Source organism: Echinicola shivajiensis, assembly GCF_018642165.1.
GTDB classification, from domain to species: Bacteria; Bacteroidota; Bacteroidia; order Cytophagales; family Cyclobacteriaceae; genus Echinicola; species Echinicola shivajiensis.
Map to the genome: position 1 here is coordinate 1 of NZ_JAHHZM010000009.1, position 230,686 is coordinate 230,686.

Here is a 230,686-nt window from a genome sequence, read left to right on the forward strand (position 1 = left end):
TTAAACTTGATCTTTCAAAAGTGGCACAGTTCGAACCGAAATCCCAACTGGAAATGGCACGGTTTAAACCGAAAGGCCTGGCACAGTTTGACCGAAAAGGGTGGCACAATTCAAACCGTTATATCCACTTATAAAACTATATTCTGTTTCTAAGAATAAGAACATTCTGGAATTGGCAACCAGTGATATTTTTATGAATAATGACCTACTGAATGATCCTTTTGCTGAAACTATAATTGGGTTTTATATATTAAACGGTGTTCTTAAAGGAGAAAAAAGTAATTCACGAAGTTCAGTATTTTTCGATTATAAAAAGGCTTATGACATAATCGCCTCACCTGAAAGTATTGACCTAAATGACCAATTGATTAAATATATTAAGTTCTTATGCCTCGAAAAGATGATCAAACAAGGTGAGAGCTTCGAAAGTACAAATAAACGCTATTTAGATTTTAAGAATACATATCAAGACAGCTCGTTCAATAATTATCTTGAAGAAAGGTATCTTATAAACTTCGAAAATCTCAAAAAAATAGAAGATGATATATCATTAATTGGTTTAGATCGAAAGATAAAATATTTTGATGCTCTCAAAGATCAACTAAAAGGAAAAATAATTTTTATAGACTTTTGGGCAAGTTGGTGCGGACCATGTAGAAATGTAATGCCAGATTCAAAAAAACTTATTTCCTTCTTTAAAGAAGAAAAAAATATTGTATTTATCTACTTATCAATAGACAAAGATTATGAAAAGTGGAAGAGTGCTTCTTACAGTGAAGAGTTAGAATTATATGAACACAATTACTTAATAGTTAACTTGGATAAGTCTAGTTTTCTAAAAGAAATAGGACTTAAGGAAATCCCAAGATATATTTTGTTTAACAAAGAAGGAAATTTAAGTCATATCAATGCGCCTGGGCCGAAAGGGGAGGAGCTAAAATCTGTATTACTCAAAGAACTGAAACAGCAAAGCTCCAACTGAGTGTATCATATTCATCATCATAGTGTAAAAATAATTTTTTTATATTGTTTCAATATTTTATAAAAGCAATCAATTTTAGTACACTAAACAAGTTAAAATACTCAATTTGTCAGTCTGAGCGAACCTAAGCCAAAAAAATGCCCTTCCAATCCGCTCAGGATAGCTTCATCTAAACATTTCCTTCTGACATTGTAAAGGATATTTTTTTGGAAAGACGCTTATAAGAACTGTTTAATTGATATTTTTTCCAAACTTAAAGCCCAAATAGGCTCCACCAATTACCATGACCAGTGTTATCCCTATGAGGAGTAAAAGAACTCCTAAAGGCATTTCCCAATCCTCCGAGCCAATTCTAAATTTGATATTCTTCTTGAAATCGATCATAGTCCTAAAGAAAAATGACGTCTGAATAAAGATGTTTCCTTTTTCCCGACGCCATTATATTTTCATAAGAAAATTAACACTTAGTCATCCAAAGTGTCTTTCCAGCCCTTAAGTTCAACCTCTCGGGCAGTTTCTTCTACCTTTTCTTTTAATTCTTTCTTATAGCTGTCTAAAGCTTCTGCTACCTTGGCGTCATAAGCACCTACCATTGAGGCTGCAAGAATTCCTGCATTTTTAGCTCCATTCAAGGCTACAGTAGCTACTGGAATTCCTCCAGGCATCTGCAAAATAGAAAGGATACTGTCCCAGCCATCAATGCTGTTAGAAGACTTGATCGGCACACCTACTACAGGAAGTGAAGTCATAGAAGCGACCATACCTGGCAAATGGGCTGCTCCACCCGCACCGGCAATGATTACTTTGATTCCTCGTTGACGGGCACTTTCTGCATAGTCGATCATTCTATGTGGTGTCCTGTGGGCCGATACAATGGTCATTTCATATCCTACTCCCAACTCTTCCAATGCCTTGGCTGCTTCTGACATAATGGGAAGATCTGATTTGCTTCCCATAATGATTCCTACCTGTTTGCTCATGATTTATGCTTTTATCTTAATGATATCCTTTACTTTCAAGGCTTTGGTCTTCAAAGCCGCTACATTTTCCTCCAAAATAGTCACATGTCCCATTTTTCGGAAAGGTTTGGTGATTTTCTTACCATATAAGTGAATATACACCCCCTTCTCTTTCATGGCTTCGTCCATTCCCTCAACCAGGGCATCACCTGTAAATCCATCCTCTCCCAATAAGTTCACCATGGCAGCAGGCATTCTCAATTCTGAATTGCCCAAGGGCATGCCCATCACCGAACGCAAATGCTGCTCAAACTGAGATGTAAAGTTGGCTTCTATGGTATGGTGTCCTGAATTATGTGGTCTAGGAGCCACTTCATTGACTAGTATTTTCCCATCCTTGGTCACAAACATCTCCACGGCCAAAATACCGATCATATCCAGTTTGGTGATGACATCCTTGGCTACCTTGATAGCTTCCTCGCCAATCTTCTCAGATATCTGCGCCGGAGCAAAAAGAAACTCTACCAAGTTGGCAGTAGGATGGAAAGCACATTCCACCGGAGGAAAAGCATCCAACTCACCATGTTCATTTCTAGAAACGATCACTGCGATTTCTTTTTCAAAATCCACCAACTTCTCCATTAAGCTAGGTGCTTCAAAAGCCTTGTCCAAATCAGCTTCAGACTTCAACACTTGCACACCACGACCATCATATCCTTCCTTGCCCAATTTATTGACTGCAGGAAGAAAACCTGCATTTGCCAAAACAGCCTCCTTATTATCTGTCAGGATAAAATCAGCTGTTGGAATATCTTTCTCCTTGTAAAACTGCTTCTGCTGTCTTTTGTCTTGGATAAGCTTGATAATATGTGGCTGTGGAAAAACTTTCTTGCCTTCTTTCGCCAATTGCTCTAAAGCATCTGTATTCACATTTTCAATTTCAATGGTCAGAATATCACATTTCTGACCAAAGTGATATACAGTATCATAATCCGTCAGCTTTCCCTGCGTAAAGTCATGACAAATATCCTTGCAAGGCGCATTGGCATCCGGATCTAAAATATGAATATCTATATTATAGTTGATGGCGGATTGAATCACCATTCGGCCCAATTGACCTCCACCTAATATTCCCAGTGTTTTCTGCTGATAATTATCTTGCACTTTTTCTTTGGTTTTATACAATGATCGGACAAAATTAAAACAAAAAAACGCTATCCTTAGTGAAGAATAGCGTTTTTTTCATTTATGTCCTTTATATCAGACCGCTCGACCTCCAATTAGTCTAAATAAGACAGCAATAACTGCCAAAACCAATAATATATGTATTAATCCTCCGACACTATATACGAAGGCGCCAAATATCCAACCAATGACTAATATGATCGCAATTAAATATAATAGAGAACTCATAACTATGGTATTTAGTGAAACAATTGATTTATAACTAATTACAACCAATCTTAATGCCACAATTACATTTTCCAACTTTTTTAATCAAATCTGATTCCCATTAATTCCATTAATTTATGGGCATTAAAACTTGGACAAGGCCCTTTTTTGATTTTATAATCAAATAAAATTTCATTGTCTTTTATATCACTTTGGAAACTATAATTGACCAAAGACTCATAGCTCTCCTCCAATTTACTTAATTCTATATCGTGAGTAGAAATGATCCCCTTACTCTTACTGCCCATAAGTTGCTTGATCAAAGCCTCGCTTCCCATTACCCTGTCTGTGGTATTGGTACCTTTTAATATTTCGTCCAAAAGGAAAAATACTGGCTTACCCTCTTCTGCCTGTTCCAATAAGCCCTTAATTCTAGCTAGCTCAGCATAAAAGGAACTTACGCTTTCTCCTAAGCTATCTGTATTTCTCATACTTGTAAAAAGCTGAAAAGGTCCAGAAAAGTAATAACTGGCAAATGGACTCAAGCCCAGATTGACCAATACCATATTGATACCTAAGGTTCTCATAAATGTGGTCTTTCCAGACATATTAGAACCTGTCAGGAGTACTGTCTTTTGTTGCTCCTGCATTTCAAAATCATTTGAGATGCAGACATCTTGTGGCAATAGCGGATGCCCTAAAGATTTAACTCCTATCTCCATTTTCTCTGTCCATTCAACTTCACAGCTAATGTTCTCCTCATTGGTAAATGCAGCCAAAGAAACCAATACCTGCCATTCTTCAAAAACCTCTTCCCATTCCTGCATATGCCCAGCATATTTTTTCTTCCAGCGTTCCAACCTCCAGAGTACCCAGAAATCTGCCCAGAAAAATAAATTAAAGATCAAATAGACCAAATTGGTCCGGTTCTGCACCGCAAAGCTTTGTTGTTCTAGGGACTTTAAGGCTTCAGATGCGCGGTATTTTTCGTCCAGAACAGGCGCTTGAAGCTGCTTTAGATAGACATCATTAAACTCCAAATGCTCCAGTTCACCAGACCATGCCCTTAAGGTTTTCAAATCTCCTTCATCTGGCATAATCTTATAAGCTTCCATTAAGGGCCTGAAGATCATGGCCAAAAATCCCAAGCCAATCAGTATCCATGCACTGAAATAAGCAGGAGACCAATTCATGAGCAACCATCCAAACAATAGCATTAAGCCCACCAAGGGACCTGTAATTAAAGGGAGCCAATAAAAGCTTTTCCAAGTTATTGGGCTTTTCAACCATTTATAAAATGGTTTCTTGTTTTTTTCCTCTTTGACAAAGGCCTTGCCGATGGCTTCAAAGTTCCTCACAAAATTTTGATGGCCACTTAGCTCCTTAATGGCGCTAAACCTTTTTTTAGCTTTTTGAGGATCTACCCCTGCCTTTAACCATTTTGCCAACAATGTTTTTCCACCATCGGCCACTGTGTGATTTAATAACTGGAATAGCGAATGTTCCCCAAAAAGATCGAGATCATTACAAAAAGCATGGTTCTTATCTCTAAACTGCTCTCCTTTATCAAAAGATGACAATTCCCTCTTCTTCCTTAGTAATTGATTACTTCTCATCTTCAAAACAGCCTTCAAGAAGTTTTGACGGTCCTTTTGATCATTAAATAGTTTGATCAAATAAATAAAAAGTGCAGCCAAGGGGAAAAATGCTAGTAGCATAAGGCGGACTTCACTCAATCCAATGATCAGGACCGCGCCTATGCTGAAAAACAATACCAACCTTCCCAGAGCCAAGCTTGCAATTGCTTTCTTACAAGCCCTAAGCTCAACCTGAGGGTTATCAGTTTGAAAATTCTTATTCATGCCCAAATATAGGAGAGAAATCTATACTTCAGGAAATAGAAAGTACAAGTTCCCCTCTCTCATCAATCTTTTATTTCAACACAAACAGTCAAAAAAACAGCAAGCCCTAAAACATCAAAAAATGCATTATAAATATATTTTACAAACATACACAATATTTAAAACGCATTTCATATAATATTTTAACTATAAAAGCTTATATTTATGGTACACCGACATCAACACTGACTAAGTATTTTGAAAAGTCTATTTTTACTCAAATTTCTGCAGGGCATATCTATTTCCAACCTGCTAATGACCTTTATCTTATTGTCCTTGGGTCTGACCAACACCTATGCGCGCGAAGAACAGCCCAATTCAGAATTAAGTTTTAGCAATGCCCCCAATTTGTTGGTATCACAAGAATCAGAAAGTACTGACTACTTACCCAATGCCTTTTATCCCAGCTTTGATTTTTCTTATTATCTAAATTCCTATACTGATACCTATCAGCTAATTCCCGATTTATCAATTAAACAGCCCTTTTTCAAAAATCCCTGGAGTAAAACAGTCTTGATTTTACTGTTAGCGGGTAGCCTAGCTTGGGGATTAGGAAAAACCCGTCAAACTCATTATGCAGGATTGCACCATTTAAGTGGTGACAAGCCCCAGGCATTATTAAGGATTAAAGAAAAACAAATCTTGGTCATAGGAACTGACCAAAAGCAATACATAAACTTAGTTGATAACGGCTTTTATGCTCGGTTTGCTTCAGACAACGATAATATCCCTGTTCTCTTTAAACAAAGTAGGCCCAAATTCATCTTATTGGACCTTAATATGAGCCCAGAAAAAAGCAAGCTGATACTTAGCACTATCAGATCCATGGATGTTCGTCACCAGATCAAAATAGTAGCATATGGCGGGGTCCCCAACTTTAGTCAAAAATTATGGGCACTGTTCCACGGAGCAGATGAATATATTTTTGGCCCTATCAGTCCACAGATTCTCGAAAACCATTTATTTACCAGTTGGCATCATTTAGGTTTTTTGGAAGATTCGCTACCCATTCAAAGAAACCCAATCCACAAAAAGAATAAGAATCTAGAACAATTACCCAGTTCTATGGAAGACTGTTTTATAGAAAAAGTCTTCCATGCCATATTGGAACACTATGAGGATGAAAACTTTAGCATAGATGAGTTGGCAGCCCTAGTGAATCAAAGCCGTTCCAATCTTTACAGAAAAGTCAAAGAACAAACAGGAAGGACCCCGAATAATCTTATTAGGCTTGCCCGAATCACCAAAAGCGCTCACCTGTTAGCATCTAAAGCCGGAACAATCAGTGAAATAGCTTATTCTTCGGGCTTTAGCAGCCTTTCTTATTTTTCTAAGGTCTTTACCGCCAGCTTTGGAATAAGCCCAAGTAGCTATATGGAAAGCCATTAATGGTAGTTTTGGGACTATTTTACAAGCTTTTGAGAGAAATTTACAAACATCAACTAACCCATATCAATTAATTTTAAATACTTAGCCAACGGCCCACAGCTTCAATAATCTTTTGTCATAAACCCAAACCAAAATGAAGCATTTTAGATATTTATTGGCCCTTACTATTTTTCTTTTATCAGCCTTGCTATCCAGCCACACCCAAGCAAGACAGCAAGAAAACATAGAGTTTATTCGTGTCGTCCTTGAATTCGATGTGAAGGAAGGACACGCTAAAAAGTTTGAGGATCACCTAATGGCATGGAAAGAATGTTATCTTTCCAATGGAGGGCAAACTGAATGGAGCGTCTTTTATCGCATGAATGGCGAAGGAGACAATTATGTATTTACCTATGTAAAACCAAACTGGGCTGCATTTGATGTAAAAGATGAAGCAGCTGGAGAATGTTTCAATTTGGCTGAACTGATGGTTTCTCCGGATATAAAGACATCCCGAACTCATATAACGAAGTTTATGCCTGATGTGAGCAAAGAGATTTCGACAGATGATATTTCAGTTATTTGGGTAACATTCTTTAAGGTAAAACCTTCTGGATATGCCCATTTCCTAGAAAACATCAACACAATATCAAACCAAATTGCTGAAGTTGAAGGCAATAAAAGAGGCTATTGGTATCGCTACCAAGGTGGTGCAGAAGGTTATCCACATTTTTTCGTGACTCAAGCCTTTGGTGATTTTGCCAGTTTAGATCAAATCAACGGTGTTTGGAAAAATCTGGAAGATGGACTAGGCAAAAAGAAAAAGGATGAACTTTATCAACAGTTCTTCGAGCCCGTCGCCAGTATATACAGTCATTTATACCGTAGAATGGACGAGCATAGTCATGAAAATGAATAATAACATTTCATACAGTTTATACTCTAAGCAGGTAGGGTTCCCTGGGTCCTACCTGCTTTCAAGATTCTTTATCAATTTAGAAAACATAGTGTGCTACCATCATTCCTATATTTTGGTTTAACGACGGAATGATTGTTGACAGATTTAAGCCTCAGCATTTAAGCTGGGGCTTATTTTTTATCTAAAACAGGACATTTTTTAGAAATTTACCATTTATTCTAGACCAATAGACTTGATCTTTCTGTATTTTTAAAATGATAATAAGTAATTAATCAAAGTAAGCGGAATCCCTATGTCACAATACCAAATCAACCAAACCGAAAAAACCCGTTGCCCATGGTGCTTAGGCTTTGAAGATTATATCAAATATCATGATGAAGAATGGGGAGTTCCAGTATGTAGTGACAAGGTTCACTTCGAATTTTTGGTGCTTGAAAGTGCCCAAGCTGGCTTGAGCTGGGCCACTATTTTAAAACGCAGGGATGGATATCGAAAAGCTTTTGCCGATTTCGACTACAAAAAGGTAGCAGATTTTCCAGAAAGTATGGTGCAAGAACTTCTTCAGGACAAAGGTATCATCAGGAATAAAATGAAAATTGAAGCGGCCATTAACAATGCCCGCCAATTCATGGAAATTCAGGCCAAAGTAGGCAGTTTTACCAATTATATTTGGGATTTTGTGGATGGCAGACCTATAGATGGCCTGCTAAAAAGCACTGGTGATGCCAAAGCCACTACAGCTGAATCTGATAAACTATCAAAAGATTTGAAAGCAAAGGGCTTCAAATTTCTGGGCAGTACCACCATCTATGCCCACATGCAAGCTACCGGATTAGTAAATGACCATTTGATGCAGTGTTTCAGGCATCAAGAAGTAAAAAGAATGATCAAGTGAACTCTGCGACTTCTTAATGAGCTTTGCGAGAACTGGTCTCACGCAAAGGGCGGCAAAGGTGGCACAAAGAGCGCTAAGATTCTTTATTATTTCCCTCAAAGCAACCAGTCTTTGCGAGCTCTGCGACTTCTTAGCGAACTTTGCGAGAACCAGTTCCACGCAAAGGGCGGCAAAGGTGGCGCGAAGAACGCTAAGGTTCTTTATTATTTCCCACGAAGCAACCAGTCTTTGTGAGCTCTGCGACTTCTTAGTGAACTTTGCGAGAACTGGTCTCACACAAAGGGCACAAAGGTGACGCAAAGAGCGCTAAGAATTTTTATTATGGCTTACTAAAATCCAACTTTGACGAACTCAGTGAAAAAAACCACACGATCAAAGATCATTAACTAAACGATGAATTCCTTCTTTTAAAATTTTCGTATTAAAGTTGATCAGGAGAGCTAATTTTTTGTTGGACAATTTCAAATATGTAAGTGTCTGATAAAAGTGAACAGGGGCAAGGTTTTCAACAGATTTTATCTCTATTATTACTTTATCCTCCACCACCAAATCTAATCGATACCCAACATTGTGCTTTACTTCCTTGTAGATTAGTGGCATTGCAACCTGATTCTTTACATTTAATCCAATTTCTTCCAAATCATACATTAAGGCATTTTCATAAGCCGATTCTAATAAACCTGGACCTAAAGCTTTGTGAAAGGCTATAGCACAACCAATAATTTTATAAGATATTTCATTCTCATCCATAACTAAAAAGTACTTTGAATTCCCTATTAAAAACTTAATCAATTAAAATATAACAAATTCTTGAATAGCATAAATTGCTTCACGAAAAGTAGATGAAAGTAAGTCAATGATTTCTATCTATTTATCCCCTAAAGTCTATTTATTTCTTAGCGATCTTGCAATAGCTAGCTTCGCGCAAAGAACAGCAAAGATGACGCGAAGAACGCTAAGACTTTGATTATATCTCACTGAAAAACAACCTGGCGAGCTCTGAGGATCCTTAGCAGACTTTGTGAGAAATAGTCCCACGCAATGGGCAAAAAAGAACACTAAGTCTTTTTTATGGCTCACTAAAAACCTGCCTTAGCGAACTCTGTGGATTCTTAGCGGGATTTGCGAGAAATAAAAAAATCCCAACCGGAAAGGCTGGGATTTAATTTAATTTTAAATTCCTTTGATTAAGAAAGTGCCTTCTCACAAAACTCCAAGCACCGCTGAACCTCCTTCACCGCATCAGATCCTTCAGGAATCTTATATTCCAATTCTATGGTCGCTGGGAATCTATATTTGTTTTCCTTCATCGTATTAAGCAATTCCGGAATTGGTGTATCTCCTTCGCCCCAAACCAAGTTATCTTGTCCATTTTCCTTTGTACGCCTGTCTTTGGTATGCATACTCATGATGCGTTTATGATGCTTCTCAATCAGTGGAAGTAAGTCGGTATTTCCTGCAGCAATATAATGGCCGGCATCTAGATTCAAGCCATTTCTTGGGCTTTGTGCAATTGCAGTATCCCAGAAATCAAAAGTTTCCTGAGTATGACCGTGATAGCCCACAGTCATCTTATACTTTTCTCCCAATTTCCCTAATCGCATGGTATGCGCATCATCAGATGGATGTTCCAAGGTCACATGACTTGCTCCCAAGGCTTTTGCGGCTTTCATCCCGTAAGCGATATCTGAATCTGTATTATTTTTACCAAATGAATTGGGCTTAAAGGCATATATGCTCACTCCAGCAGCCTTATACATCTTACGTAGATCTTCAAATTTTTTCATGTCTACATTGGCCCTCCAATCAGCTACCTCTTTACTATAAGCATCACTTTCAGCAAGCAGCTCTTCCAGTTCAGCCTTTTCTGATGCGCTAAGTTCTTCACCATTTCGCTTTTTTCCTCCCAATTGATACATCCTTCTTCTATCCAAATCCAACTGGGGCTTACCGGCAAAACTCTCTGCTGGATCTCCCATCAATTCAATAGCACTGATACCTGAATCGGTAACATATTTCAAGGTAGCTTCTGCACTTTGATCTGGCATGGACCGAAAAGAGTAAGTTATACAACCAATCTGTACGCCATTTATCAAGGAGTTAGGTTTATTATAGCTCTTGATGATGGAAGGCGCGCCTTGCAACCAGCTAGGTGCCGTAACCAAACCAGCTACGCCTAAAGCTGATTTCACAAGAAATTCTCTTCTGTTTTTCATACTTTTTTGAGGTTATTGAATAGGTTGATAATGTTAAAGAACAACAAATTAATAATTTTTCATTGAAATGGCCTTCCAAATCAATTGTTCCTTAATATGAAGGGATAATTGGTAAAAAATTTATTTAAAGATGGCTAAATCCCTTGGAAATTATTGTTAAGCCTTTGCTTCCTTTTTCATCACCCTTTTGCCTATCTTAAGTGCTATGTCTATAAAAATCAGTCAAAATAATTATTGTTTTATTCATTGATTAGTGAGAAATTATAAGCTAATATTTTATGGCCCAAAAAGTCTTTTACTATGAACAAATACGTCAAAATTGCTATTTTTTCACTTTTACTGATCATTACAGGAACCATTTATTGGAGGTATTTCTTTGTCTTTGCTGAAGGCGTAAAAGGCGGTACCCTTAATTATTACGAGAAAAAAGGCTTTGTATTCAAGACTTGGGAAGGCCGTTTAGTGCAGGAGGGTTTCCAAAGCCCTACAGCAGGTGCACTTCAAAGTAATGAGTTCAGATTTAGCGGACAAGGCACTGATGTCTCAGAAAAGTTGGAAAGAGCCAGCGGGAAATTTGTGGAATTACGCTATAAGGAATACTTGGGCAAACTTCCTTGGAGAGGAGCAAGTAGATTTGTGGTATACGAAGTCCTGGAAGTCGGAGGGGTAAAGGAAGGTGTGAATAGTGAAATTCCCGCGAATAAAGAATAAGTTCTTTAAATCCATTCTTTTATGGAAAAAGCAGTATAGATATAAAGGGGCAATTTTAAATTGCCCCTTTTATTTTACTTTTTGGTTGCTATAATGACCCCAGTAGACCAATTCATTTTGCAAATGGAAAGATCCTTTCTCTGCTCCAAATAGGCTACCAACTTATCCACATTATCTTGGTGACCTTCAGGCCAATTGGGCTGCGAATTCATATCATCAATGACATAGAAACCTCCTTTCTTTAGTAAAGACAGCGTTTCCTCCAACACATTGTACTTGCCCGGCCAAGCATCTGCAAAAATCAAATCAAAATGTTTACCCTCGTATTCTCGGATCCACTTGGATCCATCAGCACAAATAATATCCACACGTTTGTCCTTTCCAAAATAGCCCTGTGCAATTTCACTTAGGGAAAAATCATTATCCACAGTAATAAGACTGGAATCTTCATCCAAACCATCCACCATCCAGGCGAGAGAAAGACCTATCCCGGTACCCAGCTCTAAAAATTTACCACAGGGTTTAGAGGAAATAAGGGTCTTCAGTAAAGTGCCAATAAATTTATCAGAAGGCATGGAAAAACCAATTTCCGCACACTTAGCTTCAATTTGTGGATAAATTTTCGGCAGGTCTAAAATATTACTGTCTTTCATCATAAAGAACATTAGAGGGATTTAATAAAAATTTCAAACTGAATATACTTAATTCTTACTTATTTGGGCAATGGCATCTATTTAATAAGCACAGCTATATGCTTATCCACATTCATTGAAAAAAATCAAACTACAATTTTTTATCGAACCAAACCAATCATTAAGCCTACAGATAGTCCCAAAGTAGATTTTTTTGATGATAGCATACTGTTGACAGCCACGCTTGCTCCGACATATTTTGAAAAAGCAAATTCCACCTTTGGAAGCAATACCAAGCCAATGCTTGACTCATCCACGTTCTCATATAAATAATTGGCTCCATTTGTCCCCTCACCCAAGGGCACCGCAGACCAATTGGTAACTGTTCGATGATCATTATAGCTTAGGCCAGCTGATAAATTTGCCCGAATAGTTTTCGCATTATTGAAGCTAATGATTTTCCCAAGGGATACCCGGTAGCTTCTTATCCTGTCATGGGGCCTGAGCAGTCCAATACTAAGGATATCAATAATAGGATGAATCCGGAAATTATCTGGCTTATTGCTAGAAAGCATATAGGTAGTATACCCCAAGTCCAAGGTCAACTTAGAAGCCCCAACATGGTGAAGACCAATATCCAGCCCAATTCCAGACCCACAAGTATATCTTCAGAAAATTATAGTGCCTTTTTGAAGCCTCTTGGGCTATTGATTTCAGCGATGACATGGAACAAACAATTAGCATTAAAAAAAACCGTTTTGTCAAAACTAAAAATTCTGCTTTTCGCCAAAACGTAGTGAGCGTAAATTGTGCCCAATATAAAAAATAAAACTGTCCCATAAATTGATTTGTTAACCAGCCTGTTTATAATCAAGACATGAAATCAAAATATGGGACAGTCCCTTATAGTTTTTATGCTTTTGCTGTGGCCAAGCGCTTTTGTTGAAAGCGAAAGGACACCATCAAGATAGCTAAAAACACCAATGGCATTACTGTGGCAGAAACTGCATCTCCCAAAGCCAAATGTGTGATAAATGCAGATACAAATACAATCACAAACCCCACATAAGCACTGGTTTTGAATAATTGGGGGATACCTGGAATCAACAATACCAAAGCACCAATGATCTTGGCGGTTCCCAGCTCTATCCTAAAGAAATCAGGGAAGCCCATGGCCTCAAAACCTGCTTTCATATTGGGATCAGCGAAATAATTATAGGCGCTGAAAAGCATCATCAAAGCCACTATGGCTGTGGTTGCCCAATAGATAATATTATCTTTCTTCATCTCTTAAACGGTTTCAAGTAAAAACTCTTCCTTTGGAGTTCTCACCTTTTTCAAATTCACATTCCAATCTGCAGACTCATCTCTGTATCCAAGAGGTAAAATAACTGCACTTTTCAAACCATGTTCCTTCAAGCCTAGAAGTTCATCCATAGCTGCATTATCAAACCCCTCCATAGGAGTGGCATCCACCTTCTGTTCAGCAGCTGCAGCTATCGCCAATCCAAAAGCAATATAGGCCTGCTTTGCAGCATGGTTTGCATGCCATTCTTCGGGTAACTGATTATACATTCCCCAAAGACGCTCCTTATAGTCATCCATTCTATCCAATGGCAGCCCTCTTTCTTCTAAGGTCTTGTGGAAAACCTCTTGGATCTTTTCTTCAGTGTATTTGTCCCATGAAGCAAAAACCAAAATATGTGAGGAATCGGTAATTTGACTTTGGTCCCAGGCTATGGGCTTCATCTTTTCTTTCACCTCTGGATCAGTGATGACCAATATCCTATATGGTTGCAAACCAGAGGAGGAAGGTGCCAATCTCGCTGCTTCAAGTATATATTCTAATTTTTCCTGAGGAACTACTTTTCCATTCATCTTTTTGGTGGCATATCTCCACTCTAAATTTTCTATTAAGCTCATAATCTTAATGTTTCTTTTTTTGATATGGCAAAATTAGCTATATTTACTATACAAAAGTAAGTACTATACTTTTGTATACTGATATACTAAAGTATAGCTAACTCGTTTAAGATAATGGAAACAATCATAGAAAATCAAAAAGTTCACTTATGCTCCAGTGAATTTGTTTTAGCCGTTCGTGAGGCTATGAATGCCATTAGTGGCAAATGGAAATTGCCGATTATTGGATCTCTCTGCTATGGCACCAAGCGATTTAAAGAATTGGAAAGAGATATTCCCAAAATCACGCCAAGGATGCTTTCCAAGGAATTAAAGGAACTTGAACTGAATAGTATCATAAAAAGAACTGTCCATGACACTACTCCTGTGACAGTAGAATATGAGCTCACACCTTCAGGAAAAAAAATCAAAAATGTATTGGATGCAATGGTCAAATGGGGCTTGGAGCATCGGGAAAGTGTGATGGTATAATTTATATTTCCTTATTCCTGTGAATAATGATCCACCCATAGATACCAAAAAAAGGACAACCTATAATAGACTGTCCTTGATTTTAACTTTCACTATCTGATCTCAGTTACTTCAATGTTCCTAGCGCAGCCTTTATCAGATCCCCGCTGATTCGGGTATCATAATTGGGATTGATATATTCAAACTGAATATTTCCTTTTGTATCCAAAGCAAATACAGCTGGAACAGGAATAATTCCCGGATTTAACTGAGCAGAAGCTTTGAAAAGCATTTCCTTATACCTGCCAGGAGCTTGGAATGCCAAGCCAAAGGCCTTCGTCACTTTCAGGTCATTATCTGAATAAAGGCTGTATGTTAAGTCATTCTTATCCACAGTAGCTTTCAGCTGCTCAGGAGCATCTGGACTAATGGCCACAATCTGATAGCCCATATCCAAAATATCCTGCTCTATGCTTTGCAACTCTGCCAAATGCTTATTGCAGTAAGGACACCAACCTCCACGATAGAAAATCAACAACGTTGGTTTTTCAGCTACGATATCATTTAATGATTTTTCATTTCCTTCCGTATCTTTAACCTTACTTTCCGGTATTTGCTCACCAATCAAAAGGGGAGAAATATCAGTTGGATCAGCTGGCACATCCATTCCTGATTGTGCGAAAGCACTATTATATTGGAAAAGAGCAATAAGCAAAAAGGCCCAAAGGCTTTGAGAATAGTAATTTTTCATTTTTTCTAAATTCACATCAATAGTTCAGGTTTAGCAAACGTCATTTGACGAACAATAGTTGTCAGTAACAAAAACCAGTTTTTTAACCATCGGTTTTCATTGATAAACCCTGACCCAATCCACCTCCATATCCACTGGCAAATCATCTGGATTGGCTGTCCCAACCCAGTTTCCTTCTAGCTGCATGTCGATTAACAAGTAGAATGGTTGATCATAGGGCCACTGGGACTTATCCACATTTTCCACCCGTGGATAAGTAAAAGTAGGCTCCCCATTAAGTGTAAATACCAATTTATCTGGATACCATTCCAAACCAAAGGTATTGAAGGCATGCTTATCAAAATCTGCAGTTCCACCATGAGGCGGATTATCCGTTTGTTTTAGATTTAGCGTATAATGGGAGTGGGTAGTTTGATAAATACGGTCTTCAAAATTGATATGCTCCATAATATCAATCTCACCATTTTTTGGATAATTTCCGTATTTATTCTGTTCAGCAAGCATCCAAATTGCTGGCCAAGCCCCCTTGGCAGCACCTAACTTGGCTCGGATTTCGATTTTACCATATTGAAATGCAAATTTCCCCTTGGTATAAACCCCGCCAGTCAAATAAGGACGACCATCTTTTGATTGGTCTTCATTCTTGATGCCTTTAAGTATCAATTTGCCATCCTTAAAAGCATAACATTTTGGATCAGAAGTCATATAATTCCCCCAATCAGCACTATTCGGTGGAATCTTGGTCCATTTCTCTGAATCTATTTCCCCCTCCTCAAACTCATCATTCCAAACCAATTTCCATTCTTTGTCATATCGCTTACTCTTTTGAATATAACTGTGGCCTTCAGAAATCTTATAAGGCTTGGGATTACAAGATTGCATCATTATACCAACCCCCAGCAAAAAATGGGGCAGGATCTTTGAAATTTTCATGTTTTACTAAGTTTATGAATAGGAATTGCTAGGCTTGAAAGGGCTATCATCTATAAAGATGTAATAAAATCAAATATATTACATGAAATTAATTCACCAAAGGGAAACTAGATGCAAAAGTTGGAAACTCAGGAAATGTTGGTGCATAAGTGCATCCATTGAAATTCAAACTGTTCTTTTAATTATTAACTGTCACTATTAACTACTCAGGCTTATCCTTTTTAATATTGACATTAAAAGGCGGGGCCTGATAATCCTTTGGCAAATAATCCGATGGAATAGTAGTACTGTTTCCATCTCGCTGCGCCCTGTAATGTGGAGAAAGAATCTCTACGCCTTTCTCATTACAAACATCCTGAATATTTTGATGCAGATTGCTATAGATCAATGCTTGCTTACTAGCTTCTTTGGTGTAAGCATTCAGCTGATAAGCCACATAAAAATCATCCAAACTGGTTTGCAGTACAAAAGGCTTAGGGTCCTTCATAATCAAATCCGTCCTTAAGGCTGCTTCTATCAAAGCTTCATACATCAGCTGCCAAGGGACATCATAACCAATGGTCACAGAAGTGTGGATAATTAATCCTTCATTCTGCGAATAAGAAGTATAATTAATGGTATTTCCTGATAAAATTGCTGAATTGGGAATGGTTACTTCTTCATTTTTGATGGTTTTAATTCTGGTAACCAATAACGTTTTTTCTACTACATCGCCTGAGGTATCACCAATTTTGATCCTATCACCGATTTTGAACGGCCGCATATAGGTAATCACCAATCCAGCTATCATATTGGCAATGGCGGAGGAAGATCCCAAGGAAAAAAGAATACCTATAAATACAGAAACCCCTTTAAAGATATCTGAATCAGATCCAGGTAATAAAGGAAAAATCAGAACAAAAGTAAAGGCATACAAAAGAAATCGAACAATATTGAAGGTAGGTCTTGCCCAATCTGTATGAAAGCCGGTAATATTTAGTTTTTCATTTTCTATTTCACTAAAAATATACTTAACAAACCTGATCACATAGTTCATAACCAAAATGATAACCAAAATATTAAAAAGGGCCGGCAGGTAATTCCATATATCAAAAATGATAGATTTGAATGGAGACCATATCAAACCAAAAAGCTTAATTGAATAGCCACGCGTAAATGGAAATATGCTAAGCACTAAGGGCATGCCAATATATAAAACAAAGGCATAGATCACCCATTTCAAAAAACGACTGATAAAAATGATGAATTTGAATTCCTGATAGGCCGATAGGAAGGTATAATCTTTATATGATAAATCCTTCAGCCAATCATCCTTTCGGCCAGCAATAAACTTCAACAATCTGCGGTGCCCCTTTCCAACCAACCAAATCAAAAGCCATATTCCAAAAATAGATAGGACGACCAGTCCGATTCTAATCAGTATGGTAACAAAGCTATTATCCTTTCTTGCTTGTACTATTGATGCTTTGATCTCTAATGCATAGCTATCTGCTAGGCTTCGGATAGTAGTATCATTCCATAAGGCATCCATTTCTGAAACACTCATGATGATGGTTTCATCGTAGATAACATCTGCTAAATTATCTTCTGAAACCACATAGATGGAATCCACCACCAAAAAATCATCATCATATAATTCCTTAATCTTCTTGCTGATGTTCTCAGCCCTTTCCTCGGGCCTGGAAGCGCCTATTTTTGTGTAAATATGAAAAAGGGTGTCACCCATCACTCCCAAAACTGGATAACCTTTGGTATTTTTTCGAAGGGAATCTATCTGTGACATTTTTAGGGTCAACCTTTTGGATTCACGGCTGGCAATCTCATCCAACTGGGCCTTCAACTCTTCCTTCTTGAGATTATCGGTAGTTTTCAGGGAATTAAGCTGCTTCTCCAAGGCTGCCCGCATCAAGGAATCCTCCAAGCGCTGCTTTTCTATGGCAGCAATCTTGGACTCATATGCCTCTAGCATCACATTATCCATGGAATCCTGATTGATCAGGCTATCCCTTTGGGCATTGGCTGCTAATGTACCTAGCAGAAGCATTATCAAAAAAGAACCTAACAGCTTCTTCATCTACCAAAGATTATCATATTTACAAAAAACGTGGCCTCTTTTGCATATCAAAGGCATTATTTCTATTATTAAAAATAAAGCTATTATTTGAAAAACCCCTCATACAAATCGAATTAACGCAAAATGATGAATAGGATTTGCTATTTAGTTATAAGTATGCTATTGATTTTGGGTAAAGTCAATCTTACGCTTTATCCTTTCTTCCTTATTTCAAAAAACAATACTACACCAATAAGAAATCTTCGTACATAACCTTTAGAACTACTTTTATTGATAAAGCTATACCTTTCATATCAATATACCACTTTTTGGGTATAGGACGCATTAAATTAAATATCTAATTTACCGCTTTCAAAATACCATTTGATATCTATAATTTTACCAACTCCTTTTTTTAAATGAAAAACTTCTACGCAAAGTTATTTCCCATATTACTGATATTGGTTATGAACTCTTGTTCTAGTGAAGAAGAGTCTTCCCCAAATCCTAAAAAAGGCATGATAACATTAAGTGTTTCCGAAGCCCAACCCTTACAATTGGTAACAATAAACACAGAAAATTCAATTTCGGAAACGGCTATTTCTGGACTGTTGGGAAACTTTGCTATTAATCTTCAAAAAACGGGTGATAAGGAATTATTGTTCATGGTACCTGCAGAAGCCGCCACAGGAAAACAAAACATCTCTTTCTCTATTGGAGACAACATTTTTCAAACCAATATCAACATTATAAACGCCACAACCATCAATGATCCGGAATCTTTTGTGGACAACTACTTATCAAGTTATTTTGAGGATAATCCCCATTATAATGGAATGGATAAAAGCGAACTTGAACAAGCCAAAGCTGATTTTGATCAACTAAGTCTAGTTGAAAAGCAACAAGCAGCTGCATTTATAGAGGCTAATTCCAAGCAACTCATTCAGCTTCGAACAGAGTTGGAAATTTATGATGAGCTGGTGAATAATATTGATCCCAATAATAGGCTTTTGGGAGACTGCAATGCTGCTTGTAGGTTCACACAAATGAAAAAGGTTACCCTCTATACCATCGGAGCAATAGCAGTAGTACAAAGTTCTGTTGCAGCTGCGGTAGGTATTGGGATTGTTGGAGCTTTGGATATTGGACTTAGTCTTATCACAGGAGAAAAATCATTCCTTTTGGATAAAGTAAAATCAGCAGTTTCTCAATTACTAAATACAGCCTATTTTGCACAAACTGATTTGGGAGAAAGTACTTTTGAGTATGCTGATGGGGCCATTTCCAATTTTCGAATGATGACAGATCCTTTTTCATTCTCGAATAAAGAAAAAGTCGCTTTTAATATCAAGATCAATTATAGGACCTTAAATGATGAGGAAAAAAATATAGACATACCAGTGATAGCTGAGTTTATCGACCTTTATAAAAAACTAATAACTAATTACCCAAGTCTGGGATTACCTGATTTCAATGATAATACAGAGCAAAGATATGTGGATGATTTTGAAAACCTCTCTATTTCAATTTCCGGAAATAACAAGGTACAAGTAAGTGAATTGACAGGAGACACTGAAAAGTTCTATGCCACATTTAGTACAAGTGAAAAAAGTGATCAGTCTTTTGGCTTCACTTTGACCTATGAAGATGGATTTGGAAATCAAACTTCGAATAAATTTGACGCTAAGATCATTTACAACAATGCATCAGATATCCTAATTGACCAAAGTCCATGGGAATTGGACTGGGAAGCAGAACCTGGCTCCGGAGATACTTATTATGAAAAATTCACCTTTAAGTCCGATTCTACAGCTGTTAGGTATATAGAAGCTAATGGAAAAGGAAATTCAGCTCATTATTACTACTGGAACATTCAAAGCCAATGGGAAAACTCAACAGCACCAGCAGGTCAGTACTATTTAATTTTGGGCCAAAACAATCAACTTTTTGTATATGGTACAGTCACTTCCCTAAGCAAATCAAAAATGATCATTAATAAAACAGGAAAGGAATATACCTACTTGGGAAAAAACTAATTTCAAACACTTGGCTTGCATTTTGACATAATATGCAAGCCATTATTTTTTTCCATGATTAGAGAATTTACTGATCAAAATCCCCACAAGCACCACATTATAAAGCTGTCCCATTACACCAAAAAATGAAGTGACCATTTTGGTCGTATGGGATAGGGGAGTGATATCTCCAAAGCCTATACTTGTTTGTATAATAGAAGAATAGTACACCATATCTACAAAAGTATTAGGCACGCTGCTCATATCTATATTGTCAATTGATAAGGGATCATTATACACCAAAAACTGAAGCATAAATGCGCTGATCTCTATCAATAAAAAATATCCACAACCTGCCGCAATCAATAAATCCAAATTTATATACTTGGGCTTCAACAAAAACCTGATGATCTCACCAAAGATTATAATGAATAATCCCATATATACCAAGCTAGAGATTTGCAGGTAAATGGCCACATTCTGCTTTAGGAACTGAAAAATGGGGAGAAAAACCACTAATAAAAGGAGCATATTCTTAATTCTAATCAACCACTTTCCCTTACCCATAAAAACCCCAACGCTTGCCAAGCCCAAAAATATCATATTAAAAGGCCAGATAATATGCATATAAAAATCTAGATTCTTGAAAAATACGGAAATATAGAGATGTTGAATCAAGGCATATAGCAACAATTCATACTTCCAATTTTCTAAGATGGCTAACAGTTTTTTCATACACCATTGAAAAAAAAGAAACTAGACCAATAAATTAACTTCAGTTAATCTAACTAAAATAAAAAATTCAACTCCCTTTACCAACAAGGAGAGGAAATTGAAACAGGTCAAAAAGTAAATATTAGATAATTCCTTCCATCAAACACTTGGTCACCAATTTTCTCATGGAAGAATACTTGGTCTTTTTAAGCATATTTTTTCGATGCGTGCGTACCGTAAGTGCTGAAATATTTAGGTTGATCGCTATTTTATTGACCGAATAGCCTTTAGAAGATAATTGGATAATTTCAATTTCTCTTTTCGTCAACTGTTTACTTACCCCGTCATCAACATCTTCAGCATCTTCAAAGGCTGATTTATCCAAGTCAATTTCCACATCGTAAAATGACTTTCCCCCACCTAAATGAATGAAAGATACGGTTTCGGTCTTCTGAACACCCATAAAGGAAATATCGGTATGAACACTTAGTACATGTTCAATGGTACCTTTTTCAGAAACCGATAATACATTTACTTGAAGCAACATGGTCCTATATTTACCAAACCTATCTTTGATTCGATACATATACAGCATCTTATATGAGGGCAATTCCTCAGATGGAACCACATTTTCCATAAATTCCTTTAAGACCAATTCCTTGGCTTTAACAGACGCTACATCATCCGGATCAATGGAGGTAAGCAGATTCTCTATGGTAGCCTCATTAGGGTCGACATCAATAAATTGCTGCACACCTGGATGAACATATTCAACCTCCAGATTATGCATATTTAGTATAAAATAGAAAAATTCCCCAGGACAAAATAATGAGGCTATATGTTTTAGTTGCTCAATAGCCTGGTAGGGTTTATAATTTTCAATATGATTGGAATAGCCCTCCTTCCATAAATCAACCAAATGTGTAATTCCAGTACTCATATTCACTCTATAATACTTCTTGAGTTCTCTAAAAATTCAAAATTTTACTCAATTATACTAAAAATATAGGTTTATAAGAGACTTTCAACATGATTCGAAAGAATTTCTTTTAGGCTGTGTTTTACCATTTCTGCTAATCCCTTAGCAAACAACTGTCTATGTGGTCAAGGACAAATCCATTATAAAAATCACTGTTTTTAGCGTTATATAACCTGTTTATTGGAATTCAGACGCTTTACAGACAACTGAACCAGAGGTTAAGATATGGTTGATTTCAATTGTTTTATTGGCAAAAATCATACTTATAAACGTCCTCAACTAAAATGTTTTTTTAATTAAAATTAACATTTAGTCTTGATCCTAAATATCAACCCTTATATAGATTTAAAGAAAAAACTGAAAACATTACCCGAGTTATTCTAAAAAAGAACTATAATAACTTCCCTTCCTTATTATTTACAAATCATTCTTTTGTTATCATCCGAACTATTTCTTCTTCAAAATTCTCCCCACTCATCTTCTCAGCTATTTCTCTGGCTTTCTCTTTATAGGAAGGATTGTTCCATAAATCCAAAAGGCTATTTTCTAATTTCTTTAACTTGAAATCCCCTATATCCATGCCTTTAGGCCCTGCACCTAATTCACTTAGGACATCATTCCACATATATTGATCAATAATATGGGGAACAATCATTGCAGCACATCCATGCTTGAGCGATAGATGTGTTGTACCAGAACCTCCGTGATGAACCAGTGCATACATTTTTGGTAAAATCCAATCATAAGGAACGCTGGACACAAAGAAAACCAATTCCGAATCATAACTATCCGGAATAACCAAACCTCCAGCCGCAATGTTGATAACTGTTGGGATCTTATGTTTGTGGATAACTTCCATCAAAATCTTAGTTTTCTGCCCAGGAGCTGGATTAACCATACTTCCAAATGTTACAAAAAGCACCTTTTCCTGCTTCTCTATGAAGCGCTTTAAATCATTATCTACTTCCCAGTTGCTACTGCTTTTTCGTTCCTGATAGCCAAGCACCTTCACATTTTCAGGCCAATAATCAGGTCTATGAAAAATTTGGGGTGAAACGGTGTAAATGGTCTTGGCTCCCAAAATAGCAGCCTTTATTTCCATGGTCGAACATTTCCTATTTAACCAGCTTGCGCTCTTTTTTATGGTTTGTGTCAAACCTCCCATAGCTATCCAATAGGTTAACCGATTGAAAAGCAAGCCATAATCGCCGGAAAAGGCAATATGTGCCCGGTTTTTCACCAAATGAACTATATAGGGTATAGGACTGACCAGGATGGTTTTACCTGGATTATCCATGGACCAAAGTACCGGATAAACGGCCTTGGCATGTCTGATAATACGATCGGGGATTTCCTCACTTACTATCTCTGCTTGCCTGAAGATCAATTGCTTATTGATTCCTTTGTATTTAAAGGCCAAGTGTATATAAGCAGGTAGCTTAGTAAAAAAGGAACCACCTCCACCCAAGGCCCTTTTACCTGCATCAGTTTCCAGCATATCCAAAAATTCTGGGCCCAATGATCTAAACTCCAATCCGGCATCCCTTGCAAGCTCTCCAAACTGTTCGGGGAAAACGGCGATTACCTGATGCCCTTTTTGTTTTAGCAATTGACCAATTGCCAAAAAAGGCTCCATATCTCCACGAGTTCCAATGGAAACTATTAAAATTTTCATCTAAGATTGTTTAAGCCACATTATTTAAAGCAACAGGAGTTGCTCAACCAGCTGATGCAGCAGCATTGGTCGCCACGGTAGAAGCAACAATTGTAGTGATAATAGCAGCTTGAACCTGAGTAATGGTTGCATCAACATTAACGGAAATAGGACTTTCCTTAACCAATTGCTTTAAATCTTTTCTTAGGGTCCTCAATTGGGATTTTTCTTGACTTAAAACGTTGTGCATTTTACATGCCTCCACCAAACCCAGAACAGACATATTTTCGGGAACAATGTCTTTCTTTCTAAAAATCTCACTTTTCAACTCTTGAATCATCTTGTTTCTAAGCTGGCTATTGAGCAGATAGGTTTGGGTATAAGGAATGAATCCCAAAAACCTTTTCTTTTCAACCTTGATCAATCTTTCCTGTGCCATCTGATCATAATAAAAATACCTCCACCTCGAAGCCTTATGACCGATTTTATGCACCCAATATTTCATTTTCCTCGGCTTTCTAGATGATTGGATCAATTCTGCTACTTCCCTTAATTTGAGATCATGAAATTGCGCGCCCTTTTTGATATAAAGCAGCTCATCTTTAATCGTTAGTTTATCCTCCATGGACATTTGGAGCAGTAATGCCCCAGCCAGACCAAATTGAAGATGTATACCAGAAATCAACATCCTTCCTTTTTCAGGATGTTGGGCAAGCAATAAAAATCGCTTAGCAATGCTTAACTCCATAGCATTCATTTACTTTTTATTCTGAAATAATATTGATCACTCAAGTGAGCCAATGCTTTTTGATACTAAAATTGGACAGCCAAACAAGAAATATAGCAAACACAATCACCATTACAGGCACTACTGCTGCCCCAGGACCATAAACTTCCATAGCACCAGAAATGACTAAACTGTGAAACATCTGAATAATTATTCCTATCAATGAAATAATCAATACCATCTTTGCCCATTTCTTTTTAAGGAGCAAACCTATACAGCCCAAAGCCCCACCAAAAACAGCAACAGCATAAGCCACGGTGGTCCATAGCGGATATGATGAGTATAATTCCCTTTCTGCCTCAGGCATGGCAGCCATAGCTTCGTCTGACATTCCTACTTGAGAAAAAAAGGCGCCTACACCCAGTAAGTTCCAAAGTAGCATTATGACTGCGACTATCCAGTACCAAGCCGGAATTTTAATTGAATTTTCCATATCTAGTAAGTTTAGCACAACTAGTTAATTTACTAAATTCCCAGTATAAAACACCATTTATGATTTCAGTTTGACATTATTATTTCATGAAGTCAAGGCATTTTTCTCGTTTGTTCAACGAAAAATCAACCTGGTTTATCGAAATAATTTTAGGACTTTTTTCTGCTTTTATACCTTCAAAGCATCATTCATTTAAAATTCAATGCCCATGAAAACTTTAAGAAATATCAGTTTGCTCTTCCTGCTCATTGTCTCTTTGGTCAGCAGTTGTGTTTTACGCAGTTTACATCCTCTTTATACTGAAAACGAATTAATACTGGATGATCGCTTGATTGGCAACTATGTGGTAGACGGGACTGACGCATGGAATATATCTAGGGCCAATAATCAAAGTCAAAAAAATGGGGATAAACTTTATCGTTTGGAACATGTACAAAATAGGGATACGGTTATTTTTGATCTATTCTTGGTGAAGCTGGATAAGTATCTTTACTTGGATTTTTTTGTAGATGACTATAAATCAAAAAATTTAGAGAATGAATTTGCAGCATTCCATCTTTACCCTGTTCATAGTTTTGCAAAAGTTTCTTTTAAAGGGAACGAAATCATCATTAATCTATTTGACAGTGAATACCTTGGTAAATTGATAGAGCAAAATCGAATCAAAATATCGCATGAAGTGGCCGCTGAAGATATTTTATTAACTGCTTCCCCAGAGGAATTACAAAAGTTTGTAATAAAGTATTCGGACGATGAAAATATTTTTGATGATGAACCTTTAATTCTTAAACCTAAAGTCTGAGTGAAGCGACCTACAAATAATAGAATTTATCAAATCCTCCAAAACAGTATACTCAACCACTTACTGTTTTGGACTATAGCTTATTTCATACTGGTAAATATATTTTCGAATTCCAATAATATCCTCCCAGTAGACAGGATATATACTTTGATATTTATGGTGACACTGGCATTGCCCGTTTACCTCAACCTTCAGTATCTTATTCCAAGATTTCTAAGAACAGAAAAGTACTTTACTTTTCTACCGGGATTTTTTTTGGTTTTAAGTATTGGAGTAACTTTTAACTATTTCCTGTTTAGCCATCTTATTGATTATATATTATCTGGCTACTATTTCATTTCCTATTACACACTTTGGGACCTAGCCAAATTCTTTTTAGCCTTCCTTATTTCAAGCACCTTGCTGAAACTTTCAAAAGAATGGTTTCAGTTATTGAAGACACAAAAGGAGATCAGCGAATTGGAAAAAGAAAAAACAGCCATTGAACTTAAAGCCCTTCGATCTCAGGTAAACCCGCACTTTCTTTTTAATACTTTAAATGTACTTTATACCTTGGCATTGGAAAGGGCTCATGAAACTCCTGAAGTGATCATCAAACTATCCGACTTATTGCGCTATGTCATCTATGACTCCAATAAAGATAGCATTCCTTTATCTACAGAGCTGGAACAAATCAACAATTATATCAGTCTGCAAAACTATAGGACGGAAAATTCGGCCAAAGTGAGCCTTGACAAGCAAATAAAAGAAGATATCCACATTCCACCCATGTTACTGATCCCATTGGTAGAAAATAGTTATAAACATGGCATCAAGGGGGGCTTAGATAATACCTTTATAAATATCAAGGTCAGTGCAGACAAGCATCACTTGGGTTTTGAAATTGAGAACAATCTCCCTGAAACAAAGGAAAATCAAGATGGTGATCACGGAGTGGGCTTGGCCAACATCCAAAACAGATTATCGCTACTTTATCCTGATAAACATATTTTCCAAATATCACAAAATGAGCATACATTTAAAGTAAGCCTAAAACTAAGTCATGAAGATTAACTGCATCATTGTTGAGGACGAGCCCAAATCCAGGGAACTATTGGAAAAGTATATTGCCGAATGCCCCTCTCTTAATCTGGTAGCGAGCTGCAAGCATGCTTTGGAAGCCTTGGAAATTATCAACACAGAAAATATTCAATTGATATTCCTTGATATTAATATGCCCAAAATATCAGGTTTGGACTTTTATAAATCCCTGACCAAAGCTCCCTATGTTATATTTACTACCGCTTATCCACAATATGCCATCGAAGGATTTGAGTTGGACGCTGTGGATTACTTATTAAAGCCATTCCCCTTTGAACGTTTTCTTAAAGCAGTCCAAAAAGCACTCAATATGGTAAATATAGAACAGTCAGGACAAAGAAAGGAATCGGCTTTTATTGTTCTAAAAGCGGATAAAAAGCTTTACCGAATTGATATTGATGAAATTTATTATCTAGAAGCTTATGGTGATTATATCAAGGTAATTTGTGTGGATAAATCAATTCTGGTACATGAGACTTTCCAGGGTATTCTGGACAAATTACCCCCAAATAAGTTTATCAGGATACATAAATCCTTTGCACTTGCACTCAATAAATTGGATCATATTGAAGGCAATATGGCACATATTAAAAATACCACCATTCCAATAGGACAAACCTATAAGGCAGAATTTTTAAACATCATAAAAGCATAATGATTGAGAATTAATTATCGATCAAACAGCGGTGGCCTTTTTTCATCCCATTCGGTAGCTTCCTGATACATTCTTCCCAACATAATCAACTTTTCCTCATCAAATAAATTGGCAAGGAAAGTGATAGAACTTGGACTGCCAGCTTCATTAAAGCCATTGGGAAGGCACAAGGCAGGATGGCCACTTAGGTTAGTTATCAACAATTGGTTTCCTGCAAATGAAGGGCTAATGATTACATCATAATCTTTAAAAAGTGCATGGATTTCTTCTGTTAACAAGGCCCTCAGACGACTGGCCTGTATATATTCTACTGCCGGGATAAATCGTGAAGCCCGAAACAAGTTGGGCCAAGCATTTTTATTTTGGGATACCAATAAATCATCTTTTCCAGATCTGGTCATTTTATCAAAAGCAGCAGCCCCTTCCGACATTAACATAATGATCATGCTGCTCACTGGAATATCCGTCTTCAATTCCAAAGGAATAAGGTGGATACCCTTTTCTCTCATCAAATCCAATACTGCCATATCTCTTGCCTTTTCGGTATCAAATAAATCTTTGAAATAGGCAACCTTCAAATTTTTAATATCGTTTTCCACATCATAATTAAAGGCGGCAGGTATAGTACTTTTATCTTTGGTGTCCCCACCATTTAATACTGATAATACAATTCCATTATCCAAGGAAGACCTGGAAATAGGTCCGATTTTATCCATGGACCAACTCAGGGCCATCGCCCCATGTCGGCTGACCCTTCCATAAGTAGGTCTTAATCCAGTCACTCCATTTCTGGTGGAAGGAGAAACAATACTTCCATAGGTTTCGGTACCTAAAGCAAATGGTACAAGGCCTGCACTTACGGCAGAAGCAGATCCAGCAGAAGAACCGGAAGACCCTTGCTCCAAATTCCAAGGGTTCCTTGTTATCCCGCCATACCAGACATCCCCCATGGCCAATGCTCCCAAAGTAAACTTAGCTACCAAAACAGCCCCAACCTCATTCAACTTTTCCACAACGGTGGCCGTTTCATCAATTTCCTGGTCCTTATAGGGCATTGCTCCCCAAGTGGTCTTGGTGCCCCTAACTGCAAATAGATCCTTAATTCCATAAGGTATCCCATGAAGTGGTCCTCTATATTTCCCTAGCTTGATTTCTTCATCCATCAGTCTTGCCTTGGTCAGTGCCTCCTCTTCAAGCAAACTAATGAGGCATTCCAAAGTATCACTATGCGTCTTCAATCGCTCCAAATAGATTTTTGTCAACCTTTCTGAGGTGATTTTCTTATTCCTAATTAATGTGGATAAGTCGGCAACGGTCATAAAAGCGATATCCTTGTCCATGTCAGGCAATTCAGCATTATTGATGCCCCAATTAAATTCATATTGCTCTTGGTTGGGATAAAAGCCATGGGGAAGGGGATTAAAAATTATGGAGGGAGCAATCGAATTATCAAGATCTGTCTTCCGTATATTCTGGAAATCCTGAACTTGCTCTTGGATCAGCGAAACCATACTATCCCGCTCAGAAGGCAAAAACTCCAAATCAATAAGCTGCTCTGCCCATGAAATGGCCTCTGTAGAAATCTTTTGGCTGCGCTTCCCTATTACAAATCCAGTTATCAACAAAACCAGGCCTAAGAGGAATATTGGCCAAAATGCAGTGTTTTTATTTTCCATGAGTTAGTTTTGTAAGGTCTTAGGGAAAATCCCCTTAGGAAGTTAGAAAATTTTAATTATGGAAAAAAATCAGGAATTTCCTCGTTTTTCAATGCCTCTGAGAGGGCTATTATTACTAGCTGGAATGACCACAGTGGCTTGGGGAGCATTTTTCAAGTGGTTTGGCGGTCCTTTACTTTCTTGGCTTTCCATGCATCCGGAAATTCCAGTTAATGCCAGTTCCAATGTCTATGGAAGCTTTGGACTGATCATTGGTTTTTTAATTTTCTTAAGCGGCTTTTATCCCATTAGTTGGTTATACCTCATCATGGTCGGAATAGGAGGTAAGTTAATCTCCGCTATTTGGTTTGCAGTGTACTATTCTGATATTTTAGGTTGGAACAAACGAACCATTTTCCACTTGGGCTTCAATGAAGTATTATGGATAGCTATTTTATGTATTGTACTTTGGAAAGCGCTTCAGGTAAAGGCCTATCTACAAACTATTGAAGAATAAATACCTTTTAAAGTTTCCCCACATTTTGGTCGTTCATTGATGAAAAAGTGATATTCCTTATCTTTTTTTGACAATTCATTTTCTTAGTATATATTCACTGTCTAAATTTTATAGTTTATTTTAGGTCTACTTCATTTAAAAAAGACCTAAAACTGGCCATTTCGGATTTTCACAATTCTTTATTGAAAATTTTACCATAAATCTTTTATCAACTAATCTTTAAAAAATGGACGCTGCTAAAGTAGATCTTTTTATCATGACCAACAGCAAGTATTTTGAGGGTCATCAATTACCGCTTATCAGACAACGCTTACTTGATCTCGATGATTCCATGTGGAACATTGTACAAGTACTTCAATTCAAAGACCCAACTACCAGCTTGATCGTTTCTTTGCTTGGAGGAAGTTTAGGCATTGACCGTTTCATAATAGGAGACACTGGTAAGGGTGTTGGTAAACTCCTAACCTGTGGTGGTTTTGGAATATGGGCCATCATTGACTGGTTTATGATCCAAGGTGCTACAAGAGAAAAGAATCAATTAAGACTTCAAGAAGCCTTAGCAGTAAGCGCTTAATATGAATTCTGGCAGCAAAAAGCTCTATGCGCTTTTGATCACTGCCTTTGGGGCAGGGTATATTTGGGTGATATATCAACTGGGCTTTGTTTCTCATCAGCAGGAGGAAGGATTTACAGTTTGCTTGATCAAAAACACCACGAATATTCCCTGTCCTTCATGTGGAAGTACCAGATCTGTACTCTCGATTTTACATTTTGATTTCCCAATGGCCTTTTATTATAATCCCTTGGGATTTCTCATCGTTCCTGCAATGCTGATCCTGCCATTTTGGATACTCTTGGATATCATATTTCAAAAGGAAAGCTTTTGGAAAGTATATCAAAAACTAGAACAAAAGATAGTAAAACCGTCTCTGGCCATACCTCTCATCCTTTTGGTGCTGATCAATTGGGCCTGGAATATTTATAAAGGCATATGATCCAAATTCAAAAATTCGATTATCAACCTGGTGAACATGAAGCTGAAAAAGCTTCCAATAGCTACCTGATGTCATTGATTGCCTTGATGGCTGGACTTCCCTTGCCCATCATTAATTTAATGGCCACCTTGATTTTCTATCTTGGGAACAGAAAAGGCACCTACTTTGTCCGCTGGCATTGCACTCAGGCGCTGCTGTCCCAACTTTCCTTATTCTGCATTAATACAGTGGGATTTTGGTGGACCCTCTCCATTATTTTTGAAGATACCCCAATCAATGATATGTATATAGCTTATATCTTCACCTTGATTTTATTTAACCTATCCGAATTTATCGCCACCATCTACAGTGCCATTCAAGTCCGAAAAGGAATTCACTTCCAATGGTGGTTTTATGGTGGACTTACTCAATTAATCTGTAAAAAGGCCATATGAAAAAATTACTCTTTCAGGGTATTACTTTACTTTCCCTATTCTTTATATGCTGGTTTTCTCTGGCCCAAATCCAATGGACAAATATTTTTGAATTGGAAAAATCCGGTAAAGAGCTTGAAGAAAAACTTGGTGAGCAACTTTGGGAAATGTATTCTCAAGAGGGAAGAGAAGTGCTCAATGACACCATTGTCCAATCTTTGGATTCTATCATTCATACCATCTGCCAGGCCAACAAAATCGACGAAGAATCAATAAAGCTTCATGTTTTAGAAAAAGATGAAATCAATGCATACGCCCTGCCCAATGGACATTTAGTTATAAATACCGGATTGATCAAAGCCGTTGACAGGCAAGAAGAGCTGACAGGGGTAATAGGTCATGAAATCGCTCATATTGAGTTAAATCATGTGATGAAAAAACTGGCAAAGGAAGTAGGAATCTCTATGTTGATTTCTATAAGTACAGGAAATAATAACGGGCTATCGGAAGTAGCAAAGTCACTTTCCTCTTCAGCTTTTGACAGGAGTCAAGAACAAACAGCAGACATAAAAGCAGCAGAATACTTGAGCAAAGCCAATGTTAGTCCCGAGCACTTGGCTAATTTTCTATATAAAATGTCTTTGGATACCCCTGAATTTCTAACTTATTTCACTTGGATCAATACCCACCCTGACTCCCAAGAAAGAGCAGAAAAAATCTTAAATTTCCAAGAAAAAAACCTTGTGGTAAATAAGCCCATTCTAAGTAAAAAATCATGGGATGAAATTAAAAATCTAGTGCAATAAAAAAGGGGCTGATTTTATAAAATCAGCCCCTTTTTTATCTATCCCATATTGAGATCAGGTTACTAAAATCAAGATCAACAAAATAATAATAATGGCTCCAACAGATAAAAAGATTCCTCCACCCATGGTTTTGGCTTCTTTCTTCATGCTTCTTAACTCATCCCTTACTTCCTTTCTCTCCTCCTTGCTCATTTCACTAAAATCCATGGCCTTTATTTCATCGACCCTGGCTTTCATTTCTTCCAGTCTTGCTTCATCCTCTGGACTTAGTTCTGTTTCATCTTTGTCTTTCTTAATGGGCTCAGCCATTATACTTGGTGCAAATGCAGTGAAAGTAAACATCACTGCTAAAAAGAACGCTAATCTTTTCATATAATTTTCAAGTTTAGTGAAATAAAATAATTAACAATGTCTTATTAAGATACAAAAATCCCGATCATTTTAAAATCAAATATTAGGATCGACGATTTATCTTTATCAAATATTAATCCAAAGTCTCCAATTTATATTTATTATTCGTCCACAGTCATAAAATTATGGTGAATGATAAAATATAAAATGCTTATTAATTGATTAGAAGAAGAAAAAAATACCTGAGGATAAAAGTCTTTTGACTTGCCTTTTTTATGTACAAAGAAGATCGAAAAGCCTAACTGACCTTTGCATTATAATTTGTAATTTAGCCACACTCCCATACTGGGAAAATTGCCTTATGGGCTAATTCAAACATTTTAAGACAATTAGACCGATGTCCAGTTCAGACAAGAAAAAACTGTTTCTACTTGATGCCATGGCCCTGATCTATAGGGCACATTTTGCTTTCAGCAAAAATCCCAGAATTAATTCCAAAGGGCTTAATACCGGGATCATGTTGGGATTTACCAATACCCTGCTCGAAGTAATTGAAAAACAAAAGCCCAGCCATTTGGCAGTCGCTTTTGATACCTCGGCACCTACTTTTCGTCATGAACAGTTTGAAGCATATAAGGCCAACAGACAGGAAACTCCTGAAGATATCAGTGTGGGGATTCCTTGGGTAAAACAGATCGTTGAAGGATTTAATATCCCTATCCTTGAACTAGATGGCTATGAGGCTGATGATATTATAGGCACCATTGCAAAAAAAGCCGAATACAAGCACTTCGAAGTATTTATGATGACGCCTGATAAGGATTATGGGCAGTTAGTGGATGACCACATTTTCCTTTACAAACCTGCCTTTATGGGCAATGCAGTCGATATCATGGGGCCAAAGGAAGTTTGCGAAAAGTGGGAAATTGAAAGTCCAGATCAGGTAAGGGATATCCTAGGCTTAATGGGGGATGCGGTGGATAATATCCCTGGCATTCCGGGCATTGGTGAAAAAACCGCCAAAAAGCTGTTAAAAGCCTATGGTTCCATTGAAGGTTTATTGGAGCATACAGATGATCTAAAGGGCAAGCAAAAGGAAAATGTAGTCAATTTCGGCCAACAGGGCCTACTCTCAAAAGAACTAGCCACCATTATGCAGGATGTTCCTATTGAGTTTAATCCCAAAGACCTTACCTATGACGGCCCTAATGAGGAAAAACTGAAAGCCTTATTTGCGGAATTAGAATTCCGAACCTTGACCAAAAGGGTATTTGGAGAAAATATTAAAAAGCCCACTGTAAAAGTTAACGAACAATTGGGACTTTTCACTGGACCGCAGGATACTGTGGCTGAAGAAGAGGAGGATATTGAAGAAGCCAGCCCAATCCCGACGCCTACACAGATGGATACTGTTTTTTCAAAAGCCCATGATTACCATAAGGTAGATGGAGTGAAAGCTATCAAGGAACTGGTAGAATACTTGGAAATCCAGGATGAGCTTTGCTTTGACACGGAAACTACTGATGTAGATCCGAATAGAGCTGAGCTGGTAGGAATTTCCTTTGCCTATATTACCGGTGAAGCCTTCTACATTCCAATACCTTCAGATCATGAAGAAGCCCAAAAACTATTGGCTCCTTTGAAGCCAGTTTTTGAAAATGATAAAATCACCAAAATTGGCCAAAACATCAAATACGATGTCTTGGTGCTCAAAAATTATGGCATTGAGGTAAAAGGTACTTACTATGATACCATGTTGGCCCACTATCTCATAGAGCCAGAAGGGAAGCATGGTATGGACTGGTTAGCCGAACATTACCTCAACTATAAGCCTGTTTCCATAGAAAGCCTGATTGGTAAAAAGGGCAAAAACCAAGGCAATATGCGGGATGTGGATGTGGATAAAGTGGTAGAATACGCTTCTGAAGATGCTGACATCACCTTGCAATTGGCCCAAAAGCTAAATCCAGACCTTAAAGAAAGAGGTTTGGAGAAATTGTTCTACGAAGTAGAAACGCCTTTAATTCCAGTTTTGGCAGCCATGGAGTTTGAAGGAATCAGTTTGGACAAGGAAAGTCTGGCTGAATTATCTACAAGTTTGGAAAAGGACATTACAGAAATTGAGGCGAAGGTTTATGAGTTGGCTGGTGTGAAATTCAACCTAGCTTCACCAAAGCAGCTGGGAGAAGTACTTTTCGTCAAAATGGAATTGGATCCAAAGGCCAAGAAAACCAAAACAGGTCAGTATGCCACAGGAGAGGAAGTCCTTTCCAAATTGGCCCATAAGCATGAAATTGCACGAGCCATTCTTGATTTCAGGGAATTGGTTAAGCTCAAAAACACCTATGTGGATACTTTGCCTACCCTGATCAACCCTAAAACCGGTCGAATCCATACCACCTATAACCAAATAGTAGCAGCAACGGGAAGACTTTCTTCCGTCAATCCTAATTTGCAGAATATTCCGATCCGAACAGAAAGAGGCCGGGAAATCAGAAAAGCATTTGTGGCGAGGGACAAAGATCATGTAATCTTGGCTGCGGATTATAGCCAGATAGAGTTGCGTATCATGGCCGCCTTCTCCAAGGATAAATCCATGATAGAAGCATTCAAAGAAGGGAGGGATATCCACAGTACTACTGCTGCAAAAATTTTCCAGGTACCATTGGAAGAGGTTACCTCAGATATGCGTAGAAAGGCCAAAACAGCCAACTTTGGTATTATCTATGGCATTTCAGCATTCGGATTAAGCCAAAGACTGGATATTTCCCGTACCGAAGCAAAGGAAATTATTGATGCCTATTTCAAGGAATTTCCAGCAGTCAGTGAATACATGAATGATTGTATTGAGAAAGCCAGGAAAAACGAGTATGTAGAAACCATTTTAGGCAGACGTAGGTACCTAAGAGATATCAACAGCCGAAATGCCACCATGAGGGGATTCTCTGAAAGAAATGCCATCAATGCCCCTATCCAGGGCAGTGCCGCAGATATGATCAAAGTGGCCATGATCCAAGTGCACAAATGGATGCAGGAGAAACAACTGAAATCCAAGATGATCCTGCAAGTACATGATGAATTGGTATTTGATGCGCATAAGGATGAGGTGGATCTATTGAAAAAGGAAATTCCAAAATTGATGACAGAAGCCTTGCCGATTGAGGTACCTATGCAAGTAGAAGTAGGAGTAGGTAAGGACTGGCTGGAGGCCCATTAAGAAAAGGATTCGAAGTTATGCACAATAGCACTTGAAGAAGATTGTCGCCTCTTGACTCCGCTCGAGGTGACACTTTTTCTTTTCGCTGTTCGCCATTTGCAATGGCGAACTTTTAATTAAAGGGCTTTTGTAAAGCCGCTAACAAATATTTAAGCAAGGAATGTACTGATTAACAAAATGGATTATAAATCCAAGCTATTAAGTAGATCGGAATAGCACATTCAATATTTCCTGCAGACTTGGCCAGCTTTAAATAACCAATAACCGAAAAACTAACTCATGCCTAAAATAAAAACTGCTTTTTTCTGTCAACAATGCGGCGCCCAAAGCCCGAAATGGGTGGGCAAGTGTCCCGCATGTGGCGAATGGAATACTTATGTAGAGGAAGTTATCCACAAGGAAGAATCGGCCCGAGGAAGCTGGAAACAGGGTTCTGAAAATAGTAAGCGGCAAGGTTCGCCCAGAAAGTTACAGGAGATCAACTATGAAGAGCATCCAAGACTGATCACTCGAGACCCGGAATTGGACAGGGTTTTGGGAGGAGGAATTGTGCCGGGCTCATTGACCCTGATAGGTGGGGAACCTGGAATTGGTAAATCCACCTTGATGCTACAAATCGCCTTGATCCTTAATCAAACCAAGGTCCTTTATGTCTCTGGTGAGGAAAGTGAAAGCCAAATCAAAATGAGAGCTGACCGGATGCAGTTTAAGTCGGATAATTGCTTTGTGCTTTCTGAAACCAACACCCAAAATATATTTCAGCAGATCACTGCCCTTAAGCCAGAAGTGCTGGTTATCGATTCCATACAAACCTTACACAGTAAACATGTGGAATCTGCAGCAGGAAGTGTTTCCCAGGTCAGGGAATGTACTGCAGAACTGATGAAATTTGCGAAGGAAACTGCTACTCCTGTTTTTCTTATTGGCCATATAACCAAGGATGGCTCTATTGCAGGCCCAAAGATCTTGGAGCATATGGTCGATACGGTATTGCAATTTGAAGGAGACCGTCATTTATCTTACAGGATTCTGCGTACCTCCAAAAACAGATTTGGATCTACCAATGAATTGGGCATCTATGAAATGCGCGCTGATGGACTTCGGGGAGTTGCCAATCCTTCCGAAATCCTACTCAGCCAAAGGGAGGAAACCCTAAATGGGGTGGCCACTGGGGCCATGTTGGAAGGAAACAGGCCCTTATTAATTGAAATCCAATCCTTGATCAGTCCTGCCACCTATGGTACTCCCCAGCGAAGCAGCACGGGCCACGATGCCAAAAGGCTGAATATGCTCTTGGCAGTATTGGAAAAAAGAGGTGGAATGCGCTTAGGCAACCAGGATGTTTTCCTAAACGTCGCCGGCGGTATGCGTGTGGATGATCCAGGCTTGGACTTATCGGTATGTGCAGCTTTATTATCTTCTTATGAAGACACACCAATTTCAGCTGACCTTTGCTTTGCAGGTGAAGTGGGCCTAGGTGGTGAAATCAGGGCGGTCAACAGAATAGAAAACCGTATTGCAGAAGCGGATAAGTTAGGATTCAAAAAGATCATTGTTTCGAAATATGCCGTCAAGGGTGTGGACTTAAAAAGCTTCGGGATAGAGATCATCCCCATCACCAAGCTAGAAGAAATGTATCAGCAGCTGTTTAGTTAAATTTTTCACGCAAAGAGCGCAAAGGTGACGCGAAAGACGCAAAAGATGTTTTTTAATCTCTCTCCAAAAAATGTTTGCGAGCTTCGCGAATTCTTAGCGGACTCTGCGTGAAATAAAAAAGGTCCACACAAAGAACACTAAAGCTAATTTTTTAAGCTGTATTCTAAAAATTCTTTGTGTACTCTGCGATTTCTTAGAGAGCTTTGCGTGAAATAAAAGAGATTCACGCAAAAGGCGCAAAAGTGGCGCGAAGACTGCCAAGATTATTTTTAGGCACCTTCCTAAAATCTCACAGGACTCTGCGTGAAAAACTAAATAAATCTGTGTTTATCCTTCCCTTCTGTGGTTAAAATATTAGCGCTTATTACTTTTGTAATATGAAAATCTTTCAGAAACATATATCCCTAAAAGCTTATTCCAGGGGCTTCCATTTGATTACCGATGAAGTGGAAGATGCCATACCTGAAATCAGGGAAATAAAAATGGGCACACTGCAGGTTTTTATCAAGCATACCTCTGCAGGCCTCACCATCAATGAAAATGCCGACCCAACCGTACGCAAGGACTTCGAAACCTTTATTAATGACTTGGTTAGCGAAACTTATCCACGATTTATCCACACCTACGAAGGACCGGATGATATGCCCGCCCATATCAAAAGTAGCCTCTTTGGTTCCACGGTAAATATTCCCATTTCAAATGGAAAATTGGCCTTAGGAACCTGGCAGGGCATATATTTGGGGGAATTCAGGAATTATGGTGGGCCTAGAAAATTGGTGATCACCGCCATGGGGGCCTAAAAAATAAAGTGTGGAAAACCTGCTTTTATAGTTTTTCCACACTTTTTACTTCATTTATATCAAATTGTTTTATTTAAGCATTTCCAGAATACTTTGTACTGAAATTTCACTATAATCATTGATATAATACTGACAAGGAGGCAGCTCTTCTTTAGTGTGCGAAGTAAGGACTCCGACCACCTGCATACCGGCATTAATTCCTGCAGAAACACCGGAAAAAGAGTCTTCAAAAACAATACAGTTTTCAGGATGGGCCGAAAGGTTCTCTGCAGACTTCAAATATACCTCTGGCTCTGGCTTATGTGTCTTCACATCTTCACTGGCCATAAAAGATTCCATCAGCTGCCTGATCTCCAACGTATCAATAATCAAGTCCATATTGGCTCTTGGCGCGGAAGTACCTACGCCAGTTTTAAAGCCATTTTGCTTCAAACCATTCAGAAACTCCAGATAGCCCGGAACAGGCTCCACCACAGAAGCATAGATTTCACGGAAAAGTCCTTCTTTTTCATTTTCCAGCTCAATAAGTTCTTCTCCCTTAATTTCTCTTTGTAAAAAATGACTGAAGATATAGCTATTCGGTTTGCCATACATATGTTGGGCATATTCCTCCTGGCTAGGATTCATGCCACGTTTAGCAAAAAACTGTTCGAAAGCCTTAGAATGGTAGGGGTTGGTATGACAGATCACCCCATCCATATCAAATATCACTGCAAGATTTTTCATAGCGCAAAATTACGGCTTTTTATGGGATTGAAGAAAGGAAGTTAATTATTGCTATGTTAAAGAAGATTGGAGATATGTTGATTAAGAGGTTTACTGTTTAATTGTGGGTTGCTGTCGAACTGTTGGATTGAAAAATTGTAAAGTTGAAAATCAGTGGGACTTGAGGCAATTTGGTAATCTATGAAAAACAGCGTCAGAGACTCAACTTTAATCGTCCCGCAGCGCAGCTTACGGGACAACAGGAATATAAATTTAGGAGTTCATCATTTGAAAGTTTTAATTAATTACAATCTGACTAACTGAGACTTTACGCATTTCATTTAAGAAATGAAATATTCAACTGAATTCCATTAAATGGCCTTTGGAGGTTTCGGTTTTGAGTCAGTTGATGTGGGCGTTAAGAAAATGAGTTAGCTCGCGAAGTGGACGAGCGAGATCCACTCTTTTTTTGCCTACAGTGACTGGCACAAAATCAAATTGAGGCAAACACTTTTAATCGGTAACGAAATTCGCTCAATTTGAAGAAAGCTTCATGGCCTAGATTTTTGTTTCTTTTCATCAATGGAGAAGAAAGAATAAAAAGTTATCTCAGAATTGAGCTTAGAACACAATATTTTATAAACATTATTCATTCATTCCTATCTTAGAGCATAAAACCACTTTTCTATGTTAAAGGTAACCTGCGCCATAATTGTTCAGGATGGATTGGTGCTCGCTGTCCAAAGAAGTAAAAAGATGAAAATGCCCCTAAAATGGGAATTCCCCGGTGGCAAATTAGAAGAGGGGGAATCAGAGCAGGAATGCCTCATCAGGGAAATTAAAGAAGAGCTGCACTTGGAAATTCTGCTAGGAGAGAAGTTGCCCGAGGTCATCTATGAATATCCCGACTTCAAAATCTGTTTAATCCCTTTTATCGCCAGCATCCAATCCGGTGAATTGCACTTGGCAGAACACCAAGCCTATCAGTGGCTTCCAAAAAACAAATTATTAGACCTAGACTGGGCATTAGCTGACGTGCCAGTGGTGCGGGAATTTTTAAAAAGAACATAAAAACTAATTGTTATAAAATAACAACTCAAAATCACAAAACATCACTCTCAATTATTGACAAATCAAAGATTATTGATAATCTTTCTCACACATACCCCCAACTCCTTTTTTACTTCAAAATCCCAAAAGCGAAGTACTGTCCAACCTTTTTGTCGGTAGAAATAATTAATTTCCCTATCTCGTTGCATATTCCTTTCGATCTTGGGGATCCAAAATTTCCGGTTGGATTTAATAGCGTTTTCTCTTTCAGACCAGTTGTGGCCATGCCAGAAGGAGCCATCTATAAAAATGACCAGCTTGTATTTGATAAAAGTAATATCTGGCTTGCCCGGTAAATTCTGTTTGTTGGAACGGTGATGGAGACCGGTGTGCCAAAGGGCTTTTTTGAGGAGTTTCTCCGACTTGGTATTATTCCCTTTGATCCTGGACATTATAAAAGACCTTTGCTTCGTGGTATAGAAGCCGTTTTCCTCACAAAAGCGAGGAACCTTGATCTTTTGTTCTGAATAGGGCTTTTTCATTTCATTATGAAAACGCGATTCGAATAAAGAGGGTTTCTCAGGAGAATTTACAGAAGTCTTGATTAATCCCAAATGATTTCATTATTTGCAATTTTGAAGAATCAATATTGAGATATTATAATCATTTGTCATTATCAGCTTTCCGAAGAATCTCTTTACAGCATCGCAATACTGAAGAGATCCTTCCTTACGCCTGTCCGCCCAGGTGTATCAGGATGACAAAGTATTATAATATTTATAAAAATTCATTTCCGAAAACGAATACGCTGTCATTCTGAGCAAGGCGAAGAATCTATTTGTAGTATTGCAATACTGGAAGAGCTCCTTTCCCGATAGAATATCGGATAAGGAGCTCTAAAATCAGGATGACATAGATTAGGTATTTTGGTTAACATCCCCATTATATTTAACAAATGTTCGCCTCTTGAAATGATGGTTTTTAAAATTTGAAACAAAGGCCTTTCTTCAATTGCTCTTAGGGTTTTAAATTAAAATATATTGTCCAATATTTGAAGCGGGAAAAGTATATCGTTCAGATAAGGACAACAGTACCTCGCCCAGCATAACTTTCTTGAGAAAACTATGGATTTACGCACTGTAAATGTGACCAGATATATCCTTCCGCTAAGGGAGGGAGGCTCCTTGCCGGCCTTGACCGATGCCGATGATGGATTCAAATATGTTTTGAAATTCAAAGGTGCCGGGCAGCGTGAAAAGGCATTGATCGCTGAACTGCTTGGTGGGGAAATCGCGAGAGCTTTGGGATTTAAGGTTCCCGAACTGGTTTTTGCCTTTTTGGACCCAGCATTTGGCAGGTCAGAAGGTGATGAGGAAATCCAGGATCTACTCAAAAGTAGCCAAGGGCAAAACCTGGCCCTGCATTTTCTATCCGGTGCCATCAATTATGATGCTCTGGCCATGGAGGTGGACCCGTTACTAGCCTCCAAAATCGTATGGCTAGACATGCTCATTACCAATGTGGACCGCACTTTCCGTAATACCAATATGCTAATGTGGAACAGGGAGCTTTGGCTGATCGACCATGGTGCAGCCTTTCTTTTCCACCATGCCTGGAGCAATTGGGAGAAAAGTGCCACCAAAGCATTTCCTATCATCCAAAACCATGTTCTATTGCCACAGGCCAGCCAACTTGAAGAAGCTAACACCCTTTTGAAAGAAATGCTGAACCCTGAAAAACTGAAAGAAATCGTAGCCTTGATTCCTGAGGAATGGCTATTGGCAAGTGGGGATGGTGAGGATACCGAAGAATTAAGAAACATTTATCAACAATATTTAGCGCTGAGATTTTCTTATGCCGATCATTTTACCAAAGAAGCCCAAGATGCAAGAACAGCACTTATTTGATTATGCCATCATCCGGGTGGTACCACGCGTGGAAAGGGAGGAATTTATCAATGCCGGAGTGATCCTCTGTGCTTGGAAAAGCGGTTACCTTAAAGTAAAAACCTCACTTAACGAAGCAAAGCTCCTAGCACTAGATCCAGAAGCTGATATAGAAATGATCAAATTGAACTTGGCTTCCTTTGACAAAATCTGCTTTGGAAAGGACAATGGGGGAAGAATAGCCGAAATGGACCTAGCTTCCCGTTTCCGCTGGCTCACAGCTGTCAGAAGCTCCATCATCCAAACTTCCAGACCCCACAGCGGTTTCAGTAAGAACCTAGACCAAACTTTGGAAAAGCTTTTTAAGGAAAATGTGCTATAATAGTATCCTTGATAGCCTTTGAAAGTCAATCAAATACCTGAATAAAAGTACAAACAACTATTCAATAACCCCATCATGCCTACACTCGAAAATATAATTCAGGAATTCAAAAGCAGTCTAGAGGACCATGTGTTGTCCCGATCTGAAAAGAAAGCCATAAAATCCGATCTTTCCCACTTATCCACACATGAGAAGCAGTTACTTTTATCTGAAATTAGGCATTTGGCGCTAGAAAATACCCAAGATGTACAAGTTCAAAACTTGATCCAATGGTTTTATGAAGCGGTTAAGGTATTACAACAAAAAGAACAGGAAAATTCTACTACAGCTGCCTATTTCAGCCCTGGAAATGCTTGCAGGGATGCCATTAAGCAAGAAATAAGAAATGCTTCTTCACTTATCCACATATGCGTTTTCACCATTAGCGATGACCACATCACCGAAGAATTACTACATGCGCATCAAAGAAAGGTGCCCATAAAAATCATCACCGATGATGATAAGTCTTTTGATCTAGGGTCGGATATTGATCGAATGGAAAAAGCAGGCATTCTCATCCAAAAGGACAATAGTCCAGTCCATATGCATCACAAATTTGCCATTTTCGATCAGAAAAAAGTCCTTACAGGAAGCTATAATTGGACAAGGTCTGCAGCAGAATACAATTATGAAAATATTGTTCTGCTAGAGGATACCCACACAGTAAGGTCCTTTCAAAAGGAATTTGAGAAATTATGGCGACAATTTTAATCTCTGTCAAAAGCCCCTTCATCATTCAATTTTTATCAGGCAAATTAAAATAATCTGACTATCCGGTATTATGAACGCATTATTAAAGAAGTGAAATATTTAACAAAAACCCCAAGGAGGCCTTTGGAGCATTCGGTTTTGAGCCAGTTGATGGAGGCGTTAAGAAAATGAGCTAGCTCGTGTCGTGGAACAGCGAGATCCGCTCATTTTTAGCCTTTAGCAAATGGCACAAAATCAAATTGAGGCAAAAACATTAAAATAGGAAACGAAATTTACTCAATTTGAAGAATGCTCCATGGCCTAGATTTTTGGTTCTTTTCATCAATGGAAATGCGAAGCATTCATGAAGTCCAATGAACATCAAATACTTCTGAATAAAAGAACAGGAAACCTAATAGAACATACAATGGTTTGCTATATGCAAAATTGCGGACACATATAAAAAATAATTTCCATTAGCAGGATAAATTGATGCACCAATTCTTTATGCTTTAGTCAATGAATTACCTATTTTAAACTTATGAATCATGAAATCGGAAAATGGCTAATGGGTATTGGACTGGGAATCCTGGGGATAGGTCTGATAGTTTATATTTTTGGCAGCAAATTACATTGGCTAGGGAAATTGCCGGGTGATATTCGAATAGAGAAAGAAGATTTCAACCTATATATCCCCATCACCACAATGATCTTGCTCAGTATTATCTTCTCCCTTATCATCCGCTTGATCCAGTATTTTACTAAATGATATTAGGAGTATTTTAAAAAGGAGTTACATTAAATCAATTCCTAATACTCTCAGCAAAAAAATCCTTTTTCCACATTTCATTAGTAATGAAATTGACCGTGTCTAAAATCCCATAAACATTTTTAGGAACGAAAGGACTGATACGAATTTGATAATTTCCATGACGGTCTTTTTGGATGTCCATTTCATATTTATTTTTCAAATGGAGCAGGGCTCTTGGAAAAAATATCTGAACATGTGTGGAAGTCATCTCGGAATGGATGCCAAAACGCTTTTTCTTATGGTGATAATGCTGCAAAACTGCCTTATCTTGAAAAGTCTTTTCTTGAATTACCAGCGAGGATTCCAACCATAACTTGGGATTGAACTCATGTTTCACTAAAATATTACCCTTCTTAAAGGAATAGTGTACATGATTATCCAAATCCAGCTTAACTGGCATATTATTCTTAATCCCTAGAAATCTCCAGAGATTGTCAATCTTCTTAACATCCATACGGTTGTACTTTTGGGTTTATTCTATGAGCCTGAAATAATCCTCAGCAGTTACTGTAAAAGCATAACGCTCTTTTTCGGAATCTAGTATTGTTTGCCAATCACTATTAATTTTCACCTGAAACCTGGTACCATCTTCTATTAATGGTGCTAAACGGGCTACAAAATCAAAATGGGAATGCCTATCTCCAGGGATAAAACTTAAAGTTCCTGTATTACCATTCTCGAGATTTTCCCACCTGACCTGAATTTCTTTCTCATCATTTAGAAGTTCCGAGGGCTCCAAATAAATAAAGGCCTTATCTTTTATACGGCTTATTATTATAGAAAGATTGATAAATGGCCGATTTTCATCTTTTAGCCTTTTCCCATAGCGAAAGATATCCAGCTTGGCCTCATCCTTTTTTTCCACATCATAATAGTATTGGCGCATATTTTTGAAATACAGTCTACTCGCATCGGTAATATGGCTTTGGCCTGCCTCTCCAGTATTATCCGCGCGGTAATCATTAAAAAAAGAAAAGACAAAAACTATCCCAATGGACAGCAAACCAAAAATCTTGATGATCTTGATCAGTTCTGGTGTGAATATGGGTTGCTTGGCTGCCATCTTCGGTTTATATAGGATTCATCCAATGTCTACTTATACACAAAACTTAAATATGGGCTAACTGAGTTCCGCTAACTTTTCCATTAATAGTTCCCAAGCCATTTCAATTTCATTAACGGAAACATCCGTTTGACCGATTACCCACCTTATACAATACTTGCCATCCAACTTGGTATGTGTAAAGAAAACCTTTCCTGTAGCATTTACCGAATGCATCCATTGAGCATTAAGGCTGTTTAACTTTTCTTCGCTTAAGGACTTATCCACAAACCTAAAACAAATGGTATTCAATGGGATAGGAGCCAAGAGCTCCAAATTCTCATGGTTTTCGACCAAGTTTGCTACCTTTTTGCTAAGGGACAAATGCAATCTAAGCTTCTCCCGGATTCCCTCCAGACCGTAAGACCTGAGTACAAACCAAAGCTTCAGAGCACGGAATCTTCTGCCCAATTGAATTCCCCAATCCCGGTAATTATTCACATGCTCATCCTGTTTTGTTCTCAAATATTCCGGGGTCATGGAAAAAGTATTTACCAAATATTCAGCATCTTTAACATAAAGCACAGAACAATCAAAATTGGTAAACATCCATTTATGGGGATTGAAAACATAGCTATCTGCTTTGACCTTATTATCCAGCATCCAGCGGCACTCTGGAAGTAATAATGCCGTACCTGCATAAGCTGCATCTATATGATGCCACAGCTCATATTCCTCACAAATTTCTCCGATTTCCTTAACAGGATCAATGGCTGTGGAACTGGTCGTTCCTAAAGCTGAAACTACGCAAAGAGGGGTAAATCCAGCCATTAAATCTGCTGATATGGCCTCACTAAGGGAATTTAGATCCATCGCATGGGACTTATCCACAGCAACTTTTACAAGGTTTGCTTCTCCTAATCCGGCAATTCTCATGGCCTTATCCACTGAAGAATGCACATGAGAGGAACTGTATATCCTATATTTTTCTTGACCTGTAAATCCATCCTTATTGATGGAAAAATTGCTGGCCCTTTCTCTAGCTGAAAGTATGGCACAAAGGGTAGCAGTGGAAGCAGTATCCTGAATCACTCCTTGCCAAGATGAATTGAGTCCCTTCGCATCCCTTAACCATTCCAATACCTTTTCTTCCAATTCAGTAGCGGCAGGAGAGGTCAACCAAGACATACACTGCGCCCCCAAGGTAGACATCAGCATTTCCGCTAAAATTGATGGTTCAGAATTATTGGCTGGGAAGTATCCGAAAAAGGCAGGATGCTGCCAATGGGTCATGCCAGGCATAATGATTTGCTCAAAATCCTGGAAAATATAATCAAAGGACTCAGGTAGCTCAGGGGCTCCTTTTGGGATTTGTTGATAAATATCTCCTGGTTGTACATCTGGACTAACAGGATAGGAGCCCTTATTTTCCAGATAATCAGCCATCCAATCTACCAGTTTATGGGCATGCTTTCGAAAATCCTTATTATTCATGGTTTATTATAATAGTACAGAGTAGTGAGTTTTGGGTAAATACATCATCGCGAGAGGTCAACAGTTTCTCAAACATAAAAGAGTTGTATGACGTGAGCTTCAAATCAATGTCATGCTGACGATAGGAAGCATCTCTTCCAGTAACGACTAGGAAAAGAGATCCTTCCTTTGTCAGAATGACATTTTATTCACGTCATCGCGAGAGGTCAACATTTTCTCAAATATAAAGGAGCTGAATGACAGTTTATTGGCTAACTTCAGTGTATTTCTTATGCAGTATGGCCGCTTTCGGTATAGTGCATTTTGCCTGTCTGCGAGTATGGTTCCACAGGATATGGTAAAGGAGTTTGGAACGTCATCATTGATTGTCCGCATGGTAGCCTGTCCGTTTCCCTGTCCCTGTGGGCATAAGAGAATATTCATTAAGCTGTATATGCTATGGAAAAGATCCACAACAATGCTGCGGGCATAGACATAGGCTCCCGCAATATCTACATAGGCCTGGAAGGGGCCGAAGTAAAGGTTTTCGGAACCTACACTTCCGAATTCAGGAGTGCGCTGGCATACCTTCTGTCCAATGGCGTGAAGACCGTGGCGATGGAAGCGACCGGTTCTTACTGGATCATCCTGTACGACATGCTCGTGGAAGGAGGGCTGGACGTCTGGTTGGTGGACGGAAGGCAGACCCGCCAGGTACCGGGACGCAAGACCGATGTGAAGGACTGCCAATGGATACAACAGCTGCACAGTTACGGCCTGCTGAACCGCTGTTTTGTAGCCGAGGGGGAACTCAAGGAACTCCGGGGGTACCAACGCCTGCGTGAAGACCATATCCGTAGCGCGGCGATGCATATCAACCATATGCAAAAGGCCCTGATAGAAATGAACATCCGACTTCCTGAAGTGCTCAGCCAGATACAGGGAACAAGCGGAATGTCCATCATCCGTGCCATTCTGGGCGGTGAACGGGATGCTGAAGTCCTGCTTTCGCTGTGTCACAACAGCCTGGTCAAAAACAAATCCCAAGAAATCCTTTCGGCCCTGGAGGGTTTTTATACCGAACAGGGACTCTTCTCGCTGAAACAGGCACATGATGGTTACATGTTCTACCAAGGGCAAATAGCTGAATGCGATGCCGTCCTCAGAGAGGTTCTCTGTCGGATCAACAGGGACAAGACCTGCCATCAGACCGGAACCCGAAAGCCCATCCGCCACCATAAACCGGCTATTCCGGATCTGGGGAAGCACATGCTGGACCTGTTCGGAGGAAGGGATGCCACCGTCCTGCCAGGTTTTACCGACTACACCTGGTTTCAGGTATTCAGCGAAACGGGCACCGATCTGGAGCGTTGGCCCACTGAAAAACACTTTACCAGCTGGCTCGGCCTGTCGCCCGGACAGAACAACTCCGGTCAGCGAAAGAAACGGGCAAAAAAGAAAGGAAAGCCTACGGCGGGACAGATATTCCGCGGCATGGCCCAAAGCCTCCTGCAAAGCAAGAAAATAGCCTTTGGGGCTTTTGGAAGAAGGATCAGGGGGCGAAAAGGACCACAGGTAGCCATCAAGGCCGTTGCCCGAAAGCTGGCCGCGCAATACTGGAGGCTTATGGTAAAGGGAAAGGAATTCGTTGAAAAGGGAGTCGCCGATTATGAACAGATACTCAGGCTTCAAAAGGAGAAATACCTTAAGAAACTCGCCTTTGAACTCAATGTTGTTATCGATATATGAAAAACTATAAAACATATAATATCTATTTAACCGAATATTCTATCGACTGTCAATGGTAGGAGCTCTGCGACGTGGCGATCTGGTCTTAAAGTTTTAATCTAGCGTATCAAATCTAAAGCCTAAACTAATGCACATAAGATCCAGCATTGAAATCTATGGTACTTCCAGTGGCATGGTCTGCTAAGCCCGAGCACAGCAAACAAACCATTGGCGCTATATCTTCAGGCTCTGTCAATCGCTCCAAAGCAATATCCTCAATGGCAAAATCCTCCCCGTACTGATCAATAAAATCCTGGGCCATCTCGGTGCGAACGAAGCCCGGAGCAATAATAAATGCTCGGATGCCCTCTTTTCCATAATAACGCGCTATAGATCTTGTAAATCCCAGCAAAGCCGATTTGGATGCTGCATAGGCCAAATACTCTGGTGTATCACCTCTAAAAGCAGCCCTGGAGCTGATACTTATTAATCTTCCATTCTTATTCAATCGGGCATGGTTGATAAACTCCTTACTGATAATGGCCAGTGCATTTACATTAACGGTCATCGTTGCCAACCAAGTTGAAGCCCAATCATTTGTTCCAGCCTCATCAGAAATCGATTTGGCAATGCCTGCATTGTTAATCACCGCATCTATCTTTCCATATTTATCCACCAAATCAGGCAGCCAGCCCTTTACTTGCTTCAAATCAGCAAAGTCACATTGAACCAAATGGGATTTATTTTTCAGTTTTGATTGAAGCAGTTGAGCCTCTTCTAAATGTTTGGAATAGTGAATAAGCACCTCCGCTCCTGACGAGGACAACTGCTTGGCAATGGCTCTTCCAATGCCTCTGGAAGCTCCAGTGACTAAGATTCTTTGTTTTGAAAGGGAAATATTCATGAATAAATAATTGGCTTGTTCTAAAAATAATAAATGAGACTACAAGGACAAAAGGAAAAATATTATCGGGGATAAGTTAGTTACTATGGCCTCAAATTTTTCGCTAGGTCTGCTTTATTCCATCTTTGGTGGACAAATAGGCAAGTATTTCTGTTTCAGAAAGATTAAAAGTTTCCTTAATGCCGGCAATAATTGTCGACAAATAGGAGGGATGGGGCTGGACTTTAGGAAAAATGATCTTTTCATGAGTAAAGGTAAAAATAGGGGCTCCTCCATTTTCACCCAAATAACAAACGGTATTATACCACTTTGTATTCTTGATAATGGCATTTCCTTTCTTCTCGATGACATCAAAATCAATAGTAGGTCTTTTGTTAAGGGCATTTTCCTGCTTGACTACATCGATGAACTGATCTTTTGTGATCAAATACATCCTAGCATATGTCTTGGCTAAAACATCTTCCTCTTTGTGGATAAATGCAACCCCACCATTATGCCATACCCTTGCTTCCTTCGCAAAATATAGCTTATGCTTAATAATGAGGCCTTTTTTATCCCTTGGAAGTGATTTATCCACACATCCTTCATAAGTTCTATTCGCCCCCTTGGGTTGTCCGCCACAGATATAACATAGGAATCTTTCTTCCAATAAATTAGATCCATAACTGGCATACCAAACGAGGGCTTTTGAAACTGTATTATTGTCATTCTTATCCATAAATTTACCAAGGGAATCATCCTGGGATCAATTTAACAAAAGAAGGTGGTAGAAATGAACAGATTTTACAAGCCTTACTTAAGTTCATTTTTTGGCTATTGCCGCACTGGTAGGACCTGTAAGCCGCATCAATGAAACATCCCTAAATCCCGCTTCCTTCACCAACTCTTCAAAATCTCCGATACTAAAGTCGTAACCAGCCTCGGTCTCTATCAGCATATTCAAAGACATCAAAAGACCAAAAGTATTGTCTCTGCGTTCATTGTCGATGATATTTTCAATGATGACCAAGGCTCCTCCTTCAGGCAATGCCTCGTAGGCCTTGCTGATTAACATCTTCTTATCATCTTTTCCCCAATCATGCAGGATATTTCCCATGGTTATCACATCCACCTTTGGAAAACTGTCCTCAAAAAAGTCCCCTGTTTGCACTTTCACCCTTTCTTCGAGGCCCATAGAACGAATATTATCCAGTGCGATAGGCGAAACAGGTTCTAAATCAAAGGAAACACAGCTCATATGGGCATTGTTCAGAGCTACTTGTGCAGAAAGATATCCACCAGCACCACCTATATCACATAGGGTAAAATAAGAGGAAAAATCAAATTCATTGGCAAACATGATGAAGTTCCCCATTTGTATGCCGGCCATGGCATTCAAAAACTCCCTCAGTTTAAATTCATCCGCATAAACCTTTTCAAAAATAGAACCGTCACCTTCCTTGGCTTCGTTTTGAGGTTTTCCAGTTCTTAAACCTTCTTCCAGGTTGGCCCAAAAGGGATAAAGCCTATTATTGGCCATTTCCAATATCCCCCCTACATAACTTGGTTTGTTTCTATCCAAAAATTGGTCTGCCTCTGCTGAGTTTGAATAGTAGGCAGTTGATTTCAAACCTTCCCGCTCCAAAAATCCCAATGAAACCAGTGCATCCAGAAAATCATATAAGGACCTATCGTCCAAACCTAATTTTTCCTGGATGGCCTTGGATGATTGCTTTCCAAAAGATAAAAAGGTAAAGAGTCCCATTTTTACTGCAACTAACAGTACCTTACTGGCAAAAAAGCCCATTCCAATTTGTAGGATTTTTTCTGGAGTAACTTGATCTGAATTCATCTTGATTGGGTTTAATGTGGAAAATAACTAATACCTTTATCAAAGTACCTGAAAAAAGTATTTACATCCTGTGATAAGCTAATTTATCGGCCATTCAATAAAATAACCACAAAACCCAATAGCGAATTGATTAGTCCTAATCAGCTTGGTCTCAAATATGTTGATCTATCAACACAGGATTTCCGTCCGGATCAATAAGTACAACACTTCCAGGACCAGATCCTGATTCTTCCACTTCCTGCTCAGGTATGATTCCTGCGTTTTTCACATGTTCTTGAATCTTCCTTACGTCATCAAAATCCTTAAGGGTGTTGGCATTCTCATCCCAACCAGGGTTAAAGGTCAGGATATTCTTTTCAAACATGCCCTGGAACAAGCCGATCAAAGCATTGCCATTTTTCATGATCAGGTAGTTCTTTTCCATATCTCCAGCAAAAACTTCAAATCCCAATTTTTCATAAAAGTCTTTGGAAGCCTTAATATCCTTAACACTAAGACTGATGGAAAAAGCGCCTAATTTCATTTGCATCGAGGTTTTGGTGTCCTAATCAATTTAAGCATTTTTTGGAAGAAATTATTGGAATATAGCTGATTAAAGGTGCTTATATCTAAGTATTATATTTTTATAGAAAAAATAGGATGAATTATTACAGCCGATTAGAATTGATATTTGTGTGTAATATTAGATTCTAGTAAATCGCTCAATCAAAGCCTTATGCTGAGGAAACTCTCCTGATAATCTTTCCCGCTCGGCCAGTTCAAAATCCCTAAAGTCAAAACCTGGTGATACAGTGCACCCCACCAAGGTAAAACTGTTTTGCTCTATCAGCTCAGCGGCAAACCAATCTCCAGCAGGGACTACCAGTTGTGGTATTTGCCCATTTAGCAAATCCGAACCAATTAAAAATTCTTCATGAATTCCATCTGGTGACAAGCAATGAAGCCGAATGGGAGAACCCATATAAAAGTGCCATATTTCATCTTGCTTGATCCGGTGAAAGGCCGAAAAGGTATCAGAAGTCAACATAAAGTAAATACTGGTGGAATAATTTCTGTTACCAATGATCCCTTCGGGCAAGCTTCCCTGATGAACTTCTCCCTCACTTCTATAAACTTCTTTAAAATACCCACCCTCAGGGTGTGGTTCCAATCCCAATTTTTTAATTATCTGTTGAATTTCCATAGTTTGTGAATAATAAGACATCCCATGATCCGAACTTAGCTATGCTTAATGGATAATTCAAGCTAATTCGCATTGATTACAGCCTTTCTACTATTGGTAAATATTAAATCATATATATAGAGTCCTTTACAACCAAAGCCCAAGGAAATCAATATTTCATTTTGAGCATGGCCCAAAGATATCCTTAAAGCAAAAATTATTGGGAGGAGCAATATAAACCGCAGCATCAATCTTTCATTAAAAATTGCCGCAAAGCTTCATTTTCTTATTTCCCTGCAGCGATTACCGCAAGATCCACTTGTACAGCACCAGCCTCAATAAGTTTATTGGCACAAGCTGCTAAGGTTGCCCCCGTAGTCATCACATCATCCACTAACAGTAAACTTTTGCCCTTTATCTCTTCCCCAGATGATATGGAAAATACTCCTTCCACATTCTTAATCCTTTCCAATCGCGATTTTTTTGTTTGCGTTGAAGTAAAGTGTGGTCTTTTAAGACTTTGCACAACTTTGATATCCAAAACAGCTCCTAGTCCCATTGCAAACTGAAAACTTTGATTATAGCCTCGCCGTTTTTCTTTAAGAGGATGGAGAGGAACGGCCAGAATTCCATCCCAGTCTGCCTGGAAACCACTTTCCAATAACCTCTGCCCATAGAGCTTTCCCAAAACCTGACCTAATTCAGGCCTATTTCTGTATTTCAGTTGATGAAGTAGCTTTTGACTCATGCCTTTCTTAGTAAACCTAAGAAAAGACATCACATTACTTGCATGAGTAAGCCCATAAACCTTGATAGCCAAATCATTGTTCTGGGGGCGTAAATGATAAGTGGTCACAGGGAGCTTTGATTGACACAGCCTACACAATTGATTTTCAAAATCAAATAGGCTCCGTTTGCACAAGCAACAGCTTTGAGGAAACAATAATGCCAAAAAATCATTTAAAAAATTGAAACGCATTAGGAAAAAGACTTGTTAGTTCTAATTGACAGGAAAATACCTGTTATATTTGCTAATTAGATAAAAACTATCCTATAAGTTAATGAATTTAGTAGACGAATTCAACGAGTACCGCGCCAAGATGAACGAAAAGATACTTGGAGAAGACAATAAAGTGCTTAAGCGCATTTTTAATCTGGACACCAATGCCTTTTCCGAAGGAGCAGTAGATGTTAAATCAAAAGAAATGATTGGCTTAGCTTGCTCTATGGTTTTACGATGTGATGATTGCGTCCGTTATCACCTGGGTAAATGCCATGAAGTGGGTCTCAGCAAAGAACAAGTTTTTGAAGTGTTTTCTATTGCCAATCTTATTGGAGGAACCATAGTAATTCCACATCTACGCAAAGCAGTTGAATACTGGGAAGAGTTAGAACAACAAAAAGGATAATGTTAAAGAAAGATCTAGATCTTGAAAAAAGATGGGAAAAACTCCTGATCGGCCTGCACGATCTTATCGGCAAAAAACCGGCTGATTTAAATGGAGTGCTTTTCATTATAGGTGTTCAAGAACTTGGACAGGGTATCAAAAACTTCAGTAAGGAGCAAAAGCAGGATTTAATGCATATTGCCATCTGTAAGGTTTTGAGTCTTGCTGGATTTTATGAGCTTGATTTTATAGATCAAGATGGTTGGCCGCACTGGAAATTAGTGAAAGAACTGCCCCATTTTGACATCTTGGAACAGGAAAAACTACTCAAAATCCAAGTCTTGGAATATTTCGAAAAAGAATTTGAAATAGACATTAATTAGATAAAATACTTTAAATAAAAATACAAATTAGTCGTAAAGGATAATTATTAGACCGAAGACAGCTATAAAAAACCTATTACAATATGAATATAGTATCCTATAATGTCAATGGTATTAGAGCCGCTATGAGAAAAGGTTTTACCGAATGGCTGGCAGAATATTCACCAGACATCATCGGATTACAGGAAATTAAAGCCACAGAAGACCAAATAGAAGTTAATCTATTAGAAGATTTGGGATACCATTGTTATTGGTACCCAGCTGTAAAAAAAGGCTATAGCGGAGTTGCGATAATGAGTAAGGAAAAACCTAAACATATAGAATATGGTATGGGAGTACAATCATTCGATGATGAAGGTAGAATGATTAGAGCTGATTACGAGGATTTTTCTTTCATCAGCGCATATTTCCCCTCTGGAACAACAGGAGGTCCGAGGCAAGATTTCAAATATGACTTCCTGGATGATATTTACGGTTATTCTCAAGACTTAAAGCAAAAACTGCCGAATTTAATCCTCAGCGGGGATTATAATATATGCCATAAGGCCATTGATATTCATAATCCAATAAGCAACAAGAACACTTCAGGTTTCTTACCAGAAGAAAGGGCTTGGATGGATAAGTTTACAGCATCTGGTTTTGATGACAGTTTCAGGTTGATCAACCAAGATCCTCACCAATATTCTTGGTGGAGTTATAGAGCCAATGCTAGAAACAACAACAAAGGTTGGAGAATAGATTACCATATGACAAGTTCCCCTATGAAAAACAGAGTAAAGGGAGCGAGCATATTAGCAGATATAGTTCATTCAGATCATTGTCCAATTTCACTGGAAATTGAATAGGTATATATATTAGGAAGATAAACAATAATATAAGCTTAATGAAATCAATAAAAATTTCTATCCCTTCTCTAATTGAGAATATAAAGATCATAGAAAGCTTCATTGACAATGCGAAGGAGAAATTCCAGATCAATGACGACATCTATGGAAATATCATGATTTCAGTCACGGAATGTGTCAGCAATGCCATAATCCATGGAAATCGGGGAGACGCTCAAAAGACTGTAAAACTGGAACTCACTTTCCTCGAAGACCAATTGAAGTTTATTATTGAAGATGAAGGCAAAGGCTTTGATTTTGATAACTTACAAGACCCTACAGCACCAGAAAATATTGAAAAATCTGGAGGCAGGGGAGTATTCATCATGAAAAACCTTTGTGACGAAGTAAAATTTGAAGAAGAGGGCAAAAAAACAGTATTAACTTTCTACATGAATTAATATGGCCATTAATTTCTTCCAAGAAGACATCAAATACAATCTTCCTCAAAAAAATTTAAGCAAGAAATGGCTAAGGCAGATTGCCCAAAAAGAAGGCTACTCCATTTCTGACTTAAACTATATATTCTGTACAGACGAATACCTACATCAAATAAATGTAGAATATCTGAACCATGACACCTATACTGACATTATCACCTTTGATAATTCCGAAGAAGAAAATAAAATCGAAAGTGACATCTTCATCAGTATAGAAAGGGTCAAAGAAAATTCCAAAACAGAAGGACAAGAATTTCAAAAAGAAATACTTAGAGTATTAAGTCATGGAATCCTCCATCTCTGTGGATACAAAGACAAATCAAAAGAAGAAGCGCTACTAATGAGAAAAAAGGAAGACGAATCCATAGATTCCTTTTTTCAATTAACAGAACATAAATAACGTTCCACGTGGAACATCATCTTAAAAACAATATGATAACACATTAAGTTATCACATGTTCCACGTGAAACACTATATATAATTAAGAAAAATATTCAAGACTGTTTCACGTGAAACAGTAAAAATGAATAAATAAAAACCAAACATGTTCCACGTGGAACAGTAATAAAATTATTAAAATATGTTTCCAGAATACGACGTAATAGTAGTAGGGGCTGGTCATGCGGGTTGTGAAGCCGCACATGCAGCAGCAAAGATGGGGAGTTCAGTGCTTTTATGTACCATGAACATGAATACTATTGCCCAAATGTCATGCAATCCAGCTATGGGTGGCGTAGCAAAAGGGCAAATCGTTAGGGAAATTGACGCACTTGGTGGTCAATCTGGTATTATTTCCGATAAATCCATGATCCAATTCCGTATGCTGAACCGTTCTAAAGGTCCAGCTATGTGGTCTCCAAGATCACAGAATGATAGAATGCGCTTTGCGGAGGAATGGAGATTGGCATTAGAAAGAACACCAAATGTGGATTTTTGGCAAGAAATGATCACTGGTTTGATCGTAAAAGACAAACGTGTAATAGGAGTAAGGACTAGTATTGGTCTAGAAATAAAAGCAAAATCTGTTGTCCTAACAAACGGCACATTCTTGAATGGACTAATTCATATAGGTGAAAAGCAATTTGGTGGTGGTAGAACAGGTGAAGCAGCAGCTAGGGGAATCACTGAGCAATTGGTGGAATTAGGTTTCGAGGCAGGTAGAATGAAGACAGGAACTCCTCCAAGGGTAGATGGAAGGAGCTTGGATTACTCTAAAATGGAAGTTCAATATGGGGATGAAAAGCCTGAAAAGTTCTCCTTTTCTGATGAAACCACCCCATTAAAAGAGCAAAGAACCTGTTGGATAACCTATACAAATAAGGAAGTTCACGAAACACTGGAGACTGGTTTTGACAGATCTCCTATGTTTAATGGAAGAATTCAAGGTTTAGGGCCTCGATATTGTCCATCTATCGAAGATAAAATCAACAGGTTTGCAGAACGCGATAGGCATCAAATATTCGTTGAGCCTGAAGGTTGGGATACAGTAGAGATATACGTTAATGGATTTTCCACATCCTTGCCAGAAGATGTTCAATATAAAGCAATACGCAAAATACAAGGTTTTGAGAACTGCAAAATGTTCCGGCCAGGTTATGCCATTGAATACGATTTTTTTCCACCAACGCAATTGAAGCTAACCCTGGAAACCCAATTGGTAGAAAACCTATTTTTCGCAGGACAAATCAACGGTACCACAGGTTATGAGGAAGCCGCTTCACAAGGTTTAATAGCTGGGATGAATGCAGCACAAAAGGTCAAGGAAGAAGCGCCTTTTATCCTTAAAAGATCCGACGCTTATATTGGTGTATTGATTGATGATCTGATCAATAAAGGGACAGAAGAACCGTATAGAATGTTTACTTCTAGAGCCGAATTCCGTCTCTTATTAAGACAGGATAATGCTGATTTACGATTGACTCAACTAGGGCATAAAGTTGGCTTGGCGTCAGATGAGAGGCTTGACAAAATGATGGACAAAAAGAATGATACTGCCAAACTGATCAATGATCTCAAGCAGAAAAAGCTTAGTCCTGAAAGTATCAATACAGGTTTAGAAGATCTGCAAACAGCTTCAATTAAGGAAAAAATAACTGTAGAAAAACTATTAAAAAGACCTCAGCTAGGTTTACAAAGTATTAAGAATTTAGATAAGGAATTAAATAGCTATCTAAGTAAGTATCCAAAAGAAGTATTAGAACAGGCAGAAATCCAGGTCAAATACAATAGCTATATAGAGAAGGAACAGCAGATGGTAGAAAAGCTCAATAATATGGAGAATTTCAAAATACCTCTTGACTTTGACTATCTATCTGTACCCGCTCTATCCGCAGAGGGCAAACAAAAACTTAACAAAGTAAGACCAGAAACCCTAGGGCAAGCATCAAGAATCAGTGGCGTATCACCAGCTGATTTATCCATACTCACAGTATATTTAGGAAGATAACATGTACGATAGATTAACCAAATGTCCACTTTGCCAGAGTGGACTTTTTATTAATCATTTGGTGGTAAAGGATCATAGTGTTTCGCAAGAATCCTTTACCATTTGCAAATGTAATAACTGTAATTTTTTATTTACCAATCCAAGACCAGACCAAAAACATATTGGTGATTATTATAAATCAGAAGACTATATTTCACATACCGATAAATCCACCAATCTGGTCAACTTCATTTACAAGCAAGTAAGAAAATTTACATTAAAGCAAAAGGTAAACTGGATCAATAAATACAGTAACAAGAAGGGAAGGCTTTTGGATTTTGGATGTGGTACCGGACATTTTCTTAACCAGGCAAAAGAAGATGGATGGCAATGCATTGGACACGAACCTAGCGAAGATGCAGCAACTATTGCAAGCAATAATTTCAATCTCTGTATATATCATACCCCTCAGGAATTAACCAAGGAAAAGAAGTTTGATGCGATAACACTATTCCATGTATTAGAGCATGTCCATGATCTAAGAGGTACCATGGATCTACTATTAAACAGACTGAAGAAAAGAGGAACACTGTATCTGGCAGTCCCTAATTATGATTCATATGACTCTAAATTGTTCAAGGAGGATTGGGCATCCTTGGATGTACCAAGACATCTATACCATTTCACACAAGAAACCATGCAATTCTTGGCAGATGAATTCGATCTGAGAATAATAGCCAAAGAACCGATGCCTTTTGACAGTTACTATGTCTCAATTTTATCCAACAGTATAAAATATAAAAGGAAAAATCTAATTAATTCCTTTATAACTGGATATAAGTCTAACAAAAGTGCAAAAACAAATAATAATAACTATTCAAGCATATTGTTTATATTAAAGAAAAAATGAATAGCAGGTTATACCAAATATCATTAGCTTTTATAGCTATAGTTTTTTGCTATGCTTGTGCAAAGCAAAGTTCCCCTATGGGTGGACCCAAAGATGAAGATCCACCCCAATTACTTTCATCTAATCCGCCAGACCAATCACTAAACATCAAACCAGAAAACATTACTTTAGAGTTTGATGAATATATTAAAACTGACAATCCAACCAGGAATATCATTATTACTCCAAGTCTGGAAAAGGATAAAATGGAGATCTTGGCTGTAAAGAATACTTTGCGTATCAAAATCAACCAGGAAGTAGAGGACAGTACCACCTACGTTTTTAACTTCCAAAAAAGCATACAAGACATTTCTGAGAGTAATCCTGCAATGAACCTAAAGCTTGTTTTCTCAACAGGGAATATGATAGACAGTCTTAAATTTTCTGGTACGGTCGATTACGTCTTTCCTCAAAAAACAGCAGAAATAAAAGATGTCCTTGTTGGTCTTTACAGAATAGAAGATGATACAATGGATATTTTCACGGATCCTCCATATTATATCAGTCAAGCAGATTCAGCGGGTAGTTTTGAGATTACCAATATAAAAGCAGGAAAATACAGGGCATATGCTTTCCATGATGCCAATAATACTTCAAAAGCCGAATTCAAGAATGAAAGGTATGGATTCATAGCTGATTCCATCGATATAATGAAAGATGTTAATGGTGTACATTTTAAACTTTTCAGAGGGGATCTTTCAGACTTTAAAATCAATAGATCCTCAGCTCTTGGCAGCAATTTCGATATAGTATTAAGTAAATCACCTTCTAGCCTACACGTGGAACATCCTGATTTGGGCAATGAATTATTTTATAGATTAGAAGAAAAGCAAGTCCGCTTATATCATAAGAGTTTAAGAAATGACAGCACACAAATCAGATTAGTGTCAACTGATTCTGTTGGTTTCAAAATAGACACCACGCTATATGCTTCCTTTATGGAAAGTGAAAGAAAGGCCCAAAAACTGGAAGCTTCACTCGATAAAAACAAAGAATTCCTACAGTCGATCAAAACAAAGGTGACCTTTAATAAACCTATTTCAGAAATAAATTATGACTCACTATATGTTCAATATGATTCAGCATCATTTATTGAAATAAAACCTGAATTTTTAAGTTTTAGTGATAGTAGCAAGAGAACTGAATTATTGTTTAACATCCCCATCAACGATACACTGAGCAGTAATAGCTTTAATTTCCTTGCTGCTGATTCCAGCTTTATGGACATCGAAGAGCAGTACAATTCTTCTGCTCTTAAATCCTCTTTTAAACGCCTTCTTCAGGATGATTTGGCAGACGAAATAAGCGGAAAGGTATTGACCGAAGAACTTCCTATTATCATTCAATTAATCACGAAGGATGGTGATATCATACAAGAGCATTACCTAACAAATCAAAGCTCATATAGTTTTAAAAAAGTAAAAGCTGGAGAATACGAAATTAGGGCAATAATAGATCGCAATGGAAATAGAAAATGGGACCAAGGTAATTATTTCGAAAAACGACAACCTGAGCCTGTTTATTACTATTATGACGAGGAAAACAAAACCAGAAAGGTATTGTTGAGAGGAAGATGGACAAGACAGGATGTCAATATCAAAATCACACCAGAATCAGGTTTGAATGGACTCGAAGAGCCTATTACTGATAGTTTAAACAATAATAAACCAACTATTGAAACAATGTAGATAAGTATGGAATATAGTGTTAATAACTGTATAAAACTTATGGACAAAACTAGACTTATCCCGAAAGAGCATTCACTTTCGGGATATTTTTTTCCAGCCTGAGGATAACCACAATTTTGTAAACGTCTATCCACATTTATACACACACCAATTCATACACATTTGCAGAACACCAACTTTATACACAAAAAAAGATCATTTTTATGAAGTACTTAAATTATAACTACTTACAAGTTGATAAACTGTGGATAGACGGTGTATTAAGTATGGAAAAACTATGATAAAACTGTTGGTAAAATCACCTTATAAACTTACCCACAAATCCACAGCTTAATAACTGTAATAGTTTTTTATTTAAAAAAAGAATATATATAAATATATAGGATGTGGATGAATTAAGAATTGACAAAAAAAGGAAGCTCAATCGGTTCATCGAAATCAAACAATCAAGATTTGTTTAAAAATTTGAATTGATAAAAAAACTAAGCATTCTAAAGGTCTTTTAAGCTGTTTAAAAAAGTCAGATGAGTAACGGTGGCTTAAAACTGATTAAATCGAAACAGAGGGGCTTAAAATAACCTAAAAAGGCATAAGCCAAATTGAGCTGAACCAAATAAATAAGGGCAGTATAAGAAAAGTGTTAAAATGGACATAAAAAAAATTAACCTATTGGAATATATCTTATGGGCAGAATAAAAGATTTTTTATTGTTCCAGTGTATCAATTCAAATAAAAATCTGCCGAAAACAAATAAAAATGGATAAATTTAAAAAATAATGATCCCTCTGTCTTTATGGGATCATGGCCTGATTTTGGAGATTAAAAGGTTTCTAAAAGAACTTAATTATGATTAAACGATTTTTCATCTTGATGCTTTTTGCCTTGGCTTTTCAAACTAGCATTGTCACAGCACAGGATAAAATATATTTTACAGATTTTTATGTTTCTGCTGGATTTAGGAATCAAGCTTTCAAAGAGCTTAGTGATTATTTACAAAATTCCGGTTACCAAACTTTTGATCAACAAACAGCAACTTTAGGAGGAGGAGTCTCTTATGTAGCTATGTCAGGAATGGGTTTATACGTAGAAACAGAGTTTAACCTGAACAGAAAGCGTTACAGCAATGAATTTGTCAATTACCGGTATCTGCCCATTCATGTAACTGCTGGATTTCAGTATCATTGGATAAATACAACACTTCAAGATTGGAGATTTTATCCAAAAGTAGGTCTGTTTTATGGATCGACTTCATTGGATATGATAGCAAAGGATCTTAATACAGATTTCAATGAAAACCTGATGGGAGGAATGAATACAAGCTTTATGTATCAAAGAAATATAGGGCTTAATATCAGCCTCAATGCAGATAAAATCTTGGGGGCATTTTTAAAGCCCACCACCCAAATAGGTGTATATTCGAGAATGGGATTACAAGTTGGATATATGCTTAATCTTTTTTCCAGTGTTACCAAGCTAAGGAGAAATTTTAATCCCGCCTTGCGTAAAGATTTAATCATTTCCAATGCACCCAAATTCGACCCTAGTGCTTTTTACCTCAAACTTAATTTTGCCATCGGAAAGTTTGAAAAGAAGAGTGAATAGTTGAAAAATTGTTTAGTCAAAAGAGCCTTTTAATTGATGATAAATAGCTATTTACTGTGTTGATTTCCCAATGAATCTAGATTAGTTATACAAAATTTATTTGACAATTCCAGTCTCAACCTTTAATACCAAAAAAATAAAATGAAAAGAATATATCTACTGTTTACCATTTTTTTAGGAGTTCAAAATCTAAGCTTTTCCAAAACAGATACGATTAAATTTCATAGTAAAGCTATGGACAAAACAATTGCAAATTTGGTCATCACTCCGGAAAATTATAGTCAGTCAGAAAGCTATCCAACTGTTTATTTATTGCATGGTGCTGGAGGAGATTATACCTCTTGGTCAGGAATAACCAACCTGCAGTTATTTGCTGATCTTTATGATATGATCATTGTATGTCCTGATGGTGGAAAGACCAGTTGGTATTATGATAGTCCTGTAGATCCTCAAATGCAGTATGAATCTTATGTGACTTCTGAATTGGTCGATTGGGTAGATGATCATTATGCTACAAAGCAGCAAAGAGAATTTAGGGCCATTACTGGTTTGAGCATGGGAGGACATGGAGGACTGTACCTTGGATTTAGGCATCAGGATATTTTTGGAAATGCAGGAAGTACCAGTGGTGGTGTTGATATCAGACCATTTCCCCGAAATTGGGACATTTCCAAAAGATTAGGAACTTATGCAGAAAACCCTGATACCTGGGAAAAAAATACTGTTATTAATTTAGTCCACCTGCTGGATGGAAAAAGTTTGAATATAATCATTGACTGCGGTACTGCTGATTTTTTCTATGATGCCAACGTACGCTTGCATGAGAAGTTGGAAGAAAGAAATATTCCACATGATTTTACTAGTAGACCAGGCGCACACAATGGAGAATATTGGAAGAATTCAATTGCCTATCAACTGCTGTTTTTTAACAATAAGTTCAAGTCATTATAGTTAATTTTCTTCCTCAAAAGATGATCATACATGATAAGCTAATCGGAAACTAGGTAAAGTTTATTTTATTCAAAATGATGATTTATAAAATAGACACTTACTTGGTTTTTGATAGAAAAAAATACTGAATAACAGTGATTTTAAGCTTTTTTTAAATCTTTCGTTAAAAAATCAAATTGAGGGAATTAATATATTAATTGGTTGAAAATAAGGATCAATCAGCAATATTCTATATTAAAAAATTTAACCATTTAGAGATTTATTCATTAAGTCTAAAAAATTGAATTATCCGATTTTGATCAGGTTTAGCGAGATTATTCCATTGATTTTCAAATAGGTGTTGAACTTTTTTTGCTTCCTGAGATAAAAATCATGATTTAGATATGTAAAAAAAAATGGACTTAATATAACACAAAATGAAAAGCAATTTTGTGAAGCATGCTTAACCTCGAAACTTGCTTAAATTTCCTTTATAGTGAACTAGATTTCTTTTTTTATTTATGGTAGATGACCTTATCGAAAATGTCCTTTTCGAATATTCTTATGTCCAATTGTATGCCTTGTCCTTTGGGTATTTTATACTTCTGTACTTTGGCTTAGCCCCTCTTTTTTTATTGGTTTGTAAATATTTCGTTAGAAAAAATCTTCTTGATTTGATTGATAACCGGGAGCTTAGACCTGGGCAATTAGCCTTTGAAAAATGGCATTCACTTAAGTCAATTATTGTTTTTGGATTTTCGATTATCCCTGTCATTTATTTTATCCGAATGGGATGGATTGTCCTTTTGCCAAATACTTGGATAAACATTTTGATTGGATTAGTCGTACTAACTCTCTGGAATGAAATCCATTTTTTTGTGGTACATCGAATCATGCATCAGCGCTTTTTTATGAAGAATATCCATTTTGTTCACCATAAATCCATAACACCCACCGTTTATTCGGTTTATAGTTTTCATTGGTTTGAGGCGTTTTTGCTAAGCACTGTACCGATTACTATTGCGCCATTTTTACCTTTTTCTATCCTTGCGATTTTTATTTATCCCTTTGTCAGCATTCTATTGAATTATGCAGGGCATTGTAATTATCGATTTGGTTCAGGTAAGGGAGATAATTGGTGGCTCTTTGGAACACATCATAACAAGCACCATAGCAAAGGGAAGAAGAATTATGGCTTTGCATTGAATTTCTTGGATAAATTATTTTCCAAGCCTAATCATTAGATCATGAATGAAGTATATATAACGAGTGCCGGTATTTTTTTACCGAACAATGCCATTTCCAATGAGGAAATGGAAGATTATCTAGGCAGAATAAATGGAAATGACAGCCGTGCCAAAGAACGTATCCTAAAACAGAATGGAATTAAGCAGCGCTACTATGCGCTCAATAAAAATCAAGAAACCACCCATTTCAATAGCCAGCTGGCCATCAATGCAGTGGAAAGTGCCTTGGAAAAAAGTAACTTAAGAACAAAGGACATTGAACTGCTTTGCACCGGTACTACTCAGGGGGACTTACCTATTCCGGGCTTTGCCAGCATGGTGCATGCAGGCTTGGATTTCGAACGATGTGAAGTGGCCAGTTTCCAAAGTGTCTGTGCCAGTGGAATGATGGCGCTAAAAGATGCTTTTGCCCAAATAAAAAGTGATGAAAAGCAAAATGCAGTTTGTGTAGGTAGTGAGCTGTCCAGTAGATTGTTCAAGGCATCTCGCGTAGAAGCCCAGAATGTAAGTTCACTGCCTTTTGATGCAGAATTTTTACGTTGGATGCTTTCGGATGGGGCGGGTGCCTTTGTCCTCCAAAACAAAAAAAGTGATCAGGGCATTTCTTTGAAAATAGATTGGATAGATCTCAAATCCCATGCAAATGAATACCCGGTTTGTATGTTTACAGGTAAGACTGACAATCAAGATGAGCAGGAAAGAACCTGGTTGGACTATCCCAGTTATGAGGATGCATCCAGGGCAGGGGCCATTAACTTGAAGCAGGACACGCGATTACTGGATAAAGTGGTTAAAACTGGTGTAGCTCATTATTTTGATTTGATCGATCAGGGAAAAATCAGTAAGGATGAAGTGGACTGGCTTTGCTGTCATTATTCCTCGGAAGTTTTCAAGGCTCCGATTAAAGAACTCATGGAAAAGGGAGGTGGTGCTATTCCTGATGATAAATGGTTTACCAATCTTACCAAGAAGGGCAATACAGGAGCAGCATCCATTTTTATTATTTTGGAGGAACTGATGTATTCTGGAAAATTAAAGCATGGAGACAAAATTCTCTGCATGGTTCCAGAGAGTGGCAGGTTCATTACCTCCTTTATGCAATTGACGGTAGAGGGAGTCGATAAGAAAAACCACAAGGCTTATCCAGTTCGCGAGATTGAATCTCCGGAGTTGATTATTGATAAAAATGAAACTTCTGAATGGTTGATCCGACAGCTGGCCCAAATCTGGATTGATTTTGAAACGGCCTTGTTGAAAGTGCCCATTGTCTCGAGAATCCATAAGGGGCAGTTAAGTCTCGAGGATTATAAATTGCTGTTGATGGATCTTCGCCAGCAGGTGATTGATGGTTCGCAGTGGATTTCCCGCGCAGCATCCAATATTGATATTGACTTATTTGAGCTTCGGTCTGCTTTTATCAAACATACTGCTACAGAGCATAAGGATTATCAGATGTTAGAAAGAAATTTTGTCGCTTTAGGCGAGCCTCTATCTGCCATTCATTCAGGTGAGAAGAATATTGGGACAGTAGCTTTGACTTCTTTTATGTTTCAGCAAGCGAGTAAACCCAATCCAATTGATTTGCTGGGAGCCATGTTTATCATTGAGGGAATTGGAAAGCGATTGGCAGGTTATTGGGGAGAGATGATAAAAGATCAGCTGAATCTCAAAGATAGCCAAGTGTCCTTTTTTACTTATCATGGTGTGGCAGATGAAAATCATTTTCATAATTTGGAGGAAGCGCTGAATCATCCGAAGATGAATCTGGAAATAGCCAAAAGGATTGCTAAGACCGCAAAAACTACTGCCAAACTGTATACCATGCAGTTGGAAGAACTAGGAAATTATTAATATGAAAGAAAAAGAATTGGATATAAGCACCCATGATGAAAGAGATCCAGATCCTTGGTTGGCCTTGTATTTGGACGATAGTATTCCTATTAACAATAAAGCGAAACGGGCATTGATGAGGGACAATTCCTCCAAGTCTTCCCGCTATCTCTTGCCATTTATCCAGCTTTGGTCGAAACTAGCCATGTTTTTTATACATGCTTTCAAGTTTTTCTTTCCGAAAGCCTTTAACTCCTCTAAGGTATTACACCGCGTTTTGGCTTGGGGACTTAGGAATTTTGTCAGCCCAGATGCGAATTTACTTATATTTAGACATTTCCATGTTGGAACGGAGATTTTGCAGTTTATTGCTGGGAACATCCCTGAGGTGAGGATTGTTGGCAACCCTTTAAAACCAAGAGACTTTGAGGATATTAAGGATGATTTATTTTTGAAGCATGATTTGAATTTGTACAACTTTGTCATTCATCTCAACCATCAGCTTAAAGAGAAGGCTGTTTCGATAACAAAGCCAGAAAAGATCAATCTCGAAATGATCACCGAGGATCAGTTTGATCATATTGAATTCCCTAATAAATGGACGAATATTTTAGACTTGCGATCGGCCATTGAACTTTTTACACCATTTTATCAGCTGTTTTTGACTTCAAATGATTTTGTAAGAGCATCTAATTCCTTGCAGTTGGACGAAACCATCGCAATCTATACCTCACAAATACTAGGAACCCCAGGTCATTTGGGATTAGTGAATAATAAGCATCCGATGGTGCCTGTCAGCACTTTCAGCGCAGCATACCGATTGGTTTTGCATGGTTTGGCTGCAGAGACCTTGCATCAAATATTGGTAGGAATAAAGCTTAAAAAGAATGCTGATGGAGTGATGACACCAAATTTTAAATAAAATTCTTATGGACAACAGTATCAAAGCTTATCATGAAATTCAATCTGAAGATGATCGATTAATATGTGAGCAATTGTATCAGGAGATTGAAGAAAACTTACCGGATGCAGAGCGTAAGATTTGGCACCGACATCCCGTTTGGTTTCTGAAGGGCAATCCTATTGTTGGTTATAGTAAACTGAAAGGTTGTATCCGCTTATTGTTTTGGAGCGGGCAGTCTTTCGAAGAGGAAGGCCTAGCACCTGAAGGGAAATTCAAAGCAGCAGAAAAGCGGTATACCTCAGTGGAGCAGGTCAATAGTGTTGACCTCAAGCGCTGGATGGAAAAATCAAGAAAGATTCAATGGGACTATAAGAATATCGTCAAGCGTAAGGGAAAGCTGGAGCGGTTATTTTGAAATAGTATTCAGATTAGTTATTGAGAAGAAATCCCTATAACGTTTCGGTGCTTCGGCAGGATCAGCAGACTCAGCAATCGAATTCGTCTGGGTCATTGAGCCTGTCTGTCCGCTAGGTAGGTCTGTCGAAATTATCCTTATTTATCCGCTAAGACAGGCTTGTCGAAATGAGCTTTGATCAATCCTCCGATCAGAAAATTTTTTAACAGAAAATAGTATGCATGCATACAAAGTTTTTCTTATATTACGTTAGATCAATAACAGATTGACCAATACAATGAAACCCGAGGAAACCGTAGACTTTTATATCAAGACTGCTTGGCATGCCATCTCCCGGATGTATAATCAAAAGGGGGCAGAGGAAGGCTTGACGACCTCCATTGGTTTTGTGTTGATCAATATTAATTCGCATGACGGCACCCCTGCCACCAAAATTGCCCCTTTGATGGGCTTGGAATCAAGAAGCCTTACCAGAATGCTGAAAAGCATGGAAGAAAAAGGTTTGATTTGCAGAAAGCCAGATTCCACAGATAAGCGATCGGTCCGCATATTTTTAACAGCAAAAGGAAAGCGGAAAAAAGAAATATCTATTCAAACGATCAAAGAGTTCAATGAGGCCATTCAAGGGCAACTCAGTAAAAAGGAGCTTGATCATTTTTTTAAAGTATTTCATAAAATCAACCAAGTTATAGAACAACAACAATCAGAATTGATAAGCCCGAACGATGTTTAGGGCCAATTGCTAAAGACTATATTTATATGAAACGAACCATTCAAAAAGTAGCTATTTTAGGTTCCGGAGTAATGGGATCCAGGATTGCCTGTCACTTTGCTAATATTGGTGTTCAGGTATTATTGCTGGATATTTTGCCCAAAGAACCCAATGAGGCTGAAGTGAAAAAAGGGTTGACACTGGAAGATAAGGCAGTCAGAAACAGACTGGTCAATGAAGCTTTACAAAAAAGTCTGAAATCCAAGCCTTCTCCCATCTATGATCTATCCTTTGCCTCAAGGATTCAAACCGGAAACTTTGAAGATGATCTTCCAAAAATCAAGGATTGTGACTGGGTGATAGAAGTGGTTGTGGAGCGATTGGATATCAAACAATCACTCTATGAAAAAGTGGAGCTTCATCGTAAACCGGGAACATTGATCACTTCCAATACTTCGGGCATTCCCATGCAGATGCTTTGTAAGGGAAGAAGCGAGGATTTCCAAAGTAATTTTTGTGGAACCCATTTCTTTAACCCACCTAGGTATTTGCGTTTATTGGAAATCATTCCGGGACCCAATACCAATCCTGAAATCATTAATTTTCTGATGGGCTATGGGGACAGGTTTCTTGGCAAGGAAACGGTATTATGTAAAGACACTCCAGCATTTATAGCCAATAGAATTGGGGTATATGCGATCATGTCCAGTATGCATACCATTGAAAAAATGGGACTAGGTGTATCCGAGGTGGACAAGCTTACTGGGACTGTGATAGGCAGAGCTAAGTCGGCTACCTTCAGGACAATGGATGTGGTGGGCCTTGATACTATGGTGAATGTGGCGAACAATCTCCATATGGCTCTTCAACATGATGAATCCAAAGACCAGTTCAAGCTGCCCAAGGTGGTTCAGTTTTTATCAGAAAAAAAATGGTTGGGAGATAAAACCGGTCAAGGTTTCTTTCATATGATCCGGCATAAGGATGGACGGAAAGAATTAAAGGAATTGGATTTTGAGACCCTTGAATATAAACCCGTAGAAAAGCCCAAATTCAAAGCCTTCGAAGGATCCAAAGATATTCAGGATCTGAAAAAAAGAATCAAGTACCTGTTGAACTTTGATGATAAGGCAGGAGAATTTTACAGGGCTACTTTTTATGATCTGTTTAAGTATTGTTCCTTCAGGATCCCAGAGATTGCTGATGAACTTTACCGTATAGACCAAGCGGTCTGTGCAGGTTTTGGCTGGGAATATGGCCCATTCGAAAACTGGGATATTGTGGGCGTACAGGAGACGGTTAAGAAAATGGAAGCCGCTGATCAGCAACCAGCAGACTGGGTTTATGAGATGATCGACGCCGGCCATGATAGTTTCTACCGAGTGGAAAACGGTAAAAGACAGTACTATGATATTCCTTCTAAAACCTATAAAGAAATTCCAGGCCAGCAGGAATTTATCCTTTTGGACACTTTAAAGGCTGGGAACAAAAAAGTTTGGGGCAATGCAGGATCCACCATTTACGATATGGGCGATGGAGTGCTTGGTTTAGAGTTCCATACAAAAATGAACTCGCTTGGTGCTGAGGTAATCGAGGGAATCAATACAGCCATTTCGATGGCAGAAAAAGATTATAAAGGATTGGTCATCGGAAATGAAGGAGCCAATTTCTCAGCAGGAGCCAATCTGGCTATGATCTTTATGTATGCCGGAGATCAGGACTTTGACGAAATCAACCTGATGATTGCCCAGTTCCAAAAGACCATGATGCGGGTACGTTATAGTTCAATTCCCGTTATTGTTGCGCCACATAATATGGCTTTGGGTGGTGGCTGTGAAATGTCCCTTCATGCGGATGCAGTACAGGCACATGCCGAGCTATATATGGGCTTGGTGGAATTTGGAGTAGGTGTGATCCCGGGAGGTGGTGGCACCAAGGAGATGACCTTGCGATTCTCCAATAGCATCCATAATGGTGATGTAGAGCTGAACAGATTGCAGGAAGTCTTTATGAATATCGCGACAGCCAAAGTTTCCACCTCAGCAGAGGAAGCAAGAGGACTCGGTTATTTACAAGACAAAGATGGTATTACCCTTAATAGAAAAAGGCAATTGGCTGAAGCGAAAGCTAAAGTGATTGAGTTATACGATGAAGGATATACCCAACCCTTGCAACAAAGCAATATCAAGGTATTGGGCAAAACCTCCTTGGCCTATTTCGAAGCAGGAATTACTGGAATGTTATATGGTTCCTATATCTCCGACCATGATGCCAAGGTGGCTAGAAAATTAGCCTGGGTAATGAGTGGTGGTGACTTATCTCAGGAAACTGAAGTGAGCGAACAGTATTTGTTGGATTTGGAAAGGGAAGCCTTTCTCAGTTTGACTGGTGAGCAAAAGACTTTAGAACGAATCCACAGCATTCTGTTCAAGGGTAAACCACTTAGAAATTAGCTAGCAGTATCAAGTCGCTAGTATCAAGTAACTAGACAAAGTGAATTTAGATAAGATTTTTCAACTTAAATTATAATGTCATGCACAATTTTAAAGAACTGAGAGTTTGGCAAAAATCAGTTGATTTTGCGGTTAACGTTTATCAACTGACTCAAGAATTTCCAGATGATGAAAAGTATGGACTAACATCACAAATGCGAAGAGCTGGGGTTTCTATTCCCTCAAATATTGCTGAAGGTTGTGCAAAAACTTCAGAAAAATCTTTTTCAAATTCACTAGAAATTAGCTTGGGAGAAAGTTTTGAACTTGAAACGCAAATAGAAATAAGCAAGCGCATTGGACTGCTTTCCAAAAAAACAGTAGAGCAGATAGATTCGGATTTATCCGAAATACAAAGGATGATTATAGGATTAAAATCAACATTGAATAAGTAGCCAAGTCTTGATACTTGCTACTAAAATCTAAATACTACAAATGGAAGCTTACATAGTTAACGGATATAGAACAGCAGTGGGAAAGGCCAAGAAAGGTGGTTTCCGCTTTTATAGGCCGGATGATCTGGCCACGGATGTGATCAAACATTTATTGGCACAGACACCGGGACTGGAACCAAGTAGGGTAGATGACCTGATCGTGGGAAATGCAGTGCCAGAAGCTGAGCAAGGCATGCAGATGGGAAGGATGATTTCTCTCATGGCTTTGGGAAAGGTGGTTCCTGGATTTATCATCAACCGATATTGTGGATCTGGTTTGGAAGCGATTGCCTTGGCTACTGCAAAAATCAAGGCGGGTATGGCAGATTGTATCATTGCAGGTGGAACAGAGTCCATGTCTATGGTTCCCATGATGGGCTATAAAACATCCCTTAACTGGAAAATTGCCCAAGAACATCCTGATTATTATCTCAGCATGGGGTTGACAGCAGAGGAGCTGGCGAAAGACTATGATATCACTAGGGAAGATTCAGATCAATTTGCCGTTACTTCTCATGAAAGGGCGATCAGTGCGATCAAGGAAGGGCGATTCAAAGATGAAATTGTCCCTATACAAGTGGAAGAAACCTATGTGGATGAATCTGGCAAAAGGAAAAAAAGAACCTATACAGTAGATACTGATGAAGGACCAAGGCCTGGAACCAATATGGATGTATTGTCCAAGCTGAAACCTGCATTTAAACAGGGAGGACAAGTAACGGCCGGAAACTCTTCGCAGACTTCAGATGGGGCATCCTTTGCCTTGGTGATGTCTGAAAGAATGGTCAAGGAGCTTAATTTGGAACCAGTGGCAAGATTGGTGAGTTACTCCGTGGCTGGTGTAGATCCAAGGATCATGGGCATTGGACCGAAAGAGGCAGTACCAAAAGCACTTAAGCAGGCAGGACTTAGCTTGAATGATATCAATTTGGTAGAGTTGAACGAAGCCTTTGCCGCACAAGCCTTGGCAGTGATCCGCTCTCTGGATATGGACCCGGAGATAGTCAATGTGAATGGAGGAGCTGTAGCATTGGGACATCCACTAGGTTGCACAGGTGCTAAGTTGACTGTACAAATGATCAATGAACTTCGCAGAAGGAAACAGAAATATGGCATGGTTACCGCCTGTGTAGGAGGAGGCCAAGGAGTAGCAGGAGTGGTTGAATTGTTAAGATAGACACTAGACTTGAGACACTAGATTTGAGATTAAATTTTCATTCCTGATACATTATTTTTTAACAAAAACAATTGTGTTATGCATAACTATAAAGAGTTTAAAGTTTGGCAGAGGTCAATTAAATTGACTGTTGAGATTTACAGGATTTCAAGATTTTTTCCGCCGGAAGAAAAGTTTGGTTTGACATCTCAAATTAGAAGATGTGCTATTTCAGTCCCTTCCAATATATCAGAAGGAGCTGGTAGAAAAAGTGATAGGGAGTTTGCTCAATTTTTGGCTGTTTCTCACGGATCTATTTGTGAATTGGAAACTCAACTAATTGTAGCAAAAGAACTTAAATTTATTGAAAGTAATGATTTTGATATACTTTCAGAAGAAATCAATGAATTGCAAAAGATGCTTTATACACTGATTCTCAAATTTGAAGGCTAGTTTAAGTCTAGTGTCTAAAGTCTTATATCTAAAATCTAAAATAACATGGAAACAACAAAGAAAAATACCATCAACGGCGGGGAGTTTTTGATTCGGGAAACGGAAGCCAAGGACATATTTATTCCTGCGGAATTTTCTGAGGAGCAGCGCATGATGGCCCAGGCTTGTCAGGATTTTATTGATACGGAGATCTTAACAAAAGTAGAAGAGATCGACAGTATGAAGGATCCTGAATTGGTACCGGGTATTCTTAAAAAGGCCGGTGAACTGGGCTTGCTGGGCATTTCCGTTCCAGAAGCTTACCAAGGCTTGGGGATGAGTTTCAATACATCTATGTTGATAGCAGATATAATGGGTGCTGCAGGATCTTTTTCCACTACCTATGGGGCACATACGGGTATTGGTACTTTACCGATCCTATTTTATGGCACCGAGGAGCAAAAGGAAAAATACCTGCCCAAGTTGGCCACTGGAGAATGGGCGGCTTGCTATTGTTTGACAGAACCTGATGCTGGATCGGATGCCAATAGCGGAAAGACCAAAGCTACCCTCACCGAAGATGACAAGCATTATTTGCTCAATGGGCAAAAAATGTGGATTTCCAATGGGGGATTTGCAGACCTGTTTATAGTCTTTGCGAAAATAGAGGATGACAAGAATCTAACGGCCTTTATAGTGGAGAAGGATTTTGGTGGAATTACCATGAATGAGGAGGAGAAAAAGATGGGCATTAAAGGTTCTTCCACCCGTCAGGTATTCTTCAATGATTGCAAGGTGCCTGTTGAAAACATGCTTTCCGAACGACAAAATGGTTTTAAGATCGCCGTAAATATCCTGAATATAGGTAGGGTAAAATTGGGGGCAGGTGTTTTGGGTGGTTGTAGGTTGGTGCTAAAAAATGCTTTGACTTACTCTTCTGAGAGGAAACAGTTCGGGGTATCCATCAATACCTTTGGTGCTATAAAATCCAAATTGGCGGAAATGGCCACCAAGACCTATGTCAGCGAATCCCTTTCCTATCGATTGGGACAGGATATTGAAGATCGTATTGATGCCTTGATTGCTGAGGACATGGATGTTAATAAAGCCAAATTGAAAGGAGTGGAGCAGTTCGCCATGGAATGCGCCATTTCAAAAATCCATGGTTCAGAGGTTTTGGATTATGTGGTGGACCAAGGTGTACAGATTTATGGGGGTATGGGCTATTCGGCGGATGCACCCATGGAACGTGCATACAGGGATGCGAGGATATCCAGAATCTATGAAGGTACCAATGAAATCAACAGGATGTTGATGGTGGGCATGCTTTTGAAGCGAGCCATGAAAGGAGAAATCAATCTTTTTGACCCAGCAAAGGCTGTTTCTGAGGAATTGACCTCTGTACCATCCTTTGAAACTATTGATACTTCAGAGTTATTCGCTGCTGAGAAGGAAGTGTTGAAAAAATTGAAAAAGGTATTTTTGATGATAGGGGGCAAGGCAGCATTAAGTTTACAGGCAAAAATAGAAGAAGAGCAGGAGATTATGATGAACTTGGCTGATATCATGATTGAAATCTATGCTGTAGAATCTGCTTTGCTAAGAACTAAGAAGAGAGTTGGCTTGAAAGGGGAAGAGGCATGTAAGCAGCAAATAGCGATGGTGCAAGTTTACTTAACCGAGGCAGTCAATAAAATACAATCATCAGGCAAAGAAGCCATTGCGGCTTTCACTTCAGGAGATGAGCAAAAAGTAATGTTGATGGGCCTAAAACGCTTCACCAAAATGGACCCTTATAATACCAAGGAGCTAAGAAGACAAATAGCCGATGATATGATCGCCAAAGGGAAATATGCTTATTTTGAGTAAAATGAGTAAGGAGTAGAAAGTATTGAAATTTGAGTTTGGAAATATTGTCCCGCTGTCTTAGACACGGGACTTTTTTATAATTTGTGATTATACAAGGAGCATGTAATTCGAACTTATTAAGTTGGTTTAAGATTTGTGCATCTAGTTTCGATATTTCCGAACTAAACAGTTTAATGATTGTTTTAAATAGGCTACGAATTGAAGTTTAGAAATAGAAGATTATAATTAAAAATTGATAAGTGACTGATATGCAAAATTTTGAATTTAAGAATCCCACAAAAATTATTTTTGGAAAAGGGCAAATGCAAAAGCTTGCTGAGGAGATTCCTTCTGGGGCAAAGATCTTGATGACCTATGGAGGTGGTAGTATCAAGAAGAATGGAATTTACGAATCAGTAAAAGAAGCCTTAAAGGATTATGAGCTAATTGAGTTTGGTGGAATTCCAGCCAATCCCGAATATCATGGTTTATTGCCGGCTTTGGAGATAATTAAAAAAGAAAATATTACCTATATGTTGGCTGTAGGGGGTGGATCGGTAATTGATGCTACCAAATTCCTTTCTTCCGCTGCCCTTTTTGAAGGCGAGGAACCTTGGGATATATTGGCCAATAAAATCAGGACCGAAAAAGGTTTGCCTTTTGGAACGGTTTTAACCATTCCTGCAACTGGTTCTGAGTCCAATTCCGGTTCAGTAATATCCAATAAGTATACCAAAGAGAAATTAAGTATGGGCGGGCCTGGCCTGTTTCCACAATTTTCAATATTGGATCCTACAGTGGTTAAAAGTCTTCCCCAAAGACAAATAGCTAATGGCCTTGCTGATGCTTTTACTCATGTATTGGAACAATATATGACCTATCCCGCGGAAGCCTATTTACAGGACAGATTTGCAGAAAGTATACTACAAACCTTAATTGAAGTGGCACCAAGAGTAATGCAAGATCCAGGAGATTATAATGCGGCAGCAAATTTTATGTGGTCATGCACCATGGCCTTGAATGGTCTGATCCAAAAAGGAGTACCCACTGATTGGGCAATCCATGCCATGGGACATGAATTGACTGCCCTTTATGGTATTGATCATGCAAGGACTTTGGCCATCTTGACCACTAGCCACTACGAGTATAATTTTGATAATAAAAAGGCAAAACTCGCCCAATATACCGAGAGAGTTTGGGGAGTTGTCCAAGGATCTGAAGAGGAAAAGGCCAAAGCAGGGATTCAGAAAACAGATGAGTTTTTCCATTCATTAGGAATTGACACCAAGCTTTCTGCTTATGTAGATGATTATAGCAAAACTGCCCAAGAAATTGCAGCAAGATTTATCGATCGCGGTTGGTTGGGATTAGGAGAATATAAAAATCTCGGTCCTTTAGATGTACAGAAGATTGTTGAGCATGCCTATTAGTATCGGGCATGAGTGACGAAGATGGATTAATCAATTAAAATCAGGAACCATGAATATTCTATTTGTATTGACCTCTCATGAAGACCTCGGTGGAACAGGAGAAAAAACCGGATTTTGGATAGAGGAGTTTGCAAGTCCCTATTACTATCTTTCAGATAAAGGGGCAAAAATTACCTTGGCTTCACCTAAAGGAGGGCAGCCTCCAATTGATCCCAAAAGTGATTCCCCAGATTTCAGTACACCTGCCACAGAAAGATTCAAAAAAGACAGGGCATTGCAGGAGAAACTAAGTAAAACCTTAAGACTATCAGAGGTAAAAGAAGCTGATTATGACGCTGTATTTTTTCCGGGAGGCCATGGGCCATTATGGGATTTGGCAGTGGATAAAAATTCTATTAAGCTGATCGAAGATTTCTATAATGAAGGAAAACCTGTGGCTGCGGTTTGTCATGCGCCAATCGTATTTAAAGAAACAAAAGACCAAAATGGGGTTCCATTGGTTCAAGGAAAACAGGTGACAGGTTTTTCCAATTCTGAAGAAGCCGCTGTTCAACTTACGGATGTGGTGCCTTTTTTGGTTGAGGATATTTTGCAATCTAAAGGTGGACTTTACAACAAAGGGGATGATTGGTCAGCTTTTGCCTTGGAGGATGGCTTGATCATCACTGGTCAGAATCCAGCATCCTCTGAATTGGTTGCAGAAAAATTAGCCAATAAGCTTCAAGCAAGGACTTCAAAATAAAAGAAAACAAATCCTCTGAGAGAAATATATTTTCATTCAGGGGATTTTACTTTTTTGAATATCAATATTTTAAGGTGGTATTTGATGAAATTATTGGTTATAATTAATAGGTAATGCTTTTCACCCGTAATCTTAATTATAGCCATGTATATTAAAAGAAACTATGGTTTTTGGATGACTTTTGATTGGTCCAAGAAACCCTTTATTATCGGACTAATTTATTCGCTGGCGATCTTTCTACTTTTCAGTTTTTTACAAATAGATATATCCATTCCATGGCAGCCGATTAGTATCATCGGTATTGCTGTGGCGTTTTACCTTGGCTTTAAGAATAACAGTTCGTATGACAGAACTTGGGAGGCCCGTAAAATCTGGGGCGGGATAGTGAATAACAGCAGGAGCTTTGGTGCTGCAGCAGTGGCTTTTGTACAAGGAGAAGATCATCAGAAAATAAAAAAGGAATTAATCTACAGACATATAGCTTGGTTGGTAGCTCTTAGGTATCAGTTACGCTTAAGCAGGGAATGGGAGCATCAAAGGCATCGCCTAAATGATCGTTATTCACCAACTGTATGTGAAGATTATACTGATAAGCTGGAAAATGAATTAAAGCGATATCTATCAGGAGAAGATTTAGATAAGGTTTCCAAAAGTACCAATACAGCTACACAAATTATGAGGCTCCAATCTGAAAGACTCCAAGAATTAAGGGATAAGGAATATTTTGAAGATTTCAGACATATGGAATTTCATGCCTTGATCAGGAGTTTTTATGATGATCAGGGAAAATCAGAAAGGATTAAGAATTTTCCTTTTCCCAGACAATATGCCTCTACTGCAGTTTGGTTGACTTTTGTGTTCTGTGCTTTTGTACCACTTGGATTGTTGAATGTATTCAATGATACGCAGAATTGGGTTTATTGGGCCGGTCCAATAATTTCAGGTCTTCTGATCTGGGTATTTTTCTTAATGGAAAAGATTGGTGATTATTCTGAAAACCCTTTTGAAGGAACCTATAACGATGTACCCATAACATCTATTTCGAGAGGGATTGAAATAGATCTTAGGGAAATGATTAATGATACCAATATCCCAGGACCAATCAAGGATGAAAATGGTTTTTTGATGTAAGAACAAGAAGATTGTATTTTTTGCCTAAACAGGTAATCCAAAATTTATTAAGGTATAAAGAGCTAAAATCCCTATATTCAATAGTTGAAAATGGAGAAAGGAATCAATCCTTTTAGCTAACCCAAAATGCCTACTATCAAGTACTGTAAATAATATCACAGCTGGCATGAACAGAAAAGAATTTTTGATTAGATCAGGAATGTTAGGTTCCTCTCTGCTTTTATTTAGTGGATTTACTATTCTTAATAGGGAAGGAAGGCAAAGCTTAAAACCTTTGGATATTTCAGTACCCTTGGATGGTGAAGATCTTTTTAGCTACATCAACAGAAAATCAGGAAAGTATAATTTAGACCTTTACCGGCAATTGATTGGCGCTGCCAATGAGTTCAAAGAAGGAGACCAAACCTTGGGCATAGCTGCCAAGAATGAATCAGACCGAAATCATGCGCGTACACTTTTGGGAAATACACGATTGGGTGAGATCAATAAGCATGTAATTTATAAAGATGATCAGCTTGATTTGATCTTGGATACCACTGATTCTGTAAAGAGAATGAAGTTGGATAGCTGGACCATGACTGAGCTCAAGGATTTTTTGCTAAAGGAAGATGAAAGGGCCATAAAAGAAATCATGCCGGGTCTGAGCAGTGATGTGATTGGCTGTGTGGCAAAGCTCATGAGTAATGAAGATTTGATACAAGTAAGCCAAAAAGTTTTCAATCCATTGCCCAATAGTAAAATTGGCAGTAAAGGATATATGAGTGCAAGGGTCCAGCCCAATTCACCCACGGATAATCCAGAAGATATTATCTGGCAGGTATTTGATGCCTGGTCCTATGGAGTGGGCGATTTGGTTTTGGGTACCAATCCCGTTTCTTCTGAGGTAGCTTCAGTAGCCAAAATTGAGGCAGCGCTTTTTGATATTTTGACCACCTTTGGCTTGGAAAGTACCATGCCCAATTGCGTTCTCTCGCATATAGATGTGCAGGCTGCTGTAGAAGAGAAACAGCCTGGAACTACTGGAATCTGGTTCCAGAGTTTGGCAGGAACCGTGAATGCCAATAAGACCTTCGATGTCAGCATAGATAAAATGATGGACCATCTGGCCAAGAGAGACGGGCAGTATGGGCTTTATGCTGAGACTGGTCAAGGGGCAGATTTTACCAATGGACATGGTGAGGGGTTCGATATGGTCTTGCATGAATCCAGGAAGTATGGATTTATTCGTGCCCTCAAAGCAAAAATGGAGGAAGGAAAGACAGAAGATCAAATTCCTTGGGTACATGTAAATGATGTAGCAGGCTTTATTGGCCCTGAAGTTTTTAAAACCAAGGAACAGCTGGTCAGATGCTGTTTGGAGGATACTTTCATGGGCAAATTGCACGGCTTGTGCATTGGACTGGATGTATGTTCAACGCTGCATATGGATGTGAACCTTAATGATTTGGATTGGTGCATAGAGCAGATCATGCCTGCGAATCCAGCTTATTTGATGGCATTACCCACCAAAAATGATCCTATGCTTAGCTATTTAACTACCGGCTTTAATAATCATGTCAAAGTCCGCGAGCAGTTTGGCTACAAAGTCAATGATGCTATGTGGGATTTCTTTAAAAGAATAGGGGTGATTGGGAGTGACAATAAGCCCACTGTTCATTTTGGTGACCCTACTTGGGTATATTATCAATATTGTTTGGCAAAAGGAGATCTAAGAAGTCGAGAAGAAATCTTTGCGGATGGCAAGCGCAAAATTGTGGCTATTAGAGAAAGGGGAGTTCCTATAGCCGAAGGTTATGGAGAAAATATTTGGGACCTTGAGCCTCAGCTTGCCAAGCAGGTAGATGAACTGTATGAGGATGCAAAGGTAAGTTTATGGACAGAGATGCCAGAGATTTTCGTCAAGGGAATTCCATCTGCAGTGCCTATCCTTACCCAATCTTTAGATAGAAAGGACTATGTCTATCATCCCGAATCAGGTGAGCAGCTAAGCAAGGAGGCAATAAAAAGTCTGAGAAAAATAAAGTCTAATTGGAAGGGAAAGGCCCCTAATGTTCAACTGGTGATTTCGGATGGTCTCAATGCAAGAGCTTTAATGGACGAAGGACATTTAGAGGCATTTTTGGGAATGCTAAAAAGTACCTTGGAGAATGAGGGATATACGATTTCAGATGAAAATATAGTGATACGACATGGGCGTGTTCGTGCTGGTTATGCTTGTGGTGAATTATTGTTTGGAAATGATAATGAGCCAAATTCCTGTAAAAGCATATTGCATATTATAGGTGAAAGGCCAGGATCCGGGCACCACAATTTTTCAGTTTACCTGACAGCTGCCCCATCCAGCACTTGGGCGAAGAAAGGTGAGGTGGACCATAATATTTCGCGGGTAGTATCCGGGATATCAGATAGCTCACTGGTACCGGAAAGGGCCGCTAAAGAAACAGTAAATATTCTTGGACAAATGATCGCTAAGTGGGCTTGATCTCTTGTGGGCTTTTAATTTTATTGGGAAACAGTTAAATTTATGTAATATACTGTTTATCAATGAAATATAAAATATTCATCATATGGGCCTTTATTATTAGCTTACCGCTAATGGGCTTTGGTCAGTCGGAAGATCTGGACGGAGAGGACATGAGCCTTCCTGATTTTTCATTGGTGGATTTGGAAGGTAATACTTTTACGGATGAAGATTTCAGAGGGAGTTATTTGGTGCTACATATAGCGACTACTTGGTGCCCATTTTGCAATGCCGAAGCACCTTATTTACAAGAGTTGGCAGAGGATTATCAGGATAAGAATGTAAAGGTCCTGATCATTGATGTGAAAGAACCGGCAGAATTGGTGAGGGAGAAACTGCAGGATAAATTTAATTTTACCTTTCCTGTTTTACTGGATGAGGATGGAGAGGTGGCAGCCAGTTTTGCTCCTCAAGATGTATTGCCTGATTTAGCTAGGGATGAGGTAATGTTAGCCTCCAATATGTTGATCGATAAAGAGGGAAATATCAGGTTCATGTCCCTTTTGGATTCCAAAAATTTTGATGCTAAGCTGGTGGCTTTAAAGGCTAAATTGGATGAGATTTTGGAAGAAAATTAGTTTGGGCTGCCTTGCTTTGTTATTGTTGTCTTCCAATACAGTTCAAGAAAAACATTGGCTGACATTTTTTTCCAAGGAAATAAATTTAAATGTCAATTCAGAATTTATTGAACTTGTTTTCCATATTGATCCTGAGATGCATATTCAGGCCAACAGGGTGAAAGACCCTAATTTGATTCCTACTAAAATATCCATTGATTGGCCAGCCAAATTAGAAGTAAGCCCACCTCAATATCCTAATTATAAAATCCTAAGGCTAAAGGGAAGCGAAGAAGGTTTACAGGTTTATACTGGAAAATTATTAGTTAAATATCCATTGGGCAAGCCCACGGCGGGTGTTTATAGAATAGAGGGAGATATTCTTTATCAAGCTTGTAATGAATACAAATGTTTTTTTCCACGAACACTAAATTTTAGTTTCTTACTAAATATTGAATAGAGGCAATTCGGGTTTGCAGTTGATTTTTACAATTTTGACATGAAGAAATATTTGAAATTATTAGTGTAAAGAGGTAATAAAAAAGCACTGCAATTATGATAATATTGCAGTGCTTTTTTATGCTTAGAGGGAATTTATTTTCCCAATATATCCATGCTTGCTATATAGAAATTGCGGTCTACTTTTAGACTAGCTTGCTTGGATGCAAGTTGTATGGAGTTCCATTCGGTCGTCGGTTTTAACCATTTTTCCTTACCATCAATCCAGATTTTAACAGGCATATTAAAACCATCCACTGTATTTTCCCATCGGTAGGCCAAAGTACCATCTTTAACTGTATAGCTGAATACAGGGATTTTTGTATCTCTCAAGTATTGGTCAAAAACGTTACTTAGGTCGATGCCAGCATTTTCGCTAATATAGTTCTCAACCTCCCTGCTTGTAACAGTTTTATGGTAAAATTCTTTATTTAGGCTTCTGAGGATATTACGCCATTTTTCATCATCATTAATGATTTGTCTAATGGTATGTAGCATATTGGCCCCTTTATAGTACATATCTCCTGATCCTTCATAGTTGACCCCATATTTTCCGATGATAGGTCGATCATTATTGATGGCCATGCGTGTTCCTAAAACATAATCACTGGCAGCTTCTGTGCCATAGAAGTAATCCAAAAACAGACTTTCGGAGTAAGCGGTGAAGCCTTCATGCACCCACATATCAGCCACATCCTTATTGGTGATATTATTGGCAAACCATTCATGTCCTGATTCATGAATAATAATAAAGTCAAATTTTAAGCCCCAGCCTGTACTGCTAAGGTCACGACCTAAATAGCCATTGCCATAGCGGTTTCCATATGTAACTGAGCTTTGGTGCTCCATTCCCAGGTAAGGAACTTCGACCAATTTATAGCCATCTTCATAAAATGGGTAAGGACCAAACCAATGCTCAAAGGCTTCCATCATCCTGGTAGCATCCTTAAATTGTTTTTTGGCCTTGTCTAGATTTTCACGCAAGACATAATAGTCCATATCCAATTCACCTTTTTCTCCTTGGTACTTTTCTGAGAAATGAACATAGTCACCAATATTGATATTGATGCCGTAATTATTGATCGGATTTTTTACTTCCCAAGTGTAGGTTTTTGTTTTGGCTTTTCTGTTTCTTTCAGTTTTGATGAGTCTTCCATTGGAGACATCCATTAAGTTTTCGGGAACTTCTACTTTTATAATCGCCCCATTGTCTGGTTCATCTGAAGGATGGTCTTTATTGGGCCACCAAATACTGGAGCCTATTCCTTGGTTGGCATTGGCGATAAACGGCAAGCCATTGCTGTCTTTGTTCCAAGTAAGTCCTCCATCCCAAGGAGGTCTAATAGCAACAATTGGTTTTCCAGAAAAGTAGAAGGTGATGTCATAAATATGACCTATAGTTTGATCTTCTTTTAGGCTAATAAAATGCGCATTTCCATCATGTTCTATTTCTAGTTCTTCACCATTTTGAACTGCTTTACTTAGTTGCATGGGAGGCTGAAGGTCAATTTGAAGTTTCTTTTTTTCAGACTTGACCTTATAAGTCATGGTATTGGTTCCGGAAATAAATTGCTTGTCTGGTTCTACTTTGATATCCAGTGAATAATGCTGCAAGTCCCACCAAGCCCTTTCTTGCGTTATGGAACCTCTTAAGGTATCTTGTCTGGTAAACTCCCCATCATGCGGGAAAAGCTGTGCATTTGCAGATAAGCTGCAAAGCAGTAAGGTTGCCATAAACAATGGTCTTATCAATTTCATATCCATTAAAATTGGGTTTCTATTCTAGATTTGATATACTAAGGTACTTTTTATTGATTTAATAAGTGAACGTAAATTTTGGAAAAGTAATAATTGATTGTATAAATATTAAGCTCCACCATAAACCTTGTTAACTAATAATTTATCCTAAAATACTGATTTCAAGTAGCTTATTTTTTTATATTAGGAATACCTATGCCAGTATGAACCTAAATGCTTTTCTATTATGAAAAAATCAGTTTTTGCCCTATTACTATTAATAGGCTGTATGGGAACCACATTAGCCCAAACCTTTAAATCCCAAGACATCAATATTGAGTATGAACGGTATGTTTTACCTAATGGTCTGCGACTTTTGGTACACGAAGATCACAAAGCACCTATTGTGGCGGTGAATGTTTGGTACCATGTTGGTTCTAAAAATGAAAAACCTGGAAAGAGTGGTTTTGCCCACTTATTTGAGCACCTGATGTTCAATGGCTCTGAAAATTTTGACGATGATTATTTTCAGGCCATAGAAAGGATAGGTGGGACCGATGTAAATGGAACAACCAATACTGATCGAACCAATTATTTCCAGAATGTTCCTGTAGCGGCTTTGGATCAAGTCTTATTTCTTGAATCTGACCGAATGGGTCACCTGCTTGGGGTCATTGATCAGGAGGTGTTGGATGAGCAGCGTGGTGTGGTGCAGAATGAAAAGAGGCAAGGCGAAAATCAACCTTACGGAATGCAGTGGGATTATCTTACCAAGGCCATGTATCCTAAAGGGCATCCATATTCTTGGACAGTCATAGGGGAAATGGAAGATTTGGATGCGGCCACGGTAGATGATGTGCATGAATGGTTCAAATCCTATTATGGTGCGGCCAATGCGGTAATAGCTATCGCAGGAGATATAGAACCAGATGATGTTTACCAAAGGGTCTTGAAATATTTTGGTGATATCCCAGCCGGTCAAACGGTAGAGCGGCAAGAGGTTAATATTCCCGTACATGCCAGGGATTCTTACCAGGTTTATGAAGACCGAGTACCGGAAAGTAGGATACTCTTTGCCTGGAATACTCCACAGTTTGGAGATCGAGAGGATATTCATTTTGATTTGATTTCGGCTTTATTAAGTAGTGGTAAGAGCAGTAGATTGTACAAAAGATTGGTTTATGAAGATCAATTGGCCAGCCAGGTGCAAGCATTTCAGGCTTCTTCAGAAATCGCCAGCCGATTTATAACCTATGCCAATGTCAGGCCTGGTGAGGATGTGCAAGAGGTTAGAAGGATTATGCTGGAGGAAATAGAACGATTGGTAAATGAAGGCCCAACAGAAGCGGAACTCAAACGCGTGAAGGCAGCGTATTTTGCCAATTTTATTAAAGGAATGGAGAGAATTGGTGGATTTGGAGGGGTTTCGGATATTTTAGCTTCTAATGAAACTTATTTTGGAGATGCTTCTTACTATAAGACTGTTTTGAAATATGTGGAAGAGGCTACCGTAGCCGATGTTCAGGCGACGGCAAAAGAGTGGTTGAATCAGGGCAAGCATGTATTGGTATGTAATCCTTTCCCTGATTATACGGTCAGTGAGGGTACGGTTGATCGTTCATCCTTGCCTCCGTTGGGGGAGCCTAAAAGTTCTAAGTTTCCTGATTTGCAAAAAGCAGAACTATCGAATGGGATGAAAATAATTTTGGCCCAGCGAAAAGGTGTTCCTACGGTAGCCATGAATTTAATGTTTGATGCTGGATATAAGTCGGATTACCTTTCCAAGGCGGGGACTGCTTCCTTAGCCATGAACTTGATGGATGAAGGGACCAAGAATATGAGTACTTTGGAAATCAGTGAAAAATTGCAAATGCTTGGTGCCAGTCTAAATACAGGATCTGATACAGATATTTCTTCTGTCAGCATGACTACCTTAAAACCCACCTTGGATGAAAGTTTGGATTTATTTTCTGATGTGGTGCTCAATCCTGCTTTTGCAGAGAATGAATTTGAGCGTTTAAAACAAGAACAGCTGAACAATATCAAGCGTGAAAAATCCCAACCTGTGCCTATGGCCTTGAGGGTAATGAATAAATTCCTTTATGGGGAAAACCACCCATATAGCAGTCCATATACCGGTACAGGTTATGAAAATACTGTGACTGAATTGAGCCGGGAGGATATGGTGGACTTTTATCAAACTTGGATAAAGCCGAATAATGCCACTTTGGTAATTACCGGGGATGTGGAAATGGCTGAACTGAAATCTAAGTTGGAAGCAGCGTTCAAAAACTGGAAAAAAGGTGATGTGCCTAGTATCAAATTCACCAAGCCTGAAACAGGCACCAAAAATACCTTGTATTTGATGGACAGGCCTGAATCCCAACAATCTGTAATCATTGCAGGTAACTTAATTGATAAATATGGCGATATTTCTGAGATCGCCCGTGAGCAGATGATCAATATTTTGGGAGGTGAATTTACTTCTCGCATCAATATGAATTTGAGAGAGGATAAGCACTGGGCCTATGGAGCCTTTGGTTTGGTCTTGAATGCAGAACATGAGCGTCCATTCTTGGTTTATGCACCGGTGCAAACTGATAAATCAGCCGAATCCATCCAAGAATTGAAGAAGGAATTGACACAATTTATTGGCGATAAACCCGCTACTGAAGAAGAATTGGAAAAAGTCAAAAACAATCAGGTTATGGCTTTGCCAGGGCAGTGGGAGACCAATTCAGCCGTTAATGGTTCATTGTATAATATGGTGAAATACAATCTTCCAGAAGATTATTATCAGAAATACGATGCGAATGTAAGAAATCTGAACCTCTCTGATGTGAAGAAAGTAAGTGAGCAGGTAGTCCAACCAGAAAATGTCAATTGGTTTGTTGTTGGAGACAAGTCAAAAATTATAGATAAGTTAGAATCCTTGGGTTTTGATCAGATTGTAGAGATTGATACCGATGGGAATCCAGTTAAGAAGGAAATGCCCAAAATCCCTCAGGAGGGGGACAAATAATAAAGTGGTTTGATTAAGTCATCAAGTGCCTGGTTCTTATTTGGATCGGGCACTTTTTTTATTCCTCACAAAGCATGTGAAGACTTTTATTGGATTCCTAAAGTTCTTTTTGCGCCCTTAGCGGGACCTTTGTGTCCTTTGCGTGGAATTGTTTGTTATTCTCGCAGAGTACGCTAAGATTGCGCAAAGCACTCCAATACATTTATTGTATCTCTACGGTTCTTTTTGCGTTCTTGGCGCCAACTTTGCGTCTTTTGCGTGGAGTTATTAATTATTCTCGCAGAGCGCGCTAAGATTGCTCAAAGCACGTGATGACCTTTATTATACCCTTTATTCCTTTGTACTCTTAGTGGCATCTTTGAGGCCTTTGCGAGGAACACTTAAAACCTTTTCATTAGGATTTTTTATCTAAATAAACTCCCCCAAAAGCCAAATTTGTCTAAAACCGGGAATAAAATATAATTTTGGAAAGCTTTTTGGCATTACGCAGTTTAACATTTTTATCAGCCCAAGAATACTTTGAACCTACAGTTGATTTATTCTTAAAATTGTACAAAAAAGAAGGTTGTATTATATTGTTTATATGTTTTGTTTAATAATATATATGAAAATTAATAAATATTTCATTTGATATTTTTATGATTTTGAATTATATAAAGTATTGCGTTTTTAAATTTTGTCAGTATAAAAATATAATTTATTATTTTATATAGTTGTAATATATTGTTTGATATACAGGTGAGATGGAGTGTTGCCTTCCTGTTAATATGAAAAATGTTATATTTGCATTTATGGATAGAGAAGAAATTAATTCCGAAATTCACAAAATCATCGATAAGCTACCTGACGAGATGTTTGAAGATTTAGATGTAGCAACAGATAATCAGGAAAAACACAAGACCAAACTCCTTCGCTTTTCTCACAGTCTAAACAAGATTTTAAGAGAGGATAAAAAAGTTTTTAAAAAGCTTATCAAGTAATTTCTATATCGAAACTGCCGTTTTAGTTGGTCTGAAAATCAGTATTCGGCCTTTCAATTATTTCAATCAGCTTTTGGCTCAGTGGACAATTTTTCCTATTGCTCAATAGGTGATGGGATAGTACGTCCTAATAAAACCAAATTACCAATAACTTGTACATAATTAACAAGTACTTTTCCGGAAGAATTATATCCTAGATTCTTCAGTATTATTTGACTATTTTTATTATTGGCCTGTTTTGCCTTTTTAACCAATACCGAATAAACTGATGAAAAAGAGATTATTGATCATGGCTTGGCTAATAGCTACACTGCCCATATTTACCATTGCGCAAGATGCTAAGCTGACTTTAGACCGAATTTATTCAGGAGAATTCTCGCAAAAGGGACTTCCTGCCTTGCAGTGGGTAGATGGAGGTGAGGCTTACGCAGTAGTGGAGAGAAATGAATCCGGTCAACCAGAGATTGCAAAGTATGCTGCTCAAAGTGGAGAAAGAAGCCTTTTGGTGGAGGCTGTAGATTTAATTCCCGGGGGATCAGAAGGATCGATTGGCATTGAAAGCTTCAATTTCAGTCCAGATAAATCCAAACTTTTGATTTTTACCAATTCCTCAAGGGTGTGGCGTGCCAATACCAAAGGGGATTATTGGGTGTTGGATTTGGAGACAAAAGAACTGGATCAATTGGGTAAGGACTTTCCAGCCTCTTCACTGATGTTTGCCAAATTTTCTGATGATCAATCCAAGGCTGCTTATGTACATGCTTTTAACCTTTATGTGGAGGATCTTGAAACAGGTAGGGTTACTCAGCTGACCAATACAGGTGGAAAGGACATTATCAATGGCACATTTGATTGGGCCTATGAAGAGGAATTTGGTGCCCGAGATGGGTTTAGATGGAGTCCATCTGGAGAGCAGCTGGCCTTTTGGAACTTTGATATTTCCAAGGTGGGGACTTTTTATATGATCAATAATACCGATTCTGTTTATTCCAAGCCTATTCCCTTACAGTATCCTAAGGTAGGACAAGACCCTTCCTCAGTGAAAATAGGTGTTGCGGACTTAGGCACAGATGAGGTTTACTGGGTTCCGGTTCCTGGATCGTCAGTGCAAAACTATATACCCGGAATGCAATGGGTAGATGAGCAAACTCTGATGATCCAACAATTGAACAGGCACCAGAACAAGTTAACCGTATGGACTTATGATGTAAAAACTGAGGAGCTCAAAGAAATTTACACTGAGAGAGAGAATACCTGGGTGGACATTTATTATCCTGACGTTTCTGCAGGTGGCTGGGAAGAAAATGACCTGAAATTAGTGGATGACAATTCTGCCTTTTTGCGCATGACAGAGAATGATGGCTGGAGACATATTTATAAAGTGGATATTGCCAGTGGAAAAAAGATTTTGCTTACTCCTACTGAGTATGATGTCGCTAGCATAGCAGGAGTGACAGATAAGGAAATCTATTTTCATGCTTCTCCCGAAAACACGACTCAGCGTTATTTGTACAAAACTGATTTAAAGGGCAAAGGAAAAAGCAGTAGGGTTACTCCTGAAGCGTTCACTGGTATCAATATTTATAATTGCTCTCCGAATGGTGAATATGCGATTTTAAGTCATAGTGAGGCAATGTCCCCAAGTACTTACCATTTAATTGCTCTGAAGAAGCATGAAGAGATCAGGACTATGGAGGCCAATTTGGAATATAAAGAGCAACTTGGGAATTTGGATTTGCCAGAGGTGGAATTTTTCCAAGTGGACATTGATGGTGGAGTACAGATAGATGGCCGAATGATCAAGCCGGTGGATTTCGATCCAAATAAGCAGTATCCAGTGTTATTCCATGTTTATGGAGAGCCATGGGGAGCTGTGGCTACGGATAATTTTGTTGGTCTTTGGAATATCATGTTGGCGCAGGAAGGCTATGTAATTATTGATATGGACAATAGAGGTACGCCATGTTTAAAAGGCAGCGAATGGAGAAAGAGTATTTATAGGAAAGTGGGAGTGATCAATGCCGATGATCAGGCTAAGGCTGCCAAAGAAGTTTTTAATACTTTTGACTTTATCGACCCTGAAAGGGTGGCAGTATGGGGTTGGAGCGGAGGAGGTTCCATGACCCAGAATTTGCTCTTCAAATACCCTGAAATATACCAAACGGGCTTGGCGGTTGCAGGTGTTTCCTTCCAGTTGATTTATGATAATATTTACCAAGAGCGTTATATGGGATTGCCTCAGGAAAATCCAGAAGATTTCTTCAATGGTTCACCTGTTACTTATGCCAAGGGACTACAGGGGAATTTATTATTAGTTCATGGTACCAATGATGATAATGTGCATTATCAAAGTCAGGAAATTTTGGTCAATGAGTTGATCCGTCAAAATAAGCAATTTGATATGATGGCCTATCCTAACCGTTCTCATGGAATCTATGAAGGTGTGAACACAAGAAGACATTTGTATACGCTTTTGACCAATTATTTGATGAAACATACTCCAGTCAATGAGTAATTAATATCTATATAACTTAAAAGTATTATTTGGGCCTGGACTCTGATAGGACTGACAAAAAGAAGTCTAACTATTTGGAGTCGAAGCCTAATTTTTAATACCCAATATAAATTCCCACAATTACCGCCAGTGCCCCTAAAGCCAGCATTATCAAGGTGAGTCTTAAGGCAAAGCCCAACCATTTATTGAAGGAAATGCCTGCTACACTAATAATGGCCATTAATGCACCATTGGTAGGAATAATCATATCCATCATGATAGCACCGTATTGGTAGGCCAGTACACATGCCTGTCTAGAGATACCGATAAGATCCGATAGAGGTGCCAAAATCGGCATGGTCATAATGGCTTGTGCGGAATAACTGGGTACCGGAAAATGTAATAGAGCTTGTGCTCCCATCATGGAAATGGCAGCTACACTTTTCGGTAAATACTGTAATGGAGTAAATAGTGAATAAATAATAGTGTCGATGATTAGGCCTTGCTTGAGTATTAGGGTGATGCTATTGGCCAAGCCCATTATGATCGCGGCAAAAGTCATTTCCTTAAAACCTTCAATATAGGCTTCTGCTGTTCCATTGAAGCCCAATCGGCCCACAAGCCCAGCAATAATTCCCAAAGCAAAAAACTCCGCTGACATTTCATTAAATCCCCATTCCAGAATTACAAGCCCATAAATAACTATAATAAAAGCCATGGCTGTAAAAAGAAGAATTATAATATTCCTGCCTTCCATTTTATGTGGTTGGATGGATGACTTTTTGGGCTTTTCAGTCTTATTATTATTTGCATATCGAATAATTAGCATGGTCCAAAGTAAATAGGCTAGTATTAAAACTGCTATCCTGTATACACTTCCTGAAAATAAGGGAAGCTCTGCTGTCTTTTGGGCCATCCCAACCCCAAAGGGATTCATGGGGCTAAAGGAGGAACCAACTACAGCAGATCCATAACTTATTCCAACAGCCACAAGGGTATTGTATCCCAGGCGATGGGCAAAAAACAATAAAACAGGTATCATGGCTATTATTTCCTCTTGAAGCCCATTAAGAGCACCTCCAGTGGTGAACAACAATGAAATTACGGCGAGCGCCCACGATTCTTTTCCCGAAAGTTTTTCGGTCATATAATGTATGCCATCTCTAAATGCCCCAGTTTTATCAACCACGTAAAAGGCACCGCCCATTAGAAAAATCAATGCAATCAATTCAGCCCTCCCAATAATACCTTCTGGAATGGATAATAGGATTTGCCCTATCTTTAAAGGTTCAGCATCTATTTCTCTATAAGAATCAGGAACTACCGTGACATAACTGAGATCAGGGTTTTTAATTCGTTGGTATTCACCTTTGGGCAGCAGGAAGCTTAGTAGGCTTACAAAAAGAATAAAGCCCAGCATAATGACGAGGGCATTAGGGAATTTTCTCATATTCAGGCGGGTTGGATATTATAAATTAATAAATAATCCATAATATAAGCAGGGGCATCGCTTTTAAACCATCAAAAAAGTGATGCCAGCCTGATCTGACCTGATTGTTAGTGGGGTTCACTCTGTCTGAAACCTTAATTATTCAATTTGAATAATATCATTGGTTTAATACGATTTCCAAGAACATATAGGGCGTTTCTTACCTTGAATTTAAATATTGAGATCAGATTAAAATAAACCAAAGATCTGCTTTTACGAAGTTTTTGATTGATGGTGAAGAATTAATTCACAGAATTCTATAAGTTCGGGATTGATTATTCCAGTATTAATTTTTGAACGAAATATGAACCCTATTATTCCCAAACTTGGCTTTGGATTGAGTTTACTGTCTATTCTTATGGCTTGTAAACCACAAAAATCAGAATTTTCCCTTGAGGATGGTGTTTCCCAAAACCTCGCTGAGACCAGAAAAGAGCTAATCAGTGATGTAGTGTATACCATGGATTTTGATATTCCTTCAGAATTAAAAAAGCCTATTCCTGCCATTTTGGATTTGAGCTTTGGGCTGGGAAATAAGGAGGATGTTTATCTTGATTTCAGTGCTGCCTCTGAGAACCTCAAAAGCATAGAAGTGAATGGTGATAGTGTGGGAATAATCCATCAAATGGAACATATTCAAATTCCAGCTGAAAACCTGAATAAGGGAGCCAATGAAGTCCATATAGAATTTATAGCTGGGGAAAATTCACTCAACAGAAATGAGGAATATCTCTACACGCTATTGGTTCCTGATAGGGCAAGATCCCTTTTCCCCTGTTTTGACCAGCCAAATATTAAGGCCAGCTATCAGCTGAACATTACCGCACCTAAGGACTGGGAAGTCATGTGCGGTGCTCCAGAGCTCAGCCAATCTGCGAAGGGCGAAAGTATCCAACACCGGTTTGGGGAAACGGATAAAATGAGCACCTACCTATTTTCCTTTGTGGCAGGAAAATTCAATACTGCAAAAGAAAATCCTGGCAGCTTTGAAATGGAATTGTTTTACAGGGAGACTGATCCTGAAAAAGTGGAGGGCTCTGTTCCTCAGATTTTTGAGCTGCATCAAAAGTCAATAAGCTTTTTGGAGGATTATACGGCCTTTCCCTTTCCATTCCAGAAGATGGATTTTGCAGCTATTCCGATATTCCAATATGGTGGAATGGAACATGTGGGGGCCATCCAATACAAGGAGCCAAGTTTATTTTTGGATGAAACTGCCACTGACAGTGAACTTCTGGGCAGGGCCAAACTAATTTCCCATGAAGTTGCCCATATGTGGTTTGGTGACTTGGTGACCATGGACTGGTTTGAAGATGTTTGGCTGAAGGAGGTCTTTGCCAATTTTATGGCTGATAAGATCGTCAACCCTTCTTTTCCAGAAATCAATCACGATCTATTGTTTTTGGTGAGTCATTATCCTGCAGCTTATGCTGAGGATCGCACCCAAGGAACTAATCCCATAAAGCAGCCTTTGGAGAATTTGAAATACTCCGGAACCCTTTATGGGAATATTATATATCACAAGGCTCCCATTATGATGCGGCAGCTGGAAGCCCTTATGGGAGCGCAAGATTTTCAGCTTGGTATTCAAGAGTATATGGAGACCTTCCAATACAATAATGCCACTTGGGCCGATTTGGTGGAGATTTTGGATAAGAGAACTGAGGTAAACCTTGCTCAATGGAGTGAGGTTTGGGTAAACCAAAGTGGAAGGCCAATTTTCAAGGACAATATCAAGTATGATGAGAAAGGATTGATTTCTGATTTTGAGATTTGCCAATATGCTGAGGATGGCAGCGAGCATTTTTGGCCACAGGTATTTAATATAGGTCTTGTTTACGATGTGGGAACTAAGGAAATAGCTGTGGACATGAAGGAGGCTAAGATTATTTTAGATGAGGCAAGGGGGCTTTCCAAACCAAAAGCAATTATTTATAATTCCGATGGATTTGGCTATGGTGTTTTTCCGGTTAGTGAAGGGGAACTTGAATTCATTCCACAATTAAAGGATGATGTTAGTAGGGCGCAGGCTTATATCAATAGCTATGAAAACACTCTTTCAGGAAATATAAACTCTATTGTAGCTATGAGCTTGCGACTAGAAGGATTAAAGCAGGAGGAAAATGAATTGTTGATCAGAAATATCAGTGGACAGTGCAGCAATCTATTTTGGAATTATCTTTCCCAGGAGGAGAGGAATTCCGTCCAGCAGGAGTTGATAGAGGTGCTTTATGATAGGCTGAATGGTGAATCGCCTGCTAATGTCAAAAAGACCCTATTTGGTCTTTTCTCCTCAATAGCTTATAGTGAAAAAGCCAGGGAACAATTGTATAAGATTTGGAGCAAAGAAACCGTAATTCCCAATTTGAATCTCAATGAGGATGATTATACAGAATTGGCCACGAAGCTGTTACTTTTTGAACATCCCAGGACCGAAGAAATCATCAAAATTACTAAAGATGCTATCACCAACCCTGATAAGCTGGAGAGGTTTGAATTCCTTTTGCCTGCTTTATCATCAAATGAAAATCAAAGAGATGCAAAAGCGGAAGGATTTTCCCAAGCTGTCAATAGGGAAAAGGAAGCTTGGGTAAGTTCAGCATTGTCATATATCCACCATCCTTTGAGGCAGAAAAGCGGAATCAAGCACCTTCGTGCGAGTTTGGATTTGCTGGATGAAGTGCAAAAGACTGGGGATATTTTCTTTCCAAAGGCATGGTTGGGTAGTACGATAGGGAGGTATAGTTCTCCAGCTGCCTATGATATCCTAAATGACTATTTGGCTGAAAATCCCAATTTGAACCCAGTCTTATGGAAAAAACTGATGCAGGCATCTGATGATTTGATTAGGATAAACAGTCAGTGAACCAATGATGGATAGGGAAAGAATGGTTAATCTTTATTCATAAAGCTGATTTCCAATCAAAAACCATTTTACCTTTGAATAATATCAAGCCTATATTAGTGCAAAAGTAAAAACGGCTTTTATGAAACAATCCCATTTTTATATTGACAGGAGGAAGTTTTTGAAACTTTCGGGAGCCTTTACAGGCAGCCTATTATTGTCTTCTTTTAATCTTTCAGCAAATGGAAAGACCATTAGGATAGGCCTGGTGACGGATACCCATTATGCTGATGCTGATGCTAGGGGAACACGATATTATAGGGAATCGCTGGATAAGATGAGAGAGTTCGTTGGAGTGATGAATGATGAAAAGGTGGATTTTGTCATGCATCTGGGAGACTTTAAAGATCAGGATGATCAACAGCTTGAAGAAGATACGCTAAAATATTTGAGGGATATTGAATCTGTCTATGCCCGGTTTAAAGGGCCTCGATACCATTGCCTGGGCAATCATGATGTGGATAGTATTCGCAAAGAGCAGTTTCTGTCCAATATAGAAAACACAGGGATTACCAAGGATAGGAGTTATTATTCTTTTGATCAGAAAGGGATGCATTTTATCGTTTTGGATGCCAATTACCATGAGGATGGGAGGAATCATTTTTATAAGGAAGGGGCAGATTGGACAAATACCAATATCCCAGAATTTGAGCTAGAATGGTTGAAAGCAGACCTTGAAAGGAATTCCAAACCAACCATTGTATTTTGCCATCATCCACTTTTTGAATATTTCCATGGTCAGAGCCAGATGCATGTCAATAATTATAAGCAGGTCAAAGCTATTTTGGAGGATTCAGGAAAAGTAATGGCTGTTTTTCAGGGGCATGTACATGAGGAACGTTTTGATCATCAGGGAGGAATTCATTTTGCGACCCAAATGGCTATGGTGGATGGAAGTGGAGCAGAAAACAGCAGTTTTTCCATCTTGGAAATTGACAGAAAGGGTATTCAATTATTAGGCTATAAAAGGGCTAGCGACCATAAAATGAAAAAGTGACTGCCATAAATAATAAATAGGCTTTAGCATAAACCAAAATTTTCCAAAATGGGTTATAGAACGAGAATAATAAAATCGATCAGAAAATGGAAATGAGAAATTGGAATAAGCCGCAAGTGTTTTTTGCTATCCTATTTTTAGTCTGTGGGATATTATCATTTGTTCCGAGTTTTGAGCAAAAACAATTGAGCATTTTAATTGATCACACGAATTATCTGATCAGCTATAATGTGTTGTTTTATGCTCTAAGTTTTTTGTTCGGGGCTTTGGTCTTTTTGATTTGGATGATTTCTATTCTTAAAAACAAAGATGCCAACCGCTTATAAGTTTATCGTACTGCTTTAATTGATTTTCTCTAAATTGGTTTTTGAACTTAAACTTGACCAAAATAACCTTATGAGAAATTCATTTAGCCAATTGCTCTTTGGTATAGTACTTTTATTATCTCCCTTTCGACTTTTTTCACAGACGCCTGAAAAACCTAATGTCATATTGATCATAACAGATGATCAGGGATATGGCGACCTTGGCGCTACAGGAAACCCATATGTGAAGACTCCCAATATTGACCAGCTGGCGCGGGAAAGTATCCGATTTAATCAGTTTTATGTTTCCCCGGTTTGTGCTCCTACAAGGTCCAGTTTGATGACTGGAAGATATTCTTTGAGAACAGGAATACGGGATACCTATAATGGAGGAGCCATTATGGCAGCAGGAGAGATCACCATAGCTGAAATGCTAAAAGATGCCGGCTACCAAACCGGTGCTTTTGGTAAATGGCATTTGGGAGATAATCATCCCTCTAGACCAAATGATCAGGGCTTTGATGAATCTTTGATCCACTTGTCCGGTGGAATGGGCCAAGTAGGTGATTTCACTACTTATTTTAGGGGAGATAGCAGTTATTTTGATCCAGTGCTTTGGCATAATGGACAGCAGGAATCATATGAGGGCTACTGTTCCGATATTTTTGCAGGGGAAGCCATTAAGTTTATTGAAGAAAACTCCGACCAACCTTTTTTCTGTTATTTGGCTTTCAATGCCCCGCATACACCATTGCAGGTTCCTGAAAAGTACTATAAAATGTACAAGGATATCGATCCTTCCCTAGGTTTTGAGGAAGCGATGAGGCCTTACCGCAATATGAGTGAAAAGGATAAAGAAGATGCAAGGAAAGTATATGCTATGGTGAGCAATATTGATGATAATCTGGGAAGGCTTTTCAGGAAATTGGAAGAGCTCGAAATTGAGGATAATACCATTTTGATTTTTATGACAGATAATGGCCCTCAACAAATGCGCTATCTCGCAGGTATGCGAGGTAAAAAAGGGGATGTGTATAGGGGAGGAGTTAGGGTACCTTTTTACTTTAGGTATCCCGCAGCATTTAAGGCAGATCAGGATATAGAAACTGTTGCTGTGCATATGGATGTGATGCCCACTTTGGCAGAAATGTGCCAGGCTGAATTGCCGCAAGATCGTGTAATTGATGGAAAAAGCTTATTGCCTTTAATGTATGGAGAAAAGGTGGCTTGGGAGAATAGGCCCCTGTTTTTTTATTGGACAAGAAGGTATCCGGAATTATACCAAAATATGGCTTTACAGCAAGGCGATTATAGGTTGGTGGCCCATGCTGATTATAATTCGGACTGTCAGGATTTTGAACTTTTTGATATGGGGACGGATCCATATGAGCGTAATAATATCAATGGACAAAAGCCTGAGATTACCAAAAGAATGAAGCAGCAGCTTGATGCCATTTATGGTGAATTGATCCAATCGGACAATATCAAAAATCAACCTTTTATATCCGTTGGGAATGATCAAGAAAACCCTGTGGTACTCAATAGAAATGATGCAGGCGGGGAACGTGGTATCTGGAATCAAGAGGAAATCTATGGCAAATGGCGGGTAAATGTGACGGAAGGAAAGTATAAAATTCGTTTCAAATTTATCAAACCCATTCCCGCCGGTGGAAGGATGGTCATGGAAGCCGGAGCCCAAGTATTTCAATCTAAGAATTCGGCGGAGACTGATGTGATTGTAATGGATAATGTGAATTTGGATAAAATGGAGGGGGATTTGATACCTTTTTATGCTATACAAGGAAAAAATATCATGCCTTTTTGGGTGGAAATTGAGAAACTGGAGTACTAATAATATGACAGAAAAAGAAAAAATGCTTTCCGGAGAAATTTACAATACCCTGGATCCAGAACTTCTGGAACGTTATCATAAAGCGCGAAAGCTTATTAAAGACTATAACCTGTTGGATTCGGAGGATATGGAAAAAAGGGTAACAATTTTAAATGAGCTTTTGGGAGAGAAGGGAGAAAAGGTATGGATAGAAGCACCTTTTTATTGTGATTATGGTGAGCACATTAGTATTGGTGAAAATACCTTTGTCAATATGAACTGTACATTTTTGGATGATAATATAATTCGAATAGGTAAGAATGGATTGATAGCTCCAGGAGTTCAAATTTATACCGCCTCCCATCCCCTAAAAGCTTCTGAAAGGATCAGAAAGCCAGAAGAACAGTCTCCAAATGAACCGATATATAGGACATTTTCCAAGCCTGTGATAATCGGTGATAATGTTTGGATTGGTGGAAATACCTGTATTATGCCTGGAGTGACCATTGGGGATAATGTGACCATAGGTGCTGGTTCTGTAGTAACCAAGGATATACCGGACAATGTTCTGGCTTTTGGGAATCCTTGTAGGGTAATAAAAACCATTGAATAATAATGGGTGAGATTTTCCATATACTGAATGGGGATGCTTTGAAGGATCAATTTCCTTCAAATTTACCTGGGCAGACTATTGTCTTTAGGGAATGTTTAGTAGAGGGTGATTTGAGTGGTGACACTGATCAGGAATTTTATCATACTCGGGCTAGATTCATTAGATTAACCTATGGGGATTTTGATGAAAAAACTTATTTCGAAATTACCGTTCCGGAGTTAGAAAAAATCAAGCAAATCCCTCAAGGATCCATTGTGTATTTATGGTTTGAGGATGACCTCTTCTGTCAGGTCAACTGCTGGTATGTTTTGCATCAACTGAGTAATCAGCATCATTCCGGTGAGGTGATTTTGGTTAGGCCCTATAGCAGTTTGGAATATGGTTTTGGGGGATTGGATATCCGGGGCTTGAAGGAGACCTTTGAATGGGGCAAATGCCTATCAAATGAGGAGTTTTTAGCCTTAAGTAAGATGTGGAAGGCTTATCTGTTGAAAAACGATAATGAACTGTATTAAATAGTAAATGAACTGCCTGATTTTTTTAGTTATTTGATTAAAGTGGTAGATGCTGAAATAGCCAGAAGGCCTCCTAATGGTGGTTTGGGAAGGCCTGAACAAAGTATGATTGGTATCATGGAAGAGCTTCATACCGATGAATTTTCCAAGTTATTTCGGGAGTTTTCCAAGCGAGAAAGTATTTATGGTTTTGGGGATTTGCAGGTTAGGAACTTGCTGGAGAAGGTGAAAAATTCAAGATGATTTTCAGTGAGCTTCTGTAGAGAAAATCTTGCTAATAATTCTTAAAATAAGCGCTTAGTTGTATATTGAATAGGTAAGTGTTTTTTAGAATCTTGTTTTATTTATCATTTTATTAAACCCATCTACCTAATGAAAAGAATCAAAAAATTCGGAGTCCTTCAAACAGCCAAAGTAGCGGCATTACTTTATACAATAGTATCAGCAATTTTCATTATACCTTTTGGGTTTATAGCGGTGATTTTCTCTTCTGTAGACTATCCCTTTTCAGCACTAGGAGGAGGAGGGATTTTGATATTTTTCCTTCCCTTCTTATATGGCTTTATTGGATTCATAACTGTGGCTATTGGGTGTTCGATTTACAACCTCATATCAGATAAAATTGGAGGGATTGAAGTAGAGGTGGAGGATGGTCCAAGCCCTTTTGTCGGTCCACAAAATTATCAGCAAGGTTAGGAATAATCGAAATCTTTCGAGAATTAGATGTACCATTTTTAAGCAGTTTGCAAATCATGAGCCTAATAGCCTTAAAAACTTTTGATAATTCGGTTGAAGCACATCTTTTAAAAACCAAATTGGAAAGTGAAGGGATTCAAACATTCTTGATGGATGAAAATATGGTTACCCTCAATCCTTTACTTAGCATTTCAATTGGAGGGATCAAGTTAATGGTTCCTGAAGAAATGCTGGAAAAAGCACTCGGCATACTAAATAAATTCAATCAGGCGCCCATTTATGATGACAAGGATAATATAATAAAATGTCCCCACTGCGAGTCCAGCCATATTGTTTCTGAAACAAGTTCCATTAAAGATGGAAAGGGGATTTTGGCCTTAATGCTTTCTGCAATCTTTTTTGTTTTGCCTTTATATGTTAGACGCTATCACAGATGTTTGGATTGTAATCAAGTGTTCGATAAACATAAATAAGCGGTTTTTTTTCGTTTATATAATGTTTTATGTATTTTTAAATATAGTTTAGGTTTTTATTCCTAAAATTTTTCAAAATTTAGCATCATGACCCAAGAGCATCAACTCGCTTTTTGTAAGTCTTGCACCCTCCGTAAAAAGGATGGTAAGCAGGGATTGGTCTGCTCATTAACTTCTGAAAAGCCTGATTTTATTCATGAATGCCCTGACTATAAGTATGACTCCAGAGTGGATTTGCAGTTGGGTAATGAGCAGGAGCAGGAATGGAGGGATTTAAAAGAAATACTTTATGCAGATAATTTTGAGCGATTGCGCCTGGAGCAAAATTTACCTTTAGCAATTTTTGGTGGGTTTTTTACCGGAATTATCGGTGCTGTTATTTGGGCAACCATCACCTTAATGGCGGATTATCAGGTAGGTATTTTGAGTATTGCTTTAGGAGGATTAGTAGGATTTTCAATTAGGTATTTAGGCAAGGGGATAGATCAGATTTTTGGTTTTTTTGGAGCAGCTATTGCCGTGGCCTGTTGTTTACTGGGAAATTTCTTGGTCTCAATGGGCTATATAGCCAATGCCGAAGATCTAGAATATATGGAAGCCCTTTTCCTTTTTGATTATAACTATATCATTCAATTAATAGCAGATACCTCTAATTATTGGGATTTGATTTTTTATATTATAGCTGGCTTTGTAGGCTATAAGTTGGCCTTTAGGGATTTTACCAAAAGGGAAATTATTGAAATGTCATAACACCTTGAGGTCTTTTAGTTAACTTTTATAAATCCGCCATGAAGAAATTGGTTATCAGAAGACTTTTGGCTGGAATGATAGACTATGGTTGCATAATGGTTTATGCCCTGATATTACTGGCTATTTTTAGTGGAGTTTATTTTGTGCTTCAAGTTAACCCTGCCAGCATTCATCCGTTATTTGCCCAATCAATTGGTTTTTTGACCTTAACCTTACCCGTTTTCATCTATTTTTATCAAACTGAAAATGGCAGATATCATGGTACGCTTGGAAAAAGAGCCTTAAAGATTAGGGTTGTTGGTGGGAATGTTTGGCTCCGAAATGTGCTGAAATTATTGCCTTGGGAAATGGGACATGCAGGTGTCCATTGGATGATTTTCTTTGCCAATAGAGGGGAAGAGCCTGCTTTATGGCTCTGGATTTTATTAATTTTTCCACAGCTGCTTACTTTAGGCTATTGGGTAAGTATTTTATTTAATAGGGGAAGAACAAGCATTTATGATCATCTGGCGAAATGTCGAATAAAAATGACAGTATAGCCGATTATTCAGTTTGGTAGCCTTTCAATGACTTAGCAATTATTCCTACATTAATAATTGCTTATATTACTGTATGTCAAATCTATAAAGTACACCGGTATGCCAATTAGATTCAGCTTATTAATATTGTTTTTGTGCTTAATGGCTTGTTCAGGTTCTTTTGACCATGATGTCATTATCCGAAATGGGCAAATTATCGATGGAAGTGGAAAACCTGCCTTTCTTGCTGATATTGCTATTAATGCAGATACGATTACGGCTATTGGAGATCTTAAGGAAAAGAAGGCCCAAACAGAAATTGACGCCAAAGGATTAATTGTCGCTCCCGGTTTCATCAATATGTTAAGTTGGGCAGTGGAGTCCTTAATAGAGGATGGTCGATCCATGAGTGATATCAAACAAGGAGTAACCTTGGAGGTTTTTGGAGAGGGTAGCTCTTGGGGACCTTTAACACCTGCTTCCAAGAAGGAAATGAAGGATGATCAAGGCAAGATCAAATATGACATACCATGGAATACCTTAGGCGAATACCTAGAGTTTTTAGAAAATAAAGGTGTTTCAACCAATATAGCCTCCTTTGTGGGGGCCACCACCTTAAGGGTAAATACGGTGGGCTATGAGGATAGGGCTCCAAATGAAGAGGAATTGGATAGCATGAAAATAATGGTCAGGAAAGCCATGGAAGAAGGTGCTATGGGAATAGGTTCTTCCTTGATTTATGCTCCAGCTTTTTATTCAAGTACAGCGGAGTTAATTGCTCTTTGCAAGGTTGCCGCAGAGTATGATGGCATGTACATATCCCATTTGCGCAGTGAGGGGAATAGGTTATTGGAAAGTCTGGATGAGTTAATCCAAATTGCTGATGAGGCCGGAATTAGAGCAGAGGTCTACCATCTCAAACAAAGTGGCGCAGAAAACTGGGATAAATTTCAATTGGTAGTGGACAAAATTGATTCCGCAAGAAAAGCTGGATTACATATTACCACTGATATGTATAATTATACTGCTGGGGCAACGGGACTGGATGCAGCTATGCCACCATGGGTCCAGGAAGGTGGTTATGATACTTGGTCTGCTCGTTTGCAAGATCCGGATATTCGCGCTAAAGTTTTAGAAGAAATGAGGACACCTGCAGAAGACTGGGAAAGCCTAATGCAGGCAGCTGGTTCTGCGGACAAGATGATACTGGTGGGATTTAAGAATGACAGTCTCAAGCATTTTACCGGAAAAACACTTGCTGAGGTGGCCAAAATCCGTGGAAAGTCTCCAGAAGAAACGGCTATGGATTTGGTGATAGAGGATGGGAGCAGGGTGGGCACAGTTTACTTTTTGATGTCTGAAGAAAACGTTAAAAATCAAATAAAACTTCCTTGGATGAGTTTTGGCTCAGATGCCCAGTCCATGGCCACTGAAGGGGTATTTTTGACTTCCAGTACCCACCCTAGAGCTTATGGTAACTTTGCCAGATTGCTGGGGAAATATGTGCGCGATGAAAAAGTAATCAGTTTGGAAGAGGCCATCCATAAGCTGAGCGCATTGCCAGCTTCTAATCTAAAGATTAAAAAAAGAGGGAGTTTGAAGCCCGGGTATTTTGCAGATGTCATTATTTTTGATCCGCTTACTATTAAGGACAAAGCCACTTTTAACAAACCTCACCAATATGCTGAAGGAATGGTGCATGTTTTTGTAAATGGAAAGCAGGTTTTGAAAGATGGGAAGCATACAGGTGCCTTTCCAGGGAGAGTAGTCAGAGGACCTGGATGGAAAGGCTGGAAGTAGTAGATTTTTATTAAACGATTAGATTCAGTGAAACAGAATTATCAGATCAAAAGGATTAGTCCTGAGCAAACTTGGGATTTGCGGCACAGGGTTATGTGGCCAGATAGGTCAATTGACTATGTTAAATTGGATGAGGATAAGAAGGGGCTTCATTTTGGTTTGGAAGTGGAGGGCAAGTTAATTTCTATTATTTCTGTGTTTGTAGAGGAAGGAAAGGCACAGTTTAGGAAGTTTGCCACTGATAAGGGCCATCAGGGAATGGGCTTTGGTTCACACTTACTGGCCCATGTTTTGGAGTTATTGGAGCAAGAGGAAATAGCACTAATTTGGTGTAATGCCAGGGTAGAGAAAACAGCATTTTATGAAAAGTTCGGTTTGGTGAAAACCAATAAAACTTTTCAAAAAGGGGGAATAGACTATGTGATTATGGAGAAGAAAGTGATTTAAGATGGATTAGTCAATGCCCATTATTTTAAAGAACAAATTTATAATTTGAAAGTTTATGGATCTTCTTACTCAAATTATTCTTTATGCCGGTTTTTCTGGAATTACAGTTTTTATTGGCGCCTTGCTGGCCAATTACTTTGAACATCATATTCTAAAAAGAAAAATTAAGTATGAGATTACCCATACCGCAATGGCGTTTGGGGCGGGCATTCTACTTTCTGCACTGGCTTTGGTGTTAATACCAAAGGGACTCGAGGAACTTAGTTTATGGCCTATGTTGATATCATTTTCATCAGGCGCGATTGTATTTTTTATTATTGATAAAAGACTTGCCCAAAGTGGTGGGAAAATGGCCCAGCTTCTGGCTATGCTGATGGACTTTGTTCCAGAATCGATCGCTTTGGGCGCTTTGTTTGCCAGTGATCCGGCCACCGGTACTTTATTGGCAGTGTTCATTGGTCTCCAAAATTTGCCCGAAGCATTTAATTCATTCAGGGATATGGTGATCAGTGGATTTACGGTAAAGAAAACCTTGATAATGATGTTTTTTTTAAGTTTTGCAGGAATAGTAGGAGCAATGATTGGCCATTTCTTTTTAAGTGGTAGTCCTGATATTACCGCTCATTTAATGGTTTTTGCGAGTGGAGGTATTTTGTATTTGCTGTTTCAGGATATAGCGCCTGAAAGTTCGATGAAACACCATAGGTGGGGGACCATCGGAGCGTGTTTAGGTTTCATGGTGGGAATGATTGGTGAAAAAGTGATTTAAATTTATTTCGTTCCATTAAGTTTAGATGGTTCTGAAACTTTATTTTTATGGCATGAATAAGCCATATTTTGAAAGCGAAGTATTCTCTGGAAGTGACTTTAACGTAGCAAGCCTAGCATTTGGAGAATATGAGTCCTGTACTTTTAAGCAGTGTGATTTCTCAGGGCTAGACCTTAGGGATTTTAGTTTCATTGAATGTGAATTTGTATCCTGTGATTTTAGCAATGCCCAGCTTCAGCATACCGCTTTTCAGGATGCCAAGTTTATTGATTGTAAACTTTTGGGTTTGAGGTTTGATAAGTGTAATCAGTTTCTGCTGACTTTTGAGTTTGATAGGTGTCAACTTGATTTTTCCTCTTTTTATGGTTTGAAATTGCAGAAGACCAAATTTAAAGAGTGTAGGCTGGAGGCTGTTGAATTTGTTGAGACCGACTTAACGGCTTCTTCCTTTGTTAATTGTGACTTGAGGGATGCTGTATTCGATAGGGCCAATTTGTCTAAAGTGGATTTTAGATTGGCCAATAACTTCTCCATTGATCCTGAACGAAATAATATCAAAAAAGCCAAGTTCTCCTTTTCCAATATTCAGGGTTTACTGGACAAATATGATATTTCTGTAAGTTAATGAAAGCCTTTGGGCTTTATTGTTAGAGAAGTAATATGGTACTGTTTGAGAAACAGTATAAATAAAAAATCAAACAAAGTCTAGGGGAGAGTAAGACAGCTCTCCCCATGAAATAAAATCATTTGACTGCTTTATATTCGCCCAAAAATACATTTACGCCTTTGGGAATTGGGTTACCATTTGCTCTTCTGAGAGTTGCAATCTGTCCGCTGTGCCAAAGGGCATCTGCCAGCGGGCCATTGATCACGATCCAAAAAGGGTAGGTGCCCTGGATACTTATTTTTTTCAGATCAGATTCAGTCATACCTAAAAGCTGATCATAGGTTTCCTTTAGGATTATTAGGGTTTCAGCACGGGTAGCTTCCATGTTGAGATTTTCCTTTTTTTCGTAGGGACTTGGCAAAACAGCATTTCTTATGACCATGCTTAAGCCATAAATATGTTCAATGGTTTCCCCAATGGTTCTAGCTGTTTCCTCAGCCTTAAAATCATAATCTGTTTCTTTCAGGTCTTGAGAAGCATAACGGTACCTGAAGCCCAGGCTTTCTACCATTCTTGCCGCTACACTACCTGGGCTATAATCAACAGGGTGTTTGGTGATATTGCTGAAGGGAAGATTTTCTGGTAATTCCATAGAACTTTGTGCTTTTGAAAAAGAGGATGATAGTCCCATTAAAACAAAAAAGACCAAATAAAATATTTTCATTAGAATGGAGAGTTTTTTAGATAAGAATACTTTTGGTAAGTGTTTGTAAAGTGAACAGTGAAAATCAATTTGTTATGAAACAATTCCCCCCTTGTATTTTTTAAGGCGGTATTCAAGACTCTTTTTCACCCCATGCCACTCTTGGGCAATAATGGAAAACACAACTGTGTCGCGGTATGTTCCGTCAGCATTGAGTCGGTCATTTCTTAAAATCCCATCTTGTTTTGCTCCCAAGCGTGCAATGGCATTTCTTGAATTGACATTGAACCAGTCAGTTTTGAATTGAACAGCAATGCAGTTCAGTGTTTCGAATGCGTATTGTAACAAAAGGTATTTGCATTCGGCGTTTATCCCAGTTCTTTGATGGCTTTTTGCATACCATGTGTAACCAATTTCCAACCTTCTATGGGCAGCTTCGGCATTACAAAATCTTGTTGACCCAATGATTTTGTTACTTGATTGCTCAATGATGACAAAAGGCAAAGCGGTTTTGGCCTCTTTTTGTGCTATTGCTTGAGAGATGTACTGGTCTATGGTGTACTCTGAAGGAACAGTGGTGAACCAAAGTTCCCAAAGTTTCCCATCAGATGCAGCTTCCACTAGCCCATTTTTATGTGTTTTTTCTAAAGGAATAAGCTTTACTTTATCTCCTTCCAAGCTCAGTGATTTTAACCAATTTTCCATGCTTTCATCAAGTATGAGGCAAACAATTTATTGCTTGGCAAGATACTAATTAAAAAAATAGAGGAAGAAAAACCCTGATCATTTTCCTTCCCATATGGCGCAGTAGACCAATTGATATTGCAGCTATTAATGGTTTAGAAAATCCATCAGATACCCCCTAAAATCATAATACTCTGGATGTTCGAGGACTTCTTTTCTTATTCTTGGCCTTTCAAATGGTATCACCAGTTCATCGCCAATTTTGGCATAAGGTCCACTGGTCATCATTATTACCCTGTCTGCCAGAAATATGGACTCATCCACATCATGGGTGATGGCCACGGCAGTGATTTTCTCTTTTTGCCAGATTTCTAATAATACATCCTGTAGTTCGCCTCGGGTAAGGGAATCTAGCATGCCAAATGGTTCATCCAAAAGAAGGATTTTGGGTTTCAAGGCAAATGCCCTTGCGATGCCCACCCTTTGCTGCATTCCTTGTGAAAGTGAGGTGGCTTTTTTGTTGAAGTCATTTCCAAGGCCTACCTTGTCCAAATAGTATTTGCAGATGTCTAATTTTTCCGCTTTGCTGGCATGTGGGAAAACTTGTTTTACCCCAATCATTACATTTTGTAGGGCTGTAAGCCAGGGTAATAAACTGGGAGACTGGAATACCACTGCACGGTCAGGGCCAGCACCCCTGATTTCATCTTGGTCGACATATATTTTGCCCCCGCTAATATCATTCAATCCAGCTATCATGGTCAAAAGGGTGGACTTACCACAACCTGAATGGCCAATTATGGATACAAATTCTCCTTTTCTAATAGACAGATAAAGATCATCCAATACCACATAATCTCCTTTGGGAGTGGGGTAGACTTTTCTGATTTCCTGACAGCTGAGCATATCCGGTTGTCCTTCCAAGTGGGGGATATACAGATTTTCTTTATTCAATAATGCTTCCATATTGGCAGTTTTTTAGGATTGGAAATATTTTACTTTACTGCTTCTGCTTTTTCTCCCTATTTCTATTCTACCAGGCATAATAGGCTGTAATTCGGGAAGAATATATTTCTGATCACTGACTTGTCTTCTGGTAGCTCCTACTTCTATCAAGTATTCCAGAATATCATTTCTTAACCTTTTGTAGTGGGGGTCTTTATTGATGGCAGTTATATCTCGGGGTCTTTCGAAATTTATCTTGAATTCTGGGCCCAAAGTGGCTTTTGGTCCTGGTGTAAGTGGAATTATTCGATCTGCCATGATGATGCCTTCGTCTACGTCATTGGTGATCAAAACCGCAGTCTTTTTGTCTTGGCTCCATATTTTGATGATTTCTTCTTGCAGTGTTCCTCTTGTAAGCGCATCCAGTGCGCTAAGTGGTTCGTCCATTAATAGAATTTGCGGATTCATGGCCAGTGCCCTGGCTACAGATACCCTTTGACGCATGCCTCCTGATAGTTCTTTAGGAAGTTTATGGGCTGCATGGCTGAGATTAACCATTTCTATGTACTTTTTTATATGGGCTTCCTTTTCTTTGTTGGGTAGTTTTGGGAAAACCTCATCCACTGCCAACTTTATATTCTTATATACACTAAGCCAAGGCAAAAGGGAATAGTTTTGGAATATTACGCCACGGTCTGGTCCTGGCCCAGTAATGGCCTTAGCCTGAAGTAAGATTTCTCCGCAATCGGGAAATTGCAGCCCATTGATCAGATTGATCAGACTGGTCTTCCCACTTCCCGAAAATCCTACAATGGCCACAAATTCACCTTCTTCAACAGATAGATTGATATTGCTCAGCACCTCGACTTTTGAAGAGCCTGTTCCGTAGGTTTTAGATACATTTTTTAATTCAAGAATAGGCATGGTCTTAGGCTTTACTGAATGTCATGAAATTCTGTACGGTGAGCATAATTCTGTCCAAAAGGAAACCAATGATGCCTATAACAAACATGGCAACAATGATTTTGGCATTTGAATCACTGGCCCCGTTTTGGAATTCTTCCCAAACAAAAGAACCTAACCCGGGGCTTTGTGCTAATAGTTCAATAGCAATTAAAACCATCCAAGCGACGGATACGGTAATCCTCAAGCCGGTAAAAATCAATGGAAATGAGGCAGGCAAAATGATTTTGAAGATCTGTTTGCCAATACTTAATTTCAATACCTTGGAGACATTTATATAGTCTTTATCCACGGTGGACACACCCATGCTGGTGTTTACTAATGTAGCCCACATAGCACATAGCCCCACGCTTATAAATGAGATGATAAAGGACTTGTCCATATTGGGATCGGTAATGACTGTTTTTACAATCATGAATACCAATAAGAGCCAAACTACAGGTGAAACAGGCTTTAGGATTTGAATCAGCCAGTTAAACGAATTCCGTAGCACATCACTTAAGCCAATGATGATGCCAATAGGAACAGCTACAAATAGTGCCAAAAGGAATCCCGCAGCTACGGTTTTAAGACTAGTACCTATTTGGTCCAAAAAGGAAGGTCTTCCAGTATAGGTAATAGGGGACAAACCTTGCTCTTTCCTCTGGACATTGGTTGTAGCCACTTTTTCTTTGAATTCATCTTTCTTTTCAGCGATTTGTAAATGGTCTTTCCAGAGGGCAATATATGCATGGTAAACTTGCTTTGGAGAGGGTAGTGTGTTGGGTTGGCAGCTCACATCCCCTGAAGCTATACAGTCGGCCATAGCTATGGCTGCTTTTTCTCCTTGTTCTGTTCTGGCTTTTTCTATTCTGGCGTTGGCTTCTTTATTAAATAAAGCTGTTGCGCCCAAATGCCATATTAGGATGAAAAGAAATATTGAGGCTAATGGAAAGAGACTTTTCTTGATAAAGATTTTCAGGTTCTTTCCGGGCTCTTCCCCACTGATCATTTTAAGCAGGGGCTCTAAAAAGCCTAAACCCAAAAATCGAATGGTTTTAATGGTCTTGTCTTTCATAGCTTGATCAATTTTAGTTTTTCTGATTAAATTTTGGAAATAGCTTTCCTGTCCGCTGGAAGATTTCAGTTTCCAAGGGGACTAAGACAAAGAGCTGTAGACTATTTTGTTAGTCCTCAGCTCTTTGTGATTGGTGATAATCAAAGAGCTTATTAATTCTTATTTCCGATTCTAAAGCTGTTGATATAAGTGATTGGGTCTTTTCCATCGTATTCTATACCGTCGATAAAATCAGCAGTTGGCGCTTTATAACCATCAGTGCTGGGAACTTCTTCTGCTGAGAGTTTACCTTCTTCCATTAAAATATTGGCAGCTTTTTCCCAAATATCCGGGCGGTAAATATCCTTGATGGTCTCATGGTACCATTTTGCAGGTTTACTTTCAGGGATTTGTCCCCACCTTCTCATTTGGGTCAGGAACCAAATGCCATCAGAATAAAAAGGATAAGTAGCATGGTATCTGAAGAAAACATTAAAATCGGGCATGGATCTTTTGTCCCCTTTTTCAAATTCGAAAGTTCCGGTCATGGAATTGGCAATGACTACGGAGTCAGCGCCTACATATTCAGGCTGCGAAAGAATACCAACCGCTTTTGGCCTGTTGCCTGGAGTATCCAGCCATTTGCCCGCTCTGATAAGGGCCTTGGTTACCGCGATGGCCGTATTTGGATTTTCTTCGACAAACTTCTTTGTCATCACAAAGACTTTTTCGGGATTGTTTTTCCAGACATCATAATTGGTGGTAACCGGAACTCCTATCCCTTTAAATACAGCTTGCTGGTTCCAAGGTTCTCCTACACAGTATCCGTAGATAGTGCCAGCTTCAAGGGTGGCAGGCATTTGAGGTGGAGGAGTTACGGAAAGCAAAACATCTGCATCCACCTGCCCCTGAATATTTTCAGCGGTGTAAAATCCTGGGTTGATGCCTGCTGCACCCAGCCAATATCTGATTTCGTAATTGTGGGTAGAAACAGGGAATACCATACCCATTTTAAAAGGTTTTCCGCTGTTTTTGTATTCAGTGATGACAGGTGCCAATGCATCCGCTTTGATAGGATGGACAGGTAATCCATTATCATTAGTAGGAACATTTGGTTTCATTTTGTTCCAAACTTCATTGGAGACAGTGATGCCATTTCCATTAAGATCCATGGAAAAGGGAGTAACCAATTCTGCCTGCCTACCAAAGCCTGCCCCTGCAGCGATAGGCTGCCCAGCAAGCATATGGGAACCATCTAGTTGTCCATCTATGACCCTATCCAATACATTTTTCCAGTTGGATTGTGCTTCAATGGTTACATAAAGTCCTTCATCTTCAAAGAAACCTAATTCTTTTGCAATGGCCAAGGGGGCCATATCGGTAAGCTTGATGAAGCCAAAAGTCAGCTGCGGTTTTTCAATGGCCAGCTTAGAGCTAGTGGATTTTGCGGATTCGGGTGTTTCTTTTTCTTCTGTGCTTTTTGAATTTCCACTACTGCAGGCAGTCCATAGGGTGGAAAGAGACAATAGGATTCCCAGGCAAGTTAGTAACTTGCTATTTTTTAAATAGTTCATGTCGATTAAAGGTTTGTTCGGAAATTATTTAGCTGTGGTAAATAAGGTAGGCTTGAAGGTGATCATGGTCCATGCCCAGTTTTGGATATGGCTTTTATCTCCACCGCGAAGAGATTCCATGGTGTCGCTGGCAAACATTTGGGAATAACCCAAATTCCAAGTTACTCCGCCTTTGAGTTTCAATGTGTATACGAGGTCAATCTCGGTACCCATACTTTTGCTTAATTCTTCTCCTGATATATTATACTGAGTTGAGCCCGTCAAGAAATGATGGGCATTGGCTGCTAAAGTACCTTTGCCCGCTGGCCATTTTGTTTTAAGGTAGATATCGTTTACACCTACAGAACCATTGGCAGGTCCTACAAAGAAATAATCCATATAACCATTGAAGGCATGGTTGGTACCAAAGTCTGGATTAAAGGCCTTATCAGTACCATTGCTTGGATCATCGTCTCCTGAGATGTATTCCACTCCTAGGGTTATGGGAGTCACAGAGGTTTGGAAAGTGGCATTTACACCGGCCAAAAATGCATTTACACTCTTCTTGGCCAGTTTTCCTGTTTGGTAATAAAAGTCCCCTGCCAATTTTATCGTTCCTATTTTAGTTGATGGAATAAAACCAAAGGTTTGTTTATTGGATAGGGTAGTGTCTGCATTTTGGTATCCGGCGTTTAAGGCTAATAGGGAAAATGAGGTGGATTCATAATCCTTATGGAACCAGCCATACTGTAAGGTTTTGTAGTTTCCTCCTACGTTATAGAATCCGGCACCCACTCCTTGTATAAAGCTTGGTTCTGGGACGTCTGAATCTTGGTTATAGGCAAATCCCAAATGTAGTTTCGCATTTTTTTCCTCATTTTCATACAAAAAGAGTAGGGCGTCATGTCTTCTGCCCTGCTGTGCCCATTCAAGCCCACCTATGAACCTTTCGTTGTCATAGGATATAATTTGTCTTCCTGCTTTTAGGCTAAAGTTAGTACTAAAGTAGTATTGGCCCCATGCTTCACTGATGAAGGTTTTTCCCAATTCTTCCTTGAATATTTGAGGTGATTCACCCCAGATACGGATGTCCTGAAAAGCTAATTTAAATTTGAAATCAGTGGATAGGTAGTCAAGGTATAGTCTGGATCTTTGTTCAGTGAAGAATGCAGGATCTTTTGATTCATCTGTCAATGTCTTAAAACCATTTCTAAATTCTGTTCTTGGCCTGACTTCAGCTGAAATGGTGAACTGGGCTAAAGCATCATAGGCTGTCAAGCAGATTAGAAATGCTGATAAGTAAATTATTCTTTTCATGGTGAATTGTTTAATGGTCTTCTGTTTAAATAAGTATTATTACTTAGTTCTTACAAACTTAAGGGCTTGTCCTTAGGTTTTATATGGAATAACGCAGGTATTATTCCTTTTTTTGACCATTAAAAAACCTGTTAAATTGCAGGTTTTTTATTTAAACCCTACCATGAAGGCCTTTTGAGTGGTTTAGCTATCAAGAAAGAAGTTGTGATCGGAAATCTCTTTGCTAAGTAAATCTACGTTTTTTATACCTAGTTTTTTTCCCGAAGAATGTATGTGGCCTTCTTTTTTCAGACTGGAAAGGGTCCTAATAACCTGTTCATCGGTGGTGCCAGCAAAATCAGCTATATCTTTTCTTGATAGTAATAAACTGAAGTAGTTACCTTCTTGTCCAAATTTCCTGTTGATATATAGTAATGCGTCAATGACCTTTTCTCGAACGGTCATCTGAGCAAATTTCTTCACTTTTGTTTCACTTCGGTTAAGCTCTTCGGCATAAAAAGTCATCAAATTATAGGTTAAGGATGGAATTTGATGGAGCATTTTGTTCATGATTTCCATTGAAAAATTACATAAATGTGTGTCCTCAAGGGCTGTAGCGCCAATATGATAGAATTGGCCAGCACCAAATCCCCGGTGGCCAATAATTTCTCCATTACTGGCAAACCTGACTATCTGGTCTTTTCCATTTAGGCCTGTTTTGGTGACCTTCACCTTACCGTGGTTTACAAAATACAAACCATGGACTGGAGCACCTTCAATAATGAAATTCTGTCCTTTTTTACAGAAGAGGCTATTTTTCATGTCCAAGTAGTCTTTTACTTCTTCTAGCTGGCAATTTTTTTTTATGATGCAATTATTGTTTGAGCATACTTGACAATCCGAATAAAAAGCTTCCATATCAATTTTGTTTATACGTAAATATACGTAAACAACTTGAGCGAACCAATTCCTTGTCTTTTTTAAGCTTCATTCAAGTAGCAGCTAATTATATTATTGAATGTCTGAAGATAACAGTCAATTGTATTTTGTTGATTTCAAAGGATAGTATTCCCCTCCTACTTATTAAATATGGCATTTCTGCCAAAATTTCGTTGGAATTAAATTACAAAAAACAATGATGGAAAATACTGATAATAAGTGATTTATATAAAAATAAATTTTACGAACATTGAAAATTTAAGAAAAATACTTATTAAATTAAATACAAAATTGGTTCAATAACCAGGATGTAGCTGAATATACCTTTCTAGCTAATTTTATTTTATAAACATTTAATATGTAATTAAAAGCATAAAAATGTGATAATAGCACCTTTTTTTGTTTAGAATTCTGAGTTATCAAATGACGTTAATTTACTAATTTCATATCAATAAACTGCCGAAATATGGAAGCATACGAGATTATTATCAGACCTGCCACATTAGAGGATATGCCTAAAATCCAAGAATTATATGTGCAAACCATACAAGATTCCTGCAAAGGAGACTATAGCGAAATGCAACTTGCAGCATGGATTTCCTCTGTAGTAAATGAAGAGAGGTGGCGAGGAGCTCTGTCGAATGAATATTTTTTAGTTGCTGAGGATGAAAACAAGATTATCGCCTTTGGGGGATTGGAGAATGGAAATTATTTGGATTTTATGTATGTCCATCATGACTATCAAAGAATAGGTCTAGCTGAACGCTTATTGAAAGCCTTGGAAAATGAGGCTTCCAGACAAGGAGCTAAGGAAATTACCACTGATGCGAGTAAGACATCCATTCCTTTTTTTGAGAAAAAAGGGTTTCATTATGTCCAGGAAAATAAAAAGCATATAAATGGACTGGAAATTGTCAACTACAAAATGAGTAAGGGGATCCATTAAAGCTTTTTTATTTCATAAAATCTTCAGATTACCAATAGTTGGTATTTTACTTTTATAAGCTAGATTTTAAAACTGTTAAATTAAGTAAGCACTAATAAAGGGTAGATGGATAATCAATTAAGTTCTAAGTAGTTGATTATCTGAATTATTTTTTAATTTAAGAATAAACCTGATCTACCCTAAAATGAAATATTTTCTTCTTCTAATATTAATCACTTTCCAGAATTTTTGCTTTGGGCAAACAGGAATAGCTGGATACGCCAATAAGGAATCCATAGATTCAAAAGAGTATAAACTGGAAGTGGAGGAATGGTGTGCTAGGGGGCTCGAGGTACCCTGGGCCATAGAGTTCGTCAATGAGCATAAAGCTTTGGTTTCGGAAAGAAACGGGAAACTAACTTGGCTAATCGATGGGGAGCCAGATCCTGAGCAAATTATTGGCCTTCCAAAACCCCATACTGGTACAAGTACCGGTGGTTATATGGATATTGCCTTGGATCCTAATTATGATCAAAATGGATGGATTTATTTGGCATATAGCCAAACCAATGGGGATAATGCAGCTGAAGATGCATTGGCTATGACTAAGGTGGTTCGCGGAAAAATCAAGAATCATCAATGGCAAAATGAGGAGACACTTTTTGAAGTTCCGGATCCCCTAAAAGTAAGGAAAGGAAACCGATGGGGATGTAGGTTTTTATTTGATCAAGGAGGGTATTTGTTTTTTTCTATTGGGGATATGGCAAGAGCAGAGGATTCCCAAGATCCTAGTAAAGCTACCGGAAAAGTTTTTCGTATTTATCCTGATGGTAGGATTCCGGAAGATAATCCCTTTATTAAAATAGATGGAGCGCTTGGCGCTGTATATTCTTTAGGAAATAGAAATGTGCAGGGTATTAGCATGCATCCTGAAACTGGAGAAATTTGGATGACTGAGCATGGACCTAAGGGTGGAGATGAACTGAATATTCTCAAAAAAGGAGCAAATTATGGCTGGCCAGTAATTACCTACGGAATTGATTATGATGGATCCATTATTTCAGACAAAACACATCAAGAAGGCATGGAGCAGCCAATCACCTATTGGACTCCTTCCATAGCAGTGTGTCCAGCAGAATTTGTAGTGGGAGAATTATTTCCGGCTTGGAAAAACAATTTATTGGTGGGTGCCTTGGCATTTCAGGAAGTAAGGAGAATAGTATTGGACAATCATAAAGTAGTTGAACAAGAGTTGTTGATCAAGGGAAAAGGGAGAGTGCGTGACCTTAAATTCGGTCCAGATGGGGCACTATATATTGTAACTAATGGACCCGATAAAATCCTCAGGGTGGTTCCGGAGGGCAATTAACAATAGAATGAATTAGGTCATTTTAAGGATTAAAAGAATTCATTAGAAAACTGTTAATTGCTCCATTATATTTGGAAGATAAATAGTTAATTGTTTCTTCGATATATCACTATGCATATTTTTAAAAGTAGGGCCAATATTTCGTTTTTTGCCCTAAATGGTTTGATTCTTTTTGGGGTGTTTACAGGTTTTGCAACAAGCCTTTTTATCAAGGGATTTGGGCAGTTGGATGAAGGCAAGCATTGGTTCAGAACATCTATATGGCCTGCAGTATTGGTACTCATGATAGGTTTGATGATTATTTATCAGTTTCTAAAAAACTGGCAAAATTTTCGAATTAGTGAAAAGGGCATCACTATTTCGAGATTTTTTAAAAGTGAATTTATTAGTTGGGAGGAGGTTAAGAAAATTGAATTAACTGGAAAGGCTGAGGATAGGATTTTGGGTTTTACTCAGGAATTTGAGGTATTAAGCTTTGAACTTAAGAATGGTGATGAAAAGGCCATTTTTGAGCATTATTACCGGAATTTTGATGAGGCCAGAAGACTATTAAGTCGAATTCAAGTACAGATACAATCCCATCAATCTGTTAAGATTACTTCAGTTGGATTGAGTGAAACAAAAGGAAGGAATAAACTTCAGCACTTTGATTTTTTAAACATTTACAAGGACAGGTTTATTAGCTCTGTCCATGGTGTCATTACCTGTATTGGACTTGCATTAATGATCTTGAAAATCATTTTTTATAATATTGATTATTTCCCTTTAATCGTATTTCCAAGCCTGTTTTTGGCAGTGATGGGCTTTTTATCCCATTATTTTTTATTGGATAAAAATTACTTGGTGATAAAGAACCATATCTGGTTTTTCTATAGTAAACATTACAAAGTTTCAGATATAAATGAAATAGTGGTTGACCATGAAGGCCGAAGAGGTTGGTGCTTGAGAGTGATTACCAAAGATTATAAATCACGATCTTTCCCTGCAGGAAGCTTGAAAACAAAGACTTGGGTAGATATGATTCATGATTTAGAAAAACTGACCATTCCAGTTAGGATGCAAATAGATAGCCTAAAAGAGGCCTTGGTCAAAGCTAGGGATAAGAAGGTGTTTCCAAATTAAACCCGTAAATTTGCCTAGCCAAACATTCAAGGAGGTCAGATGGAAAACCAAACGGTCAGGATAAATAAGTATTTAAGTGAGATAGGATATTGTTCCAGACGAGCTGCTGATAAGCTATTGGAGCAGGGGCGGATTACCATAAATGGCAAGGTGCCGGAATTGGGGACCAAAATTACTCCTGGAGATGATGTGCGTGTAGATGGTGAATTGGTTTCCCCTCCCAAGGAAGATTTTATCTATTTGGCTTTTAATAAGCCTGTTGGCATTGTGTGTACTACAGATACCAAAAGGGAAAAGAATAATATTGTAGATTATATCAATCACCCTAAGCGTATTTTTCCTATTGGCAGGCTGGACAAACCCAGTGAAGGCCTGATCTTTTTGACCAATGATGGAGATATTGTCAACAAGATTCTTCGAGCGAAGAACAACCATGAAAAGGAATATGTGGTGACAGTTGACAAGCCCATCACACCGCGTTTTATCCAGAAAATGTCCAATGGTATTCCGATTTTGGGCACTATGACCAGAAAGTGCAAGGTGGAGCAGATTGGCAAGAACAAATTCAAGATTGTACTTACCCAAGGGCTTAACAGGCAAATCCGGAGGATGTGTGCTTTTCTGGATTATGAGGTGACCAAATTGAAGCGTATCAGGATCATGAACATAGGCCTGGATGTGCCTGTGGGGAAATGGCGTTACCTTACATCTGAGGAATTGGCGGAGATCAATCAATTAACTGCGGATTCAAGCAAAACCTTCGATGGCTAATTTTTGGTGCAATTATAAATAATGGAAAAGATCAGAGCACTTTTTGAGCAACAGGTATCCATGAGTGACCAAGATTGGTATTCCTTTTCTTCTAAACTTAATAAGGTAAATTTCAGTGCAAAAGCTGAGATCCTAAAGTTTGGCGAGGTGGAAAACTATTTATCTTTTATTGCCTCAGGGATTATTCGCTATTATATTCCTGAAGAAGAACAGGAGCTCACTTTTGGGTTTTCATTTGAGAATGAGTTTGCCAGTGCCTATGATTCTTTTCTGACAAGAACGCCCAGCACCTATGTTTTGGAAGCTTTGGATTCTGTGGAGCTTTGGAGAATATCCTATGACGACCTCCAAAAAGTATATCAAGAATCTGTTGTTGGTAATATTATCGGTAGAAATGCAGCAGAAGGGCTGTTCCTAAAAAAGTCCAAACGGGAACTGGCCCTGTTGCAGGAAAGTGCTGAAGAAAGGTATTTGAAGATTTTTACTGAGAGACCTGAATTGATAAGAGCAATTCCCCTGAAATATATAGCCAGCTATATAGGCATTACACCTCAGGCTTTAAGTAGGATCAGAAAACGAATTTCTTAACCCTCTTGATTAATCTTCCTTCAAACTCAAACTCAGTGTACCATATTGGCCATTTAGTTCGCTGGCGTTTATTTGGTAAGTGTATTTTCCTTTACTTAATGGAGTTTCACCTACATAATCAATAGGCTGAATGGTATAAGTATTACCTTCTATTTCCAGTTCAACGAAAGCATACCTATAAGCCTTCTCAAAAACTTTGTATTCTGAAGTAGTCTGGGCATCTAGATCATTAAACTCAACTTCACCCGTACTTGTATTGACGATGATATTTTTGAAGTCATAGGTACTGATATTGGACAGTCGGACATTGACGGCTTCAGGATTTATATCATCCCTAGAACAGCCGAAAGAAATAGATAAACAAAAAATAAACACCAATAACTTTTTCATTTCTTATAGAATATAATGACAGAATGATAACAATTTAATCATGGATGATAATTCCTGCAAGCTCCAAGGATTATCCATTTCAGCCTGAATTATCTTCTAATTTTTCTTAACCTAGGTTCATTGCGCAATCAATGAAAAGAATTGAAATTTGTTCTGAATCAAAGAAGAATATTATGCTTCCATTTTATGTTTTACTGATCAGCTTTTTGTTGAGTTCCGGGGTAATTTACTTGCTTAAAAAAAGCATACAATGGAGTTTGGCTGGAAGAATAGCCCTTTCCATTATGCTGGGATTTACAGCTTTGGGTCATTTTATGTTTACAGATGGGATGTGTAAAATGCTTCCGGAATTTATTCCCTTCAAAGCTATCATAATTTATTTTACTGGCCTGATTGAAATAGCTGCAGGGATAGCTATCCATATTCCAAAATTCAGAAAGCTGACAGGGATGCTGTTAATCATATTTTTTTTAATGATTTTACCGGCGAATATTAAAGCCAGTTTGGAAGGTCTCAATTATCAAACCGGTAATTATGATGGTCCAGGGCTGTCTTATTTGTTTTTCAGAATTCCCTTTCAGATTTTGTTGATGGGTTGGACATATTGGTTTGTAATAAAAGGGAAGTCTTATAGGAATAGATCTTTTGGGGAGGCTTAAAATGCCTCGCCAATTCTAAAATAGATTCCCCAATCATCCTTACCCACAGCTGCATCCAAACCAATATTGAACTTGACGTCTTTAAAGGCCCTGTACCGGTAACCGATTCCTCCTCCTGGATAGATATTCCAGTCAAAATCTGGATTGTCAGAACCATAAATGGTGGCTAATCCTGCAAAGCCTACAAGGCCCATTTTCGGATGAAAATTATAACGGTATTCACCCTGAAAGGCAATCAATCCATCACCACGGTACTTGCCTTCGGAGTAGCCTCTGATGTCTTTTCCTCCTAGGACTTCTTGCTGTTCAAAAACAATATTTCCCAAGCCGAAATTTCCAGCATATCTTGCCGCGAAGACGTCTTCACCATCTCTTGTCGAAAAATATTGGTTATATTCTGTTTTGATTTTGTTAGAGGTGAGATCATTGCCAAACCATTCAGGTAAGCTGACCCATTTTACCTTTACTTGATTACCTTTATTGGGATAATAAACATCATTTCTGGTATCAATGGATATAATATATTCCAATGCATTGGTTGAGGTAGTTTCATTGGGCAAAACCTCATCTTCATACACCGTATAATAATGAGAGTAAGTATAGTTTAGTCCAAGAAAAATATCGTTAAACACTCTTCGCCTTACCCCAGCAGTAACAATGGTGGTATTGGAATTATAATCATAGAAACTACCATTTTGAAAATCATCCATAAAAAACTGTGAAGTATGGTTGCCTGTTAAGCCAAAAAATATGATCCTCCATTTATCTTCCTTTAAAAAGAATCTGTTGAAAACAGAAATAAAATGGGATCCATTGGTGGTATAAACACCAGCAGCGCCTGAAAGGGATTTTGGCGAAATGCTATCCTGTTTGTCTAATTTATACATCAACATGGGAATAGCTCCAAACATAAATTTCAAATTTCTATTATAGCTAAAAAAAGGCATCACCTTGAACTGAGTTGAGTTTTCTTCCTTCAACGAGGATTTGTTGAGACTGTCTTTTTTTACTTCTTGGGCAAATATGAGTCTTGATGAAAAAATAAGGACCGTAATTAGTAGTAAAGTTCTTTTCATTTGATGAACCATTAAGGAAGGAAAAATTACATTATTAATATATGCAATTGTTGGTATATATGTTTAATTATCAAGTGTTTTGTGGGTGATTAAAAAGTTATTTCTTATTTGCTGGAAGATATTTTGGGATTTATACTGAAAAGTCTTTAACACGGAATGTTTAATTTTAAAGCTATGGATCAAAATTTTACAGAGGATGAATTGAAGGCTATTGCGCTGCAGCTTGGCCACCCAAAGGGAGAACAGGGTCTAGCAATAGCTAAGAATATGGAAGAGTCAAATATCCTTATGGTTGAAAAAGCAGTAGAAATGCTTCATTTGGCTGGAGATGAAAAGGTACTGGAGCTTGGCCACGGTTCGGCCCAACATGTTTGCGAGCTTCTGGAGATTTTTGATGGTTTGGAATACCATGGATTGGAGATTTCAGACCTGATGTATGAAATAGCCCAAAAAGTAAATGAGCCAATGGTAAAATCCGGAATGGCCCAATTTCATTTGTATGAAGGAAAAAAGATTCCCTTTGAATCAGCCTATTTTGATAAGGTGATGACGGTCAATACCATTTACTTTTGGGAGAACCCCAAGGAGATGGCCCTTGAGATTTTTAGGGTTTTAAAGGAGGGAGGAAATTTCAGTTTGGCCTTTGCACAGAAAAACTTTTTGGAAAAACTTCCCTTTACCAAATTCAATTTCAAATTTTATGATTCGGAAATGGTGGATGAGTTGATGTACAATGCAGGATTTACCATTATCGAACAGGTGGATGTAAGAGAAAAGTTGAAAAGTGATCCGCTTGGAGAACTTGAAAGAGAATTTACGGTTATGCGCTTCATTAAGTGAGGATATTTATCGAAATTAGGTAAGGCTAAAAGGCTAATCTATGAAGCGGGTACATCTTTTTGAGTTTGAGGATTTGAGCTGGTTTCCGGACTTGATCAGAAACTATATGACGGATTTTTTGGCTTTTCTGGCCAATGCTACCAAAATGTACCATCCCGTTTTGCCTATTCTTGAAAAGGGAATTCATGCAAGCGGAGCCGGTCACTTTATAGATTTAGGTTCTGGGAGCGGTGGAGGTTTGATTTCCCTCAATAAGGAATTATTGAAAAAGATGCCCCATTTGAAAATTTGGATTAGTGACTATTATCCAAACTGGGAGGCTTTTGAGCGGGTCAAACAGCAAACAACAAATATAGACTATGTCAAGAACCCTGTGGACGCCCGAGATGTACCTGATGAGCTTAATGGATTAAGAACCCTATTTTTGAGTTTTCACCATTTCAAGCCAGATGATGCCAAGGAGATTTTACAGGATGCTATCCATGCAAGGAGTCCAATTGCTATTTTTGAAGGGCAAGACAGATCATTTGCAAGCCTGTTGGCGATGTTTTTTTCCCCGATTACAGTATTGTTGACAGCACCATTTATTAAGCCATTTAGTTTAGGGCGCTTGTTTTTTACCTATCTGGTACCCATTATTCCACTGGCAGCTTGGTGGGATGGAATTGTCTCTTCACTACGGACATATTCTATTCCTGAGTTAATGGAGCTTATCAATGGCTTGGAAGATGCGGATAAAATGACTTGGGAAATGGGAAAGGTAAAGTCAGGGCCTGGTTTTGTCATTTACCTTTTGGGAACACCAAAATAAATTAGTTCGAGGATTTTTATCTCCTAAAAAATAAGGGAATTGTTTGTTGAAGGGTTATTGGAAGAAGTTAAATGAAAAGAAATTTTGTTGTTTTTTAATGGGGTCTGAATACAATCTTTTTTATAGAAATCATAAATATTGGTTTTGTTGAAATAGTTAAAGGACATATTCCTTTCGATTTCCCCTGGAGCAATTCCAAAAGAATCCTTAAAGCATTTACTGAAATATGCCGGACTATTAAATCCAACCTGATAAGCTATTTCTGAAATAATGTTTTTCTTTTCCGAAAGGTATTTATATGCTTGGAGTAAGCGGATATAACGGATAAACTTTCCAGCAGAAATACCTAGGTAATGCTTTAGTTTACGGTGTGTGTGTTCCCTGCTGTAGTGGAGGTTTTCAGAAAGTTGCGTTACAGAAAAATGGAATTCGCCTAAGTTTTTCAAAACAACTTTGACCGCCTCTTGGACAAATTGCTCATTTATTTCAGTAGAATTATTATTCATTTTAAAAGTCTTTTTAGCTATCGTAATCAAAAATAGAACTGTCTTTGTAGCATTAATTAATATAGATATTTTATAACTTATTAAAAAGTTGTTAGTCGTTCATTTTGAGTTGTTTAAATGATTATTCCACCAAGAATTTTGATGATTGACAATGAAAGTGATTTGACTGTAGATATATATAATAAAATCGGTAATGAATTCTTTTATTATGTAAATAATACGAAGGAGCTGTCCCTTTTAAAATATTGTTGGACAACAGTTGGTATCTTTAATTTTAGATGAAATGCCTGTATGATTTTATTGACACGGCTTTGTGGATTTTTATTTATGGTTAAATTTTAAAGTAAGATTTAATTATTTCTATAAATGTTTGTAGGAAATATTTTTTAACTTAAAAGTATTAAAAGTCAGTTGCTTACGTGTTTTTTAAAGAATCTTGTACCCTTTGAATTGCTGATATATGGGGTTTTGGCAGACTACAAAAAGAAGAATGTTTAGTTGGCATCTAATTCCACCTCATAAATGGAGGAAGCCAGCTATTGTGCTTGTGGCTGCCATATTCGGCCTTGGAATTTATTTGATAAAATTAAGTAATGCTACTTCCTACTTATCCGATGATCCCCAAGCATGTGTCAACTGCCATTTGATGACCCCGCAATACATTACCTGGGCAAATAGCTCACACAGGGAAGTGGCGCATTGTAATGACTGTCATGTCCCTCATGATAATGCATTTAATAAATATTTCTTTAAGGCTAAGGATGGATTATACCATGCATCCATATTTACCCTGCGCAAAGAACCTGAAGTAATCAGGGCATTGGCGCCTTCTCAGGCAGTGATTCAGAGCAATTGTATAAGGTGCCATGAAACACAGGTTACAGATGTCAAAACGATGGCATTTGTTCAGCATCATAAACAAAACCGAACAGACAGGACATGTTGGGAATGTCATCGGGATGTGCCACATGGCAAGGTAAAAAGTCTTTCATCAGTAGGGTATCAGATAGAACCTATCAAGGCCCATGCTCCAAGTGATCTGGAAATAATTCCCTCTTGGCTGAAGGCATCCATGGAAGCGAAAGAAAATACAGAAGAATAAAATCAATAGTGCTATGAAAAATTGGATTCTTTTTACGATGACCGCAGTCATTGTTTTCTTATTGGCAATGTTGGCATACTCCATTATGGATAGGAAGACAGAGGCAAAATTTGCTTATGTTCCCAAGGTAGATATCAATGACATCGAACCAAGGGACTCCATATGGGGGCTTAATTTTCCAAGGCAGTACCAATCCTATATGAAAACCAAGGATACATCCTTTCATAGTATGTATAATTCTAGTGGTCATGTAGCTGTTTTGGAAGAGGATCCTGAATTGGTGATTCTTTGGGCAGGATATGCTTTTAGCAAGGAGTACAACCAACCAAAAGGCCATGCACATGCAGTTGATGATATTAGGGAAATACTCAGAACGGGGGCTCCGATGGAAGCAGGGGAAGGTCCTATGCCCAGTACCTGCTGGACCTGTAAAAGCCCAGATGTCCCTAGGTTGATGAAAGAACTTGGGGTAACAGAATATTACAGTAAAAAATGGTCAGATTTCGGTTCTGAAGTTATCAACCCTATTGGTTGTGCAGACTGTCATAGCCCTGAGACCATGAACCTGACCATTACCCGTCCAGCATTGATAGAGGCCTTTGAATCAATGGGTAAGGATATCAATGCTGCAAGTCATCAAGAAATGAGAAGTTTGGTTTGTGCACAATGCCATGTGGAATATTATTTCGTTAAAAATGCACCCGGTAAAGAAGGTGCTCAATACCTGACTTTTCCATGGAGGGATGGGATGGACGAGAAGTCCGTGGAGGCCTATTATGACCAAATTGATTTTGCGGATTGGGTAAATCCTATTAGTAAAACGCCGATGCTGAAAGCTCAGCACCCTGATTATGAATTGTTCACATTGGGAGTGCATGCCAAGAGAGGTGTTTCTTGTGCAGATTGTCATATGCCATACAAAACCGAAGGAGGTCAGAAGTTTACAGATCACCATATTGGCTCACCACTCAGCAATGTTGAAAATTCCTGTTTTGTCTGTCACCGGGAGAAAAAAGATGATCTGATTTCTGATGTTTTTGAACGACAACGAATTATTAAGGAGGGCTCACAAAAACTGATGAGATTGATAGCTATGGCCCATATTGAGGCTGGCAAAGCTTGGGAACTTGGAGCTACACAGGAACAAATGGATAATATTCAACTTGGAATTAGGCATGCCCAATGGAGATGGGATTATGCGGTGGCTTCACATGGAGCGGCCTTTCATGCACCTTTGGCCACCAGCAGTATTGTGACTTCAGCAACGGGAATCATAGAGGAAACAAGAATAGAATTAGCCAGATTATTAGCGGATTTAGGGCATAATAAGCCTGTTGAAATGCCGGATTTTAAGGATACTGAGGCTTTACAAGCCTATGTGGGCTGGGATATCGAAAAGGATAAGGTTGCAAAGGAAAAATTTCTGGAAGAGGTGGTTCCTGTTTGGTTGAAAGAAGGGAAAAGGCGTGAGGAAGGTTATTCAGTCAATATGATTTCTGATAAATGATGGAAAAGCCAAAACAAGTATTGACTGGAATATTTTTAATTTGATTACCCAAATTGATGCCATATGAGATTATTAAGGTTGCTGGTATCCAGCAAGTTTATGTTGCTATTGTTGATCTTGTTTGCCATTGCTTCCGCTGTGGCGACATTTTTGGAAAATGACTTTGGAACTGCTGCAGCATGGGAAATGATTTATGAATCTATTTGGTTTGAAATGATCATGATTCTCCTGGCAGTTAATTTTTTGGCCAATATTAGGAGGTACCGACTTTTTACCAATAAAAAATGGCCTATTGGTTTATTTCACATTGCCTTTGTCCTCATTATTATAGCTGCAGGAATTACCCGTTATTTTGGGGAAGAGGGCATCATTCATATTCGAGAGGGGAATGCCCAAAATATTTATTACAGTAATGAGTCCTATCTCCAATTGAGGTCCGTTAATGGTGATGGCCATGAAAATTTTCAAAAGCCGATTACCCTTACTGCCAGCAGCAATTTGCCCGTAAAGGTAGAAGTACCTATTGAAGAAGGACTTCACCTGCAAATCAAGGAATTTATCCCCCATGCCAGAGTGGACTTTCAATCTGGAGATCAGGATTATCTCGAAGTGGCACTCACTACCGGTGGTGGCAGGGAGGACTTTACTTTGCCCTTAGGAGAAGAGTTGCAAATGGGAGCGATTGGCCTAGGAACTAGTTTGGCAAGCGATAGTCCTATTGTTATTTATCAAATGGATAGTACCTGGATGATCAAAACTAGTCAACATCTGCAAGTGATGGAAATGAGCACCCAAGAATTGGGAGTATTGCATGCAGGGGAGGAAAAGCCACTACAACTTTGGGCATTATATCAATGGCCGGAAGGTGCATTTTTGGTCAAATCCATTCAAGAAAATAGTAAACAGGTTTTTGTAGAGGAAACCGATCCCGAAATTGCAGAGAACCTTACCAATGCCGTCTTATTGGAGGTTTCTGATAATGAGGGGGAATTGGTTGAATCGGTTTATGTGCAACTTGTGAAGATCAATCCCAATTGGCACAGCTTTGATTATATGGGAAAGACTTTTCAAATCACTTTTGGGCCAAAGGCTAAACTTTTACCATTTTTTGTCTATCTAAAGGACTTTCAGATGGAACGCTATCCAGGCAGTCAAAGCCCCTCTAGCTATGCAAGTGAGGTAGTTGTGGAGGATGGAGAAAAGGCCTTTGATCACAGGATATTTATGAACAATGTGCTGGATTATAAAGGCTACAGATTTTACCAGGCTTCTTATGATATGGATGAAAAAGGAACAGTACTTTCAATAAACCGTGACAGATTGGGAAGTAGCCTGACCTATTTAGGCTATTTCTTACTGGGATTAGGGATGTTTTTTACTCTTTTTACCCTAAACAGTCGTTTCCAGTATTTAAATCTTCGGCTCAAAGATATGAAAAATATGACCACATTTTTTGTGCTGTTTTTAAATTTGGGCTTCGCTTATGCGAAGGAATCTCCATCTGAGCAATGGATAATCCCTCAAGAAAGAGCAGAAAAGTATGGCCAATTAGTTGTTCAGGATTTGGATGGTCGAATGAAACCATTGAACACTCTTGCCCACGAGATCGTCAGGAAGCTAACGGGAAAATCCGAAGTCCTACTGGAAGAGCGAGGAATTTCCCTCAGTCCAGAACAATTCCTGCTTGCTGTCCAAATGTATCCTGAGATGATAAGCAGTATGTCCATCATCAAAGTGGATCTCGATAAAGGAGCTCAAATATTTAAGTCTTTAGAAATTTCTGAAGGTGAAATGGTGAGCTTTATGGACTTTATTGGTCCAGAGGGGCGATACAGAATTCAGTCCATGGTAGAGCGGGCGAATATGCTCAAGCCAGCTGAGCGTAATGAGGCAGACAAGGAATTGCTTAAAGTGGATGAGCGCTTCAATATCTTTTATGGGTTGTTGACAGGCGGCTTTTTAAAAATCTTTCCAAACAGGGTGGATGAAAATAACACTTGGTTTACCAGAGAAAGTAATACCGACAGTTTTCCTGAAGAGGATGCACTATTTGTGAAAAACATCACCAATATTTATTTGCAGGGACTTAAAGATGGCTTGAACACAGGTGATTGGTCCAAGGCAGAGGAATCGTTGGGGTATATCGACCTTTTCCAGCAGAAGGCAGGAGCCGATGTTTATCCGGATGAGAAAAGGGTCAATGCAGAGCTCCTGTATACCGAATTGAATTTAGGTAATCGACTTTTTGGTTTATTCTGGCTGTTGGGTTTGGTCATGTTGCTTCTGGCCATATGGCAAATGTTTAGAATAAATTCCCTTAATACGACTTTATGGAAAATCGGTTTGCTGTTGACTGGCCTTGGTTTTTTTGTTTTTACCTTTCATCTGGGATTGCGATGGTATATCGCCCAACATCCGCCATGGAGTGATGGCTTTGAAATGCTCGTTTTTGTCGGTTGGGGCGTTTTATTCTTTGGCTTGGTTTTTTCAGGGAAATCCAAGTTTACTGTTCCTCTGGGCCTTTTGTTCTCAGGAACCTTGTTGTTTGTCGCATTTTTGGAATGGCTCAATCCTGAAATCACGAACCTGATGCCTGTTTTACATTCCTACTGGCTTAAGATTCATGTGGCTATTATTGTCAGCAGCTATGCGCCATTGGCTTTGGCGGCGATCATGTCATTGTTTTCTTTATTATTGATCGTCTTCAGGCCGAAACACCCAGATAGTTCATGGAATAAAAGCATTTTGGAGCTGGCCATAGTCAATGAGCTGGCCATTACTATCGGACTTTTTCTGCTTACCATAGGGACATTTTTGGGTGGAGTTTGGGCAAATGAAAGTTGGGGGCGTTACTGGGCTTGGGATCCAAAGGAAACTTGGGCTTTGATTTCAATTTTGATTTATGCTGCTGTTCTGCATTTGAGGTTGGTGCCTGGCTTAAAAAATTTTATGGTGTACCAATTGGCCAGTCTTTGGGCCTTTTCCTCCATCATCATGACCTCTTTTGGAGTGAATTATTATTTGTCTGGTTTACATTCTTATGCTAAAGGAGATCCTGTTCCCATACCTCACTGGGTGTATTGGTGCGTAGGTGTTCTATTGTGTATTTCAGTTGCCGCGAGTATTAGGTTTAAGGGCATGCCACCAAGTAGCAAGGCGATCTTGAAGGTTTGAATGAAGGCAATAAAAAAGGACTAAAGCTACTGGCTTAGTCCTTATTGTATAGAAATTATTTCCTTTCTTGGTCAAGTTCTTTTTTTCTCTTTTGTGCTTGTTCTAAAATGGTATCCAAGGACATTCGGTCATAGTATTGGCCATTGTTGATCACGGCAAAGATGTCTTGGGTAGCGCTGATACTCTCCAACGGGTTGCTGTTTAGAATGACCAAATCAGCCTGCTTTCCTTTTTCAACACTGCCCATACTGGATGATTTGCCCATAAATTCAGCGGCATTGATAGTTGCAGCTTGAAGTGCCTGTAGTGGGCTAAGTCCCGCCTCTTCAAATAGCATCAGTTCTTGGTGAAGTGCATAGGCTGGATAAACAAAAGTGTTCAATGCAGCAGCATCACTTCCCGCTAAAATAGTCATCCCTGCTTTTTGGATATAAGGAAGCTGCTTTGCGATCAATTGATAACGGACCTTGCTTGCCTCCCATTGTTTAGGGGTATAATCCTTTAGTCTGTCAATGCGCCACTGGTAGTTGGAGGTAAAACGCTCAGTTAGGTAGCTTAAGAATTCATCATTGGAATGATTGTCCTGATCATAATAAGCCAGTTGCTTCCCACTAATCAATGTAGGAGTAATGGCCAGTCCCAATTTTCCCAACTTTTGGTAGTTCATAAATGCGGAATCCTGATCGAAGTGTTCAGCATAGTAATTATTGGCTTCCCCTTTGGTCAAGGTGCCATCGGCCACCTTTTGGGCAATTTTATTCTCGTCCGTTCCCAACCTCAAAAAGTAGCTAGCATGCTCTACACTTGAAAGTCCTGCATTGGCCAGTTGTTCAACACTAAGGTCCAAGGGAACATGTGCGGAAACCAAAAATCCCCTGTCATGAGCTTGCTGGACACTTTTTAGGAAAAGGTCTCCTGACAATGCGTTTTCGGTCACTTTGACCAAATCCACTTGATAGTTTTCCAGGTTATCCAGCATTTGCTTTAATTCCTCTTCATTGGCTATTTCCAAGTCTCCTTTCCAGAAAGAGTCAATACCTTCCAGCTTTCTTCCTGCAGTGAAGATTTGAGGAGCAAGGAATTTGTTTTGTTCAATATCTTCCCTCCATTGAAGTACCTGTTCACCAAGGTCACTGGCCATATCCCTTACAGTGGTAATCCCATAAGCAATAAAAACAGGAAAAAGGGCCATATTGTCCTCGATCAAATCCTGACCTTCAAAATGCACATGCATATCCCATAAACCGGGGATAATGTATTTGCCACTGGCGTCAACCTGGTTTTCCAAAGGAAGCAGCTCTGTCAATTCCTGATCATCTGCTATCAGTTTGATCTTGGCACTGTCAATAAGAATGGCTTTGCCCTCTAGGATGCTTCCATCTTGGACATTGATAATTTTTGCTTGTCGGATCAGTTTTGCCTGAGGGGACAATTTAATATCCAAAGGTTTGGAGGGCTCGCATGAAAAAAGGCCAATAAATAATATCGCCAAAAATGAATTAATGATGTATTTCATTATAAAGTTATGTTTTAACAAATGATGGGTTTATATATAATTATCCAAAATTAGGAACTAGCAGCTTCAAATTTACTATGCTATCCAATTTATGATGGCCTTTCACCAAAAGTTAAGGATTCAGAAACAAATTTATATGGCTCAAAATGCGGTTAAATCATCGTTTTTAATCCACCTTCTGATTATTTCGTATATTTAATTGACAGTAATAATCCTTTGATCATGAAATATCTCGCTTTATCACTTTGTTTTATATTAGTTTTTGGGCTAGCCTGTAGCTCTGATGATACGGAACCCAATATTCCTTCCATGATGGCTGATGATAAGGAGACAGATGATCAATTAGGGGAGGTGTTGTATCAAGGAGATTTTATGGATGATGCACACCCTACTTCTGGCATTGCCTCAGTTGATCAAACAGGAAGTGCATTGGGCTTTACCAATTTTAAAACAGATAATGGTCCAGTTTTGGAGGTCTATTTGGCCACAGATAGGAAAGCAAGCGAATATATTTCTTTGGGAGAATTGAAAGGTATACAAGGGAATTATACCTATGATATCCCAAGTAATGTTGATCTAGAAACTCATAAGTATGTCTTGATCTGGTGTGTGGAGTTTTCCGTTAATTTTGGTTATGCTGTTCTAGAATAATATAATAGGCCAGTGCTCGGTGCTTTAGATTTTCTATTTGATTTCTATAATCGGTTCCTTTTTTAGATATCCTAGGGATTGTAAAAAATCATCAGTCTTGATGATAGTATCTTTATAATTATCTAACTGACTATAATTAAAGAAGCCATGTCCTTCACCCTCATAGAGGTTTAACTCACAGTCAGAGCCCAACTTTTTACTGACAGTTTGATAATATTTTGCCGTTTCCACTGGGATAAGTTTGTCTTCTGTACCAAGGAAGAATACTGTAGGAGGAAGGCCTGCTTTTAAATTGTGTAAGGGGGAAAAATCTTTGTATTGCTCACCTATTCGTTCATAGCCATAGCCTCCGGGGCCATTGTCAATGACCGGGTTGAAAAGCGCCAAGGCATTGGGAATACAGCTTATATTGACATCATCACTCGGATCATTGAAGCCTGGAATTACTGCTGTAGCAGCAGCCAAGTGCCCACCAGCAGATCCACCGGCTGCAATTATCTTATTAGGGTCTATATTAAAGTCATCAGCATTTTTTCGAATATACCTAATAGCTGATTTGGCATCCATCAAGGATTCAAAAGGACTGGTGTCATGGATATTCCTTATCCTGTAGTCCACCAAAAAACAAACTAAGCCCCTTTCAGAAAAATATTGCGCATGATGCTGAAATTGGCTTTTATTTCCACCTACCCAGCCGCCTCCAAAGAAGAAAACGATGGCAGGTTTATTATTTGCTATCTCTGTTGATGGAGGATAGTAAATCTCCATATATAGATTGGTGGTGTCTGCTGTTTTGTATAATAGTGTTTCCTGAGCAAAAGCCTGGCTGTAGATTAATAGCAGAAGATAGGTACTGATGATTTTAATTGTCATGAGTTCAAATATTACCTAAAGAATAAAAGGCTTAATGCAAGTTGGCTCACCAAATATGCTGTTTAAGGCCTTTGACTTCTGGCTTTTTAAGGTTGATAAGATAGCCATTAACCACCGCATAAGCCAACTCACCGTTTTTCTTTAAAAAGAAATTGGGGGCACTGCCTACATTGTATCCACTGGGAATACTGTCTTTTTCCTTAAGTACCAGAATAGGGAGGTCATGGAATGGAGAATCAGCATTGTTCTTCACTTTTACACCCAAGAAACCTTCATTTAATAGCTCCAATGCTTTTTCCTGGTTAAGGTCACTGATATGCTCAATAGTCTCAGTGGCCAATTTCCCTTCTGCATATTCAAGCCCAGAAGCATCCAGTTCTTTATATCCAAAATATACAGATAGGTCCCCTACATCATCAATCTGACCTTTTATGGCATAGCCATTGTCCATTTCCATATTTTGTCTTTTGATGCCCAGATCCAACTGATACTTATTCTTACCGTCATTGATGGTGACATTTTTTAGAATCAGGTCCATTAGTTTTCGGTCATTATCTGGAATGCGGAAATAATCTTCCACCGCATAATTTTTATAGTCACCATGGGCAATTTCATATAGGGCATTCAGGATAATCATAAAGTTGAGTTGACGGATATATTGCTTCTCAGGATCATTGGGATAGCCTCCGGACTCTATAAGGATAGTGCTGGTTCCCCATTTTTGAAAATTGTCTCCAAAGGCTCTTGGTTCGAAAGCATCATCATATTTTCCTACCTGTCCAGGTGTCACCTCTTGAAGGATTCTGTTCATGCCCACGATTACCTGCATGGCACGAGCACGGACATCATTTACCTCAGTTTTATAGTTGAAGGCAGGCGCTAGGACTGAGATCGTAGCTGGGTTAGGCGTTTGTTCTACATTATAATATATCTGTTGATCGTGGAGGTTAAAGCCAAAGCTTGGTGCAAATTCTTCCCTAGCAGCTTTTAGGATGCTTGCCTCTGGACTTACTTCCTTAATAGCATCTCTATTGAGGTCAATGCCATAGGCATTTCTACGGGTGAAAACTTCAGCACCGTCAGGGTTGATCATAGGGATAAAGTGGATACTAAGATTTTCAAGGATGAGCTTTCTGATAGTTGAAAAATCATCATTTTCAGCTTCAAAAAAGTTAAAAAGATCAAATAGAGCCATGGTAGCAGTGCTTTCATCCCCATGCATTTGCGACCATAGCAGTACCTTAATTTCTCCCTTTCCGATACTCAGTTGGGTTATATCCCTGCCCTGAACGGATTCACCAAGTTTAGTGAGTTCAAATTTTGCTGAATGTTTTTGAATCAATGGCTGTAGGTCCCTATGCTTGAACCTGCGATGGGTAATGGATTTTTCCTTGAAAGAATCATAAGCGGTTTCGAGGATTTCAGGCTCTAAGCCATTTACTGTTTTCTGTGGCTTTTCACAAGAGTACAGGAACAGCAATAAACCAAGGGCCAATAACTTTGATCCTTTAAATGATGAAATTATATGGTAGTTCATAGTACTTCTGTTCATCCTTTTCAAAATTCACTTTTTATTGTCAACCAAAATACTAAACTTCATAGATAATTAATATTTAAGGGCTAAAAATGGGGTAAATGAAACTACAAGTCTTTGTTAAACAGCTTCCACTGAAGCATACTTTTACTATTGCGCACCAAAGTAGGGATGTGCAAGAGACCCTGATTGTAAAATTGCAGGATGGGGACTTATATGGCTTGGGGGAATCCACGACCAATCCTTTTTATGGAATGACAGTGGAGAATATGAGTGCCGCCTTGGAAGAGGCCAGACCAATAGTAGAGAAGGATGAATGGGAAAGCCCTGAGCAACTTTGGGAAATGTGCAAGGAGATTTTTGCTAAAAATCCTTTTGCCCAATGTGCATTGGATTTAGCTGCCTGGGATCTTTTTACCAAGAACAAAGGCCTAAAACTTTATGAATACCTTAAGCTGGACCCTGCAGATATACCTACCACCAATTTTACCATTGGCATAGCATCCACTGAAAAGATGGTAGAAAAGATGAAAGAGATGGACTGGCCCCTATATAAAATTAAGCTGGGTACGGATCATGATATGGAAATCATTAGGGAGTTGAGGAAACATACAGATTCAGTATTCCGGATTGATGCCAACTGTGCCTGGACCGCAGATCAAGCTATCTCTTACTCTGAGGAATTAAAAAAGCTAAATGTGGAATTTATGGAGCAGCCTTTGGGTAAGGATGATCTTGAAGGGATGAAGCAAGTTTTTCAATATAGCCAATTACCAGTAATAGCTGATGAGAGTTGCATCATAGAGTCTGACGTAGTCAAATGCCATGGCCTTTTCCACGGTATCAATGTGAAATTGGTGAAAGCCGGTGGAATTACCCCAGGTCTCAGAATGATCTATAAGGCAAAGGAATTAGGTATGAAAACCATGGTAGGTTGTATGACAGAATCTTCAGTAGGAATTTCAGCAATTGCCCATATAGCTCCACTGTTGGACTATGTAGATATGGACGGTGCGATGCTGTTATCCAAGGATATTGCCACTGGAGTAACCATTGTGCCTGGAAAAGTCACGTTCCCTGATGGACCAGGGATTGGGGCGAAGCTTTTGGATTAAACCTGTTCAATTGGAAAACTGATAATTTAACATTTTAGCATGCAGCATCATCCGGTTCCACATAAGATAGGTCGTATTATTCCCTGGGAGGGGAAGGATTACCTTTATTTCAGTGGCACTGCCTATTTGGGGATGGGAAATGTTCCTGAGTTTGAAGAGATGATCATGGCTGGATTGATGCAGTATGGACCAAATCACGGAGCAAGTAGGTTTAGTAATGTCCAGCTTCAGGTTTATGATGAGCTTGAGCAGTATTTTGCTGAAGAGGCCGAGGCTCCTTTTGCAGCTTTATTGAGCAGTGGGTTTTTGGCAGGATATATTTGTAATAGTCTATTGGAAGAAATTTGTGATGAATTATGGCCAGCACCTGATGCTCATCCAGCTATATTACCCAATAGTCTAACGGTGGATGTTTCTCTTTCATTTGATGAATTTGTAGAGGCCTGTATTCAAAAAAGCCATACGTATAAAGGCAAGACTTTGGGGATTTTGTCCAATGCAGTGGATACCATCAAACCCTCAATTCATGATTTTCAATGGGTGGAAAAGCTATCTCCTGCTAACCAATATTATCTTTTGGTTGATGACAGCCATGCCTTTGGGGTTTTTGGTAAAGGGATTTTTGGTACCTATTCTTTTTGGAAAGACCTCCCCGTAAAATTAATAGTGACGGGATCTTTGGGGAAAGCTTTGGCTACTCCTGCCGGCATGATTTTAGGAGATGCAGCGTTTATTGGAAAGGTAAAGAACGGGGCCATGTTTAGAGGGGCTTCTCCTGCCACTCCAGGTAATTGTCAGGCATTTTTGCAGGCAGGTAGGTTATTTGCTCGTCAACAGGAAATACTCAGAGAAAATATGGATTATTTTTATGAAGGAATTCGAGGTTTATCTGGTTTATCCTTTGTTGAAAACTTTCCTGTAGTAACCTTAGTGGAATCCGGCTTTTCGGAGCCGCTTATGAAAGCCGGGATATTGATATCCTCTTTTTCATATCCCAGACCTGAAGATATTCCTGTAGACAGAATCATCCTTTCAGCTTACCATAGAAAAGAAGATCTAGATTTTTTAGTTGATCAGCTGTGTCAATTATTAAGGTAATACCTCATTTTTTGAGCTGGATATTTTTTAGTCTTTTTTGAGTGATTTAACAAATTAATTTACACCAGCGGGAATATTGGAAAAAATTCAGGTTAAAAAAAGCTTTGAAATAGTAGTTATTATAAGCCAATTTTTGCAAGGTTTACCCTTCATATAATTTTAAATCGACTAGCATTTACGCTGATTTTGTTGTAATTTTTTATATGTAAAAAATTGTAAATCAAATAGTTAAAATATTGATTTTAGTGTTTTTGGTGGTGGTAAAAATATTATATTTTATTTAGGCCATTTGTAAAAAAAATAGATATGTCCAGCTAAAGTTTACAGAATTTATGATGTATCATAATGTGAAAAAAGTAATTATTTAAGTTATAAAGTGTTAAAAATACTTTATATTTAGAATTAGCTTAATAAATTAAATAATCCCTATGAACAAAAATCTACAATCCCTGATGGTGTTTGTGATGCTGCTGTTCAGTCAGACAGTTTTAGCACAAACCAAGACGATTTCAGGAACGGTTACAGATGCGGGTGATGGTACTGCCATTCCCGGGGTAAACGTATTTCTGAAAGGTACTACGAACGGTACTTCCACCGATTTGGATGGAAAGTATTCTTTGGCCAATGTTCCAGAAGATGGTACACTGGTTTTTTCTTTTATTGGCTATGTTTCCCAAGAGGTTTCGGCTGCAGGAAAAAGCACAATTAATATTGATCTTGCCCAGGATACGGAAGAACTGGGTGAAGTGGTGGTAACTGCTTTGGGTATCAGTAAGGAAAAAGAAAAGCTAGGTTACTCCGTGACGGAAGTGGGCAGCGAGAGTTTAAACAAAGCCCGTGAAACGAACGTAGCCAACTCTCTTGCTGGTCGAGTGGCTGGTTTGGTAGTGAAAGGCACGAGTAGTGGACCGGGCGGTACAGCTAAAATTACCCTGAGAGGTTTACCAAGTATTAGTGGTACAGGCTCTCCGCTTTATGTGATCAATGGTGTCCCAATGGACAACTCCCAAAGAGGATCTGCTGGTCAATGGGGCGGTAGTGATAACGGTGACGGTATTGGTAACCTGAGTCCGGATGATATTGAGTCCATGACGGTGTTGAAAGGACAGGCTGCTTCGGCACTATATGGAACTAGGGCTTCCAATGGTGTAATTATGATTACAACCAAAAAGGGTTCAAAAGGAGATGATTGGTCCTTGAATTATACTTTAAACTATATGGCCGAAAAGCCCATTGACTTTACAGATTTTCAGCAAGTATATGGACAAGGTACAGGAGGTATCAAACCAGGAAGTGCGGATGAGGCTAAGACTACCGGGAGGTTGGCTTGGGGTGCTATGATGGATGGAAGTTCTGTTTTGGGCTTTGACGGTAATCAGTATACTTATAGCCCCGCTTCTGAAAATTATATTGATTTTTACAGAACGGGTTCTAATCTTACCAATACAGTGTCTATTTCCAAAGGTTTTGCTGATGGGTCTTTTAGATTTTCCTATTCTAATTTGAATGCCAAATCTATTGTTCCTAATAGTGATGTGAACAGGAATACCTTTAACTTGAATGTGGATCAGAACATTTCCGATAAGATCAATATTTCTGCTATGATCAACTATATTGATCAGCGTTCAGAAAATATTCCTTTTTTGAGTGATGGTCCTAAAAACCCAAACAACTTTCTTTTCTTGGCTCCTAATATTGATCATAATATTTTCGCTCCAGGATATGATGAAGCGACAGGTGCAGAGACTGTGTTCAGTGATGATATTTATGTGACCAATCCTTATTTTATCACAAATCAAGGTGTTAATGACTTGACAAGGAGAAGGATGATTTCTGCTATTTCTGCCAAATACAGTTTTACGGAAAAAATCTACGCTATGTTAAGAATGGGGAATGATGTTTCCAATGATAAAGTCTTCGGAGTGGATCCTTATGGTCTAGCTTATACAGCGAATTTGCAAGGGGGCTTATCTTCTAGAGGTCAGTCCGAAAGATCAGAGCTCAATGTGGATGCTATCTTCGGAGCCCAAGTGGACTTGACCCAAGACATAGATTTAGATGCCATCATTGGGGCAAGTGTTAGAAATAACAAATACGAAACAGTGGGAGTGGGAGGTAGCAGATTTGTGCTTCCTTATTTGTACTCTCCTTTTAATGTGGAGGCTTTCTCAAGATCCTATGATTATGATGAAAGAGAAGTTCATTCAGGATATTATTCATTGGGTTTTGGTTATAAAGACTTCTTGACATTGACTACAACGGGTAGGTATGATGTTTATAGTACTTTATATCCAACTGATGATGCGGGTATATTTTCTCCATCAGTGACAGCGGCTTTCATTTTTGATCGCTTGCTGAATATTCCAGCGATGGATTTTGGTAAGTTGAGAGCGTCCTATGCGGTAACCAGTGGTGAGCCTTACGAAGCATATTTGACCAAGTTTTATTATTCTTCTGCCAATGCCTATAATGGAGTTCCTGCAGGTTCTTCTCCTTTGACTTTGCCCAACCAAAACTTAAAGCCATTTACAACTGATGAAATTGAAATTGGCTTGGATGTAAGTTTCTTTAAAGGAAGATTGGCCTTTGATGTGGCTTATTTTGATAAAACAACCCATGACGAGATCATGAATGCCAATTTAAGTATTACCTCAGGCTTTAATGGCTATACTGTAGCGACAGGTTCTACCAATAATAAAGGGCTTGAAGTATTGGTAACAGGTGTGCCAATTAGAAATAATGATTTCAGTTGGACCAGTTCATTTAACTTAACCACTTTAAAAAACAAAGTACTGAGCACGGATATTAATAACAATCCTGTGAATTTGGGCCAAAACAGGGCTACTTTAGGTAATGCGGTTACTGCATATGTGGTTGGTGAGTCAGGGCCTCAGATTAGGGCCTATGATTATGCCTATGACGGTAATGGGAATATCATGGTAGATGAGGCAGGACTTCCTATTAGAGGTGAACTGAAAAACTGGGGTACTGTATTGCCAACTCTTTATGGAGGCTGGAATAACGAATTCAACTATAAAGGAGTTAATTTGTCTTTCCTAATAGATTATAGCTATGGTAATAAAGTGCTTTCAGCTACTGAATTCTACTCTCATTTCAGAGGGTTACATAAAAACACCCTTGTAGGAAGGGAAGGCGGCGTGACCAATGATGGTGTTACGGCTAGTGCGGAAGATTATTATAGGGCTTTGGTACAAAATGTCACAGCAACCAGTGTGGTAGACGGAGATTATATCAAGTTGAGGCAGTTTACACTTGGTTATTCTTTGCCGTCCAGAATATTTGCCAATACTCCAGTGCTGAAGGGATTGGATATTTCCTTTGTGGCCAGAAACCTTGCGATTCTTATGCGAAAAGCGGATAATATAGATCCAGAGGCCAGTTTCGGATCCAATATCAACTACACTGGTATAGAAGGTACCAGTTTGCCTAGCACCAGATCTTTCGGATTTAACCTTAACTTTAAATTGAACTGATCATGAAAAGATATATATCCTTATTCTTAACAGGATTATTACTGGCAGTCTCTGCCTGTGATGATAATTTTGAAGATATCAACACCGATCCTAACCGAGCGGACGGTAATTTGTTTGATCCTAACCTGATCCTGCCAACTGTATCCTATGATTATGGAAATATGGTGACTGGTTATACAGGTTCCATACTTTTCCAAAGTATGTGGGTGCAGGTTTTTGCGTCTACCACTACTGGTGGGGCCAACTATTATTCCAATGGTGATAAATATGTAGCCTCTGTAAATACCAATAGCTATATTCAAAATGTTTGGGCCAATGGTTATTCAGCAGCCTCTAGAGTGTATCAAATGCAGTCGCTTGCTCAGGAAAAGGGTTTGACAAATTTGGATGCTGTAGGGGAAATCATGAAGATTTTGACACTCTCCTTTGTATCTGATATTTATGGTGATGTGCCTTATTCAGAAGCTTTGCAAGCTGAAGATGGAATCACCCAGCCAGTTTATGATGCTCAGGATGCATTGTATATGAGGATGCTTGAGGACCTTGATGGTGCATTGAGTACTTTGGGTTCTGGTACAGATGCCATTTCAAATGATGTGCTTTATGGCGGGGATGTAACCAAATGGAAAAAATTTGGGTATTCATTGATGCTTAAAATGGCCATGAGATTGGTAGATGTGGATGCTACCACCTCGCAGACTTATGTGCAAAAAGCTGTAGCCGGTGGTGTTTTTGCTTCCACTGCGGATGAAGCTGTTTTGGTGTCAGACCAAACCAATGGCTATGCCAATTCCAGTGCAAATGCCCTGAATACAGTGGATGATGTTTATGAGGTTCGTTGGTCCAAAAATCTGATTGATTTTATGAAGGCTGTGAACGACCCAAGGCTTCCAGTAATTGCTGAAGTACCACCAGCAGGTTTGGCAGCTAATAGAAACGGTAATGTTGTAGGGGATAATGATCCTGCCGTACAAATAGGTTTGCCAAATGGTTATGACCTTAAAGGTGGAGATACGGACGTAGTGAATGAGCCTAATTATCCTGGAGCAACTGGTTCTGGGGACGATGTAGCTCCAATAGGTGCTTATTCTAGACCTACTGCTATCTATAGAGACAGAGATGCGCCGGTATTTATTTTGACCTATGCAGAAGTAGAGCTTTTATTGGCTGATGCGGCTTTGAGAGGTTATAGTACTCCGATGACTGCTGCTGAACATTATAGAGCAGGTGTGATCGCTGCGATGACCAGTATAGGGAAATTTGGTGGTGGAGCAGTAAGTGCGTCAGATGCAGTGAGCTTTGCTGATGCCAATCCATTAGATATGAGCACTACTGAGAATGGATTGAAAATGGTCAATGAGCAAATCTGGGCCACTACGGGTGTGATGGTTAACTTTGTGGAATCTTGGAATAACTGGAAAAGATCAGGTTATCCTGAGTTGACGCCAGTGACTTACACTGGTAGCTTCTCTCCAGGACAAATTCCTAGAAGACAGCTTTACCCAGCTTCAGAAAGTACTACCAACCCTACCAGCTTAGCTGATGCTATTGCACGAATGGGTGGTGATTCTTGGACAACCAGGGTATGGTGGGATGCACAATAGACATCCGATCATAATGATTTGAATAAATACAAAAGGAGGGTTTCGGCCCTCCTTTTTTTGATATGGTTGATTTAAATTCCCTTCACCTCCATCACCACAAAGGCGAGTTCATCTTCTATATTGTGTTGGAAGAATATTTTGTTGTCTTTAATAAAGCTGTTGGTTGAATAGTGTTCCTTTGGAATTTCGTTTTCTGAGATTTGGTTGAAATTTTTATCAAAAACTGTTAGAACATAGGTCCAGTTTTGTTGTTGGGGAGAATCTTTACCTAAAGAAATTCTATAATATTTTTCTTGTTCAGGGTCTGTAATTAAATTCCTGAAGATAATCACATTGGGGGTTTCGATATTTATTCTACGGAATTCTTCTTGAGAATGGACAATATTCTTCTTCGGTTTTGGTTGTCTGTTGGCTGTTAATTTGCTTTCAAAAGTATAATATATTGTGGTGTCATTTTTAATGTCGTAAACGAAAAGTTCGTTAACAGAACTGTTTGATATTAAAATCCTATCGTTTTCCCTTTGAAAGTAAATAGATGCACTTCTGGAAGTTCTACCACCATCACTAATGAAATCTACCTTATAGGCTTTAACGGCATCAAGACCTTTTAAGGGTTTTTTTGTAAAAGTTTTTGATTTTATATCAACTACAGCAATACCGTGAGGTTCTCCATAGCCGTGTCCATAAAACGAATAATATTTATATGTTTTTGGATCTATGGATCCGAATGTGTCTATGCGTTCATTTGTGCTTAAACTATCACCATTGAGATCATCGTTGTTCAATTGAAAGCTCTCCAATTTTTGTCCAGTGCTATTAAAAATTTGTATCCCATCATTGAAGTTATTGATCATGAATTTATCTTGATCAAAATGATCAATGCTGGATACATAGCTGGTGGTACCATTGGGGCCTTCGGTTTCAAAAGGTATTTGCTTTTCCAGCTTGAAATCCTTCAAATTGATGACATCAATTACGTTTTGTTTGTAGTTGTAGTTGAAATAGTAATTTAGATCATCACTAAAGTCTGTCCTTGCATCTTGATTTTCAATTAAAATTATTTCTTCTCCCGAATCGATAAAGAGCGTGTCTACTACTTCTAGTGTGAATTTCTTTTCTGAATTTTCAGTCAAACTTGATGTTTCCTTGGTGGTTTTTTCAGTACAGGAAAAGATTAAAAAAGGCAAAGCTGCAAAAAAATGCTTTTTCATAAAATGGATGTGTTTAGATTCAAAATATATTTAAAACTAAAGCTTTTGGAGAAGAATGCAATTGGCTATCAAAAAAATGGACTTGCAAATTCCTGATAATGGATAGGTCAGGATTTTAAATCCCGACCAGCAAGTGTATGGTCCCACCAGCAAGCAGTGTTTATTTATAGTGTTAAAATTTCTAACATCTGTGTTTATCTTATTTAACTACCAGACCGGCGAGGCATGTCTTTGATAGTTTAAGAAAATAATGCCCTGTAAAACGAAGCTCACAAATTAATTTCCTTGCAATACGCCCATTTTGGATACAAAATCCCAGATGGTGATACCCATGCTCACTGAGATATTTAAGGAATGTTTGGTGCCGAATTGAGGTATTTCCAGTACATGGTCGCTTGCTTGTATAACCTCTTCTTCCACCCCGAAGACTTCATTGCCAAAGACAAGAGCATATTTTCCATCTTGTGAGGGCTGGAAATCCTGGAGCATGGTACTTTTGTCTACTTGCTCCAAGGAACAGATTTGATATCCATTTGCCTTGAGTGAGTCAATGGCCTCCATGGTGCTGCTTGTATGCTCCCATTCTACAGACTCGGTTGCACCTAAGGCAGTTTTTTGAATGTCTCTATGTGGTGGGGTGCCTGTGATTCCGCAAAGGTATATTTTCTCAATACGGAAAGCATCAGAAGTTCTGAAGGCGGAGCCTACATTGTTCAGGCTACGGATATTGTCCAGGACAATGACCAAAGGTATTTTGTTTGCGGTTTTATATTCATCAACAGACAGTCTGTTGAGCTCGTCCATGCTTAATTTTTTCATTCGGTTTTTGTTTACCTTTTTGAATCGATTAATTTCAACCCTTGAATAATTTCCAAAAGTAACATTTAAGATTTAAATCCGGTAGAAGATGGCCAAAGCAAAGGCAAAAGCAGCGAAGGAAACTCCCTTGATGAAGCAATATAACAGTATCAAAGCCAAACACCCAGGTGCTTTATTGCTGTTTCGAGTGGGTGATTTCTATGAGACATTTGGGGAAGATGCCATCAAGGCCAGTAAGGTGCTGGATATTGTTTTGACCAAGCGGGCCAATGGTTCGGCAAGTCATATTGAATTGGCCGGATTTCCACATCATTCCTTGGACAGCTATTTGCCCAAGCTGGTAAGGGCAGGGAATAGGGTGGCCATTTGTGACCAATTGGAAGATCCAAAAGAGGTCAAGGGAATTGTAAAAAGAGGAGTGACCGAATTGGTGACTCCAGGCCTTTCTTTCAATGATAATGTGTTGGATAAGCGCAGGAATAATTACCTGGCATCGATCTATTTTGGGAAGCAAAGTTTAGGTGTTGCCTTTTTGGATTTGTCTACGGGCGAATTTATGTGTGCCGAAGGGAGCGATTCTTATATAGAAAAACTTTTGCAGAGCTTTAATCCTTCTGAGGTCATTTACTCTAAAGCTGACAAGGCCAAAGCTGCAGACTTGCTAAAGGATGAATATACTACCTTTCATTGTGAAGATTGGGTTTTCCAATATGATTATACCTATGAAAAGCTGACTAATCATTTTGAGACAGCCAATTTGAAGGGCTTTGGCATAGAGAACCAAGGGCATGGGATTATCGCTGCTGGAGCGGTGCTTTATTACCTTGCAGAGACTGAGCATAAGGAAGTCAAACATATTGCCTCAATTTCCAGGATTGCAGAGGAGAAATTCGTTTGGTTGGATAAGTTTACCATTCGTAACCTAGAATTGGTTTATCCACAGCAAGATGGTGGGGTTCCTTTAATTCAGATTCTGGACCAAACAGTGACACCAATGGGCTCCAGGATGTTGAAGAAGTGGATGGTGTTGCCATTAAAGGAGAAGGCTCCGATAGAAGAAAGGTTGAAAGTAGTGGAGTATTTCCATTCTGAACCAGAATTAAGTGACGAAATCCTTTCGCATTTGAAGCATATTGGGGATTTGGAAAGATTGATTTCAAAGGTGGCTGTGGGAAGGATCAATCCGCGAGAAATGAACCAGCTTAAAAAGGCCTTGAAAAGTTCTCTGCCTATTAAGGGGTTGCTCAAAGACCAGAAAAACCCTTCACTCAAAAAATTGGGTGACCAGATCAACGCTTGTGAGTTCTTACTGGAGAAAATAGAAAGAGAACTTAAAGAAGATGCGCCAATGCTCGTCCATCAAGGTAATATCATCTGTGATGGAGTGGATGCTGAGCTGGATGAATACCGTAAACTGGCAACTTCTGGAAAAGACTATTTGGTACAAATCCAACAAAGAGAAGTTCAGCGGACTGGTATCAGTAGTCTGAAAATCGCTTATAATAAGGTGTTTGGATATTATCTCGAGGTATCCAATGCGCATAAGGATAAAGTTCCGACAGAATGGATCAGAAAGCAGACTTTGGTGAATGCGGAGAGGTATATTACCGAGGAGCTAAAGGAATATGAAGATAAGATTCTCCATGCAGAAGAAAAGTTAATTGTATTGGAGCACAAGTACTTCAATCTTTTGGTGCAAAGTGCCGGAGAGTATGTGACGCAAATCCAGGAAAATGCGAGAATCTTGGCTACTGTGGATTGCTTGGTTTCATTTGCACAGGTGGCCATCAGCAATAACTATTGCAGGCCAAAGGTAGCGGATACCGATACCTTGGAGATTAAGGACGGCCGTCATCCCGTGATCGAAAAGCAACTGCCTATAGGGGAGGATTATGTTCCCAATGATATTTATTTGGATAATAGTTCACAGCAAGTCATTATTATTACCGGGCCTAACATGGCGGGTAAGTCGGCCTTATTGAGGCAAACAGCTTTGATTGTCTTGATGGCCCAAATGGGAAGCTTTGTGCCGGCCTCTTATGCACGGATTGGGATTATTGACAAGGTCTTTACTAGGGTGGGGGCTTCTGATAACCTTTCAAAAGGTGAATCAACCTTTATGGTGGAAATGACTGAGACAGCAAGTATCCTCAATAACCTTTCTGATAGAAGCTTAGTGTTAATGGATGAAATCGGCCGAGGTACTTCTACCTATGATGGTATATCTATTGCTTGGTCTATTGTGGAGTTTTTGCATAACCATCCTAAGTTCAAGGCAAAGACATTATTTGCGACTCATTACCATGAATTGAACCAATTGGCCGAAGATTTTCCTAAAGTGAAGAACTTCAATGTGTCTGTAAAAGAGGTGGGGGATAAGGTGATCTTTATGCGTAAGCTGAAAGAAGGGGGTAGTGAGCATAGTTTTGGTATTCATGTAGCCCAGATGGCCGGTATGCCTAATCCAGTGGTGTTAAGAGCTGCTGAGATCATGGGGCATTTAGAACAAGACAAGGATATGCATAAACAGCAGGAAAAAATGAAAGATGTTCCAAAGAACAATTTCCAGTTGAGTTTGTTTGAGATTGATCCCAAGTTCAAGGAAGCTCAGGAGCTTTTGGATGCTATTGATATCAATACAATTTCACCTGTGGAGGCCCTTTTGAAACTTAATGAAATCAAGAAAAAGCTGGAATAAAAATCTCCTTGAAAATCAGTAGAATACGGATTTTTGAGTAAAAAACATGAAAAATTTTTATCAGAGCACTTGTGGTTTAGAAAAGTCTGCGTACATTTGCACTCACAATGACGGAGATAACACGGTCAAAGTCAAAGTTTCTAAACAAGCGAAAGTAGCTCAGCTGGTAGAGCACGACCTTGCCAAGGTCGGGGTCGCGAGTTCGAATCTCGTCTTTCGCTCTCAAGGGCCCTTGTAAGAAGGGCTTTCTTGTTTCTGAAACAGCTTAGCTTTTCAGTTCAAGAGAAAGAAAACTTCTATTCAAACTAGAAGAAGCCGGGATGGTGGAACTGGTAGACACGCAAGACTTAAAATCTTGTGGCCATTAGGCCGTGCGGGTTCGATTCCCGCTCCTGGTACAGAAGCCTCGTAGCAATACGGGGCTTTTTGTATTTTATTTTTATAGAATAGATGTCAGACTAAAGACAATAGATTGAAAAAAACGGATTTAGTTATCAATTCATGAAAAATCTGTGTTCATCCTTTTCATCAATAATTAGATGTATATATGGGTTAATAAAGCTGATCCCTGAATTACCTTTCTACCCTAGAAAAATTGCTGGATCCGTTTTTATGACCTTTTTCAAAATGCGCAGTACCAAGTTTTTATAAGAATGGGATAGGGCATGGCAAATGCCTTTTATTTGGACTTCCACATTGCAAATGTGAAACAGCTTAAATAGAGAAATTATCTGTTATTCATTTTACTTGGTTTAACCTGCTTTTATGGTAGTGTACAATATTGGTCTTATTGTTGATGTTAATAAGTCGCTAATATATATTTACTGTAATGTCCAAAAGGCATTATATTGTTTGATTATAGTCACCATCTAAACAAATATATTATGAAGAAAATACTTGGAGTATTTTTAGCGGTGCTTGTGGTTTTTGCCTCCTGTACCAATAATGAAGGGCCAGAGATGCCAGTAGGGGATGCCCCTATCATGCCACCGGAATTAAGTATGGCCCCTGATATGAGCCTATTTGATGACCAAGGCTCTGAAGGAAACCGTGAAATACAAGTGGGAAACTGGGCGTTCGCAGCTATAAATGTTGGAGTGTATTCAGCTATACTTTATCAGCATTTAGTAGTTCCCGTAACAGCTTTTAAAGCGACAATTGGTACAAATGCTATATATAATGAATCGGAAGGCCTATGGGTATGGGAAAAGGATTTTCAAATTCCTGAAAAAGGTTCCTTTAGTATTCGTCTTACAGCAGAGGTAGTAGAAGAGGATATCTTTTGGACCGGATATGTATCTGGTGAGGGTTTGAATAAGTTCGTTTGGTTTACTGGTGAGTCAAGCAAAAATGGCCAAGAAGGCAGCTGGCAGCTTTATGAAAGCCCTGAGAACCCTTCAGTTTGGCTTTCAAACAGATGGGAAATCAATAGAGAGGCAGGTAATGGCTTTACTAAATTTACAGTAGAAAAAGAGGGAGATCATAAAGGCAGTTCCATCAGATATGCCGTAAACGGTGATGAGTATTTTGATAGAATGGTTACCATCTTTAATGCTGCTGAGGAAAATACCATTTATGTGGACTGGAGAAGTGATGAGAAAAATGGAAGGGTTAAAAGTTTAGCTCATTTTGGTGATGAAATGTACCATTGCTGGGATGGAAGCCTTCAGAACGTTAATTGTGAATAATAATCCTGTGCAATAGGTTAATGATATAAAGCTCGGTAAACTTCAATTTACCGGGCTTTTCTTGTTAATCTCCTTTGGTAATTAACGCAAAAAAGGTTTTCTTCAAAGGGATTGAAATTTTATCTTTCTAAGGTTCATTTCTTTAAGGCTGTACTGAAGATCTGATATAACACCCATTTTTATATTTTTATTAGCTTTAATAGTGACCAATTGGTTATTGTCCATATCCTTCATTTGATTTTTTAAGGCGAGTTTTAGGTTGTTAATTTTTAACGGTTTTCCATTGATGTGTACTAATTCATTATTTGTTACCTCAATGATAATCGGTTTTTCAATGGATTCCATTTTTGAATTTTCATCATTGGAACAGGCCGTAATGACACTTATTAGGAGTAAAGCAAAATAGATATAATTCATCTTAATTGGGTTTAAGTTTGTAATGGATCCAATATATTAAAAGTTTAGTTAATTAAAAACTATCTGATTAGTTATTGTAATCGAAGAATAATATAATAATGCTAATGCTTCTTAGTGATTTCATATCTATAATTATTTAATTAGCTTAAGAGAACAAAAACTGAAGCCATGAGATTGATACAATTTTTAGTATTGCTAGCTGTTCTTTCCAGCTGTAGTAATAGCAAGGAAACTGTTGAAGAAAAAAACTGGTACAAAGGGAATCTTCACACTCATTCATATTGGAGTGATGGCGATGACTATCCTGAAATGATTATGGATTGGTATAAATCCCATGGATATGATTTCGCTGTTTTATCTGACCATAATGTGCTGGCTAGGCAGGAGAGATGGAAGGTGGTTCCAAAATCTCCAACACATCAGAAGGCCTTTGACAAATATTTGGAGCAATATGGTGAAGACTGGGTGGAGTATCGAGAGGATTCAGCAGGAAGGGTGGAAGTGAAGCTGAAAACATTGGAAGAGTACAGGACACTTTTTGAGGAGAATGAGAAGTTTTTGATTGTTGAATCGGAGGAGGTGACCGCGAGTTTTGAGAAAAAGCCCCTGCATATGAATGTCACCAATATTCAGGAACTGATCGAGCCACAAGGGGGCAATTCTATACCAGAAATTCTACAGAATAATATTGACAAGGTGAAGGAGCAACGTGAGCTGACTGGAGAGCCTATGTTTTTGCATATCAACCATCCCAATTTTGGCTGGGCTATCTCACCTGAGGACATCATCCAACTGAATGGAGAGCGGTTTTTCGAAGTATATAATGGCCATCCATACGTGAATAATTATGGGGATTCCTTGAGGCCAAGTATGGAAATGTTATGGGACAAGGTACAGGTAGCTTATTTGCAAGCTAGCAAGCCCCTATTATATGGTCTAGCTGTAGATGATGCGCATAATTATCATGTTTTCAATGAAAAGAGCAGTAATCCGGGCCGAGGATGGGTGGTCGTAAGGTCATCGGAATTGAAGCCCACTGCATTGATTGAAGCTATGGAGGCAGGTGATTTTTATGCTTCCACAGGGGTAAGTTTTAAGCGTTTGGATTTTGATGGGAAGACATTGAGTTTGGAAGTAGATGTTGAGGCAGGGGTGCATTATACCATACAGTTTTTTGGGACGAAGAAATCTTCTCCTGAAAAATATGGGGCTTTGTTGAAAGAAGTGAAAGATGCTAGTGCTGAGTATACCTTGCAAATAGATGATATGTATGTTAGGGCAAAGGTGGTTTCATCCAAGCCAAAGGAAAATCCTTATAAACCTGGGGATACTGAATTGGCCTGGACGCAGCCAGTGGTTATGGAATGATATGAGTAAGAAACCCTATTGCTCAATAGCTATTGTATTATAATTTAGGCCATGCAGTTATGTATGGCCTAAATTATTCAATTAGGGATTAGAATTGATGAATCTCAGACTTAATTTATTGGATAATAATTTCTATAAAATATAATTAGGTCTTTTGCACTAAAATTTATAGTTTTCGGAAAGAAAGTAGTTACCATACTTTTGGGGAACTGTTTCTTACCTAAATTTTAAACCAAAATAGAATTGAATACCATATCACCAATTGACTTAATCATCATTATAGCTTACCTCGTTTTGATCGTTGCGGTAGGTCTTTGGTTTAGTAGAAAAAGTAAGCAGAGTAGCTCAGGTTATTTTTTGGCCGGAAAATCTCTGACCTGGTCTGTTATAGGAGCCTCTCTGTTTGCCTCAAATATTTCCACCGTCCATTTAGTTGGTTTAGCAGAATCAGGTTTTCGGGATGGTATTGTATGGGGCAATTTCGAATGGTTCTCATCTTTTGAACTGATCATATTGGCATTTTTATTTGTGCCATTTTTCCTTAGGACGAAAATATCGACCTTACCTGAATTTCTGGAAAAAAGATATGATAGTCGGTCCAGGATGATATTGGCCATCTTTAGCATTTTGGCAGCATTGTTTATGCATATAGGTGTGAGCTTTTATGCTGGAGCGGTGGTTTTTGAGCATATTTTTGGTTTGAATATCATGGTCTCCATCTTGATCATTGCCGCAGCCACCGGTATTTATACAATTATCGGAGGGCTTACTTCAGTGGTTATCACAGAAACTGTACAGACGGTAATTTTGATTTTTGGTTCCTTGGCAATTACCCTGCTGGCCATTTATAAGTTGCCTGAAATGGGTATAGCCTCCTATGATGCTTTGAAGGATGCAGTAGATCCTGACAGGTTAAAGGCAGTTAGCTTTGATAGTGCCAAGAAAGGTTTCACATTTATGGATATGCTGTTTGGACATTTGGTTCTAGGGATCTGGTATTGGTGTACGGACCAAACAATAGTGCAGCGGGTTCTGGGAGCTAAATCGGAAAAAGAGGCGAAGCTTGGGGCACTCTTTGCCGGCTTCTTAAAAATCCTTCCGGTATTTATTATGGTGGTACCAGGTATATTGGCCTTTGCCCTTTTCAGAGAGGAAATCGGCGATGATACCAAGCAGGTTCTTCCTGTTATGATTATGAACCTTTTGCCTATTGGAATGAAAGGATTAATGGTGGCGGCTTTATTGGCAGCAGTGATGAGTAGTGTGGCAGCGGCCCTTAATAGCTGTTCAACCTTGGTTGTTTTTGATGTTATCTCCAAGTTGAAGCCCGATTTGTCAGATCAAGGCAAAGTAAGAATTGGGCGTATCACTGGAATAGTGGTTTTGGTGATGGCGGTGATTTGGTCACCATTTCTAGGGGATCTGGGGGCAATTTTTGAACTGATCAACCAGATGTTCAGCATATTTGCCCCATCCATTGTTGTGGTCTTTTTGTGGGGAGTCATTTCCAGAAAAGGTACTGCCAATGCAGCCTTTTGGACATTGCTATTGGGGAGTTCTTTTGCTGCCATCGTATTTATTCTTGAAAAATATGTTCCTATCAATGGAATAACCAACTATATCTCCAGTGCTGATGGTTTAGGCCTCAATTGGTTAAGACAGACCTACCTATACTTTATCATTTCTACCTTAATATATGTGGGAGTTTCATTATTTGATAACTCTGATCAGTATATCCCAGAGGAGTTTTACTTAAAAATGAACAAGCCGTCTAGGTTGGTCAATTATCTAAGTGCTTTCCTTGTGCTGGTAATGCTAGCGCTTTATTATGTGTTTTATTAAAGATAGTGTATTGGCGGAGACTAGGGACCTGATTACAGATGATTTTGAGGATTAGGTTTTATGAATCAAGAATTAAAAGATATGCAGATTAAACAGCGAGTCATATTGCCCAAAACACCATTGCCGATTGTCATTATCGGTGCTGGAGGTATTGTGAAGGATGCGCATTTGCCTGCCTATCAAATGGCAGGTTTTAGGGTTCAGGGTATTTTTGATCCTGATATCGTAAAAGCGGAATCTCTCAAGCACCAATTTCCAGGACTGGAAAAGGTCTATCAAAGCCTTTCTGACTTAATAGCAGATGGAATAAGTACTGGGGCAGTTTTTGATATTGCGGTGCCTGCAAGTAAAGTTATTGAAATATTAGAGGAGTTGCCTGATGGGGCTGTGGTTCTGATCCAAAAGCCTATGGGGGAAACTTTGGAACAGGCCGAGGCGATACAGGCCATTTGCGAGAGAAAGCAGCTTGTCAGCGCAGTTAATTTTCAACTTAGATATGCTCCCTATGTTTTGGCCGCTAGGGATTTAATTGATCGGGGTCACTTGGGAAGTATTTATGATATAGAGATCAAGGTCAATGTCTATACGCCTTGGCAGCTTTGGGACTTTTTGTTTGAGCTACCAAGGATGGAGATTTTATATCACAGTGTTCACTATCTGGATTTGATTAGAAGCTTTTTGGGCAATCCAAAAAAGGTATATGCGAGTACTATAAAACATCCCAAAATGCCAGACTTGGCTTCGACCCGTTCAAGTATAATTCTTGATTATGATGAATTTACACAGGCACGGATCATGACCAACCATGGGCATGAATTTGGGCTGAAACACCAAGAATCATACTTGAAGATCGAGGGTACTAAAGGAGCCATAAAAATAAGGATAGGACTTTCCTTGGATTATCCGAAGGGCATGCCACCGAAAATGGAATATGTGATTTTGGAAGATGAAAAAGGTTGGCAGGAACTTCCTTTGGAGGGAGGCTGGTTTCCACATGCCTTTATAGGTACTATGTCAGATCTTCAGCGATTTTACCAGGGTGAAATAGAAGTCTTGCCACACAGCACAGAAGATGCTTTTCAGACCATGAAACTGGTAGAGGCCGCCTATAAATCTAGTGAGGATGGCGGAACAAATTTTTAATAGAAATAAAGAGAATAATTAATAGATATGAAGTCAGTAGTAATCAAAAAAGGAATTGCAGAAGATGCGCGTTTTCAGCTAAAAGATGGAGCAGGGTCAGATGCAATTCATACCACACCAATCTATGCTTATGCTGTATGTCGATTGAGAACAGACACAGGACTTGAAGGTGTGGGCTTGGCCTTTACATTGGGGGCTGGAAATGAAATGGTGTGTAAGGCAATATCCTATTTGGTCAAACATCTTGAAGGAAGGGAAATAAATGAGTTGATGGCTGACTTTGGCACTGCTTATAAGGCTATGGTCGATGATCCCAATTTCCGCTGGTTAGGACCACATAAGGGGGTAGTGCATTTGGCGGTAGCTTCAGTGGTGAATGCTTGTTATGACCTCTGGGCTAAATCAAAGGGATTACCATTATGGCAGTTATTGATTGAGTTAAGTCCTCAAGAAATCGTAAATACGCTTGATTTTTCCTACTGCGAAGAGGTTTTGTCAAAGGAAGAAGCTATAACACTTCTCAATTCCAAGCAAATTGGAAAAATGGAGCGTAAAAAGATCTTGGATCTAGGCTATCCGGGCTATGATACTTCCATTGGTTGGTTTAACTATTCTGATGAAAAGGTGGCTGCTAATATCAAAAAGGCCATGGATATGGGTTTTACAGCAATGAAGCTGAAAGTGGGTTCCAAAGATGCTGCACGAGATATCAGAAGAGCCCAAATGGTAAGGGAAATTGCCGGAGATAATGCCACCATCATGTTTGATGCTAATCAGCAGTGGAACCTTCAGGAATCCATTAATATTTGTAAGGAACTTTTGCCCTTAAATCCCTATTGGGTGGAGGAGCCAACCCATCCAGATGATGTTCAGGCCCATGTGACTTTGGCTAAAGAAGTGCCTGTGGCACTAGCCTTAGGTGAGCATGTGCCCAATAAGGTTATTTTCAAGAATTTCCTTCAATCAGGATGCATGAGCTTTAATCAAGTTGATGCGGTTCGAGTAGGGGGAATATCAGAATTTATTCTGATCAGTTTGCTCTCGAAAAAATTTGATGTGCCTGTGGTCCCTCATGTAGGTGATATGGGACAGATTCACCAGCATCTGGTTTTATTTAACCATATTACTATGGATCACCCTGCTTTGCTTTTGGAGCACATTCCGCACCTCAAGCAATATTTCCAGCACCCTGTGGAAATTATAGATGGCAGATACAAAACGCCTCAAGAACCTGGTATTGGAGCTGAATTAATGGGATATTAACTAGTTGGATTTGCACAATAATGGAATTTAATAAAATATTATTCTGGACGTGCCTATTGATTGGGCAGGGATTGGGCATGGCTTTCGCTCAGAAGGGATCAAGTAGTTTATCCTTTGTTGCTGAAGGACTTGAATGGAAGGGTGTAGCCGTTCAAGATGAGGATTATTCTATTTGGGGCTGTGCACCTATAGTTGGCGAAGATGGCAAGGTCCATATTTTTGCTGCACGATGGCCCGAAAAAAATGTGGATCCAGCTTGGAGAAAGTCTTCCGAAATAGCCCATTATGTGTCAGATAGTCCTGAAGGCCCATTCGTATTTTCAGATATTGCTATACAAGGCACAGGTGAGGATACCTGGGACAAATATGCTCCGCATAACCCGGAAATAGCTAAAGTTGGAGATAAATATGTGCTGCTTTACATTGCCAATACAGATTATAACCGTCCTCCCCATCCAGCCAATCAAAGAATAGGCATGGCAACGTCTGATTCGCCTTATGGTCCTTGGGAAAAAGTCGGGGATGATGGTTTGATCATCGATGCCGATAACCCTGAAAAGTGGAATTATCAATCAAGAAATGGAGCTGTCAATCCGGTGTTTTTGGAGAAGGATGGTAAATTCTTTATTTATTTTAAATCCCACGGAAAGACAGGTTTGAAATATGGGCTGGCAATCAGCGAGAAGCTGGAAGGTCCATACGAAATAACTGAAAAACCAGTGACCTCCAATGAAGGAACCTTAGAGGATGGAACGGCTTTTATCTATAATGATTATGTTTATTTATTGACTACTGATAATCATGGTCAGAATACCGGTATAAACGGAGGAGGGACCCTTTGGAAGTCAAAAGATGGAAAATCTTTCGATCTAAAGGACGCGACAATTGGGTATAAGAATATAGAGGATTATTATGAAAAATATCAGGAAAGTTTGGTAAGAAAAATTTATGGGGGATTGCCCAAATTAATGGAGCGGCCTAAAGTACTCATGATAGACGGAAAACCTGCTTATTTGTATGGGCCAAGTGGTTGGAATTATTTTGGTGGTGACCGTACAGTATGCCATGTGCTGAAAATTAATTTGGATTAGTCTAAGGTACTTGTAAATAGTAAAAGGAAAACCGGTCTTAAGCATTCGCTAGACCGGTTTTTTTATGCTATTCTTAAAGATACGCCTCCCAATGTTTTTCTAACCGTTGGGGTTTTAGTTTCCTTAATTTTTGATCAACCTTAACGCCTCTTTTTTACTCAAGTTTGCTAATGAGGTCCTTTTCACAAAGTCCATCACCCAGTCAGGGGCAGTTTTGCTGTATTGTCTCAGTATCCAACCGATAGCCTTATTGATAAAGAATTCCTTTGACCCAAGTAATGAATTGATGGTGTGGACAAGTAAGTTTGTGTCTAGGTTTTTCTTATAGTTGAGTTGGAAGAGGAGGGTAGAGCGCTGCAGCCATAAATGGTCACTAGCTAACCATTTATCCACATACTTTTTACGGGCTTCAGGATATTGCAAAAAATAAGCCCCCATCAGTTTTACAGCAATAAAATCAACAGTATCCCACCATGATTTGTTTCTGACCATATATTCAAAAAGATCAATATCTTGGGGTTCCAGGTTTTTGATGTACTTGTAGGCTAGCTCCTGTGCAAACAATTGGAAGTCCCTTTCAGGCTTATTCCAAAGAATCTCGACCAGTTCAGGTAGTTTTTCCTTGGGTGGAAGATTCGCCTTCATCAAGAAGGGTTGCTGCAGTTTTCTCCTTAATGGTGTTTTAATTCCAAAAAACTCAAAATTTTCTTTCATATAGGCTTTTTGGCCCTTTGCTACTATAGCATTGGCATTAAGTCTAAACTCATCCTCAAGCGTCCTAATATATCCGTCCATCAAATTTCTAAGTAAAAAATCAATCCATGAAGGATTCTACATCTTTATTTCTTAAATCAAGTCCTCCCTGCAAAATGGAATTAAGGTTTACCAAATAAAAGGTCCAACCTGTCTTGCAGCCAACATGATAATTTTCCTTGGTAGTATTATAATGTGGGATATTCTCTTGATCGAGCTTGACGATCGTCTTTCCATTATCTTCAAGTATGTTAACACTGACTATCCCTGCCTTGCCAAAACTGAATTTTAAATGATCCTTACCATTGATTTCCAGGATTTCCCCTTCTTCCATTACAGAGTCGGGATATCCATGCCATAACCATTTGTAGGTGTCCAAGATATGGAGATGATCATTTTTGTCTCGTACTTTACCGGAAGCATCTTTAAATTCTGCGGAACGCAGAAACCAACTCTCAAGACCAGCAGGAGTGGTCCAAGCATCATAAATACTTTTTACATCACTCTTAATTGGAGTTTTTATGGTAAACCTACTCCAGTCAAATGTACTATTTTCAGACATGGTTATATGGGGTTTAGGATTTATTAGATTGTGTTTTTATTAAAGTTTCCCTGATGCGCTAGAGCTTGCTTAATATGAGCCAAATGGTGCTCACAATGCCATGCATACATACCAATGGTTTCTTTCAGATTTAACTCTTTGCGATGCTCTGGGTGGTAGTAAGTTTTATTTAGATCTTTTTCATCCAAGCTTTTTAGTAATAGAGTCCAGCGATGATGCAAGGCCGAAATCAGCATTAGGGAGGCAGAAATATCCTTATCCTGATAATCCGCCAATTTGGCCCATCGATCCTCAAAATAAGGTTTGATGCTAGGGCTGTCTTCGGTAAGTGCTAATTTAAATCTTATGATACTATTTATATGACTATCTGCACAATGGTGAACTACTTCCCTAATATTCCAGCCATCAGGCCGATATGGCCATTCCCTTTCCTCATCTGTAAGCCCTTTTGTAAGGGCTTTGATTTTCTCAGGAAAGTCAGCTATAGCTGTTATCCAATTATTTATCTTGTCCTCATCTATGGTTAAAGGAAGCTTAAAAGTGCCTATGGGATATTTTAATTTTTGAAGTTCAAGGTTGTCCATGAGCCTGTAAAATTTAGTAATGATGTAATTTAAAAATTCTTTATCAATAGCATTCTTCTGGGACTAATGTTCAGGGAAATCGATTTTAAGGTATCAGTGCAAAGATGTCAGCCTGAGCGGAGTCGAAGGCTAGACGTAGGACCTCGACTCCGCTCGGTCTGACCCTTTATTACCTGCATTAAATAACAACTTGGCCAAAAGGCGATTTCCCTAGACTAATGTTCTGTTTTGACTTTTCAATCAGGTTTTCTTTTATAAATACCTTTAAATGCTACTTTTTCTACCTCTAGATTCCGATCCAATATCTCCCAAAGCTGGATGATACTACCATCTGTTCCAATGGTCCAAGTGATACGGTTGTATTGCCATTTGCCTTCCGGACTTTGACTCAGTTCACTCTGCAAAACCATACTGCTAGCAGTGGCCTTTCCTTTTAGCTGAAGGTTATTCCCTTGATTGTCAACCCAAATCTGGTTCCAAGTAGAATCGGCAGGATCATAGAAATTAAAACTACTGCCAGTGCTGCCTGATTTTCCTTGCCAGTTTTCTTGGATCAAGCATCCTGCTTCCATTTTGACAATATTATTTTCACCTATTTTCTTCCCATCGGTATCATAAACATTCCATTCCCCTAGCCAAAAGTCAAATTGGAGATGGTTTTGTGTACAGCAACCGCATTCTGCTTGAGCTAGGGTATAATGGTGGATTGATATCAAAAGGAAAAAAATGGACACAAACTTTTGCATAGTCTTTGGATTTATAAGCTATACATAATTTAAGTAAAATATGTCCTAATGGCAACATAGTCAGTTGTTTAGTGTTTAGTGTTCCCAGAAGTGTTTTTAATGACGTTAATCTGGTTTTTGCCTGAACCGTATAGGCCATTTTGGAAGTCCCCATCACATGCCTCTAGCATTAATTTTTTGAGCTGTTCCAGTTTTTCAGGTTTTTGCTTAGAAAGGTCATTCTCCTCCTTATAATCCTTTGGTAGATAGTATAACTCGAAGACATTTTTCCTCAAATAAGACCTGATTTTCCAACCATCTTCTGTAATTAAGGTAGGTCCTTCAAATGAAGAATGTACTATATAATCATGCGATTTTTGTTCTCCATCTCCTAATAAAGTATTAAGAAATGAAATACCATCAGAACCGGTATTTTTGCTAAAGCCAGTTATTTCGGCCATGGTTGGTAAAAAGTCATAATTGGTAACCAATAAATCCGAACTGCTTCCAGCTTTTACCTTGCCGGGCCATCTCACGATCAAAGGAACCTCAATACCACCTTGTAGGTTACTTCTTTTCATTCCCGCACGGCCATTATTGCCATCAAAGATATCTCCAGCCAGTTCACTATAGTATTTCCTTTCCAAATTGTCAAAACGTTCACCTGTTTGCATATTGGTGTATGGCTTTAGCACCCGGTCTTTCATGCTATAGTATATCTCATGGCCATTGTCTGATGTGAAAATTACGATGGTATTATCATCAATTCCATTTTTCTTTAGTTCATCCAAGATTTCCCCAACATTATCATCCAGCAATTTGACCATGGAGGCATATTCCTTTTCGATTTGTGTCAGATCATTCAGTTTAGCAATTTCTGGATGTACAGCAGGAATGGACACAGGCCCGTGAGGCAGCTGGGTAGGGAAGTAAAGGAAAAAAGGCTGATCTTTCTTTTCCCGAATGAAGCTAAGAACCTCTTCCATAAAAATGTTCTGGGAATAAACGGCCTTTCCGTTCATGTCCCACCTTTCTCTATAGGCTTCTTCGGTCTCCATTTCAATGCTTTTTCCACCGTTTATTAGCGTATTGCCAGGGATTTCTAATAATTCACCATCTTCAAAAAGAAAGGGAGGATAAAAGCCATGGGCACGCACGTGGTCCAAGTATCCTAAATAATGGTCCCAGCCATGTCGCTTCATTTGCATATGGGAAGCAGAGAAACCCCATTCCAACTTTCCAAATTGGGCAGTGGTATAGCCTGCTTCCTGAGCTACTTGGCCCAAGAATACTTGCTCCTCAGGAATTGGGCTGAGGGCTGTATTGATCATATTCTCTATTTCTTCGTGCTGCAATTCTCCCGTACTGATAGCTTCATATAGTTTTCCCTGGGTGATTTCAAAACCATCTTCATGGCAATCATGCAAACCAGTAATCAAAGCAGCTCTTGCTGGGGCACAAAGCATGCTTCCGCTGGCATTGGTAAACCGCATGCCTTCCGCTGCTAAGCGGTCGATGTTGGGAGTTTGGATATATTGCTGTCCTTCATGGCTGAGAAGTCCTTTTCCTAGATCATCAGCATATATCAGGATAATATTTGGCTTTGAAACTATGTCCGCTTTCTTGTTACAGGAAGTGGCAATGATCAATGATGTAATAAATAAAATAGTTTGGGTTTTAATATTCATGTTTATGGGATAATATAAAGTCAAGCCTTGCAGATTGACTTTGGTGGTAAATCTAAAATTGGGGAAAGGGCAGATTATCTTATCTTAACCTCTGAAACCATGGCCTCAGGATCCAATACCTTTTGTTTTTCCTCGGGGCTGAGGGACAATTCAGAAATGGTTTTTGATTGGGAAGGTTTATGAAGGAGGAATATAATGATCATGATACCAGCAAGGCCTAGGAATAGTAGGTCTGCGCTTACAAAGTAGGCAACAATGGCTGTTATTGCAGGAACTTCCAGCATGGCGTATTTGACCACCAAAGCTGTAATATATCCCGTTAACTTGTCCTTCAATTGTTTGTTCTGTTTAATTTTAATCAACTGCTTCTTGAAATAGATACTTGAGCCAAATATGGCGGTCAGCACTAAAGTCGGAATTAGAAATTTCAAAAATAGGTTGAAATCCACATCTGGATTCTCAGGTTTTTCGGTCAAAAAATAGGCTGCAGTGAAAAATCCTATTTGGGTAATCAATAACATATTATAAAGAATAGACATGTTTTTGAAATACTCTTTTGATGATTGGGCCTGAGTACGCATATGAATTCGATTGAACTTAAAATCTATTAAAAAATAATATTAAGCATAAATTTATAAACTAACTATATGGATAATGAGGTCAGGAGAGTTTTGGATAATTGTTGATAGATTTTGATCAATATTTTATAAGTAGCGGTATAAATTATTGTGCAAATTGATCCTATCAATTGAGATTATACCTTAAAACTGGTGGTCTTTGAATATCACTTTAAATGCTGAATACTGCTATGCAGATAATTATGGCCAAGATGCTCACCCATTTGTTTTTGGCCATAGCTGACCAAGTGCAGGCTAGGGTAGCGAAGAGGTAGATCATGGAGGAGAATTGTTGGGAATTCTTGTAATCTGCCCAATTTCCCTTTCCTTCATAATAATAAAAAGTATTGTTACCTGAGAGATTAGGTGCGTTAAGCCATTCTGAAACTGAATACAGGAAAAACACCAAAGAAACCAGCCCTAAAGCCAGTACCAAGGGAACCAGGTAATGTTGGTTGAATTGTTGTATTTTAGTTTTCATGCTTAATTCGTTAAATTTTTCCCAGATTTAAATTTCTGGACAAGGACTTTTCCTAAGCCCCTTATGATCAAGATTAAGAAGAAGCCATAAACCAAAGTGGTGACCAATAAGGACGGAATGCCAATTCCATAATTTGTACTTAAAATGGCTATGATTGCCAAAAACATAAGCATTCCGATTGACCACTTCTTTAATATGGTATTGATAGGAGTAAAATCAGCCTCTTTTTCCCTGTGTTTTTTTGTGCGTTCCAAGTAAATAATAAAGCCGCTTAAGGACAGATAGGCTGAGCATAAAGCAAGGAAGCAGTATAATAATTTTAATGGAATCCCTGCAAAATCCCCAAAATGGAAGGATTCCTGTACAAAGAATAGTTTTGCTCCAAAATCCTGATCGCTGATATTATATTGGTGAAGTTTTGCATAATCTGCTTTGTCCAAAACCAATTTATTGGACCTTCTTTCATAGGTTTGACCTTTAACGTTTCCGTAGATATGGATCAATGCCTGACCATTGGTAGTAGGACGGATATTCCACGGCTGCATTTCAGGAAACTCGTCTTGGATCCTATCGAGTATTAAATCATAATCAAGGGGAAAGACAGTGTCTTCGGCTTTGCTCAGGAGTTTTTCCTGCCTCACATAATTATTGGGCAAATCCATATCAGCGGCTTGCATGAGATATACTTGCAGACCTAGCCAAGCACCGGTGATGGCAATTACGAAGTTAAATACCAAGGTGGCCACACCGATCATTTTGTGGATATCTCCTTGGGTGATGCGCGTGTTTTTTTTGCGGATTTCACCAAAGGCATGCGTTTTCATGAATTTTCCGTAAATGAGGAAGCCGGTAATGGTAGAAATCAATAGGGCGATTCCTGCCAGACCTACTATTTGCCTGCCAAATTCCGCTTCATAAAGCCGCACATGGATATTCCTGAGGTAATAGCTGAATGACTCAAAATAGTTTCTTTGGCCTAGAATTTCTCCAGTGTAGGGGTTGATATAAACTTCCCAAAACATGGGGTATAATTCTTCGGCTTCTTTGGGTTTAAGGCGGATGTTCCAGGTGTCGACATAAGCCTTTGGAAGTTCCACCTCAAAAAGATTTTTGTCAGGGTTGGCGGCCAAGGCCTTATTCACAGCCTCGGTTAAGGATACAGTTTTAGATTGCTTTTCTACTTTGGTCAGACTTGGATTGAGGGCCCTGTCAATTTCTGGGCGAAAAAGGGCAGCGGCACCAGTGATACATAGGAATGCTATCACCACACCTGTATAAAGTCCGATCCAGTTATGAATTCGCCAAAGTAGTTTTGTATCCATATTTATAAACTCAAAAACTTCCAGTGATTATCTGGAAGTTTTGTACTTTATTGAGGTAATGTTTTAAAGTTAGAAAACATAAGAAACAGTCGTCATTACATTTCTAGGCGCCCCAGGGAATGCTCTTAAGTAGTCATATCCCCCCACCCAATGTTTTTTGTCCAACACATTGTTGATATTCATCTGGATCTGGAATTTTTTCATTTTGTAATAGACCGCAGCATCTACTAATTGATAGGAAGGAAATACTGGCGGTTCTGCCGTTGATCCCAAAGAACCATATCTTTCCGTAACGAAGTTGGTTCCCAGGCCAAAACCAAGCCCTTTGAAGGAACCTTCTCTAATGATATATTTGGTCCAGATATTACCCGCATGCTTTGGAGCATTTGGTTTTTGTCTTCCGATCAGGTTTTCATCATCACTTTCTTCTATAGTAGCCTCATTGAAAGAGTAGTTGGCTACCAAGCTCCAGTTGTCGGTGATTTTTCCAGCAAGATCCAATTCAAATCCTTGGGAAACATCTTTGCCAGTTTGTACCAATAAATCAGGGTTTCCAGCTTGATTGGCATTGTACAAGGCTCCTTTTTCAGTAAGGTAATAAAGGGCTACCGAGGCACTTAACCTACCCTCAAACCAATCACTCTTTGCACCAATTTCCTTTAATTCACTGGTCAATGGATCAAAAGGTCCTCCTGCGAGAGGGTTGTTGATCACGCTGGCTGTCTGAGGCTGATAACCTTGGACATATGTACCATAAAGGTTGATGTTTTGATTGAGTTCATAAACCAATCCCACTCTTGGAATCAAGGCGTTTTGGGTGACTTTTTCTTCATCTTCACTTTTGTAGTTCAGTACATCTGTATAGTATTCTTGTCTCAAGCCCAAAAGTACTTGTAGTTTACCAATGGTCGCTTGTTCCTGAATATATATGCCATTGGAATATAGCTGGGACTGAGCGAAAATGTTGGTGCTGTATAAGTACTTGCTAATATCCCTGATCTGGTTGGCAAATGGGTCAGTCAGGTCAAAATGTGGCACTACAGGTATAGGATTACCATCAGCATCTAATGCATATTGGTCTTTATTAACAGGATTATAGGAGTTTATGGCACTACTGCGATCAGCGTTCCAATAGCCTCTTGCTTGTAATTGTGACCCTCCTGGGTGAAGCACTTGTTGGAAGTAATCATAGCCGAAAAGCATTTTGTGGTTGATACTTCCTGTACTGAAATTATAGTTGAAGTAGTTATTGAAATTATTATTGCTCCAGCTTCTTTTTCTGATCGACATTCTCATCTCCACTTTTTCTGGATCTAGGCTACCGTCGCCAAGTGCTGCATATTTATTATTGCTTCGGTGTTCCAATAGGTCCTCTTGATAATTAGACCTCATATAGATGGAATTAAAGCTTAACCCTTCTGTAAATTCATGACGAAGAGATATAGTTGCATTAACACTTTCTTCCTTCAAATAATCGTTTGCAGCATTCAGGGCCTTGGTAATAGGAACAGAATATAAATCCCCATCTCCAAATACTGCTTGTCCTCTGTCCAATCTACCGTCTGAGTTTTGGTATACGATGTCCAGATTAAGCCTGGTTTTATCAGAAGGAAGGAAGGAGAAAGAAGGTGCTACCACCAGGTTTTTGTCATATTGTAGGTCACGGAAGTTTCCGGAATTTTCATAACCCAAGTTTAGACGGTACAGCAAGGTCCTGTCTTCAGTCATTGGGCCGGTAAAGTCTCCTAAGACCCTAAAAGTATTGAAACTGCCAACTGTTGAAGTGATGGATTGTCTGGATTCTGTCAATGGCTTTTTGGTTACCCTGTTGATGGTACCTCCAGCAGATGCATTGCCAAAAAGTGCAGAGGCAGGGCCTTTGATGACTTCCACTCTCTCAATATGCGGGATTAATTGTTGTTTCCAAAAGCTGGTAAATGAGCGCATGCCATTTACCAAATTGCCCGAAATATCCTGTCCCTTGATACGATGACCTCGGATGGTAATATCGTTATAGAAAGTAAATTGGTTAACACCACTTATGTTTTTTACTACATCGTTTACCCTAAATGCCCCTTGGTCCAATGCCAGTTCCTTGGTTACATAGCCAATGGATTGGGGAACATTTTTTATCGGAGTAGAGGATTTAGTGCCGATAAATGAGTTAGTGTTTTTATAACTGGTTTCAGCTCTCCCCAAAATTTCAACTGTTTGGAGTTCTAACTCGCCTTCACTAAGGCTTATATCAATTTGAGTGGTCTGACCAGAGCTAATTTGTACTTGCTTGGTCAATGTCTCATAGGCAAAAGAACTGAATTTAACAGTTTGTGGGCCAACGGGAACATTATCGAAATGAAATGTCCCATTTTCATCAGTTAAAACACCTAAGTCAGTTCCTTCAATAAGGACATTGATATATTCAATCTTTTTTCCATTTTCATCCGTCACAGTTCCCTTTAATTGACCTATTTGGGCCATTACAAAGGAACTTAAACAAACAAATAGGGTGAAAAGTAAACCTTTTTTCATCTTAGATTCTATTTAGACTAATTCTTAATGACGGCAAAATTAAACCTGATTTGCTTACCCAACAAGGATTTACTGGTTTTATTTAGATTTATTCTTATTAAGGATAGCGAGTGATTATATTTAGAAATTTTCAGGTTGTAATTTTATGTTCTGAATTTTAGGTCATTAGCGCTTTATATTTGTCTGATAGAAGTGAATTCTTTTCAATTTATTTTTCTCAGGGTTTTAGGAGAAAGAAGTGTTATTAAATAAAAAGCTTATGAAGCATTAAATGGAGGAACTGTAAAGTCGTAGTTCTCATTTGATTATAAATAAACTTGATTAAATTCGGGACACAATAATCCCCGATTTATTATTTAATCACATATGATGAAAGTAGTTTTACCAAAAGTTTTAATCTTGTCAATGGCTATTTGTTTGGTCAATTTTCTTTGTTTTGCGCAAAAGAAAAATTTTAAAACAAGCCCCAATATTATCATTGTTTTGGCTGATGACCTTGGCTATAATGATGTGAGTTTTAATGGATCGACTGAAATTCCAACACCAAATATTGATAGAATTGCCAATAATGGCGTCAAGTTCACCAATGGATATGTTAGCTACGCAGTGTGTGGTCCCAGCAGGGCAGGCTTGATCACTGGCCGTTATCAGGGAAGGTTTGGCTTCAGCCGTAATCCGCTGTTTGCACCCAATGATCCCAATCAGGGTCTTCCCCTTTCTGAGGAAACTATGGCTTCTACTTTGGGCAGGGCTGGTTACAAAAGTTTGGCCCTTGGCAAGTGGCATTTGGGCGCACATGAAAGTCAAAGACCTTTGAAAAGGGGCTTTACTGAGTTCTATGGATTCCTTACTGGAGGGCATTACTATTTTCCTGAAGACTTGACCTTAAATGATATTTCAGAAATAGAAAGTCAGTATGCAGCCTATAGAACCAAGCTTTTGAGAAATGACAGCAGAGTGGATGAAAAGGAATACCTTACTGATGCTTTTTCAAGGGAAGCAGTGGATTTTATTGGAAGAAATAAGGACAATCCCTTTTTTATTTATTTGGCCTATAATGCGCCACACACCCCGCTTCAGGCTACGGAGAAATATTTAAGTCGATTTGATCATATAACCGATAAGAAAAGAAAAACCTATGCGGCCATGGTTAACGCTGTGGATGATGGTGTAGGTAGGGTATTGGATAAATTGGAGGAATTAGGCATCAGTGAAAATACCTTGGTATTTTTCTTATCAGATAATGGCGGGCCAGAACCACATAATGCCTCCGATAATGGGGCCTTGCGTGGGACTAAGGGATCCCTTTGGGAAGGCGGTATCAGAGTGCCTTTTGCCGTACAATGGCCAGGAACTATTCCTGCATCGCAGGTATATGACCATCCAATTATCAGCTTGGATATTTTTGCCACTGCGGCAGAGCTTGCCAATGTAAAGCCTAAAAACAAATTGGATGGTGTGAATTTGGTTCCTTACTTAACCGGAAAAGAGAAGGGAGAGCCGCATAAGTCCTTAGAATGGAGAATGTATGATAGAAAAGCCTATGCCATCCGTAAAGGTGATTATAAACTGGTGAATGTAGATGGTGAAAAGGAAATGCTTTTCAATATTACTAATGATATTGGAGAGTCCACTCCATTGGAAGAAGGGAAAACAGCAATAGCCATGTTAAAATCTTTTAATAACTGGCTGAGCATGCTTATGGATCCAGTTTTTCTAGGTCTTAAGGATGACAGCAAATATAATGAACTTCATCCTGATCGATTTGATTTGGAGAAGTATTAAATAATAAAGGGGAAATGGTATATACCATTTCCCCTTTATTATTTTTATGCCTTTTTATCTTAATCAATCTTTTTAAACACCAATACTGTTTCATGATTGCTTAATGTAAGAATGCCTTCTTCAATTTGATATTCATATTCCTGATCATTGATTTTAGAAGTAAAGATTCCTTCTTGTTCCATTTTTGGGCAAGCCATCATGGTAGAAAGTGCTTTTCCGAATTGGATTTTTTGATCTCCAAAACTGAAAGAACCATTTATCCTATTGCATCCGCCAAATCCGTAAAAGCGATTTTCTTTGAGGTTGAATTCCATATTTGGTGCCTTAGCTCCTTCAAAAAGGTTTTCCCCATTGATACTTTCCAATGCCCATATATCATTAAGCCTGTAGTCACCCTGGTAGTCTCCACAGCCGCGGTATTGCTGATAATCCGTTTCAGATGTCAATTTGGTTTGAATACTTACCTGGTAGCCAAATTCGTTGTCGGCCATAGTATCTTGGCATTTACCTTTGATGATGGTTACATATAGGCTGCCTTTTTCTGTTTCTGCTCTATAGCTGATTCCATTCACATCCTGGATTCGGATTGCTTCTGGAACCGGAGTGCTGATTTCGTAACCTGAAAGGGTATTGAATACCATTCCTTTTTCAAAATCAATTTTCAAAGACCAGAAAGGCTCATTGCCAGTGGCTTTGAAATCAATATTATAATCTTTGTTTTGAGCCATCGTTTCTTGATTGCTTTCACTTTTTGATGGAAGATTCTTTTTGGAGCAGGCTACCATGCCCCAAAGGCAGAAAAAACTTAAATAAAGTACCTTTTTCATAATGCTAATTTTGTCTTTTTTACCATACGCAAATCTCGATCCAAACGCTACGACATAATTGTCATTGATCTTATAAAGAATGTTAAATAAGTGAGTGACATCTTGGTTTGCTTCTGCTAATTTTGAACAAATCATGTTTCTATATGACTGAACTTCAGCAATACCTAAAATACTATTTTGAGATCAGCACCAAAGACCTAGACCTACTCGCTGATCAATTTAAATTTGAAAAACTTTCAAAAGACGATTATTTTTTGTCAAAAGGCCAGCTTTCTACTAAGTTAAGTTTTATTAAAAAAGGGCATTTGAGAGTGTTCGACTATGTGGATGGAAAGGAAGTCACCCAATGGATATCCTCCCCAGGAGATTTTATTACGGACTTGGGGACTTTAGTTTTTGGGGAGGCGGCTAGGCGTAATATTCAGGCTTTGAATGACTGCGAGCTTTATACTTTAAGTGAAGATAGGTATAAGCGTCTGGGAGATATTATTCCTGCCTGGCAAGAATTGGAGAAACTATTTATTGCCAAATGTTTTATGACCCTTGAAGACCGAGTATTTGGTTTTTTGTCCATGACAGCAGAGGAGCGCTTTCAGCAATTGTTCCAGTATAAAAGGGAGCTGTTTAATGAGGTTCCCCTCCAATATTTGGCTTCAATGATGGGAATGAGCCCTGAAACCTTAAGCAGGATTCGAAAGAAGATGAATTCTTGATTTATATCAAGAATGGAATGGATAGCTTTGATGAACTTTGGGCATATCAAAAGTTTAGATGATGAAGATTACTACCCAAATTCAGATCAATGCGCCAGTACAAAAAGTATGGGAAATATTAATGGATTTTGATACTTATCCACAATGGAATCCATTCGTTAAAAGCCTTGAGGGCGATATCAGGGAAGGTGGGAGTATAAAGGTCAAATTACCCGGCATGACATTTAAGCCCATAGTCCAAGTTGTTAGTCCAAATAAGGAATTCAGATGGCTAGGTCATTTGTGGATAAAGGGATTGTTTGATGGGGAGCATTGCTTTCAGTTGGAGGAGTTGCCAAATGGGGCTACAAGGTTTATCCACAATGAAAATTTTAGTGGAATATTGGTTGCTTTGTTCAAAAAACAATTGCTTACAAAAACTAAGCTTGGCTTTGAGGCCATGAATAAATCCCTTAAGACTCGGGCAGAAGCCAAGGCCAATTTGTAAATTTATTGGAAGTTTATATGACACAAAGAATTATGGAAGTGGCATTAATTGATAGAGAATATTTATTGGAGAAGTTTCCAGGAAAGGGTGGATGGACCTATGCGGCGATTCCAGAAATAAAGCCCGCCAAACATCAGCATTTTGGTTGGGTCACCGTTAAGGGTTCTATTGATGGTTATGAGTTAAAGCACTATAAGCTGATGCCTATGGGGAATGGAGAACTATTTCTTCCTGTAAAGGCAGCTATCAGAAAGAAGATCAAAAAGGAACCAGGGGACTCTGTCAGGGTGATTTTATACCTTGATGAATCTCCATTAGAAATTCCAGATGAATTAATGGACTGTTTTGGAAACGAACCCAAAGGGGCTTTAGAGAAATTTAGAGGGCTTTCAGATGGGAATCAGAAACGATATTTGGATTGGATTTATTCTGCCAAGAAGGAAGATACAAAAGCTGATAGGATTGCTCAACTGATGGAGGAAATGTTAAGGGCTTAATTTGGAGTGCAAAGAATATTTTGAGGTGTTGTTGCTGACTTGTCAATGATTTGCTTGTCAACACTAAGAAGCTAGTATTTAGTGATTTTTTTAGCCATAGTCTTTTCTTTTATTTCTATATTTAATCCTTTTGAAAAATTCATTCACAATAACCAAAATGATCGTATGAAAAACCGTAAAATACTGCTGAGTGAAAGTGAAATTCCGGACAAGTGGTATAATATCATTGCTGATATGCCCAATAAACCGCTACCACCGCTTCATCCTGTGACCAAAGAGCCAATTGGTCCTGAAGCATTGGCAGACTTATTTCCTGAAGAACTTATCAAGCAAGAAGTGACTACTGAAAAGTGGGTGGATATTCCAGATGAGGTAAGAAATATTTATTCCATTTGGAGACCAACGCCAATGTATAGGGCCTATGGCTTGGAAAAGGCTTTGGATACACCTGCTAAAATATATTATAAATATGAAGGTGTGAGCCCATCTGGTTCTCATAAACCCAATACTGCTGTTCCCCAAGCCTACTATAATAAGCAGGCAGGCGTAAAAAGAATAACTACTGAGACCGGTGCAGGACAATGGGGCAGTGCCTTAAGTTTTGCTTGTAAGCACTTTGATATAGACTGTGAGGTATATATGGTGAGGTTGTCCTATGACCATAAGCCCTATAGAAAGGTGATGATGAATACCTGGGGAGCAAAGGTTTTTCCATCTCCATCTGAGGCTACAGAAGTGGGCAAGAAGATTTTGGAGAAGGACCCTAATACTTCAGGTTCTTTGGGGATTGCCATTTCTGAGGCCATTGAACGCGCTGTAACAGATCCTGAAACTAAATATGCTCTGGGAAGTGTGCTCAACCATGTAAAGCTTCATCAGACTATCATTGGCCTGGAAGCTGTGAAGCAAATGGAAAAAGCAGGAGATATGCCGGATATTGTGATTGCACCTTTTGGAGGTGGATCTAATTTTGCTGGATTGGCCTTTCCTTTTTTAAGGCTGAATTTGGAGGAAGGTAAAAATATCCGTTGTATTGCCAGTGAGCCAACTTCCTGCCCTAAATTGACCAAAGGGGTTTTTAGGTATGACTTTGGAGATAATGTGGGAATGACACCACTCTTACCTATGTATACTCTAGGGCATAATTTTGTTCCTGCGCCTATCCATGCTGGAGGTTTGAGATATCATGGTGCAGGGGTGATTGTAAGCCAATTGCTTAGAGATCAATTGATAGAAGCGAGTGCCCATGATAATATAGAAGTATTTGAAGCTGGTGTAACTTTTGCCCAAGCTGAGGGGATTATTCCAGCGCCAGAAGCAACGCACGGAATAGCCACAGCTATCAAAGAAGCTAAAAAGTGCAAGGAAGAAGGCACCTCAAAAACAATTCTTTTCAATCTTTGTGGTCACGGTAATTTTGATATGAAGGCCTATGAAGATTATTTTGCAGGAAAAATTGTTAAGCATGAATTAAGCGATGAGGATATCCAAAAATCCCTAGCTGAATTAGATACCCCTTTGATCTCATAATTTTTATTTCCATCGCCAAAACAAGTAACAATGCCAAAGAAGATCACCAAAATAAGCCTAGTATTCATTCTTGGTATTTTCCTTACTAATCTGACATTTGGACAAAATCGCCCAAATATAGTGTGGATAACTTCCGAGGACAATTCTAAGCATTACCTTTCCCTATATGATGAAAATGGGGTCAACACCCCAAATATTGCGGCCCTTGCAGAAAAAGGATTGATCTATGATCATGCTTTTTCCAATGCTCCTGTTTGCAGTGTGGCCAGGTCTACCCTGATTTCAGGATGTTATGCGCCGAGAGTGGGGGCTGAATTTCATCGGGAGCTGAAAAAAGTCCCTTTGCCCAATGAGCTAAAGATGTTTCCCACCTACCTGAGAGAGGCAGGTTATTATACTACCAATAACTCAAAAGAAGATTACAATTTCATCAAAAATGAAGGAGTTTGGGATGATTCTTCGAATAAAGCCAGCTATAAAAACCGGGAAGATGGCCAGCCTTTTTTCCATGTGTATAATATTGCTTCTACGCATGAGGGAAGTTTGCACTTTGGTGAGAAGGCAATGCAAAATGAGCCATTGAGTGAATTGCCTAATCCAAAAGAATTGGATCCACATCACCCAAAGACTGATTTGTTTGAATACACCAGAGCTAGGTATCTCTCCAAAATTCAGGGCATGGACCAAAAAGTAGGAGAATTGGTTGCTGAACTGGAGAAAGAGGGATTACTTGATGATACTTTTATTTTTTACTATGGAGACCATGGTGGGGTCATGCCTGGAAGTAAGGGCTATTTATACGAAACCGGACTGCATGTTCCCCTAGTTATCCACATTCCTGAAAACTTTAGGGAAATGGTTACTTATCCACAGGGTAGTCGAGTGAAGGAGTTTGTGAGTTTTGTGGATTTCGGACCAACAGTCTTACAGCTTGCAGGTGTTGATATCCCTAAGGAAATGGACGGTAGGCCATTTTTAGGATTGAAAAAGGCCTATAAAGAAAACAAAGCCTATGGGTATGCTGATCGATTTGATGAAAAATATGATTTGGTGAGGTCCTTAAGGAAAGGCAAGTATAAATATATCCGAAATTATCAGCCTTTTAATTTTGATGGGCTCATGAATAACTATCGCTATAAGCAAATGGCCTATAAAGAATGGTGGGAGTTATACAAAAAGGGAGAATTAAACGAGACCCAGGCTGCCTTCTTTGAAGGAAAACCCGTCGAGGTGCTTTATGATTTGGAGAATGACCCTTATGAAACCCATAACCTGGCCAATGACCCAATGTACAAAGAGGTATTATTGGACCTTAGAAAGGATTTGCAAAAATGGGTAAAGGAAATGCCGGATTTATCCTTTTATCCAGAGTTCTATTTGATCAAGAATGCCTTTGATAACCCAGTTGAGTTTGGGAAGCAGCATCAATCTGATATCAAGTCCTATGTGGATATCGCTGATTTGAGTTTGGAGGAATACCAGAATGTGGATAAGTCAATTAAAAAGGCTTTGTCCGATAATGATCCTTGGAAAAGGTATTGGGGGATAATTGTAGCCAGTAGCTTTGGGAAAGAAGCCCTTGGCTTGAAAGATACTATTGATTTAATGGCCTCCAATGACCCGGAAATGATGGTGCGTGTGCGTGCATTAGAATTCTTGGGACTTAACGGTTTGGCTAATCCTGTTGAGGAAATGACCAAGGCTTTATACCAATCTAATGACGGTACCGAGGCGCTTTTGATCATGAATTCCATCGTGTTGATGCAGGATGGGGAACATCAATATAAGTTTGAGATTGATTCCAATAAGATTTCAGAGGAAGTAAAAGAAAACGAGGAAGCCCAAAGAAGATTATTATATCTGACCTCAGGTTCTTAAAAAGCCTTACCTTCACTTTATGTTTGATTTTAGACTTCAAGTGTTTCATACGGTGGCCAAGCGGCTTAATTTCACCAAGGCTGCGGAAGAATTGTATATTACCCAGCCAGCCGTGACGAAACATATCCGCCAGATTGAGGCTCATTATAAAGTAAAACTTTTTGATCGGCAGGGAAGTAAGATTTCACTTACTCCTGCCGGCCATTCCCTGTTTGAGTATGCAGAACAGATTTTTGCGATATACCGTAATTTGGAGTTCGAGATGAACAATTTTGCCCAGTCCCATCGGGGATTGTTGAGGATTGGGGCAAGTACTACTGTAGCGCAGTACCTTCTCCCTCCAATTTTGGCCTCTTTTCATGATAAATTTAAGGATATCAAGCTTAGCTTGACCACTGGTAATACCGAACAAATAGAACGTTTGCTTCAAAATCAGGAAATTGATCTGGGAGTAATAGAGGGACATTCAAAACAGACCTTGTTCAAGTACACCGAATTTATCAAAGACGAACTTTTGTTGATAGCCAGAACTGGCCATCCAAAAGCTAAGAAGGGAATCATTTCAAAAGAAGAATTACTGGAGACATCTTTATTATTAAGAGAGCCTGGATCAGGAACTTTGGAAGTAATAGCCCATGCCCTCAGGCCGCTGGGTATAAAGCTTGGGCAGCTCAAGAAGGAAATGCAATTGGGAAGCACAGAGAGTATCAAGCGGTATTTGATGAACTCCAATGCCATGGCTTTTTTATCAGTATTCACGGTGTTAAAGGAGCTTGAGAATAAAGAATTCACGGTGATTGAAATGGATGAATTGAATATAGAGCGTTATTTCTTTTTCATACAGCCTCATGGGCAAGGGGATTCTTTATCCGATTTATTTATGAAATTTGCCTTTCATTATAACCTCAGGTAATCAGTCATTGCTAAAAACAATTTCCATAAGTGATTGAATTGCTTCAACTTTGTTTCATCCCAATTATAGGTAATGAGGATGGAAAGAAGCAATCATATCGGCACTAAAATTATCGGATTCCAAAGATTTTTGGATCGGGCAATTAGCTTAAGGCAATTGCTGTTTGTTTTGGCTGGGATTATCTGTTTGTTTCCATTTGTATCGGCATCCTTTGCTTTATTGTTGGGTTTGGTATTTGCATTTTTTGTCGGCAACCCGATTGGGGAAAGTGGGCAAAAGGTGACCGATTATCTATTGCAGTTGGCAGTGGTGGGTCTTGGCTTTAGCATACAAGCTCCAGAAGCCATTGCTACGGGGAAACAAGCTTTTCCACTTATTTTGACAGCAATCCTAAGTACGCTGGTTCTTGGATTGGTAATAGGAAGAATTTTTAAGTCAGGCCAAACACTATCTTTTTTGATTGCTGCGGGCACAGCCATTTGTGGAGGAAGTGCCATTGCCACAGTGAGCCCTGTTATCAAGGCCAAGCAGAGTGAGGTGACCATTGCTTTGGGCGCTGTATTTGTTTTAAATTCTTTGGCCTTGTTTATATTTCCCTTAATAGGAGACTTCTTAGGACTAAGTCCTCAACAGTTTGGAATTTGGTGTGCCATTGCCATTCATGATACCAGTTCAGTAGTTGGCGCAGCGAGCCAGTTTGGAGATCAGGCCTTAGCCGTTGCGACCACTTTGAAATTGGCCAGGGCAATGTGGATAATTCCTGTTGCACTGATCGCTGCCGTTGTGTTTTCTAAGAAGACCAGCAAGGTAAAGATTCCTTATTTTATCGGGCTATTTGTAATAGCAGTATTGCTCAATAGTTATTTGCCCGAGCTTGTCACGATCAGATCTTATATTGTTAGCCTTTCGCATGCATGCATGTGTCTGGCGATATTTCTGATAGGAAGTAGCTTGTCCAAGAAAGTGCTTTTCAGCGGTGGGCCTAAAATATTGTTGCAGGCCAGCTTGCTTTGGCTAGTCATAGGATCTGCTACTTTATGGGTGATCATTAAATTTTACTAATATGATTTCAGTTTTCACACCAGTAACCTTGTTTCTCACGGATTCCACAGATTTGCACTGATTTAATTCATCATTTCAGTAAGATCTGGGCCATCTTTGAGTAAATGTATTGAAGATTCAACATTACTGGTGCAATAGCGGATATACAGATTTATTAATTACCACAACTCCATATACAAAAAAAAGGTGCTGAATTGGTTTTCAGCACCTTGATTTTTGATGTTTTGAATTGACTTATTTTTCAAATTCAGCCTTGGCTTTGTCTAGAAATTCGATAAAATTCTGCGGATTGGTATCATAGGCTTTTGGTCTTATCAACATGTTTTCTTGATTATCCAAAATGACATAATAAGGCTGTGCATTATTATTGAACCGTGTGATCTGGAAATCAGCATTTTGCTTGCCAATGGTTTTCTTTACCTTATTATCATATTCAGAAGTATACCATTCTGATTCTGGAAGTTCAGTTCGTTCATCGACATACAATGCCACCAAGACAAAATCATTTTTCAATCTACTGAGTACTTCTGAGTGAGACCAAACCTTGGCTTCCATCTCTCTACAGTTGACACAGCCATGGCCCGTAAAATCTATGAAAAGTGGCTTGTTTTCTTGTTTTGCAACACGCAGGGCCTGATCATAATCAAAATATCCCTGCAGGCCATGTGGCCAATGCAGCAAGTCAGCATACTTTGGCGCTTCGGTCATTGCACTTTCTGAAATAGCTGCCCCTTTATTTTCACGGATCAACTTTTCCAAATTAAAATCATGGGTAGCCATTGGGGGGAGGTATCCGCTAAGTGACTTAAGTGGAGCTCCAAATAATCCCGGAACCAAATAGATCACAAATACAAAGGTGATGGTTGCTAGCAATAATCTAGGTACACTTAAACTCTCTAAAGGGGAGTCGTGCGGTAACCGGAGTTTGCCCAATAGGTAAAGTCCAAGTAGGCCGAAGATTACGATCCAAATGGCCAAATAAATATCCCTGTCCAATAATCCCCAATGATAAACCTGATCGGCTACACTTAGGAATTTGAAGGCAAGGGCAAGTTCAAGAAAGCCTAATACCACCTTTACTGAATTTAACCATCCCCCAGATTTAGGAAGGCCATTCAACCATTCAGGGAAGATAGCAAAGAGGGTGAATGGTACTGCGAATGCCAATGAAAAGGCAAACATTCCAAGGATTGGCTTTAGAATTTCTCCACCTGCAGATTCAATCAGGATGGAACCGACAATAGGGCCGGTACATGAAAATGATACCAATACTAATGTAAAGGCCATAAAGAAGACACCTGTCAAGCCTCCTTGGTCAGCTTTGGCATCCATTTTATTGACCAAGCCACTAGGTAAAGTGATTTCAAAAAGGCCTAAGAAAGCCAATGCAAAGAAGATAAATACCAAGAAGAAGAAGATGTTCGGCAGCCAGTGTGTGGATAACCAATTGGCAAATTCAGGACCTTGGATGGCAGCCACTAAGGTTCCCGCCAAAGTATAAATGACAATAATGCTGAGCCCATATATAAAGGCATTTCTAATTCCTTGAGAGCGACTTTTGCTTCTTCCTGTAAAGAAGGTAACCGTCATAGGTATCATTGGGAAAACACAAGGTGTCAGGAGCGCCGCTAAGCCTCCTAGTAAGGCTGCGATCAGGAATGGCAGCAAGTCTGTGGCATCACCTTGTTTGCCTTCAGGATCGCCTGTAAGGTCAGTGGTTTGCTTTTTGGTTATTGATGGTTCTGTAACAGTCTTTTTCTTAACGGGTTCTTTTGTGATTTCAATTAGTGTTGTTGTTTGATCGGATTCTTTTTCCGGTTCTTCTATTTTATTATCCTCTACCTTTTTTTGTGATACGGCGTTTTTAGGAGTGGATTTCGTTTGACCTTCCGCTGTCATGTTTTTACTGAAATCCTCATCATAAGGCACACATTGCCCGGTTACATCTGAGCACATTTGGTAGCTTACTGTGGCATTTACTTTAACTTGTTCGGCAGTGATCTTGATTTTTTGCCTAAACTCGCCTTTGCCAGTAAAATAACTTACTTCTCCTTCCCAAATTTCATCCATTTTCCTTTTGGGCTTGATGGGCTGAAGCTCGCCTACTTTTTCGAGGCCTTCAGAGCCTTCCAAGCTTAGCTCTGTGAGCATAGGTCCCAAGTCCGGATCAAAGTCATTGGAATAGATATACCAATTTTGTGGAATTTCTGCCTTAAAAATCAGTTCTATTTCTTCTCCAACTTTGACTGATTGCTCAGATAGGGATAATTCCCATTTTGGTGGCTGGATAATCTGTGAAAAGCCACTTACACTTAGTAAGCATAAAATGAAAGCAATACGGAATGATTTTTTCAATGTGCTCATGCGTCATTAATCAATGGATTGATTACTAAAGGCAAACCTGTGTTTATAAGTTCCTAAAAACTAAAACCACAAGGTTTTCCTGCAAGGTTAATTTCTAATTCTTTCTGGAATCTCGAAATTAAACCAACGCAATATAATCCTTGTGGTTTCGAAGACTTTATAATTTTCCTTTATTTATTGGAAAGTTTTTTGAATTCTTTGAAATACTGAACAATGGTCTCAATTCCTAGCAAGTAATTGTTTACCCCATAATGTTCGTTTGGAGAGTGGATAGCGTCCGTATCCAAACCAAAGCCCAATAGAATAGGGTCAAGGCCCAATTCCTCTTGGAAAAGGGAAGTGATGGGCACTGATCCCCCTTCTCTGGTAGGAATGGCCTCTTTACCAAATACTGTTTTGATAGCTGCTTCAGCTGCTTTGTATCCTACAGAATTGGTAGGAACCACCGCTGGTTTTCCTCCATGGTGAGGCGTTACTTTCACCTTCACAGAATCTGGAGCCAAAGATTCGAAATGTTTTTGGAACAGTTCAGCAATTTCATGGTGGTTCTGATGAGGTACCAGTCTCATGGAGATTTTTGCATAGGCTTTTGAAGGCAATACGGTTTTGGCCCCTTCACCGATATATCCACCCCAAATACCGTTTACGTCAAGGGTCGGCCTGATTCCGGTGCGTTCCAAAGTGGTAAATCCCGCTTCACCTTCTACTTCCTTAATGTCCAGTTTTTTCTTATAGTCATTGAGGTCAAAAGGCGCTTCATTCAATTTTTTCCTGTATTCATCAGAAAGTTGTTCTACTTTATCGTAGAAGCCTGGGATGGTGATCTTTTTGTCTTCATCCTGAAGTTGCGCAATCATCCTGCAAAGCACATTGATAGGATTAGCTACTGCACCACCATAGGTACCGCTGTGAAGGTCACGGTTAGGCCCAGTAACTTCTACCTGCATATAAGCTAAGCCCCTTAGTCCCACAGTTACAGATGGGGTGTCCAAGGAAATCATACTGGTGTCAGAGATCAGGACGACATCAGCTTCCAGTTTGGCTTTATTTTCTTTGATGAAATTTTCTAGATTATCAGATCCCACTTCTTCTTCCCCTTCAATCATGAACTTCACATTGCAGACCAACTCGTTTTCGGCCATCATGGTTTCAAAGGCTTTAACATGCATGTAAAACTGCCCTTTGTCATCGGCAGAACCCCTGGCGAAGATGGCTCCCTCAGGGTGTAATTCAGTCTTTTTGATAACTGGTTCAAAAGGGGCAGAGTCCCAAAGCTCATAAGGATCCGCAGGCTGAACATCGTAATGCCCATAGACCAATATAGTTGGGAGAGCTGGATCGATGATTTTCTCTCCATATACCACAGGATAGCCTGGGGTTTCACATATTTCTACTTTATCAGCGCCGGCGTTGATCAGGCTGTCCTTTACATAATCAGCTGCTTTAAAGACATCGGATTTGAATTTTGGATCAGCACTTACTGAAGGAATGCGAAGCAAATCAAACAGTTCGTTGAGGAATTTTTCCTGATTCCGCTGAATATATTCTTTAGCTGCCATATTTGGGATTTTTATTTTAATATGAGAAAGCTCAAAATTACACTATTAATAGAGGAATTCCAGCCAAGTACTCATTTTCCAATAAATTAGCAGATTATGTACTTCCAAAAACTGTATTTCAGTATTTGAATTTCACAACTTTTCCATGTGCCTTAGAAGTCATATTGACGGGGATGGAAGCTGTAATTTCATTATAAAGTAGTTCTACCAACCTTTTTTTGAGAAAGCTTCGGTTGAGAATGATACTTACTTCCCTGATGGGATCTTCTCCTGAAAATGGGCGAAGCCTGGTTTTTTCCTCCTCACTAAGTTCGTATGTGGCCAGTTCGGGCAATAGGGTAACTCCTTTATAACGGTTGACCATATTTTTTAAGCCTTCCAATGATCCACTCTCGTAATGGAAGTTCATTCGCTGGAATTTACTTTGTTCACAAATATTGAGCACTTGATCACGGAAGCAATGCCCCTGTTGGAGCATCCAAAAATCATCCCCCATGAGGTCTTCTACCTTTACTTCCTTATTGGCTAGTAATTGATGTCCTTTTGATAGATAGGCGTAGAATTTTTCATAAAACATGGGCTTTTCTATAATGCCCTGTTCTTCCAAAGGAGTGACTACAATGCCTAAATCCAGTTCGTCATTTCGGAGTCTTTTGATAATTTCTTCTGTAATCAGTTCTTCTACCTGAAGCTGGACATTGGGATACTTCTCAATGAAGTTTCGGATAAAAAGGTGTAGGAGATATGGGGCCAAAGTAGGAATAATCCCCAGTTTGATTACTCCGCTGATATTTCCCTTAAGCTGAGCTATAAGCTCATAGATGCCCTTGCTTTCAGAAACGACCTTTTTGGCCTGTTCGATCAATTGTGAGCCGATCTCAGTTGGGATTACTGGCATCTTTGAGCGATCAAAAATCACCACATCCAGTTCTCCTTCCAATTTGTGGATTTGGGCACTCAAGGTGGGTTGGGTCACAAAACAGGCTTCTGCCGCATGTCCAAAATGGCGGTGCTTATCTACTGCCAAGACGTACTCCAATTGCTGAATGGTCATATCATAAATGCTTTATGTAGCGCGTAAAAACTAGCTGCAAATATATTAATTTTTTCTTTTTATTTAGACTTGATTTAAATAAAGGTTGTGAAATAATAAATTTGCATAGAATTTTGACCCAAAAGTCCGGTTAAAGGTCAATTTAACGCCAATATTTAGTTTTAAGTGTACCTATACCAAATTTTCCTTTTAAATTTACTGGAATGGCTAATGAAAGGAACAGCCCACTTTTTTAGTCGCAACGAAACTTTGAAGCATTAGTAAAGCATGAACTTACTCTCCCTTCACGACATTAGTAAAAAATATCCCCAATCCAAAGGAAATTCCCTTCAACACATTGACCTTGATGTAAAGGAAGGAGAGATAATAGCCATTGTTGGAGAGAATGGTTCCGGGAAAACGACCTTATTGAAATTGATCGCAGGTTTGGAGCATCCGGATAAGGGAAGGATTACTTATGCTGGGCAAACTATCGTAAATGGAAAGATGGCCACGCCAGCGAATCAGCGTGGAGTGGGGGTGATTTTTGAGGATTATGCTTTGTTTCCCCAAATGACACTTTTGGAAAATGTCCGTTGTGCCCTTCACCAAAAGGAAAAGAATGCCCGAAATATTGCCAAGGATAGTCTGGCACTAGTGGGACTGGAAGATAGCTTTGCTTTATATCCTCATCAGCTTTCCTCAGGCCAAAGGCAAAGGGCAGCATTGGCCAGGGCTTTGGCTTCCAAGCCAAAATTGTTGTTATTAGATGATCCCTTTAGAAGTCTGGATACCCGATTTAAAAATGAGATCAGTGAGGACCTGATTGATATTGTAAAAGGTAGTGGAGTTACGGCAATTTTAGCTAGTCATCACGCGAAGGATGCCCTTTCTGTGGCAGATACCATCGCTATTTTGCACAAGGGCAAGTTACAGCAAGTAGATAGCCCTGTGAATATCTATAAAAATCCAGCCAATGCCTACGTCGCCAATTTCTTTGGTAAAAGGAATGAAATTCTAGCCACTCCAACAGAGGATGGTTTTTATTGCGGCTTTGGTTTTATATCTGATGAGCAGTCCAAGAATTTTACTGAGAAGGTAAAAATCCTGTTCAGGTCCGAGGATGCGAAAATAAAGAAAAATTCTGAACAGCCACTAAGTGGTGAAGTGGCGAGGACATTGTACTATGGAGACCATCAAATTGTACGTCTGGTAGATGATGAAGGTAAGCAGATCAGTATAAAAGCCGCTCCCAGAAGGAATTTTGAAAAGAACGACCGGTTATTTTTTACCATTGACAAATATGAAATAGAAGAAGCCTTCTAAAAATAGCTTGTATGGGCAATTATTAATTTGAATTGGGTCATCTGGGTTTGCTAAATCAAAACTGGGAATGTATTTTCAACAAATACAATTTACTCAACTAGACCCAAAACCATCATGCGTAAAAAAGATTCCTCGCATTTTTCAAGAAGGAAATTCATGGGGGCTTCCCTATTAAGTGCTGCAGGCCTTTCCGTTATTCCACAGCTTAATTTTGCCAAACCAACTTCAGATTTAAACAGTTTGCCAGAGAGCAGTAAAGTTCGTTTGGGCTTTATTGGGATGGGAAGACAATCCTATGGTATTTTGAAAGGGATGATTAAAATTCCTCAAGTGGAGGTGATTGCAGGCTGTGATGTATATGGTGTCAAAAGAGAACGTTTTCAGCATGAAGTGGCTAAGCATTATGGCAAGATTCCAGGGGACATTCCTGTTTATGAAAATTATCAGGACCTACTGGAACGGGATGATATCGATGCAGTAGTTATCGCAACTCCGGATTTTTGGCATGCGATGATTGCCATTGATGCTTGTCACGCCAAAAAGGACATTTACTTGGAAAAGCCATTGACCTTTACAATTAAAGAGGGTCAGGCACTAGTAAAAGCTGTTCGTGATAATTCCATTGTTCTGGCAGTCGGTAGTCAACAGCGATCCGAAACAAATTTTCAATATGCAGTCAGAATGGTCCAGAAGGGGCATATTGGGAAGATTACCCATGTGAAAGCCAATGTCGGTCAACCGGAATCTCCCAAGCCTTATGACTTGCCTGAAGAAAGTATTCCCTCTGACTTGAACTGGAAGCTTTGGCTGGGGCCAATAAAGCCAGTGCATTATAATGCTGATTTAAATCCACCTATTACGGTTGATCCAGTTCAAAATGAACAAGTATGGGGAGCTTGGAGATGGTATGAAGAAACCGGTGGAGGCTTGATGACCGATTGGGGTGCGCATATGTTTGATATTGCCCAATGGGGGATCAGTATGGATAAAAATGGGCCGGTAGAGATCATTCCACAAAAAAATGGTAATCCATTAACCTTTACATATGCCAATGGCATTGTGATGACAGCAGAGCCTTTTGATGGTGACACGAGAGGAGTTAAGTTTTTTGGAGAGAAAGGCTGGATTCAGGTCAGCAGGGGTGGATTTAAATCTTCAGACCCAAGCTTAAAGGTCCCTGATCAAGAGCAGAATATTTCCGAGGCGCCTGCCCATTATGTGGATTTTATCCAAAGTGTAATTAGAAGAAAAGACCCTATTGCTAATGTAGAGATTGGGCATAGTACCTGTACTGTTTGCTCTCTTGGGAATATTGCCAATAAATTGGGTAGAACATTGCATTGGGACCCTAAAGCGCAAGATTTTCACTATGATGTAGAGGCCTCAAGTATGTTGCACTACGATTACGAGAATGGCTATGAGCTGAAGTCCTAAAAGGACCGAAAAGAATAGAATCAAGGTGGTTCTTCTAAGTTTAAAGCCTAGGTAGAGCACCTTTTTTATTTGGTCAAAAAAGAAAAGGACCAGCTTGTGCCGGTCCTTTATATTAATTGATATATCCTTTTCTTTTTAAAATTGTTTCTACAAACTTTCTTTCATTTTCAGTGTTGAAGATTTTGAAAGGAAGATGTATAAATTGAGCTTTTGACATTACCAGTACAAATGCGTCTTTGGTGATTTCCACTTTTTTGATCATTGACCAGTTGATGGGCATGCCCTGTTTGGTATTGATCTTCATCATGATCTGACGGCTGTCGATTTCGTAAGCAAGCTTTTCAAACATCACTTTGTTCTGTTCCATCTGACTTACTCCTGCAAATTGGATCACCCAAAAAAGGATATAAAGCACATAAGCCAAAATGGCCATGCTGATCCACCACCAAGAAGGAATCCAGAAGTATCCACAAGCAATAGCCACAGCGATCAATATGACCCACCATTGATCTTTCAAGACATTTACTAAACCCATTTTTACGTAGGTACCTGTTTCTAGCTTGTATTTTTTTGTTTTTACAATCATGGCATTAGTTTTTCGAACGGCAAATATCCGATGATATGAGGTATTTAACAAGTAGATTGGGAAATAGCGGGGATTTTTTTCCTGTTGGGGGCAAAAAATAGGCTGTTTGACAAAGGAATCGCTGGTTTTTTAGCAGTACTGGATTTTTCAGTTCCTTCTTATTTCCAGTCGAAAATTTTCTTGAGAAGGGCTTGTGACAATAAAAAATTGATATCCAAAAAAATCTATATGAATAGTAAAATGATGTGTGTCAGCTTATTGACTTATAGCGATATTTCTTGTAAATTATCCTAAACAAATAATTATTATGAGCAGTCTAACCATAGATATGATTTTATGTGGAATAGCTTACGTGCTGCTTGTGTATTTTATTGTTACTATGTCACGTCCACCTTTTGGAAAAGGTAGAAATAGGGGAGATGATGGAGATGGGGGAGTAGAAGATAGTTCACCACCAAAGATTGATTTACCTCCAGGAGTAATTTGGCCTACAGATGGTCCAAAAACTAAAAAACCTGGGCCTCCAATGGAAGTTTAGCTGCATTTGTTGCAGGTGCCATGCACCAATAGACTTTTTTCCTTTACGATATAACCTTCAGGTAGGCTAATAGATGGCAGTGCAATTTCAGCAATACACTGGGTTTCTCCACAAACATCGCATTTGAAATGCACATGTTCGTGATCATGATGACTTTCAGAAGCGTCATGATGGCAAAGAGCATATTTGGTTACCCCTGTATCATCTAATACCTTGTGAATGATATCACTCTCCAGAAATGTTTTTAGGGTGCGGTATATGGTAACCCTGTCAAAGTTTTCCTTTAATGCTTCCTCAAGATCAGAATGAGACAGTGCAATGTCCTTTTTTAAAAAAGCCTTGAGCACATCTCTTCTGCAACTAGTGATACGAAGTTGATTATCTTTGAGTATTTCAGCAGATTTTGAAGACATATCTAAATTTAGGTTTTCAGGATTACCGGGCTAAAATTACAAGAATTTAATGGATTTAACCTAATGATACATTATTAGGCTTGGTCCAAAGCTTATTTATATTTTGAAAACGAAAAAAGGGGAACACATTGTTCCCCTTTAATACATTCCATTTAACTAGATCATTACTTTGGGTCCAAAATGGCATCAATCCTGGCCAATAAATCTTCCAAGTGGATTTTGGAAACTTTATCGGAGGTTCTAGGGATGGCAGCCTTGATCATCCTTTGTAAGGTTTTTAGTTCCGCTCTAACAATTGGTCTAATATCCGATTGGGAAGCATTGATCTGTTTTCCATATCCTGATGCTTCTCCTTTCAATAAGTATTGGAGCCTTTCAATAAGGGCACGCTGAAGGCTTCTTCTATAGACATCTATGGCTTTGCCTGCAGATAGTTCAGTCCATATTCCAGCTCTCAAATCATCAAATAGGTTCAGCATATTATAGGCTTGATCACCATTGAGGGCTGTATTTTCAATTACCCTTGCCAGTCTGCCCCAGTCGAGGATACTCGTTAAGATTCTTTCCTGAGCACTGCGAATCCTGTCCGTATATCCAAAATCCTCTGTCCTTTCTATGATTTTGTTGTCAATTAACCATTCTGGAGTCTGGAATAATTGATCGTTGAGGAATAAAACAGCCGCTTTTTGCGTGTCTTTATCCACATGAGTATAGATAGCTTTGTCCTGTCCTGCAGAATGGTAAACTTCATAGACTCCACCTATATTGGTACGGACATGCCCCATATATCGGTTGAACTGTGTAACCACTTGCCCATACATTTCTTCCAAGTCCTGGAAGTTCTTAAATGGCTGATCATCCTCTGCAGACCAATCAATTAGATTGGGCATGATCCTCTTTAGGTTTTTAATGCCATATTCTGAGGCTTTCATGGCATTGTCTCCTAAATCCTCGTTTTGGGCACTAGGGTCATAGGAATTTCCTTGGCGACCATATCGGTAAAGTGGATCATCATTTTTTGACAATATCCATTTATCCAAAGTGCTTTGTTCATCCTCTGGGGTTTGGGCATCCAAGATAGGTCTGTAACCCCAGGCAACCGCATATTTGTCATAAGGGCCAACATTTGGAAATAAACTTACATCCTTGTCCTCAGGCTGGGCGATATAGTTGAACCTGGCATAATCCATAATGGATGGTGCTGTGCCAAATTTTTGGGTAAACTCAGCGCTTCTTAAAGAGTCTACAGGGTAGGCATAGGAAGATGCAAAGTTATGGGGAAGTCCTAAGGTGTGACCTACTTCGTGTGCAGAAACAAAGCGGATCAACCTGCCCATTACCTCGTCTTTGAATTTTACACCTCTAGCATCTGGGTTTACAGCAGCAGTTTGTACGAAATACCAGTTTCTGAGTAAATTCATTACATTATGGAACCAGCCAATATCAGATTCAATGATCTCACCCGATCTAGGATCGGAAACGTGGGGCCCATAAGCATTTTGGATATCCGAAGCGAAATAGCGGACTACTGAGTATCGGGCATCTTCAGGACTCCAGTCCGGGTCTTCCTCTGGACTTGGGGCATACTTGGCCTGTATGGCATTTTTAAAGCCTGCTTCTTCAAAAGCTACATTCCAGTCTTCTACACCTTGTTTGATAAATGGTGCCCACTTTTCAGGGGTAGCTGGGTCAATATAATAAACAATTGGCTTTTTAGGCTCAACCAATTCACCTGCTTTGAATTTTTCAATATCTTCTTCTTTTACCTCAAGCCTCCAACGATCCAGGTAAGTTCTTTTTGCTGCCTTTTGGGCATCTAAGCCATAGTCCTGAACGGTAGTGGTGAACCAGCCTACCCTTTGGTCATGTAGTCTTTGCTTCATTGGTTCTTTTGGAAGCAAGACCATGGAGGAATTCATTTCAACTGTAATTGATCCCATGCTACTGTTGGATGGTGGCTCAGAAGCCTCATAGGTCATTACATAGCGGTTTTCAATATTAATAGGGTAAGGACTGATTCTCTCTATATAGGATTTCTCAGTACTTAACCTAGAAACCTTATAAGCTTTCCTTCTATATTCAGGAAGGCCAATGGTCTTAATGTCTTTAGAAAAAAGATCTGTCACCTCAATGACTACACCGCTGCTATCCTTGGCGATGGCCTCAATATCAAATTTGTAAATGATAGGCTCAAGGTTCGAGTTTTTCACAGCATGATAAATTGGGAGTGAATCGGCTGCCGTGTTATTATAGGATACTTTTTTAAGTAGAATATCATTTCCTTTTCGGTCCCAACGTACCACTTGGGTGTTGGCACGCTCACCACCGTAGCCCATGCCATCTGCAGTTTTGGCAATGGTCGTAACAACGAGCATTTCACGCCCCATGAGGCTATCAGGAATTTCATAATAGTACTTTTCTTGAATCTGGTGTACCGTAAAAAGTCCATCTTTGCTCTTTGCTTCCTCGGTGATTACCTTGGAATAAGGCTTAATACCGTTTTTGTCTTCTTTGGGCTTAGGAGTTTCTGTTTCGGCTTTTTTATCTTTTTTCTTTTTGCGTTGGGCAAGGGCTTCATCACTGTGAAAGATAGCTCCCAATGCCAGGGAACAGATCAATAGCCCCCTGAGAAAATTGGGGTGGAATTTGTTCATATATACTTAGATAATTATAATTTGTTTATAAATAAACTCAGCTTATTTATAAGAAGGGAGTAAAAATAGAAAAATTATATAAATGGTAGGGCTGTAGACTTCTTTGTTTTAAAATGGAGATTTTATGTTTTAATATGACACGGTTCTTACACTTGGTATGCTTGGATCTATAAAAAAGAAGTGCATAGCTTTATCAAGAATATGTGGTAATCTAAGCGCTAATGGAATTCCCTTTTAATGAGGGTGTAATGGTCATTAATAAAATAAAAAGGCTGCTATATTAATTTCTAGCAGCCTTTTAAAATTTTCATTTGTTGATTACCAACTTCCTCCAGCACCTCCGCCGCCGAAGCTTCCGCCTCCGAATCCACCGCCCCCGCCAAAGCTGCCGCCACCACCGGAGAAGTTTCCGAAACCACCGCCTCCTCTGCGGCCTCCGCCAAGAAGGTTCATCAGCATCAATGAGGTGAATAGGTCAACGCCGCCACCTCTGCCACCCATGTGGTTATCATTGTCGTTTCTGTTTTTTAGCAGTGGAAGAATAACAAATACCACTATAAAGAAAAGGACGAAGAAAATGGCCCCGCCATGATTTCCTTTTTTCTCAATATCTTCAGCATCATACTCACCACTAGCCAGTTTGATGATCATGGAAGTGGCTTGATCCAATCCGTCATAATAGGCTTCCCTCTTGAATGAGGGAACTATGACATTGTCTACGATTCTTCTGGCCAAGGCATCCGGAACAGCACCTTCCATACCATAACCCGTGGCTATAAATACTTTTCTATCTTTCATGGCAGCCAAGATCAACAGCCCATTATCCTTTCCATCTTGTCCTATACCCCACTTTTCTCCAAGTTGAAAGGAATAGTCGCTGATGTCATATTGGCCCACAGAGCTTAAAAGCACGACGGCAATTTGTGTCGATGTACTATCATTATACGCTACCAGTTTACGCTCAAGAGCAGCCTGCTCAGAACTGGACAGGGTATTGGTGAAATCGTTTACCAGTTTTGGCGGATTGGGTCTTTCAGGGAAATCCCCTTGGGCCATCAGCAGGTTGGTAAATAGAAAAAATATGAGGGTGAATAGAGGGGATTTCTTGGTAAGCATATTATCCAAAGGAAATTTCATCGGAGAGTTCATTTTCATCTGTATCAGGATCATAGGGGAAATGTTCTTTCAAGGCTTTGCCGGACATTCCTATGCCAGTAACCAATCCTTCAGTGTAATTTCCCTGTTTAAAATATTCGAGCATTTTTGTTTTAATACCCTCCCAAAAATCGTCAGGAACTAAAGCATTGATCCCGCCATCTCCAAGAATGGCAAATTTATGATCCTCTACAGCTAGATAAAATAATACTCCGTTTCTAAGCTTGGTTTTGTGCATTTTGAGCATAGCAAATACATCTGCTGCCCTGTCCAGTACATCTTCTTTGCAATGATTTTCCAGATGTACTTGAATTTCGCCACTAGTTTCCATTTCTGCAGCTTTGATGGCTGCAATGATCTGGTCTTTTTGTGCTTTTGTGAATAACTTTTCGGCCATGCCATATATTTTGGCTGTCCGGAATATTTTCCCGGACAGCTGAATGAGTCAATTTAGAATTCTACGCTTGGTGCATTTTCTGCTCCCTCAGTGGCTTCGAAATAACCTTTTTTATCAAAGCCATACCAGCCAGCAAAGATATTGTTTGGAAAGGTTCTAAGGTTGGAATTATAGGATTGTACGGATTCGTTAAAGTTCCTTCTGGCTACCGCAATTCTGTTTTCTGTGCCTTCTAGTTGGGCCTGCAAATCCAAAAAGTTTTGATTGGCCTTTAGGTCAGGATACCTTTCTACTGCCACCAGTAGCCTGCTCAAACTTCCGCTTAATTGGTCCTGAGCTTGTTGGAACTGGGCAATTTTTTCTGGTGTTAATTCATCTGCATTGATATTTACTGAGGTAGCTTTCGCTCGGGCTTCAATTACTCCTTGCAAAGTTTCCTGTTCAAATTCTGCATAACCTTTTACAGTATTGACCAAGTTTGGAATCAGATCTGATCTTCTTTGATATTGTGTTTCCACTTCGGCCCATTTACCGTTGATGTTTTCTTCTGTTTTCACAAATTGGTTGTAAGTACCTACCGCTTTGGTGTAGACAAAAATACCTACTACTGCAATAATAAGAATTGGAATAATCGCTTTTTTCATAGTTTGTGTTAAATCTGTTACACGAATTTAGATATAATCACGCAAAAGAACCTCTAGGGTTTGGGAAAATTCGATAAAGGTCTTTAGTTAGCCTCAGTAATACTCGCTTGTTTATCTGCTAGACTTAATTTTTTTAGCATTACTTTGAAGCAGGTACCTTTCCCCAACTCACTTTCTAAAAATATCTCTCCTTCGAGAGACCTTATTTGTTCCCTCACCAAATACAGGCCCAGGCCTTTGCCTTCAATATGAGAATGAAAGCGTTGATATAGTCCGAAAATGCGGTCTTTATATTTTTCTAAATCTATACCAATACCATTGTCCCTAAAAGTTAGTAGGAAGTGGTCGTTCAGCATAGAAGATTCAATCCAAATTTCAGGATGGCGATCAGGATGGCTGTATTTTATGGCATTAGTCATAAAGTTCATCAAGATGTTTTCTATATGACTGTGGATATAATTGACCTTTTCTGTCCTGAAGTTTTTATGAATTTTTACATTGGCTTCCTGTAATTGTTTAAATATGCTCTTTTCTAAATTGTTCATTAGATCATTCAAGTAGATTTCTTCTACCTTCAAAATCTTTTGTTTTCTAAAGGAAACCACTTCTATTAAATCTGTAAGTGTTGAATTCAAAATCGACACAGTCAATTTTAAATTATCAATGACCTCGATATTTTCTGGGCTATCCGGCTTTTCTTCATCATATAAGTCTAAAAGCGAGGTTATGTTTACAATTGGTGCCCTTAAGTTATGGGAAACGATGTAAGCAAATCTTTGCAGTTCATCATTATGGTTGGAAAGGTCTTTTATGAGTTTTTCCCGCTCAATTTCTGATTTTTTTGATTCGGTAATATTTTGTGTAACCAGTAGGATTCTAAAGACCTCATCTCTTTCATTTTTTAATGGAACACCGGTCTTCTTGTAGATTTGATCGTTGAGGCTTACTTCGTATATTACCGTTTGTCCCATCATCACCTTATCCAGTTGGCCTTTTGCAAAAGCTGCTGTTTTATCATCATACTTTTCCAAATGGTAGGAACCGATTAGCGTTTTTGGATCTACTTTTAATTTCTTGTATTCATTTCCTTCTGTGTAAATATACTTCAACTCTCTGTCAAGCACATCCACGGTACCTTTTGGGAAGTTTTCTGCCACGCTTTGGTAGAGCTGCTTTGATTCTATTAGTTTTTGTTCGTTCTTAATTCTTTGCAGATCTGCGCCTATTCTGTCCCCTAAAATGGTGAGTATATTTTTTATGCCTGTTTGATTGTCCAGGGCTTTGGTATCCATGATCAATAGGATTCCTATCTTTTTACCAGTCTTATCGTTAATTCCTGTTGAACAATAAGATTGGATGTTCTTCTCAAGAAGCATTTGATCAAGTGGGAATATCTCGCATACATGATCATCATAGATGGTGATCTTATTTTCACTAGAAAGGGATGTTTCACATGGAGTATGCTCTAAAGAATACCTGATATTAGGAACCAATTTGCCATTTTCTGCCATAGCCAAAGATTGGATTGAATTGGTTTCTGGAAGATATTCTCCAATAATACTAACTGCCATGTCTAGTTTCTTGGTAATAAGCTTGACGGTTTCATTGAAAAATTCCTTATCACTGTATCGGGCAGAAATTTCAGCGACATCATTCATGATCAGCTGGGTATATTCTTTTTGACTTAGGTCTTCGAAGAATGCTTGGTACCCCTGCTCATATTCCATTTTCTCAACAGTTAGCCTAATGTAGAAGTGGCTATTATTGAGGGAAGATAAATAGGGGCCTTCATAATGTCCCTTTCCTGTTTTAAAGGCCTCGAAAAAGGCTTGGTCTATATCGCCATTGGTTGCAAAATCCCGAATGTTTTTGCCAGTGATTAGACTGGGGTCATCAATATTTAACTTTTTTAGTAAGGTTTTATTTACACTTTGAATAGCGCCATTTTTGTCAAAATTCATTATGGCCAATGGGCTATTGTCATAGATGGACTGAAATTGTTCAAGGTGCTTTTTGTTCCTAATTTCCACTTCTCGATGATAGGTGATATCCATCAAGTAGCCAATGCGAATATTGTTTTTTTCGGAGCTATTGAATTTGCTTGATGTGGAGAATATGGATTTGATCTGTCCTTCGAGGCTTATTATTCTGAAGTATTGCTCCGGATTTCCTTGGTTTATAGAGACTTCTTTGTTATGTTCGGTTACTCCATCTACATCTTCCGGGTGAATAAATTCCATAAGGGCCTTTTTTCCGCTCATTAAGTGAGAGGGACTTATTCCCAGTAATTCGTTGGCCACTCCATTAGCAAAAATTATTCTTTGGTTACCATCTGGCTTTTGTTCGAAAAGATAAACCATACAGGGGATTTGTCCTGGAATATGATGGTCGTTTTCTAGAGAAATGTCTCTGTTTAGCTCATTGATATTGGTAATATCTTCAATTATCCTAACCGTGATTCTTTTTGACGTGTTTTGGTCCTGAAATATTCTAGCAGTTTCCTGCACGTAGATAAAGTCTTTTTCTGGGTGTTTTAGTCTATAATACGAAAAAACTGGTGCTGTAAGCTCTTCAAAAGGCTCAAATGTAAGTGATAGTTTTTCCCGATCTTCAGGAAAAATATAGCTTTCCCAGTCTTCTGGACATGAGATATTTACTGATTCACCAGATAACCCAAATATAGAACAGAAATTTCCATAGGCCCTAAACTCATTGTTTTCAACTCGCTGTTCTAAAAAGACAGCTGAAGGCTTTTCCTTTATGGTGAGATCCAGTGATAACGAATCTTTGTCAATGGAAATGAATTCTATATGACTAAGCTTGATTAGGCTATATCTATTACTTCCAGTACCAATTAACTCCTTGGTTATAGTGATCCAAGTATAATCTAGCGGATTACTATTTTCATCCTCTAAAAATTTATTTAGATCCGTTTCTTTTATTTCAGAGGCCAGTAATTGAAGGTGTCTTATAAGCTCTTCTGTGCTATTTATTGTGCCATTAAAATCAGAAGTAGGAATGATGGATCTAGTATCCCTATCATAAATCCAAGCATCTTCACCATTGAAGCTGCTATCTAATGAGATCATGATGTTTAATAATTCTGAATCTCCTTGACCTACGATATTACCTTGTATTTGAACCTTTTCAAAACTGCCATCTCCTATTAGCATATAGGTTTCAATGCGCTTATGGAAGCATATTTGTTGATAAATAAATTCAAGTGCGTTTATTGGTAAGGCCGGAAAGATTTTTTCGATTTCTTCCACAGTTTCCTTTGATTTATCTTGGATAAACCCTTCACTTAGAAAAGCTATTTGGAAATTGTTAGCATTAAACCTAACAGCGGTCAGTAAACATGGTGCCATAGGTGGTCAATTGTGTGGAATTTAAATATGTCATCAAAAAGGTATTTTAAATTTAGTTTATTTCAGTTGAAATTGCAGAAAAAATCTAGGATATTCTTTTACTTTCTGTATATGAGTTATTTAAAGTTGTTTTTTGAGCACAATTGATTTATCCAGCTCAACGAGTGCTCCCCTGATGTTTCTGATGATGGTAAAACGGATTGTTTTTCCTTCCTCTGAGCGCAATAGATCATTTATTTCAGCCAGTTCCCAATATTCTACAGGTAGAAGGTTAATGGAAAGGATTTCATCTCCTGCTTTGATTCCTGCTTTTGAGGAAGGTGTATTTTCACGGATGCTGCTCACATAGTATCTACCATTTTCTGCACTTGTCATCCGAATTTTCATTCCACTCATATCGTAATTAAAAGCAGCGTGAAAGCCTGATCCTTTTTTATAATACATCTGCTCCCGGGGGTAGTCAATGATGATTTGCATACGGGATAATAGCTCTGATCCTAAACTTCCCATTCTCCCCGATTCAATAATAATAGAGGAGAATTCCGTCTCATCTGGGTAAGAAGTAATGACCTTTTTGAAATCTAGTTTCCCAATGGAATATTTTTGTACCCGTCCTGCATGGCCATAGAGGTCTCCTCCTAAGGATCGTCCAAGGTCTGTTTCTATATTGTTGGGAGGCAGGACTATTTCATCAGAAGTTTCCCTATTCAGCAATAGACCATGGTTGGCACCAGTATCAATCAGGAAGTTGCCATTCAAGTCAGGGCCTTCAATTTGTTTAACTGTGCCTTCCACATAAGGTTTGTAATTATCAAATTCCAGGTCAATTTTTCTATACCCAAAGGGTTTTTTGCTCATTCTTTCAGGGCTGTAGAAGGTGAGATAGTTAATTTGATAGTTTATTTTGATGGGGTTGTACTTGAAAAATTCATAACCTAAAATTCCATGGATAGGCACCCCAATCACTTTTTCCAACTCAAGAAAATCTTCTGTAAGAACCAAGATGGCTTGAATTGAACCTTCTACAGGACCTAAGTCTATAGTGTTATTTGGAGAAACCAAGGCAGTGAGCACTGTTTTTCCATCTGCCCCCATAAGATTGAGGGTTCTGGTGTAATAGAGTCCCAGTTCATCCCCTAGGTTTTTGCTGAAAAGTATGTTTGATTTTACACCCGTATCAATGAGGAAATTCATCTCCTTTCCTTCATTAATGGAAACAGGCAAAATGATTAGATTATTGTAGTTATAGAAGGGGATAAGGGTTTTCTTTTTTTTCTCTTTCATGTAAAATCCCGGCACTTGAGCCCAGCTTTCCATTGAGAAAAATAATAAGATGGATATGGGAATTAAAAACTTCCTTAGGATCATACATAACCAATTTAATATTATCTACTTAAAATAAGAAAATATTTAAAAGTCTACACAATGGACAGTAAGGTGAATATTAAATAAGCTTACTCAATCACCAATTTTGCTTTGCTTATGCTAATTTAGATTGAAAGCAAATAAGGGGCGATAGCTTGGAGATGTAATGCTTAGTTTGATAAAATCTAAAAAATCCTGCATCTTTATTTTTTAGTAAATGATGTTATGGCAGAGAAGTCTATCTTAGAAAAAGCAAAGAAAATATTTGAGAACTTTTTGTTGCGACAAGGAAGTAGGAAAACACCTGAACGTTTTTCTGTTATTGATGAATTGTATGCACTACCTCAGGATGAACATATTGATGTTGAGGGTCTTTTTCTATTGATGAGGAACAAGGGTTATTCTATTAGCCGAGCCACCATTTATAATACGCTGGATCTTCTGGTTGAGTGCGGATTGGCTGTTAAACACCAGTTTAAAGATAAAGTAGCTCTTTATGAGCAAGCACTAACTTACAAACATCATGATCATCATGTTTGCAATCAATGTAGGAAGATCAGAGAATTTTCTGATGAGCGTATCAATGCTATCAAAGAAGCAATGGGTAAGGAATTTTCTTCGGCAATAACCAGTCATTCTTTGGTGCTTTATGGGGACTGTCAAATTCCTGATTGCAAAAACCTTAAATTGGTTTAATCTTCCCTATTCCTTTGTAATTTATTTTACTGTTAATAATCGATACTTAGTTGGTGTTTAATACCAGTATTGATTTCATATACAGAAAAATGTATTGGATGTTTTTGCTGCTGTTTTATTCTGAAATATGAAATTTTCTAACTCCAAGGCTTTGCCCAAGACCAATAGTTTGGAAGAAAATATATGGGTTAAAACGGCCATAAACAAGGCCTAATTTTTAACTGGAATTTTATCCACAATTATCAATACTTATCCACACTGATGCTTGGTTGATACTTAAGTGGCTGTAAAACAGTGATTTATATCTTTATTTGAAAAGGCTATTTGTGGATAAATGGCTGGAAATGAAATTATTATAATTTTGGCTCTTGGGATAACGCGTGGATAAGCTGAAGACCGAATATTATTTTTCTGAGTAATTATTCTTGCTGTTGACGAATTAATCTGGTACGATAGGCATTGAAGATTCTTGACTTACTTATAAAACCCAAGTACCTACCATTATCCACCACCGGTAGGTTCCACGCACCAGATTTTTCAAATTTATCCATCACTTCTCGCATTCCTTCTGTAGGTTGAATGCTGTCTGGAGGACTGTGCATGATATGGCGGATTTGAACAGCTTCCTGCTTTTCACGGTCAAACATAATATCCCGGATATCATCTAGTGTAATGATGCCGTTTAGCTGACCTTCTCCATCTACTACAGGGAAGATGTTCCTCTTAGAGAGTTTCACGAGTCCACAAAGATCTTTAAGACAGGCGTCTGGATGTATGGGAAGCAAATCTTTTTCCATGATCCTGCGAATGTCAATTAGGTCAAGAACTTGTTCGTCCTTGGTTTCGGGAATGTGTTTTCCTTGCTCGATTAATTGGCTTCTGTAAAGGGAGTTTTTATTGAAATAACTTGCAGTAGCCATAGATATGGCTGACACCAGCATGAGGGGTACAAACAATTCATAGCCACCTGTGACTTCGGCAATAAGGAATATCGCTGACAAAGGTGCATGTTGCACCCCGCTCATCACCCCACACATAGCGACTAGTGTAAAATGAGCCACGGGAAGTGGGATATAAGAGCCAAAGAAGTTATTCGAATAGGCGAAAAGGAATCCCGTTATCCCTCCTACGTATAGAGAAGGCGCAAATATCCCGCCACTACCGCCACTACCAATAGTCAATGCTGCCGCTATTGGTTTCGAGATGATAATCAATAACAGGTATACCAGGATAAAATAATTGTTATCTATTTCAGAGAAGAAAGGGCTTCTATCAAGTAAGTTTGAAGGATCTCCAGAAATCAATGAATTCAAGGTATTATAGCCTTCTCCATATATCGGAGGAAAGAAAAATATCATCAAGCCCAAAACTCCCCCACCATAGAGAATTTTTAACCAAGGATTCTTAAAGTTCTCCAACATGCTCTCAGTCTTTAAAACTGAGCGATTAAAATAAACTGATACAATACCTGTAATGACACCTAATGCCAAATAATACGGTGTATGCGCGGCAATAAATTCATCAGTAATATTAAAAGAGAAGATCACGTCATTACCAATCAATACCATGGTAGTCAGTGACCCCATCACCGAAGCAATCAGTAGAGGAATAAAGGAACCTACATTAACCTCCAACAAAATAACTTCTATGGCAAATATAACTCCACCGATTGGAGAACCAAAGATCGCTGATATACCACCTGCAGCTCCGCAACCAATAAGTATGTTTCTTTTCTTGGCGTTAAGGTGCATCAGGTTACCAGAGTTAGAGCCAATAGCTGAGCCAGTAACTACAATAGGAGCTTCGAGACCGACAGATCCTCCAAGTCCAACAGTAAGACAGGAAGTAACTACCCGGCTGTACATTTTTACTCTTGGGATCAGGCTGTTTTTCTTTGAGATGTTATATAGAATATCGGGGATTCCATGGCCCCCGTGATCCTTCACGATGTATTTGGCAACAACATAAGTGAGGAATATCCCTATCATGGGATAGAGGATAAAAAAGAAATTAGCATATTCTATTTGTAGTGTTTCGAATAGCCAATGTTGGATAAAGTGAACTGACTCCTTTAGAATTACCGCTGCCAGGCCTGTTAAAATACCAATTACACCACTAAGAATAAGAACAAAATTCTTGGTGCTGATGTGTTTGAGCCTCCAGATTAGAAACCGGGTAATTATATCTGTTTTTGCCAAAACGGAAGATTCTTGTTAATCAATGGTAAAATGCAAACTAAGGGTTATTTGGCTTGTTTTCCGATAATTAGATCAAAAGTAAAAATTAATTGTTTCTCAAAAATCATATCACCCAATAAAATTATACTTTTTATTGATTTTTGGCCTCATTCCAGAATTTATCCATTTCAGTAAGGCTCATATCTTCGAGCTTCTTTCCCGAAGTGCTTGCTGATTTCTCGAGGTATTGGAAGCGGTGTATGAACTTTTTGTTGGTCTTTTCCAGTGCTTCTTCTGGATTGATATCAATAAACCTTGCGTAATTGATCAGTGAAAACAATAAGTCTCCAAATTCTCCTGTAGCCTTTTCCTTATCGATGGTCTTGTTTTCTGTGGCATTGAATTCAGACTTAAATTCCTGCATTTCTTCTTCCACCTTTTCCCAAACCTGGCTTTTTTCTTCCCAGTCAAATCCAACTCCTCTGGCTTTTTCCTGAATGCGCATGGCTTTGATAAGGGCTGGAAGGGATCTGGGGACTCCACCGAGCACACTTTTATTGCCCTTTTCTTTCAGCTTAATTTTTTCCCAATTTTGCTTGACTGCCTCTTCATCTTTCACTTCTGTGTTTCCATATATATGGGGATGTCGTCTGATGAGCTTTTCACATAGACTATCGATCACAGTACTAATATCAAAGGCCTTCTTCTCCGAACCTATTTTGGCATAAAATACAATGTGTAATAGAATATCTCCCAATTCTTTTTTTATCTCTTCCAGGTCATTGTCAAGGATGGCGTCTGATAGTTCAAAGGTTTCTTCGATCGTCAAGTGCCTCAAGCTTTCAATGGTCTGCTTTTGATCCCAAGGGCACTGCTCCCTGAGTTCATCCATAATGGTCAGTAGCCGGTCAAAAGCTTCCAATTGTTGTTGACGGGAGGAGATTTTAGACATGAGAAAAAGGGGAAACTATTCTTATTATGTGGACGTTTTCAAAGTATTACGTAAATTTGAGCAAATTAATTGGATATGACAACTGTATATTTGACTTTAGGGTTTTTGGCCTTGTTCTTCATCTTGATGTCAGTGAGGCTGATATTTTTGAAAAATGGGCAATTTAAAGGAACTTGTGCTTCTCAGAACCCCTATTTGAATAAAGAAGGTGAGACTTGTAGCTATTGTGGCAAGAAAGTGGATGATGAGTCGCAATGCGGTAATCCTGATTCCGAAGTCAATAAAGTCATGGCCAAATTCAAATAATCAACCATTTAACCCTTCCTGTTTCTAGTTGAATTCAGGATTTTTTTCTTTAACCTATCAAATAAACACTTTATCAGTGACTTTAATTAAATCTATTTCCGGTATTCGAGGAACTATCGGAGGAAAAGTCGGGGAAGCATTGACCCCATTGGATGTAGTGAAATTCACTTCTGCTTATGGTGCATGGATTTTAGAAAAAACCAATAACCCAAAAGTAGTAGTAGGAAGAGATGCTAGGATATCAGGAGATATGGTCTCCAAATTGGTGACAGCGACCCTTCAGGGATTGGGAATACATGTAATTGACTTAGGACTAAGTACCACTCCAACGGTGGAATTTGCGGTGCCATTGGAAAAAGCAGGAGGGGGAATCATCCTTACTGCCAGCCATAATCCTGTGCAGTGGAATGCATTGAAGCTGCTTAATGATAAAGGGGAATTTATTTCCGATCAGGATGGCAAGGAAGTGCTGGAAAAGGCAGAAAAGGAGGATTTCAAGTTTGCTGAAGTTAAAAAGCTTGGTGCCTATACTCTAGTGGATGATTATTTGGACAGGCATATTGAACATGTGCTTAGTCTTGACTTGGTGGATAAAGAGGCTATTGCAGCCAGAAAATTTAAAGTTGTTATTGACTGTGTCAATTCAACAGGAGGGCTGGCATTGCCTAAGTTGCTGACAGCTTTAGGCGTGGAGCATATTGAGGAAATGTACTGTGAGCCGAATGGTTATTTCCCTCATAATCCTGAGCCATTGCCAGAAAACTTAAGGGATATTTCTGGAAAATTGCATAATGGCAAGTTTGATCTTGGTATTGTGGTGGATCCTGACGTTGACCGTTTGGCTTTTCTGACAGAAGATGGCACTCCGTTTGGAGAAGAATATACCTTAGTGGCTGTTTCAGATTATGTCTTATCCCAAACTCCAGGAAATACTGTTTCCAATCTGAGTTCAACCAGAGCCTTGAGGGACGTTACTGAAAAGCACCAAGGAGTATATAATGCTGCTGCGGTAGGAGAGGTCAATGTGGTGAATAAAATGAAGGAAACCAATGCGGTTATCGGCGGAGAAGGTAATGGAGGGGTGATTTATCCCGCTTCTCACTATGGGCGTGATGCCTTGGTAGGAATTGGTTTGTTTTTGACTCATTTGGCTAAGTTTGGAAAGACTGCCAGTAGGTTAAGGGCAAGTTATCCGAACTATTATATCTCAAAGAATAAAATTGAACTTACTCCGGAAATTGATGTTGATTCAATACTGGATGAGATCACAAGAAAATATAGTAAGCAGCCCATTAATGAAATTGATGGGGTGAAAATAGAATTTGATAAAGAATGGGTTCATTTGCGTAAATCAAATACAGAACCAATTATCAGGATTTATTCCGAATCAGAAAGTCAGGCTACTGCCGAGCACTTGGCCAATAAATTGATCCTTGATATCAAGGAGGTGATTTCATTGACCAAGTAGTAATACCCAACCCAAGTATAATAGAGAATGAAAGTTTATTTTGATAATGCAGCTACTACTGCACTAGATGAAAAGGTTTTGGAAGCCATGTTGCCCTATATGACGGGGCATTATGGAAATCCATCATCTGTTCATTCACATGGCAGGGAAGTGAGGACGGCAATAGAACGGTCTAGAAAGAAAGTTGCTGAATTGCTTAATGTAAGTCCCGGAGAGATTTTCTTTACCTCAGGAGGGACTGAAGCAGATAACACGGCTTTGGTATGTGCTATTGAAAGTTTCGGCATTAAGGAAGTTTTAACTTCTCCAATTGAACACCATGCTGTGCTTCATACGCTTCAAATGTGTGAAAAGGCTGGGGAAATTAAGCTCAGCTACACGGAGGTAAATGACAAGGGTGAAATCGACATGGGCCATTTGACTGAATGGGTGAAGTCTCATCCGAAGTCCATGGTATCCATTATGCATGCCAATAATGAGGTTGGAAATATCAATGATATTGCTACCATTGGCGAAATCTGCAAAGAGTATGAGGTGTTTTTCCATTCTGATACGGTGCAGACCATGGGGCATTATGTTCATGATCTAAAGAATTTGTCAATTGATGCCATCGTGGCTGGGGGGCATAAATTTCATGGACCAAAAGGCTCAGGTTTTTTATACCTGAACAAGAAAAAAAAGATTCGCCCGTTTATATATGGAGGAGCGCAGGAACGCAATATGCGTGGAGGAACAGAGAATGTTTATGGCATAGTTGGAATTGCTAAAGCCTTGGAGCTGGCCTATGAAGAAATGGCTGACCATCAAAAGCAAATCCAAGAAATAAAAGCCAGATTCATTGAGCGTTTGAAGCAGGATATTCCTGGAGTGGAGTTTAATGGCCTTTCTGGCGATTTGGACAAAAGCCTTTATACGGTGTTGAATGTCAGTCTTCCTCCTTCAGAACAAAACAGCGGTATGTTGTTGTTTAATTTGGATCTTAGTGGCATTTCTGCCTCAGGAGGCTCAGCTTGCAGCAGTGGGGCAACAGTTGGGTCCCATGTATTGAGGGCTTTGAATGCCAGTCCGGAAAGGGATTCCGTGAGATTCTCCTTTAGTCGTTTCAATACAATAGAAGAAGTAGATTATACCGTAGATAAATTAAAAGAACTATATGGTGTAACAGCCTGATAGAGTGAAAAAGTGAAGCAGTTTAAAACCGGCCCAAAGGCCGGTTTTTTTATAATTGGAAATGAATATGCTTTACTAAACTGCAGTGGAACCAAATTAAAAAGGCAGTTTACTGACATCTACATTTCCACCAGAAATGATGATACCGACTTTTTTATCCTTAAAGACCTCTTTATTGGCCAAAACTACTGCTAGAGCCACAGCACTGCTGGGTTCAATGACCAGTTTCATTCTTTCAAAAACCAGTCGCATTGCAGCAATAATTTCTTCATCTGTGACAGTGAAAATATCCTTTACGTATTTTGATATCAAAATAAAATTACGTTCACCCAATGATGTCAAAAGACCATCAGCTATAGTTTTGGGATTTTCCATGGGGATGATATGCTTAGCCTTTAAACTCCTTTGGGCGTCATCTGCACCTTTGGGTTCTGCTCCGTAGACTAAGGTTTTTGGCGACAAGAAATGGGTGGCCAAAGCTGTGCCTGCAAGCAATCCACCGCCACCCACTGGTGTAACAATGGCATCAAAGGGGATTCCTTCATCCCACATTTCCAAGGCGCAGGTAGCCTGACCCTCTATTACGTCCATATAATCATAAGGAGGAATAAATGCAGCCCCAGTTTCTTCAACTACTTTTTCCAATGTCTTTTCCCTGGCCTTTAGGTTAGGTTCGCACTCAATGATTTCTCCTCCATAACTTTTCACTGCAGCCTTTTTGATGGCAGGGGCATTGGATGGCATAACGATAAAAGCTTTGGTCCCCGTTTCACTGGCTGCTCTTGATAGCGCCGCTGCATGGTTGCCGCTACTGTGGGTGGCGACGCCATTATGTCTAAGTTCTGGGGGGAGTTTGAGTATAGCATTGGTAGCTCCGCGGGCCTTGAAAGCTCCTACTTTTTGCAGATTTTCACACTTAAAATATAATTGGCATTCAGCTATTTCATCAATAGCGTCGCAGGTCATTATCGGGGTACGATGAATATAGGCCATGATCCGCTGATAGGCCTGCTTGAGGTCAATGAGTTGTGGAAATCTGAATTGTTGCATCTACTATAAAGTTAACACTTTGAAGCCAAAATTTGTATCTTTCGACAAATTATCCTGCATGCAAAATATAATCAAAATACTAAGTGATAGCACTCATTTTCCCATAATGGGCTTAAAATTGACCGCGGGAAATTCATTAAAATTGGATTTTACAGCAGGAAATAAGGATTTAAAAAATCTGAATTTAAAAGATACTGTTGAATTCAGTAATTATGTTTTTGGGAAATTGAACGCAGAAGGAAAGGATTTTGGATTTGGTGGATATATGGAACCAAGAGCAATTTATCAGCGAAGTGAGGTGTTTGGTAGATCTGAAGAGGAGTTTAGGAATGTTCATTTGGGTATTGATATATGGGCAAAGGAAGGGCAGCCTGTTTATGCTCCCTTAGATGGCCAGATACATAGTTTTCAGGATAATGGTGCTTTTGGTAATTATGGACCCGCAATTATTTTGGAGCACAAGATTCATGGTGAGGCATTTTATACCCTTTATGGTCATTTAAAAAGATCGGATTTGGTGGGGCTGGAAAAGGGGCAGCGGGTTTCTGCCGGTGAGGTTTTTTGTCATATAGGGCCTTATCCTGAAAATGGAGATTGGCCACCACATTTACATTTTCAATTGATTCTGGACCTTGAAGGCAATGAAGGAGATTATCCGGGAGTTTGTGCTCCTAAAGACATGGGAAAATATCAAATTAATTGCCCAAATCCTGAAATTATGCTTTCCTATGGCAATTAGGTGGTCTAAATTAAGCACTGATACTGTTGTATAATGAAAAAATGGATAGTTTTGTTTTAAGATTACTCAAAAGGGATCGTTTCACCGAAATAGTTCAAAATAATCTGCTTTTAATATTAGAGAAGTTTATAATCTTCCATAAATGAATTAAATTAAGGGAGCTTGGGATATATTCAAGCATTGCCCATTTCTTTAAATAATATACATTATAAAATCAACCCTTTTTACTTATGGACATTAATGCCGAAACTTTACAGACACTTTATGATGAAGGGATAAAGCTTTTATCTAGCATTGTACCTAGCATAATATATGCTATTTTAATCTTCATTGTTGGTAAGATCATCATCAACAAAATTATTAAATCTATTAAGTTGGTAATTGCTAAGAGAGAGCCCGATCCTTCACTTACCAATTTCTTAATGAGTTTGACCAGCGCAATGTTATATGTGCTGTTATTTCTGACCATTGCCTATGTATTGGGCATTCCAGTAACCTCATTTGTAGCCATTTTGGGTGCTGCAGGTTTGGCAATTGGTCTGGCGCTTCAAGGTTCACTGGCCAATTTTGCTGGTGGTGTTCTGATTTTATTATTTAAACCGTTCAAGGTGGAGGATGTAATTGAAGCGAAAGGCCATTTGGGTGTAGTAGAGTCTATTGATATTCTTTACACCAAGATGAAGACTTTCGATAATAAAGATATTATCATTCCAAATGGTGCATTAGCTAATTCTGACCTTATTAATATGTCCAATAAGCCAACCAGAAGATCTGAAATTAAGGTGGGCGTAGCTTATGGTACAGATTTAAAGAAGACCAGAAAGATCATGTTGGATGTTTTTGCTAAAGATGAGAGAATCCATAGGGATCCAGAACCGGTTGTGTTTTTCACCAATTTTGGGGATAGCTCATTGGACTTGGTAGCAAGAATCTGGTCAGATGCTGCGGATCTTTGGCCTGTGTACTTTGATAATATGGAAAGAATCAAAGAGGCTTTTGAGGAAAATGATATTGAGATTCCATTTCCACAGCGAGATGTTAATCATTATTATCCTGATGGCAAGAAAGACGCGTAATAAACCCATTCCATTCAAAGGGCAGCTGATCAGTTGCCCTTTTTTTTAGACTTTTTATTTGAGGCGCAGCCTATGTTTTTGGTTAAGTCTACATCTTCTGGAATTCCTCCAAAGCCCTCATTAAAATCCCATTCCTCGGAAGGAGTCTTATCCGGTTTATTTTTCTTTTTATTCTTGGGTTTCATATTCTTTTCTACGTGTTAAGTAATATTAAGGCTGTAATGTGTGTGATTTTATGCCTGGGTTTTTAATTGATTAGGTGTTACAGTTAAGATTTATAAGTTTATTTGGGAGCCATTAGTTTTTTTGTTATTTTTAGGTCTTTAGGCCTAAAATAAATCAAACCATTTATGAAAACACTTTGGAATACCTTATTATGTCTGATTTTATCTCTTTCTATAGTTTCGTGCTCATCTGGTCCAGCTAAAACGACTCAAAAGCCTAATATTGTTTTAATATTAGCAGATGATTTGGGCTATGGGGATTTGGTTTCCTACAATAGTGAAGCTAAGCTTAAAACACCTTATTTGGATCAGCTGGCAGCAGAAGGAATGAGCTTTACAGACGCGCATTCACCATCTGCTGTATGTACCCCCACCAGATATGGGATTTTGACGGGACGATATAGTTGGCGTACAAGACTGAAGAAAGGTGTACTATGGCCATGGGATTCCCCTTTGATTGAGGAGGATAGAACTACTTTGCCTCAAATGTTGAAACAAGAGGGATATAAAACTGCTGCAATAGGGAAATGGCATTTAGGATGGGACTGGCCAACTTTGGATACTATCCCTGCGATTGAAACCAAAGGTGAGAATGTAGATTATAGCCAATCTATTTTGGGCGGTCCTAAATCCAGTGGGTTTGATTATTACTATGGTGATGATGTCCCCAATTTTCCTCCATATACTTTTATTGAAAATGAAAAAGTAACTGCTTTTCCTGATGAAGAAAAGCCAAAAGGAATGTTTGGAATAGCAGGAGCAATGGCTCCTGGTTGGACATTGGATGCAGTGATGCCAGCTATTACCCAAAAGTCCGTGGATTATATTGAAAATAAAGTCAATGAGGAAAAGCCTTTCTTTTTATATTTTGCCCTTACCGCACCCCATACCCCTATTGCTCCAGCGGCAGAGTTTAAGGGAAGCAGTGATGCAGGTGCATATGGGGATTATGTCCAGCAAGTTGATTGGACAGTTGGGCAGGTTATGGAGGCTTTGAAACGTAAAGGTTTGGAAGAAAATACCATAGTGATTTTTACAAGTGATAATGGCTCTCCAGCTAGGAATGGCGCTAATCATAGTGGGCCAGTATCATCTGTTATTCAAGATTATGGTCATAAGGCCAATGGAAACCTTAGAGGATTCAAGGGGGATGCTTGGGAAGGAGGACATAGGGTTCCCTTTATCGTGAAATGGCCAAATCAGATAGAGGCAGGAAGCAAAACCAATGGCTTGATTTCTTCCCTTGATATAATGGCTACTGTGAGGGATATTTTAGGAATCCCGAAGAAGACCACAGTATCTCCTGATGGGCTTAGTATGTTGCCAAGTTTAGAAAATGCAAGTGCTGATGCAAGGGACTACTTAGTGCATCATTCTCACCAAGGAGTTTTCGCTATCCGTAAAGGAGATTGGAAATTGATTTTATCTCAAAAATCAGGAGGTTTTAGTGATGGATTGCATAAGGAAGGGTATGGGATAGAAACAGATGGACAGCTGTATAATATGAAAGAAGACTTAGCAGAAAAAAATAATCTATACGCAGAATTTCCAGACAAGGTTGAGGAACTTTCCAAGTTATTACAGGGGATTAAGGATGCTGAGATGAACTAACCATTGTTGAAGATTAACGGTTTTTCAACCATCACAAGAGAGTGTGTTAATAGAAGATTTTGTATAATAAAGGATTTAAAAATTTAAAAAATAATAAAACCACTTAAATCGTAAGGAAATATTTGCTAGATTGAAAGAGATCTTATTGTTAATTATTACTAAAGTTTTCGTTTTCTTCTAATGTTTTCCTACGATATACAGATCAAGTCGGTTAATGCGGACTCCGTCAATGAGTGGTGGGAGGATTTGAGAAATGGTGATAAATCTGGATTAAAAGCAATTTATTCCTTCTATGTGGAGGATATGTATAGGTATGGAATGGCAATCCTTAACAATAAAAGTTTTGTTAAGGATTGCGTTCAGGAAGTTTTTATCAGCCTTTGGAAGTATAGGAAAAATCTGAGGGAAGAGACTAACGTTAAACAGTATTTGTTCAAATCACTTAGTAATAAAATTCAAAAAGAGGTCGCCAAGGAATCTAAACTGTACCACTCTAATGAGATCGATAAATTTGAATTCAATTTGGTTACTGAGTCATTTGAAAGGCAGATAATTGACGAGCAACAGAGATCAAGTATCCAAAAGAAATTGTCAAAAAGCTTGAGTTCACTTCCCAGTAGGCAGAGAGAAGTAATCCACTTACTTTTTTTTGAAGAACTGACTTATGAAGAGGTTTCCAAGCTAATGGGGATTAATATCAGATCAGTTTATACCTTGGCTTGGAAAGCAATATCAAGCTTAAAGAAAAGTCTGATTGTCTTTATTGTAGCTATATTATATAGTATTTTATAGCTGTGTCAGATTATCGATTCACTTTACACGAGATTTTTTTTCAAAGTATCAATCATGTTTTCATTTTTTATTGATCGCTACGAATACTCTTCATTTCCCTTGTTAATACAAGACGATTTACCTGTAAGAGGATTGATATAATTAGGCTCTTTTTGAGCCGAGATGGGTAGTCAATTTTGAAGACTAAAAAAAATAAATAAAATTTTTTTCTTTTTAGAAGGATAACTTTTGTCTGTTGTTGACTTATATGTATGAATAAGTTAATTATGGATATTTCTAATTTTTCAGTCGAAGATTTTGTTTTAGATGCTCATTTCAGAAGTTGGGTGTTACAGCCTACGAGTTCCTTGAATGCGCAGTGGGATTCATATATCGCAAAGCACCCCTCGAAAGTCAAGGATATTGTTGCCGCCAGAGAGCTTGTGCTTAATATGTCCAACAAGAGTCCAAGCATTACACAATCTGAAAAACAAGAGATGTGGGACGCGATTGATAATAAGATAGAAGAGGAGGATGATCAAGGTTCGTCACATGGACCAAAGGTGGTCTATCTTAATTCAGCCAGTGTAATTTCCCAATACGATGAACCATATAAGCCTAGGTTTAGATCACAGTGGAAAAGGGTTGCAGCAATATTGGCCATTTGTTTTAGCTTAAGCATTTTGATGAATTTGGTTTTATCTCAAAGTGAGGATGAAGTAAAACCGATCATTTCCTATACAGAATTTAGTACACCTCCTGGTGTAAAGTCATTGTTGCGTTTGGCAGATGGATCAGTTGTGAAACTCAACTCAGGAAGTAAAGTCAGGTATTTGAAGAATTTTACTCCGGAGAAACGCGAGATTTTTCTTGAAGGGGAAGCTTTTTTTGAAGTAGCCAAGGATGCGGAAAGGCCATTTATAGTACATACAGGAAATACGTCCACAACTGCTCTTGGTACCTCTTTTAATATTAGATCCTATGAAGGGGAATCTATGGAGGTGGCCCTATTAACGGGAAAAGTTGCAGTAATGGATAGCGCAATTAATAGGAAAGTTTATTTAAAGAAGGGTGACGGGGTGATGATAGATCCTGACAAAACCAAAATGGACATTTTTAGATTCGATAAGGAGGTTACTACAGCTTGGTTAAATAAGAAAATAATTTTTGATAGAACACCGGTTAATGAAATGGTGAGGACTTTGGAAAATTGGTATGGTGTCAAAATCAGTCTTGCACAAGAGGATAAAAAAGATTTGTGGGTATCAGGTATTTATACCAATGAAACCCTAAGTAATATCCTAGAAGGACTTAGTTATACAGCACGTTTTGATTATGAGATTAACGATAGTAATGTGAAAATAAAATTCAAGCAATAAAGAAGGCCTATGAAATAAAGTTCGATAAGCAAAACACCCAAAAGAAATGAAAAATCCGAAACTGCGCTAACAGTCTCGGATTGCAAAAGGTATCTGGATTGCAAATCGCCAAACCCGCATCCAGATGATGTTAAATCAAACAGATTATCAATCAATTCAATTAACATTCAAATATATGAACAAAAGGATACTTATTCACATAACCTACATGACAAAGCTCTTTATATATGCTTTTGTAATTCAGGCATTTTCGATGAGTTTCCTGTGGGCAAATGACAGTAAATCACAGGTTAAGAGTATCGAAGAAGTAGAAGTTAAGGTTGGATTTAGTGAGGCATCATTATTAGAAGCTTTTGATAAAATAGAAGAAGTTTCTGGATTCAACTTTGTCTATACCAATAAAGAATTAAAAGGTATAGGGGCCATTTCCATTAATCAGGAAAATAGAAGCCTGTATGACCTTTTACTTAATATTGCCCTGCAAACCCAGTTGGAGTTCAAGCAAGTCAATCAAAATATTCATGTAAAGAAATCGGAGAAAAATTTACGACTTGTAAGTCCAGTAGCTATAGCTGATATTACCGTAACGGGTACTGTATTGGATCCTAATGGCGAAGCACTTCCAGGAGTAACTATCACCGTTCAGGGAACTACCAAAGGGACCGTTACTGATTTAGATGGTAAATATAGTATTAGTGTTCCAGAAGGTGTTGAACTGGTTTATTCTTTCATTGGCTATAAATCCCAGGTAATCCAGGTTGGAAATAGTACTGTAATAAACATAACTATGGAGGAAGATGCCCAGGCCCTACAAGAAGTGGTGGTCGTTGGTTACGGAACCCAGAAAGTTACCAATCTTACAGGAGCTGTGGATGTGGTTGATGGAAAGCTTATTGAGAGTCGCCCTTCTCCTACAGTGTCCCAGCTTTTACAGGGAACCTCTCCTGGATTAACATTTAATGTAGGAAATTTTGGGTTTCAGCCAGGAGCCAATATGGGAATTCAGATCAGAGGTATGGGATCCATTAATGGAGGTGGAGAACCTTATATCATTATTGATGGTATTCCTGGAGATATGAACCGTCTAAATCCAAATGACATAGAATCTATTTCAGTCCTAAAGGATGCAGCAGCTTCAGCTATTTATGGTTCAAGAGCTCCATACGGGGTAATTGTTATCACTACCAAATCCGGTAGAGGAAAACTAAAAGCTTCCTATTCTGGTAGTGTTTCTGTGGCAAGTCCCCAAAATCTGCCTAGCATGCTTAACTCATATACCCATGCCCGTGTAATCAATGAGGCAGGAACTGCTGTGCCGGGTGCTGGAGGTAGATTCTTCAGAAATGAAATAGTAGATAATATCATTGCCTATCAAGCTGGTGATTATGATTTTCTAAGGAGCCGTCCAAACTTCCCCGCAGACGCTATCTATTTTGAAACCACCCCGAATCTTAACAATACCAATCAGTGGGGTTTTAATCAATTTGGTAATGCCAATAGAGACTGGTTTGATGAGTATTTCGGAACCGGTTTTATTCAAAAGCATGATGTAAGCATTTCAGGGGGGACAGATAAAACCTCCTATTATTTCTCAGCTGGTTTGTTTGGTCAGGAGGGAGTTCTAAACTACGGTACAGATACATTTGACCGATATAATATTATGGGTAAGATCACCACCTCGATTACGGATAATTGGGATTTTACTTATCAACCACGTTTCTCCAAGCAAGTGAGAGAGATTCCTAATATGGATCGTCAAGGTTCTTATGATTTGATTTTCCATCAAATTGCCAGAACGATGCCTACCAATGCGCTGTATGATGGTTTTGGAAATGTTATGATCCAGTCAAAGATTCCTTGGGTAAATGATGCAGGGACTGATGTTACAGAAACAGTGGAGAACTGGCATACCTTTGCAACAGATTTCCGACCAGTGGAAGGATGGACCATTCATGCTGATTTTGCCATGAGAAATGTGGATCAGTTTTATCAGAGTAAAGAGTTGACCGTTTACGATCACCTGGTAGATGGCACTGTAACGCCTAGTGGAAACACACTTCCTAGTAATATTCGCTCCACACATTGGAGCAATAACTACTGGACTACCAATATTTACTCCTCCTATGAGTTTAAGGTCGGTGAGGACAACAACTTTAAAGTGATGGGGGGTACGCAATTTGAACGGTTCAAGACACGTAGTTTAACTGGTTTTAGAACCAATCTGTTGGTTCAAGATGTACCATCTTTAAATACAGCTGATGGGGAGATCCAGATGAATGAAGGTTTACAGACTATCAGTACTCAAGGGTATTTTGGTAGATTTAATTATAATTTCCAAGAAAAGTACCTTTTAGAAGCAAATGCACGCTATGATGGTAGCTCCCGCTTCAGAGATGGAAAGAGATGGGGCTTTTTCCCTTCTTTCTCATTGGGTTGGAATATTGACAAAGAGGTTTTTTGGGAGCCAATTAGCAATGTCGTAAACACCATGAAAATCAGGGGATCTTGGGGTGAACTTGGAAACCAAAACACCGATCCATACCAAGATTTGTTGTTGATACCTCTTTCAGGAAATGCAGTCAATTGGATCTTTGAACAAGGAGGTAGTCGACCAATCGGTTTTGCTGGTACACCAGCCTTGATAAGCCCTGATTTGACATGGGAAACTGCAAGAACCATCGATATTGGTACAGATTTGACATTTTTGGAAAGAAAATTAAAGCTAACCTTTGACTGGTTTGAGCGAACGACCTTTGATATGATTGGTCCAGTATCCCCAGTGCCAGGCGTGCTAGGAGCTGCTCTTCCAGCTTCCAATAATGCTACATTGAGATCGAGAGGATGGGAAAGCAGCATTTCTTGGAATCAGACCTTATCAAGTGGTTTCAGCTATAATATTGGATTCAACATCTTCGATAGCAAAGCGGTAATTACAGAGTATTTGAATCCAAATGGTGTTTTAAGCGATTGGTATGAAGGAAGAGAACAGGGTGAAATTTGGGGATATACCGCAAATGATCTGTTCAGAACACAAGAAGATGTAGATACCTATACCTCAGAAGTAGATTTGACACCACTTGTTGGTGGATTGGCTTGGAATACGGGGGATGTTAAGTATTTGGATACCAATGGTGACGGAGTGGTAGGGCCTGGAGCAAACACCTTGGAGGATCATGGTGACTTGAGCATTATAGGTAACAGCACACCACATTTTCAGTACGGATTAAATCTTGGTGCAGCTTATAAAGGATTTGATTTTTCCATGATTATCAGAGGCGTGGCTAAGCGTGATCTTTGGTTTGGAAGCGGAGAAAACATTTTCTGGGGTTTCAGAACTGGAAACCAGTCTTCTCTATTCCCAGAGCACTTGGATTATTTCCGTGATCAGGTAGGAGACAAATATACTGGTTTAAATGAAGGAGAAGCCAATTACAATTTGGATGCTTATTTTCCTAGGCCTTATATCAATAATGCACAGAACAATAAAAACCGGATTACCAGTAGTCGATATTTGCAAAATGGTGCTTATATGAGAATACAAAATGTGCAATTGGGTTACACTTTACCAAATGCTGTATTAGACAGGTTGCGTTTGAGCAATCTCAGAATGTATGTTTCTGGTGAGAATTTATTCACTTTCTCTAGTCTTCCTTCAGGAATTGACCCTGTGGCAGTTAGTAGTAGCTGGGGTGTAGGTAAGACATATGGCGCGGACCGTATCATTTCATTTGGACTGCAGGTTTCTTATTAATCAAAAAGCAAATAGACATGAAGAAAATACAATATATAGCGAGTATGTTCCTGTTGTTGTTGGGGACGGTTTCATGCGAGGATTTTATTGATAATCCCCCTGAGGACCAGATTTCTGTCAATGATTTCTTTAGGACCAGCAATGATATTGAAAATTATGTGAAGAAATATTATGCACAATTCCCTAGTCATGGAAGTGCTAACCTTCCTATTTCTGAGGATAATTCCGATAACCTGATAGTAGCTACCCCGAATGCCGTGCTGGATGGGGCAAGAGCAACCAGAAATGGCCAGTGGACCAATGAATGGTCTGATATTAGAAGTATCAATGTTCTTTTCGATAACCTTGGCAATGTGGAGGATGATTTGAGTTCTTACCAACAGTTTTTGGGAGAAGCACATTTCTTCAGGGCTTGGTTTTATTATGAAATGCTTCAGTCCTATGGAGATTTGCCGATCTATGATCATCAGTTATTCCCAGAAGATGAGGAATTATTGGATCCAAGGGCGCCAAGGACAGAAGTTGCGGATTTTATCCTTGCAGACATCGATAATGCTATTCAATATTTAGAGCTCCGTTCAAGTGTAGGTAATTCTAGATTGAATAAAGAAACTGCCTTGGCCTTCAAAACGCAGGTTGCGCTATTTGAAGGTACTTGGCAAAAGTATCATGCGGGTACTGAATTTGGCACTGCTGGAGCAGATCCGGATAAATATTTCCAACAGTCCGTTAGCGCTGCTGAGGAGTTGATAAATGGGAATTATACTGCAGGTATTTACAACACTGGAAATCCAGAGAGTGATTATTATACCTTGTTTGGTTTGGATAATATGTCTGATGTAAATGAGGTGTTATTTTACCGAATAGCCAGCACAGCTGAACAGTTGGGCCATGAGTTGCAGTTTTATACAACTCGTAGAACCAGGAATATGGCGATTACTTGGTCATTGGTTACCTCTTATTTGGGTAAAGATGGACAGCCTTATGATTATATGGGCTTGGCAGGTAATACAAAGGGAAATGCCTTTTTAAGCCAAATAGCCGACGATTGTGATCCTAGATTGCATTCTACAGTTTGGGTTCCTGGAGATCTAAGGGTGGCAAGTGCCGGACAGGTATTTAATAAGCCGTTCTTGGATGGTGGTTCAGAAGAATTATGCGCCACAGGATTCCAAGTGAAGAAGTTCTCCAATCCATTTTCTCCAGCAGCTGGGGCAGATTTTGGAGGATATAGCCAGACGGGTAGGATTTATTTCCGTTATGCTGAGGTGCTTTTGAACTATGCTGAAGCTAAATATGAATTGGATGGAACGGTGGCTTTGGAGCAGCTAAACCTTCTTAGGCAAAGAGTGGGCATGCCTGATTTCGAAGCAATACCACAGGTTGCTTATGGAGATAATCTTTTGGATTATGGTTATCCAATTGATGATGCGCTCTATGCCATTCGAAACGAAAGAAGGGTAGAGTTGGCTTTGGAAGGCCAGCGAATTAATGATTACAGAAGATGGGCTGCCCACGCATTATTTGTAGGCAAGCGGCCATTGGGCTATCCATTTGAGCAATCTGATTTCCCTGGTTTTGCAGTAAAGGTAAATGAAGATGGTCTAGTGGATTATTTTGAAGATGCTATGCCAGATGGTTATGGATTTAGGTCTGATCAGGATTATTTGAATTCCATTCCTAGAGATGAACTTACTTTGAACCCTAATTTGGAGCAAAACCCAAATTGGAATTAAATTTATTAAAAGGGAGGCTGATTACCTCCCTTTTAAATGTATATATATTTAGGACATGAGACACATACTTATATTTTTATTGCTGGTAATTACTTTTAATGCCACTGCTTTTCAGAAGGAAGTTCAGCAAAAGCCTAATATCATTTTGATCATGGCTGATGATTTGGGCTATGAGACTTTGGGGGTAAATGGTAGTGAAAGTTATCAAACACCAAACCTAGACCAGTTGGCAAAAGATGGGATGAATTTTACCCAATGTTATTCGACCCCATTATGTACACCAAGTCGAGTGCAATTGATGACCGGAAAATATAATTTTAGAAATTATATAGGCTTCGGTTTGCTCGATCCAAGAGAGAAAACTTTTGGTCATTATCTAAAAGCGGCTGGATATGATAATTTTATTGCTGGAAAATGGCAGCTATTTGGCAATGAACATCAACGGAAACTGGCAGGTGATAAGGAGGGCTCTCTACCAAAAGATGCTGGATTTGATGATTACTGCTTATGGCAAGTGCAGCAATTGGGCAGTCGTTACAAGGATCCTTTGTTAAGCAGCCCATCTGGAGATAAAGTCTATGAAGGTAGATTTGGACCAGATATTTTTGTGGAACGTATTCTTAACTTCATTGAAAAGGACAGAGACAATCCCTTCTTTGTTTATTTTCCTATGGCCCTGACTCATGATCCATTTGTTCCAACCCCTGATAACGAATTCTTCCCTGACTTTGATGCTAAAAGTAAAACTAACGATCCGAAATATTTCGGTGAAATGGTAAGCTATATGGACAAGCTATTGGGGCGAATTTTTGATGCAGTAAAATCAAATGGAATTTCAGAAAATACCCTTATCATGTTTATTGGGGATAATGGAACTGACCATGATGTGACTTCCATTCAGCATGGTAATTTGATTAAAGGAGATAAGGGGCATACAACTGCAGCAGGTACCCATGTTCCAATGATAGCAAATTGGAAAGGCAAAATTGAAGCAGGTACAGTGAATGATAATTTAATTGACTTTACGGATTTTGTGCCTACACTTTTGGAAGCGGCCAAGCAAGGGCAAGATAAGACAGTGTTGACTGATGGGCTGAGCTTTTATCCCCAATTATTGGGAAAGAACTCTCCAACAAGAGATTGGGTTTTTTGCCACTATGCTCCTAATTGGGGCAATTTTGAGGATAAGCGCTTCGTTCATGACCGAGTCTTGAAATTGTATGAAAATGGAGATATTTATAAAATCGATGATGATCCCTTGGAAGCAAATCCCTTAGAATTGAATCAATTAGAAAAGAAAGACAGGAAAAAAGCGGCGAAGTTTGCTAAGATATTGAATGAATTAAGGTAATCGTTGCTTTGTTCTACACAAATGGATGGATATTATTAAGTTAAAAGTGAGCATATAACTACTTGGAATGTTTTCTTTGAATAACTTGTTTGTTGATTTTTATGATTTATGTATCCTAAATAGTAAAAAACCTATTTTAAATTGAGGATTTAAAGTGATATATTTTTTTATTTGTTCTTTAGTAAATTATTTTCCTCCCAGAGATATTGAAAAAGTGTTATTGGTGGAGGAGGTTTTATGCCCTTAATTCATGGAAAAACAAAAGAAAGTATCCACAAAGAATAAGATTATTAATGCTGCAGTAAAGCTTTATAATGAGAATGGTGCACAAAATGTAACCAGTAGACATATTGCTGCGGAACTAGGAATAAGTCATGGGAATTTGGATTATCATTTCAATAACCGCGAAGCCTTATTGCTTGCTATCTATGATCATATGAGGATGGAAATGGGACCATCCTATACAGCAAATGAAAAGGGTGAAAATGCATTTGAACAATTCCATTTCTTATTGAAACATCTAGAAAAATTTCAAACACATTATTCCTTTTTCAATTTGGATATTTTGGAAATCTCCAGGGCTAATCCAAAGGTGAGTAAGGTTCTTCAAGAAACTCTGGAATTGAGAAAAGGTCAAATTAGGGGTTTCTTCAGTCGCTTTGTAGAAGAAGGATTGATGGAGGACAAACTGGAATCTTCCTACCTACGTCTTCAACACACCATTCGAATACTCATTACTTTTTGGCTGTCTCAGAAAGAGGTTCTTTCGCATTATGCCTTTAATGAGCCTGGTGAAATGTCTTTGCATATTTGGGAGTTGATGGAGCCATTTATGACCAATAAGGGCAAGAAAATATATGAAGCGCTTTATAGGGATTAGTTAAACTTAGTTATTGGAAATTAGAGAGGGAGGCTTGTTTAAAGGAAGTCTCTCCTATATAAGCTTCCGTATTTTTCTCTCATTAATTTTAGTTTTGGACTGATATATTGTTTGCAGAAGGGAGCGTCTCTTTTGTTCAAATAATAATTGGAGAACTCAGTGCTGTTTTCTCTAAAATTGTCGAATTCCAAAATTTGGGTGATAATAGTTGAATCAAACTTCTTTTGAAGCTGATCAACGCATTCAGTGGCTTGGGCTTTTTGTTCGTAGGAAATGTAATATATAGCGGAACGATATTTATTTCTTTTGGAGTGGTTTGATGTGGAAGCGTGTGTTGCTAAATGGATTTCAATCAAGTCATGGAGAGATATTTCATTAGGGTCAAAACTGATCAGAACAGCCTCTGAGAATTCATCGAAAGGAGCTTTACTTGATATCCAGCCTTGGCGGACTTGTTGGACTCCTTTTAATGATTGAAATACTGCTTCTGTACACCAATGGCAACCTCCTCCAAAACCAATTTTCAATACCATGATTAATCTATTATGAAATGGTAAATGGCTTACTCAACCTTTTTCAGTGACACGGCATTTACACAATACCTCAGGCCGCTAGGTTCTGGCCCATCTGGGAAAACATGCCCTAGATGGGCATCACAAGTATTGCAAGTGATTTCCACTCTAACCATTCCAAAACTTTCATCCTTATGATAGGCAACGGCATTGCTTTCTAGAGGTTGGGTGAAGGAAGGCCACCCAGATCCGCTTTCGAATTTTCCCTCCGCATCGAAAAGTAAGGTTTCACAGCAAACACATGCATATTTCCCTGGGTCAAACATGCTGCAAAGCTCAGAACTATAGGCCCTTTCTGTTCCTTTTAATCGGGTAATATGAAACTCTTCTTCCGTTAACAGTTCTTTCCATTCTTGAGCTGATTTTTCTACCCTTTTACTTGGGCTTGGATTTCCCTGATTGGTAAATCGAATTATATCTGACCATTTAAGCATAATCAAATTTAAAGATTAAATAGAATAATAAATTGTAAAGTACGGTTTTAATAAGCTATGGTAGTGTTTACGAAATTACTGGTGGTTTGATTTGTCCATGGATAAAAAATAATTTTCCTCCTGGTTTTTAGTAAGCATTAGCTTATAGTAAATGTCTATGACCAGGGGCAAACGCTGGAACCAACTTAGTTCTTCTCCCGCTAGCTGCTCCAAGTGTTTCTGTGCAAAAAGTGATGGATGGATGTCTCCATAAGTGTATTTGACCTCTACATAAGTCATAAAACTCCTGTCTTTTTGTTTCACCTTTGCCAGCGCATACATGAATAATCCATTCTTGTTGAATAATAGTGTCGAATCGCTATTTGTTGGAGCTTCGGTAGGTTGATTATAAACGGGAAGGATCAACTTATTTTGTATTGATGGGGATTTATTCATGCTGAGATCAAGGGAATTAGCCGGATATTCAATAGGGATCAATTGATCCACTGGGTAAGAAGGGTAGCTGGATTTTTCGCAGTTATAGATATATATGTCTTTCCTCAGTCCACTTTCCTCCATCAGTTTAAGGATAGCTGGTGTATTTGGGAGGTTCCTGATGCTAAGGGAATTGTTTTCCTTTACATCTTCCAAAAAAAGGAAAGTCTTGTCTGATATTTTTACCGGATCAGGGTATTTGGTAAACAAAAAGTGTTCGTAGGATGCAACTAGTTGGTTCAGTGCAGCCATTTTTTCTTGTCCTATTTCTTCTGAAAACCGCTCTATTTCCTGATGCTCCGTTGTGCACCCCAAAGAATAGGTAAATATGAGGATTAGTAGATAAAGATGTTTCATAAGCTTTGGACTATAATGTTAAAGCTAAACCTCTGAAAATCAATATAGAGTTTCTATAATATACGTATTTTTTTGGAGCTAATGTTTTAAAATTTAGCTAAATAGGATAGGAGCTTTTATCTAAATAAGGATACAAGATTGCTAAATTGTCTTAGGTATAAAAAAGAGATTATGTCGCAAAGCCTATTTTCTTTCAAAGGCTCTTTATGGTATGTGGAAGGAAATAGTTCTGGCGAGAAAAAAAATAGTTTAGAGAATAAAATTGACATACAAATCAATGAGCTAATAGATAGGATGGCTTATACCCAAATTTTTCAGAGAAACATTTAGTAAAGTAGGAAGGGCTACTATAGCCGACCTCCATGGCTACTTGGGCAATATTCTCCGTTTTTTTCATTAATAGCCCTCGGGCTTTTTCTAGACGGAGGTCTCTAAGAAAAATTATAGGAGATCTTCCGGTGATAGCAGTGATTTTGCGATATAGTTGTGGCCTGCTAATGCCTATATATTTGCATAGCTTAGATATCGTGAAATTTTGATCCGATAAATTGAGATCAGATGTTTTGCAGACTTTAAGAATGAAAGATTCTTCAGCGGGAGATATGATTTTAATAGAGGATGAGTCTCCTTGAGCGCCATATTGGATTTGTTTTGCCATAGGAGATGACACCAATATCTGTTCATTATTTGCAATCCTACTAAGGCATTGGGCGTATTGAATGGCAGGCTTCAAATAATTTGATGTTTCTGTTTTGCTATCACAAAGTCCTATTTTGAAAGAAACAGGTTGTAGGGCGTGTTTATTGAACTCAATGAGTTGGGACTGGATCTTTAAGGCAGATGAAAATGCTTGATTTCCTTCTTTGAATTGGGCTAAAAAGTCTTCGGTCTTATAATCATATGAAGCCTTACTTTCATTTTCTTCCATTATTTCTTTGATGACCTCGATAGCCCAAGAGGGAATAGGTGTTGAATAATTCGAATGAGGTGAGTTTAGCCATAGGCTAAGTGAAAGAATGTATCTATTTCCTAAATCAGGAATTCTATGTTGTTCTTCAATTTGATCCCGGATTATAAATGGATTGACACCTTTCATGTTTTTAAAAAATCCAGGTTCCACTTCATTCAAAGAAAATACAATCTGTTTATAGGTCAATAATGGATAGACCTTTTCACAAGTGGCCTTATCAGGTCCCTCTATCAGGCAGAAAACTGTGCCTGTGTCCTCATTGACCCAGAACTGGTGGTATTTCACCCCATAATTTTCCAACATAGCCTCATTTCTGATCAGGCTCATTTTTACATCCTCTAGGGTGATGTGGTCGAACTGATGAAAGTCCATAAATAGAGGCATGGCTAAAAATCTTTTATTAAATATAATTCTAAATACTAGAATAATGTAGAAATAACCTGTTTATGGGTATGAATGTCTTGTATGTGTTATTTAACGGCTTTTTTTTATAAATGATAACTTCTGGAGTTTTTTTGATGAGCTTCTTACTTGGGCAAATAAAAAAAGGGACCGAAGTCCCTTATGTATTTTAATAATTAAAATGTTTATTAGAAGTCTCTGTAAGGAGCATCCAATAATTCATTTACCTCATCTTCTGCAAATCGACCAGATTTTGCATCCCAGTGCAATTTCTTATTAGGGAATCTACCAGCAATGGTGCCTAATAGGATGGTTTCTGTAAGTCTCGCTGCATATGAGAATGGTGCACTTGTTTCGTCTTTTCCTAAGCAAGCATCCACAAATTGATGATAGTGTTTGTTGCCCTCACTATCATAGTCTCTAACTGGCTCACCGATATGCTCTGTACCGCTTAGATCAAGTTCCTTATACTCCCCGTCTACGATCAATTTAGGTAGTTGCATAAAGTGAGGCAAAAGTAGTCTTCTTCCGTCTTCGCCAATAAACATGGCGCCCTGTCCAGGCAATTTATCTTCATTAGGAAGTTTAAGGTCTTTATGCTTTGAAGGTGCTCCAGGTCCATCATACCAAACCCACTTCAATTTCTTGGTGGTATAAGGTGTCTGTGGAAATTCATAGGTTACCTCATTGTTTTCCGGGAATCCAAATCCAGTAGGCTTTCTACATTTGTTTTTGATGGTCATTGGGACATCTAGTTCCAATGCATTATATGGAGTATCGAAAATATGAACACCCATATCTCCAAGTGTGCCGCATCCATAGTCCAATAGTTTTCTCCAATTTCCAGGATGGTACACGCCCTCTTTATATGGTCTTTCGGCCGAAGTTCCTAGCCATAGGTTCCAATCTAACGTTTCTGGAATTGGATCATTTCCTTCTGGAACCGGTCCATCATAGCCCCAATTTTTAGGAGACCATGCCCTTACAGTCTTCACCTTGCCAATTATTCCAGACTGGATCAAATGGGTAGCCAGTTTATAGTCATAAAAGGAATGCACCTGAATACCCATTTGGGTGATGATATTATGGTCTTCAGCATATTTTTTCATCGCTCGGGCCTCGGTGACATGGTGGGTCAATGGCTTCTGGCAGTATACAGGCTTGCCTTTTTCCATGGCCAACATAGAAGCTGGTGCATGAGTATGATCCGGAGTGGATACCACTACAGCATCAATGCTATCTACCATTTCCTTCATCATTTCCCTGTAATCCTTATAGGTTTTTGCATTTGGATGCATAGCTTTGGCAGTAGCCAAGGCCTTAGAATCCACGTCACAAAGTGCGACTACATCCACAGAAGAATGGGAAGCGATTGATTTCAAATCTGCAATCCCCATCGCTCCCAAACCAATATGTGCGGTGCGAAGTTTTTTACCTTTAGCCATGGACCATACAGATCCTGGTAATAATGATACAGCTGCTAGTGCGGCTGAATTTTTCAGAAATGCTCTTTTTTTCATGGAGTACTATGTTATTGTGGTAAAGTCTAATCAGTATAAGTAAATAGACTTTTTATGTTATTATGTTTAAGTTATTAAAAAAAATTTACTATCTGATCCCTAATATATTAAAGTATTTGAAGTAATGCCAAAATGTTTCAATACTTATTGCGTACGATTTTGGTTTTGGGTTTATTGTTTTGTATTCCGAGGATTTTCAAAATTCAATTCTGGCTCTAATATGGGAGCTTGATTGTTAATGGATCGATGGCTTGTCTTAGTAATTGGTTTGGGCATAAAAAAAGAGGTTGATTACACCTCTTTCATTATTTGATCAATTTCATTCCTCTTTTTTTGCAAGGCCTTTAATAATAAGCCTTGGTTTTTAGCTCTATGGAAATTATGCTCTGGATATTCTATTGGATAATAAATATTCCCATTTAAATAATCCGTTAAAAAGCGCAAGCCCATTATGCAGGCCATCATTTCCCCTCCAAAAGGTAGTGAGCTTTTCTCTTCTTCAGTTAAGTCATTGCCCATGGCTGCTACAAAGCCTTTTAGTAGTGCGGCATATTTGTCCAGGTCCACATCTATTTTGTCCCATTCCAAAGAAGCTTCTTCCTCAGTGCAGCTGACTGTTCTCACTAAATCGCCAAAATCATAGAAAATAAATCCTGGCATGACCGTATCAAGATCAATTACCGCATTGATTTTGGAGAAGCTGTTATCATAAATTACATTGTTGATCTTGGTATCATTATGAGTCACCCTTAAAGGTAAATTTTCTTCGTAGTACTTATATTTCCTTACCAACAAGGCCTGATGCTTAAAGAATTCTATCAATTCTTTTGCCTCATCATGTAATTCGATCGTAGTTGCTTTTAAGGCATTTTCAAACTGGCGAAAGCGCAAGGAAAGATTGTGGAAGCCTTCAATTACTTCTTCTAAATCATTGGTGTTTATTCCAATGCAGGCTTTTACAAAACCTCCAAATGCCTTTGCAGCCAAATAGGCCTGTTGGGAAGAAGATACTTTATCTATACATTCTCCAGAAATAAAGGGGAAAAGTCTGTAAGAAGATTGGTCCACAGCTGAAAAAAGTGCTCCGTTGGCAGTCTTCATAGGTAGAACTAGATTGAAATCAAGGGTTTTACCTTCAAGATGCTCGTTGACTACCTTTAAGTTTTTTGCTATTCTATCAGGAAAAGGAAATACACTGGTATTGAAATTCTGAAGAATAAACTGTTTTGAGGTACTGTCTATTAAATAGGTTTGATGGATATGACCAGAACCATACTTTTTTACATCCGACACTGCTTCATGCTGCCCATAATCAACTAGTATATCGTCAATGACCCTTTCCATTTTTACTTTACTGAAATGTTAAAAATATATTTTCTCTCCAACCTCTATTCCTGTTTGTTCGATAAATTTAATTCAAATGTTTGAAATCAAAAGAATTTGAAACATTTATACAATAAAACCGAATGCAAAAATAAAAAACATAATAAATAATATATGTTTTCGATAAGATTTATTTTATTTGAAGGAAATTTATTTTGAGCCTCAAATAGAGGGTTTTTGAATTTCTTGAATTATTGAATACATTAGTGAAAATTATTTCAAAAGTAAGTTTTATTAAATGTAAAATTTTGTAAAACAAATTTTAAAGAAGGGAATAGTTTTCAATCTCAAAAGCATTCGAAATTAATACAATTTAAAATTTACATTAGGATATTATGAACATTTCTCCAATTGATTGGGGCATTATTGCGGCCTTTTTCATCATTTCCTTATTGATTGGTCTTTTTACCTCCAAGTCTGCTGGTAAAAGTGCTAAAGACTTCTTCCTTTCGGGAAGAAATATGCCTTGGTGGTTATTAGGTGTTTCAATGGTGGCAACTACATTTTCTGCCGATACACCAAATTTGGTTACGGATATTGTACGTGTGAATGGCGTGTCTGGTAACTGGGTATGGTGGGCTTTTCTTTTGACAGGGATGTTGACTGTATTTGTGTATGCCAAATTATGGAGAAGATCCGAAATCACTACCGACCTTGAATTTTACGAATTGAGGTATAGTGGAAAGGGAGCTGCATTCCTTAGGGGCTTTAGGGCCATTTACCTTGGGGTGTTCTTTAATATCGTCATTATGGCGACTGTTTCTCTCGCAGCTATTAAGATTGGTGGGGTGATGTTGGGGTTGAGCCCGGTGCAAACTCTATTGATCGCTTCTATTGTAACGGTGGTATATAGTTCACTTGGTGGATTGAAGGGGGTGCTTTTAACTGACTTCTTCCAGTTCTTCATAGCTATGGCTGGTGCTATCGGTGCGGCATTTTATATTCTTGATTTGCCTGAAATTGGTTCTTTGGATAATTTGCTTGCTCACCCTAATGTGTCTGACAAGCTTTCCCTATTCCCTGATTTCAATGATATGAACTTGGTGATTCCTTTGTTGATCATGCCAATTGCTATTCAGTGGTGGGCTACCTGGTACCCAGGAGCTGAGCCAGGAGGTGGGGGATATATTGCCCAAAGAATGCTTTCTGCAAAGGATGAGAAAAATGCGATTGGTGCAACCTTGTTCTTTAACGTTGCCCATTATGCCTTGAGACCTTGGCCATGGATTATTATCGCTTTGGCGTCTTTGGTGGTTTTCCCTCAGATCAGCGATATGCAAGAGGCATTCCCTCATATGCCTGCGGATAAATTGGGTAATGACCTTGCCTATTCAGCGATGTTGACTTTCCTGCCTACTGGTCTGATCGGTATTGTATTGGCTTCTTTGATTGCTGCGGTGATGTCAACTTTATCCACACACCTTAACTGGGGATCATCTTATGTGGTAAATGATTTTTATTTAAGATTTGTGAAGCCTGATGCCAGTGATAAGGATTTGGTAATGGTAGGTAGAATTTCTACTGTGGTATTGATGGGGTTTGCTGCGCTTCTAGCACTTGCTCTTTCCAATGCCTTGGAAGCCTTTAATATCCTATTGCAAATTGGAGCTGGTACTGGTTTGATCTTTATTTTAAGATGGTTCTGGTGGAGAATCAATGCCTATACTGAAATCTCAGCGATGATCATTTCATTTATCGTAGCCATTTTCTTCGAAACCATTAACCCTAAATTAGGACTTATCAACATTCCTGAGGGAATGGAATACTTGAAATTACTGTATGGTGTAGGGATCACTACTGCCACTTGGTTGACGGTAACTTTGGTGACCAAGCCTGAAAAAGATGAGGTATTGTTGTCGTTCTACAAAAAAGTAAAGCCAGCAGCTTATGGTTGGAGAAAGCTTTTGGATAAGCATCCTGAGGTAGAAGCAGAGCAAGGCCAGCTTCCATTTGAAATTGGATTGATGGTTACTGGATCTATCGCAATTTATGCCGCTCTTTTTGCCATTGGATTCTGGATTTATGATAATACAACTTCAGCTATCATAGCTTCATTGATTAGTGCTGCTGGGTTCTTAATCCTTATCAAGAGTTGGAACAAGATTAAGTTATTCTAATCGATAGATATATTAAATGTCAAAAGCCCGCTTGAATATCAAGCGGGCTTTTTTTGTTCTAAGTAGATATTCAAATAGTCCACAATATGTCAATGGATTCAAGGCAGGTGAAGCATAATTGCCCGCTATCTAAATCAAAAGCCGATGATAACCAAGCAAGGAGAAGTGGGATATACACAGATTATGATAAAAGGATAATAACAACTGTATTAATCTATAAACATCTGTGGTTAATAATATACGAGATTATAAAATGAAAGTGTTTAGATCAAAATCTTCATTTCCTCTAATATTTTCTGATGCCTCTTCAATTGTACCTGAACTTTATTGTTTCGTTCTCTAGGTGATTAAGGCTTCCAAATTTTAACTTGTGAGAACTCTCCAAAGTTGCCCAAGAAACCAATGGCCAAATAGGGGTAATTCTGTACCATATAGCTGTCGAACATAAAGGTCTTTCCATCGATGGATGTGCCAGTGTATTGGCTTTCTACCAATTCCCATTTTCCACTGGTGTTAAAACCAAATAAGGCCACTGACTTGGCCAAATAAGCATTGTCTATTTCTACCTGCAGGCCTCTATCAGATATATGGAAAGTGGATATGTCAGGGTTAAGACTTTCAAAGACATTGTTTCTTGCCTTATTGGGGGTTAATACGGGCCGTTCGTACATCGTTTGGGAAAGCAGGCTGGCCACATCTCTATTGCTTCCCATTAGGGATCGGGCACGGAAATATAGATTGCCTTCAACAGCTGATTTCGATCTTCCTACTGCTACTTGGTTGGGGATTTCATAACTGTTTTTCCAGGCATCATCTTTATCGTTTCTGATTTTATAGCTGCCATTTCCAATATAAATTCTGGTACTGCCAGCATTTTTGGACCACCAATCCACGAGTTCCCTGTGTGAGGCTTGTGGATGGTCCAGACTCCAATATATCTGTGGAGCCAAATAGTCAACCCATCCATTTTTTACCCAAGATAATGGATCTGCATAAAGGTCATCGTAATTGGTTTGGCCCGCTTGGGTCATGGAACCTTTTGGATCAACAGCTGCATTTCTCCACACGCCAAAAGGGCTTACGCCAAACTGTACCCAGGGTTTTTCATTTTTCACCAAGTCACTTAGGCTGTGGATAAGTCCGTCTACATTGGCTCTCCTCCAATCTCCCAGATTAAGGCCGTTCCCATACTTTTTGTAGGTATTCTGGTCTTTAAATTCTTGTCCTGGGATTTTATATGGATAGAAATAATCATCCAAATGGATTCCATCTATATCATAATTACTTAAAACCTCGTGGACAATGTTCACCATATGTTCTTTTACAGCAGGTATTCCAGGATTATAATAATATTTACTGCCGTATTTTATCATCCAGTCAGTATGACGGAAATAATCATGCATGGGACTTAGTTCCTCAACTTTCAGATTGAAAGTTGCCCTGTATGGGTTCAGCCAAGCATGAAATTCCATGCCTCTTTCATGGGCTACTTGAATCATCCATTTCAAAGGGTCCAATTTGGTTTTTGGGGATTGTCCTTCTTTTCCACTTAAATACCTTGACCAAGGAGCCAATTTACTGGGATAAAAAGCATCTCCTGCAGCTCTTACTTGGACAAATACTGCATTGAAATTATGCTGACGATAGAAATCCAAAATCTGAATAAAATCCCTTTGCTGTTTTTCAAAACTATCCGTTCCAGAGCTAGGCCAGTCAATATTTGCCACAGTAGCTATCCAAACACCGCGCATTTCACGACTGGGAGCAGTGAAGGAAGGTAGGCTTTCAACTGTTTCTTCCTCGGGTTGCGGGGCAATCTCAGGAGTAGTTGCGGGCTTTGTGGCTTTTTCTGTTGGGCTTGGAGCAGGCGCTGATGATTGGCTGGTTTTATTGAAAACCGAACAGGCACTCATTATCAGTGCAATTGCCAAAATGCTTAATCGTTGTAAACTAAAGTTCATTAAATGTCAAATGGTTTTGGAAAAACTATTGGTGTCAAAAACTAGGCCTTAGTTTTTGAATTTGAGGGAATTGATCAGGTGGATCATATCCTCTTTTATATATTCAATTACAGGGGCAAGGGAATCGTTTTTTACAGCTGTATTAAAATACAACGCTCCCCTTAAGAAATTTTGGGTGGAATCTGTTACGAAAAATTGAAAGGGAGTAGGTACTTCGCCGCTCAGCTCTGCAACGACTCCAGTATATCCATGTGGTGTTTTGATTACCCCCTCTTCTATACTATAGGCTTTGACCTGGTGCTTTGCAGTGAGGTTAAAGGAATCATCAAGATAGCTTTTTAGCGTCTCTTTATTTCCATCTATTGGTTTATAGGTAAGGTGGATTTTTGCCCCAAGACTGGAATAGTGCAGGTTAATCCAATTTTCTTCCTTTAAATTAAAGGAATCAGCCTCTGTTTGGGCAAATACTGATTTCTGGAATTGGTAAGGGTATGAGTCTGTAAGGGCTTCAAAGGACTTCTCGGGAAGGTCAATCCTGTTATAACCTTTTGGTTTTGGTAGGTAATGCTGATCACAGCCAAACAAGACAAACCCAACAATCCAGCAAATATTTTTGAATTTCATAGTTCCAAAGATAAAAAATAGATCAGAATCTCTCATTTAATGCATAATATATTGCTGGAGATGTTACTATTTATGGTGAAACTTCACGAAATTAGATACTTAACCTAAACTTTAAGCGATATGAAAAAGATTTTCAAGTCATTGATTTTGGGGCTATTTCTAAGTGTATCTTCCCTATATACCTTAAATGCCCAGACAAACCAAGAGGAGTTCTTGGCAAAATGGCAAAATATGAAAGCCTATACGGTGGAAATACTTGAAGCCATGCCTGAGGATAAATTGGATTTTAAGCCTGTAGATGAAGTTTCCAGTTTTAGAGAGCTCATTATGCATATTGCAGGTGGCAATGTAATGATGGCCAATAATTTTCTTAAGGAGGGAAATCCAGGTGTTGATTTTGAGAATAAAAGCATGAGTAAGGCTGAACTGGCTGATGCTGTAAAAACTTCATTTGATTTTGTTGCTGAGACCTATTCATCTTTATCAGAAAGTGAACTGGGGGAAGAAGTGGAGGTTTTTGGAGGCAATAAAATTACCCGTCGCCAAGTGGAAGGCTTGATTGATTCACATGGTATTCACCATAGGGGTAATTTGATTGTTTATCTACGGTTAAACGGAATCACTCCACCACCATTTAGAGCTTGGTAATTTGGTTGGTTTCAGAAAAGAAAAGCCTCTCCTGTATTCCTACTTTGGTTATAAGAGAGGCTTTTTCATGTTTTTTCTTAAACATTATGATTTACTCCTCAGTCTTGAGATTTTGAAGAAAACTAATCAAAGCCTCTTTTCCATTGGGCTCTGCATCCCAGGTAGGTCCAATATATAACTCATTTCTAACAAGGAACTTGATATAATATTTCACCACAATTCTATCTTTATCAGACAGTGCTGAAGAGCTCAAACCCATGCTTTCCATAAGGTCAGCTTCACGCCCTTCCACCCTCATTAAGACGAACTGTATCTTGTCCGAAATAAGTTCTTTATCAGATCGGATAGAGGTTAAAAAAACTGTTTCATACGGATAGAATTGGTCTAAAATGCTTTCTAGACTGGCTTTCTCAGCTCTTTGAGCCGCTAGGATTTGATCAGAGGACTTGCCTAAAAGATCATAACGGAACTGTGTCAGCAAGGCAGCTTCACCTGATGCACCTGAAAGGGGGATTCCCAATTTAAAAACATCAAGGTTTAAGGGATTCTTGGCAATAAACCGAGAGGAAACCGGGAGGTTGTTCTCTTGTGATGGGCTTGGCTCCGCCCCACCTACCAATGGAGGTAAAAAACTGGGTACGTCCAAAGCCATCAGGTTCTTTGACCTAAGGCCTTTCCCTGCTGCAATAAGGTTTTCCTGAAGGACTTCCATATTGTCCGCCTGAATGGACCAGTGGTTTCCTGCGTTTATAATATTGCTGTTTCCAGAAAACTCCATGATATTGACAAAAAAGTCACCGTTTCCTTTACGGGTAACCGTGACAATATTCCTTACCATACGCTGCAAGAAGCTTTTTCCATAAGCAGCTTGAATTTCCTCAGAAAGTATGACTTCTTCCAATTCGTAATAGCCGATGGGATCCCCGCCGGCTTCTACCAATGCTGGATGGATTTCTTCCGCAATATTTTTCCAGTCCATCGGGGGCCTCGCACTGGGTGCAGAGGAAATCAAAATGACTGCCTTTCCATCTAAAAAGTGTTCGGGCAAGGTACTTTGGCCAAAACTTTGAAAGGAAGAAAATAGGATTAAAAATAATGCAGAAATATATTTCATAGATATTTGAACGTTCCAAAAGACTAAATTAGTATTTTCACTTTAATACTGGTAGCCAACAATCGATAATCACATGAAAATGTCAAAAATACTCATTTTAATACTTTTCATACTCAGCCCCACTTTTTTAGAGGCGCAAGATCTGGATAGAAATCAACTTATTGCTGACCTAAAATACCTGTCCTCTGATGAGCTAGCAGGAAGGGCTCCTTTGAGTGTGGGAAGTAAAAAAACACAAGAGTTTATCAAAAAAAGATTTTCATCCTTAGGACTGTCCAGTCAGTTTAGTGATTATACCCAGTATTTTAGTTTTGGAGTGGAAAACAAAGTGGAAAATGCAGCCAATATAGTAGCTTTTATTCCTGGAGAAGAGTCCGAAAAGATAATCGTCATTACTGCCCATTATGATCATTTGGGGGTGAAGGATGGTGAAATTTATAATGGGACCGATGATAATGCCTCTGGAACTGCAGGGTTATTGGCTCTGGCAGAATATTTTGCCGAGAACCCTCCTAAGCATTCCATGGTATTTGCCGCATTAGATGCTGAGGAAAGGGGATTGCAGGGAGCTAAGGCACTGGTCAAGGATTTTCCTTTTCCTCTGGACCAGGTGATGCTCAATATTAATATGGATATGATCAGTAGGAATGAGCAAAATGAAATTTATGCTGCGGGTACCAAGCATTATCCCAATTTAAAGTCCATTTTGGAAAACGCCGCCAAGGGTGAGCAGGTAAGTCTAATGTTTGGCCATGATCTGCCAAATACGGGGCATGATGACTGGACCAGTGCTTCGGACCATGCTGCTTTTCATGAAAAAGGGATTCCTTTCGTGTATTTTGGCGTGGAGGACCATGCGGATTATCACAAGCCAACCGACACTTTTGAAAAAGTCAATCAGGATTTCTACTTTAATACCGTTACTTTGATCAAACGCTGTGTAGCAGAGCTGGATGCCAATTTGTCTTTATAAAGCGGGTTTATCGGGAAAATGTAAGAACGTCATCCTGACGCCAAGAAGGATCTCTTTTTGTAATGTGATGCTGCGAAGAGACTCTCTACCTTTGGCAGACAGGTTCGCTATGCTCAGTATGACAGGGAGATTGCTGTCAAAATTGAATTTGTTTGAACTGCAAATTCTAGTCCTTTATAAAAATTGCAAACACCGCTCACTGTTTTCAGTGATTTTGCCTGGTTTATTCGGGTAATCGCCGAAGAATTGACTTGCTGAAATGAATTGGGACTGAAAATTCGATATCTTTCAAACCAAATTTTAGCAAAGGATATTTTATGGGGAGCAAAAGAGTATTAGCGTTAGATGTGCTTAGGGGGATTACCATTTTTGCAATGATCCTGGTCAATAATCCAGGTTCATGGTCAGCAGTCTATCCGCCACTATTACACGCCAAATGGCATGGCTGTACCCCGACTGATTTAATATTTCCATTTTTCCTTTTTATAGTTGGAGTGGCCATGGAGTTGTCTCTGGGTGCTCAGCTGAAAAAGGGAATTGAGAAAAAAGCTATAATTAAAAAGGCCCTATTCAGGTCATTAAAATTAATAGGGCTAGGTTTATTGCTAACAGCAATTCCATATTTTGATTTGAGTACGCTACGGTTTCCTGGGGTTTTACAGCGCATTGGACTGGTATATTTCTTTGCCAGCTTGATGTATCTTTATCTGTCCAGAAAGCAGTTACTGATCAGCGCTACAGTGATTTTGATGCTTTACTGGATCTGTATGAGTTTTATTCCTGTGCCTGGAATTGGTGCGGCGAATTTAGAGCCTGGAACTAGCTTGGCTGCTTGGATCGATCAGCAAATTCTAACTGGGCACATGTGGTCCCAAACCAAGACATGGGATCCTGAAGGGCTATTTTCCACTCTGCCCGCTATAGTAACCTGCCTTTTGGGAATAGTGGCTGGAAAAGTACTTAAGCAATCAAAAGAAGATCAGAAGAGGATGAAAAGCTGGCTACAATGGGGCTTGGGATGTCTGGCGATAGGCTATTTATGGTCCTTTGTTTTCCCCATCAACAAATCCTTATGGACAAGCAGCTTTGTGCTTTATACTGCTGGTTGGGCCTTTTTGGCCTTGGCTGCATGTTATTGGCTGTTGGATATTAAAGGCTGGCAAAGCTGGTCCAAACCATTTGTGATTTATGGAATGAATGCCATTACGGTATTTTTCCTCTCTGGGATTATTGCCAAGCTTTTTGCTTATGCCAAGGTGTCGTACCATGGGGAAATGGTGAGTTTGAAACTCTTTTTACAGGAATTGTTGTTCAACGGCTGGCTTTCTCCCAAAAACGCCTCCCTGGGAGGAGCCTTACTGATGATGGTGATTTTGTTTGTTCCTGCTTATTGGATGTGGAAAAAGAATATAATCATCAAAGTTTAACAGGATAAGGGCTGTTGATTTAATGGTCCCTAAAATCAGTGTGTTGATTGTTAGTTTGTTACATGATGTTTCATATGAAGCCTTATAATTCTGACTTAAAACAGGAGTTTTGGAAAAGGTATTTTTCCAAAAAACTGATTTTATTTCAAAAATTACCTACATTTGCTTTCTATGGAGAATAAAAGAAATCAACGTACACTAGTGCAAAAAAGGATCAGCGTCCTTTTGGTGGCACTATGCTGCTTTCTGATTTCCAATTCCCATTTGTTTATTCCTACGCATGATCAACAGTCTTGCGAAGTGAAAATGCAACAGCAGTCCGATTCAGATCAGGACAATCAGAAACACCAGACCTTTTTGGATGTTGCTTCTGATGCAGTAGTGGTTCCTTTTGCCTCCATGGTAGCACAAAGTACCATGCATTTGATTTATGAAATTGTAGGTTTCGAAGAACAAGAATTCGTGCCTCAGGCCTATATGGCCAAATATCCAAGTCATTTTTTAGAAGTTCTCCTAGAACGGATAATTTCTCCCAACGCACCTTAAGGCATTGCCCATTTTTTCCTTCCTAGCAGCGAATGGTACATTTGCGCGCATCAATTAGAATTCAATAACAAATTATATTTATTTAAGTAAATCATGCAAAACAAAGGGATCATTGTGTTTTTGACAGTGATTGTTACAGCATTATGTTTGTACTATCTGTCATTTACCTACGTATCAAGTAACGTCCAAAAGGACGCCATTGCCTATGCTACAGATGCTGATGGCAATTTGGATTTCGCAAAGAAACAATCTTACCTAGACTCTGTTTGGAGAGAGCCAGTTTATAAGTTCCTAGGTGCTAATTATACTTTCAAAGAAGTAAAGGAAACTGAATTGGGACTTGGCCTTGACCTTCAGGGTGGTATGCACGTTACACTTGCTGTATCTCCGGTTGAGATTGTAAAAGGATTAGCTGGAAACAGCAAAAATGAGGCATTTAATGCTGCTATTGAGGAAGCCAATGAGGCCGCAAAAACCTCTGATGAGAAATTTGTAGATCTATTCTACAGTGCTTGGCAAGAAAAGTCAGGTGGACAGTCTCTGAACAGCATTTATGCTACTGCTGCTAACAGAGGAAGAATTTCATTGGAAACTTCTGACAGCGAAATTTTGGAAATTATCGACGGTGAAATTGAAAACGCCATCGAACGTTCTTTTAATATCTTGAGAACGCGTATTGACCGTTTCGGTACTTCTCAGCCTAATATTCAGAGAATCCAGGGAACTGGCCGTATCCAGATCGAATTGCCAGGTGTGGATAACCAAGAAAGGGTAAGAAGTTTATTGCAAGGCGTAGCCAAGCTTCAGTTCTGGAAAGTGGCAGAGATCAATGAATATGGTGATGTATTGCAAAGAATCAATGGAGTATTGGTAGCAGAAGCCCAGGCCAACAAGAAGCCAGCAGCCGCTGCATCTGAAGATACTGTAGAGGGTGATTCTACCCTAACTGACCTTGAGCGTCAATTGGCAGAAGGTGGTGATGAAACTGATTCACTTTCTTCTCAGGTTTCACCATTATTCTCTCTATTGAAAGCTAACTATGGTTTGGTCTATGAGGTGAAAGACACCATGGCCATTAACAAAATCTTTAAAAGAGAAGATATCCAGTCTATCATCCCTAGAACATTGACCTTTATGTGGTCCGTAAAGCCTAGAGAGGCTGATGGTCTTGACTTATTGGAACTTCATGCTATCGAAACTCCTAGAGGTACTGAGCAGGCTCCTTTGGAAGGTGATGTGATCACCGATGCCAGCCAGACTTTGGATGAGTCTTCTAATCCTGCTGTGAGCATGAGTATGAATGCTGAAGGAGCTAGAAAATGGAGAAAAATGACTGCCGAAAATGTCGGTAGAAGAATTGCGGTTGTTCTTGACAATTATGTATATACTGCGCCAAACATCATTGGTGAGATTCCTAATGGACAGTCTAGCATCACTGGTAACTTTACCATTGAAGAAGCCAAGGATTTGGCGAATATTTTGAAGTCAGGTACTTTACCTGCACCTACCAAAATCGTAGAAGAGGCCATCATCGGTCCAACATTGGGTAAAGAAGCACAGGCTCAAGGTATCAATTCCATCATTGCCGGTTTGGCCATTGTGGTATTGTTCATGATTGCTTACTATGCTAAGGGTGGTTTTATCGCTACTGCCGCTTTGGTATTCAACATCTTCTTTATCTTGGGTATCCTAGCTCAGCTTGGAGCGGCATTGACCCTTCCTGGTATTGCAGGTATTGTATTGACGATCGGTATGTCCATTGATGCCAACGTATTGATTTTTGAAAGGATCAAGGAAGAACTGGCAGCAGGGTCTGGCTTATTGCAAGCTATCAGCAGTGGTTATAATAAGGCTTTTAGTGCGATTCTCGATTCAAACGTAACTACCTTCTTGACAGGTGCTATCCTTTATGCATTGGGTCAAGGTCCAGTGAAAGGCTTTGCCATCGTATTGATGATCGGTATTGCTTCTTCATTCTTCTCAGCTGTATTTATCACTAGAGTGATCGTTTACTGGTTGAGCAAGAAAGGTGATCAAAGCAAGATTTCTTTTGCTACCCCATTCTCTAAGAACTTGTTCAGCAATCTTAATTTGGACTTCATGGGTAAGAGAAAGGTGGCCTATATTATTTCTTCTGCCATCATCGTGATCGGTTTGGCCTTCGCTGTTATCAATGGTCTTAAGTTTGGTGTGGACTTCACCGGAGGTCGTTCTTATATCGTTGAGTTCAACCAGCCAATTGTTCCTTCAGAACTTAAAGTAGGCTTGGACAAGCAATTTGAAGGATCTGTAGAAGCGAAGACTTATGGTGCCAATAATGTCATCAAAGTAACTACTTCTTACCTCATCAATGATGATTCTGATGAGGCGAACAGTGAAGTGGAAAGCAAGGTAATCGAAGGAATTGCCAGTATTACTGGCCTTCAATATATCGATGATGCCGGTCAATTGGATGATAGTTCATTTGCTATTGCTGGTTCGTCTAAGGTGGGTGCTACAGTGGCCGATGATATCAAGAACTCTTCTATGGAAGCGATGTTCTTTGCTTTGGTTGCTATCTTCCTTTATATCTTATTGAGATTCCGTAAGTGGCAATATTCATTGGCTTCTATCATCGCCTTGGTACATGATACCTTGTTCGTAGTAGCTGCCTTTGCTATCGCAAGTGCTTTCGGTGCTTCATTTGAAATCGACCAGGTTTTCATTGCAGCGGTATTGACCGTGATAGGTTATTCCATCAATGATACCGTGATTGTATTTGACCGTATCAGGGAGAATATCGCCAATAGAGGTACTTCCAAATTGGTGAAAATGTTCAATGAAGCGATCAACCAAACCATGTCCAGAACCTTGATTACTTCTGCTACTACCTTGATCGTGGTGATCGTACTATTGATCTTTGGTGGTGAAGTATTGAGAGGATTCTCCTTTGCCTTGTTTATCGGGGTATTGATTGGTACTTACTCGTCTATTTATATCGCTTCTCCAATTGTGGTGGATTTGATGAAAAAGGAAATTGAGCAAGAAAAAGAAGAAGCTAAGAAATTGGCTTAATCTGTTTTCATAATGAATATTTAAAAGCGTTCTGTTTTGGCAGAACGCTTTTTTTTTGAAACTATTTTTAGAAGACTTTGCTGTCCCGTCAGCTGTGCTGCGGGACTAAGTAAGCCAGCGCTTTCAGCTCTAATGATAAAAAAATGAGGCTGTCTCATTTGTCGTTTTTTTGTGTTATGCTGACGTTAGGAAGAATTTCAAGCGACTTATTTTCAGTAGTAAATAAGTCTAGAGATTTCTCCTAAGGTAAATGACAAGATTTAAGACAGCCTCGCTTTAGCCGTGTCTGGGCTCAGTCCTCAGTACAAAGGAGTAGTATTTTTCTACCTTTATAATTCGCAATTGGGATGGTAGTCTCTTTGTAGCATCGCATTTCCGGAGGAGATCCTTCCTTTCGTCAGGATGACAGGGATTAGTAATTCGTATAAAATTCTATTTTGACAGCAATCTCTTTCGTCACGATGACATGCATTTTATAGATTGATAAGTACCAGTAAACCTTGGTAAATGCCTGCTATAGGGTGGTAATCAATTGACAGTGTGAAAAATACCGTGATCACGGTATTTCCCAATAAGGCGAAAGAACCTAAATTGCCGTATCGGAAAAATGCAATAATTATGAGTCAAATCGCTTATTTGGGAGTAATTCTAAGTAGTTTAATAGGAAGCTTTATTTACTACTTCTATCAAAAACCAGCCTACCGAACTGCGCATAAGATTTTGCTGTTTACACTGGCATTTGTGTTTTTCTTGGAAGCAGCAGGCTATTTTACGAGTAGTAAAGGAATCAACAATGTTTTACTTTATAATATCTGTGGTACTTATTTACAGTCTTTTCTGCTTGTTTCTTATTTACAATTATTGGAAGTTAATAGAAAGTTCAAGCAAAGGACAAATTTGGTATTTGGAGGCCTATATATTTGGGGGATTATTAATTCCGTTTACTTGCAGCCTATTGACAAAGTATTCCAGTATTATAGTTTAGTGCCATTTGGTTTGTTTATTCTGTTTTTGGCAGGGAGATTTTTGTATCAAGTTATTAAGCTAAGGACATATTCAGATTCGAACTTGGTTGCTGTACCGCATTTTTGGATAGTTACTGTCCTTATTTTCTTTTATATAGAGGTGATTTTATTGTTTGGTGTAAACCATTTCTTTCCTGGGATCGATTATGTGGTTTTAAAACCCTGGCTAGGGCTTAATAGGGTATTTGCTGGCTTAATGTATTTAACATTTAGTATTTCGTTTTACACTCCTTTTCTATTTGTTGACCGTAAATTCAACTAATTTTGTAAT

The 230,686-nt window shown here is 38.8% G+C and carries 208 protein-coding genes and 2 tRNA genes; 124 read left to right on the forward strand and 86 right to left on the reverse strand.

The window, feature by feature from the left end; all coding sequences use genetic code 11:
• Positions 1-172 precede the first annotated feature (172 nt).
• Positions 173-982: a TlpA family protein disulfide reductase gene (locus KMW37_RS14825; protein ID WP_215225433.1), complete on the forward strand. Its 810-nt coding sequence runs from the start codon at positions 173-175 to the stop codon at positions 980-982.
• 231 nt (positions 983-1,213) lie between these two features.
• On the opposite strand, the gene KMW37_RS14830 is transcribed toward KMW37_RS14825, so the two are convergent.
• From KMW37_RS14830 to KMW37_RS14850, 5 genes are all read right to left on the reverse strand, one after another.
• Complete coding sequence (locus KMW37_RS14830; protein ID WP_215225656.1) at positions 1,214-1,366, reverse strand: hypothetical protein; 153 nt, start codon at positions 1,364-1,366, stop codon at positions 1,214-1,216.
• Between the two features lie 80 nt (positions 1,367-1,446).
• A complete protein-coding gene (gene purE / locus KMW37_RS14835; RefSeq protein WP_215225434.1) occupies positions 1,447-1,962 on the reverse strand; it encodes a 5-(carboxyamino)imidazole ribonucleotide mutase in 516 nt (171 codons plus the stop codon).
• 3 nt (positions 1,963-1,965) lie between these two features.
• The gene (locus KMW37_RS14840) at positions 1,966-3,105 is read right to left on the reverse strand and encodes a 5-(carboxyamino)imidazole ribonucleotide synthase (RefSeq protein ID WP_215225435.1); all 1,140 of its coding nucleotides are present in this window, start codon (positions 3,103-3,105) and stop codon (positions 1,966-1,968) included.
• A gap of 96 nt (positions 3,106-3,201) precedes the next feature.
• Positions 3,202-3,354 carry a lmo0937 family membrane protein gene (locus KMW37_RS14845; RefSeq protein WP_215225436.1) on the reverse strand — a complete coding sequence of 51 codons (153 nt, stop codon included), beginning with the start codon at positions 3,352-3,354 and terminating at the stop codon, positions 3,202-3,204.
• An 80-nt stretch (positions 3,355-3,434) separates the two neighbouring features.
• Positions 3,435-5,195: a MutS-related protein gene (locus KMW37_RS14850; RefSeq protein WP_215225437.1), complete on the reverse strand. Its 1,761-nt coding sequence runs from the start codon at positions 5,193-5,195 to the stop codon at positions 3,435-3,437.
• Positions 5,196-5,489: 294 nt separating this feature from the next.
• On the opposite strand from KMW37_RS14850, the gene KMW37_RS14855 reads away from it, so the two are divergent.
• The 3 genes from KMW37_RS14855 to KMW37_RS14865 all read left to right on the forward strand — a co-directional run bounded on the left by KMW37_RS14855 (position 5,490) and on the right by KMW37_RS14865 (position 8,416).
• Positions 5,490-6,623, forward strand: coding sequence for an AraC family transcriptional regulator (locus KMW37_RS14855; protein WP_215225438.1), 1,134 nt, complete (start codon positions 5,490-5,492; stop codon positions 6,621-6,623).
• A 133-nt stretch (positions 6,624-6,756) separates the two neighbouring features.
• Positions 6,757-7,521, forward strand: a complete 765-nt coding sequence (locus tag KMW37_RS14860) for a hypothetical protein (RefSeq protein ID WP_215225439.1) — start codon at positions 6,757-6,759, stop codon at positions 7,519-7,521.
• A gap of 292 nt (positions 7,522-7,813) precedes the next feature.
• Positions 7,814-8,416 carry a DNA-3-methyladenine glycosylase I gene (locus KMW37_RS14865; RefSeq protein ID WP_215225440.1) on the forward strand — a complete coding sequence of 201 codons (603 nt, stop codon included), beginning with the start codon at positions 7,814-7,816 and terminating at the stop codon, positions 8,414-8,416.
• A 372-nt stretch (positions 8,417-8,788) separates the two neighbouring features.
• Here KMW37_RS14865 and KMW37_RS14870 read toward each other — a convergent pair whose 3' ends face one another.
• Positions 8,789-9,166 (reverse strand): GxxExxY protein, encoded by a 378-nt coding sequence (locus KMW37_RS14870; RefSeq protein WP_215225441.1) that lies wholly within the window; start codon positions 9,164-9,166, stop codon positions 8,789-8,791.
• 437 nt (positions 9,167-9,603) lie between these two features.
• Positions 9,604-10,632 (reverse strand): sugar phosphate isomerase/epimerase family protein, encoded by a 1,029-nt coding sequence (locus KMW37_RS14875; protein WP_215225442.1) that lies wholly within the window; start codon positions 10,630-10,632, stop codon positions 9,604-9,606.
• Positions 10,633-10,932: 300 nt separating this feature from the next.
• On the opposite strand from KMW37_RS14875, the gene KMW37_RS14880 reads away from it, so the two are divergent.
• Entirely contained in the window at positions 10,933-11,343 is a 411-nt protein-coding gene (locus KMW37_RS14880) for a hypothetical protein (protein WP_215225443.1), read from the forward strand.
• 74 nt (positions 11,344-11,417) lie between these two features.
• Here KMW37_RS14880 and KMW37_RS14885 read toward each other — a convergent pair whose 3' ends face one another.
• The 4 genes from KMW37_RS14885 to KMW37_RS14900 form a co-directional block, all read right to left on the reverse strand.
• Complete coding sequence (locus tag KMW37_RS14885) at positions 11,418-11,999, reverse strand: O-methyltransferase (protein ID WP_246581512.1); 582 nt, start codon at positions 11,997-11,999, stop codon at positions 11,418-11,420.
• Positions 12,000-12,136: 137 nt separating this feature from the next.
• The gene (locus KMW37_RS14890) at positions 12,137-12,568 is read right to left on the reverse strand and encodes a hypothetical protein (RefSeq protein ID WP_215225444.1); all 432 of its coding nucleotides are present in this window, start codon (positions 12,566-12,568) and stop codon (positions 12,137-12,139) included.
• Between the two features lie 319 nt (positions 12,569-12,887).
• Positions 12,888-13,262: a DoxX family protein gene (locus KMW37_RS14895; RefSeq protein ID WP_215225445.1), complete on the reverse strand. Its 375-nt coding sequence runs from the start codon at positions 13,260-13,262 to the stop codon at positions 12,888-12,890.
• 3 nt (positions 13,263-13,265) lie between these two features.
• On the reverse strand, positions 13,266-13,898 hold the full coding sequence (locus KMW37_RS14900) for an NAD(P)H-dependent oxidoreductase (protein WP_215225446.1): 633 nt from the start codon (positions 13,896-13,898) through the stop codon (positions 13,266-13,268).
• A 114-nt stretch (positions 13,899-14,012) separates the two neighbouring features.
• Between KMW37_RS14900 and KMW37_RS14905 the strand changes: the two genes are divergently transcribed.
• Positions 14,013-14,369: a winged helix-turn-helix transcriptional regulator gene (locus KMW37_RS14905; protein WP_215225447.1), complete on the forward strand. Its 357-nt coding sequence runs from the start codon at positions 14,013-14,015 to the stop codon at positions 14,367-14,369.
• A 106-nt stretch (positions 14,370-14,475) separates the two neighbouring features.
• On the opposite strand, the gene KMW37_RS14910 is transcribed toward KMW37_RS14905, so the two are convergent.
• From KMW37_RS14910 to KMW37_RS14920, 3 genes are all read right to left on the reverse strand, one after another.
• Complete coding sequence (locus KMW37_RS14910) at positions 14,476-15,099, reverse strand: peroxiredoxin-like family protein (RefSeq protein ID WP_215225448.1); 624 nt, start codon at positions 15,097-15,099, stop codon at positions 14,476-14,478.
• A gap of 96 nt (positions 15,100-15,195) precedes the next feature.
• Positions 15,196-16,032, reverse strand: a complete 837-nt coding sequence (locus KMW37_RS14915) for a glycoside hydrolase family 16 protein (protein ID WP_215225449.1) — start codon at positions 16,030-16,032, stop codon at positions 15,196-15,198.
• Positions 16,033-16,234: 202 nt separating this feature from the next.
• Positions 16,235-18,106 (reverse strand): mechanosensitive ion channel domain-containing protein, encoded by a 1,872-nt coding sequence (locus KMW37_RS14920; protein ID WP_246581513.1) that lies wholly within the window; start codon positions 18,104-18,106, stop codon positions 16,235-16,237.
• A gap of 497 nt (positions 18,107-18,603) precedes the next feature.
• Between KMW37_RS14920 and KMW37_RS14925 the strand changes: the two genes are divergently transcribed.
• Positions 18,604-20,121 (forward strand): hypothetical protein, encoded by a 1,518-nt coding sequence (locus KMW37_RS14925; RefSeq protein WP_215225450.1) that lies wholly within the window; start codon positions 18,604-18,606, stop codon positions 20,119-20,121.
• Positions 20,122-20,163: 42 nt separating this feature from the next.
• Here KMW37_RS14925 and KMW37_RS14930 read toward each other — a convergent pair whose 3' ends face one another.
• The 5 genes from KMW37_RS14930 to KMW37_RS14950 form a co-directional block, all read right to left on the reverse strand.
• Entirely contained in the window at positions 20,164-20,835 is a 672-nt protein-coding gene (locus KMW37_RS14930; RefSeq protein WP_215225451.1) for a potassium channel family protein, read from the reverse strand.
• Between the two features lie 121 nt (positions 20,836-20,956).
• A complete protein-coding gene (locus KMW37_RS14935; RefSeq protein ID WP_246581514.1) occupies positions 20,957-21,604 on the reverse strand; it encodes a response regulator transcription factor in 648 nt (215 codons plus the stop codon).
• A gap of 613 nt (positions 21,605-22,217) precedes the next feature.
• Positions 22,218-23,468: a glycosyltransferase gene (locus KMW37_RS14940; RefSeq protein ID WP_215225453.1), complete on the reverse strand. Its 1,251-nt coding sequence runs from the start codon at positions 23,466-23,468 to the stop codon at positions 22,218-22,220.
• A gap of 43 nt (positions 23,469-23,511) precedes the next feature.
• Positions 23,512-24,195, reverse strand: a complete 684-nt coding sequence (locus KMW37_RS14945) for a GOLPH3/VPS74 family protein (protein WP_215225454.1) — start codon at positions 24,193-24,195, stop codon at positions 23,512-23,514.
• A gap of 40 nt (positions 24,196-24,235) precedes the next feature.
• Positions 24,236-24,667: a hypothetical protein gene (locus tag KMW37_RS14950; protein ID WP_215225455.1), complete on the reverse strand. Its 432-nt coding sequence runs from the start codon at positions 24,665-24,667 to the stop codon at positions 24,236-24,238.
• A gap of 208 nt (positions 24,668-24,875) precedes the next feature.
• Between KMW37_RS14950 and KMW37_RS14955 the strand changes: the two genes are divergently transcribed.
• Genes KMW37_RS14955 through KMW37_RS14965 form a run of 3 tightly spaced genes read left to right on the forward strand, consistent with a single transcriptional unit; the run spans position 24,876 to position 27,204 of the window.
• Entirely contained in the window at positions 24,876-25,469 is a 594-nt protein-coding gene (locus KMW37_RS14955) for a hypothetical protein (protein ID WP_215225456.1), read from the forward strand.
• The gene (locus tag KMW37_RS14960) at positions 25,470-26,522 is read left to right on the forward strand and encodes a sensor histidine kinase (protein ID WP_215225457.1); all 1,053 of its coding nucleotides are present in this window, start codon (positions 25,470-25,472) and stop codon (positions 26,520-26,522) included. It abuts the gene before it with no gap.
• Positions 26,512-27,204: a LytR/AlgR family response regulator transcription factor gene (locus tag KMW37_RS14965; protein ID WP_215225458.1), complete on the forward strand. Its 693-nt coding sequence runs from the start codon at positions 26,512-26,514 to the stop codon at positions 27,202-27,204. Before KMW37_RS14960 ends, KMW37_RS14965 begins: the two co-directional genes overlap by 11 nt.
• A 14-nt stretch (positions 27,205-27,218) precedes the next feature.
• Here the strand turns inward: KMW37_RS14965 and KMW37_RS14970 are convergent, their stop codons facing one another.
• Entirely contained in the window at positions 27,219-28,880 is a 1,662-nt protein-coding gene (locus KMW37_RS14970) for an amidase (RefSeq protein ID WP_215225459.1), read from the reverse strand.
• Between the two features lie 58 nt (positions 28,881-28,938).
• On the opposite strand from KMW37_RS14970, the gene KMW37_RS14975 reads away from it, so the two are divergent.
• The 5 genes from KMW37_RS14975 to KMW37_RS14995 all read left to right on the forward strand — a co-directional run bounded on the left by KMW37_RS14975 (position 28,939) and on the right by KMW37_RS14995 (position 31,590).
• Positions 28,939-29,376, forward strand: a complete 438-nt coding sequence (locus KMW37_RS14975; protein ID WP_215225460.1) for a hypothetical protein — start codon at positions 28,939-28,941, stop codon at positions 29,374-29,376.
• A gap of 226 nt (positions 29,377-29,602) precedes the next feature.
• Positions 29,603-29,950 (forward strand): TM2 domain-containing protein, encoded by a 348-nt coding sequence (locus tag KMW37_RS14980; RefSeq protein WP_246581515.1) that lies wholly within the window; start codon positions 29,603-29,605, stop codon positions 29,948-29,950.
• A 1-nt stretch (position 29,951) separates the two neighbouring features.
• Positions 29,952-30,371: a DUF2752 domain-containing protein gene (locus tag KMW37_RS14985; RefSeq protein WP_215225461.1), complete on the forward strand. Its 420-nt coding sequence runs from the start codon at positions 29,952-29,954 to the stop codon at positions 30,369-30,371.
• The gene (locus tag KMW37_RS14990; protein WP_215225462.1) at positions 30,368-30,805 is read left to right on the forward strand and encodes a DUF4870 domain-containing protein; all 438 of its coding nucleotides are present in this window, start codon (positions 30,368-30,370) and stop codon (positions 30,803-30,805) included. The genes KMW37_RS14985 and KMW37_RS14990 overlap by 4 nt, the downstream gene beginning before the upstream one ends.
• Complete coding sequence (locus KMW37_RS14995) at positions 30,802-31,590, forward strand: M48 family metallopeptidase (RefSeq protein WP_215225463.1); 789 nt, start codon at positions 30,802-30,804, stop codon at positions 31,588-31,590. Before KMW37_RS14990 ends, KMW37_RS14995 begins: the two co-directional genes overlap by 4 nt.
• A gap of 54 nt (positions 31,591-31,644) precedes the next feature.
• On the opposite strand, the gene KMW37_RS15000 is transcribed toward KMW37_RS14995, so the two are convergent.
• The gene (locus tag KMW37_RS15000; protein WP_215225464.1) at positions 31,645-31,962 is read right to left on the reverse strand and encodes a hypothetical protein; all 318 of its coding nucleotides are present in this window, start codon (positions 31,960-31,962) and stop codon (positions 31,645-31,647) included.
• 376 nt (positions 31,963-32,338) lie between these two features.
• Between KMW37_RS15000 and polA the strand changes: the two genes are divergently transcribed.
• The 3 genes from polA to KMW37_RS15015 all read left to right on the forward strand — a co-directional run bounded on the left by polA (position 32,339) and on the right by KMW37_RS15015 (position 37,614).
• On the forward strand, positions 32,339-35,158 hold the full coding sequence (polA, locus tag KMW37_RS15005) for a DNA polymerase I (protein WP_215225465.1): 2,820 nt from the start codon (positions 32,339-32,341) through the stop codon (positions 35,156-35,158).
• Between the two features lie 279 nt (positions 35,159-35,437).
• Positions 35,438-36,814, forward strand: a complete 1,377-nt coding sequence (radA, locus tag KMW37_RS15010; RefSeq protein WP_215225466.1) for a DNA repair protein RadA — start codon at positions 35,438-35,440, stop codon at positions 36,812-36,814.
• 377 nt (positions 36,815-37,191) lie between these two features.
• Positions 37,192-37,614 (forward strand): secondary thiamine-phosphate synthase enzyme YjbQ, encoded by a 423-nt coding sequence (locus KMW37_RS15015; RefSeq protein ID WP_215225467.1) that lies wholly within the window; start codon positions 37,192-37,194, stop codon positions 37,612-37,614.
• 69 nt (positions 37,615-37,683) lie between these two features.
• Here KMW37_RS15015 and KMW37_RS15020 read toward each other — a convergent pair whose 3' ends face one another.
• Positions 37,684-38,340, reverse strand: a complete 657-nt coding sequence (locus KMW37_RS15020; RefSeq protein ID WP_215225468.1) for an HAD family hydrolase — start codon at positions 38,338-38,340, stop codon at positions 37,684-37,686.
• Between the two features lie 666 nt (positions 38,341-39,006).
• Here KMW37_RS15020 and KMW37_RS15025 point away from each other — a divergent pair.
• Positions 39,007-39,390, forward strand: a complete 384-nt coding sequence (locus KMW37_RS15025) for a (deoxy)nucleoside triphosphate pyrophosphohydrolase (RefSeq protein ID WP_215225469.1) — start codon at positions 39,007-39,009, stop codon at positions 39,388-39,390.
• A gap of 62 nt (positions 39,391-39,452) precedes the next feature.
• Here KMW37_RS15025 and KMW37_RS15030 read toward each other — a convergent pair whose 3' ends face one another.
• Positions 39,453-39,911: a very short patch repair endonuclease gene (locus KMW37_RS15030; RefSeq protein ID WP_215225470.1), complete on the reverse strand. Its 459-nt coding sequence runs from the start codon at positions 39,909-39,911 to the stop codon at positions 39,453-39,455.
• A gap of 582 nt (positions 39,912-40,493) precedes the next feature.
• Between KMW37_RS15030 and KMW37_RS15035 the strand changes: the two genes are divergently transcribed.
• The 4 genes from KMW37_RS15035 (at position 40,494) to KMW37_RS15050 (ending at position 43,135) form a co-directional block, all read left to right on the forward strand.
• Positions 40,494-41,276: a HipA family kinase gene (locus KMW37_RS15035; RefSeq protein WP_215225471.1), complete on the forward strand. Its 783-nt coding sequence runs from the start codon at positions 40,494-40,496 to the stop codon at positions 41,274-41,276.
• Positions 41,254-41,637 carry a DUF3037 domain-containing protein gene (locus KMW37_RS15040; protein ID WP_215225472.1) on the forward strand — a complete coding sequence of 128 codons (384 nt, stop codon included), beginning with the start codon at positions 41,254-41,256 and terminating at the stop codon, positions 41,635-41,637. Before KMW37_RS15035 ends, KMW37_RS15040 begins: the two co-directional genes overlap by 23 nt.
• 75 nt (positions 41,638-41,712) lie before the next feature.
• Entirely contained in the window at positions 41,713-42,387 is a 675-nt protein-coding gene (locus KMW37_RS15045) for a phospholipase D-like domain-containing protein (RefSeq protein WP_215225473.1), read from the forward strand.
• Positions 42,388-42,907: 520 nt separating this feature from the next.
• A complete protein-coding gene (locus KMW37_RS15050) occupies positions 42,908-43,135 on the forward strand; it encodes a DUF2905 domain-containing protein (RefSeq protein ID WP_215225474.1) in 228 nt (75 codons plus the stop codon).
• A 34-nt stretch (positions 43,136-43,169) separates the two neighbouring features.
• On the opposite strand, the gene KMW37_RS15055 is transcribed toward KMW37_RS15050, so the two are convergent.
• From KMW37_RS15055 to KMW37_RS15070, 4 genes are all read right to left on the reverse strand, one after another.
• A complete protein-coding gene (locus KMW37_RS15055) occupies positions 43,170-43,631 on the reverse strand; it encodes a hypothetical protein (RefSeq protein ID WP_215225475.1) in 462 nt (153 codons plus the stop codon).
• A gap of 18 nt (positions 43,632-43,649) precedes the next feature.
• Positions 43,650-44,240: a hypothetical protein gene (locus tag KMW37_RS15060; protein ID WP_215225476.1), complete on the reverse strand. Its 591-nt coding sequence runs from the start codon at positions 44,238-44,240 to the stop codon at positions 43,650-43,652.
• Between the two features lie 57 nt (positions 44,241-44,297).
• Positions 44,298-45,713, reverse strand: coding sequence for a pyridoxal phosphate-dependent decarboxylase family protein (locus KMW37_RS15065; RefSeq protein ID WP_215225477.1), 1,416 nt, complete (start codon positions 45,711-45,713; stop codon positions 44,298-44,300).
• 171 nt (positions 45,714-45,884) lie between these two features.
• Complete coding sequence (locus KMW37_RS15070) at positions 45,885-46,136, reverse strand: hypothetical protein (RefSeq protein ID WP_215225478.1); 252 nt, start codon at positions 46,134-46,136, stop codon at positions 45,885-45,887.
• 15 nt (positions 46,137-46,151) lie between these two features.
• Here KMW37_RS15070 and KMW37_RS15075 point away from each other — a divergent pair, with 15 nt between their 5' ends.
• Entirely contained in the window at positions 46,152-47,441 is a 1,290-nt protein-coding gene (locus tag KMW37_RS15075; RefSeq protein WP_215225479.1) for an IS110 family RNA-guided transposase, read from the forward strand.
• Between the two features lie 124 nt (positions 47,442-47,565).
• Here KMW37_RS15075 and KMW37_RS15080 read toward each other — a convergent pair whose 3' ends face one another.
• The 6 genes from KMW37_RS15080 to KMW37_RS15105 form a co-directional block, all read right to left on the reverse strand.
• Entirely contained in the window at positions 47,566-48,324 is a 759-nt protein-coding gene (locus tag KMW37_RS15080; RefSeq protein ID WP_215225480.1) for an SDR family NAD(P)-dependent oxidoreductase, read from the reverse strand.
• Between the two features lie 103 nt (positions 48,325-48,427).
• On the reverse strand, positions 48,428-49,042 hold the full coding sequence (locus KMW37_RS15085) for a hypothetical protein (protein ID WP_215225481.1): 615 nt from the start codon (positions 49,040-49,042) through the stop codon (positions 48,428-48,430).
• 84 nt (positions 49,043-49,126) lie between these two features.
• The gene (locus tag KMW37_RS15090; protein WP_215225482.1) at positions 49,127-50,155 is read right to left on the reverse strand and encodes a methyltransferase; all 1,029 of its coding nucleotides are present in this window, start codon (positions 50,153-50,155) and stop codon (positions 49,127-49,129) included.
• A 151-nt stretch (positions 50,156-50,306) separates the two neighbouring features.
• The gene (locus KMW37_RS15095; RefSeq protein WP_215225483.1) at positions 50,307-50,678 is read right to left on the reverse strand and encodes a VOC family protein; all 372 of its coding nucleotides are present in this window, start codon (positions 50,676-50,678) and stop codon (positions 50,307-50,309) included.
• A 159-nt stretch (positions 50,679-50,837) separates the two neighbouring features.
• Positions 50,838-51,338 (reverse strand): cupin domain-containing protein, encoded by a 501-nt coding sequence (locus KMW37_RS15100; protein WP_215225484.1) that lies wholly within the window; start codon positions 51,336-51,338, stop codon positions 50,838-50,840.
• 265 nt (positions 51,339-51,603) lie between these two features.
• Positions 51,604-52,173 carry a ComF family protein gene (locus KMW37_RS15105; protein WP_317195581.1) on the reverse strand — a complete coding sequence of 190 codons (570 nt, stop codon included), beginning with the start codon at positions 52,171-52,173 and terminating at the stop codon, positions 51,604-51,606.
• Between the two features lie 205 nt (positions 52,174-52,378).
• Between KMW37_RS15105 and KMW37_RS15110 the strand changes: the two genes are divergently transcribed.
• The 26 genes from KMW37_RS15110 to KMW37_RS15235 all read left to right on the forward strand — a co-directional run bounded on the left by KMW37_RS15110 (position 52,379) and on the right by KMW37_RS15235 (position 80,318).
• On the forward strand, positions 52,379-52,726 hold the full coding sequence (locus tag KMW37_RS15110; RefSeq protein ID WP_215225486.1) for a carboxymuconolactone decarboxylase family protein: 348 nt from the start codon (positions 52,379-52,381) through the stop codon (positions 52,724-52,726).
• Positions 52,726-53,088 carry a hypothetical protein gene (locus KMW37_RS15115; RefSeq protein WP_215225487.1) on the forward strand — a complete coding sequence of 121 codons (363 nt, stop codon included), beginning with the start codon at positions 52,726-52,728 and terminating at the stop codon, positions 53,086-53,088. Before KMW37_RS15110 ends, KMW37_RS15115 begins: the two co-directional genes overlap by 1 nt.
• Before the next feature lie 83 nt (positions 53,089-53,171).
• The gene (locus tag KMW37_RS15120; protein ID WP_215225488.1) at positions 53,172-53,933 is read left to right on the forward strand and encodes an exodeoxyribonuclease III; all 762 of its coding nucleotides are present in this window, start codon (positions 53,172-53,174) and stop codon (positions 53,931-53,933) included.
• Between the two features lie 38 nt (positions 53,934-53,971).
• A complete protein-coding gene (locus tag KMW37_RS15125; RefSeq protein WP_215225489.1) occupies positions 53,972-54,373 on the forward strand; it encodes an ATP-binding protein in 402 nt (133 codons plus the stop codon).
• Position 54,374: 1 nt separating this feature from the next.
• Complete coding sequence (gene ybeY / locus KMW37_RS15130; protein WP_215225490.1) at positions 54,375-54,812, forward strand: rRNA maturation RNase YbeY; 438 nt, start codon at positions 54,375-54,377, stop codon at positions 54,810-54,812.
• A 181-nt stretch (positions 54,813-54,993) separates the two neighbouring features.
• On the forward strand, positions 54,994-56,859 hold the full coding sequence (gene mnmG / locus KMW37_RS15135; RefSeq protein WP_215225491.1) for a tRNA uridine-5-carboxymethylaminomethyl(34) synthesis enzyme MnmG: 1,866 nt from the start codon (positions 54,994-54,996) through the stop codon (positions 56,857-56,859).
• Position 56,860: 1 nt separating this feature from the next.
• A complete protein-coding gene (locus tag KMW37_RS15140) occupies positions 56,861-57,748 on the forward strand; it encodes a class I SAM-dependent methyltransferase (RefSeq protein WP_215225492.1) in 888 nt (295 codons plus the stop codon).
• 77 nt (positions 57,749-57,825) lie between these two features.
• Positions 57,826-59,475, forward strand: a complete 1,650-nt coding sequence (locus KMW37_RS15145; RefSeq protein ID WP_246581516.1) for an Ig-like domain-containing domain — start codon at positions 57,826-57,828, stop codon at positions 59,473-59,475.
• An 846-nt stretch (positions 59,476-60,321) separates the two neighbouring features.
• Positions 60,322-61,077 carry a hypothetical protein gene (locus KMW37_RS15150; protein ID WP_246581517.1) on the forward strand — a complete coding sequence of 252 codons (756 nt, stop codon included), beginning with the start codon at positions 60,322-60,324 and terminating at the stop codon, positions 61,075-61,077.
• Positions 61,078-61,311: 234 nt separating this feature from the next.
• Positions 61,312-62,028 carry an alpha/beta hydrolase gene (locus tag KMW37_RS15155; RefSeq protein ID WP_317195582.1) on the forward strand — a complete coding sequence of 239 codons (717 nt, stop codon included), beginning with the start codon at positions 61,312-61,314 and terminating at the stop codon, positions 62,026-62,028.
• A gap of 500 nt (positions 62,029-62,528) precedes the next feature.
• Positions 62,529-63,251, forward strand: a complete 723-nt coding sequence (locus KMW37_RS15160; RefSeq protein WP_215225495.1) for a sterol desaturase family protein — start codon at positions 62,529-62,531, stop codon at positions 63,249-63,251.
• Between the two features lie 3 nt (positions 63,252-63,254).
• Positions 63,255-65,105, forward strand: a complete 1,851-nt coding sequence (locus KMW37_RS15165) for a beta-ketoacyl-ACP synthase III (protein WP_215225496.1) — start codon at positions 63,255-63,257, stop codon at positions 65,103-65,105.
• 1 nt (position 65,106) lies between these two features.
• On the forward strand, positions 65,107-66,006 hold the full coding sequence (locus tag KMW37_RS15170) for a DUF6999 family protein (RefSeq protein WP_215225497.1): 900 nt from the start codon (positions 65,107-65,109) through the stop codon (positions 66,004-66,006).
• A gap of 7 nt (positions 66,007-66,013) precedes the next feature.
• Positions 66,014-66,403, forward strand: coding sequence for a DUF1801 domain-containing protein (locus tag KMW37_RS15175; protein ID WP_215225498.1), 390 nt, complete (start codon positions 66,014-66,016; stop codon positions 66,401-66,403).
• 277 nt (positions 66,404-66,680) lie between these two features.
• Positions 66,681-67,136, forward strand: coding sequence for a MarR family winged helix-turn-helix transcriptional regulator (locus KMW37_RS15180; RefSeq protein ID WP_215225499.1), 456 nt, complete (start codon positions 66,681-66,683; stop codon positions 67,134-67,136).
• Positions 67,137-67,162: 26 nt separating this feature from the next.
• Entirely contained in the window at positions 67,163-69,568 is a 2,406-nt protein-coding gene (locus tag KMW37_RS15185) for a 3-hydroxyacyl-CoA dehydrogenase/enoyl-CoA hydratase family protein (RefSeq protein ID WP_215225500.1), read from the forward strand.
• 80 nt (positions 69,569-69,648) lie between these two features.
• Positions 69,649-70,002 carry a four helix bundle protein gene (locus KMW37_RS15190; RefSeq protein ID WP_215225501.1) on the forward strand — a complete coding sequence of 118 codons (354 nt, stop codon included), beginning with the start codon at positions 69,649-69,651 and terminating at the stop codon, positions 70,000-70,002.
• 40 nt (positions 70,003-70,042) lie between these two features.
• The gene (locus KMW37_RS15195; protein WP_215225502.1) at positions 70,043-71,218 is read left to right on the forward strand and encodes a thiolase family protein; all 1,176 of its coding nucleotides are present in this window, start codon (positions 70,043-70,045) and stop codon (positions 71,216-71,218) included.
• A 78-nt stretch (positions 71,219-71,296) separates the two neighbouring features.
• Positions 71,297-71,650 carry a four helix bundle protein gene (locus KMW37_RS15200; protein ID WP_215225503.1) on the forward strand — a complete coding sequence of 118 codons (354 nt, stop codon included), beginning with the start codon at positions 71,297-71,299 and terminating at the stop codon, positions 71,648-71,650.
• A 45-nt stretch (positions 71,651-71,695) separates the two neighbouring features.
• The gene (locus tag KMW37_RS15205; RefSeq protein WP_215225504.1) at positions 71,696-73,498 is read left to right on the forward strand and encodes an acyl-CoA dehydrogenase family protein; all 1,803 of its coding nucleotides are present in this window, start codon (positions 71,696-71,698) and stop codon (positions 73,496-73,498) included.
• 248 nt (positions 73,499-73,746) lie between these two features.
• Complete coding sequence (locus tag KMW37_RS15210) at positions 73,747-74,907, forward strand: iron-containing alcohol dehydrogenase (RefSeq protein ID WP_215225505.1); 1,161 nt, start codon at positions 73,747-73,749, stop codon at positions 74,905-74,907.
• 49 nt (positions 74,908-74,956) lie between these two features.
• Positions 74,957-75,649, forward strand: a complete 693-nt coding sequence (locus KMW37_RS15215; RefSeq protein WP_215225506.1) for a type 1 glutamine amidotransferase domain-containing protein — start codon at positions 74,957-74,959, stop codon at positions 75,647-75,649.
• 144 nt (positions 75,650-75,793) lie between these two features.
• Positions 75,794-76,780: a bestrophin family protein gene (locus tag KMW37_RS15220; RefSeq protein ID WP_215225507.1), complete on the forward strand. Its 987-nt coding sequence runs from the start codon at positions 75,794-75,796 to the stop codon at positions 76,778-76,780.
• 166 nt (positions 76,781-76,946) lie between these two features.
• On the forward strand, positions 76,947-79,262 hold the full coding sequence (gene eutB / locus KMW37_RS15225) for an ethanolamine ammonia-lyase subunit EutB (protein WP_215225508.1): 2,316 nt from the start codon (positions 76,947-76,949) through the stop codon (positions 79,260-79,262).
• Positions 79,263-79,324: 62 nt separating this feature from the next.
• A complete protein-coding gene (locus KMW37_RS15230; RefSeq protein ID WP_215225509.1) occupies positions 79,325-79,879 on the forward strand; it encodes a peroxiredoxin family protein in 555 nt (184 codons plus the stop codon).
• On the forward strand, positions 79,857-80,318 hold the full coding sequence (locus tag KMW37_RS15235; RefSeq protein WP_215225510.1) for a protein-disulfide reductase DsbD family protein: 462 nt from the start codon (positions 79,857-79,859) through the stop codon (positions 80,316-80,318). The genes KMW37_RS15230 and KMW37_RS15235 overlap by 23 nt, the downstream gene beginning before the upstream one ends.
• A 134-nt stretch (positions 80,319-80,452) precedes the next feature.
• Here KMW37_RS15235 and KMW37_RS15240 read toward each other — a convergent pair whose 3' ends face one another.
• Positions 80,453-82,114: a M1 family metallopeptidase gene (locus tag KMW37_RS15240; RefSeq protein WP_215225511.1), complete on the reverse strand. Its 1,662-nt coding sequence runs from the start codon at positions 82,112-82,114 to the stop codon at positions 80,453-80,455.
• Positions 82,115-82,340: 226 nt separating this feature from the next.
• Here KMW37_RS15240 and KMW37_RS15245 point away from each other — a divergent pair, with 226 nt between their 5' ends.
• From KMW37_RS15245 to KMW37_RS15255, 3 genes are all read left to right on the forward strand, one after another.
• Entirely contained in the window at positions 82,341-85,115 is a 2,775-nt protein-coding gene (locus KMW37_RS15245) for a M16 family metallopeptidase (protein ID WP_215225512.1), read from the forward strand.
• A 791-nt stretch (positions 85,116-85,906) separates the two neighbouring features.
• A complete protein-coding gene (locus tag KMW37_RS15250; RefSeq protein ID WP_215225513.1) occupies positions 85,907-86,095 on the forward strand; it encodes a hypothetical protein in 189 nt (62 codons plus the stop codon).
• 268 nt (positions 86,096-86,363) lie between these two features.
• Positions 86,364-88,610, forward strand: a complete 2,247-nt coding sequence (locus KMW37_RS15255; protein ID WP_215225514.1) for a S9 family peptidase — start codon at positions 86,364-86,366, stop codon at positions 88,608-88,610.
• 94 nt (positions 88,611-88,704) lie between these two features.
• Here the strand turns inward: KMW37_RS15255 and KMW37_RS15260 are convergent, their stop codons facing one another.
• Complete coding sequence (locus KMW37_RS15260; RefSeq protein ID WP_215225515.1) at positions 88,705-90,039, reverse strand: YfcC family protein; 1,335 nt, start codon at positions 90,037-90,039, stop codon at positions 88,705-88,707.
• Positions 90,040-90,382: 343 nt separating this feature from the next.
• Between KMW37_RS15260 and KMW37_RS15265 the strand changes: the two genes are divergently transcribed.
• The 15 genes from KMW37_RS15265 (at position 90,383) to KMW37_RS15335 (ending at position 103,322) form a co-directional block, all read left to right on the forward strand.
• Positions 90,383-92,944: a M1 family metallopeptidase gene (locus KMW37_RS15265; protein WP_215225516.1), complete on the forward strand. Its 2,562-nt coding sequence runs from the start codon at positions 90,383-90,385 to the stop codon at positions 92,942-92,944.
• A gap of 121 nt (positions 92,945-93,065) precedes the next feature.
• Positions 93,066-93,980: a metallophosphoesterase family protein gene (locus KMW37_RS15270; protein WP_215225517.1), complete on the forward strand. Its 915-nt coding sequence runs from the start codon at positions 93,066-93,068 to the stop codon at positions 93,978-93,980.
• An 86-nt stretch (positions 93,981-94,066) separates the two neighbouring features.
• Positions 94,067-94,306 carry a hypothetical protein gene (locus KMW37_RS15275; protein WP_215225518.1) on the forward strand — a complete coding sequence of 80 codons (240 nt, stop codon included), beginning with the start codon at positions 94,067-94,069 and terminating at the stop codon, positions 94,304-94,306.
• 70 nt (positions 94,307-94,376) lie between these two features.
• Complete coding sequence (locus KMW37_RS15280) at positions 94,377-96,137, forward strand: arylsulfatase (protein WP_215225519.1); 1,761 nt, start codon at positions 94,377-94,379, stop codon at positions 96,135-96,137.
• 4 nt (positions 96,138-96,141) lie between these two features.
• The gene (locus KMW37_RS15285; RefSeq protein ID WP_215225520.1) at positions 96,142-96,729 is read left to right on the forward strand and encodes a sugar O-acetyltransferase; all 588 of its coding nucleotides are present in this window, start codon (positions 96,142-96,144) and stop codon (positions 96,727-96,729) included.
• A 2-nt stretch (positions 96,730-96,731) separates the two neighbouring features.
• Positions 96,732-97,244, forward strand: coding sequence for a DUF1835 domain-containing protein (locus KMW37_RS15290; RefSeq protein ID WP_215225521.1), 513 nt, complete (start codon positions 96,732-96,734; stop codon positions 97,242-97,244).
• 33 nt (positions 97,245-97,277) lie between these two features.
• Positions 97,278-97,487 (forward strand): hypothetical protein, encoded by a 210-nt coding sequence (locus KMW37_RS15295; RefSeq protein ID WP_215225522.1) that lies wholly within the window; start codon positions 97,278-97,280, stop codon positions 97,485-97,487.
• 129 nt (positions 97,488-97,616) lie between these two features.
• The gene (locus KMW37_RS15300; RefSeq protein ID WP_215225523.1) at positions 97,617-97,940 is read left to right on the forward strand and encodes a hypothetical protein; all 324 of its coding nucleotides are present in this window, start codon (positions 97,617-97,619) and stop codon (positions 97,938-97,940) included.
• Between the two features lie 56 nt (positions 97,941-97,996).
• The gene (locus tag KMW37_RS15305) at positions 97,997-98,413 is read left to right on the forward strand and encodes a putative signal transducing protein (RefSeq protein ID WP_215225524.1); all 417 of its coding nucleotides are present in this window, start codon (positions 97,997-97,999) and stop codon (positions 98,411-98,413) included.
• A gap of 87 nt (positions 98,414-98,500) precedes the next feature.
• Positions 98,501-99,163, forward strand: coding sequence for a hypothetical protein (locus KMW37_RS15310; RefSeq protein WP_215225525.1), 663 nt, complete (start codon positions 98,501-98,503; stop codon positions 99,161-99,163).
• Between the two features lie 38 nt (positions 99,164-99,201).
• A complete protein-coding gene (locus tag KMW37_RS15315; RefSeq protein WP_215225526.1) occupies positions 99,202-99,702 on the forward strand; it encodes an RDD family protein in 501 nt (166 codons plus the stop codon).
• Positions 99,703-99,801: 99 nt separating this feature from the next.
• Positions 99,802-101,481, forward strand: coding sequence for an N-acyl-D-amino-acid deacylase family protein (locus KMW37_RS15320; protein ID WP_215225527.1), 1,680 nt, complete (start codon positions 99,802-99,804; stop codon positions 101,479-101,481).
• A 27-nt stretch (positions 101,482-101,508) separates the two neighbouring features.
• Complete coding sequence (locus tag KMW37_RS15325) at positions 101,509-101,928, forward strand: GNAT family N-acetyltransferase (protein WP_317195583.1); 420 nt, start codon at positions 101,509-101,511, stop codon at positions 101,926-101,928.
• A gap of 55 nt (positions 101,929-101,983) precedes the next feature.
• The gene (locus tag KMW37_RS15330) at positions 101,984-102,697 is read left to right on the forward strand and encodes a ZIP family metal transporter (protein WP_215225528.1); all 714 of its coding nucleotides are present in this window, start codon (positions 101,984-101,986) and stop codon (positions 102,695-102,697) included.
• Positions 102,698-102,749: 52 nt separating this feature from the next.
• Positions 102,750-103,322 carry a pentapeptide repeat-containing protein gene (locus KMW37_RS15335; protein WP_215225529.1) on the forward strand — a complete coding sequence of 191 codons (573 nt, stop codon included), beginning with the start codon at positions 102,750-102,752 and terminating at the stop codon, positions 103,320-103,322.
• A 118-nt stretch (positions 103,323-103,440) separates the two neighbouring features.
• Here the strand turns inward: KMW37_RS15335 and KMW37_RS15340 are convergent, their stop codons facing one another.
• The 8 genes from KMW37_RS15340 to KMW37_RS15375 all read right to left on the reverse strand — a co-directional run bounded on the left by KMW37_RS15340 (position 103,441) and on the right by KMW37_RS15375 (position 111,306).
• Positions 103,441-104,028 carry a DinB family protein gene (locus tag KMW37_RS15340; RefSeq protein ID WP_215225530.1) on the reverse strand — a complete coding sequence of 196 codons (588 nt, stop codon included), beginning with the start codon at positions 104,026-104,028 and terminating at the stop codon, positions 103,441-103,443.
• A gap of 72 nt (positions 104,029-104,100) precedes the next feature.
• Positions 104,101-104,712, reverse strand: a complete 612-nt coding sequence (locus KMW37_RS15345) for a GNAT family N-acetyltransferase (RefSeq protein ID WP_215225531.1) — start codon at positions 104,710-104,712, stop codon at positions 104,101-104,103.
• 126 nt (positions 104,713-104,838) lie between these two features.
• Entirely contained in the window at positions 104,839-105,657 is an 819-nt protein-coding gene (locus KMW37_RS15350; RefSeq protein ID WP_215225532.1) for an ABC transporter ATP-binding protein, read from the reverse strand.
• A 12-nt stretch (positions 105,658-105,669) separates the two neighbouring features.
• Positions 105,670-106,560 carry an ABC transporter ATP-binding protein gene (locus tag KMW37_RS15355; RefSeq protein ID WP_215225533.1) on the reverse strand — a complete coding sequence of 297 codons (891 nt, stop codon included), beginning with the start codon at positions 106,558-106,560 and terminating at the stop codon, positions 105,670-105,672.
• A gap of 4 nt (positions 106,561-106,564) precedes the next feature.
• Positions 106,565-107,656, reverse strand: a complete 1,092-nt coding sequence (locus KMW37_RS15360) for an ABC transporter permease (protein WP_215225534.1) — start codon at positions 107,654-107,656, stop codon at positions 106,565-106,567.
• 152 nt (positions 107,657-107,808) lie between these two features.
• Positions 107,809-109,209, reverse strand: coding sequence for a CmpA/NrtA family ABC transporter substrate-binding protein (locus tag KMW37_RS15365; RefSeq protein ID WP_215225535.1), 1,401 nt, complete (start codon positions 109,207-109,209; stop codon positions 107,809-107,811).
• A gap of 24 nt (positions 109,210-109,233) precedes the next feature.
• Positions 109,234-110,505 (reverse strand): alginate export family protein, encoded by a 1,272-nt coding sequence (locus KMW37_RS15370; protein WP_215225536.1) that lies wholly within the window; start codon positions 110,503-110,505, stop codon positions 109,234-109,236.
• A gap of 183 nt (positions 110,506-110,688) precedes the next feature.
• Positions 110,689-111,306: a Crp/Fnr family transcriptional regulator gene (locus KMW37_RS15375; protein ID WP_246581518.1), complete on the reverse strand. Its 618-nt coding sequence runs from the start codon at positions 111,304-111,306 to the stop codon at positions 110,689-110,691.
• Positions 111,307-111,889: 583 nt separating this feature from the next.
• Between KMW37_RS15375 and KMW37_RS15380 the strand changes: the two genes are divergently transcribed.
• From KMW37_RS15380 to KMW37_RS15400, 5 genes are all read left to right on the forward strand, one after another.
• The gene (locus tag KMW37_RS15380; RefSeq protein ID WP_215225538.1) at positions 111,890-112,369 is read left to right on the forward strand and encodes a GNAT family N-acetyltransferase; all 480 of its coding nucleotides are present in this window, start codon (positions 111,890-111,892) and stop codon (positions 112,367-112,369) included.
• A 184-nt stretch (positions 112,370-112,553) separates the two neighbouring features.
• Entirely contained in the window at positions 112,554-113,717 is a 1,164-nt protein-coding gene (locus KMW37_RS15385) for a PQQ-dependent sugar dehydrogenase (protein ID WP_215225539.1), read from the forward strand.
• A 111-nt stretch (positions 113,718-113,828) separates the two neighbouring features.
• Entirely contained in the window at positions 113,829-114,839 is a 1,011-nt protein-coding gene (locus tag KMW37_RS15390) for a hypothetical protein (RefSeq protein WP_215225540.1), read from the forward strand.
• Positions 114,840-114,878: 39 nt separating this feature from the next.
• A complete protein-coding gene (gene rluF / locus KMW37_RS15395) occupies positions 114,879-115,610 on the forward strand; it encodes a 23S rRNA pseudouridine(2604) synthase RluF (RefSeq protein WP_215225541.1) in 732 nt (243 codons plus the stop codon).
• Between the two features lie 21 nt (positions 115,611-115,631).
• On the forward strand, positions 115,632-116,198 hold the full coding sequence (locus tag KMW37_RS15400; protein WP_215225542.1) for a Crp/Fnr family transcriptional regulator: 567 nt from the start codon (positions 115,632-115,634) through the stop codon (positions 116,196-116,198).
• Between the two features lie 9 nt (positions 116,199-116,207).
• On the opposite strand, the gene KMW37_RS15405 is transcribed toward KMW37_RS15400, so the two are convergent.
• Positions 116,208-116,588, reverse strand: a complete 381-nt coding sequence (locus KMW37_RS15405) for a hypothetical protein (protein WP_215225543.1) — start codon at positions 116,586-116,588, stop codon at positions 116,208-116,210.
• 131 nt (positions 116,589-116,719) lie between these two features.
• Here KMW37_RS15405 and KMW37_RS15410 point away from each other — a divergent pair, with 131 nt between their 5' ends.
• Positions 116,720-117,247, forward strand: a complete 528-nt coding sequence (locus KMW37_RS15410) for a DoxX family protein (protein ID WP_246581519.1) — start codon at positions 116,720-116,722, stop codon at positions 117,245-117,247.
• Here the strand turns inward: KMW37_RS15410 and KMW37_RS15415 are convergent.
• Positions 117,244-118,323 (reverse strand): BamA/TamA family outer membrane protein, encoded by a 1,080-nt coding sequence (locus KMW37_RS15415; protein ID WP_215225544.1) that lies wholly within the window; start codon positions 118,321-118,323, stop codon positions 117,244-117,246. The genes KMW37_RS15410 and KMW37_RS15415 overlap by 4 nt on opposite strands.
• Positions 118,324-118,497: 174 nt before the next feature.
• Here KMW37_RS15415 and KMW37_RS15420 point away from each other — a divergent pair, with 174 nt between their 5' ends.
• Both KMW37_RS15420 and KMW37_RS15425 read left to right on the forward strand, forming a co-directional pair.
• Complete coding sequence (locus KMW37_RS15420) at positions 118,498-119,163, forward strand: class I SAM-dependent methyltransferase (RefSeq protein WP_215225545.1); 666 nt, start codon at positions 118,498-118,500, stop codon at positions 119,161-119,163.
• A 40-nt stretch (positions 119,164-119,203) separates the two neighbouring features.
• Positions 119,204-119,974: a hypothetical protein gene (locus KMW37_RS15425; protein WP_215225546.1), complete on the forward strand. Its 771-nt coding sequence runs from the start codon at positions 119,204-119,206 to the stop codon at positions 119,972-119,974.
• A 23-nt stretch (positions 119,975-119,997) separates the two neighbouring features.
• Here the strand turns inward: KMW37_RS15425 and KMW37_RS15430 are convergent, their stop codons facing one another.
• On the reverse strand, positions 119,998-120,480 hold the full coding sequence (locus KMW37_RS15430; protein ID WP_215225547.1) for a helix-turn-helix transcriptional regulator: 483 nt from the start codon (positions 120,478-120,480) through the stop codon (positions 119,998-120,000).
• A gap of 460 nt (positions 120,481-120,940) precedes the next feature.
• Between KMW37_RS15430 and nrfH the strand changes: the two genes are divergently transcribed.
• The 3 genes from nrfH (at position 120,941) to ccsA (ending at position 126,263) form a co-directional block, all read left to right on the forward strand.
• Entirely contained in the window at positions 120,941-121,582 is a 642-nt protein-coding gene (gene nrfH / locus KMW37_RS15435) for a cytochrome c nitrite reductase small subunit (RefSeq protein WP_215225548.1), read from the forward strand.
• 13 nt (positions 121,583-121,595) lie between these two features.
• A complete protein-coding gene (gene nrfA / locus KMW37_RS15440) occupies positions 121,596-123,089 on the forward strand; it encodes an ammonia-forming cytochrome c nitrite reductase (RefSeq protein ID WP_215225549.1) in 1,494 nt (497 codons plus the stop codon).
• A gap of 63 nt (positions 123,090-123,152) precedes the next feature.
• On the forward strand, positions 123,153-126,263 hold the full coding sequence (ccsA, locus tag KMW37_RS15445) for a cytochrome c biogenesis protein (RefSeq protein WP_215225550.1): 3,111 nt from the start codon (positions 123,153-123,155) through the stop codon (positions 126,261-126,263).
• 55 nt (positions 126,264-126,318) lie between these two features.
• Here ccsA and KMW37_RS15450 read toward each other — a convergent pair whose 3' ends face one another.
• Positions 126,319-127,779 (reverse strand): amidohydrolase family protein, encoded by a 1,461-nt coding sequence (locus KMW37_RS15450; RefSeq protein ID WP_215225551.1) that lies wholly within the window; start codon positions 127,777-127,779, stop codon positions 126,319-126,321.
• Between the two features lie 222 nt (positions 127,780-128,001).
• Here KMW37_RS15450 and KMW37_RS15455 point away from each other — a divergent pair, with 222 nt between their 5' ends.
• Positions 128,002-128,430: a DM13 domain-containing protein gene (locus KMW37_RS15455; RefSeq protein WP_215225552.1), complete on the forward strand. Its 429-nt coding sequence runs from the start codon at positions 128,002-128,004 to the stop codon at positions 128,428-128,430.
• Positions 128,431-128,463: 33 nt separating this feature from the next.
• On the opposite strand, the gene KMW37_RS15460 is transcribed toward KMW37_RS15455, so the two are convergent.
• Both KMW37_RS15460 and KMW37_RS15465 read right to left on the reverse strand, forming a co-directional pair.
• Positions 128,464-129,303 carry an alpha/beta hydrolase gene (locus KMW37_RS15460; protein WP_215225553.1) on the reverse strand — a complete coding sequence of 280 codons (840 nt, stop codon included), beginning with the start codon at positions 129,301-129,303 and terminating at the stop codon, positions 128,464-128,466.
• Positions 129,304-129,349: 46 nt separating this feature from the next.
• On the reverse strand, positions 129,350-130,840 hold the full coding sequence (locus KMW37_RS15465) for a M14 family metallopeptidase (protein WP_215225554.1): 1,491 nt from the start codon (positions 130,838-130,840) through the stop codon (positions 129,350-129,352).
• 98 nt (positions 130,841-130,938) lie between these two features.
• On the opposite strand from KMW37_RS15465, the gene KMW37_RS15470 reads away from it, so the two are divergent.
• The 4 genes from KMW37_RS15470 to KMW37_RS15485 all read left to right on the forward strand — a co-directional run bounded on the left by KMW37_RS15470 (position 130,939) and on the right by KMW37_RS15485 (position 138,148).
• A complete protein-coding gene (locus KMW37_RS15470; RefSeq protein ID WP_215225555.1) occupies positions 130,939-131,952 on the forward strand; it encodes a dipeptide epimerase in 1,014 nt (337 codons plus the stop codon).
• 39 nt (positions 131,953-131,991) lie between these two features.
• On the forward strand, positions 131,992-133,050 hold the full coding sequence (locus KMW37_RS15475; protein WP_215225556.1) for an aminotransferase class I/II-fold pyridoxal phosphate-dependent enzyme: 1,059 nt from the start codon (positions 131,992-131,994) through the stop codon (positions 133,048-133,050).
• 428 nt (positions 133,051-133,478) lie between these two features.
• Positions 133,479-136,544 carry a SusC/RagA family TonB-linked outer membrane protein gene (locus KMW37_RS15480; protein ID WP_215225557.1) on the forward strand — a complete coding sequence of 1,022 codons (3,066 nt, stop codon included), beginning with the start codon at positions 133,479-133,481 and terminating at the stop codon, positions 136,542-136,544.
• A gap of 2 nt (positions 136,545-136,546) precedes the next feature.
• A complete protein-coding gene (locus KMW37_RS15485; protein ID WP_215225558.1) occupies positions 136,547-138,148 on the forward strand; it encodes a SusD/RagB family nutrient-binding outer membrane lipoprotein in 1,602 nt (533 codons plus the stop codon).
• Between the two features lie 71 nt (positions 138,149-138,219).
• Here KMW37_RS15485 and KMW37_RS15490 read toward each other — a convergent pair whose 3' ends face one another.
• Positions 138,220-139,359, reverse strand: coding sequence for a DUF4221 family protein (locus KMW37_RS15490; protein ID WP_215225559.1), 1,140 nt, complete (start codon positions 139,357-139,359; stop codon positions 138,220-138,222).
• A 276-nt stretch (positions 139,360-139,635) separates the two neighbouring features.
• Positions 139,636-140,178 carry an RNA methyltransferase gene (locus KMW37_RS15495; RefSeq protein ID WP_246581520.1) on the reverse strand — a complete coding sequence of 181 codons (543 nt, stop codon included), beginning with the start codon at positions 140,176-140,178 and terminating at the stop codon, positions 139,636-139,638.
• An 88-nt stretch (positions 140,179-140,266) separates the two neighbouring features.
• On the opposite strand from KMW37_RS15495, the gene mutS reads away from it, so the two are divergent.
• From mutS to KMW37_RS15515, 4 genes are all read left to right on the forward strand, one after another.
• Positions 140,267-142,876 (forward strand): DNA mismatch repair protein MutS, encoded by a 2,610-nt coding sequence (gene mutS, locus KMW37_RS15500; protein WP_215225560.1) that lies wholly within the window; start codon positions 140,267-140,269, stop codon positions 142,874-142,876.
• A gap of 148 nt (positions 142,877-143,024) precedes the next feature.
• Positions 143,025-143,097, forward strand: a tRNA-Gly gene (locus KMW37_RS15505).
• Between the two features lie 93 nt (positions 143,098-143,190).
• A tRNA-Leu gene (locus tag KMW37_RS15510) sits at positions 143,191-143,274 on the forward strand.
• Positions 143,275-143,760: 486 nt separating this feature from the next.
• A complete protein-coding gene (locus tag KMW37_RS15515) occupies positions 143,761-144,564 on the forward strand; it encodes a hypothetical protein (RefSeq protein WP_246581521.1) in 804 nt (267 codons plus the stop codon).
• Positions 144,565-144,666: 102 nt separating this feature from the next.
• On the opposite strand, the gene KMW37_RS15520 is transcribed toward KMW37_RS15515, so the two are convergent.
• Positions 144,667-144,981, reverse strand: a complete 315-nt coding sequence (locus KMW37_RS15520; RefSeq protein ID WP_215225561.1) for an ExbD/TolR family protein — start codon at positions 144,979-144,981, stop codon at positions 144,667-144,669.
• A gap of 168 nt (positions 144,982-145,149) precedes the next feature.
• Between KMW37_RS15520 and KMW37_RS15525 the strand changes: the two genes are divergently transcribed.
• The 5 genes from KMW37_RS15525 (at position 145,150) to KMW37_RS15545 (ending at position 151,688) form a co-directional block, all read left to right on the forward strand.
• Positions 145,150-146,349 (forward strand): CehA/McbA family metallohydrolase domain-containing protein, encoded by a 1,200-nt coding sequence (locus KMW37_RS15525; protein WP_215225562.1) that lies wholly within the window; start codon positions 145,150-145,152, stop codon positions 146,347-146,349.
• Positions 146,350-146,592: 243 nt separating this feature from the next.
• A complete protein-coding gene (locus KMW37_RS15530; protein WP_215225563.1) occupies positions 146,593-148,191 on the forward strand; it encodes a sodium:solute symporter family transporter in 1,599 nt (532 codons plus the stop codon).
• 60 nt (positions 148,192-148,251) lie between these two features.
• A complete protein-coding gene (locus tag KMW37_RS15535; protein ID WP_246581522.1) occupies positions 148,252-149,334 on the forward strand; it encodes a Gfo/Idh/MocA family protein in 1,083 nt (360 codons plus the stop codon).
• Positions 149,335-149,361: 27 nt separating this feature from the next.
• Complete coding sequence (locus tag KMW37_RS15540; protein ID WP_215225564.1) at positions 149,362-150,597, forward strand: enolase C-terminal domain-like protein; 1,236 nt, start codon at positions 149,362-149,364, stop codon at positions 150,595-150,597.
• Between the two features lie 20 nt (positions 150,598-150,617).
• Positions 150,618-151,688: a glycoside hydrolase family protein gene (locus KMW37_RS15545; protein ID WP_215225565.1), complete on the forward strand. Its 1,071-nt coding sequence runs from the start codon at positions 150,618-150,620 to the stop codon at positions 151,686-151,688.
• 123 nt (positions 151,689-151,811) lie between these two features.
• Here the strand turns inward: KMW37_RS15545 and KMW37_RS15550 are convergent, their stop codons facing one another.
• From KMW37_RS15550 to KMW37_RS15590, 9 genes are all read right to left on the reverse strand, one after another.
• Positions 151,812-152,483: a DNA alkylation repair protein gene (locus KMW37_RS15550; protein WP_215225566.1), complete on the reverse strand. Its 672-nt coding sequence runs from the start codon at positions 152,481-152,483 to the stop codon at positions 151,812-151,814.
• 19 nt (positions 152,484-152,502) lie between these two features.
• Positions 152,503-153,003, reverse strand: a complete 501-nt coding sequence (locus KMW37_RS15555) for an SRPBCC family protein (RefSeq protein WP_215225567.1) — start codon at positions 153,001-153,003, stop codon at positions 152,503-152,505.
• A gap of 23 nt (positions 153,004-153,026) precedes the next feature.
• Entirely contained in the window at positions 153,027-153,587 is a 561-nt protein-coding gene (locus tag KMW37_RS15560; protein ID WP_215225568.1) for a YfiT family bacillithiol transferase, read from the reverse strand.
• Between the two features lie 236 nt (positions 153,588-153,823).
• Positions 153,824-154,333 carry a hypothetical protein gene (locus tag KMW37_RS15565; RefSeq protein WP_215225569.1) on the reverse strand — a complete coding sequence of 170 codons (510 nt, stop codon included), beginning with the start codon at positions 154,331-154,333 and terminating at the stop codon, positions 153,824-153,826.
• Between the two features lie 68 nt (positions 154,334-154,401).
• Positions 154,402-156,000 (reverse strand): arylsulfatase, encoded by a 1,599-nt coding sequence (locus KMW37_RS15570; protein WP_215225570.1) that lies wholly within the window; start codon positions 155,998-156,000, stop codon positions 154,402-154,404.
• A gap of 74 nt (positions 156,001-156,074) precedes the next feature.
• Positions 156,075-156,539, reverse strand: coding sequence for a hypothetical protein (locus KMW37_RS15575; RefSeq protein ID WP_215225571.1), 465 nt, complete (start codon positions 156,537-156,539; stop codon positions 156,075-156,077).
• 250 nt (positions 156,540-156,789) lie between these two features.
• On the reverse strand, positions 156,790-157,098 hold the full coding sequence (locus tag KMW37_RS15580) for a hypothetical protein (RefSeq protein ID WP_215225572.1): 309 nt from the start codon (positions 157,096-157,098) through the stop codon (positions 156,790-156,792).
• A gap of 2 nt (positions 157,099-157,100) precedes the next feature.
• Positions 157,101-158,420: a PepSY-associated TM helix domain-containing protein gene (locus KMW37_RS15585; RefSeq protein WP_215225573.1), complete on the reverse strand. Its 1,320-nt coding sequence runs from the start codon at positions 158,418-158,420 to the stop codon at positions 157,101-157,103.
• Between the two features lie 69 nt (positions 158,421-158,489).
• Positions 158,490-160,949 (reverse strand): TonB-dependent receptor, encoded by a 2,460-nt coding sequence (locus tag KMW37_RS15590; RefSeq protein WP_215225574.1) that lies wholly within the window; start codon positions 160,947-160,949, stop codon positions 158,490-158,492.
• Positions 160,950-161,315: 366 nt separating this feature from the next.
• Between KMW37_RS15590 and KMW37_RS15595 the strand changes: the two genes are divergently transcribed.
• The gene (locus tag KMW37_RS15595) at positions 161,316-162,734 is read left to right on the forward strand and encodes a sulfatase-like hydrolase/transferase (RefSeq protein WP_246581523.1); all 1,419 of its coding nucleotides are present in this window, start codon (positions 161,316-161,318) and stop codon (positions 162,732-162,734) included.
• A 59-nt stretch (positions 162,735-162,793) separates the two neighbouring features.
• Here KMW37_RS15595 and KMW37_RS15600 read toward each other — a convergent pair whose 3' ends face one another.
• Positions 162,794-163,561 carry an META domain-containing protein gene (locus KMW37_RS15600; RefSeq protein WP_215225575.1) on the reverse strand — a complete coding sequence of 256 codons (768 nt, stop codon included), beginning with the start codon at positions 163,559-163,561 and terminating at the stop codon, positions 162,794-162,796.
• 143 nt (positions 163,562-163,704) lie between these two features.
• Here KMW37_RS15600 and KMW37_RS15605 point away from each other — a divergent pair, with 143 nt between their 5' ends.
• From KMW37_RS15605 to KMW37_RS15635, 7 genes are all read left to right on the forward strand, one after another.
• On the forward strand, positions 163,705-164,274 hold the full coding sequence (locus KMW37_RS15605) for a Crp/Fnr family transcriptional regulator (RefSeq protein ID WP_215225576.1): 570 nt from the start codon (positions 163,705-163,707) through the stop codon (positions 164,272-164,274).
• A 58-nt stretch (positions 164,275-164,332) separates the two neighbouring features.
• Positions 164,333-164,761, forward strand: coding sequence for an SRPBCC domain-containing protein (locus tag KMW37_RS15610; RefSeq protein WP_246581524.1), 429 nt, complete (start codon positions 164,333-164,335; stop codon positions 164,759-164,761).
• 17 nt (positions 164,762-164,778) lie between these two features.
• On the forward strand, positions 164,779-165,258 hold the full coding sequence (locus KMW37_RS15615) for a YdeI/OmpD-associated family protein (protein WP_246581525.1): 480 nt from the start codon (positions 164,779-164,781) through the stop codon (positions 165,256-165,258).
• 165 nt (positions 165,259-165,423) lie between these two features.
• The gene (locus KMW37_RS15620; RefSeq protein ID WP_215225577.1) at positions 165,424-166,788 is read left to right on the forward strand and encodes a TrpB-like pyridoxal phosphate-dependent enzyme; all 1,365 of its coding nucleotides are present in this window, start codon (positions 165,424-165,426) and stop codon (positions 166,786-166,788) included.
• A 30-nt stretch (positions 166,789-166,818) separates the two neighbouring features.
• Entirely contained in the window at positions 166,819-168,666 is a 1,848-nt protein-coding gene (locus KMW37_RS15625; RefSeq protein WP_215225578.1) for a sulfatase family protein, read from the forward strand.
• Between the two features lie 19 nt (positions 168,667-168,685).
• The gene (locus tag KMW37_RS15630) at positions 168,686-169,579 is read left to right on the forward strand and encodes a LysR family transcriptional regulator (protein ID WP_215225579.1); all 894 of its coding nucleotides are present in this window, start codon (positions 168,686-168,688) and stop codon (positions 169,577-169,579) included.
• Between the two features lie 78 nt (positions 169,580-169,657).
• Positions 169,658-170,641 (forward strand): YeiH family protein, encoded by a 984-nt coding sequence (locus tag KMW37_RS15635; RefSeq protein WP_246581526.1) that lies wholly within the window; start codon positions 169,658-169,660, stop codon positions 170,639-170,641.
• A gap of 234 nt (positions 170,642-170,875) precedes the next feature.
• Here KMW37_RS15635 and KMW37_RS15640 read toward each other — a convergent pair whose 3' ends face one another.
• The 3 genes from KMW37_RS15640 to KMW37_RS15650 form a co-directional block, all read right to left on the reverse strand.
• A complete protein-coding gene (locus tag KMW37_RS15640) occupies positions 170,876-173,005 on the reverse strand; it encodes a protein-disulfide reductase DsbD family protein (protein WP_215225581.1) in 2,130 nt (709 codons plus the stop codon).
• 170 nt (positions 173,006-173,175) lie between these two features.
• Positions 173,176-174,564, reverse strand: coding sequence for a dipeptidase (locus tag KMW37_RS15645; RefSeq protein WP_215225582.1), 1,389 nt, complete (start codon positions 174,562-174,564; stop codon positions 173,176-173,178).
• A 118-nt stretch (positions 174,565-174,682) separates the two neighbouring features.
• Complete coding sequence (locus KMW37_RS15650; protein ID WP_215225583.1) at positions 174,683-175,618, reverse strand: hydrogen peroxide-inducible genes activator; 936 nt, start codon at positions 175,616-175,618, stop codon at positions 174,683-174,685.
• A gap of 267 nt (positions 175,619-175,885) precedes the next feature.
• On the opposite strand from KMW37_RS15650, the gene KMW37_RS15655 reads away from it, so the two are divergent.
• Both KMW37_RS15655 and KMW37_RS15660 read left to right on the forward strand, forming a co-directional pair.
• Positions 175,886-176,923: an ABC transporter ATP-binding protein gene (locus tag KMW37_RS15655; RefSeq protein WP_215225584.1), complete on the forward strand. Its 1,038-nt coding sequence runs from the start codon at positions 175,886-175,888 to the stop codon at positions 176,921-176,923.
• Positions 176,924-177,037: 114 nt separating this feature from the next.
• Complete coding sequence (locus KMW37_RS15660) at positions 177,038-178,357, forward strand: Gfo/Idh/MocA family protein (RefSeq protein WP_215225585.1); 1,320 nt, start codon at positions 177,038-177,040, stop codon at positions 178,355-178,357.
• A gap of 112 nt (positions 178,358-178,469) precedes the next feature.
• Here KMW37_RS15660 and KMW37_RS15665 read toward each other — a convergent pair whose 3' ends face one another.
• Positions 178,470-178,943, reverse strand: a complete 474-nt coding sequence (locus tag KMW37_RS15665; RefSeq protein ID WP_215225586.1) for a YcxB family protein — start codon at positions 178,941-178,943, stop codon at positions 178,470-178,472.
• Between the two features lie 307 nt (positions 178,944-179,250).
• On the opposite strand from KMW37_RS15665, the gene KMW37_RS15670 reads away from it, so the two are divergent.
• Positions 179,251-179,481, forward strand: a complete 231-nt coding sequence (locus KMW37_RS15670; protein ID WP_215225587.1) for a hypothetical protein — start codon at positions 179,251-179,253, stop codon at positions 179,479-179,481.
• Here the strand turns inward: KMW37_RS15670 and KMW37_RS15675 are convergent.
• The 7 genes from KMW37_RS15675 to KMW37_RS15705 form a co-directional block, all read right to left on the reverse strand.
• Entirely contained in the window at positions 179,478-179,894 is a 417-nt protein-coding gene (locus KMW37_RS15675) for a Fur family transcriptional regulator (RefSeq protein WP_215225588.1), read from the reverse strand. The two genes, KMW37_RS15670 and KMW37_RS15675, sit on opposite strands and share 4 nt — an antisense overlap.
• A 164-nt stretch (positions 179,895-180,058) precedes the next feature.
• Positions 180,059-182,548: a zinc-dependent metalloprotease gene (locus KMW37_RS15680; RefSeq protein ID WP_215225589.1), complete on the reverse strand. Its 2,490-nt coding sequence runs from the start codon at positions 182,546-182,548 to the stop codon at positions 180,059-180,061.
• A 318-nt stretch (positions 182,549-182,866) separates the two neighbouring features.
• On the reverse strand, positions 182,867-183,685 hold the full coding sequence (locus KMW37_RS15685; protein WP_215225590.1) for a TPM domain-containing protein: 819 nt from the start codon (positions 183,683-183,685) through the stop codon (positions 182,867-182,869).
• Positions 183,666-184,100 carry a TPM domain-containing protein gene (locus KMW37_RS15690; protein WP_215225591.1) on the reverse strand — a complete coding sequence of 145 codons (435 nt, stop codon included), beginning with the start codon at positions 184,098-184,100 and terminating at the stop codon, positions 183,666-183,668. The genes KMW37_RS15685 and KMW37_RS15690 overlap by 20 nt, the downstream gene beginning before the upstream one ends.
• A 53-nt stretch (positions 184,101-184,153) precedes the next feature.
• The gene (locus tag KMW37_RS15695; RefSeq protein WP_215225592.1) at positions 184,154-184,744 is read right to left on the reverse strand and encodes a LemA family protein; all 591 of its coding nucleotides are present in this window, start codon (positions 184,742-184,744) and stop codon (positions 184,154-184,156) included.
• Positions 184,745-184,827: 83 nt separating this feature from the next.
• Positions 184,828-188,112 carry an ATP-binding protein gene (locus KMW37_RS15700; RefSeq protein WP_215225593.1) on the reverse strand — a complete coding sequence of 1,095 codons (3,285 nt, stop codon included), beginning with the start codon at positions 188,110-188,112 and terminating at the stop codon, positions 184,828-184,830.
• 120 nt (positions 188,113-188,232) lie between these two features.
• The gene (locus tag KMW37_RS15705) at positions 188,233-189,396 is read right to left on the reverse strand and encodes a pepsin/retropepsin-like aspartic protease family protein (RefSeq protein WP_246581527.1); all 1,164 of its coding nucleotides are present in this window, start codon (positions 189,394-189,396) and stop codon (positions 188,233-188,235) included.
• 306 nt (positions 189,397-189,702) lie between these two features.
• Here KMW37_RS15705 and KMW37_RS15710 point away from each other — a divergent pair, with 306 nt between their 5' ends.
• Positions 189,703-190,173, forward strand: coding sequence for a Fur family transcriptional regulator (locus KMW37_RS15710; protein WP_186757124.1), 471 nt, complete (start codon positions 189,703-189,705; stop codon positions 190,171-190,173).
• A gap of 419 nt (positions 190,174-190,592) precedes the next feature.
• Here KMW37_RS15710 and KMW37_RS15715 read toward each other — a convergent pair whose 3' ends face one another.
• Positions 190,593-192,371, reverse strand: coding sequence for a chloride channel protein (locus KMW37_RS15715; RefSeq protein WP_215225595.1), 1,779 nt, complete (start codon positions 192,369-192,371; stop codon positions 190,593-190,595).
• 130 nt (positions 192,372-192,501) lie between these two features.
• Complete coding sequence (gene mazG / locus KMW37_RS15720; RefSeq protein ID WP_215225596.1) at positions 192,502-193,302, reverse strand: nucleoside triphosphate pyrophosphohydrolase; 801 nt, start codon at positions 193,300-193,302, stop codon at positions 192,502-192,504.
• Positions 193,303-193,377: 75 nt separating this feature from the next.
• Here mazG and KMW37_RS15725 point away from each other — a divergent pair, with 75 nt between their 5' ends.
• From KMW37_RS15725 to KMW37_RS15735, 3 genes are all read left to right on the forward strand, one after another.
• Positions 193,378-193,608 carry a hypothetical protein gene (locus KMW37_RS15725; RefSeq protein WP_186757127.1) on the forward strand — a complete coding sequence of 77 codons (231 nt, stop codon included), beginning with the start codon at positions 193,378-193,380 and terminating at the stop codon, positions 193,606-193,608.
• A 76-nt stretch (positions 193,609-193,684) separates the two neighbouring features.
• Positions 193,685-195,076, forward strand: coding sequence for a phosphoglucosamine mutase (gene glmM / locus KMW37_RS15730; RefSeq protein ID WP_215225597.1), 1,392 nt, complete (start codon positions 193,685-193,687; stop codon positions 195,074-195,076).
• 27 nt (positions 195,077-195,103) lie between these two features.
• Positions 195,104-196,246, forward strand: a complete 1,143-nt coding sequence (locus tag KMW37_RS15735) for a cysteine desulfurase family protein (protein ID WP_215225598.1) — start codon at positions 195,104-195,106, stop codon at positions 196,244-196,246.
• Between the two features lie 96 nt (positions 196,247-196,342).
• Here KMW37_RS15735 and KMW37_RS15740 read toward each other — a convergent pair whose 3' ends face one another.
• Positions 196,343-197,296, reverse strand: a complete 954-nt coding sequence (locus KMW37_RS15740) for a pyridoxal-phosphate dependent enzyme (RefSeq protein ID WP_215225599.1) — start codon at positions 197,294-197,296, stop codon at positions 196,343-196,345.
• A gap of 58 nt (positions 197,297-197,354) precedes the next feature.
• Between KMW37_RS15740 and KMW37_RS15745 the strand changes: the two genes are divergently transcribed.
• Together KMW37_RS15745 and KMW37_RS15750 are read left to right on the forward strand one after the other, a co-directional pair.
• The gene (locus KMW37_RS15745) at positions 197,355-198,035 is read left to right on the forward strand and encodes a peptidoglycan DD-metalloendopeptidase family protein (RefSeq protein ID WP_215225600.1); all 681 of its coding nucleotides are present in this window, start codon (positions 197,355-197,357) and stop codon (positions 198,033-198,035) included.
• A 230-nt stretch (positions 198,036-198,265) separates the two neighbouring features.
• Positions 198,266-199,111 carry a mechanosensitive ion channel family protein gene (locus tag KMW37_RS15750; RefSeq protein ID WP_215225601.1) on the forward strand — a complete coding sequence of 282 codons (846 nt, stop codon included), beginning with the start codon at positions 198,266-198,268 and terminating at the stop codon, positions 199,109-199,111.
• A 29-nt stretch (positions 199,112-199,140) separates the two neighbouring features.
• Here the strand turns inward: KMW37_RS15750 and KMW37_RS15755 are convergent, their stop codons facing one another.
• Positions 199,141-199,296, reverse strand: a complete 156-nt coding sequence (locus KMW37_RS15755) for a hypothetical protein (RefSeq protein WP_215225602.1) — start codon at positions 199,294-199,296, stop codon at positions 199,141-199,143.
• A 165-nt stretch (positions 199,297-199,461) separates the two neighbouring features.
• On the opposite strand from KMW37_RS15755, the gene KMW37_RS15760 reads away from it, so the two are divergent.
• The 7 genes from KMW37_RS15760 (at position 199,462) to KMW37_RS15790 (ending at position 210,814) form a co-directional block, all read left to right on the forward strand.
• Positions 199,462-200,946, forward strand: coding sequence for a sulfatase family protein (locus tag KMW37_RS15760; protein ID WP_215225603.1), 1,485 nt, complete (start codon positions 199,462-199,464; stop codon positions 200,944-200,946).
• A 180-nt stretch (positions 200,947-201,126) separates the two neighbouring features.
• A complete protein-coding gene (locus tag KMW37_RS15765; RefSeq protein WP_215225604.1) occupies positions 201,127-201,738 on the forward strand; it encodes an RNA polymerase sigma factor in 612 nt (203 codons plus the stop codon).
• A gap of 251 nt (positions 201,739-201,989) precedes the next feature.
• On the forward strand, positions 201,990-203,096 hold the full coding sequence (locus KMW37_RS15770; RefSeq protein WP_215225605.1) for a FecR family protein: 1,107 nt from the start codon (positions 201,990-201,992) through the stop codon (positions 203,094-203,096).
• A 175-nt stretch (positions 203,097-203,271) separates the two neighbouring features.
• Positions 203,272-206,847: a SusC/RagA family TonB-linked outer membrane protein gene (locus KMW37_RS15775; protein WP_215225606.1), complete on the forward strand. Its 3,576-nt coding sequence runs from the start codon at positions 203,272-203,274 to the stop codon at positions 206,845-206,847.
• A 17-nt stretch (positions 206,848-206,864) separates the two neighbouring features.
• Complete coding sequence (locus KMW37_RS15780; protein WP_215225607.1) at positions 206,865-208,583, forward strand: RagB/SusD family nutrient uptake outer membrane protein; 1,719 nt, start codon at positions 206,865-206,867, stop codon at positions 208,581-208,583.
• Between the two features lie 55 nt (positions 208,584-208,638).
• Positions 208,639-209,934 carry a sulfatase-like hydrolase/transferase gene (locus KMW37_RS15785; protein ID WP_215225608.1) on the forward strand — a complete coding sequence of 432 codons (1,296 nt, stop codon included), beginning with the start codon at positions 208,639-208,641 and terminating at the stop codon, positions 209,932-209,934.
• A 250-nt stretch (positions 209,935-210,184) separates the two neighbouring features.
• On the forward strand, positions 210,185-210,814 hold the full coding sequence (locus tag KMW37_RS15790) for a TetR/AcrR family transcriptional regulator (RefSeq protein ID WP_215225609.1): 630 nt from the start codon (positions 210,185-210,187) through the stop codon (positions 210,812-210,814).
• Positions 210,815-210,852: 38 nt separating this feature from the next.
• On the opposite strand, the gene KMW37_RS15795 is transcribed toward KMW37_RS15790, so the two are convergent.
• The 6 genes from KMW37_RS15795 to KMW37_RS15820 all read right to left on the reverse strand — a co-directional run bounded on the left by KMW37_RS15795 (position 210,853) and on the right by KMW37_RS15820 (position 216,887).
• Complete coding sequence (locus KMW37_RS15795; protein ID WP_215225610.1) at positions 210,853-211,347, reverse strand: peptide-methionine (S)-S-oxide reductase; 495 nt, start codon at positions 211,345-211,347, stop codon at positions 210,853-210,855.
• A gap of 29 nt (positions 211,348-211,376) precedes the next feature.
• Entirely contained in the window at positions 211,377-211,820 is a 444-nt protein-coding gene (msrB, locus tag KMW37_RS15800; RefSeq protein WP_215225611.1) for a peptide-methionine (R)-S-oxide reductase MsrB, read from the reverse strand.
• Between the two features lie 75 nt (positions 211,821-211,895).
• On the reverse strand, positions 211,896-212,651 hold the full coding sequence (locus KMW37_RS15805) for a hypothetical protein (RefSeq protein WP_215225612.1): 756 nt from the start codon (positions 212,649-212,651) through the stop codon (positions 211,896-211,898).
• Between the two features lie 274 nt (positions 212,652-212,925).
• Positions 212,926-214,005, reverse strand: a complete 1,080-nt coding sequence (locus KMW37_RS15810; RefSeq protein WP_215225613.1) for a nickel-binding protein — start codon at positions 214,003-214,005, stop codon at positions 212,926-212,928.
• A 206-nt stretch (positions 214,006-214,211) separates the two neighbouring features.
• Complete coding sequence (locus tag KMW37_RS15815) at positions 214,212-215,543, reverse strand: Gfo/Idh/MocA family protein (RefSeq protein WP_215225614.1); 1,332 nt, start codon at positions 215,541-215,543, stop codon at positions 214,212-214,214.
• 291 nt (positions 215,544-215,834) lie between these two features.
• On the reverse strand, positions 215,835-216,887 hold the full coding sequence (locus tag KMW37_RS15820) for a phosphotransferase enzyme family protein (RefSeq protein ID WP_215225615.1): 1,053 nt from the start codon (positions 216,885-216,887) through the stop codon (positions 215,835-215,837).
• A gap of 374 nt (positions 216,888-217,261) precedes the next feature.
• On the opposite strand from KMW37_RS15820, the gene KMW37_RS15825 reads away from it, so the two are divergent.
• Positions 217,262-219,043 (forward strand): sodium:solute symporter family protein, encoded by a 1,782-nt coding sequence (locus tag KMW37_RS15825; protein WP_215225616.1) that lies wholly within the window; start codon positions 217,262-217,264, stop codon positions 219,041-219,043.
• Positions 219,044-219,390: 347 nt separating this feature from the next.
• Here KMW37_RS15825 and KMW37_RS15830 read toward each other — a convergent pair whose 3' ends face one another.
• Both KMW37_RS15830 and gldD read right to left on the reverse strand, forming a co-directional pair.
• Positions 219,391-221,004 carry a glycoside hydrolase family 10 protein gene (locus tag KMW37_RS15830; protein ID WP_215225617.1) on the reverse strand — a complete coding sequence of 538 codons (1,614 nt, stop codon included), beginning with the start codon at positions 221,002-221,004 and terminating at the stop codon, positions 219,391-219,393.
• Between the two features lie 48 nt (positions 221,005-221,052).
• Complete coding sequence (gldD, locus tag KMW37_RS15835) at positions 221,053-221,628, reverse strand: gliding motility lipoprotein GldD (RefSeq protein WP_215225618.1); 576 nt, start codon at positions 221,626-221,628, stop codon at positions 221,053-221,055.
• Positions 221,629-221,748: 120 nt separating this feature from the next.
• On the opposite strand from gldD, the gene KMW37_RS15840 reads away from it, so the two are divergent.
• On the forward strand, positions 221,749-222,276 hold the full coding sequence (locus KMW37_RS15840; RefSeq protein ID WP_215225619.1) for a DinB family protein: 528 nt from the start codon (positions 221,749-221,751) through the stop codon (positions 222,274-222,276).
• 91 nt (positions 222,277-222,367) lie between these two features.
• Here the strand turns inward: KMW37_RS15840 and KMW37_RS15845 are convergent, their stop codons facing one another.
• Positions 222,368-223,390 (reverse strand): NTPase, encoded by a 1,023-nt coding sequence (locus tag KMW37_RS15845; protein ID WP_215225620.1) that lies wholly within the window; start codon positions 223,388-223,390, stop codon positions 222,368-222,370.
• 79 nt (positions 223,391-223,469) lie between these two features.
• Between KMW37_RS15845 and KMW37_RS15850 the strand changes: the two genes are divergently transcribed.
• The 5 genes from KMW37_RS15850 to KMW37_RS15870 all read left to right on the forward strand — a co-directional run bounded on the left by KMW37_RS15850 (position 223,470) and on the right by KMW37_RS15870 (position 230,677).
• Positions 223,470-224,363 (forward strand): M28 family peptidase, encoded by an 894-nt coding sequence (locus tag KMW37_RS15850; RefSeq protein WP_215225621.1) that lies wholly within the window; start codon positions 223,470-223,472, stop codon positions 224,361-224,363.
• Between the two features lie 317 nt (positions 224,364-224,680).
• On the forward strand, positions 224,681-225,790 hold the full coding sequence (locus KMW37_RS15855; protein ID WP_215225622.1) for an acyltransferase family protein: 1,110 nt from the start codon (positions 224,681-224,683) through the stop codon (positions 225,788-225,790).
• 171 nt (positions 225,791-225,961) lie between these two features.
• A complete protein-coding gene (locus KMW37_RS15860; protein WP_246581529.1) occupies positions 225,962-226,336 on the forward strand; it encodes a hypothetical protein in 375 nt (124 codons plus the stop codon).
• A 93-nt stretch (positions 226,337-226,429) separates the two neighbouring features.
• Positions 226,430-229,390, forward strand: a complete 2,961-nt coding sequence (gene secDF / locus KMW37_RS15865) for a protein translocase subunit SecDF (RefSeq protein WP_215225624.1) — start codon at positions 226,430-226,432, stop codon at positions 229,388-229,390.
• 618 nt (positions 229,391-230,008) lie between these two features.
• Positions 230,009-230,677 carry a hypothetical protein gene (locus tag KMW37_RS15870; protein ID WP_215225625.1) on the forward strand — a complete coding sequence of 223 codons (669 nt, stop codon included), beginning with the start codon at positions 230,009-230,011 and terminating at the stop codon, positions 230,675-230,677.
• Positions 230,678-230,686: the final 9 nt, after the last annotated feature.

What these genes read in the sequence shown, in the direction of transcription:
- KMW37_RS15240 (WP_215225511.1), bottom strand. Translation starts at nt 82,114, where the DNA reads ATGAAATTGATAAGACCATTGTTTATGGCAACCTTACTGCTTTGCAGC.
- KMW37_RS15855 (WP_215225622.1), top strand. Translation starts at nt 224,681, where the DNA reads ATGGGGAGCAAAAGAGTATTAGCGTTAGATGTGCTTAGGGGGATTACC.
- KMW37_RS15090 (WP_215225482.1), bottom strand. Translation starts at nt 50,155, where the DNA reads ATGAATTCAGATCAAGTTACTCCAGAAAAAATCCTACAAATTGGAATG.
- KMW37_RS15665 (WP_215225586.1), bottom strand. Translation starts at nt 178,943, where the DNA reads ATGATTGTAAAAACAAAAAAATACAAGCTAGAAACAGGTACCTACGTA.
- KMW37_RS14875 (WP_215225442.1), bottom strand. Translation starts at nt 10,632, where the DNA reads ATGAAAAACAGAAGAGAATTTCTTGTGAAATCAGCTTTAGGCGTAGCT.
- KMW37_RS15255 (WP_215225514.1), top strand. Translation starts at nt 86,364, where the DNA reads ATGAAAAAGAGATTATTGATCATGGCTTGGCTAATAGCTACACTGCCC.
- KMW37_RS15430 (WP_215225547.1), bottom strand. Translation starts at nt 120,480, where the DNA reads ATGAATAATAATTCTACTGAAATAAATGAGCAATTTGTCCAAGAGGCG.
- KMW37_RS15175 (WP_215225498.1), top strand. Translation starts at nt 66,014, where the DNA reads ATGGACAACAGTATCAAAGCTTATCATGAAATTCAATCTGAAGATGAT.
- KMW37_RS15470 (WP_215225555.1), top strand. Translation starts at nt 130,939, where the DNA reads ATGAAACTACAAGTCTTTGTTAAACAGCTTCCACTGAAGCATACTTTT.
- KMW37_RS15680 (WP_215225589.1), bottom strand. Translation starts at nt 182,548, where the DNA reads ATGAACAAATTCCACCCCAATTTTCTCAGGGGGCTATTGATCTGTTCC.
- radA (WP_215225466.1), top strand. Translation starts at nt 35,438, where the DNA reads ATGCCTAAAATAAAAACTGCTTTTTTCTGTCAACAATGCGGCGCCCAA.
- KMW37_RS15290 (WP_215225521.1), top strand. Translation starts at nt 96,732, where the DNA reads ATGGGTGAGATTTTCCATATACTGAATGGGGATGCTTTGAAGGATCAA.
- KMW37_RS15745 (WP_215225600.1), top strand. Translation starts at nt 197,355, where the DNA reads ATGCAAAATATAATCAAAATACTAAGTGATAGCACTCATTTTCCCATA.
- KMW37_RS15300 (WP_215225523.1), top strand. Translation starts at nt 97,617, where the DNA reads ATGAAAAGAATCAAAAAATTCGGAGTCCTTCAAACAGCCAAAGTAGCG.
- KMW37_RS15455 (WP_215225552.1), top strand. Translation starts at nt 128,002, where the DNA reads ATGAAATATCTCGCTTTATCACTTTGTTTTATATTAGTTTTTGGGCTA.
- KMW37_RS15655 (WP_215225584.1), top strand. Translation starts at nt 175,886, where the DNA reads ATGAACTTACTCTCCCTTCACGACATTAGTAAAAAATATCCCCAATCC.
- KMW37_RS15370 (WP_215225536.1), bottom strand. Translation starts at nt 110,505, where the DNA reads ATGAAAAGAATAATTTACTTATCAGCATTTCTAATCTGCTTGACAGCC.
- KMW37_RS15250 (WP_215225513.1), top strand. Translation starts at nt 85,907, where the DNA reads ATGGATAGAGAAGAAATTAATTCCGAAATTCACAAAATCATCGATAAG.
- KMW37_RS15675 (WP_215225588.1), bottom strand. Translation starts at nt 179,894, where the DNA reads ATGTCTTCAAAATCTGCTGAAATACTCAAAGATAATCAACTTCGTATC.
- KMW37_RS15350 (WP_215225532.1), bottom strand. Translation starts at nt 105,657, where the DNA reads ATGGAAGCATTATTGAATAAAGAAAATCTGTATATCCCCCACTTGGAA.
- KMW37_RS15825 (WP_215225616.1), top strand. Translation starts at nt 217,262, where the DNA reads ATGAACATTTCTCCAATTGATTGGGGCATTATTGCGGCCTTTTTCATC.
- KMW37_RS15060 (WP_215225476.1), bottom strand. Translation starts at nt 44,240, where the DNA reads ATGGCAGCCAAGCAACCCATATTCACACCAGAACTGATCAAGATCATC.
- KMW37_RS15065 (WP_215225477.1), bottom strand. Translation starts at nt 45,713, where the DNA reads ATGAATAATAAGGATTTTCGAAAGCATGCCCATAAACTGGTAGATTGG.
- KMW37_RS15215 (WP_215225506.1), top strand. Translation starts at nt 74,957, where the DNA reads ATGAATATTCTATTTGTATTGACCTCTCATGAAGACCTCGGTGGAACA.
- KMW37_RS15140 (WP_215225492.1), top strand. Translation starts at nt 56,861, where the DNA reads ATGTACGATAGATTAACCAAATGTCCACTTTGCCAGAGTGGACTTTTT.
- KMW37_RS15860 (WP_246581529.1), top strand. Translation starts at nt 225,962, where the DNA reads ATGGAGAATAAAAGAAATCAACGTACACTAGTGCAAAAAAGGATCAGC.
- KMW37_RS15145 (WP_246581516.1), top strand. Translation starts at nt 57,826, where the DNA reads ATGGGTGGACCCAAAGATGAAGATCCACCCCAATTACTTTCATCTAAT.
- KMW37_RS15115 (WP_215225487.1), top strand. Translation starts at nt 52,726, where the DNA reads ATGTTAAAGAAAGATCTAGATCTTGAAAAAAGATGGGAAAAACTCCTG.
- KMW37_RS15235 (WP_215225510.1), top strand. Translation starts at nt 79,857, where the DNA reads ATGAGATTTTGGAAGAAAATTAGTTTGGGCTGCCTTGCTTTGTTATTG.
- KMW37_RS15340 (WP_215225530.1), bottom strand. Translation starts at nt 104,028, where the DNA reads ATGAAAATATTTTATTTGGTCTTTTTTGTTTTAATGGGACTATCATCC.
- KMW37_RS15125 (WP_215225489.1), top strand. Translation starts at nt 53,972, where the DNA reads ATGAAATCAATAAAAATTTCTATCCCTTCTCTAATTGAGAATATAAAG.
- KMW37_RS15100 (WP_215225484.1), bottom strand. Translation starts at nt 51,338, where the DNA reads ATGGAAATTCAACAGATAATTAAAAAATTGGGATTGGAACCACACCCT.
- KMW37_RS14910 (WP_215225448.1), bottom strand. Translation starts at nt 15,099, where the DNA reads ATGAAAAATTACTATTCTCAAAGCCTTTGGGCCTTTTTGCTTATTGCT.
- KMW37_RS15475 (WP_215225556.1), top strand. Translation starts at nt 131,992, where the DNA reads ATGCAGCATCATCCGGTTCCACATAAGATAGGTCGTATTATTCCCTGG.
- KMW37_RS15045 (WP_215225473.1), top strand. Translation starts at nt 41,713, where the DNA reads ATGCCTACACTCGAAAATATAATTCAGGAATTCAAAAGCAGTCTAGAG.
- KMW37_RS15575 (WP_215225571.1), bottom strand. Translation starts at nt 156,539, where the DNA reads ATGTCTATTCTTTATAATATGTTATTGATTACCCAAATAGGATTTTTC.
- KMW37_RS15120 (WP_215225488.1), top strand. Translation starts at nt 53,172, where the DNA reads ATGAATATAGTATCCTATAATGTCAATGGTATTAGAGCCGCTATGAGA.
- KMW37_RS14905 (WP_215225447.1), top strand. Translation starts at nt 14,013, where the DNA reads ATGGAAACAATCATAGAAAATCAAAAAGTTCACTTATGCTCCAGTGAA.
- KMW37_RS15820 (WP_215225615.1), bottom strand. Translation starts at nt 216,887, where the DNA reads ATGGAAAGGGTCATTGACGATATACTAGTTGATTATGGGCAGCATGAA.
- KMW37_RS14970 (WP_215225459.1), bottom strand. Translation starts at nt 28,880, where the DNA reads ATGGAAAATAAAAACACTGCATTTTGGCCAATATTCCTCTTAGGCCTG.
- KMW37_RS15670 (WP_215225587.1), top strand. Translation starts at nt 179,251, where the DNA reads ATGAGCAGTCTAACCATAGATATGATTTTATGTGGAATAGCTTACGTG.
- KMW37_RS15640 (WP_215225581.1), bottom strand. Translation starts at nt 173,005, where the DNA reads ATGAGCACATTGAAAAAATCATTCCGTATTGCTTTCATTTTATGCTTA.
- KMW37_RS15210 (WP_215225505.1), top strand. Translation starts at nt 73,747, where the DNA reads ATGCAAAATTTTGAATTTAAGAATCCCACAAAAATTATTTTTGGAAAA.
- KMW37_RS15480 (WP_215225557.1), top strand. Translation starts at nt 133,479, where the DNA reads ATGAACAAAAATCTACAATCCCTGATGGTGTTTGTGATGCTGCTGTTC.
- KMW37_RS15495 (WP_246581520.1), bottom strand. Translation starts at nt 140,178, where the DNA reads ATGAAAAAATTAAGCATGGACGAGCTCAACAGACTGTCTGTTGATGAA.
- KMW37_RS14900 (WP_215225446.1), bottom strand. Translation starts at nt 13,898, where the DNA reads ATGAGCTTAATAGAAAATTTAGAGTGGAGATATGCCACCAAAAAGATG.
- KMW37_RS15605 (WP_215225576.1), top strand. Translation starts at nt 163,705, where the DNA reads ATGACTGAACTTCAGCAATACCTAAAATACTATTTTGAGATCAGCACC.
- KMW37_RS15650 (WP_215225583.1), bottom strand. Translation starts at nt 175,618, where the DNA reads ATGACCATTCAGCAATTGGAGTACGTCTTGGCAGTAGATAAGCACCGC.
- KMW37_RS15590 (WP_215225574.1), bottom strand. Translation starts at nt 160,949, where the DNA reads ATGAAAAAAGGTTTACTTTTCACCCTATTTGTTTGTTTAAGTTCCTTT.
- KMW37_RS15555 (WP_215225567.1), bottom strand. Translation starts at nt 153,003, where the DNA reads ATGTCTGAAAATAGTACATTTGACTGGAGTAGGTTTACCATAAAAACT.
- KMW37_RS14830 (WP_215225656.1), bottom strand. Translation starts at nt 1,366, where the DNA reads ATGATCGATTTCAAGAAGAATATCAAATTTAGAATTGGCTCGGAGGAT.
- KMW37_RS15810 (WP_215225613.1), bottom strand. Translation starts at nt 214,005, where the DNA reads ATGCCTCTATTTATGGACTTTCATCAGTTCGACCACATCACCCTAGAG.
- KMW37_RS15330 (WP_215225528.1), top strand. Translation starts at nt 101,984, where the DNA reads ATGGATCTTCTTACTCAAATTATTCTTTATGCCGGTTTTTCTGGAATT.
- KMW37_RS15595 (WP_246581523.1), top strand. Translation starts at nt 161,316, where the DNA reads ATGATGAAAGTAGTTTTACCAAAAGTTTTAATCTTGTCAATGGCTATT.
- KMW37_RS15515 (WP_246581521.1), top strand. Translation starts at nt 143,761, where the DNA reads ATGAAGAAAATACTTGGAGTATTTTTAGCGGTGCTTGTGGTTTTTGCC.
- secDF (WP_215225624.1), top strand. Translation starts at nt 226,430, where the DNA reads ATGCAAAACAAAGGGATCATTGTGTTTTTGACAGTGATTGTTACAGCA.
- KMW37_RS14980 (WP_246581515.1), top strand. Translation starts at nt 29,603, where the DNA reads ATGGACGCTGCTAAAGTAGATCTTTTTATCATGACCAACAGCAAGTAT.
- KMW37_RS15025 (WP_215225469.1), top strand. Translation starts at nt 39,007, where the DNA reads ATGTTAAAGGTAACCTGCGCCATAATTGTTCAGGATGGATTGGTGCTC.
- KMW37_RS15150 (WP_246581517.1), top strand. Translation starts at nt 60,322, where the DNA reads ATGATTAAACGATTTTTCATCTTGATGCTTTTTGCCTTGGCTTTTCAA.
- KMW37_RS15375 (WP_246581518.1), bottom strand. Translation starts at nt 111,306, where the DNA reads ATGAAAAATAGCCTCTTCTGTAAAAAAGGACAGAATTTCATTATTGAA.
- KMW37_RS15660 (WP_215225585.1), top strand. Translation starts at nt 177,038, where the DNA reads ATGCGTAAAAAAGATTCCTCGCATTTTTCAAGAAGGAAATTCATGGGG.
- KMW37_RS14880 (WP_215225443.1), top strand. Translation starts at nt 10,933, where the DNA reads ATGAACAAATACGTCAAAATTGCTATTTTTTCACTTTTACTGATCATT.
- KMW37_RS14930 (WP_215225451.1), bottom strand. Translation starts at nt 20,835, where the DNA reads ATGAAAAAACTGTTAGCCATCTTAGAAAATTGGAAGTATGAATTGTTG.
- KMW37_RS15155 (WP_317195582.1), top strand. Translation starts at nt 61,312, where the DNA reads ATGGACAAAACAATTGCAAATTTGGTCATCACTCCGGAAAATTATAGT.
- KMW37_RS15425 (WP_215225546.1), top strand. Translation starts at nt 119,204, where the DNA reads ATGAAGCGGGTACATCTTTTTGAGTTTGAGGATTTGAGCTGGTTTCCG.
- KMW37_RS15740 (WP_215225599.1), bottom strand. Translation starts at nt 197,296, where the DNA reads ATGCAACAATTCAGATTTCCACAACTCATTGACCTCAAGCAGGCCTAT.
- KMW37_RS15275 (WP_215225518.1), top strand. Translation starts at nt 94,067, where the DNA reads ATGGAAATGAGAAATTGGAATAAGCCGCAAGTGTTTTTTGCTATCCTA.
- KMW37_RS15020 (WP_215225468.1), bottom strand. Translation starts at nt 38,340, where the DNA reads ATGAAAAATCTTGCAGTGATATTTGATATGGATGGGGTGATCTGTCAT.
- KMW37_RS15400 (WP_215225542.1), top strand. Translation starts at nt 115,632, where the DNA reads ATGGAAAAGATCAGAGCACTTTTTGAGCAACAGGTATCCATGAGTGAC.
- KMW37_RS14955 (WP_215225456.1), top strand. Translation starts at nt 24,876, where the DNA reads ATGAAAACTTTAAGAAATATCAGTTTGCTCTTCCTGCTCATTGTCTCT.
- KMW37_RS15845 (WP_215225620.1), bottom strand. Translation starts at nt 223,390, where the DNA reads ATGAAATATATTTCTGCATTATTTTTAATCCTATTTTCTTCCTTTCAA.
- KMW37_RS15700 (WP_215225593.1), bottom strand. Translation starts at nt 188,112, where the DNA reads ATGGCACCATGTTTACTGACCGCTGTTAGGTTTAATGCTAACAATTTC.
- ybeY (WP_215225490.1), top strand. Translation starts at nt 54,375, where the DNA reads ATGGCCATTAATTTCTTCCAAGAAGACATCAAATACAATCTTCCTCAA.
- KMW37_RS14855 (WP_215225438.1), top strand. Translation starts at nt 5,490, where the DNA reads ATGACCTTTATCTTATTGTCCTTGGGTCTGACCAACACCTATGCGCGC.
- KMW37_RS15695 (WP_215225592.1), bottom strand. Translation starts at nt 184,744, where the DNA reads ATGAAAAAAGCGATTATTCCAATTCTTATTATTGCAGTAGTAGGTATT.
- KMW37_RS15705 (WP_246581527.1), bottom strand. Translation starts at nt 189,396, where the DNA reads ATGAAAGAGAAAAAAAAGAAAACCCTTATCCCCTTCTATAACTACAAT.
- KMW37_RS15335 (WP_215225529.1), top strand. Translation starts at nt 102,750, where the DNA reads ATGAATAAGCCATATTTTGAAAGCGAAGTATTCTCTGGAAGTGACTTT.
- KMW37_RS15405 (WP_215225543.1), bottom strand. Translation starts at nt 116,588, where the DNA reads ATGAAAAAGTTATTGGTGTTTATTTTTTGTTTATCTATTTCTTTCGGC.
- KMW37_RS15785 (WP_215225608.1), top strand. Translation starts at nt 208,639, where the DNA reads ATGAGACACATACTTATATTTTTATTGCTGGTAATTACTTTTAATGCC.
- KMW37_RS15710 (WP_186757124.1), top strand. Translation starts at nt 189,703, where the DNA reads ATGGCAGAGAAGTCTATCTTAGAAAAAGCAAAGAAAATATTTGAGAAC.
- KMW37_RS15035 (WP_215225471.1), top strand. Translation starts at nt 40,494, where the DNA reads ATGGATTTACGCACTGTAAATGTGACCAGATATATCCTTCCGCTAAGG.
- KMW37_RS15280 (WP_215225519.1), top strand. Translation starts at nt 94,377, where the DNA reads ATGAGAAATTCATTTAGCCAATTGCTCTTTGGTATAGTACTTTTATTA.
- KMW37_RS15620 (WP_215225577.1), top strand. Translation starts at nt 165,424, where the DNA reads ATGAAAAACCGTAAAATACTGCTGAGTGAAAGTGAAATTCCGGACAAG.
- KMW37_RS15385 (WP_215225539.1), top strand. Translation starts at nt 112,554, where the DNA reads ATGAAATATTTTCTTCTTCTAATATTAATCACTTTCCAGAATTTTTGC.
- KMW37_RS15580 (WP_215225572.1), bottom strand. Translation starts at nt 157,098, where the DNA reads ATGAAAACTAAAATACAACAATTCAACCAACATTACCTGGTTCCCTTG.
- KMW37_RS15645 (WP_215225582.1), bottom strand. Translation starts at nt 174,564, where the DNA reads ATGGCAGCTAAAGAATATATTCAGCGGAATCAGGAAAAATTCCTCAAC.
- KMW37_RS15265 (WP_215225516.1), top strand. Translation starts at nt 90,383, where the DNA reads ATGAACCCTATTATTCCCAAACTTGGCTTTGGATTGAGTTTACTGTCT.
- KMW37_RS15380 (WP_215225538.1), top strand. Translation starts at nt 111,890, where the DNA reads ATGGAAGCATACGAGATTATTATCAGACCTGCCACATTAGAGGATATG.
- KMW37_RS15310 (WP_215225525.1), top strand. Translation starts at nt 98,501, where the DNA reads ATGACCCAAGAGCATCAACTCGCTTTTTGTAAGTCTTGCACCCTCCGT.
- KMW37_RS14995 (WP_215225463.1), top strand. Translation starts at nt 30,802, where the DNA reads ATGAAAAAATTACTCTTTCAGGGTATTACTTTACTTTCCCTATTCTTT.
- KMW37_RS15690 (WP_215225591.1), bottom strand. Translation starts at nt 184,100, where the DNA reads ATGGCCGAAAAGTTATTCACAAAAGCACAAAAAGACCAGATCATTGCA.
- KMW37_RS15085 (WP_215225481.1), bottom strand. Translation starts at nt 49,042, where the DNA reads ATGGATAAGAATGACAATAATACAGTTTCAAAAGCCCTCGTTTGGTAT.
- KMW37_RS15320 (WP_215225527.1), top strand. Translation starts at nt 99,802, where the DNA reads ATGCCAATTAGATTCAGCTTATTAATATTGTTTTTGTGCTTAATGGCT.
- msrB (WP_215225611.1), bottom strand. Translation starts at nt 211,820, where the DNA reads ATGCTTAAATGGTCAGATATAATTCGATTTACCAATCAGGGAAATCCA.
- KMW37_RS15205 (WP_215225504.1), top strand. Translation starts at nt 71,696, where the DNA reads ATGGAAACAACAAAGAAAAATACCATCAACGGCGGGGAGTTTTTGATT.
- KMW37_RS15635 (WP_246581526.1), top strand. Translation starts at nt 169,658, where the DNA reads ATGGAAAGAAGCAATCATATCGGCACTAAAATTATCGGATTCCAAAGA.
- KMW37_RS15735 (WP_215225598.1), top strand. Translation starts at nt 195,104, where the DNA reads ATGAAAGTTTATTTTGATAATGCAGCTACTACTGCACTAGATGAAAAG.
- KMW37_RS15725 (WP_186757127.1), top strand. Translation starts at nt 193,378, where the DNA reads ATGACAACTGTATATTTGACTTTAGGGTTTTTGGCCTTGTTCTTCATC.
- KMW37_RS15550 (WP_215225566.1), bottom strand. Translation starts at nt 152,483, where the DNA reads ATGGACGGATATATTAGGACGCTTGAGGATGAGTTTAGACTTAATGCC.
- KMW37_RS15450 (WP_215225551.1), bottom strand. Translation starts at nt 127,779, where the DNA reads ATGAAATACATCATTAATTCATTTTTGGCGATATTATTTATTGGCCTT.
- KMW37_RS15390 (WP_215225540.1), top strand. Translation starts at nt 113,829, where the DNA reads ATGCATATTTTTAAAAGTAGGGCCAATATTTCGTTTTTTGCCCTAAAT.
- KMW37_RS15170 (WP_215225497.1), top strand. Translation starts at nt 65,107, where the DNA reads ATGAAAGAAAAAGAATTGGATATAAGCACCCATGATGAAAGAGATCCA.
- KMW37_RS15360 (WP_215225534.1), bottom strand. Translation starts at nt 107,656, where the DNA reads ATGAAAGACAAGACCATTAAAACCATTCGATTTTTGGGTTTAGGCTTT.
- polA (WP_215225465.1), top strand. Translation starts at nt 32,339, where the DNA reads ATGTCCAGTTCAGACAAGAAAAAACTGTTTCTACTTGATGCCATGGCC.
- KMW37_RS14935 (WP_246581514.1), bottom strand. Translation starts at nt 21,604, where the DNA reads ATGCATAATCTGGAGGTTGAATATGTTCATCCAGGTGTGCAGCAATTT.
- KMW37_RS15200 (WP_215225503.1), top strand. Translation starts at nt 71,297, where the DNA reads ATGCATAACTATAAAGAGTTTAAAGTTTGGCAGAGGTCAATTAAATTG.
- rluF (WP_215225541.1), top strand. Translation starts at nt 114,879, where the DNA reads ATGGAAAACCAAACGGTCAGGATAAATAAGTATTTAAGTGAGATAGGA.
- KMW37_RS15525 (WP_215225562.1), top strand. Translation starts at nt 145,150, where the DNA reads ATGAGATTGATACAATTTTTAGTATTGCTAGCTGTTCTTTCCAGCTGT.
- KMW37_RS15770 (WP_215225605.1), top strand. Translation starts at nt 201,990, where the DNA reads ATGAATAAGTTAATTATGGATATTTCTAATTTTTCAGTCGAAGATTTT.
- KMW37_RS15055 (WP_215225475.1), bottom strand. Translation starts at nt 43,631, where the DNA reads ATGGATGTTAAGAAGATTGACAATCTCTGGAGATTTCTAGGGATTAAG.
- KMW37_RS15610 (WP_246581524.1), top strand. Translation starts at nt 164,333, where the DNA reads ATGATGAAGATTACTACCCAAATTCAGATCAATGCGCCAGTACAAAAA.
- KMW37_RS14985 (WP_215225461.1), top strand. Translation starts at nt 29,952, where the DNA reads ATGAATTCTGGCAGCAAAAAGCTCTATGCGCTTTTGATCACTGCCTTT.
- KMW37_RS15075 (WP_215225479.1), top strand. Translation starts at nt 46,152, where the DNA reads ATGGAAAAGATCCACAACAATGCTGCGGGCATAGACATAGGCTCCCGC.
- KMW37_RS14945 (WP_215225454.1), bottom strand. Translation starts at nt 24,195, where the DNA reads ATGGAGTTAAGCATTGCTAAGCGATTTTTATTGCTTGCCCAACATCCT.
- KMW37_RS15560 (WP_215225568.1), bottom strand. Translation starts at nt 153,587, where the DNA reads ATGGACAACCTTGAACTTCAAAAATTAAAATATCCCATAGGCACTTTT.
- nrfA (WP_215225549.1), top strand. Translation starts at nt 121,596, where the DNA reads ATGAAAAATTGGATTCTTTTTACGATGACCGCAGTCATTGTTTTCTTA.
- KMW37_RS15040 (WP_215225472.1), top strand. Translation starts at nt 41,254, where the DNA reads ATGCAAGAACAGCACTTATTTGATTATGCCATCATCCGGGTGGTACCA.
- KMW37_RS15775 (WP_215225606.1), top strand. Translation starts at nt 203,272, where the DNA reads ATGAACAAAAGGATACTTATTCACATAACCTACATGACAAAGCTCTTT.
- KMW37_RS15365 (WP_215225535.1), bottom strand. Translation starts at nt 109,209, where the DNA reads ATGAACTATTTAAAAAATAGCAAGTTACTAACTTGCCTGGGAATCCTA.
- KMW37_RS15050 (WP_215225474.1), top strand. Translation starts at nt 42,908, where the DNA reads ATGAATCATGAAATCGGAAAATGGCTAATGGGTATTGGACTGGGAATC.
- KMW37_RS15750 (WP_215225601.1), top strand. Translation starts at nt 198,266, where the DNA reads ATGGACATTAATGCCGAAACTTTACAGACACTTTATGATGAAGGGATA.
- KMW37_RS15570 (WP_215225570.1), bottom strand. Translation starts at nt 156,000, where the DNA reads ATGAATATTAAAACCCAAACTATTTTATTTATTACATCATTGATCATT.
- KMW37_RS15850 (WP_215225621.1), top strand. Translation starts at nt 223,470, where the DNA reads ATGTCAAAAATACTCATTTTAATACTTTTCATACTCAGCCCCACTTTT.
- KMW37_RS14845 (WP_215225436.1), bottom strand. Translation starts at nt 3,354, where the DNA reads ATGAGTTCTCTATTATATTTAATTGCGATCATATTAGTCATTGGTTGG.
- KMW37_RS15220 (WP_215225507.1), top strand. Translation starts at nt 75,794, where the DNA reads ATGTATATTAAAAGAAACTATGGTTTTTGGATGACTTTTGATTGGTCC.
- KMW37_RS15180 (WP_215225499.1), top strand. Translation starts at nt 66,681, where the DNA reads ATGAAACCCGAGGAAACCGTAGACTTTTATATCAAGACTGCTTGGCAT.
- KMW37_RS15270 (WP_215225517.1), top strand. Translation starts at nt 93,066, where the DNA reads ATGAAACAATCCCATTTTTATATTGACAGGAGGAAGTTTTTGAAACTT.
- KMW37_RS15315 (WP_215225526.1), top strand. Translation starts at nt 99,202, where the DNA reads ATGAAGAAATTGGTTATCAGAAGACTTTTGGCTGGAATGATAGACTAT.
- KMW37_RS14925 (WP_215225450.1), top strand. Translation starts at nt 18,604, where the DNA reads ATGATAACATTAAGTGTTTCCGAAGCCCAACCCTTACAATTGGTAACA.
- KMW37_RS15535 (WP_246581522.1), top strand. Translation starts at nt 148,252, where the DNA reads ATGAATCAAGAATTAAAAGATATGCAGATTAAACAGCGAGTCATATTG.
- KMW37_RS15615 (WP_246581525.1), top strand. Translation starts at nt 164,779, where the DNA reads ATGACACAAAGAATTATGGAAGTGGCATTAATTGATAGAGAATATTTA.
- KMW37_RS15160 (WP_215225495.1), top strand. Translation starts at nt 62,529, where the DNA reads ATGGTAGATGACCTTATCGAAAATGTCCTTTTCGAATATTCTTATGTC.
- KMW37_RS15095 (WP_215225483.1), bottom strand. Translation starts at nt 50,678, where the DNA reads ATGAAATTAGGCGCTTTTTCCATCAGTCTTAGTGTTAAGGATATTAAG.
- gldD (WP_215225618.1), bottom strand. Translation starts at nt 221,628, where the DNA reads ATGAAATTCAAAAATATTTGCTGGATTGTTGGGTTTGTCTTGTTTGGC.
- mnmG (WP_215225491.1), top strand. Translation starts at nt 54,994, where the DNA reads ATGTTTCCAGAATACGACGTAATAGTAGTAGGGGCTGGTCATGCGGGT.
- KMW37_RS15030 (WP_215225470.1), bottom strand. Translation starts at nt 39,911, where the DNA reads ATGAAAAAGCCCTATTCAGAACAAAAGATCAAGGTTCCTCGCTTTTGT.
- KMW37_RS15585 (WP_215225573.1), bottom strand. Translation starts at nt 158,420, where the DNA reads ATGGATACAAAACTACTTTGGCGAATTCATAACTGGATCGGACTTTAT.
- KMW37_RS15755 (WP_215225602.1), bottom strand. Translation starts at nt 199,296, where the DNA reads ATGAAACCCAAGAATAAAAAGAAAAATAAACCGGATAAGACTCCTTCC.
- nrfH (WP_215225548.1), top strand. Translation starts at nt 120,941, where the DNA reads ATGGGGTTTTGGCAGACTACAAAAAGAAGAATGTTTAGTTGGCATCTA.
- KMW37_RS15195 (WP_215225502.1), top strand. Translation starts at nt 70,043, where the DNA reads ATGGAAGCTTACATAGTTAACGGATATAGAACAGCAGTGGGAAAGGCC.
- KMW37_RS14950 (WP_215225455.1), bottom strand. Translation starts at nt 24,667, where the DNA reads ATGGAAAATTCAATTAAAATTCCGGCTTGGTACTGGATAGTCGCAGTC.
- KMW37_RS15080 (WP_215225480.1), bottom strand. Translation starts at nt 48,324, where the DNA reads ATGAATATTTCCCTTTCAAAACAAAGAATCTTAGTCACTGGAGCTTCC.
- KMW37_RS15015 (WP_215225467.1), top strand. Translation starts at nt 37,192, where the DNA reads ATGAAAATCTTTCAGAAACATATATCCCTAAAAGCTTATTCCAGGGGC.
- KMW37_RS15795 (WP_215225610.1), bottom strand. Translation starts at nt 211,347, where the DNA reads ATGGTATTGAAAATTGGTTTTGGAGGAGGTTGCCATTGGTGTACAGAA.
- KMW37_RS15630 (WP_215225579.1), top strand. Translation starts at nt 168,686, where the DNA reads ATGTTTGATTTTAGACTTCAAGTGTTTCATACGGTGGCCAAGCGGCTT.
- mazG (WP_215225596.1), bottom strand. Translation starts at nt 193,302, where the DNA reads ATGTCTAAAATCTCCTCCCGTCAACAACAATTGGAAGCTTTTGACCGG.
- KMW37_RS15830 (WP_215225617.1), bottom strand. Translation starts at nt 221,004, where the DNA reads ATGAACTTTAGTTTACAACGATTAAGCATTTTGGCAATTGCACTGATA.
- KMW37_RS15410 (WP_246581519.1), top strand. Translation starts at nt 116,720, where the DNA reads ATGAAAAGAATTGAAATTTGTTCTGAATCAAAGAAGAATATTATGCTT.
- KMW37_RS15305 (WP_215225524.1), top strand. Translation starts at nt 97,997, where the DNA reads ATGAGCCTAATAGCCTTAAAAACTTTTGATAATTCGGTTGAAGCACAT.
- KMW37_RS14860 (WP_215225439.1), top strand. Translation starts at nt 6,757, where the DNA reads ATGAAGCATTTTAGATATTTATTGGCCCTTACTATTTTTCTTTTATCA.
- KMW37_RS15230 (WP_215225509.1), top strand. Translation starts at nt 79,325, where the DNA reads ATGAAATATAAAATATTCATCATATGGGCCTTTATTATTAGCTTACCG.
- KMW37_RS15520 (WP_215225561.1), bottom strand. Translation starts at nt 144,981, where the DNA reads ATGAATTATATCTATTTTGCTTTACTCCTAATAAGTGTCATTACGGCC.
- KMW37_RS15780 (WP_215225607.1), top strand. Translation starts at nt 206,865, where the DNA reads ATGAAGAAAATACAATATATAGCGAGTATGTTCCTGTTGTTGTTGGGG.
- KMW37_RS15465 (WP_215225554.1), bottom strand. Translation starts at nt 130,840, where the DNA reads ATGAACTACCATATAATTTCATCATTTAAAGGATCAAAGTTATTGGCC.
- KMW37_RS15260 (WP_215225515.1), bottom strand. Translation starts at nt 90,039, where the DNA reads ATGAGAAAATTCCCTAATGCCCTCGTCATTATGCTGGGCTTTATTCTT.
- KMW37_RS15545 (WP_215225565.1), top strand. Translation starts at nt 150,618, where the DNA reads ATGGAATTTAATAAAATATTATTCTGGACGTGCCTATTGATTGGGCAG.
- KMW37_RS14990 (WP_215225462.1), top strand. Translation starts at nt 30,368, where the DNA reads ATGATCCAAATTCAAAAATTCGATTATCAACCTGGTGAACATGAAGCT.
- mutS (WP_215225560.1), top strand. Translation starts at nt 140,267, where the DNA reads ATGGCCAAAGCAAAGGCAAAAGCAGCGAAGGAAACTCCCTTGATGAAG.
- KMW37_RS15685 (WP_215225590.1), bottom strand. Translation starts at nt 183,685, where the DNA reads ATGAAATTTCCTTTGGATAATATGCTTACCAAGAAATCCCCTCTATTC.
- KMW37_RS15110 (WP_215225486.1), top strand. Translation starts at nt 52,379, where the DNA reads ATGAATTTAGTAGACGAATTCAACGAGTACCGCGCCAAGATGAACGAA.
- KMW37_RS14915 (WP_215225449.1), bottom strand. Translation starts at nt 16,032, where the DNA reads ATGAAAATTTCAAAGATCCTGCCCCATTTTTTGCTGGGGGTTGGTATA.
- KMW37_RS15815 (WP_215225614.1), bottom strand. Translation starts at nt 215,543, where the DNA reads ATGAAAAAAAGAGCATTTCTGAAAAATTCAGCCGCACTAGCAGCTGTA.
- KMW37_RS15355 (WP_215225533.1), bottom strand. Translation starts at nt 106,560, where the DNA reads ATGCCTATTCTTGAATTAAAAAATGTATCTAAAACCTACGGAACAGGC.
- KMW37_RS14865 (WP_215225440.1), top strand. Translation starts at nt 7,814, where the DNA reads ATGTCACAATACCAAATCAACCAAACCGAAAAAACCCGTTGCCCATGG.
- KMW37_RS15285 (WP_215225520.1), top strand. Translation starts at nt 96,142, where the DNA reads ATGACAGAAAAAGAAAAAATGCTTTCCGGAGAAATTTACAATACCCTG.
- KMW37_RS15485 (WP_215225558.1), top strand. Translation starts at nt 136,547, where the DNA reads ATGAAAAGATATATATCCTTATTCTTAACAGGATTATTACTGGCAGTC.
- KMW37_RS15345 (WP_215225531.1), bottom strand. Translation starts at nt 104,712, where the DNA reads ATGGAAAATTGGTTAAAATCACTGAGCTTGGAAGGAGATAAAGTAAAG.
- KMW37_RS15540 (WP_215225564.1), top strand. Translation starts at nt 149,362, where the DNA reads ATGAAGTCAGTAGTAATCAAAAAAGGAATTGCAGAAGATGCGCGTTTT.
- KMW37_RS15190 (WP_215225501.1), top strand. Translation starts at nt 69,649, where the DNA reads ATGCACAATTTTAAAGAACTGAGAGTTTGGCAAAAATCAGTTGATTTT.
- KMW37_RS15790 (WP_215225609.1), top strand. Translation starts at nt 210,185, where the DNA reads ATGGAAAAACAAAAGAAAGTATCCACAAAGAATAAGATTATTAATGCT.
- purE (WP_215225434.1), bottom strand. Translation starts at nt 1,962, where the DNA reads ATGAGCAAACAGGTAGGAATCATTATGGGAAGCAAATCAGATCTTCCC.
- KMW37_RS15625 (WP_215225578.1), top strand. Translation starts at nt 166,819, where the DNA reads ATGCCAAAGAAGATCACCAAAATAAGCCTAGTATTCATTCTTGGTATT.
- KMW37_RS15600 (WP_215225575.1), bottom strand. Translation starts at nt 163,561, where the DNA reads ATGAAAAAGGTACTTTATTTAAGTTTTTTCTGCCTTTGGGGCATGGTA.
- KMW37_RS15805 (WP_215225612.1), bottom strand. Translation starts at nt 212,651, where the DNA reads ATGAAACATCTTTATCTACTAATCCTCATATTTACCTATTCTTTGGGG.
- KMW37_RS15870 (WP_215225625.1), top strand. Translation starts at nt 230,009, where the DNA reads ATGAGTCAAATCGCTTATTTGGGAGTAATTCTAAGTAGTTTAATAGGA.
- KMW37_RS14975 (WP_215225460.1), top strand. Translation starts at nt 28,939, where the DNA reads ATGGAAAAAAATCAGGAATTTCCTCGTTTTTCAATGCCTCTGAGAGGG.
- KMW37_RS14850 (WP_215225437.1), bottom strand. Translation starts at nt 5,195, where the DNA reads ATGAATAAGAATTTTCAAACTGATAACCCTCAGGTTGAGCTTAGGGCT.
- KMW37_RS15840 (WP_215225619.1), top strand. Translation starts at nt 221,749, where the DNA reads ATGAAAAAGATTTTCAAGTCATTGATTTTGGGGCTATTTCTAAGTGTA.
- KMW37_RS15185 (WP_215225500.1), top strand. Translation starts at nt 67,163, where the DNA reads ATGAAACGAACCATTCAAAAAGTAGCTATTTTAGGTTCCGGAGTAATG.
- KMW37_RS15420 (WP_215225545.1), top strand. Translation starts at nt 118,498, where the DNA reads ATGGATCAAAATTTTACAGAGGATGAATTGAAGGCTATTGCGCTGCAG.
- KMW37_RS15565 (WP_215225569.1), bottom strand. Translation starts at nt 154,333, where the DNA reads ATGCAAAAGTTTGTGTCCATTTTTTTCCTTTTGATATCAATCCACCAT.
- KMW37_RS15760 (WP_215225603.1), top strand. Translation starts at nt 199,462, where the DNA reads ATGAAAACACTTTGGAATACCTTATTATGTCTGATTTTATCTCTTTCT.
- KMW37_RS15415 (WP_215225544.1), bottom strand. Translation starts at nt 118,323, where the DNA reads ATGAAAAGAACTTTACTACTAATTACGGTCCTTATTTTTTCATCAAGA.
- KMW37_RS14965 (WP_215225458.1), top strand. Translation starts at nt 26,512, where the DNA reads ATGAAGATTAACTGCATCATTGTTGAGGACGAGCCCAAATCCAGGGAA.
- KMW37_RS15460 (WP_215225553.1), bottom strand. Translation starts at nt 129,303, where the DNA reads ATGACAATTAAAATCATCAGTACCTATCTTCTGCTATTAATCTACAGC.
- KMW37_RS15165 (WP_215225496.1), top strand. Translation starts at nt 63,255, where the DNA reads ATGAATGAAGTATATATAACGAGTGCCGGTATTTTTTTACCGAACAAT.
- KMW37_RS15765 (WP_215225604.1), top strand. Translation starts at nt 201,127, where the DNA reads ATGTTTTCCTACGATATACAGATCAAGTCGGTTAATGCGGACTCCGTC.
- KMW37_RS14940 (WP_215225453.1), bottom strand. Translation starts at nt 23,468, where the DNA reads ATGAAAATTTTAATAGTTTCCATTGGAACTCGTGGAGATATGGAGCCT.
- KMW37_RS15070 (WP_215225478.1), bottom strand. Translation starts at nt 46,136, where the DNA reads ATGAATATTCTCTTATGCCCACAGGGACAGGGAAACGGACAGGCTACC.
- eutB (WP_215225508.1), top strand. Translation starts at nt 76,947, where the DNA reads ATGAACAGAAAAGAATTTTTGATTAGATCAGGAATGTTAGGTTCCTCT.
- KMW37_RS14885 (WP_246581512.1), bottom strand. Translation starts at nt 11,999, where the DNA reads ATGATGAAAGACAGTAATATTTTAGACCTGCCGAAAATTTATCCACAA.
- KMW37_RS14870 (WP_215225441.1), bottom strand. Translation starts at nt 9,166, where the DNA reads ATGGATGAGAATGAAATATCTTATAAAATTATTGGTTGTGCTATAGCC.
- KMW37_RS15245 (WP_215225512.1), top strand. Translation starts at nt 82,341, where the DNA reads ATGAAAAAATCAGTTTTTGCCCTATTACTATTAATAGGCTGTATGGGA.
- KMW37_RS14920 (WP_246581513.1), bottom strand. Translation starts at nt 18,106, where the DNA reads ATGAAGAAGCTGTTAGGTTCTTTTTTGATAATGCTTCTGCTAGGTACA.
- KMW37_RS15490 (WP_215225559.1), bottom strand. Translation starts at nt 139,359, where the DNA reads ATGAAAAAGCATTTTTTTGCAGCTTTGCCTTTTTTAATCTTTTCCTGT.
- ccsA (WP_215225550.1), top strand. Translation starts at nt 123,153, where the DNA reads ATGAGATTATTAAGGTTGCTGGTATCCAGCAAGTTTATGTTGCTATTG.
- KMW37_RS14895 (WP_215225445.1), bottom strand. Translation starts at nt 13,262, where the DNA reads ATGAAGAAAGATAATATTATCTATTGGGCAACCACAGCCATAGTGGCT.
- KMW37_RS15000 (WP_215225464.1), bottom strand. Translation starts at nt 31,962, where the DNA reads ATGAAAAGATTAGCGTTCTTTTTAGCAGTGATGTTTACTTTCACTGCA.